This is a genomic window from Bacillus sp. B1-WWTP-T-0.5-Post-4, from assembly GCF_009183795.1.
Classification (GTDB): Bacteria; Bacillota; Bacilli; order Bacillales; family Bacillaceae_G; genus Bacillus_A; species Bacillus_A cereus.
Window position 1 is genome coordinate 1 of record NZ_WEIJ01000001.1, and the last position, 230,686, is coordinate 230,686.

The window sequence follows — 230,686 nt, forward strand, 5'->3', positions numbered from 1 at the left end:
CATTTTTACCACTTTTCATCGTTTTCCCATTTGTTTATCTTTTTAACAAACACTCTACCGTGTTCTTTATTATGGCAATCCACACAGACTGTTTCTAAGTTATCTATTTCTAATGCAAGTTCTGGATGATGTTCTAGTTCTTTTATATGATGGACAACGAGCTGAATCTTCTTACGCTTTGCACTCTCACTGTATTCATTGGTGTCCACACGAACACTACCATTACGTTTACACTCTTGGCATTCATAGTTGTCTCGCTTCTTTACTTGCTCACGTATACTCTTCCACTCACTACTGTCATAGAACTTACGCTTCTGTTGTTTGGTTTTGTATTGCTTCATGATCCTCATCCTTATTTACTTATTTATATTTGTAGGATTTCAATCTTTTTTGTCGAATATATTTATACCACAAGAAAGGAGGTGCTATAATTATGGATGCAATTGAAATCCCAAAACTATTAAAAAATGGTATTGACCTAAAGGCAACTACTATTACTAGTTTTGGCCATACAATAGATGCTATTAAATCTGGTGAAATAGAAGGTGTATCTATTCATCCAGATACTAAAATCACACTATTTACAGCTTTCGGAATGATAACAGGTAATTTGCTCAATTCCCATTTACCAAAAAGTGAAGAAGAAAAAATGATTGAGCGTTTTCATGAAGGTGCTTTCGATTTCCGTAATTTACAAATCAATAGGCTTTCTGATGAAGAAGACATCACGGAAATATCTAACAAAACTGGTAATATCGCATTAACTAACGTTGAAGTTTCTTACTATGCAAATCCATCTAATATCCAAAACTTTTCTTATTTACTTGTATTTGCTGATCAAGTTGTCGGGCTAACTTTTGGGAACAAAGCTTAATATCTATTTTAATCAAAATATTTTCTTTCTTTTCAGCCTCTGTTACCGCAGAGGCTTTAAACTTTTGCTCGTCCATCTTTCATCCTCCTCCAAAATAAAAAGCACCCGAATGGATGCTTTGAAATTGGTTATTAATTTGTGCTTTAATTCCGGTACGTGAAGTTTCATCCTTATTCCAATCACCTAATGATAAATCGCTGATATGTATCAACAATATTAAGTAACTGGAAGAAGAGCAAAAGCTCTCCTTAATAACGGTATCATTCAATCTTTACCATCTGCTGGTTTCGGATTTTATGTGCCATCATTACGAACCGTTTAGAGTTTTAGAAACAATATAGTGAGTTGTGTTTCCCGCCACTTCCCACAATACAAATATAACACGTTAGTTCAAAAATAACCGACACATTTCCTGCCAAAAAGCGGTCACGACTCTGCCAACCTTTTATAGTTCAAATTTTTCCACTGCATCTGTTAATTCCACTGGTACACCAAATATACTTTTTTTCATTTCTGTCATTTTCTTTTTAATAATCCACTTTGGATAATTCAATTCTTCTAACATATTTCTAAAATAAGTTGGATTTAGCTTTAACACATCAGGATTTTTCCCAGTATTCCTTTTGTATCTAATTATTACTTCTAATAGTTCTTCATTTAACATGAATCACCATTACCTCCCCCTTACATTTTATATTTATGTATATACACCATTCAATTCCTTGATACTACCACTTACCCATATCTTATATTGTGTGTAACTGACCCCTTCGCTGAATCCCTTGGTATCATTGATTTCATTTAATTTTCTCTTTTGAGTTACACAGTACGAAAATTATGAGTAACTATATAGGGATACCACCAGCATTTTGCAAAATAACCTACGCTATGCGGAAAAATAAAATAAGCTGCCCATATGGACAACTTATTTACATAATTATCGTTACCAGAAGTAAAATTCAACTCGAAAATAGCTAATTTTATCAGTTGTGGAATGTCTGAAAAAAATCAAACCAATGATATTGTTGAGATCCTTTGGCAATTTCTTGCTGTGATGACTATCATAGTGACTTTTTCTCCAGCAATAACTATTAGTAGCTAATTACCATAAGGACTTATTTTTGAAATTTGCTATTTTTTAGAAAGTGTGTTAATTTAAGAAAGACCTATTTTTGTTTGGCTTGAGATTAAGAATAAATTTTGTTTTTCGTCTAAGGTATTTGAGCAAGGGTAGTAACATATGTGTGGGTATCCACACTAGGAGGCAACAATTATGGAACAAGGTAAAGTAAAATGGTTTAATGCAGACAAAGGTTTTGGATTCATCGAGCGTGAAGGTGGAGAAGACGTATTCGTACATTTCTCAGCTATCCAAATCGACGGTTTCAAATCTTTAGACGAAGGACAACGTGTAACGTTTGAAGTAGAAAAAGGACAACGTGGCCTACAAGCTACTAATGTTCAAAAAGCTTAATATTAGCTGATGAAAGACCCTCTTGTAGGGTCTTTTTTTTTATTTTGTTACAATATTCCGAATACAATTTTTTCAAGGAGATTTGGGGTGCTTAACTTTTAATAAAAAAGAAGATGTTAGAAATCATAGTTTTAGCATTATGGGCTTTTTCTTTTAGTTATCTTGCAATTATATTAGGAATACCAAAAAACAGATTATATATAGTCGTAGGATTTTCAATCTTATTTGTTGGTGGAATTTTGATTGTGCCTCTATTTCAAAATAAGAATAAAAATGGAAAATAATTTTGTTTGATTGTATATCTCATACATGTCTCATTATTGGTAGTTAATACATCTAGAAGTCTACAAAAATATCCTCCAGTTAATTACTCTGGAGGATGTTCATATTTACATAATCATTCTTAAAAGAAGCCACACAAAATGAAACCTCTTTAGCTCCTAAAAGGCTTACTCTTATCTATTAATAACTGTACATCGCCTTGCTCCTCTACAGATTAAACGCTCGGCTTCTCTTAATGAAATTGGAACAAGTACAGCTTCATCAACATCGTCTTCTACATCAAAAACCGCAAATGCTTCCCCACCCACGATTAAAACACAAATGAATTCTACTTCTAAATCATCATGAGACCTAGGAATACAATTAGAAATAGTACAACGTTGAATACCTCCTGCTAACAATGTTCTAGCTTCTTGCTCAGATATTCGAATAAAAACAAATTCCTCTATGGCTACATTTCCAAATTCCACTTCAATTTCTACTAGAAGAAAGAATCTGTTTCTAATTCTCACTATACAATTTGCCCCAATTGAAATAATATCTTCATTCATTCTTTTCACCTCCTTTAATACTATATAATTCATAAAGAGGTGAAATGGTGTGGACAAGCAAACAAAAAAAACAGAAAAAACAACCTACACAACAGGAAGTTTTTTCTGTTTTTAGTCTGTATACGATATTCAAATTCAGTTAACATAACGTCTCATTATTGGTAGCAAGAAACCTTCTTTTTTTTGTTCTATGGATCTATTCATTTTTTATACATTCCTTTCCTAGCACGGTTTTAGGGTTTTAGGGTTCTTGTTTGTTACTGGAACTGTATAAAATCTTGCATAATCTTAGCGTAGTTTTTTCCAAAATACTGCGATACCCCTAGATTTAAAAAGAAATAAGCAATGCTTAGATTTTAAACCTAGTCATTGCTTTATCCATTGCATCTTGGTTTACGCCTATATAACGTAACGTGACTTTCTCTGAAGAGTGATTGAATATCTCCATGAGTAATGCTATGTTTTTCGTTTGCATGTACATATGATACCCGTATGTTTTTCTTAACGTATGTGTCCCTATTTCATCTAACCCGAACTCTGCCGCTGCTCCACTTAATATCTTATATGCCATGCTACGACCAATTGGACGATTCTTACCTTGTCTACTTTGTAATAAATACTCATTGTCTTCTCTTTCTATAATAAACCATTTAAGCTCTCTTTTCAGTGCTGCAGTAATTTGTATTCGTTTTTGTTTCCCTGTTTTCTTTTCCCGCATAGATATATGACTGCCTTTAACATCCCCTACTTTCAATTTCAAAATATCTGAAATTCTGAGGCCTGTATTGATACCCATAATAAAGAGAATGTAATTACGTAAGCTCTTTTCCTTAAAATACTCTTTTAACTGCTGTATTTGCTCTGGATCACGTATTGGTTGAACAAAATTCATTATTCATTACCTCCAGTTTCTTCTGCCTCATATACTTCTAATCTAAGAGCGAAAGCTAATTTATAAAAAGCATTAGATTTATTTCGTCTATACGTACGCTCACTCATACCAATTTCGTTATAAACCATGTAATCAAAGACTTCTTCGTCTTCTAAATATCGTTTTACAATAATATCCCTTTGGTTTTTACAAAAACGACTTAATGCCTTATCAATTTGAAAAGATAACCGTTGTAGTTTCACTTCTCTTTCACTCATAGCAACATTTGCTAAAGCAATATCTTCAGCTGGCTTCCCTACTATATTTGTTGGACCGTGATATCTTACCTCGCTAGATGCTGTAACCTTCATCTCATGTCTAATCATCCCAAATTGTCTATAAATACGAACATTTTCAAGAATCTCTTCTAAACGAGCCTGAGTTGCTTTGCGATCAATTTTAGGTAAGAAAGTTAATTGCTTCATAATATATAAACACCCCTTATATACTTTGTTAATAAAAAAATAGCGGACACCAAACTACAGAGCAATATCACTAATGCTCTTATAGTTCGATGTCCGCTGGTTCTTCCAGTAGGACTAAATGTTTAATTGGTATTATTATATCATTTCCTCATATTTTAGTAACTTTCTATTCAAATGATTATTTTGTTCAGTTTCTTATAAAGTGTTAATATTCTTCATAAAGGAGGTCTACTAATGAAAAATTCTTGGAAGAAAGTTTCTTTAATTGCTTTCATAGTAATTGTCCTTTTAATAATTTTATATTTTGGTGGCATGTCATTTTTTTGGAATCAACCCTGAATAAAACTTAATATTACGTCAATAATATAGACAACCCATTTCGAACCATATTCCATTACCTGAGCAGTTAGCTTTTGCTGGCTGCTCTTTTAATTGCACGTTTTTGTCTTAATACTCATATATTATTGAGAATCAAAATATGATTTTGTATTAAAGGAAAAGTATTCTTTTTCATTACTCCACTCCCTCTTTAAAGGGCGGCGTTTGAAGAAGGTCTTTAAAGAGGGAATACATTTAAAAATCTTGGTTACACTGTAAACAGGCTCGTGAATAGCCAATTTTACTAATACCCACTCTATGTCTATTACCTTGGGCCGAGCAATTAGCAAAAGCTAATTGCTCTTTTATATTGAGTTAATAATAAAACTTAGGTCTTATTCCTTTTCTACATCATATACTTTTAACCTAACTATCCAGCTCAAAGTGTTACCTCCTATCTTAAAGAGCACTGATGCATGGTGCTCTTTTTTAGTTTCCTTATTTCTATAAAATGAAATTTTTGTTTAGTTTCCTTTCATTTCCGAATAATATTTCCAACCCCGTTCATACTATTTTTGTAACTTAAAGTTACAAATTATTTCTGTAAGCGCAGCATTTCTTTTGTACAACGAGCAGTTAGTTTCATTAACTAGCTGTTTTGTTGTGCTTAATAAAATTTTCATTTAGCTTTCTTGCATAACATTTACAACTCTGTTCATACTATAGCTGTAACTCGCAATTACAAAAGCAACATTTAATAAGCACCGTTTTCTTTTCTTACCAGGACAGCTAGCTAATCACGCTAGCTGTTTTATTGTATAAAATGAAGTTTTTATTTAACTTTCTTGCATAACATTTTCACTTCTACTCATACTATAGTTGTAACCTTAAGTTACAATGTATTGTGGGTATTGTTCTTGTTGGACGATAAAGCAGTTAGTTCATTGAGCTAGCTGCTTTATCATTTTAATAAACATCAACATTTACTCAGTACAAAATAGCGTTTTTATTAAAAATGTTTCACACTCAGCAAAACATACAATATAAAAAATTTACTCATGAAAATCTGATTACATTTTTTTGAATATTTATCTCATGAAATATTCATTTAATTTACTAAGAGTGCATATAAAAATGCGCTCTTTTTATTTCTTAGTAAATAAGGATGGTATTGAGCTTACTTTCCATCATTCTTTATCCCACCCATTTCCTTCTTTACCGATCCATCTACCATTCTTTTTTTGCATGTCAGCTTTTTTGTTTTCCTCAGATCTAAAACAAAAATATAATAGCCCACAAGTAATAACCGAACCTACAATGTATCCTAAAAGGCATCCTAACCAAAACATACTGTAACTCCCTCTTCTGAATTAATTTCATATATTCTTAACTTACTAAAATATTCCTCTTTCTGTACAGCATTCAAAATGTTTTACAATAACGATTTTATTAAAACTTTTCACCTTTTAATCGGACAAGCATATATTATTGTATGGAGGCATCCTCTCATAAAAATCTACCTTTCTTGTCAAAGAGCATGCTTATATGTATGCTCTTTTCTCTTGTTATGAAATACAGATCTTTGTATAAAACTGCACCTCTCTAAAAACTATACATACAATATCTTGGGTATCCTTTTTCAACATTAGTTTTGGTCATAAAGCGCCTTCCTCACAAGGCGCTCTTTAATTTTCAAATAAGGATTTTGTTTAAAAATTCATTAACCTTATTGATTCCTTTGCATACATTACAATCACAAGGAATTGTACAGGTTTCCCTAGGCCAGTTACCTTGTATTCCTTGCACACCTTAAGGGAAGAATCCGTTTATAAGAAACGGGTTCTTTTATTTTGGTTTATAAAATAACTATTTTGTTAAATTTCTAGATTCACAAAGTACTAACTTTATAAAATGAATTCATATACATTTATTGAATACATATTAAGTTCATATACAATCAAATAATTTAGGAGCTGATTAATATGACAAGCAAACCACTGGTAATAACGCTTCCCCCTATATCAAAAACCAAAATTACTTTTTATTCTTCTTCTGGTGACGTAATTAACCACACTTTTTTTACAAACGAGACTTCAGAACCTATAGCAACGTTTGCATATTGTCCTATAGACTTTGAAAGATTTGAAACTAAAAGAATGCCAGTCCTTATAAAATAACTGTTCATTCTCATTTACGAATAATCTTTTTTGCATTACACATACTACATCTGAGCGCTCTCTCCCTGGGCTTCGCTCTTTCAAAACGGAAGGCACTCCTCCGTGCAGTGTATGAACATAGCAGGCAATCTAGTCAGTTGCCTGCTATGTTTGTTTATAGGTGTAAAGATTCTTGTACAAAATAACGCTTTTGTTTAATGAAAATCAATTAACTATAATTTGAAAAATCGGAAAAATTTACTCAATGTTTTTTCTGAATACTCATGCTATTATTTATGTGCTGATGTTCACCATCCCAAGAACTCAGTAATTTCATCCACAGGCTTCACTCTCACCCTTTTGAGAGTGAAGCCTTTATTTATAAGGATTATCCTCAATATTTATTAATACAAAATTCAAATTTTGTTAAAACGAACTTACTTATTCCAGTTTCAATAAATTATACATAATCCGGTAATAATAAACATGCTCATCATCTTTCATGACTTGTTCCAGTAGTCCTAACCGAGAGAGTTGTCCCAGCCACGTATCGAACTGCGTAGCCGGGATTTCTTCACCTACTTGGTGCATCTTTTATGTCTATTACTATGTAATTTACTAGCAGTGATCATTTAATTTAACACAATCACATCACATTCTCATAGCATATTTAATCATTTTCATTAAACATAAAATATAGTATAGTACCGAAAATAAAAAACATAAAAAAAAGAGAATGTCTTCAAAAGTTAATCTGTGGATACTTTTTTGACATTCTCTTTTCTTATTTCAAAGGTTTCAAACAAGAAACTTATAAGCGATTATACGAATGTTATACCCGCACTTGCGAATCCTGTAATAGCAGTAGCTATATCGAAACCAGGTGTAGTTGATGAAACAACAAGTAATATCTTATCTTGTGGAGCTACCGCAATTGCTTCTCCGACAATACCACTTGAAGTAGCACCGATAGCAATTAGACCACTAAATGCTGGTGTTAATAGTAATGGTACACCTACTGGAGTGAAAGTATTACTTGCTGCTGGCGCGCTGTACAACTGCATTTGAATTTGTATGCTTCCTAACGCTAAAGCAACCGCTACAGTTACACTAAAGAAGCCTGCTAACGAAGTAATTGTACCTGCGCGAGGGGCTACAAATGCAAAATCAAATACTGGAGGTACAGGACCTATAGTAATTGGACCACCAGGTGGGACAATTACAGGGAAGAATGAACTTCCAAATCCAAGAAGTGCTCCTGTGTTTGCCAATCCACCTAAAACAGTTGTTAATGCTACTGGTCCACCTGATGCAAACGGAATAACCGCTCCAGCTCCTGTTGCTCCTGTTAGGCCTGTTGCTCCTGTTAGGCCTGTTGGACCTGTTGCTCCTGTTGGACCTGTTGGACCTGTTGGACCTGTTGCTCCTGTTGCTCCTGTTAGACCTGTTGCTCCTGTTGCTCCTGTTAGACCTGTTGCTCCTGTTGCTCCTGTTGCTCCTGTTGCTCCTGTTACTCCTGTTGCTCCACCAGTACCTGCTGGACCTGTCGCTCCTGTTGGGCCTGTTGCTCCTGTTGGACCTGTTGCTCCTGTTGCTCCCGTTGGACCTGCTCCGGTTCCTGCTGGGCCTGTTGGACCTGTTGGGCCTGTTGGACCTGTCGCCCCTGGCGTAGCATTGATTAGTTGAATTAATAAATTAAAAAGAAGTTGTAAAGTTGCAGAATCAACATTTGAGTTGCAGGATATAGGGATAAGATCTAAAGCGAAGAAGAATTGTGCAAGGGCGCTATAAAATTGTTGCAGTAATGTTGACAATTGTCCTAAATTAGGAGCTGGAGATTGTAATAAAACTAAAATACTTTGAGTTAATTGTTTCAAAAAATTAACTTCTGGGGAAGGTAATAAGGAATTTAAGAAAATTAAAAATTGATTAAACAAATTGAATAACGCTACTCTGTTTGCATCACTTGGATTTGCAAAAAATGCTGAAATAGCTGATACTAATGAGTTTAGTAAGGTAATTAATTGACTTAATTGTTCCCTAGTAATAGGAACTGACTGTGGATTTTTACAACAATCTGCTGAAAAAACAATCGGATTGCAGTTATTATGATCAAAACAATCATTATGTTTCATTTATTTCCTCCTTATTTAATAATTTTGAGAGAATACTCTTATACTAAGAAACACTCAATTGTAATAGCGTTGAATATTTTTAAATATTCATTTTTCTTAGAATAAAAATAGTTACTAATAATTAAACTATAAAAATTCAGTTTAATTACTTTCACAACTCACATAATATAAGTATACGCATCTATTTATCTAGTGCTTAGATTAATTTCCTAATAAAAACGCATATTTTTAAAGGAATACATTATTACTCCTATCAACGTGTTTATTTTATCAATAAACGAAAAGACATATTAATTTATAAGTTCAATAATTCCATTCTAGAGTAATATCAAATGAAGTTTTTTGAAAAAGTTTAATCCTCACAACCTAGTTGTTTGTATCATGAGTTTCTAATAATGCATTGTATTTTCCATTAAGAGCTAATCATTTTGCTTTTGCCGACTAATTTTTATTTCTTTGTAACAATTTATACTCATCTTACATACATTATCTTGAATCCTTACTTTTCAAACCATTTAATTGTTCATGACTCACAAACATTAACAATATTTGAATGGTGTACTGATTCATAGAAGAGTACCATATAATGGTACTCTTTTTTATTTTTTTGTAACAACTTATACTGATCTTACATACATTATCTTGAATCCTTACTTTTCAAACCATTTAATTGTTCATGACTCACAAACATTAACAATATTTGAATGGTGTACTGATTCATAAAAGAGTACCATATAATGGTACTCTTTTTTATTTCAACAATTTTATATGAAATCTGTATACTTTTTTGACCAATTTCTAATAAAATTTCTTAAACCCTTAAATAATATCATTGATTATTTACTCCGAGAAAAGAAATTTTTCGAAGACCCCTTTTTTAATACACTAAATTTTGGTCATAGAGCGCTTTAAAAAACGCTCTTTATATTTGCTAATAAATAACCATTTTGCTCAAACATACTCACGGTTTATATAAACAAAGCATATATTTAAATAGACAAGACATAGCTTTTTATTATACATGCACATTTTTTGTGCATGTTTTTTCTTCAATACAATAACTATTTTATTATATTCCTTGCACTTTTAAATGAGACAAGCATATGTTGTAGTATAGTGTTTCATCACTTATTTACACTTCCTTTTTTCAAGAGTACATATTCAATATGTACTCTTTTTGCATCAATATATAATAACGCTTTTATTAAAAAATCATTTGCTTGCTTATACATCTGTAATGGGAATAGCGGTAATAGTATTAAAAATACTCCCATCGAAAAAATTATCCATTGATTCATGTGTAGGTAAGTAATTAGTTAGATATAAGTAAGTTGCATACATCAAAGGGATATATATTGAAAGTGCCAATATCTTCAGGAATAACCTTACATACTTCATTACATCAACACCACATTTCTTAACAAAATTCAAATTTGATTATAATAACTGTGTTTTTCGTTCTTCCATACGAATTACTTTTCCACTTTGATATACAAATGATTGTTCACCAAATCCACCTTGAGGTGGTTCTATTAGCTGAACCTGACCATTTTTAACAATATATATTCCGTTTGTTTTCAAATCTATTTCAGCTGTCATTTCAACAAGATTTTCTTTCCTAATTCCCACCAAGATCACTCCCATATGTTATAATTACTTTGTCGAAGTAAGTTGAGAGTGATCTCAGCTTTTTTTATTTGTCTATAGATATTGCACAACATTTTCTGGAACAAATGCTTGTTCCAGTGATAGATGGAGCCGAATTGGAATCGGCTTTTTTTCATCCCTTGCTTGCTTACACATTTTTTCTGCCTCTTCCCATACAAATTGTTTATCCTCCACTCGCTTATAACGCCAAATCCCAATTGTGTAATCTTCAAACAACTCATAACGTTCATCAGGCGCTGTCGTTGGTTTTAACTCATCAATCGCTTTGGCCTGACGTGGTATTTGTACAAGCACATCTGCATACCGTAATCTTGAATTCAAACGGTGAATATGAGCTTTCTTAGAATCAAATGATACAACTGGCTCCACATCAAAAATTGTTAATTGCTTTGGCATTGTTTTTCCCCTCCAATACCTGCAAGCTTGCAATTAAAATTCCTTCAAGCTGCGTTAACGTTAGTTGATCTAATGTTTGTCCGTTAATTTCAGCTAATCCTAAACCCAATAATTTACGAATGATTATTAGTTTTCTACGTTCTACTTCCTGACGTAACAACATGATTAAGCCTCCTGTTGATGATTGAACTTTCTCTCTAAATTTACAAACTTACTAAATTCTTTAATGAATGCTAGTTCAACAACACCAACTGGACCGTTCCTTTGTTTCGCTAAAATAATTTCCGTTATGTTTTTATTTTCTGTCTCGCGGTCATAGTAATCTTCACGGTATAAGAATGCGATTAAATCCGCATCTTGCTCAATTTGGCCATTTTCACGTAAATCTGATAGCAATGGCCTCTTATCTTGTCTACTTTCTACAGCACGACTTAACTGTGATAATGCAACTACACATACATTTAGCTCTCTTGCCATCAGTTTTAGCTTACGACTAATCTCACCGATTTCTTGCATGCGGTTCCCTCTATGCTTTGGATCCCCTACAATAAGCTGCAAGTAATCAATTGCAATTAAAACCTTTTTATCAGGGTACTTACGCTTTAGTTTCCTAGTTTTAGCGTAAATCTCTTGCATCGTGACATTTGCTTTATCGTAAATTTCTAATGGCAAATCATTAATTAATCCCATCGCTTGACTAATCTTTTCCCAATCCTTTAAATTACACAGCTTCTTAGGATTCTTTAATTTTGTAGCATCAATATTTCCAGTACTTGAAATCATCCTCTTAAGTAGCTGTTCCTCCCCCATCTCGAGCGAAAAGATTCCTGTTGCTGTATGAGCACTTGCTGCATGAAAAGCAACGTTTAATACAAATGCTGTTTTCCCCATTGAAGGACGGGCACCGACAATGATTAAATCACCTTCTTGTAACCCTGCTGTCATTCTGTTCAGGTCGTCATAACCAGTTGGTATACCGGTTAAATCTCCTACATCAATTTGCATGTTCTTATACAAATCAACCAGCGTATCTTTCAAGTTAAACTCATCTGAGTAACCCGTTTCTTCAATGGCGCTTAATTCATCAATTGATGTACTAATAGCACTCATATCCCTATCTTGCTGAAGGCGGTTATATAAGTTACCAGCAACCTCTTGAGCATGTCGCATTTTCCAAGCTTCGATAACTAAGCCTTCGTGATACGAGAAATTTTTAGTAGTCGTAACAACTTCTGTTAAGTTTACAAAGAATTCAATTCCGCCAATTTGATGCATAAAGCTTTCATCGAATTTTCCAATGAGAGCAACAAGATCTATCGGGACCTCAGCATCCTCTAATTCTCTCATTGCCTTGAAAATCACTTGGTGCGTTGGTAAAGAAAACTGTTTTACCTTTAGCTGACAATCTTTAATTAAATCGCCTTCTTGGATTATGCTACCTAAAACACTTTGTTCAGCTTCTACATTACGAATCATATCGTTACTCATTTGGCCAACCACGCATTCTGTTGGTTAAGTACTGCAAGTTCTTCTTCTGTTGGAATGTTCTGCTCCCATGCTTGTTGCTGCTGTATTACGTTTTTAGTAGATTCCGATAGGCCTTTTTGTTGATAAGGTGCTTGTGTCTGTTGCTGAGCTTTCGTTAATCGCTGAGCACGAAATGCTTTATCGGCAGCCTCAACATCAGTTACTGTTTTAAAGCCTTTAAGATGCCAATCTCTTAAAATCGTATTTACGTAAGACATGTTTCTCGTATTTTTCTCTAAAGCAATCTCCATAGCCTTAATAACTAGCTCTGCATTTAAATCATCTATCCAAGCATAAATACCATCCGCGATAAAAGGTGTAATGAATCCGAAGTTTTGCTCGTAAAAAGAAATTGGATTAACCTCAACAACTTCTTCCGCGCCTGCGCGTTCTTCTTGTTGTTGTTCTTTTTCTTCTTCTTTTTCTTTTTCTTCTTCCTTGCTAGGGTCTTGGAAGCCCCTTATAAGCCCCTCCAAACGGACTGATAAATACTCCTTAATACGAGGAATTTTAAAATCTTGCTCTTTTTCTAATTGCAAACAAGTTTCATAGAAATCAACTAAAAAATCCTGGTCCTTCACAGATTGAATCTCTTTTAAAACACACTTTTCAATGTTTACATTTTTAATTGGATTGAATTTCAACCAGTTGATTAAGAACAACTCTTTTGTTTTTTGGTTGTAATTAATTTTTCCGTATTCAGCAAAACGTTCTAATAGCTTCATAACAGTTTCACGGTTATATCCTGTATCAGTTTCAATGATACGAAGTGGAAGCTCATAGATTCCTGATTGAGACGTCTTACTGTTTGTCATCAAATATAAGTAGAAATACTTCTCCTCCGGTGTAAGATCTAAAACAAATGAATCCTGCCAAAATGAAACGTGTACTGGTCTATAAACTGCCATATTATTCATCCTCCCGTTTACATATCGCGAATCCGTCCTCTACACGTAATAAGCGATAATTCTTGTATCCTATTTTGAGATATTGTTTTACTAAGTAAATTAGGTGTTGCTCTGATGTTGCTTGTTGAAACACTTTAGGGTTCAGCAACACTCTATGTAACGATTTGTCTAAAAGCATGTAGCACACTCCGTTGTTATACGAATGCTAATTTGATATAATTAATCCTAAGATCTTTTGCAAGACCGTTTGTCTATCACTCTGCCAAGTGATAGATCTTTTTATTTTCTACGTGTTACTAACGAAGCGTTAACTCCTCTTACTCTTAAATCTTTAATCACTACACGATAACTCATCGATGCCTCATGTTCCTCTTTTGTATCACGAAGCATTTTAAATTCCCTTATACATCGCTCCAGCTCTTCTTCCCAGTGATTTGATTCTTCGGTTGATTCTGCATTAAACATGTTATGAATACATTCGCTCATACAGTTACGAAGTTTATTCGCAAACGAAAAATCCCCAGGAAGAACTAGATCATGAAGACGATTGTCTTTATCGTTCATGAATTACATCTCCTTTCTATTTGAGTTGATGCTGTACGCATCGTTACAACCAGAAAGGAATATTGTAGGGGTATGGGAGGAACAATCCTTTTCTGGTCATAACGACAAGCACAGTGGCTTGTCTAATTACTAAAAATATCTAAAAACCTATTACTTTGGTATAATCTCCCATAGAGGGAGGTGTTACATATGAAAGACATTGTATTTACTTTAGAATTTGATGACGACATAGCTAACTCACGTGCCAATGATTATTTAGAACAAGGTTGGACGCTATTGCATGTTGGTACAAAGCTAATCGACATCCATAACGAGCAAGCATACTACAACACTACTTATGTTGTAGGTGCTAACCAAGAGCAATACGACAAGTACAAAAAAGAGTTAGAAGAAGATAACCTCAGTTTAATTTAATGATTTTTCACAAGAACTATTAATAACCCTTTTATAAAGCTCTTCATCTACCACATGAAGAGCTTTATTAACTTCCACATAACTCAAACTACTATTCAAACATGCCGTCTTAATTATCTCCAATAACTCGACGGCCCCTGATTTGAGATCCTCTCTCCTAACACTTGTTGGTTGTCCGTCTGTCAATTGAATCCTTTTCATCTTCACTTTCCTCCCCCATACAGTTTTGACTGATGCTGTACGCATCGTTACAACCAGAAAGGAATATTGTAGGGGTATGGGAGGAACAATCCCTTTCTGGTCATAACGACAAGCACAGTGGCTTGTCCAAATGATTTATATAATGTTATAATTGCTTTACGATATTTTTCAGAGCTACTGTTGTCTAGGCGGTAGCTTTTTTATTTACCCATTTATGCTTCAAAATAAATGATGCTTCTATAATTTTGATTCGAATCCCCAACAATTTCTTCTCTTGCTTTAACTCAGCTGTTTTTGAATCCTCATTAAGTAATTCTGCTATTTTAATTTCACCAGTTAGTTTTGCATCATATCGAATTAATTCCTTGTATTCTCTTAGACTCGGTTTCTTATAATCTACTGTCATTTTCTTTCCTCCTCTACAGCACCCTTGTTAAATTCATTAAGCTATCTACCGATTGAATAATAACGTTCTCCGCCATAGCCTTTTGCAACCAACTTCTTTGTATTTGTTCCATAATGCCAAAATGAACTTGTTCAAGAGCTTGTACTACACATTGAGTAGCTTGGATTGTATCGAAGATTTCTTTTGCATGAACTGCGTATTCATGTTTCTTTTTTTCATCATGCTTCCATGACCTTGTTGTAACTTGTAAGTTCATGATTTCCTTTGCTGCCGCAATTCCCTCTTCTGCTTGCTTAATGTAGTTCATCAATTGTAGATTTACATCTTGAGTTAAGCGTGGATCTGTAGGCGGTAACCCAACACCATAAATATGTTTGATTGCTTGTTGATTCAACTTTGCTCCTGTTGCATGGCACCAATCCATCGCAAGTTCAAATTCTGGTTTAGAAAGTCCAGATTCAATTCGGGTTAATCGTTCATGTGTAATGCCAAGGTACTTAGATAGCCCTTTCTTGGTTTTCAGCTGAACGTTGTCACAACATTCTCTAGCATTCTGTAATAATTCCCCTATTGCTGAATTGCAGTATATGCTTGTTCCCATATCTGTTCGCCTCCATATTTAGTTTTCAAATGGTTACAATGAACTTAGTACATATGTAACTTGTCTACTTTTCGTATAAAAAGAGAGGAACTATTCCTCAACGTTTTCTTTTACTTGTATCTCTTTGATGATGGCCCAACCAGCCTTGTAATATGCTTGACGGATTTTATCAATATCCTTTTTTGATTTTGGCTCAGGAGCCACAACATGGACTTTCGTTTTTCCAAATTCATAGGTCGCCGCATATTCTTCTTGTTGGCTCATAGTGTCACCTCTTGAAGTGCTTTTTATATGTTTATGCGACTGGTCTGTTGGTACTGCCATGTTAGTTGATGGCATTTTCTCACCTACTTTCCACCTCGAAGTATAAGATTCTTGTACTCTTGTACCTCAAATTAAATCCTTTATATCACGACCAAGAATAGTTGCTAATCTGATAGCCTTTTCAAGATTTGGATTACTATAACCATTTTCCCAATTACTTATTGTAGATTTTGTAACTTGCATTCTATTTGCAAGATCTTGTTGGGTTAACTTACTTTTTTTCCTAGCTCTAATTAATTTGATATTTTTGATCACTGTCTCGCTCCTTGTATAAGTATTTTGTACTTTTATTATAAGTATAAGATTCTTGTACGTCAATACAATTGTACAATTATCTTGTACAAAGTTTTACAATTAATCTATATAAGGTACAATATCTTTGTACTTTTTATTAACGGGAGGTGCTAAAAATGTTGAGACAAAGACTAAAAGAAACGCGCAAAACGCGTAAACTCACTCAGCAAGAATTAGCCGATAAAGTAAATACCACTAAAGGCACCATTAGTAACTATGAGAATGGTCATAGCACTCCCTCAAACGAAATGCTAAAAGATTTAGCGAATGTTTTAGGAGTAACAACAGATTATTTATTAGGAAGAGAAGATGAATCAAGAGTGTCGAATGCACTTCCTGATTTAAACAAAAAAGATACTCGTGATATCGCTCGTGACTTAGAAAAGACTTTAAAAGACTTAGAAAATAGCGAAGATGCTTTAATGTTTGACGGAGAACCAATAGACGAACACACAAAAGAAATGATTCGTATTTCTCTAGAAAACTCTATGCGCATGGCAAAACAATTGGCAAAACAAAAATTCACTCCAAACAAGTATAAAAAAGATTGAACGGAGCGAGAAATGAAAATTAAAGACTACGTAATGAAAATCGTAAAAAAACACGGCACAACAAACCCCTTTGAAATTGCTAAACGAAAAGATATTATAGTGTTGTTTGAAGACCTAGGGAATACTCTTGGTTTTTACAACACTTATAAACGCTTTAAATTTATTCATATTAATAATCAGATTAACGAAATTACTCAACGATTTGTTTGTGCACATGAATTAGGTCATGCTGTACTTCATCCTAAAGCAAATACCCCCTTCTTGCGTAACCAAACTTTCTTTTCAGTGGATCGCTTAGAAATCGAAGCAAATACATTTGCTGTAGAATTGTTACTTACCGATGAAATGATTTCTGCTTATAAAGATACTCGTTTATCTATTCAAGAAATTGCGGAGGCCCATGGGATTCCTGGAGGATTCGCCCGTTTAAAAACTTACGTTTATTAAGAAAGCAGGCGTAATTCTATTAACTTATGGAGGATTAATAATGAAAAAATACCTACTACCATTTACAGCGCTCTTTTTATCTATTGGACTAGTTGGTTGTGATACTAACAATCCAGTTAAAGAAGATAAACAACATGCACAAGAAGAAACGAAGAATTCAGAAGAACAACTTCAAAATCAAAAAAGACTAAAACAACTCGAAGAAAATGATTCCAGTAATCAATCAGCGCCAAAAATAGAAGGACCCGAATTGGAGCAATTCAAGGAGGAGCAAATAAGAAAAGTTCAAGCCGCTGATCCCGCTGATCCCGCTGATCCCAAGGAGAAAGAGGAAGCTTTCGATAGGGCGGCAGCCTCTCGCCGTGAACGATTCGAGAGACAAGAAATTGAAAAAATGGATTGCGATACAGCACGTTCTGCGTTATCCCAATTAGAAAAGATGGATAACAATCCAATCGCAAAAAAACAGGCAGTTGATTTTCAAGATAAAGTCGCAAAGTGCAACAAATCAGGTAATTAAACAACTAGAAAAATGTAAAACAATTGTAGAAGAATTTTTATCGTAATCTAAAATTTTTAATTATTACAGCTTAAAGCCAATACTCTATTTTCTGTAGGTCAATTAAAAATTGTAGCAAATACATTTGCATTCGAGCTCTTATTACCTGATGAAATGATTTCTGGATATCAATTCATTTATACAAGTAGTTGCTAAATTTAATAGTAACTCTAAATCTAAAAACTTAAGGAGTTGTGATATTACTATGGAAAAACTTATTGGACCCATTATTACTTTAATAATTGCTCTAATCACTAATGCGATTGCATTCTATCAATTTCGCGTTAAATTTAAAACCTTCAACGAATTTGACAAGTTGTTTCTGAATAAATCCGAACAAAAAAAACTTACTGATTTTCAATTCCTTTCCGATTGGTTATTTCTATTCTTTGCAATGTATTTAATGCCATTAATTGCATTCTATCAATTTGAGAAACCATCCAATAATTGGAGTCTATACCTAGGGACGTTTGGATTGCTATTCATGATAATTTCTATATGCTGCTTTGTACCCGTTTTTATTTACTCTTTTCAAAAAGACTTACCAATAAAAAAATATTCTAGAGCCCGCAAATGGGGATTAGCGAATATGCTATTAAGTTTAATTTGGATCTATCCAATTTCCTATTTAATTGTTACTGGAAAAAATTGGAATGTTTTGCCTGCTATAATTTTATTTGCTCTTTTGTATAGTTTGTTTTTAAACTTGGTTGCAAATCAAACAAAAAAGAAATTTTCTAATACAGAATACCTAGTAGATATTCTCACTGAAGAAGAATTAAAGCAAACCCCATTAATCCACGCTTATACTATCGATGATAAAAAATCGGTTTTATATCATGGTGGAGATTCCTCTAGAAAAACCTTTTACGTTTGTGATTTTTCTTCAAAAATATATTTAAGATATACTCCATTTCAAGAACTCGATCTAAACAAAAATGAATTAAGATCAGAGAACCATTCCCAATGATTCTAAAACAACTTACAAACAATAATTAAGTTAAATATAAAAGGTGTGCCTCTCTTAAGAGGCCATTCTTTTATTAATTATCATATTTATTTCTTCACAATGTTTGTTTTTCATATAATACATATTAATAAGGAGGTCTAACCATGAAAACTGCAATCTACCTAAGAAAATCTCGTGCCGATCTCGAAGCTGAAGCACGTGGTGAAGGTGAAACATTAGCAAAACACCGCTCTACCCTGCTGAAAATTGCCAAGGAAATGAACTTAAATGTTTTATCTGTCCGTGAGGAAATTGTTTCTGGTGAGAGCTTAGTGAAACGCCCTGAGATGTTAGCGCTACTTGAAGAGATTGAAGATAATAAATATGATGTTGTTCTTTGTATGGATATGGACCGTTTAGGTCGTGGTGGTATGAAAGAACAAGGAATCATTTTAGAGACGTTTAAACGCTCGAATACGAAGATTATGACACCTAGGAAGACTTATGACCTTAATGATGAGTGGGATGAAGAATACAGCGAATTTGAAGCGTTTATGGCTCGTAAGGAATTAAAGATTATTACACGACGTATGCAACGAGGTCGTGTCGCCAGTGTAGAGGCTGGGAATTATCTTGGTACACATGCACCATTCGGATATGATATCCATCGCTTAAATAAGCGTGAACGTACTTTAACGATTAATCCAGAAGAAGCTTCAGTTGTAAGAATGATATTTGATTGGTATGCAAATGAGGATATGGGGGCAAATGCAATTAGAAGCAAGTTAAATGATCTTGGCTACAAAAGTAAGCTAGGTAATGAATGGAACCCCTACAGCATCTTGGATATATTAAAAAACAATGTTTATATCGGAAAAGTAACATGGCAAAAGCGAAAAGAAGTAAAACGGCCTGATGCTGTAAAACGTAGCTGTGCAAGACAAGATAAATCAGATTGGATTATTGCTGATGGAAAACATGAGCCCATCATACCCGAAAGCTTATTTGAGCAAGTACAAGAAAAATTAAACTCAAGATATCACATTCCCTACAATACGAACGGAATAAAGAATCCATTGGCTGGTATTATTAAATGCGCTAAATGTGGTTACAGTATGGTCCAACGTTATCCAAAGAATCGAAAAGAAACGATGGATTGTAAACACCGTGGCTGTGAAAACAAATCAAGTTATACTGAATTAATTGAGAAGCGTTTACTCGATGCATTAAAAGAATGGTACATCAATTATAAAGCTGATTTTGAAAAACATAAGCAAGATGACAAATTAAAAGAAACACAAGTCATTCAAATGAATGAAGCTACATTACGCAAGCTTGAAAAAGAATTAGTGGATGTCCAAAAACAAAAAAATAATTTACATGATTTATTAGAACGTGGCGTTTACACAGTCGATATGTTTTTAGAACGCTCGAATGTAGTTTCTGACCGTATAACTGAAATTACTTCCACTATGGAAAACTTAAAGAAAGAAATTAAAACCGAAATTAAGAAGGAAAAAGTCAAGAAAGATACAATACCTCAAGTGGAGCATGTTCTTGATCTGTACTTTAAAACAGATGATCCAAAAAAGAAAAACAGCCTCCTAAAGTCGGTTTTAGAAAAGGCTGTTTATAAAAAGGAAAAGTGGCAAAGGCTCGATGATTTCGAACTTGTGCTTTACCCTAAGCTCCCTCAAGATGGCGACATATAAGCGTTTATGCTTTGTCGTCACCTTGTTGGTGTAATTAGATTTACCCCATTTAACCCTAAAGCATCATTCGTCGAAACCGCCAATACGACAGGCTTGCCATTTCTTAGCGTCGCTTTTGCTGCCATTAGTACTGGAGAATCTGTCATTGCATTTGCAAATTTACTCATAGAATTTCCTGTTAAAGGAGCGATTACCATGCAGTCTAATGGAATTTTAGGTCCAAGTGGCTCTGCTCCAACAATTGAATTAATTGCTTTAAAACCTGTTATTTCTTCAATCTTCTTAATCCACTCTGCTCCTTCTCCAAATCTAGTATTTGTTGATTGAACAGTGTATGAAACAACAGGACGTACTTCTGCTCCTTCAGCAATTAATTTTTCTAAGTGCGGCATAACTTCCTCATACGTACAATGTGAACCTGTAAATCCGAAACCAATTCGTTTCCCCTTCAAACTCATTTCTTTTCCTCCTCCTTTGCGATTGCATCTGCTGCTAATAACTGAGAAAGAACATTTGCTAAGATTTGCCCAGCCGTTTTTGGGGCAACAATACCTGGTAATCCAGGTGCTAGCAATGCTTTGACTCCTCTTTTTTCCGCATATCTAAAGTCGGTACCGCCTGGTTTAGAAGCTAAATCAATCACTAACGTATGAGCTGGCATTTTTGCAATAACATTCGCTGTTACAACGAGGTGCGGAATCGTATTAATTACAATATCAATATTTCCTACTTCTTTCTCTATGTCTTGCATATGAAAAGGAGAAAACATCATTTCTGTAATACGTGCAATATGTTCAGATCGTCTTGCTCCAACTTTGACATGGGCTCCTAATGATTGAAATGCTCTCGCAACACTCATTCCTGTTCTACCAAATCCTAGAACCATTACATTGGACCCATGAATTGTATAGTCGGTATGTTGAATTACCATCATTAATGTACCTTCTACCGTTGGAATAGAATTGTATATTGCTACATCATCACGATCAAATAATTTAACAAGTTTTCGGTTCGTAGTAGATACGAGATTTTCCAAGTAAGGTGTACCAATACCTGAATATATAGTAAAGTGTTCTGGTGTATTTTCAATTTGTTCTTTCGTTATTGAAACTTTTTCATTTGAAAAAATAGTATCTACTTCTCCTTTGGCATTTGTACCGGCAACCGGCAAAATAATTGCGTCTACAGAAGTGAAATCTAAATTTTGTATACTTTCTTTTGCTGCCCCTGTGAAACCATGATCTAACTGATCAAAACCTATCAAAGAAAGTTTCGCATCCAATTCAACTAGCTTACGAATTACTTCTAGCTGCCTTGCATCTCCTCCTATGACAGCAATATGCATCTCAGTCAACATTCCCTAATTCACCTTCTTTTTCTGTCATTTATAAGAAAAGTGCCTACTTTTTCTTTTTCCTCCACATCATATGTAATGTACGAGTTTATGGTGATTGAAAATCCAAATGCACATATGATTTATCAGGTTTCTATGTAGATACAAAAAAAGATGACCAAAATGGCCATCCTTCACTCCGAATTTGAACGATCTATACTATCACAAAGAAGCATATCGTGTCCGACTTTCTTTATTTGACTCCATGCCACCCTTACTTCTTGTGGTTCCTTTTTAAAACCTCCCCACTTCCCTACAGGTATTATAAGTGTTTGTATTTGCCCGTCTTTCTCATTAATCTCTAAATCCATATAACCTAAGACTCCCATTTTTTCCGCTTTTTCTATATCTACAACCTCTTTACCACTTAATTCACTTAATCGCATACACACTCCACTCCCCTAATGAATTTTTCATTTGCATTGTCTATAATTAGTACCTATTCTATATGTATAAAAAAAATAACCTTCTCTCATTTAAAAAGAGAGAAGGTTATTTTTTATACATCGTAAAAATTGATTATAGTTTTATTCCTTTTGGAAGTTTTCCGTCTGGACTAATAAGTGCCGCAGAGAACTCGTCAGTAAACATATTGCGAATTAATCCGTCCACATTTTCTTTTGTTACAGTGTTTACACTTTCAATAATCTCATCAAGTGAACGATGTTTACGAAGAAGCAATTCATTTTTACCGTTACGGCTCATACGGCTATTTGTACTTTCTAAACTTAACATTAAGTTTCCTTTTAATTGCTCTTTACTATTCATAAGCTCTTTTTCTGTAATACCTGTATTTTTCAATGTCTCTAATGTTTCTTGCATTGTTTCATACAATGTATCTAATTGTTGGCTACCTGTTCCACCGTAAAGTGTTAACATGCCTGTATCTTCATAAGAAGAGTGGTAAGAAAATACTGAGTAAGCTAATCCACGTTGCTCACGTACTTCTTGGAATAAACGGCTACTCATGCTACCGCCTAAAACATTATTTAATACAATTAAGTTATAAATATCTTCGTGTCCCATTTGTAAGCCTTTATATCCTAAACATAAATGAGCTTGTTCCGTTTCTTTTTTACGGGCTACCTTATTGAAATGGAAAATTGGGCTATGTACTTGTTCACGGTTTGTTGTTCCTTCATAACTACCGAAATATTGCTCCACTGTTTGTAAAAATGCTTCATCAATATTTCCTGCGATTGATACAACTACATTTTCAGGTGTATAATGATCTTTTATATATTGACGTAACGTATCACCTGTAAACGTATTAAGCGTTTCTTCTGTTCCTAAAATAGGATATCCAAGTGGATGCGTTTCATATGTTGCTTTCGTTAACATATCATGCACAATATCATCTGGAGCATCTTCGTACATTTTAATTTCTTCACATACGACATTCTTCTCTTTTTTCAGTTCTTCCTCATCAAATGTTGAATTAAAGAACATATCTGCTAAAACATCTAAAGCATATTTAGCATGCTCATCTAATACTTTTGCATAGTAACATGTATATTCTTTTGAAGTAAATGCATTCACTTGACCACCAATGCTATCAAATGATTCTGCAATCTCTCGTGCACTACGTGTTTCTGTCCCTTTAAAGAACATATGCTCTAAAAAGTGAGAAATCCCATTATTTTTTTTATTTTCATTTCTTGATCCCGCATGGATCCAAATACCAATTGCAACCGATCTTACAGTTGGTATATTCTCCATAACTATTCTTACACCATTTTTACAAGTATATTTTTTAATCAAAAACTTTCCTCCTACTGCCAGTTTCTCTAAATAAAACGCTATTATTTAATGATAACAAGTTTAAGGATGAATGTCATGCAAATGTATTTAATCCACACGTTTTTCATCCAGTAATTCAGTTATATTCCCCACTTTATATCCTTGTTCCTTCAATTTTGTAATCATTATATCTAAAGCCTCTGCTGTAGACGAAGTAGGATGCATTAATATGATAGCACCTGGATGTATTTTTCTCATTACTCTCTGCAATAGTACATCCGGCTCAGGTCGCTTCCAATCAATCGTATCTACAGTCCACATAATCGTTCCCATTTGAAAATCATCTGCAATCTTTACGACTTCATCTCGAAAACTTCCACTCGGCGGGGCAAACCATCTTACTTTTTGATTCGTTACTACTTCTATCATTCGATTTGTTTTTTGTAACTGCTCTCGTATTTCATCAGACGATAACGTTTTCATATTTGGATGTGTGTATGAGTGATTTCCAACTTCTTGTTTTGCATCGACAATCATTTTTGCAAATCGCAAATTTTCTTTCACCCAACGTCCTTCTAAAAAGAAAGTGGCCTTCACATCATGCTTTTTCAATATCTCTAATATGCGAGGCAAATACTCATTTCCCCATGCCACATTTATTGTTAATCCTACCATCTTTTTATTTGGATGCCCTCTATAAATTGGAGCTGGTGATAAATCTTCTAAATGAACACTCGGTGAGACTTCTTTGAATTCAAGATATTTTTGATCAAATTCCTTTAGCTTCTTCATATTATTATACGATGCTTCAATATCCACTTGTCTTCCATTATATCCAGGTGTTGCCTTCCATATTTTATCAATCATCGCATTTTGAGGTGCAATCTCATACTGTTTTGCATGCTTTTGAATTTCTTCATGCAAGTTATCTTGCGCAAAAACAGAATAAGAGCCTAAACTGACATATAAAGAAAATATACATATGTATGCCAATATACGAACTTTCATATAAACCCTCCCAAATTAACTATATAAAAACATTTTCTTCTTATCTTTGTTAATTTGAGCGTTATAATGAAAACTATACCTATACCGACATAAAAATATATTGAACATCATGTTTTTTACATAACAAAAAAAGCCAGTTAAACTGGCTTTTACTTATTGCTGCTCTTGTTTGTTTTCTTCTTTAGCAGCTTCTTTTTCTTGCTCTTCTTTTAGCAATACTTTTCTAGATAGATTTACGCGACCTTGCTTGTCAATCTCGATAACTTTAACCGTAATTACGTCACCGATTTTTACAACGTCTTCTACTTTACCTACACGCTCAAGTGCAAGTTCAGAAATGTGAACTAATCCATCTTTACCGCTGAATAATTCAACGAAAGCACCGAATTTCTCAACACGTTTCACTTTTCCTTCGTAGATTTCACCTACTTGTACTTCGCGAACGATATCTTCGATAATTTTCTTAGCTTTGTCGTTCATTTCTTGGTTTATTGAAGAAATGAATACTGTGCCATCTTGCTCGATGTCAATTTTAACGCCAGTTTCTTCAATAATTTTATTGATTTGTTTACCGCTCGGTCCGATAACGTCACGGATTTTATCTGGATTAATTGTCATTGTAATAATCTTTGGAGCGTACGCTGATAATTCAGTGCGTGGCTCTGGAATAACAGATAACATATGATTTAGAATGTGCACACGACCAACTTTCGCTTGTTGTAATGCCTCTTCTAAAATTTCACGAGATAGACCATCGATTTTAATGTCCATTTGTAGTGCAGTTACACCTTGTGCTGTACCTGCTACTTTAAAGTCCATATCACCTAAATGATCTTCCATACCTTGAATATCAGATAAAATTGTGTAATGCTCACCAGTTTTAACTAGACCCATTGCAATACCTGCAACTGGAGCTTTAAGTGGAACACCAGCATCCATCATTGCTAAAGTACTACCACAAATACTTGCTTGTGAAGTAGAACCATTTGATTCTAAAACTTCAGATACAAGACGTACTGTGTATGGGAAATCTTTTTCAGATGGAATTACAGGCTCAAGTGCGCGTTCTCCTAGTGCACCGTGACCGATTTCACGACGACCTGGTCCACGCATTGGTCTTGTTTCACCAACACTAAATGATGGGAAATTGTAATGGTGCATAAAGCGTTTTGATTCTTCTACACCAAGACCATCTAAAATTTGCACATCGCCTAATGCACCTAATGTACAAATACTTAATGCTTGTGTTTGTCCACGAGTGAACAAACCAGAACCGTGTGTACGAGATAAAATACCAACCTCTGATGCTAACGGACGGATTTCGTCACCTTTACGGCCATCTGGACGGATTTTTTCAACTGTAATAAGACGACGTACTTCTTCTTTTACAATTTTATATAAAATCTCATTTACTTGTCCTAATGTATCAGCGTCAGCTTCCTGCGCTTCGTAATGCTCAATAACACGCTTTTTCACTTCGTTAATTGCATCTTCACGTGCATGTTTCTCATGTACTTGAATTGCTGAATGCATATCTTCTTCAGCCATTTCACGTACAGCTTGGTTAAGATCAGCGTCAACTTCATAAAGTTTCACTTCTGATTTCTCTTTACCTACAGCTTGTACAATCTCTTCTTGGAATGCAATTAGACGTTTAATTTCGTCATGACCAAACATAATTGCTTCTAACATTGTTTCTTCAGGTACTTGATCTGCTCCTGCTTCAACCATGTTAATCGCATCTTTCGTACCAGCTACAACTAAGTGGATATCACTTTGTTCTTGCTGTTCTACTGTTGGGTTAATAACGAATTCGCCATTAATACGGCCAACTGTCGCACCAGCGATTGGACCTTCAAATGGAATATCTGAAATCGATAACGCTAATGAAGAACCAAGCATAGCTGCCATTTCAGAAGAACAATCTTGATCAACACTCATTACAATGCTGACAACTTGTACTTCGTTACGGAAGCCATCTGCGAATAGCGGACGAATTGGACGGTCGATTAAACGACTTGCCAAAATTGCTTTTTCACTTGGACGACCTTCACGCTTAATAAAACCGCCAGGAATTTTTCCGACTGCATATAAACGCTCTTCATAGTTTACTGTAAGTGGGAAGAAATCTACATTTTTTGCTTCTTTTGATGCAGTTGCTGTAGATAGAACCGCTGTATCGCCATATCTTACTAATACTGCTCCGTTCGCTTGTTTTGCAAGCTGACCAGTTTCAACTGTTAGCTGGCGACCAGCTAAATCTATCGAGAAGACTTGCTTTTCTTGACTCATTTAAGTACCCCTCTCAATTTAAAGTATTCAATTCTTCTATGTAAATGGATAGTATATCACAATATTCTACCTCTAGTATTGCCTAAAATTAAGTAAGCTATAAAGCGTAGAAGATATATTTTTACCTAACAAAAAAGCGGGAATATTCCCGCTTCTTTGACTATCGACGTAAGCCAAGCTTTGTGATTAATTCACGGTAACGTGTGATATCGCTATTACGAAGGTAAGTTAGTAAGTTACGACGTTTACCAACCATCTTTAATAGACCACGACGTGAATGATGATCTTTCTTGTGAGTACGTAAGTGCTCGTTTAGAGTGTTAATTTGCTCCGTTAGGACAGCAATTTGAACCTCTGGAGAACCAGTATCAGTCTCATGAGTTCTAAATTGTGCAATGATTTCATTTTTACGTTCTTGTGTTAAAGCCATCCTATTTCACCTCCTATTAATTAAACCCCCAATTACCTAGCAAGCGTCGGTGAGTCGCAATGCCAAGCAATGGTTGTCATAAAGTACATAACATAGAATACTACTTTTCATTTGAAAAAGCAAGTATATTCTTTTCGCTCATAAAATATTCTTGTGCTGTTTTCTTATCTTTTGCGATTTGTTCAACTAACTCATCAATACCGTTGAATTTCTTTTCTGCTCTTATACGCATATGCCACTCTACTGTAACATTTTGATCGTATATATCTTTGTTAAATTCAAATAAGTGCACTTCAATTGATAATTGACGCTCATCTTCTTTAAAAGTCGGTTTATATCCAATATTACATACACCATCGTACCATTCATCGTGAACTTTTAATCTCACTGCATAAACACCTACAGGTGGCAATAAATACTCATCACTTAAACCTACATTAGCTGTTGGAAAACCAATTTGACGCCCACGTTTGTCGCCGTGTATAACTGTTCCCGCTACAGTATAGGCTCTACCTAAAATAGATGGAATTTGCTCCATTTCGCCATTTCGAATTAACTTTCGTAATGCTGTAGAACTTACTTTCTCTTCTTGAAATTCAACTTTTTCAATCACAGTCTGTGTAAACTCCCCTCTTGCATGAAATGGTAAAGTCTCCATCTTTCCTTTTCCTAAACGTCCATATGAATAATCAAACCCTGCTACTACATGCTTTACATTTAAACCAATAATATAATCATCTACAAATTGTTGCGGTAATAACCCTGCAAATGATTCATCAAATTTAATTACATATAATATATCGATTCCTAAGCTTTCGACTATTTTTTCTTTATCGCGCATCGGTGTAATATACTCCACATGCGCATCCTTTTTTCCTAAAACAACAGATGGATGAGGATGAAATGTCATAACTGCACTTTTATATCCTCGGTCGTCCGCTATTTTTTTCGCAGTTCGAATTACACATTGATGTCCTAAATGAATGCCATCAAAAAATCCTAATGCCATTACAGTAGGTGGTAATTCTAATTTATTTTGTTCATGTGGATGAGTTAAATGAATAAGTTTCACGCTTGAATTCACCTTTTTCTGTAATAATCCTTCCAATAATTCATTATAGCTTTAGTTCTTGATTATTCACAAGTACTTTCATCGGCTTTAACATACCAGGATGTTTCGGATGATGTTCATAAATTGCTAAGCAACGATCATTTTTATCAAACACTGTAATAAATGGTGCTGTTATTTCTAATTCATTTTTTAAGAACATACCATTCTTTATTTTCTCTGCTTGCTTTTCATCTACAACCATTTTTGGAAACTTACTTAATGCTTCATCAATTGAAATGAAGATAGACTCTACTGTTCCATTTTGCACGTTTTCTTCAATTTCTTCAAATGATATGCAATCTTCTAATAAAAATTCACCAGATGCCGTTCTTATAAGGTGCGACATATGTGATGGGAAACCAAGTTTTTCCCCGATCATTACAGCTAACGTTCTTACATATGTTCCTTTACTACACGTTACACGGAAACGGAATGAAATATTTTCTCCTTCAAAAACTTCACGATCATCAAGTAATACGAATTCATGAATTGTAATTGTGCGAACTGGACGTTCCACCTCTTGTCCTGCTCTTGCATATTCGTATAATTTTTTCCCGTTTACTTTTACAGCGGAAAACATCGGAGGCATTTGCTCAATCGTACCTGTTAATGTCGCAAGAGCCTCTTCCACTTCTTTACGAGTAATAAAACGGTCTACATGTTTCGTTTCAACAACCTCACCAGAAGCATCTTCAGTTGTCGTTGAAAACCCTAATGTCACTTCACCTTCATATGTTTTCGTTTCACTTGTTAAAAATTGTGCAATTTTCGTTGCTCTTCCAACGCAAATTGGTAATACTCCTGTTACATCTGGGTCTAATGTTCCCGTATGACCAATTCTCTTTTCTCGCAATATCTTTCTTAATTTAAATACACAATCATGTGATGTCATGCCTTTTGGCTTATGTAATAATACTACACCTTCCATATATGTTCACCTCATCATAATTCTTTCGTATTAAATATCCAAAACTTATTTTGCATTGAAAAAATGGATAGACAAATGTCTATCCATTATTCTTCACGTTTACCGTCTTTATTAATTTCATGTAAAAGTGTATCAATTCGATGACCATATCCGATAGACTCATCAAACTCAAAGGTAATTTCCGGTGTTTTACGAAGACGAATACGTTGGCCAATTTCTGAACGAATAAAGCCTTTTGCCTTCGCTAAACCTTTTAAAGTATTTTCTTTCTGTTCTTCGTCACCTAAAACAGAAATATATACTTTAGCAATTTGTAAATCACCACTCACTTGTACATCTGTTACTGTAACAAATCCAATACGTGGGTCTTTAATTTTACGACTGATAATATCGCCTAATTCTTTTTTCATTTGCTCGCCCACACGGTTCGCACGTAATTTCATAACTCTTCACCTCATTCAATACCATTCCAAATGTGTTATTGTACGTTCAATTTCAGGAAATGAATCGATGTACTCAAGTACACGATTCATTTCTTTTTCACAGATAACACGATTTGAGGATACGGAAACAATTGCAATTTCTGTACGTTGCCATACATCTTGATGCCCAACTTCAGAAACAGCTACATTATAGCGCTGTTTCACACGAGTTAACACACGTTGTAAAATTGCACGTTTCTCTTTTAAAGAATGCACATCGTAAATCATACACTCGAATGAGAGTGAAGCGATAATCATCGCTTCACTTCTTCCATAATGTACGCTTCAATGATGTCCCCTTCTTTAAGATCATTATATCTCTCAATTGTAATACCACACTCATAGTTTTGTGCAACTTCTTTTACGTCGTCTTTGAAACGTTTTAACGTATCAAGTTGTCCTTCGAAAATTACTACGCCGTCACGGATAATACGTACGCCACTATCACGCGTAATTTTACCGTCTGTTACGTAACAACCTGCGATTGTTCCAACTTTTGTTACTTTAAACGTTTGACGAACTTCTGCTTGACCGATTACTTTTTCTTCGAATTCTGGATCAAGCATACCTTGCATCGCTGCTTCAATCTCTTCGATTACTTTATAAATAATACGGTGTAAACGAATATCAACGTTCTCTAATTCAGCTGTACGCTTCGCGTTCACATCTGGACGTACGTTAAATCCAATTACAATTGCATTAGATGCAGAAGCTAAAATGATATCAGATTCTGTAATCGCACCTACACCAGTGTGAATGATTTTAACTTTTACACCTTCAACATCAATTTTACGAAGTGATGCTGCCATCGCTTCAACAGAACCTTGTACGTCTGCTTTTACGATTAAGTTAATTTCTTTTACATCGCCCTCTTGGATTTGTTGGAATAAATCTTCAAGGCTTAATTTAGATTTCTCACCACGTTGTGCAACTAAAGCTTCTTGTGCACGTGATTCACCAATTTGACGAGCTTTCTTCTCATCAGCGAATGCCATGAAACGATCTCCAGCCTGTGGTACTTCGTTTAAACCAGTAATTTCAACAGGAGTTGATGGACCAGCAACTTTTACACGACGACCAATATCACTTACCATTGCACGAACACGTCCGAATGAAGTTCCAACAACGATTGGATCTCCAACTCGAAGCGTACCGTTTTGAACAAGTAATGTCGCGATAGTTCCTTTACCTTTATCAAGCTGTGCTTCGATTACTGTACCAGTTGCATAGCGGTTTGGATTTGCTTTATATTCTTCTACTTCACTTACAAGAAGGATCATTTCTAGTAAGTTGTCAATGCCTTCGCCTTGAATTGCAGAAATTGGTACGAAAATAGTATCTCCGCCCCAAGCTTCTGGAACTAATTCATATTCTGTTAGTTCTTGCATTACGCGATCAGGGTTTGCAGCTGGTTTATCCATTTTATTCACAGCAACAATAATTGGTACTCCTGCTGCCTTCGCATGGTTAATTGCTTCAACCGTTTGTGGCATAACACCGTCATCCGCTGCAACAACAAGGATTGTAATATCCGTTACTTGTGCACCACGAGCACGCATCGTTGTAAATGCTGCGTGACCAGGTGTATCTAAGAATGTAATCTTCTTATCGTTTACTTCAACTTGATATGCACCGATATGCTGAGTAATTCCACCCGCTTCGCCTGCAGTTACTTTTGAGTTACGAATAGAATCCAGTAATGTTGTTTTACCGTGGTCAACGTGTCCCATGATTGTAACTACAGCTGGACGTTCTTTTAAGTTCTCTTCATCATCTTGCTCATCAATGAATGTTTCAAACTCAGTCTCGCTCACAATTACTTCTTCTTCTACTTCAATACCGTAGTCGTTAGCAATTAACTCAATTGTATCTTTATCCAAGTCTTGGTTAATTGTTGCCATAATTCCAAGCATGAAGAGCTTCTTAATAATTTCAGATGGCTCTTTGCTTAATTTTTTAGCAAGATCTCCTACTGTAAGGCTTCCAGAGAAAGTAATTTTATCTGGTGTTTCTACAATTTGAGTTTGTTGTCTACCAGCAAAGTTCTCTTGACGTTTGTCTTCGTTCCCTTTGCCTTTTTTCTTTTTCTTATTGCTGTTCTTTTTACTGCGAACAACTTTTTCTTCTACTTCAAACTCATCTGCAACAGAAGGTTTTTCAGTTTGATATTCATTATCTAATTTATTTACTACTTCATCGTCTAACATTGTCATATGATTCGAAACCTCGATATTCATTTCTTTTAGTTTTGTCATAAGATCTTTACTTGAGATATTATGTTTTTTTGCATATTCATGCACTCGAATTTTACTCATACCTTCACCCCCGGTAATTTGTATCGAGCATGCTACGCAGCTTTTTCGCAAAGCCTTCATCTAACACAGCTACAACGACTCGCTCATCTCTCCCAATCGCATGCCCTAATTGTTGTCGATTTTCGACCTTTCTCATTGGTACGTTGTAGTACGTAGTTTTATCTGTGATGCGTTTTGTAGTATTTACTGACGCATCTTCAGATAGCAATACAAGTTTTGCTTTGCCACTTCGTACTTCTTTTAAAACGAGTTCTTCACCCGAAATAATTTTCCGAGCCCGGTTTGCTAGTCCTAAAAACGATTTCCAATCGGACACTTATTTCGACTCCTTCTCAACAAGCTCAAGAAGCTCTTCATATAAAGAACCGTCGATTTTCGCTTTTAGATGATGTTCCAAAACATTTTTCTTTTGAGCTTGAAGAATGCTCTCCTTGTCCTTCGACAAGTAAGCACCTCGTCCTGATTTTTTCCCAGTTAAATCAATGGACACTTCTCCCTCTTTGGAACGAACAATGCGAACGAGCTCTCGTTTTGATTTCATTTCTTGCGTTGCAACACATTTTCGTAACGGAACTTTTCGATTGCTCATACTCATCACCTCTATTCGATTTCGTCTTCCACTGAATCGAATCCAAATGCGATTACGCTATCTTCTTCTGTTACAATACCAAGTTGTTTCGCATCAGACTCACTCTTAATGTCAATTTTCCAGCCTGTTAATTTAGCTGCAAGACGTGCATTTTGTCCACGCTTACCGATAGCTAATGATAGCTGGTGGTCTGGAACAACTACTGTTGTCGCTTTTTCTTCTTCATCTACAAGTACTTTAACAACTTGTGATGGGCTTAATGCATTTGCAACATATTCAACTGGATCATTTGACCAGCGAACGATGTCAATTTTTTCACCTTTTAATTCGTCTACAATGCGTTGTACACGTTGCCCTTTTGGTCCTACACAAGAACCAACTGGATCAACATCAGTGTTCTCTGCATATACAGAGATCTTAGAGCGATCGCCAGCTTCACGTGCTACAGAACGAATTTCTACAGTTCCATCATAGATTTCAGGAACTTCCATTTCGAATAAACGTTTTAAAAGACCAGGATGTGTACGTGATACGTAAATTTGTGGTCCTTTTGTCGTTTTTTCTACTTTCGTAATGAATACGCGAATACGATCATGTGGTTTGTATTGCTCATTAGGCATTTGCTCACTTACAGGTAATAAAGCTTCTACTTTTCCTAAGCTTACATAGATGAAACGAGCATCTTGACGTTGTACAATACCTACCATAATATCTTCTTCACGGTCACTAAACTCAGAGTAAATAACACCGCGCTCTGCTTCACGCACTCGTTGTGTTACAACTTGTTTTGCAGTTTGTGCTGCAATACGACCAAAGTCTTTTGGTGTTACTTCAATTTCTAGTACGTCACCATCTTGATAGTTTGGATTAATTTGTCTTGCTTCCTCTACAGAAATTTCAAGACGTGGATCAAACACATTGTCTACTACGTCTTTACGTGCTAAAACTTGAATTGTTCCCACTTCTGGGTTAAAGCTCACACGAACGTTTTGTGCTTGATTAAAATTGCGCTTATAAGCAGAGATTAAAGCTGCTTCAATCGCATCAATAATAATGTCTTTGCTAATGCCTTTTTCAGATTCTAATACGAGCAAAGCATCTAATAACTCAGTGCTCATGAAGATCCCCCTTCTAACTAAAACGTAACAGCAAGTCGCGCATTTGCGACTTTATCCATCGAAATTTGGATTTCTTTTTTACGTGTTTTAATTGTTAATAATAATGTTATTGTTGTACCATCGTAAGAAAGCAGCTTTCCTTCAAACATCTTTTCACCATCAATCGGCTCATATGTTTTAATTGCCACTTGTTTTCCTACCGCTTGCTGGAAGTCTTTTTCTTTCTTTAATGGGCGTTCCGCTCCAGGAGATGATACATCCAAAAAGTAAAGATGAGGAATTGGGTCCTCTTTATCTAAAGCTTCGCTTAAACGTTCACTTACCGCACCGCATTCTTCAATGTCGACTCCCTTTTCAGAATCGATGAATACGCGTAAGAACCAGTCTTGTCCTTCTTTCACATACTCTACATCTACAAGTTCAAGATTTAACTCTTCAACGATCGGCTGCGCAAATGCTTCTACAACTTCTGTGACTTTCTTATCCATAAACAGCCTCCTTCCTGCCGTCATGTACCATTTAAAAGAAGAAGACCCCGCCAATTTAAAAACGGTCTATCTTATTCTTTCTCGTTAGCTAACAAAAGCCCCTGCTGTTCAGCAGGGATTATCTGTCTTAGTATTACCAAATTTAAGAAGTAAAACTTGTAACAAAATATGTATATACGACAGAAATCTTTTACCTATCTACGTAGATAAAACATAGACAGTAACACGAAAGAGTGGGTTTCCCCACTCTTTTCTTTACACAATATACATGACATGGTTATCTCGGTTAATAGTATATCATAGGAAATGTTGATTTGCAAAGACTTTTCCTACCTACTAGAACAGTGATAACTGGTTTTGATCCGGTAAGTCTCCTAAACAACCTTGGCTATCTAAATACTCAATAATTGTTTTCGAAACCTTACTTCGCTGTTGCAAGTCTTCTTTTGATAAGAAGTCTCCATTTTTACGTGCTTCTACAATACTTAAAGCTGCGTTTGTGCCAAGACCAGGTACTGCATTAAATGGAGGGATTAATGTATCTCCATCAATAATAAATTCTGTTGCATGTGAGCGGTATAAATCCACCTTTTGGAATGAGTATCCACGCTCACACATTTCAAGTGTCATTTCTAGTACCGTTAATAAACTCTTCTCTTTCGGCGCAGCATCGAGTCCCTTTTGAGCAATTTCATCAATTCTTGCACGTATAGATGCTGAACCTTTCGCCATTGCCTCTACATCAAAATCATCTGCACGAACTGTAAAATATGCGGCATAGAATAACAGTGCAAAATGTACTTTAAAGTATGCGATACGTACAGCCATAAGTACGTAAGCAGCCGCATGGGCTTTAGGGAACATGTATTTAATCTTCTTACATGAATCAATATACCAACCTGGTACATTATTATTTTTCATGTCTTCTTCCCATTCTTCCGGTACACCTTTACCTTTACGAACCGACTCCATGATTTTGAAGGCTAATGATGGATCTAGACCTTGATAGATTAAATATACCATGATGTCATCACGACAACCGATAACTTCGCTCAGCGTACATGTACCGTTATAAATTAACTCGTTTGCATTACCAAGCCATACGTCAGTACCATGTGATAGTCCAGAAATTTGGACTAACTCTGAGAATGTCGTCGGTTTTGTCTCTTCTAACATCTGTCTTACGAATTTTGTACCAAACTCTGGTATACCAAGTGTACCTGTTTTACAGTTAATTTGTTCTTCCGTTACCCCTAACGATTCTGGACCAGAGAAAATTTTCATTACTTCTGGATCATCCGTTGGGATTGTTTTCGGATCAATACCACTTAAATCTTGTAACATACGAATAACGGTCGGATCATCGTGTCCTAGTATATCAAGTTTCAATAAATTATCATGAATCGAGTGGAAATCAAAATGCGTTGTTCTCCATTCAGCACCAATTGAATCAGCTGGATACTGTATTGGTGAGAAATCAAAGATATCCATGTAATCTGGCACAACGATAATACCGCCTGGATGCTGTCCTGTTGTACGTTTTACACCGGTACACCCTGCTACTAAGCGATCAATCTCTGCATTTCGAATCGTTAAGTTATGATCATTTGCATAACCTTTTACATATCCGTAAGCAGTTTTTTCCGCAACTGTACCAATCGTTCCTGCACGATATACATAGTCTTCACCGAACAGTACTTTCGTATAGTTATGGGCACGTGGTTGGTATTCCCCGGAGAAGTTCAAATCGATATCGGGTACCTTATCTCCTTTAAATCCAAGGAACGTTTCGAACGGAATGTCATGTCCATCTTTTACATATGGAATATTACAAGCAGGGCATTCTTTATCTGGTAAGTCAAAACCAGAACCTACAGAACCATCATTAAAGAATTCTGATTGCTTACACTTCGGACATACATAGTGTGGTGGTAATGGGTTTACTTCTGTAATTTCCATCATCGTTGCAACAAATGATGACCCTACCGATCCACGCGAACCTACTAGATATCCGTCTACTAACGATTTTTTCACAAGCTTATGTGAAATTAAATAAATTACGGCGAATCCATGCCCAATAATACTTTTTAATTCTTTTTCTAAACGTGCTTCTACAATTTCCGGTAGCTCTTCACCATAAATGCTACGCGCCATTTTATAACTCATATCACGCGTTTCATCATCAGCACCTTCAATTTTCGGTGTGTATAGATCGTCTTTTACTGGATGCACATCACCAATTAATGACGCAATCTTTTGTGTATTTGTTACAACAACTTCTTTCGCTTTGTCTTCACCTAAGAATGAAAAACATTCTAACATTTCATCAGTTGTACGGAAATGTACTGGCGGTAATGAATGTCGATTTAACGGATTGGCTCCGCCCTGCGAACTGACTAAAATTTTACGATACATTGCATCCTCAGGGTCTAAATAATGCACGTTTCCTGTAGCAACAACTGGTTTATCTAACGTCTCACCTAGTTTTACTAAGTTAGAAATAATTGTTTTTAATTGACCTTCGTCTCGAACAAGTTCACGTTCTACTAAATGACGCAACACCTCTGGAGGCATTACTTCAATGTAATCATAGAACTGGGCAATTTCTTCTACCTCTTCAGGTGCCTTTTGCATCATTGCCTCGAACACTTCACCTTTATCACAAGCCGTTCCTACTAAAATTCCTTCACGGTATTTTTTTAATAGTGACCTCGGCACACGTGGTACACGGTAAAAGTAATTAAGGTGAGAATATGAAACAAGTTTATATAAATTTTTCAATCCAACATCTGATGTGGCAAGTAACGTCATATGACTTGGACGGCCACGCTTATACGCATCCCCTTGTCCCATGCTATCATTTAATTGATCGTGATATTCAAATCCCTTTTCAATTACGTCTTTCAACATTTTCACAAGTAAATATCCCGTCGCTTCTGTATCATAAATCGCACGGTGATGTTGTGTTAATTCAATATCAAGTTTTTTACACATCGTATTTAATCGATGATTTTTCATTTCTGGGAATAAGAATCGTGCAAGTTCTAACGTATCAATAACGGGGTTATTCGTTTTTTCTAGTCCAGCCTTTTTAAAACCTACGTTAATAAAGCCCATATCAAAGCTCGCGTTATGAGCAACAAGTGTATGGTCGCCCATCCATTCCTCAAACTTTTTAAACACTTCGTCCACTTCAGGTGCATCAGTTAACATATCATCTGTAATACCTGTCAATTCAATAATCGTCGCTGATAATGGTTGATGTGGATTTGCGAAAGATTCAAAGCGATCAATAATTTCGCCACCCTTTACTTTTACGGCAGCCAACTCAATGACTGTATCGTATACAGCTGATAAACCTGTCGTCTCAACGTCGAAAACAACATACGTTTCCTCTGCAAGTAAACGATGCGCTTCGTTATACGCTATCGGTACACCATCATTAACTAGATTTGCTTCTACACCATATATAACTTTAACTCCAGCCTTCTTCCCCGCAGAATACGCCTCTGGGAAGGACTGAGCCACGGCATGGTCTGTAACCGCAATAGCCTCATGTCCCCATTTACCAGCTTGAGCAACAAGCTTAGAAACTGGAGTGACAGCGTCCATTTGACTCATCGGAGTATGGAGATGCAGCTCTACTCGTTTTTCGCCTTCTGGTGCTTTATCTTTACGAGACGGTCCTGTTATTTCATTAATATCATTTGCAATCATTACTAAATCTCGAACGAATGTATCGTTTTGAACAGAACCACGCGCTTTCACCCACATTCCTTTTTTCAAGGATTGCAGCATTGGAATATCTTCTTTGTCACGCGAGAACATTTTGATCATAATAGAATCCGTATAATCCGTTATTTTTAAAGTTAATAACGTACGTCCACTACGAAGCTCTTTTGTTTCTACATGGAAGACATATCCTTGAACCGTTTTTCTTCTTTCTTCATCTTGAATTTCTCGCATCGGTGTAATCTCTTCATCTGGCTTAATAAGATACCCGAGTGTAATCGGTCCTTCATACACAACGCTGCTTTCTTCAGCTTGCTTCTTCGCCATTTCTTCCATAGCTTGTATAACACGCTCGCGGTCTTCTTGCTGCGTTTGTTCACGAAACTTTTGCATTTCTTCTGTATTTTGCTGTATATGTGTGTCTAACTGAAAACGCGGGAATCCAAAAACTTCGTATTGATCCCCTACTGGTTTCGCAACGTTTTTCTTTAAAGCAGTAGACTCCAGCTCGTTATTCACATTTATTAGCAACTTCACTCCATTCACCTGCGGAAGCTGCTTCTTTAAGTATGCGAACATAGGTGAAAATGTAATTCGTTCCGTACAAAGCGGCCAATACGCCCTCACTTCTTCTTCTGTAAATTGTTTATTCTCTGTTTCTAATGCAAATGTTGTTCTTGCAATATGAGAAAATGATTGCTTAAGCTTTGTTTCTAGCAATTCATATAATTCTGTAGGCAAAATACGTGGCACCTGTAAATCAAAATGCCAACTTTTATTCGCTTTATCAATAACGAGCCTTTCAATACCACCGCCTTGTAAATATTGATTTATAAGGTCGTCTGGTATTTGCAACTGCTGGAGCAAAATTTGAAATCGCTCTTGTTGTTCATTTGTTAAAGACATAAGCACTCTCCTTCCATTTGCTATTATAAATTGAAACGTACCACAAAGAAAGATTTCTCACCTCTTCTTTTACAAAATACGTTTACAAAGAAAGAGAAGGTACCCCATTACGAGGTACCTCTTCTTATTTTAAAATATTTGCAATATATGTTTGAAGTTCTTCTACGTTTACTTCTTCAGACTCACCTGTAGCACGTACTTTCACTTCTACAATACCTTCGTCTGCTTTTTTACCAACTGTAACACGAACTGGAAGACCGAATAAATCTGCATCTGCAAATTTAACACCTGCACGTTCTGCACGATCGTCTAATAACACTTCATAGCCTTGTTCTTGTAATGAGTTGTAGATATTTTCACCCATTTCACGTTGTGCATCCGATTTCATATTTACTGGAATTACATGCACATGGAACGGTGCTACAGCTTTTGGCCAAACTAAGCCGTTCTCATCGTTAAACTGCTCTGCAATTGCTGCCACTGTACGAGATACACCGATACCGTAACAACCCATAATAAGTGGTTGTGTTTTTCCGTTTTCATCTAGGAATGTTGCGTTCATTGCTTCACTATAACGAGTTCCTAATTTGAATACATGACCAACTTCAATTCCGCGTGCAAAAAGAATTGTTCCGTTTCCATCTGGAGATTGGTCTCCTTCTTGGATGAAGCGTAAATCTGTATATTGACTTACTTTAAAGTCACGTTCTGGATTTACATTTACATAATGGAATCCTTCTTCATTCGCTCCTGAACATCCGTTAACAATTGATGCTACAGCATGATCAGCAATAATTTCGATATCACCTGTTACATTAATCGGTCCTAATGAACCAACTTCACAATTTAATAATGCTTTTACTTCTTCATGAGAAGCAAGCTCAACAACTGAAGCGCCGTATACATTTTTCACTTTCACATCGTTTACTTCGTGATCACCACGAACAAGTACCACTACTAATTTCTCATCTACTTTAAACACCATAGACTTAATGCACTTGTCAGCTGCAATGTTTAAGAATGCAGATACTTCTTCAATTGCTTTTTGGTCTGGTGTTGCTACTTTTTCAAGTGCTTTTTCTGCTTCGTCACTCTTCGTATACGTAGCTACAACAGGAGCCATTTCGATGTTTGCTGCATAATCAGATGTGTCAGAGTATGCAATTGTATCTTCACCAACATCAGATAATACCATAAATTCATGTGTATCTTTTCCGCCCATTGCTCCAGAATCAGCAATAACTGCACGGAAATTCAAGCCACAGCGAGCAAAAATGTTAGAGTATGCTTTATATAAACGATCGTATACTTCATCTAAGCTCTCTTGTGTAGCATGGAAAGAGTATGCATCTTTCATTAGAAACTCTCTTCCACGTAATAAGCCGAAACGAGGTCTTTGCTCATCACGGAATTTTGTTTGAATTTGGTATAATGTTAACGGTAATTTTTTATATGATTTCACTTCATCACGCACAAGATCCGTAATTACTTCCTCATGTGTCGCTCCTAATGCGAATTCACGAGCATTACGATCTTTCATACGCATTAATTCAGATCCGTAAGAATACCAACGACCTGATTCTTGCCACAATTCCGCAGCTTGCATAGCTGGCATTAATAATTCTACAGCTCCTGCGCGCTCCATTTCTTCTCGAACGATACGTTCTACTTTGTGTAATACTTTTAATCCAAATGGTAGAAAGCTATAAATACCAGAAGCATTTTGACGCATAAAACCTGCACGAAGTAATAGCTGATGACTCTTAATTTCAGCATCAGCTGGAACTTCACGTAATGTAGGACTGAATACCATACTTTGTTTCATTTATTTGCACCTCTTCATTTTACTCTTACACGCAGTAAAACCCCTCACCTCGAGTTAGGTGAGGGATTTTATTCTACGAGCTCTATTTCATTATAAGTTTCACTTTATTTTACAAGAAAAACTTACGAATGTCATTCCAAGTTACAACTAACATAAGTAACATTAATAATGCAAAACCAATAAAGTGAACCATTCCTTCTTTTTGGCGATCAATTGGTTTCCCTCGTAACGCTTCAATTAAGAAGAAGAATAAACGGCCACCATCTAAAGCAGGAACTGGTAATAAATTAAATAAACCAAGATTAATGCTTAGAACTGCAGCTAAACTTAGTACACGCGTAAACCCATAATCTACAACTTGATCTGTTAGATTATAAATTCCTACTGGACCTGATAACTCATTAATAGAAAATTGACCAGTTACTAATTTAACAAGAGATTCAAAAATTAGTTTCGTCCATTGGTACGTTTGTTCAAATCCTGATTTAATAGAACCCATTACTGTTTTCTCTACAGGAGAATACACACCGATTCTACCAACTTCGTCTTTTCCTTCTTTATCGAGTGTTGGCGTTACTTTCACATTAAACTGTTCATTATCACGCTTTACTTGTAACGTAATTTCTTTATTTGGGTTTTCACGTACAATAGTAACAACATCTTTCCATGTACTTGTGTTTTTCCCATCAATAGCTTGAATTGTATCATTCTCTTTCAATCCAGCTTGCTGTGCTGCACTGTTATCCATCACTTTTCCGACCATTGGTTTGTCAATAGGAACCCCTTGTACAAATCCAAGAATCACAAAAATAACAAATGCTAAAATGAAGTTCATTGCAGGACCCGCAAAGATTGTTAAAGCGCGTTGCCCTAGTTTTTTCGAGCCAAATTGTCTATTATACGGAGCAATTTGAATTTCTTCCCCCGCAGTAATAATACGAGCCTTTTCATTCACTCGGAATGTTTGAAGCTCTTCCTCGTACTCTTCATAGCCCGAAATTGTTAAATTATGCTCCAAATCAGCTTGTTCGACTTCAATAACACGAACATTTGGATACTTTTCATATCCATCAAAAACTAATTTCACAACTTCGTCTTTTTCATTTAATACAAGGCCAACCTTTTTCCCAGGCTTTAACTCAACTGTGTCCGCATCCTCGCCGGCCATTCTTACATAGCCACCAAGGGGCAGTAATCGAATCGTATACACCGTTTCATTCTTTTCAAATGAGAATATTTTCGGACCAAAACCAATCGCAAACTCGCGGCATAAAATACCTGCTCTTTTTGCGAAATATAGATGCCCTAGCTCATGGAAAAATACGAGTGCACCGAAAATTAATATAAAGGCAATCGCTGTATTCAATTCCATAACCACCTTTGCTAAATTTGTTCCATCACAAACCGTCTTGTGGCCGCATCAATTTCCAAAATTTCCTCTAAGCTCGGTCGTGCAATGACATTGTGATGGTTCATTGCTTTTTCAATGAGGTCTTCCACTGTTAAGAAACCAATTCTCTTTTGTAAAAAGGCTTCAACAGCTACTTCATTCGCTGCGTTCATTACAGCTGGCATACTTCCACCTGCTTTTCCAGCTTCATACGCAAAACGTAAACAACGGAATCGTTCTTGGTCCATTTTCTCAAAATGCAACGTCCCTATTTCCCATAAGTTTAACTGTTTTGTGTCTGAAAGAGGCAATCTATCAGGATATGTAAGTGCGTATTGAATTGGTACTCGCATATCAGGTGAACCAAGCTGCGCCATTACACTACGATCTTCAAATTCAACCATAGAATGGATAATACTTTCTTTATGTAAAACAACATCGATTTGCTCATAAGGGATACCAAAAAGCCAATGTGCTTCAATTACTTCTAGTCCCTTATTCATCATTGTAGCAGAATCAATTGTAATTTTCGAACCCATTGACCAGTTTGGATGTCGAAGCGCATCTTCTACGGTCACATGATGCAATTCATCCCTCGTTTTATCACGGAAACTTCCACCAGAAGCCGTTATAATAAGACGAGAAATTCTTTTTTCATTTTCACCATTCAAGCACTGAAAAATAGCCGAATGTTCACTATCTACTGGAAGTAACGAAACATTATGTTTTCGTGCTGCTTCCATTACAAGATGTCCTGCAGTTACTAACGTTTCTTTATTTGCAATTCCAATTGTTTTTTTCGCCTCAATTGCACGAAGTGTTGGTAACAACCCTACGCTACCTACAACAGCATTTACTACAATCTCCGCATCTGGATGTAATGCTACTTCTAAAAGTCCTTCACTACCATATACAATTTTTGTATTACCAGAAACAGATTGTAATTTTAAAACATCTTCCTCTCTTTGCACAGAGACGATTTGCGGAGAAAATTCTTGAATTACCTTTACTGCGTAGTCAATATTTTTCCCTACAGAAAAAGCAACGAGACGGAATTGGTCTGGGTGCGAGCGTAATACATCTAAAGTTTGTGTACCAATTGATCCGCTTGCACCTAATAAACTAATGTTTTTCATGACTCCAACCCCTCGTTCATTTATTAATTGTATTGTAATAAGAAGTAGAGAATTGGTAAAACGAATAACCAACTATCTGTTCGGTCTAATATACCACCATGCCCAGGTAAAATTGTACCTGAATCTTTTACGCCATAATGACGTTTAAAAGCAGATTGTACTAAATCACCAATTTGTCCAAAAATAGAAATGATAATTGTCAGCACAATTAAAATTACTACATTCGATTCGACTGGGAAGAACACGTTGTAAACAAGTGCCACAATAATTCCACAAACGATGCCGCCTAATGAACCTTCAATCGTTTTATTTGGACTAATTTCTGGCCACAATTTTCTCTTGCCCAATGCTTTTCCTACGAAATATGCGCCTGAATCAGTAGCCCATATAACAAATAATGCGCAAAATACATATTTAATTCCTAATATTCTCGTTTCATTTAAATATAAGAATCCCATTGCCACATATGTCGTTGCCATCAGTAAAAATGAAGCATTATCAAAAGTAAATGTATTCTTAGAAAGGACTGTATATGATAAAAGTAATAAAACAATCACAAATGTGATTTCCAATTTACCTAATCCAATCCATGTAAACAGTTTTGATGCACTACTTGGAATTAAAAGAATCCACAATAATACTGCAGCTAAAACTGTCGGTACTGAAATAAGCGTAAGCTTATTCATACGAATTAATTCATATAAACCTATAGAAGCAAGTGCATACACTAAAACCGTAAAAGGCACGCCACCGTATATTACGATGGGAATGAATAGCGCGGCAGCAACCACTCCAGTAATAATTCTCTGTTTCACTACCAAACCCTCTCTTTCTACACGCCTCCGAATCTGCGCCCTCTATGTTGAAAGTCAGTAATCGCATTTAGCAAATGTTCTTCTTTGAAGTCTGGCCAATACACGTCTGTAAACCAAAACTCCGAATATGCAATTTGCCATAACATGAAATTACTAATACGTAGCTCTCCGCTTGTTCGGATTAACAACTCTGGATCAGGTAAAGAACTCGTCATTAAGTAGGAGGAAAGCATTTCTTCACTTACCTCTTCAGAACGAATTTTTCCTTCCTCATTATCTTTCATCATATGTTGCACAGCAGAAACGATTTCATCTCGACTTCCATAGTTTAACGCGAAATTAAGAATTAATCCCGTATTCTCTTTCGTATCTTCCATGGCTTTCTCCATCGCTCTGCGTGTATGCGTAGGAAGACGATCTTTTTGCCCTATTACTCGGACTTGTACGTTTTCTTCAATCAATTCTGGTAAAAATGTACCTAGAAATTCTTCTGGAAGCTTCATTAAATAATCAACTTCCTTTTTCGGTCTTTTCCAGTTCTCAGTTGAAAAAGCATAGAGAGTTAACACTTTCACATTAAGTTTACTTGCAAATTTTGTAATTTTCTTTACAACTTGCATACCTTCATGATGTCCCGCAATACGAGGCATTGCTCTCCTCTTTGCCCATCTTCCATTCCCATCCATAATGATGGCAATATGTTCTGGGATATATCCTTTTTTCACTTCTTCAACGAGATGATCAAACGATGTGTCCTTTTTACCTTTAAAAAAAGGAAAGTTTTTAAACATCATTCATACCCTCCAGCAAGCAGACGTATGCCTAAAAGTGTAAAAAGACCCCCTTAAGAAGAGGGTCATATTTGCGAAGTTATCGCTATTACACTTCCATGATTTCTTTTTCTTTGTTTTTTGCGATTTCGTCAACTTTTGCAATATATTTATCTGTTTCTTTTTGGATATCTTCAGTATATCCTCTTAAATCATCTTCTGTAATCTCGCCAGCTTTTTCAAGCTTCTTAAGATCATCATTTCCGTCACGACGTACGTTACGAACAGCAACTTTTGCTTCTTCAGCATATTTTTTCACAACTTTTACAAGATCACGACGACGCTCTTCTGTTAGTGCAGGAAATGCAATACGAATTACAGTTCCATCATTAGAAGGGTTTAAGCCTAAATCTGCTTTTAAAATTGCTTTTTCAATATCACCGATAGAAGTTTTATCATAAGGTTGAATTACTAGTAAACGTGCTTCTGGAACTGTAATGTTCGCTAATTGCACAACTGGTGTTGGTGCACCGTAGTAATCAACTTGTACCTTATCTAATACAGACGCGTTTGCACGGCCAGCACGAACTGTTGCTAATTCACGAGAATAAGCAGCAACTGCTTTTTCCATTTTTTCATTTGAAGACTTCAATACTTGTTGTCCCATATTTATTTCCCCCTTACCACTGTTCCGATATTTTCGCCTAAAACGGCACGTTTAATATTACCTTTTTCCATAACTGAGAATACAATTAATGGAATATCATTATCCATACATAGAGAAGAAGCTGTAGAATCCATTACACCTAAACCTTCTTTTAATACATCTAAGTAAGTAAGCGTTTCGTATTTTGTAGCTGTTGGATCAATAGATGGATCCGCATTATATACACCATCTACATTGTTTTTCGCCATTAAAATTACATCTGCTTCAATTTCTGCCGCACGTAATGCTGCTGTTGTATCTGTAGAGAAGTATGGGTTACCTGTACCTGCTGCAAAGATAACAACACGTTTTTTCTCTAAGTGACGAACTGCTTTACGACGAATGTAAGGTTCTGCAACTTGACGCATCTCAATTGAAGTTTGTACACGAGTTTGAATTCCGATATTCTCCAAGCTATCTTGAAGAGCTAATGAATTCATAACTGTCGCTAACATGCCCATGTAATCTGCCCCTGCACGATCCATGCCCATTTCACTTCCAATTTTTCCACGCCAAATGTTACCGCCACCAACAACAACAGCAACCTCTACATCAAGTTCTGCAATTTCTTTTACTTGTTCCGCAACTGACTTAATAACAGTTGGGTTAATTCCAAATCCTTGCTCTCCAGCTAAAGCTTCTCCACTTAGCTTTAAAACGACACGATTATATTTCGGTTTACTCATAATGAACCTCCAATTGCTTACATCTTTATTTTAAAAAAGGGAACACAATGTGTTCCCTAATCTGTATTAGTTACTACCTTTTACTTGGTTCATTACTTCTTCAGCAAAGTTGTCTTCGCGTTTTTCGATACCTTCACCAACAGCGTAGCGAACGAATCCTTTTAATGTTCCGCCTTTAGACTCAACGAATTGACGAACTTTCATATCAGGGTTTTTAACGAATGCTTGGTCAAGTAAGCAAATCTCTTCGAAGAATTTGCCTAGACGGCCTTCAACCATTTTCGCAACGATTTTCTCAGGCTTGCCTTCGTTTAATGCTTGTTGTGTTAATACTTGACGCTCATGCTCAACTTCTTCAGCTGTTACAGCATCGCGGTCGATGTATTTAGGGTTAACTGCAGCGATGTGCATTGCAACATCTTTAGCAGCAGCTTCATCAGTAGAACCTTCAAGAACTGTTAATACACCAATGCGTCCACCCATGTGTAGGTAAGCGCCGAATGCATCTGCATCAGTTTTTGATACGATTTCGAAACGACGAAGTGTAAGTTTTTCACCAATTTTAGCGATTGCTTCGTTGATGTGCTCTTCAACTTTTTTACCGTTTTCCATTGTTTGAGCCATAGCTTCTTCAACGTTAGCTGGTTTGTTAGTTAATAAGTGAGCAGCTAATTCTTTAATTAGTGTTTGGAAACCTTCGTTTTTCGCAACGAAATCAGTTTCAGAGTTTAATTCTAAGATTAAAGCGTCGTTACCGTTTGTTTCGATGAAAGTTAAACCTTCAGCAGCAATGCGGTCTGCTTTTTTAGCAGCTTTCGCAATACCTTTTTCACGTAAGAAGTCAATTGCCTTCTCCATGTCGCCGTTAGTTTCTGTTAAAGCTTTTTTGCAGTCCATCATACCTGCGCCAGTTTTTTCACGTAATTCTTTTACCATTTGAGCAGTGATTGCCATACTTTTCATCCTCCTAAAATATGTATTTATACCTTTTATAAAGGTGTTTATACCTTAAAAAAGGTGATAAAAGGCCGAACCCCTTATCACCTTTCCAACTTTGTTACGCAGTAACAGTTTCTTCACCTTGTTTTGCTTCAAGGATCGCGTCTGCCATTTTAGATGTAAGAAGTTTTACAGCACGAATTGCATCATCGTTTGCTGGGATAACGTGATCGATTTCGTCTGGATCACAGTTTGTATCAACGATACCGATGATTGGAATGTGTAATTTGCGTGCTTCAGCAACTGCAATACGCTCTTTACGAGGGTCTACTACGAATAATGCACTTGGAAGACCTTTCATATCTTTAATACCGCCTAAGAATTTCTCAAGACGCTCTAACTCTTTTTTAAGTTGAACAACTTCTTTCTTAGGAAGTACTTCGAAAGTACCATCTTCTTGCATTCTTTCGATGTCTTTAAGACGCTTGATACGCTTTTGGATTGTTTGGAAGTTTGTTAAAGTTCCACCTAACCAACGTTGGTTAACGAAGTACATACCAGCACGAGTTGCTTCTTCTTTAATAGCTTCTTGTGCTTGTTTTTTAGTACCTACGAATAAGATGTCTCCGCCTTCAGCAGCGATGTCGCGCATCGTTCTGTAAGCTTCCTCAACTTTTTTCACAGTTTTTTGTAAGTCGATGATGTAGATACCGTTACGCTCTGTGAAAATGTAACGCTTCATTTTTGGGTTCCAACGACGAGTTTGATGTCCGAAATGAACACCAGCTTCAAGCAATTGCTTCATAGAAATTACTGACATAATATAGTTCCTCCTAAATGGTTTTTGATATCCTCCGTTTACTTCATCTCTAAGCGAAACTACAAACGTAGCACCAACACTTAAATCAGTAAACGTGTGTACTTTGTACTGACACCACTGCTTACTATATCATACTGAAATATTACAATCAAGTCGAAAATGCGAACAATGTAAAACTTTCTTTGTTCATACTCGAATTCTAGTATTACCAACCTTCTTTTCTTTTAAGCAAAAAAGTAAATACAATTAATAGTTTTCCCAGAAAAAACGCTTATGACACTTTTCACAAGCATCTTCTATCCATTGCACAAAAAAACTCTCCTCAATTGAGGAGAGTTTTTTATAAATTAGTTTGTTTTTAATTTAGCAAGTTCTTGTAGAAACTTGTCGTTTAGCACTTTAATGTATGTTCCTTTCATACCTAAAGAGCGAGACTCAATAACACCAGCACTTTCTAATTTACGTAGTGCATTTACGATTACAGAGCGAGTAATTCCTACGCGATCAGCAATTTTACTTGCAACAAGTAAACCTTCTGTTCCATTTAATTCTTCGAAGATATGCTCAATTGCTTCTAACTCACTGTAAGATAATGAGCTGATTGCCATTTGAACAACAGCTTTACTACGCGCTTCCTCTTCGATTTCTTCTGCTTTTTCACGTAAGATTTCCATACCTACAACAGTTGAGCTGTACTCAGCAAGGATTAAATCATCATCTAAGAACTCTTGACCAAGACGAGCTAATACTAATGTACCTAGACGCTCACCGCCACCAACGATTGGTACGATTGTAGTTAAACCTTGACCGAATAATTCTCTGTTTTCTACTGGGAATGCTGTGTAAGCACTGTTCACATCTAAGTTTGAAGATGTTTCTGTAATGTTGAATAAGCTTTGTGTATATTCTTCTGGGAATTGACGTTCTGCAAGCATTTGCTTCATGCGTTCGTTTTCGATTTGTTGGTGAATTGCATAACCTAGTAATTTACCACGACGGCTAACTACGAATACGTTTGCTTCGATTACTTCACACATTGTGTCAGACATTTCTCTAAAGTTTACAGGCTTCCCTGCTGCGCTCTGTAATAACGCATTTAATTTTCTCGTTTTTGCTAATAATTCCATTTCAAAAGTTCCTCCTACATGTTACTCACATATTTTTTCATCACTTGGAAACTAGGGCGAGTCACCTGATGACACTATTACAAAATAAACTGGCTCACATCTTTATTTTTAGCAATTGTTGCTAATTTCTCCTCAACGTATTGAGGTGTTATCGTTATTTTCTCTAACGTAATTTCAGATGCTTCAAACGATAAATCTTCAAGGAGCTTCTCCATAATCGTATGAAGTCTTCTTGCTCCAATATTATCTGTATCCTGATTAACTTGATAAGCAATCTCAGCAATCTTACGAATAGCTTCGTCTGAAAATTCAATTTCTATACCTTCAGTCGCTAATAATGCCATATATTGTTTAATTAACGCATTGTCAGGCTCGATTAATATTTTAACAAAATCGTCTGTCGATAATTTTGTTAATTCTACTCGAATCGGAAATCTCCCTTGCAATTCCGGAATTAAATCCGACGGTTTAGACATATGGAACGCTCCAGCTGCAACGAATAAAATATAATCCGTTTTTACTGATCCGTATTTTGTCGCAACATTCGACCCTTCTACAATTGGCAGAATGTCACGTTGCACACCTTCACGTGATACATCTACGCTATTCGACTGCTTACCAGCAATTTTGTCAATTTCATCGATAAAAATAATCCCGAGCTGTTCAGCACGATAAACAGCCTCTTGTGTAACTTCATCCATATCAATTAAGCGCTGTGCCTCTTCATTTGTCAAGAGTTTTCTTGCTTCTTTTACAGAAAGTTTACGTTTTTTCGTTTTTTTCGGCATAAAACTTCCTAGCGCATCTTGGAAATTCATTCCCATTTGTTCCATGCCAGTTCCTTGTAACATATCAAACATGGAAGACTGTTGTTCAGTCACTTCAATCGATACAATTTCTTCTTCAAGAAGCCCTGCAGCAAGCTTTCTCTCCACATCTTGACGTTTCTTTTCGATTTCAACATCTTCTTGTGTATCAGACGTTTGATTCGAATTTTGAGCGCCTCCAAAAAGCATCTCTAATGGATTTTTGAATCCAGATTGCTTCTCCGGACTCGGCACTAAAATTTCAACAAGACGTTGATTCGCTTGCTCTTCTGCTTTATCTTGAACTTTCACTACCATTTCTTCTTTTACGATACGAACCGATGTTTCCACCAAGTCACGTACCATCGACTCTACATCTCTACCCACATATCCAACTTCTGTGAATTTTGTAGCCTCAACCTTAATAAAAGGTGCTCCAACGAGTTTCGCCATTCGTCGTGCTACCTCTGTTTTCCCAACACCTGTCGGTCCAATCATTAAAATATTTTTAGGTGCAATTTCGTCACGTAAATTTTCAGCTAATTTACTGCGGCGATATCGATTTCTCAACGCTACAGCAACCGCTTTCTTTGCGTCTTTTTGACCGATGATGTATTGATCTAATTTTTCCACAATTTGGCGCGGAGTAAAATGTAAATGCATATAAAATGCCTCCCTTACGATTCTACAATTCTTCAACAATTATGTTGTGATTCGTATAAACACAAATATCGCCAGCAATCTCTAAACTCGCTTTCGCAATTTGCTTCGCTGTTAAGTGTTCACTTGCATATTGCTTTAAAGCACGACCTGCAGAAAGTGCATAATTCCCACCAGATCCAATTGCTAAAATACCATCATCCGGTTCAATCACTTCTCCTGTACCTGAAACAAGGAGCATAGTTGTTTTATCCATGACAATGAGCATCGCTTCTAGCTGACGTAACATTTTATCGCCACGCCATTGTTTTGCCATTTCAACAGCAGCACGCTGCAAGTTGCCATTATACTCTTCTAATTTCCCTTCAAACATTTCAAAAAGAGTAAATGCGTCAGCAACTGATCCTGCGAAACCAGCTAAAACTTTACCTTGGAAAAGTTTACGAACTTTACGAGCTGTATGTTTCATTACAACAGCATTTCCCATTGTCACTTGGCCATCTCCAGCCATTGCACATTCTCCATTATGATGAACTGCAAATATCGTTGTAGCGTGGAAATTTCCCATAGAAAAAACTCCTTTATTTGTTTTTATAGCTTTTAAAGCAATTTATGCCCGCGGGTGATGCTTCATGTAAACAGAACGCAATCTTTCTTTAGAGACATGCGTATAAATTTGTGTCGTCGACAAATTTTCATGGCCTAATAGCTCCTGTACAGTACGTAAATCCGCCCCTTCATCTAGCATATGTGTAGCAAATGTATGCCTTAACATATGGGGACTTATCCGCATTGTCAGCGAAGCCTTTTTAATGAGTTCATTTAAAACATAACGAACCCCACGACTTGTTAGCGGTGTACCTTTCGCATTTAAAAATACCATATGAGAATCTTCGTCAGTCTTATTAACTAACTGTTTTCTCCCATTCTCTATATAAGTAATTAAAGAATCTTGCGCATAGCTTCCGAACGGAATATACCTTTGTTTTTTTCCTTTTCCCATTACTAAAATTGTTCCCACCGCAAAGTCAATATCGGTAAGTTGTAAATTGACACATTCACTCACACGGATCCCAGTCGCATACATCAACTCTAATAAAGCTTGATTCCTTTGGCCTAATGGCGTTTCCGTGTCAGAAACTTCAAATAATTCCTCTAACTCTTCAGCATATAAAAACTTTGGGATTGACAATTCTTTTTTGGGGAGTGACGCAAGTGCAAACGGATTATCCTTTCGATAACCTTCACGCATCAAAAAACGATATAAACTTCGTAAGCTTGATATTTTTCTTGCGACAGATTTACGGGCTAACTTTTCATCGTGCAACGTCGTTAAGTACAAACGAACATCCGCGTATGTAACGTCTAAAAAAGAGGATATGCCTTCTCGTTCCATAAATTGCACAAAATGTTCTAAATCATTTTGATAACTTGCAATTGTATATTTTGAATAATTTCTTTCAATTTGTAAATATCCAACGAATAATTGTAACAATTTCTTCACATTCACACAACTCACCTCAATAAAGGCTACTAAATCGTATCACAACTTAGTAGCCTTTGCAAGAAATTTAACTAAATATTTACAAAATTTCGAATCGTTTCTAAAGCGCGTGCTGCGTACGCTTCATTTCGTTCTGCTTTCTTTTTAATCTTCTTCTCTAACGGTGCAAATAGACCGAAGTTCGCATTCATCGGCTGGAAGTTTTTAGCGTTCGTTGCCGTAATGTAATTTGCCATGCTACCCATCGCAGTTACTGGCGGTAATACAACTGGCTCTTCACCTTGCACAAGACGCGCAGCATTAATTCCTGCTAATAATCCTGATGCTGCTGATTCAACATATCCCTCTACTCCAGTCATTTGACCAGCGAAGAATAAATCATCACGTTGTTTATATTGATATGTTGGACGAAGCAAATTAGGTGAATTAATAAACGTATTACGATGCATTACACCATAACGTACAATCTCTGCATTTTCCAATCCCGGAATTAACTGTAGCACTTCTTTTTGCGGTCCCCACTTTAAATGAGTTTGGAAACCTACGATATTGTATAAAGTTCCCGCTGCATCATCTTGACGTAACTGAACAACAGCATATGGCGTTTTCCCTGTTTTTGGATCTTCCAATCCAACAGGTTTCATAGGTCCAAATACTAACGTCTGTCTCCCTCTACTTGCCATAACTTCTACTGGCATACAACCTTCAAAGAAAATTTCTTTTTCAAACTCTTTTAAAGGCACTGTCTCAGCAGCAATTAGAGCCTCATAAAAACGATCAAACTCTTCTTCTGTCATTGGGCAATTTAAATATGCAGCTTCACCTTTGTCATAACGCGATTTTAAATATACTTTATTCATGTCAATACTGTCTTTTTCTACGATTGGGGCTGCAGCATCATAGAAGTAGAAATAATCTTCTCCTGTTAATTCTTTCAATTTTGCAGAAAGATCAGGAGATGTTAATGGACCTGTAGCAATAATTGTCGGTCCCTCTGGAATATCTGTAATTTCTTCATTCATTACAGTTACATTTGGATGGTTCTTTACGTATTCTGTTACTTTAGCTGCGAACTCATGACGATCTACAGCTAAAGCACCTCCAGCTGGTACAGAGCACTCATCCGCCGCACGAATAATTACAGAATCCATTAAGCGCATTTCCTCTTTAATAACTCCAACTGCATTTGTTAAAGTGTTTGCACGAAGTGAGTTACTACATACTAATTCAGCGAATTTATCTGTGTGATGAGCTGGCGTTTGCCTTACCGGTCTCATTTCATATAATCTAACTTGGACACCACGTTTTGCAATTTGGTAAGCTGCTTCACTTCCTGCAAGACCTGCGCCAATGACGTTTACTACTTGTGTTGTCATTTATATCACCTTTCCTTTTCTTCCCGAAAAAAATGTGAGCAGTTACGCTCACATTTGTTGTTCTTCTTCATAATCGCACGAAATACATTGTACTTGCACGCCTTTTTTCAACTTTTTCTCTACAAGCATGCCTTCGCACTTCGGACACTTACGACCAATTGGCTTATCCCAAGATACAAAGTCGCATTCCGGATACGTACCGCACCCATAGAAAAGACGTTTCTTTTTATTACTACGGCGTTCAATAATTTGACCCTTATCACACTTTGGACAAGTAACACCGATTTCTTTCACAATCGGCTTTGTATTACGACAATCTGGGAAATTCGAGCAAGCCATAAATTTCCCGTATTTACCCATTTTAAAGACCATTGGGTGATTACATAATTCACAATCTTCCCCAGCTGGTTCATCTTTAATTTCCACTTCACGCATTTCTTTTTCCGCTTTTTCTAAACGCGGTTCAAAACCTACGTAGAAATCATCAACAATTTTTACCCAATTCGCATTTCCTTCTTCTACTTCATCAAGGCTTTGCTCCATATTGGCAGTAAATTCAATGTTAATAATTTCTGGGAAAAACTCTAAAATAAGTTCAATTACTATTTCACCAAGTTCAGTCGGAACGAAGCGTTTATTATCCAAACCTACATACCCACGCTTTTGAATTGTTTCAAGTGTAGGTACATATGTTGACGGTCTTCCAATTCCAAGTTCTTCAAGTGTTCTTACTAGGCGAGCCTCTGTATAGCGCGGAGGAGGTTGTGTAAAATGTTGCTTTGGTTCTAAATCCTTTGAAAATACAGTTTCCCCTACTTCTAAAGGTGGCAACATCTTATCCTTTTCCTCAGCACCATCATCTTTTGACTCTACATACACTTTCATAAATCCTGGGAACTTTACAACCGATCCACTTGCACGGAACTGAACATTGTTATTAATGAGTCTCGCTGTCACAGTATCCATTATAGCAGACGCCATTTGACTTGCAACAAATCGCTCCCAAATCAATTTATATAATCGAAGTTGATCACGACCTAAGAAACTTTTTAGTTCCTCTGGCTTTCTCATTACTGAAGTAGGACGAATTGCCTCATGCGCATCTTGTGCATTTGACTTTTTCGTTTCTTTCTTCTTTTCTGTTCCTATGTATTCCGTACCATACGCTTCAGTGATGTAAGTACGAGCCTCTGTTTGAGCTGTTTCTGAGATACGTGTTGAATCAGTTCTCATATACGTAATAAGACCTACAGTTCCTTGTTTTCCAAGATCTATCCCTTCATACAATTGCTGTGCAAGCATCATTGTTTTCTTTGCTCGCATGTTTAACTTACGTGCTGCTTCTTGTTGCAAGGAAGATGTTGTAAACGGTAATGCAGGATTACGTTTTCGCTCTTTGCGCGTTACATTTTCAACTGAAAACGCATTGTCTTTCATCTGTTCAATTATTTCATTCACTTGCATTTCATTTGTTAATTGAACTTTTTCACCATCTACACCGTAAAAGCTTGCTTCAAATGTGTCTTTTCCTTTTACAAATTCTGTTTTAATTGTCCAGAATTCTTCAGGTTCAAAGTTTTGAATTTCCCTTTCACGCTCGATGATTAAACGAACTGCTACAGATTGTACACGTCCTGCACTTAATCCTTTTTTTACTTTCTTCCATAATAAAGGACTAATATTGTAACCAACAAGACGATCAAGTATACGTCTTGCTTGTTGTGCATCCACTAAATCCATATTAATTGCACGAGGATGTTTAAATGATTCTTTGATTGCATCTTTCGTAATCTCATTAAACACAACCCGACAATCTGATTCAACGTCCACATTTAACGTATTCGCTAAATGCCAAGCAATCGCTTCCCCTTCACGGTCTGGATCGGCCGCGAGATAGACTTTCTTTGCTTTTTTCGCCGCTGATTTTAAATCTTTTAAGACGGGACCTTTACCACGAATGGTAATATACTTCGGGGTGAAGTTGTTCTTTACTTCTATCCCCATTTGACTTTTTGGCAAATCGCGAACATGTCCCATAGACGCGACAACTTTGTATTTTTTCCCTAAATATTTCTCAATGGTCTTCGCCTTAGAAGGCGACTCCACGATTACGAGGTAATCTGACATGCTAGTGCCTCCTTAAGAGGTGGATTCAAGTCTTCATTAATCTTATTGATTTCTCTTGTTTTTGTCAATCAAGAATGAATATACCATACAGTGCCAATCTACCATTTGTCAATAATTGTTTAATAAAAACATAAAAATATAAGATTAATTTAAAATCTCTTCCAAGATATCTTCTGCATTTCTTACTAGTTTTGCTCCTTGCTGAATAAGATGATTCGTTCCCGATGCCCCCTCTATAAATATAGGTCCAGGAAGCGCAAACACCTCTCTATTTTGCTCTAACGCAAGGTCTGCAGTAATAAGTGTTCCACTTCTCGATTTCGCTTCTACAACTAAAACACCTTTACTTATACCACTAATAATCCGGTTCCTTTTTGGAAAATACCATTTTTTCGGTGCATAGTGCGGCGGATACTCTGTCAATAACAATATATATTCCTTCCACATTTCATATAAATGTCTATTTTCTTTCGGATACATAAAAGACAATCCATGCCCTAATATCGCAATAGTCGGGCGATGATGCCTTACTGTAATCTCATGAGACATTGTATCTATCCCTTTTGCAAACCCACTGACAATAAGCCACTCTCTTTCTAATAAAGGGTGTAAAATAAACTTCAAACTCTCATGACCATATAATGATGGTTCTCTCGTTCCAACAACTGCTAATTTATTTACTTTATTCAGGAAATCTTTCTCTCCTTTTCCATATAAAACGAAGGGAGGGTCTTGTATTTCACGTAATAATTGCGGATAATCTTCATCCCATATCGTTATATAAAAAATACGATTTCTCTCTAAATAAGATATATATTGCGGAAGATTTGAACTTTGAAGAAATTTTACTAGTTCTGAAGATTTTTTCGAGGATATTCCAGTGTAGTGTTCCATTTGTTTTTCGTTAAATTTATATATGTTCTTTAATTCTGGATCGACATATAGTAGCCTCTCCATCGCTTTCCAATAATCTGCTAGCAAGTAATGAAGATGTAATAATCTCTCTCTTTTCATCTTGATTCTCCTTACCCATAATTTTTATTATGTAAACAGAAAAAAGTGTAAAAAGACACCCTCAAGTAAGAAGGTGTCTTTCAACAGATTAATAGTTTTTACAAGTCTCAAATAAACCTTTTTCTTTTAAAACAGAGATTAGCGTTTCTCCCATAACTGCTGGAGTTTCAGCTACTTTAATGCCACAAGCTTCCATTGTTTTAATCTTTTCAGCAGCAGTTCCTTTACCGCCAGAAATGATTGCACCAGCATGGCCCATACGTTTGCCAGCAGGCGCTGTTTGACCACCAATGAAGCCTACAACAGGTTTTGTCATATTAGCTTTTACCCATTCAGCTGCCTCTTCTTCTGCTGTACCGCCGATTTCACCAATCATAATTACAGCATGTGTTTCTTCATCTTCATTAAATGCTTTTAACGCATCAATAAAGTCTGTACCGTTAACAGGGTCTCCGCCGATACCTACAGCAGTAGATTGGCCAATACCTTCTTGTGTTAACTGATGTACAGCTTCATAAGTTAATGTACCAGAGCGAGATACGATACCAACATGACCTTTTTTATGAATATATCCTGGCATAATACCAATCTTACATTCATCTGGTGTGATTACACCTGGGCAGTTTGGTCCAAGTAAACGTGTATGTTTACCCGCCATATATCTCTTTACGTTTACCATATCTAATACAGGAATCCCTTCAGTAATACATACTACTAAATCAATTTCTGCATCAACAGCTTCCATAATTGCATCTGCCGCAAAAGCGGGTGGAACGTATACAACTGAAGCGTTTGCGCCTGTTGCTTTCACTGCATCTTCTACTGTATCAAATACTGGTACACCTTCAATATCAGTGCCGCCCTTACCTGGTGTTACACCACCGACAATTTTCGTACCGTATTCAATCATTTGTTTTGTATGGAATAAACCTTGAGAACCTGTAATACCTTGAACAATAACTTTTGTATCTTTATTAACTAATACGCTCATTTTTCTCCCCCGCTTTCTATTAGCCCACTAGTGAAACAATTTTTTGTGCACCGTCTGCCATAGATTCTGCTGCAACAATATTTAAGCCAGACTCATTTAAAATTTTCTTACCTAGTTCTACGTTTGTGCCTTCAAGACGTACAACTAAAGGTAACTCAAGACCTACTTGTTTCGTTGCTTCAATAACACCTTCTGCAATAACATCACACTTCATAATGCCACCAAAAATGTTAACGAAGATACCTTTTACATTTTTGTCAGAAAGGATAATTTTGAATGCTTCTGTAACTTTTTCTGCAGTTGCACCGCCACCAACATCTAAGAAGTTAGCTGGGTCACCGTGGTAATGTTTAATGATATCCATTGTAGCCATCGCTAAACCTGCACCATTAACCATACAACCGATATTTCCATCTAAAGGAATGTAGTTTAAGTCGTATTTTGAAGCTTCAATTTCTTTTGAATCCTCTTCATCAAGATCACGAAGCTCTAAAATGTCTTTATGGCGATATAACGCATTAGAATCAAAGTTTAATTTTGCATCTAATGCCATAACTTTACCTTCGCCTGTTGTAACAAGTGGGTTAATCTCAGCGATAGAGCAATCTTTTTCGATAAACGCACGATATAAGCCCATCATAAACTTCACAGCTTGTCCTACAAGCTCTTTTGGAATATTGATGTTAAATGCAATTCGGCGCGCTTGGAAACCTTGCAAGCCTACTGCTGGATCAATATATTCTTTAAAGATTTTTTCAGGTGTTTTTTCTGCTACTTCTTCAATTTCTGTTCCGCCTTCTTCAGACGCCATTAAAACAACTTGAGAAGTTGCACGATCTAAAACTAGACCTACATAATATTCTTTTTTAATATCGCAACCTTCTTCGATAAGTAAGCGTTTTACTTCCTTACCTTCAGGACCTGTTTGATGTGTCACAAGTGTAGTTCCTAAAATGCTTTCTGCATATGTACGAACTTCATCTAAATTTTTTGCAACTTTTACTCCGCCAGCTTTGCCGCGTCCACCAGCGTGAATTTGTGCTTTCACTACACATACATCTGTTCCTAATTCTTTCGCTGCTTCTACAGCTTCTTCTACTGTAAATGCAACCTTCCCGTTCGGAACGCTAACCCCATAGCTTCTAAGGACTGCCTTACCTTGGTACTCATGGATATTCATGGTCCCATCCTCCCCTGTTTTCCTGTTTTACTCGAAAAGTTTTTTAATGTTTAAAAAACATTACATTGCCATTGTATAAGATGATTGGCACGCTGTCTACAATAAAGTGTCAGAAAACTGAAATCGCTTTATTCTTTTTCGAAAATAGTAATGTTTATATGCCAAAATAAAAAAATAAGCTGTATATTTACAGCTTATTTTTGAATCATATCTTTAATTGGTGCGAATGACTTGCGGTGTTCATCTAGTACTCCATGCACTTCAATTGCCTCTAAATGTTGCTTTGTGCCATATCCCATATGTTGCTCAAATCCATATTCAGGATACTTCTCTCCCAGTTCTTTCATCATACGATCTCTCGTTACTTTTGCTATAATGGATGCTGCTGAAATCGAAACACTTTTCGCATCACCTTTAATAATTGATGTTTGCGGAATTGGTGTAGGAAGCTTCATCGCATCAATTAATAAATGTTGGGGTGTACAAGATAAATTTGCAACTGCATCTAACATCGCTTGTTTCGTTGCTTGGTAAATATTAATATCATCAATAACTTGCGGTGATACAATTCCTACTCCAATTGCAATTGCTTGTACTTTTATTTCATCATAAAAACGCTCACGTTTCGCTTCACTCAACTTTTTCGAGTCATTTAACCCTGGAATATAAAAATCCTCAGGAAGAACGACAGCTGCCGTCACAACAGGCCCAGCCAATGGCCCACGCCCTACTTCATCAATACCCGCGATATATGTGACCCCTTTTTCACGCAAAGCATTTTCATACTTGGACATTTCAAAAAACTTCTCTTTTTCTTTCTGTTCTAACTCTTTTTGTTTATACCACTTCAAAACGAGCTTTTGAACACCTTTTCGATCATCTTTCATTAACAGTTGAAAGCGATCATCTTCTTCATTCATAATTTCTTTCAATACATTTTCCGCTTCTTTTATCGTCATAGTTTGCATTTATACAAGCTCCTTTTTAAACATATCCAAAAAGAAAAGACGCACAAACGCACGTCTTATACTTCTTCTATTTTTTCCACATCTTCCACTTGCTCTCCAAACTCTTCCGGTGTTTCAAACGTCATTTTTCCAAGTTTGCCACCACGAAGCTCACGAAGCACAAGCTCAGATGTCTTATCATAATCAATCATTCCGCCGCCCATTAAGCAGCCTCTATTTTTTCCAATTGCATCGAATAATTCCACAATATCTTCTGGAATCTCATTTAAATTATAGCGTTCTTTCAAGCGTTCTGGATAATGTTTCTCCATAAAACGTAATGCGTAAACAGCTACATCTTGTAAATTTAAAATTGAATCTTTAATTGCACCCGTTGTCGCTAAACGAAGACCCACTAATTGATCTTCAAATTTAGGCCACAGAATACCTGGTGTATCTAACAATTCCATTTCCTTCCCAACTTTAATCCATTGTTGAGCTGTTGTCACACCTGGACGATCTCCTGTTTTAGCAATATTTTTCTTTGCCAATTTATTAATCAATGTAGATTTACCAACATTTGGTATACCTACAATTAATGCACGAATCGCTCTCGGTCTAATACCTTTTGCAACCATTTTATCAAATTTTTCTTTAACAAGCACTTTACAAGCTGCTGCAATTTCCTTCATACCTTGTCCAGCTTGCGCGTTAATCGAAATTGCCATATGGCCTTTTTCTTTAAAATATGCGATCCATTGTTTTGTTAAACGATCATCCGCCATATCCGCTTTATTTAAAACAACAAGCCTTGGCTTATGTGTAATGATTTCATCAATCATTGGGTTTCGAGATGATAATGGTAATCGAGCATCTACAAGTTCAATTACAACATCAATTAATTTTAATTTCTCCGTTACTTGGCGTCTAGCCTTCGCCATATGCCCTGGAAACCATTGAATTACCATGTTGCCACCTTCTTTTTCATTTATTTCACAATACGTGCGTCTTCTAACGGCCAATATAACATATTAGCTTTACCAATTACTTGATCCATTGAAATCGTACCGATTGAACGGCTATCTTTACTAAAACGACGATTATCACCTAAAACAAATAATTGATCTTTTGGAACGGTTTTCTTGCCTGTCATTTCTTCAAGATTAAAATCATATGTAAGCGGTCCATCAGCAATTTGCTTTTTCTGCTTGTCTAAATACGGCTCCTCATAAGCCTTTCCGTTAACATACAGTTTATCATTACGATACTCTATTTCATCGCCTGGCAGGCCTATAATGCGCTTAATGTAATCTTTATCTTCTGTTGCTCGAAATACGATAATATCAAAGCGTTTTGGATCTCCAATGTGATAACCAATTTTATTCACAATCATTCGATCACGATCATGTAAAGTAGGTGCCATCGATACCCCGTCTACGAGAATTGGCGCAAAGAAAAACTGTCTAATAACACCAGCTAATACAACAGCAATCAAAATTGCTTTAATCCATTCCCAAAGTGAACTCTTCTCTTTTTTCATGCATTTCCCCTCCACGGTTATGTAAACTGCTCGTATTATACCAAAATTTCATATAGATTGGAAAAAGGGAGCTTGTGCATTTACAAGCTCCCATACATGTCTTATCGAATTTCTTTAATACGTGCTTTTTTACCGCGAAGGTTACGTAAGTAGTATAACTTAGCACGACGTACTTTACCACGGCGAAGTACTTCGATTTTCGCGATTCTTGGCGTGTGAACTGGGAATGTACGCTCAACACCTACACCGTAAGAAATCTTACGAACTGTGAATGTTTCACTGATTCCGCCACCACGACGTTTAATTACAACACCTTCGAAAAGCTGAATTCTTTCACGAGTTCCCTCAACAACTTTTACGTGTACACGTAAAGTGTCACCAGGACGGAATGAAGGAAGGTCAGTTTTTAATTGGCCTTTTGTAATTTCTGCGATTAATTGTTGCATATTAAATTCTCTCCTTTAAACAGATGCTCTTATAAAGTCTTAATAAATTACAGCGGAACATCGTTAATACGGCTACTGATTTCAGTAGCACAAATGTTATAATAGCATATTACTAGGCCTGTTGCAATAGCAAATATATGAAGTTATTACTGCTCTCGCTTTATTTCCTCAAGCCATTTTTTCTCTTGTTTAGATAACTCTCTCTCATCTAACAAATCAGGTCTACGCGTATACGTTCGACGCAAAGATTCCTTATGTCGCCATTCATCAATGTTTTTATGATTCCCTGACATTAATACATCCGGTACCTTCATACCACGAAAATCAGCCGGACGTGTATAATGAGGATGCTCTAATAAACCTGTACTAAACGAATCCTCTACTTGTGAAGCATGATTTCCTAGCACACCTGGCAAGAGACGTACAACACTATCAGTAATAACCATAGAGGCTAATTCTCCGCCCGTTAATACATAGTCACCAATAGAAATCTCATCCGTTACGAGATGCTCACGAATTCGTTCGTCATACCCTTCATAATGCCCACATACGAAGATCAAATGTTCTTCCCCTGCAAGCTCTTCCGCTTTCTTCTGCGTAAATCTTTCGCCCTGCGGACACATTAAGACAACTCTAGGCTTACGCTCTGTCTCTTTCGTCAAATCTTCTACAGCATCAAAAATAGGCTGAGGAGTAAGCACCATACCAGCTCCTCCGCCGTAAGGATAATCGTCTACGCTATTATGCTTACTTGTTGTATAATCACGAAAGTTAACAACACGAAGGTTTACCGCTTCTTTTTCTTGCGCCTTCTTTAATATAGAAGATCCAAATACACCGGTAAACATGTCTGGGAACAACGTTAAAATATCAATTTTCATTATAGCAGCCCTTCCATTACATGAATGGTTACTAATTTATTTTCAATATTAACTTGAAGTACAACGTCATCGATATAAGGAATTAAGAGATCTTGACCCTTCGGGCGTTTAATTACCCAAACATCATTTGCACCAGGAGATAGAATCTCTTTGATTGTCCCTAGCGCTTCTCCTTCTTCCGTTACAACACTGCAACCAATAATTTCATGATAGTAGTATTCACCTTCAGCAAGTTCACCTAACTGCTCTTCTGGTACTTTTATTAAAGAACCTTTAAACTTCTCTACTTCATCTACATTGTTATATCCTTCAAATGTTAATAAATCGAATGTCTTATGTTGGCGATGAGAAGTTACCTTCACCGGAAGGCAGTCTGTGCCTTTCTCATTCGATATGTATAACGTGTTTCCTACTTTATATCGCTCTTCTGGAAAATCAGTACGAGAAATAACACGGATTTCTCCTCTTACGCCATGAGTATTTACAATCTTCCCTACGTTAAACCATTTTGTCATAAATAGTATGTCACCCCTGGTTTCTATATAAATTAAGCATCTCCATTTCACAGATGGAACATGCACTCTCTATTTAAATGTTAAAAAAGGGAGAGGAATAACTCCTCGCCCTTTTTTACGTTTATTGAATTTCCAGTGTTACTTTTTCATCATTATGATGTCCCACTGAATACAAGAGCATTCGAATCGCTTTCGCAACTCTCCCTTGCTTTCCAATGACTTTTCCAACATCCTCAGGATGTACAGTTAATCGATACTTTATCTCTCCGTTGCAAAGTTCCTGTGTAACTTTTACATCTTCAGGATAATCGACAAGAGGCTTGACAATCGTCTCGACTAACTTCTTCATAGTCATTGCCTCAATTACTTACCTTGTTTAGATAAGTGGAATTTCTCCATGATACCTTGGTTAGAGAATAAGTTACGAACTGTATCAGATGGTTTAGCACCATTTCCTAACCATTTTAATGCTGCTTCTTCGTTGATCTTAACTTCAGCTGGTTGAGCAACTGGATTGTAAGTTCCGATTTCCTCAATGAAACGTCCGTCACGAGGAGAACGAGAATCTGCAACAACTACACGATAGAAAGGAGTTTTTTTAGCTCCCATACGTTTTAAACGAATTTTAACTGCCATTTATAAAGCACCTCCGAATTTATTTCACACAGATAATTATATTAGCAAAAAGACTATTGCTTTGTAAAGTATTTTTTCTTAACAGAGCCATCTTTTTTTCCTTACATGAATGGAAACTTCAATCCACCTAGTCCTTTTTTCTTACCTTTTTGCATTCCCGTCATCGTCTTCATCATTTTTTTCATGTCATCGAATTGTTTAATTAGACGATTGATTTCTTGTACAGTTGTACCGCTACCTTTGGCAATGCGCTTTTTGCGACTAGCATTGATTATTTCCGGTTGTTCTCGTTCTAATTTAGTCATAGAACGAATAATTGCCTCAATATGCCCAATTTGTTTTTCATCAACTTGTGCATTTTTCAGCCCTTTAATTTTATTTGCACCAGGAAGCATTCCTAACAATTCATCAAGTGGCCCAAGTTGACGCACTTGTCCAAGTTGTTCTAGGAAATCGTCAAGCGTAAACGAAAGCGTACGCATTTTTTGCTCAAGTTCTTTCGCTTTCTCTTCATCAACTGTAGCTTGCGCTTTTTCAATCAATGTTAAGACATCGCCCATCCCTAAAATACGGGATGCCATACGCTCTGGATGGAACGCTTCAATTGCATCTAGTTTTTCACCCATACCAGCAAATTTAATCGGCGTGTTTGTTACAGCCTTAATAGATAATGCAGCACCACCGCGCGTATCACCATCTAATTTCGTTAATACAACACCTGTTAAACCTAACTGTTCATGGAAACTTTGTGCAACATTTACCGCGTCTTGTCCCGTCATCGCATCGACAACAAGGAAAATTTCATCCGGTTTCGCAACTTCTTTAACTTTCGCTAATTCATCCATTAGTTCTTCATCAATATGCAGGCGACCCGCTGTATCGATTAAAACATAATCGTGATGATCTTCTTTTGCTTTTGCAATCGCTTGTTTCGCAATTTCAACAGGACTTACTTGATCTCCTAAAGAGAATACAGGCATGTCCAATTGCTTCCCTAATGTTTCAAGCTGTTTAATCGCTGCTGGACGGTAAATATCCGCTGCAACAAGCATCGGTTTACGGTTATGCTTTTTACGAAGCAAATTCGCAAGCTTACCTGTCGTCGTTGTTTTACCCGCACCTTGCAGACCAACCATCATAATAACAGTCGGTGGCTTATTAGCAACAGCAATTTTGCTTTGCTCTCCGCCCATAAGTTCTGTAAGTTCTTCCTGTACAACTTTAATTACTTGTTGTCCAGGTGTCAAACTTTTCATTACATCTTGTCCGACAGCACGTTCAGACACACGCTTCACAAAATCTTTTACTACTTTAAAGTTAACATCTGCTTCTAAAAGAGCTAGACGAACTTCTCTCATCATTTCTTTCACATCGGCTTCAGAAACTTTTCCTTTGCCGCGGATTTTTTGCATTGTCTGTTGAAGTCGGTCGGCTAATCCTTCAAATGCCATATTGCCGCCCTCCTAATCTAATTTTTCGATAGCTTCAACAACTTGTTTCATTTCTTCATTCACATGCTCTTCTTCGCTGATTAGCTGTTTTAGCTTTGCAACAAGTCGCTGTCGCTCTTGAAACTTTTGAAGTAATACTAATTTTTCTTCATATTCTTCAAGCATCGCTTCAGTCCGTTTAATGTTATCATACACGGCTTGGCGACTTACATCAAATTCTTCCGCAATTTCACCAAGAGATAAATCATCTAGATAATAAAGCGACATATAACTTCTTTGTTTTTGCGTTAACAACGATTGATAAAAATCAAATAAATAGTTCATTCTCGTTGTTTTTTCGAGCATGTTGGATCATCCTTTGTTAAGTGATTTCCCTTTACATGAATTAGTTTACATGTAGTCCAAAAGAGTGTCAAGTTTTTTTCTTAACATCATATATTTTTTATAGAAAAAGAAGCGGAAATACCGCTCCTTTCACTTATACTTCTTCTGTTTCTACTAAGTTCGCAAATAAACCATACACATATTGTTCTGGATCAAACTGTTGCAAGTCATCCATTTGCTCTCCTAATCCAACAAACTTCACTGGTACATCCATTTCGTTACGAATCGCTAATACAATACCACCTTTAGCAGTTCCATCTAACTTCGTTAAAACAATACCAGTTACATTCGTTGCTTCACGGAATGTTTTCGCTTGGCTTAAACCGTTTTGTCCTGTTGTTGCATCAATAACAAGTAATACTTCATGAGGAGCACCTGGTACTTCACGCTCAATTACACGCTTCACCTTCTCTAATTCTTTCATTAAATTTACTTTATTTTGCAAGCGTCCTGCTGTGTCACATAGTAATACATCTACCTTACGTGCTTTCGCAGCTTGTACAGCGTCATACATAACCGCCGCTGGATCAGATCCAGATCCTTGTTTAATCACTTCTACACCAACGCGATCGCCCCATACTTCTAATTGTTCAATCGCTCCAGCACGGAATGTGTCTCCTGCCGCTAATAGGACTGACTTACCTTCTGATTTAAACTTATGCGCCAGTTTACCAATTGTCGTCGTTTTTCCTACACCATTAACACCAACAAATAAAACAACCGTTAATTGGTCCTCTTGCATATTAATTTCGTTACTAAAATCGCTGTCGCCTTTGTAAATTCCTACTAGTTTTTCTGAAATAACAGCTTGTACTTCTTTTGGATCTTGAATGTTACGACGTTGTACTTCTTCTTTCAATTGGTCAATTAATTCCATTACCGTCGCAACGCCAACGTCTGCACCGATTAAGATTTCTTCTAACTCTTCGAAAAAATCTTCGTCCACTTTACGGTAACGATACACTAAATCATTCACTTTATCCGCAAATGAATTTCTCGTTTTTTCTAATCCTTGTTTAAATTTCTCTGTAACTGTATCCGTTTGTTTTGAAATTTTTTCTTTTAGTTTTTTAAAAAAACTCATACTTTCCCATCCTTCCTATTCACTTGCAACAAGTTCTTCTCCGGCGTCTAAACGAACCGAAACAAGTTTAGATACCCCTGATTCTTGCATTGTTACACCGTACAACACATCAGACTCTTCCATTGTACCTTTTCTATGTGTAATTACAATAAACTGCGTCTCATTACTGAATTTCTTTAAATACTGTGCAAAACGAGCTACATTCGCCTCATCAAGGGCTGCCTCTACCTCATCTAGTACACAGAATGGTACTGGGCGTACTTTTAAAATACCAAATAAAAGCGCAATTGCTGTTAAAGCACGCTCTCCACCTGAAAGTAAACCTAAGTTCTGCAGTTTCTTCCCTGGCGGTTGTGCTACAATATCAATACCCGTATTTAGTAAATCCTCTGGATTAGTCATTACTAAATCCGCTCTACCGCCTCCAAATAATTCAGAGAATACCGATTGAAACTCCATTCTAATGCCTTCAAACGTAGTAGAAAAGCGTTTTTTCATTTCTTCATCCATTTCGGTAATAAGCTGGTGCAATGTCGCTTTCGCTTCTTCTAGGTCGTCTCTCTGCTCTAGTAAGAATGTATGACGCTCCGCTACACGTTCATATTCATCAATTGCCCCTAGGTTCACTGTACCTAACTCTTCTATAGATAATTTGATTAATTTTACTTTCTTACGCGCATCTTCTGCAGGCATTGTCATTGTATATTTTAGTTTTGCCGCTTCAAATGAAATCGTATATGTTTCACGTAAATGTTGTAATCTATTTTCCAACTCTACATCAAGTCGATTTATTCTCACTTCTTGATCTTTCAACATTTCAAGAATATATTTATGTTTACCTGTCGTTTCTTTCAAATTGCGCTCTAAATGTTCTACCCTCTCTTGCAACGATACACGTTGTTCACGACGAGAGCGAATTAATTCTGAAGTTTGATTACGATCATATGCTTTCTTCTCAATCATATTCGTAATTTGCTCTTCACCACTTGAATTAGATGTCATTTCTTGTTTTAAGAACGCTAAATCCTCTTTCGTTTTTACAAGTGTCGCATCCGTTTCTTCTTTTTCCTTCGTCAATCGTTCAACTTTTTCTTTTTGATTAAATAAGCGTTGTTGCTTTTCAGCTACCAGAACTTTTAACTCCGTCATTTCTTTTTGAACTTTTTCTTTCGAAGAATGTTGCTCACTTTTTTGTTTTGTTAAAGCTACAATTTTACTATCTAACTTAGTGATATCAGCTTGAAGATTCGTTAAAATCCCTTCTAACTCCTCTTTACGCCCTTGCATTTTTACTCGATCTTGTAAAAACCCTTCAATCTCTAAATCATAAATAGACAATCGATCATTAATACGATGTTCTTCTAATTCTAGACGATTAATCTCTTCTCTTAATTTCTGCTCATCTACACGATCTACTTCTACAGTTTGCCTTAGTTCGCGTATTTTCACTTCTTTTTCTTGAATCTCTTGTTTTACTGCTTTAACAAAGTTTTCTAACTTCATTGTTTTTTCTTCCATATCAGTTAACTTGCGAGTCCACTCTTCCAGTTCACGTTGGCGTCCTAATAAAGAAGATTTCGCTTGCTTTACCGCCCCACCAGTCATAGAACCGCCAGGATTCACTACATCACCTTCGATTGTTACAATGCGATAACGGTATTGCAGTTGTTTCGCCAACTCATTTGCTCCGCGTAAATCTTTCGCAACAATAACCGTACCTAATAAATTTGAAACTACATTTTCATATTTATTGTTGTACTGCACAAGTTCTGCCGCCACACCTACAAACGATGGGTGTTGATTTGCAATGCGTAATTGCTCAAATGATAAAGACCTGCTTTTAATAACAGCTTGCGGTAAAAACGTTGCACGTCCATGTTTATTTTGCTTTAAAAATGCTATCGCATTACGAGCATGCTCCTCTGTTTGTACAACAATGTGCTGCATCGCTGCACCTAGAGCAATTTCCATTGCAACTTCGTATTCTTTCGGTACCGTTAACAGTTCCGCAACAGCACCCTCGATACCTTGCAACCTATTTTCTCTAGCTTTCAATACTTCACGTACACCTTGATAGAATCCAGAATAATCTTCTTGCATCTCTTCAAGCATTTCTTTTCGAGAACGTGCCTGTTGCACAAATTGATATGCTTGATACAGTTTTGTTTCATTTTCACTATACTGCGTCTTACATTTCCCAAGCGCCGCCTCTGTCTTCTGTATGTTTGAGAGAATGCCAGCTACTTTTTCTTTCGCTTGTTCGTAACTTTCTACAAGTTTCGTCTTTTTCGCTGTAATTTCCATACGCATTTCTACATATTTCGCATTCTCTTCATCTAGACGCTCGTTTTTAGACGTTTGCTGTTTAGATTGTTCTTCAATCATAGATAATTCATTACGATGACTAGCTTGTTGATTTAAAAGCTCAATATAGTCACCTTTTAAATTCTCAATCTGTTCCTCTAAATTGTCAGCAAAAGTAGCAAGCAGTTGCTCATTATCATGCAATTTTTGCTCCAACTCTTTTACTTCATTCACAAATTGCATTAAAGCTTCTGTACTTGACTCAATCTCACCATCGTAACTTTTAGCTTTCTCTGTTAATTCAACAATTAACTGCTCAAGTTGCGCACAATGCGTCGTAGCATTTTGCTTTCTCTCTTTTAACAACTCACGCTGCCCTTCAAGTTTTTCTAGCTCTTTACTAGAAAGAAGAAGTACTTCTTGCAACGAGTCTACAGACTCATCTACCGCTTGTAATTGTCCTCGTAATTCCTCAAGCTCTTCTTCACTTTTTTGTAAATTCGTTGACATTTTAGCTTCTTCGTTTTTATTATGCCCAAACTGATTTCGAAGCGCTTCCCATTTCTCGTGCAATTCTTCAATTTCATGGACAATAAGCGCGGCTTCTACTTTCTCTAATTCTTCTTTATTCTCAAGATAATCTTTCGCAATAGAAGCTTGTCTTTCTAAAGGTTCTACTTGACTACTTAATTCATGAATTATATCTTGTACACGATTTAAGTTTTCTTGTGTTTCTGCTAATTTCCCTTCAGCTTTCTTTTTGCGAAGTTTGTATTTTAGTACGCCTGCCGCTTCTTCAAATACACCTCGACGCTCTTCTGACTTACTACTTAAAATCTCTTCCACTTTCCCCTGGCTAATAATTGAAAAAGCTTCTCTTCCCATACCAGAGTCCATAAATAAATCGATAATATCTTTCAATCTACATGATTGTTTATTAATATAAAAATCACTATCACCTGAACGAGATACACGACGTGTTACACACACCTCATTGTATTCAATTGGTAAACGTTGATCTTCATTATTTAAAGTTATTGTTACTTCAGCAACATTAACCGCTCTCCTCGTATCACTGCCTGCAAAAATAATATCCTCCATCTTTGCACCACGTAATGATTTTGCAGATTGTTCACCAAGTACCCAGCGAATTGCATCAGTAATATTACTTTTCCCGCTTCCATTAGGTCCTACTACAGAAGTTACACCTGGGACAAAATCAACAGATACACGCTCAGCAAAAGACTTAAACCCTGCTATTTCTAATCTTTTTAAAAACACGAAAGGCCTTCCTCCTATTCTCCGTCGTTATAAATGTTCTCTATACAAAAACAAGTATTATACGGATTTACCTTCTTTTTCATTATAAACAAAAAGAAAGTTTCATTCTATGCACAAGGAATCCCCCTCATTCAAAGGGGGATTCCTTATAGTTGTTCTTTTAATTTTTTCAATGCTTCTGCAGCAGCTTGTTGCTCTGCTTCTTTTTTCGACTTACCACTACCAAGACCTAAAGCTACGTTATTTAACGTAACACGTGACACAAATTCTCGATTGTGAGCTGGTCCTTTTTCTTGCAAAATTTGATACTCAACATTGCCACTGCCATCACGCTGAATCAATTCTTGCAACTGACTCTTATAATCCATCACATGAGAAAAAGCACCCTCATTAATTTTCGGATATACAATTTCTTTTAAGAATTCCCAAACTGTTTCTAGCCCTTGATCAAGATAAAGGGCACCAATAAACGCTTCAAAGACATCCGCTAATAAAGCTGGTCGTTCACGTCCACCTGTCATTTCTTCACCTTTTCCTAATAAAACAAGGCTACCAAATGACAATTCGTTCGCAAAACGAACAAGAGATGGCTCACATACAATAGCTGCACGTAGTTTTGTTAACTCTCCTTCGCTCATTGTCGGATATTTTTGAAACAGATACTGCGATACAGTCAGTTCCAATACTGCATCTCCAAGAAATTCAAGACGCTCATTATCTTCATGCGGTTTTTTTCGATGCTCATTCACATACGATGAATGCGTAAATGCTTGAATCAATAATTTTTCATCTGTAAACGTAATACCTATCTTTTCTTGAAACACTTTAAATGCTTCACGATATTTTGTTTCGTATTTTTTTTCTCTATATTTTCGGTACGGCATAGGTCCCTCCAGATATAAGCCAGAAAGCCCCGCTAAAAAACGGGACTTCACTTAAGCATTATAGATGACTCTCTATGTAAGTCACAGCATCGCCAACAGTAGCAATCTTTTCAGCATCTTCATCAGAAATTTCCATTTCGAATTCATCTTCTAATTGCATTACAAGTTCTACTACATCTAGGGAGTCTGCTCCTAAATCTTCCTTGAAGCTTGCAGCTGGTACTACCTCAGTCTCTTCTACTCCTAAACGATCAACGATGATTTTTGTTACGCGCTCTAAAACATCTGCCATTCCATTCACCTCCCCTCAAATATTATATTAAATATTGACCAAAAAAACTAGGTGAAATCGATTCTTTTATTACATTACCATACCGCCATCAACATTTAACGTTTGACCTGTAACATATTTGCTTTGATCAGAAGCAAAAAACGTTACAGCATTCGCGATATCTTTCGCTTCACCAAATTGAGCAGCTGGAATAACTTTTAACATTTCGGCTTTAATATTCTCATCTAGTACATCCGTCATATCAGTCGCAATAAAGCCCGGCGCAATTGCATTCACTGTAATATTTCGACTTGCTAACTCTTTTGCAGATGTTTTTGTTAATCCAATAACACCCGCTTTAGCAGCAACATAGTTAGCTTGTCCTGGGTTTCCTATAACACCAACAACCGAAGCGATGTTTATAATTCTACCGTGACGTTGACGCATCATATAACGAGATACTGCTTTTGTACATAAGAATACACCTTTTAAGTTTGTATTAATAACTGTATCCCATTCTTCTTCTTTCATACGCATTAATAAATTATCTTTCGTTACACCAGCATTATTTACAAGAATATCAACTTGTCCAAATGTATCTACTGTTTGTTTCACCATATTTGTAACATCATCAGCATTTGCAACATCTGCTCTTACCGCAATTGCATCAGAACCTAATTTTTTAATTTCATCTACTACTTCATTTGCTTTTTGTTCATTACCAGCATAATTTACTACTACATTTGCCCCTTGTTTCGCTAAATCGATCGCAATCGCGCGACCAATTCCACGTGAAGCGCCAGTTACTAATGCTACCTTCCCTTTTAACATCAGTTTTCTCCTCTCAAATTTGAAATGGTATCTTTTAATGTCTCTTCATCGTATATCGCATATGCTTTTACTGATGAATCAATTGACTTCATAAGTCCAGCAAGTACTTTTCCAGGTCCAATTTCAATAAACGTATCTACTCCCTGGCTCACCATATATTCAATAGACGGGTACCATAATACAGGCGAATAAAGCTGCTCAATTAACTTTTCTTGAATGTCTGCACCACGTGTAATAACTTCCGCCGTAACATTTGCAATAACAGGAATATTCGTGTCATGAATTGTAATTTCATTTAAAACACTTTGGAACTTCTCAGCTGCCGGCTTCATAAGTGAAGAATGGAATGGCCCACTTACTTTTAGTGGAATCGCTCTCTTTGCACCATTTTCTTTCGCTCTTTGAGAAGCAACCTCTACGCCTTGCTTCGTTCCAGAAATCACAATTTGCTTGGTACTATTCATATTAGCGATTTGCACTGCATATCCTTCACTTGTTACTTCTTCTGTAACTTGTTTCAGCATATGTGGGTCAGCACCTAATATAGCTGCCATTGCGCCTTCCCCGCCCGGAACAGCTTCTTCCATATATTCGCCACGTTTCCTTACAGCATATACAGCATCTTCAAAAGTTAATGCACCAGCTGCTACAAGAGCACTATATTCACCTAAACTATGACCAGCGACAAAGTCAGGTGTAATGTCATACTCTTTCAAAGCTGTCAAAATAGCAAAACTCGTTGTTAATAATGCAGGCTGCGCATTTGTTGTTAATGTAAGCTTTTCCTGCGGTCCTTCAAAAATCACTTCTGAAAGTGAATCTTCCAACACCTCATCTGCTTTTGCAAACACTTTTGCAACCTCTTTATTATTCTCTGCTAATTGTTTACCCATTCCAACTGCCTGTGAACCTTGGCCCGGAAAAAGAAATGCTATTTTTCCCATTTCAAATCCTCCTCTTATTGGAGTGACTCTTTCTCCATTACGCTTGAAATCGTAGGAATTACTTCTTTCGCTACCATTTCTCTCGTTTGACGAATCGCACTAAATATCGACTGGTCATTAGAAGAACCATGAGCCTTAATGACAGGTGCTTTCAATCCAAATAATGCAGCTCCTCCATACTCCGAATAATCCATTTTATCTTTTAATACCATAAGTTTTGGCTTTAATACCGCCGCTGCTAATTTGCTCGTAAATGAACTCATTAACTGTTCTTTCAACATAGAGAATAGCGCAAGTGCTGTTCCCTCTAATGATTTCAACGCTACATTCCCTGTAAAACCATCACATACAACAACATCTGCTACACCTTGCAATAAATCTCTTGATTCAACGTTCCCAACGAAATTAATTGGCGCATCTTTAAGCATTGCAAATACTTGCTTTGAAAGCTCGTTTCCTTTTCCATCCTCTGTTCCAACGTTTAATAGTCCAACGCGAGGATTTTCAATTCCTCTTACCTTCTCAGCATAAACAGATCCCATTACTGCATATTGATATAAATGAATTGGTTTTGCATCAACATTTGCTCCAACATCTAACATAACAAAACCTTTTCCATCTACAGTTGGCATTGTAGGCGATAAAGCTGGTCGCTCAATTCCTTCCATACGACCGACTACAAATAATCCAGCTGCCATTAAAGCTCCCGTACTACCTGCGGATATACAAGCGTCTGCTTCTCCATCCTTTACTTGTTGTGCCGCAAGCACCATTGAAGCTTGTTTTTTTCGACGAACCGCTCTTACTGGTTCCTCCGTTGATTCTATTTTTTCGTCTGTATGAAGAATAGTAATTCGTTCATCACTCGTTAAGTATTGACGAATTTCCTCTTCTTTCCCTACTAACGTAATATGTAAATCAGAATATTCCTTAATAGCTTTCATTGCCCCTAATACTACAGCCTTTGGAGCGTGATCTCCGCCCATTGCATCTATTGCGATTTTCATAAGTTGTTACCTTCCTCACTATAATTACTAGATCGATACATTTCAAAAGTGCCTGTAAAAACAAGTTCTTCTCCAACGAAGCTACGCACTTTGACAACCGTCCGTCCTTTATCATTCTCTACATCTTCAACGCGCGCTTTTGCAACAACACGCTCTCCTAATTTTACAGGGCGAATGTATCGAATGGTAGACTTTGCAGTTAAAGCTAATTCTTCATCAATAACCGCAACAGCTAGTGAGTTTGCTTGCGCAAACAGATGATGCCCACGAGCAATTTGATTTCTTTTAAATACATGTTCTATCTTTACTTCAAAGATAGAGATTGCATGTCTATCTAATTCAATATCAATAATTTCTCCAACAACCTCTTCTAACGGTAAAGATTTCACATCTTCTTCATGTTGCTTTGTAGCTACATGTTTAATTCTCTCTCTTAATTCAGGAATAGACAATTCCATACGATCAAGTCGTACTGTTTGTATACTCACTTGAAATTTTTCCGCTAAATCTTCATCCGTAATAAAAGGATTTGATTCGATTGTTTGTTGTAATAACTCTTGTCTTTCTTTTTTACTTCTTCTTTTTTTCATACCGCACCATCCATTTTTATGACTAGGTACTAACAGTAGTATATAATCATTAAAAGTAGAATGCAACAAAAACTTTTGTTGACTCCCTTTAATCGAGCTTCTCTCCTTGGAACACACCTGTCCCATCAAGATACGTACGCAAGGCAGCATACTGATCATTATGCCAAAACGCTTCTGAATCTACTAGTATCGCCGCATCTTGCCTTGCTGTTTCTAACGCTCGATAATCATGTACCATGTCAGCAACCTTAAATTCTGGTAAGCCACTTTGCTTACTCCCAAAGAAATCTCCAGGACCTCGTAATTCTAAATCTTTTTCTGACAATACAAATCCATCATTTGTTTCAGTCATTATGCGCATTCTTTCTTTCCCTGTTTCTGATTTAGGGTCTGCTATTAATAAACAATATGATTGTTCACTACCACGGCCGACACGCCCTCTAAGCTGATGAAGCTGCGATAAACCGAAACGTTCTGCATCATAAATAACCATTACAGTCGCATTCGGTACGTTCACACCTACTTCAACAACTGTTGTCGATACAAGAATTTGTACTTTATTTTCACTAAACTGTCCCATTATCTCTTCTTTTTCCTGAGACGATAATCTCCCATGCATCAATCCAACTTGGCATTTCCCTTGGTAATGATGCGTCAGCATACTATGTAAGTCGATAGCATTTTGCACATCAAGTTTCTCAGATTCTTCAATTAAAGGACAAATAACGTATGCCTGTCTTCCTTTTTTTATCTCCTTTTCAACGAAACCGAGAACGCGATCTAACATATCATGTTTTGCCCAGTATGTTTCAATCACCTTTCTACCTGCTGGCATCTCATCGATTATCGAAACATCCATCTCTCCAAATGCAGTAATTGCAAGCGTACGCGGAATTGGTGTCGCTGTCATAAATAATACATCTGGACTTTCACCTTTCTCCCGTAAAACTCGGCGCTGCGCTACACCAAATCGATGCTGTTCATCTGTAATAACGAGACCCAACCTATGAAATATAACTTCATCTTGAATTAAGGCATGCGTTCCAACAAGAATATCTATTTCTCCTTGTTCTAACTTCGCTAAAATTTCTCGACGTCTCGCCCCTTTAACAGAACTTGTTAACAGTTCCACCTTCATACCAAAATGCGAAAACGTTTCAGCAAGCGACTGATAATGTTGCTCAGCTAAAATTTCTGTAGGAACCATTAAAGCACCTTGATAATGGGCTAATTTCGATGCATAAAGGCCAATCGCAGCAACAACTGTTTTCCCAGAACCAACGTCACCTTGCAATAGTCGGTTCATCCGATAAGGAGATGTCATATCTTTCAAAATTTCATCTACAACTCGGCGCTGCGCACCCGTTAATGGAAACGGCAGTGCATCGATAAATTCTTGTAATTCTACTGACGGAATCTCTTTCTTCGTCCCTTTTGAATTTTCCCTCTCCATTTTCCGGAGCGTTTGCATTTTCAGCTGAAATAAGAAAAATTCTTCATATACAAAACGGCGACGCGCTTGCTTCAAATCTTCCTGTCCTACCGGAAAATGCAATGCCCTAAGCGCTTCATATCTTGGTAATAATTTATATCGCCCTAACAAACCATCCGGTAACACTTCGACTATAGAATCTCCATATTCCTTTAACGCTTGAGCAATAAAACGACGCATCTGTTTTACTGTAAGTTTCCCCTTTACTGAATAAACAGGTTCCACTTCTTGTTGACGTACAACCGGCCCAAAATGAAGTTCTGATACAGCAATTGTTTGACGATGTTGATCCCATTTACCAGTAATCGTTACCGTTTCATCTAACTTTAATTTTTGCTTATAGTAAGGCCTATTAAAACATACCGCCGTAATTAAATAACGACCGACGAGAACACGAACTGTTAAACGCGATTTCTTCTTACCATAATATTGCAGCAAAGGAGCACTATGAATCTTCCCTTCAACCGTTACACGTTCATCATGCTTTACTTCAGCAAGATCTTTCATCGCATAATCTTCATAACGGTATGGAAAATGTTCTAATAGATGAGAAACTGTATAAATACCCATCTCATGTAGTAACTCAGATGTTTCTCCTCCGATCCCCTTTACATCCGTAACAGGAACTTGTACAACATCATTCAAGATTCTCACACCCCGTCACATTATTTTCTTTATTGCATTTTATTTGAGTACCAATTAGCATCTGTAATCGCTCTCTTTCACCTTATATATTCTATCATAGGCATTCTAAGAGAAACTACTCAAATCCCTTATATAAAACAAGTAAAAAAGAGCCTCACTATTAGCAGCAAGGCTCTTTTCTCTCTTCAATATGCTAGCCTTTTGAATAAAAACTAGTAATAAACTTCATATTACTACTTCTTATCCATTAGCAAGTAAGTAATCCATTTATTTTCAAAACGAATCTTATCTTATTCTACAGAGAAGATGAAAGAATACACTGGTTGGTTTCCAGCATGCACTTCTACTTCTGCATCTTCAAATTTCTCTTCTACAAATTCAACTAACTCCGCTACTTCTTCGTCAGTTGCATCCTCACCTTGTAGAATCGTTACGATTTCAGAATCTTCATCAATAAGCGCTTCTAGTAATTGCTTCGCAGCTCCTACTTTTTCAGCATTTGTAGATACAATTTTCCCATCTGCAATACACATGAAGTCATCTTTTTGAATTGCTACACCATCAATTTCCGTATCACGTACAGCATACGTAATTTGACCTGTTTTCACATGAGATAAAGCTTCTTGCATGTTTTCTTCATTCTCTTCTAACGTTCCAACTGGGTTAAATGCTAACATTGCTGCCATACCTTGAGGAACTGTTTTCGAACGAACAACAATAACTTCTTGATCTACAACTGATGCCGCTTGTTCTGCTGCCATTACAATATTTCCGTTATTCGGTAAAATAATGATTTTTTCAGCATTTGATTCTTCAATTGCCTTCACGATATCCTCCGTACTTGGATTCATCGTTTGACCACCTTCGATAACTTTCGTTGCGCCGATGCTCTCAAATAAAGTTTTAATACCAGACCCCATAGCTACAGTTACGATACCATATGGTTGTTTTTCTTTCGATTGAGCTGGTTGTTCAGGAACCATAGTAGGTTCATCTAATAAAGCAGTATGCTGTTCACGCATATTTTCTACTTTAATCTTAATTAAACTACCGTATTTTTGCCCGTAGTTCATAGCGTCTCCAGGATGTTCTGCATGGATATGAACTTTTACAATTTCATCATCAGATACAACTAGTAGAGAATCACCATATACACTAATATCTTCACGGAATTTTTGTTCAGAGAAATTATGCTCTTTCACCTTTTCAGCCTCTAATTTCACCATGAACTCCGTACAATATCCATACTTAATATCTTCTGTACTCAATTGGCTTTGTACACTACGGTGATGTTCTGCGCGTACCATTTCATTCATAGATGGTTGCGTCGGTGCATCAGAAGAAATCGTTTCTCCTTTTAAGTCAGCTAAAAATCCTTCGTATACCACTACAAGACCTTTACCACCGCTATCTACAACGCCAACTTGTTTTAATACAGGTAATAAATCTGGCGTACGATTTAACGATGCGTTTGCTTCTTTCACAACGTCTTCCATAAACAAAACAAAGTCGCGCTGTTTTTTCGCAACTGTTACTGCATATTTACCCGTTTCTCTTGCAACCGTTAAAATCGTTCCTTCAATCGGTTTCATAACCGCTTTATAAGCCGCCTCTACTCCAGCTTCTAGTGCTGCAGCAAAATCAACTGTTGTTAATTCTTCTTTTTGTTCAATGGATTTAGAGAAACCACGGAACAACTGAGATAAAATAACTCCAGAGTTACCACGAGCTCCCATTAATAATCCTTTGGCTAAACTTACGCCGACTTTACCAGCATGCTGTGAAGGGTTTGCTTTCACTTCACGCGCACCTGAAGTCATAGATAAGTTCATGTTTGTACCGGTATCGCCATCTGGAACTGGAAATACGTTTAATGCATCAACAAGCTGAACATTGTTTGTTAAATTATTCGCTCCTTGCATGATCATTTGTGATAAACGTTTTCCATCAATTTTTTGAATTGACACAGATTTTCCTCCTTAATGCACATTACAAGTTTATTACTTTAACTCCTTGTACGTAGATGTTTACAGAATCTACTGCTAGTCCTACAGTTTGATCTAATGTATATTTCACTTTCGTCTGCACATTATGTGCCACTTCTGAAATTTTCGTACCATAGCTCACAATAATATACATATCAATATGTACTTCATCTTCATCTTTACGAACAATAACACCTCTAGTGAAGTTTTCTTTTCGTAAAATGTCTGTTAATCCATCTTTTAACTGATTTTTTGATGCCATACCTACGATACCGTAGCAATCTACCGCGGCACCTCCAGCAATTGTTGCAATTACATCTGTACTAATATCAATTTGACCGTACTTCGTTTTAATTTCAATTGACATCTCGTTTCCCCCTTCATAAATGGTGAAAGTGAGCTAGACTACTTTAGTTACTATCATATAATCTTTTTAAAGAAAATTCCATCGTTCTTTCTTTTCACTCTCATATTTTATGTTTTAAATTACACTTTTTTATGATGAGCAAAATAGTCCATTGTTATTATACAACATGTACCACTATAATATGTCAAGCAATTTTTATGGATTTCAACTTTTCTTCATTAACATATAGTGTCAAGTAAATTTTCTTGATTTCTTTTTTCTACGGTGTTGCATTCTCTTTTTAGTTGTGTTAAATTATAGTAGTGTTTTTAGCATCGCATAAAAGACTAACATTGAAAAATTACGTATGGTAAGGTATCAAGGGAGGGAAATATAAATGGCTCGTGTTTGTGCTATTACTGGAAGAAAAGCTCGTTCTGGTAACTCTCGTTCTCACGCAATGAACGCTACAAAACGTAAATGGGGCGCTAACCTTCAAAAAGTTCGCGTACGCATCGACGGAAAAGTTCAACGTGTTTACGTTTCTGCTAGAGCATTAAAATCTGGCAAAATCGAACGTGTTTAATAATAAAAAAAAGAGCCGATAGGCTCTTTTTTTACTATAACAATGGAAAAAGCACCGGTGATAGGTGCTTTTTTTAATCTTTTTTGAAGGTATTTAACATTGCACGAACAATTCCACCAAGAAATTTAGGTAACTTAATTGTATAAAATCTCATGGTTTCCCTCCTAATCCCCATTACTCCACTTGGTCACTATATGATGTAAGGAGCAAAATTGTTTCTTCAATCAGTGCTTCTTATCAACATTAATATGCCAGAAGTAAATGAAAAAGTACCTTTTTCCTTAACGAGTTCGTTACTAATACAAAGTGTTGATCCCCACTCTATTGTTTCATTAGTAAGCGGGTACTTAAAACCAAACAATGTAATCCCTTCCACTATTTCAGTAACTGGTACAAAAGATACATAAGGAAATTTTTTATTTTCTTCAATTATATGTGTACCCACTTTTTTAACTGTTATTTCATTTTTATTGTCCACAATACACATTTCTATCTCTACTTCTAACCCTTTTAAAAGCATCTGTATATTTGCCAAACCGTGATCAAGCCTGCCACCGGTAGCACCAAAAATACGAATTAGTACCGGTTTCTGTCCTAATGCCCAGTTAATTGCAATTTCTAAATCCGTTTGATCTTTTTCTCGCGGAACAATATGTAATTCGTTCGTTTGCTGTCCCATCCATACTAATTCTTCTTCAGTAACTGAATCGTAATCTCCAAACGCAACAGCCGGTGTAATCCCTTTCTTTAATAGACGGTATACTCCCCTATCAACCGCTGCCCACACTACTTCCTCATTCTCATATTGAGCAAAATCTGCGCAATATTCCGAAGGTCCTCCTGCCAAAATATGAATAATCATTTTTTCTTCCCCTTCCATTGTAAAAAGGCAATCTGCCATTCGGTAGATTGCCTTTTTACATATTTTTACCCTATCCTATAAATACCTTACTAGGATAAAAGTTCATCACTACCCACGAATTACGCGAATTGCTTCACCGCGGTCTTTTTGATTGTATACTGCTGACCCAGCTACAAGTACATTTGCTCCTGCTTCCACACAAAGCCTTGCTGTTTCAGCATTTACACCACCATCAACTTCAATTTCTACTTCTAGATTGCGCTCTTTCACCATTTCTGCAACTTGTTTAATTTTCGGTAATACAGAATGGATAAACTTCTGTCCACCAAATCCAGGGTTTACTGTCATAAGTAATACCATATCTATATCTTCTAATACATGCTCAATCACTGAAACTGGCGTATGTGGATTTAATACAACGCCCGCTTTAATACCATGAGATTTAATTAACTGAATTGTACGATGTAGATGCGGACACGCCTCTACGTGAACAGTAATAATATCCGCTCCCGCTTGTGCGAAAGTCGGGATATAGTTATCAGGATTTTCAATCATTAAATGTACATCTAATGGTAATGATGTAATCGGACGGATTGCTTCTACAATTAACGGTCCAATCGTAATATTTGGTACGAAATGTCCATCCATTACGTCAACGTGAATGTAATCCGCTCCGCCCTTTTCTACATCTTTAATCTCTTCCCCTAATTTTGAAAAATCTGCTGATAAAATCGATGGTGCAATTTTAATCATAACTAATACCTCGGCTTTCTCTCTCTAATTTCTTCTACGAATTGTTTATAGTTCTTATAGCGATATTCTGTAATCTTCCCTTCTTCAACCGCAGCTTTCACCGCACATTTCGGTTCAGAAAGATGTGTACACCCTCTAAATTTACAGTATTGGCTCGCTTCTTTCAACTCTGGAAAACAATATGTAAGATCTTCTACTTCTATATCAATGAAATCTAGTGAACTAAAACCCGGTGTATCTGCTACTAGTCCACTCCCAATTGCAATTAATTCTACGTGTCTTGTCGTATGCTTCCCGCGTCCTAAATGGGAAGAAATATCATTTGTTTTCAGCTCTAATTCTGGACGTAGCACATTAAGCATTGAAGATTTCCCAACACCAGATTGGCCCGCAACGACAGAAACACAATTTTCTAAGTATGGTTTTAATATATCAATACTTTCTGACGTATTAATAGAAGTAAATAAAACATCATAACCCATCTCACGATAATCATTCGCATAAGCTTCAACAGTTGCTTTCATCTTTTCATCTACTAAATCCATCTTGCTAATACAAATAATTGGCTTAATGTTATGATATTCAATCAGCACTAAAAATCGATCTAACAGTCCAGGATTAAAATCTGGTTCTACTGCAGAGAACACAAGGATCGCTTGATCGACATTAGCAATAGGAGGTCTAACAAGTTCATTTTTTCGATCAAACACTTCAAGCACATAACCTTCAGTTGGATTATCTGCCTGAAAAACAACTTGGTCTCCTACAAGTGGTGTAATTTTATTTTTTCTAAATACACCTCGCCCACGACATTGCGTAACCCCTTCTTCATGCTGCACGTAATAAAACCCACTTAAAGCTTTTATAATTTTTCCTTCTGGCATAGAATTCTCCTTTTTTGTATAAGGTGATGCTGAATTTAAAAATGAATGGATTTAAATTTTCCAAATAACGATTTCAAAACCTACCATATATACTTTCGCTAATATACATTGAATTTCCCATTAAATGCAAAAAAATATTTACAGCTGCATCACTTTACTAGCTTTTTGAATCATATATTTTTGCCTGCTATACCGTCCACTTTGTAGACAGCATAACAGGCAATAATAATAAGTAGACTTTCACTATTATTGAGTTGGATATGGTACTTCTTTATCAATAATCGTTACTCCATCCCGTACAATTTTATAGTGTCCCTTTGAACCTTCTTGAATTACAAATTCTAAAGAAATAGTCGCTGATTCAGTAATTGTTCTCGTTTCAACCGGTCTATCCATTTTTTGCTGCATGTCTTCTTTATAAATTTCTATTGTTTGCGGCTTTTTTTCACCTGTTACAGCAGGCTCATATGGGATAGAGATATTGTCCACTTTTACCGTTTTAGTCACTTTAGGCTTTTGACCATCAGAGATAATAATAGTTACTTTATCTCCCTCTTTTAATGGTGTACCTGGTTTTGGAAATTGCGAAATTACAAGTCCTTTTTCGACTGTATCTGAATACTCTCGTTTTATATCTGACGTTAGTTTTCTCTCATTCAAATAACCAGTTACACTATTTTCAGTCCACCCCGAAAAGTCACCTGGTCTAATTTGATAAGGCCCTTTACTTACCCAGATTTTCAGTTCTTGCTCCGCTTCTATAACCATTTGATCAGGCGTCGGAATTTGCTCTACAATTTCACCTTTCGGCTTATCATTTTCAATATAATTTACTGTAACTTGTTTATATTTTTCTTCTAACTCAGCTTTTACACTCTCAAAGTTTTGACCTGTGAAATTTGCCATCTTACTTTTCTTTTTTCCACCTGATTGATAGATAGTAATTTTAGCGTTTTCTTTTACGACTCTTCCTGCTACAGGGTCCGTTTTTATTACATCCCCAACTTCAACATCATCTGTATATACAATATTAGGCTCCGTCACCTCAAAGCCCTTTTCTACTAATGTATTTACAGCTGTCGTGTATTTCATACCAGCCACATCAGGAACTTTCACATCTTTCGGAATAAATAATCCTGGAATAACCGTAAGCGCTAATGTTATTCCTATTGCTAAAAATAAAAATGTTGAAATTAAAACTTTAAGCCACTTGTTACTCCGTTTTTTCTTCTTATCTAACTCAGCTGCTTCTGCTCTTATCGGTTCTTCCACCTTACTCCCTTTTAAAACAATCGTTTCATCACTTACATTTTCAAATAATTGTTCTTGTTGAATAATCGGAATCGCTTTCGTCGCTTCCATATCTTCTGGTATGTAAAACGGTTGCTCATTTATCCTCTCTGGATATAGCGCAGTTTCAATATCTCGCTTCATCGCATTGGCAGATTGATATCGATGGAACGGATCTTTTGCAGTTGCTTTTAATATAATATTTTCAACACTTTGCGGAATATTTTCATTCCATCTTTTTGGTGATGGGATTTCACTTTGTAAATGTTTTAAAGCTATAGCAACAGCAGATTCGCCAGAAAACGGTTGTCTTCCTGTTAACAATTCAAACATAACTATCCCAAGAGAATAGATATCTGATTGTTTATTTGCTATCCCGCCACGTGCCTGTTCTGGTGATAAATAATGGACTGAACCGAGCACTGAATTTGTATGTGTAATTGTTGTTGCACTTGTAGCTGTCGCAATTCCAAAATCTGTTACTTTTATTATTCCATCAGCTCGAATTAAAATATTGTGCGGCTTTATATCACGATGCACAATTTCAAAATGATGGGCGTGTGCCATAGCGGATGTTAACTGCTCCATAATATCAAGAGCTTCTCCTATAGGTAACATCCCTCGCTCAATTATGTATTGCTTCAATGTTTGCCCTGGTACATATTCCATGACAAGATAGTATATACCATCTTCTTCTCCGACATCATACATATTCACAATATTTGGATGCGACAACGTTGTAACAGACTGCGCTTCTCGATGGAAACGTTTAATAAACTCTTCGTTATTTGAGTAGTCGAGTCTTAATATTTTTACCGCTACATCTCGGCCAAGTATATCATCATGAGCTAAATATACATTGGCCATTCCGCCACCACCAATCATTTTCAGCAGCTTATAACGGTCATTTAAGCGTTTTCCAATCAGCACGTTGCACTTCACCTACTTTCGTTTGTCGAACCCGCATAATCAATAAGAACAAGTGTGATATTATCTTCTCCACCGCGATCATTTGCCAATTGAATGAGACACTGCCCTTTACCTTCAAGCTGTTCATTTAACTGTAAAATTTGTCGCATATCATCAATAGAAACTTTGTTTGATAACCCATCAGAGCAAAGAAGTAATTGATCATCTTCCTCAATCACCAACGTTTTAACATCTAACCCAACTTTTTCTTCTGTTCCTAATGCTCTTAATAACACATTCTTTTTCGGATGATACTCTGCGTCTTCCTTTGAAATTTCACCATGTTTCACCAGCTCATTTACAAGTGAATGATCTTCCGTTACTAGCGTCATTTCTCCTTCTGATACCATATAGCAACGACTATCTCCTATATGCCCTATTGTCACAAAGTTTGGTGTACAAACAGCTATTATAAGCGTTGTTCCCATACCATTACATTCTGCATTTTGCTGAGCATATTCATATATACGCTCATTAATAATCCCAACACTAGTATGTAACCATTGTTCTACTTTTTTCGGCTCATTCATATTATGTGTTTGCTTCCAATAATCATGGAATAATTGAATGGCCATCGAGCTAGCTACATCACCAGCTCGATGACCTCCCATTCCATCTGCTACTACCGCTAATACATTTCCATCTAAATTGTGAAAAACTCCTGCACTATCTTCATTATGTTGACGAACTTTTCCTTTATCCGATAGAAATACGGCTTTCATCTCGTCACCTCGTCTCTTCTTTGCGCTCCTTCGCACGCAACTGACCGCAGGCTGCATCAATATCATGACCTTGTTCACGGCGAATCGTTACATTCACTCCACGATCTTTTAACGTTTTCTCGAACAAGAAAATTTGTTCACGTGGCGTACGTACATAATCACGTTCAGGTACGTAGTTTACCGGAATCAAGTTCACATGACATTTTACACCTTTTAAGAGCGCAGCAAGCTCTTCAGCATGCTCTACTTGGTCATTTTCTCCTCCAAATAATCCATATTCAAAAGTAATACGACGCCCTGTTCTATTTACATAGTATTTAATAGCTTCCATTAAATCTGGTAATTTATAAGCACGGTTAATCGGCATTAATTTTGAACGTAATTCTGAGTTTGGAGCATGCAATGAAATCGCAAAATTAATTTGTAGATCTTCTTCAGCAAACTTATAAATTTTCGGGATAATTCCACTCGTCGAAACAGTCATATGTCTCGCACCAATATGAAGTCCTTTTTCATGGTTAATGATGCGTAAGAATCCCATTAAATTATCATAGTTATCAAATGGTTCTCCAATCCCCATAACAACAAGAGAACTTACACGTTCTTCTGTTTCATCAAGCGCACGCTGAACTTCTACTACTTGCGCTACGATTTCTCCAGCTTCTAGGTTTCGCTTTAATCCACCAAGTGTCGAAGCACAGAACGTACACCCAATACGACAACCAACTTGCGTTGTTACACAAATGGAATTTCCATATTCGTGTCGCATTAATACCGTTTCAATAGAATATCCGTCATATAATTGGAATAAGAATTTAATTGTTCCATCCGAAGACGTTTGTTTTACTAACGTTTTTAAAGTAGTAATATCAAAGGAATTCGACAATTTATCACGCAATCCTTTAGAAAGGTTTGACATATCCTCATAATTTTTTACACGTTTTTTATATAACCAATCAAAAATTTGTCCAGCACGGAACTTCGGTTCTCCTTGTTCCTTTAACCAATCTTGCATTTCATGAAGTTGTAAAGAGTAAATTGATGGTTTCTTCATTTCTAAATTTTTCTTTTGTTTTCTTACAGTCGTTTCCATGATGCTACACCTTCTTCCTTAAACAAGCAATATAAAAGCCATCCGTCGCAAAATAATGCGGTAAAATTTGCACTTGACCTTCATCAATATACGGAGTTAATTTTTCTGGCATACGCTCTTTAAGCGTAGTATCCCATTCAAATTCAGGATGTTCTTGTAAAAATTTCTCTATTACTTGTTCATTTTCTATTTTCTCAATTGTGCACGTACTATAAACAAGACGACCGCCTTGTTTTAATAATGGTGCTATTTTTTCTAGTATTGCAATTTGAATCGTCGATAATCTTTCACTATCGCCTTTATCTTTTCCTAACTTAATATCAGGTTTACGTCTAATTACACCAAATCCAGAACACGGTGCATCTACCAATATTTTATCAAACGTTTCATTTGCAAAGTGCTCTTGCACTTTTCTAGCATCTAGCGCTTTAGTTTCGACATTTTCTAGACCAAGTCGCTCTGCTTGCTGTTTAATTAAACGTACTTTGTGTGCATGTAAATCAAGGGACATGACCTTACCAGTTCCCTTTAATCGTTCCGCGATATGCGTTGTTTTTCCGCCTGGAGCAGCACAACTATCAAGAACTGCATCTCCCGTATTCGGTTCTAAAGCGCGTGCTACAAGCATAGAACTTTCATCTTGAATAGAAAGAAATCCTTTTTTAAACGCTTCTGTATGCGCTACATTTCCTCTTTCAATCTGAATAGCATCATCTGATAAGTCACCACGTTTTGCTTCTATACCTTCACTTGCCAACAACTCAATCGCTTCTTCTACAGTTACCTTATCAACATTCACACGCGCTGTTGGTACAGGGGGTAACATGTTTACTTCGCACATTTTTTCTGCAGTTTCTAAACCGTATTCTGAAGTCCACTCTTGGACAAGCCAAACTGGATGACTTGTTGTAATTGCAAGACGTTCTACTGGATCCTTGATTTCATCTACAGAAGGTACACCTTCTCTCTGAATCGAACGTAATACACCGTTCACCATACCAGCAATTCCTTTATGCCCGCGACGCTTTGCAATCTCAACCGCTTCATGAATAGCCGCTCTTTCTGGCACTCGGTCTAAATAAATCATTTGATATAAAGATAAGCGAAGCAATACTCTTACCCACGCCTCAACCTTCTTTTTTAAAAAAGGCTGTAAATAATAATCTAATGTGTCACGACGTTGAATCGTTCCATATACAATTTCAGTTAATAAACCAATATCTTTTCTATCAATTGCACTTTTTTCAATTAGATTATTTAAAAGTAAGTTGCTATATGCACCACTTTTTTCCACTTGAATTAAACCATCAAGAGCTAATTCACGAACATTTTGTCTCATGCATTTTCTCCTAACTTCGTTCCAATTTCAGGTTTTGTTCCACGTAAAAATTGTGAACAACTCATACGCTTTTTACCAGAAGGTTGCAATTCAGTAATTTTAACACCTGTTTCATTACTCGTTGCTACAACAAAACCATCTTCTTCGATTGCAACAATCGTACCTGCTTCAGCCGGTTCAGTTATAGGCACTTTTTCCCCCCACCATACTTTAACAACTTGTCCTGCTAAAGTTGTATAAGCAACTGGCCATGGATTCAATCCGCGAATGTGATTGTATACTTCTTCACCTGTTTTTGTCCAATCAATTTTCTCTTGCTCACGTTTTATATTGTACGCAAACGTTACTTCTTCTTCGTTTTGTTTAATCGGTTCTAACTTACCTTGAATTAATAAAGGCACTGTTTTAGATAGAAGGTGTGCTCCTGCTTCACTTAATTTATCAAATAATGAGCCTGTCGTTTCACGCTCTTCAATTTCAACTTCCACTTGCGTTAAGATATCACCAGCATCCAATTTTTCTACCATATACATAATTGTAATACCTGTTTTTTCTTTACCTTCCATAATTGCATAATGAATTGGTGCACCACCACGAAGTTCAGGAAGTAAAGAAGCGTGAACATTAATACACCCATACTTTGGTGCTTCTAAAATTTCATTTGGTACAATCTGCCCAAATGCAGCTGTTACAATTAAATCTGGCTCTAATGCCAATACTTTTTCATATTCATCTTTTTCACGAATTTTTAACGGCTGTAACACAGGGATACCATGTTTTTCCGCTTCAACTTTAACAGGTGTAGGTGTTAATACTTTTTTTCTACCTACTGGACGATCAGGTTGCGTCACAACACCTACTACCTCATAGCCATCTTCAATAAGACGACGAAGCACCGGCACTGAAAAGTCCGGTGTTCCCATAAACACTACTTTTATCATTTAAAAACCGCTCCTTTTAACACCTATTCTAGTTCGTTTTCTTCATAATATCTTGTCACTTTCGATGTAAATAAAACACCGTGTAAATGATCAATTTCATGTTGAATTGCACGCGCTAAAAATCCTTCCGCTTCTAATAAGAATACTTTCCCACGGCGATTTTGCGCTCTTACTTTAATATAATCGGCACGTTCTACTTCACCATAAAGTCCCGGGAAGCTTAAACAGCCTTCGGGACCTACTTGTTCACCACGTTTTTCTAATATTGATGGATTGATTAACTCGATTTTCCCAGTATCATCATCTACATCAACAACCGCTACTTGCAAGCTTACACCTACTTGAGGCGCAGCTAAACCGACTCCGTCCGCAATTAACATTGTTTCATGCATATCTTTCAACAATTTCACTAACTTTTTATCAAAGTTAATTACTCTTTCGCATGGTGTTTCTAACACTTCATTTGGATGCTTTATTATTTCTAAAACTGCCATATTTCCCTCCGCTACATTAACATTGTTGGATTAAAATCAATTGAGATTTGTAGCTCTTTTTGCATTTCTGCTTGATAATGTTCATTTACCATTTTGAGCACGTTCTTTAAGTTTGGTTCCCGTTTGTATTTTATCATGCATTGATAACGATATCTATCTTTTATCCTTGGAATCGCTGAAGCAACTGGTCCTAGCACCATTGTTTGCTGTGAGCAATGCGTTCGTAAATACGAGGCAATTTTTTCCGTCACTTGTACCGCTTTTAATAATTCTGGATGAGATACAGTTACGAGTACAACATAGTAATATGGGGGATATTGTCTTGTTCGTCTCATTTGCATTTCTTGGTCAAAAAACACATCATATTGTTGGTTCTTCGCTAACTCTATACTGTAATGTTCTGGCGTATACGTTTGAATCACAACTTCCCCTGGCAATTCATGTCTACCCGCTCGTCCACTTACTTGCGTCAGTAACTGATATGTCTTTTCACTCGCCCGAAAATCAGGTAAGTGAAGCATCGTATCTGCAGTTAAAACCCCAACGAGCGTTACTTTCGGAAAATCTAATCCTTTAGCAATCATTTGTGTTCCAAGTAATATATCTGCTTTTTCTTCCCCAAACGCCTTTAATAATTTTTCATGCATTCCTTTTCGACTTGTCGTATCTACATCCATTCGAATGACTCGTGCCTCTGGAAATAGTTTTGTAATTTCTTCTTCTACCTTTTGTGTACCTGTACCAAAGAAACGAATGTATGTACTTTGACAAGCTGGACACTCAGTTGGCATATTCTCTTCGTAACTACAATAATGACATTTTAAACGATGATTCATTTTATGATATGTCAATGAAATATCACAATGCGGACATTGTACAACATACCCACAATCACGGCACATAACAAATGTAGAATGACCTCTTCTATTTAAAAAGAGTACCATTTGTTCTTTCTTTTCTAATCGATCTGCTATTTTTTCATGCAGCGCCTTAGAAAACATTGATCGATTCCCGTCACGAAGTTCTTCTCGCATGTCAACAATCTCTACCGTTGGTAAAGCTTGTTCATTCATACGTTTTTCCATTGTTAATAGTTCATAAACACCTTTTTTCGCCCTTGCAAACGATTCAAGTGTTGGTGTCGCACTACCAAGAACGATAGGACATTTATGATATTGTCCTCTCCAGACAGCTACATCTCTTGCATGATACCTCGGATTATCTTCTTGTTTGTAACTTGATTCATGCTCTTCATCAATAATAATAATCCCTAAATTCTCAAAAGGCGCAAAAACAGCTGAACGCGCACCAACTACAACTTTCACTTCTTTTCTTAAAATCTTACGCCACTCGTCATACTTTTCTCCAACAGACAACGCACTATGAAGAACTGCAACTTGCGAGCCAAACCTACCTTTAAAACGATCCACCATTTGGGGCGTTAGTGCAATTTCAGGAACAAGAACGATAGCTTCTTTTCCTTTCTTGAGCACTGCTGCTATAGATTGTAAATATACTTCTGTCTTTCCACTTCCTGTAACACCATATAGTAAAAATGGATTATAAGTTTCATTTGTAATTGATGATAAAATCGGTGTAATAACTTGTTTTTGTTCCTCCGTAAGTGGAAATGGTTTTGTTTGTTCAAAATCATCATCGTCATACGGATTTCGGTATACTTCCACATACTTTTCTGAAATGAATCCCTTTTTAACAAGTGCTTTTATTGGAGCATCTGTTATTTGTAACTCTTCTGTAATTACTTTCAACGGTGTACTTTTATAATTTTCCACAAAATAATAAAGTACATCTTGTTGTTTTTTACTTTTCAGTTCAAATGCCGCTAATTCCAATTTATCTTCTGGCAACTCCGGCTGAACCACTCTTTGCTTCTTCTTTTGTACTTTATCTTTCACTTGATAAACGACTTCAACCGTACCATTTTTAATTTCTTGTTGAATAGTTCGGTATAAATGTGGCTGTTGCTCGATTACTTCAAAATCAATTGCTTCTTTATCCTGAAATAAATATAGTATTTCAGGTGCTATTTCTTCCTGTTTACAAAGTTGTAGACGTTTTTTATACGTTGCTTTTATCGCAGTTGGAAGCATCACTTGAAAAGCTGAAATCATGTAGCATAACGTTTCACTTGTAAGCCAATATCCAAGCTTTAATAATTCATCATTTAAAACCGGTGTTACATCTAATATTTCATGGATTGTCTTTAACTTCTTACTTTCTACATCCACCGAATCTTTAATCCCAATAATAAAACCTTGCAATTTTCTTGGCCCAAACGGAACTACTACACGCATTCCTGTCTGTACAATATCTTCCCATTTTTTAGGAATAATATAATCAAATGGTCGATCTGTCTGACGGGCAGGTACATCAACAATTACACTTGCAAATTTCATAAACGATCATCTTCTAACATCATTTCAATTTGCTTCAATATTTCACGAGCTACCTCTTTTTTCATTAAAAGTGGCAACTCAATAACTTTTCCATCTTTTCTATACATTGTTACAATATTCGTATCCGTGCCAAATCCAGCTCCTTGCGCTTTTACATCATTCGCGACAATCATATCTGCATTTTTCTCACGTAGTTTTTTCGTTGCATATTCCTCTACATTTGTCGTTTCAGCAGCAAAACCGATAAGTAACTGTTTATCCTTTTTCTGACCTAATGTTTTTAAAATATCCACCGTTCTTTCAAGTTCAATGACAGCATCACCATTTTGCTTTTTCATTTTATTCTCATGCACATATTTCGGACGATAATCTGCAACTGCTGCTGTTTTAATGACAACGTCTACGTTTTGATAATGTTGAAGAACTGCTTCTAACATATCTTGTGCAGATTCCACTTGCACTGTCGTTACATGTAACGGTGGATTTAATGCTGTCGGTCCTGAAACGAGTATAACATCAGCGCCTAAATTCGCTGCCACTTCCGCAATCGCATACCCCATTTTCCCAGAAGAAAAATTCGTCATAAAACGAACTGGATCAACCTTTTCACGTGTTGGGCCAGCAGTTATTAATATTCTTTTTCCCTGCAATGGTTTGTGTTCTGAGAAAGCTTCCTCTAACCGTGCAATAATTGCTTCAGGTTCTTCTAGTCGTCCCTTCGCTACATATCCACATGCTAAAAAGCCTTCCCCAGGCTCAATAAATGTATATCCTAGCGTTTTCAATGTCATCATATTTTTTTGAACTATTTTATTTTCATACATATGCACATTCATAGCAGGCGCAATCCATACCGGAGCTGTAGTAGCTAACAAAGTAGTTGTAATCATATCATCTGCAATACCACCAGCTAACTTTCCAATACAATTGGCAGTAGCAGGTGCGACAAGTACAACATCCGCCCAATCTGCTAAATCAATATGAGCAATAACAGCTGAGTCTTTCTCATCGAATGTATCCGTATATACATCATGGCGAGAAAGCGCTTGGAATGTAAGAGGCGTAACAAACTTCATTGCCGACTCACTCATCATTACTTTGACAATCGCGCCAGATTGTGTCAATTTACTCGTTAACGCAGCTGCTTTAAAAACCGCAATGCCTCCTGTTACACATAGAAGTATCTTTTTCCCTTTTAGCATATGACTCGTCCTCTTTCTTTTTCAAACTTATAATACTGAAATAGAATTCTCAGCTCGTCAGTACCAATATTTCATTCCTTTCGTAAAAAAATAACAACCTACTTGTAAATAGGTTGTTACCGTTACATAGAAAATTATAAAGTCTATGTTTTATTTTGTCGAAGGCAAAGGCTTATTCAGCTACTTTATCTTCACTTGGTACGTAGCTTAATGCTTCTGCATCGATTTCTTCTAATGCTTTACCTACACATTTATGAGAAACAGGTTTTTCTACAACACAGTTATTAGCAAGTTGCATTTCACGTGCGCGTTTTGCAGCCACTGTTACTAAAGTGTACTTAGAATCGATTTTTTGTAGTAATGAGTCAATTGATGGATTTAACATAATTATAGACCCTCCGTCATTTCTTTATAATATTTTGCTACCCTTTCGCGGCGGCAATGTTCGCCAACCACAATTGCTTTAATTCTATCACAAGCTAATTCAACTTGATCGTTTTCTACTACATAGTCGTAAGCGTCCATCATCTCGATTTCTTCTTTCGCTACAGTTAAACGATTTTCAATAACATCTTCAGTCTCTGTACCACGTCCGACAATACGGCTCTTTAGTTCAGATAAACTTGGAGGTGCTAAGAAAATAAATACACCTTCTGGGAAAGCTTTCTTAACTTGAATTGCTCCTTGCACTTCAATTTCTAAGAATACATCTTTTCCTTCTTGTAATGTTTTTTCAACATAGTCAATCGGTGTTCCGTAATAATTACCTACGAACTCAGCCCACTCAAGTAATTTTTCATTACGAATCATTTCCTCGAATTCTTCTCTTTCTTTAAAGAAATAATCCACACCATCTACTTCACCTTCACGCGGCTTACGTGTCGTTACTGAAATAGAGTACTGAAAACGTGTATCCTCATGGCTAAACAGCTCTTTACGAACCGTCCCTTTTCCAACCCCAGAAGGCCCTGAAAGAACGATGAGCAATCCTCTTCTACTTCTCATAAATATGTAAAACCTACCCTTCCTCACTTAAATCTTCTTTATTATTCAAACGATGTGCAATCGTCTCTGGTTGAATTGGACTTAATACAACATGCCCATCATCCATAACAATAACCGCCCTTGTTTTTCTCCCATACGTAGCATCAAGCAAAGCATTATGTTCGCGTGCTTCTTGTACTGTTCGTTTAATAGGAGCTGACTCCGGACTTACAATAGCAATAATTCGATGAGCAGATACAATATTTCCGTATCCAATATTTAAAAACCGCATGGCCATAGTTTGCGCCTCCTAGTAAGTCTATCCGATTTCTCCACCACGTATAACTTTATATATTTTTTGAAAGCTACTCAATATTTTGTACTTGTTCACGAATTTTTTCAAGGTTATTTTTCATTTCTACAACATATTTTGAAATTGTTAAGTCATTTGCCTTAGAACCAATCGTATTAATTTCTCTATGCATCTCTTGCACGATGAAATCCATTTTCCTTCCAACAGGCTCTTCAATCTGCAATGTTTCACGAAATTGCTCTAAATGACTTTGCAAACGAACTAACTCTTCATGAATATCACAACGCTCTGCAAAGATTGCGACTTCTGTTAGCAATCTTTGTTCATCTAGATCTTGATTATGTAATTCTTTTAAGCGATTTTCTAATCGTTCACGATATTTTTGTGTAACAATTGGTGCATGTGGAATAATCGCATTTACACAATTGCTAATCTCTTGTAAACGATACGCTATATCTTTATGTAATCGTTCTCCTTCGCCATCTCTCATCGTTTTCAACATATGAGCAGCTTGACGAACAGCCTCATATAAACTGTTCTCAAAATGTTCATTTACATTTTCTATTTCTTCAATTGCTGTTACTTCTGGCATTGCCATTAATTGTTCGAGTGTAATAGAATCTTGTAATTGAAATTTCCCTTTTATATCTTCCATCATCGATTGGTACTGCTCAAGAAGTGACCAATTCACACTTAATTTTCTTTCAACAAGTCCTTCACCTGCTATACTAATGGACACTTCGATGCGCCCACGTCGAACTTGCTGTGCAATTATTTTACGAATTTTGTCCTCAAATACCATCATTTGCTTAGGAAGTCGAATACTCATCTCTAAAAAACGGTGGTTCACCGATTTCATTTCTACTGTAATTTGAAAAGTATCACTTTCTACTTTCGATCTTCCAAACCCTGTCATACTAGAAATCATTTTTATCACATCCAAGCCATAAAATAACTCAATGAAAAAGGTAATAGAGACAAGGCTCTACTACCTTCTGTAAATTATATCACATTTTCATAACATTGACTATTTCAAGTTTAATCCCTTCTTATATAACATCGGCTTTTTCTTCTTAGCCTTTTTCCCTGTTAATAAAGAACCTACTAGTAAGAAAGTCGGAATTGATGACAAACCTCCAATTAATAACCAATCTCTTGCTTGTATCGGCATTGTGCTAAAGATCGGTTGTAACGGTGGATAATATATAACCACTAGCATAAGTAGTAACGAAATAATAACCGCCCCTACTAAATACACGTTCCCAAATGGATTACGGTGAAAGACAGAATGCTCACTACGACAATCAAATACATGAATAAGCTGTGCAAGTACCAACGTCGCGAACGCTACAGTTTGTGCATATTTCAGTTCATTTGGATGTTGGTTATACGCAATAATAAACGCCACTAACGTCACTGCTCCAATTAAAAACCCTCGACTTATTATTTTCCACGCAAGCCCTCTAGCGAATACCCCTTCTTTCGGGTGACGCGGTGTTCTCTTCATCACATCTCCTTCAGCCTTATCCAAACCTAATGCCATCGCTGGTAAACCATCAGTAACTAAGTTCACCCATAAAATTTGAATAGGAACCATCGGCAGTGGTAATGCAAGTAACATCGCAAATAACATAACTAAAATTTCTCCAACATTTGACGCCAATAAGTAGCGAATGAACTTACGTATGTTCTCGTATATATTTCTTCCTTCTTTAATCGCTGACTTAATTGTAGCAAAATTATCATCTAGTAAAACAAGTGAAGAGGCTTCTTTTGCAACATCTGTCCCTGTAATCCCCATCGCTATCCCAATATCCGCTGTTTTTATAGCTGGAGCATCGTTCACTCCATCACCTGTCATCGCTACTATATGTCCTTGATTTTGCAATGCTTTAACAATTTTCAATTTATGCTCAGGTGATACACGAGCGAATACATACGTATCTTCTACAACATTTTCTAATTCCTCCACATCCATATTCGCGAGTTCTACTCCTTCAACAACGCGTCCATCTGGTGGTAAAACTCCTAATTGTTCAGCAATCGCCATTGCTGTCACTTTATGATCACCTGTAATCATTACTGTTCGAATACCAGCTTCTTTACACTCTTTTACCGCCTGCGCGACTTCTGGCCTTGGCGGGTCAATCATACCTTGTATCCCAACCAACATAAAATCTTTTTCAACGTCTCTTTCATGTTCAATAGAATCCGTGACTTTTAAAGGTTTAAACGCAACTGCAATTGTTCGAAGCGCTTGACTACCTAAGCTATGAATAGCCGCCTGTACTTCTTTTCTATATAGCTCACTTAACGGCTGCTGCTTATCCCCCCATAAGATTGTTTGGCTCATTTGCAAAAGAACATCCGGTGCTCCTTTCGTAACAATAAACTTTTTCCCCTCTCGATCTCGTACAATAACACTCATCATTTTTCGAGTTGAATCAAATGGAAATTCACGAATAATTTCAAATTTCCCTTTCAATGCCTCACGTGTTATCCCAGCTTTCATTGCTGCAGCTACAAGCGCTCCCTCTGTTGGATCTCCATCTAATACGTACGCCTTTTTCTTTTGCATAATATTTGCATTGTTACATAGTGAACCAAATGTAAGTAGCTGATAAAGTGATTTTGTCTTAGCTGGATTCACTTCTTTTTCACCTTTCATAAAAGAGCCATTAGGTTCATATCCTTGCCCTGTCACTTTCCACAATTCTCCGCCTGACCACATATGTGTTACCATCATTTTGTTTTGCGTCATTGTTCCCGTTTTATCAGAGCATATAACAGAAGCGCAGCCTAACGTTTCTACGGCCGGTAACTTCCTTACAATTGCTCTCTTTTTTATCATACGCTGTACACCAAGTGATAAAGCTACTGTAACAATTGCTGGCAATCCTTCTGGAATAGCCGCAACAGCTAGCGATACCCCAGCTAAAAACATATGATATACTTCATTCCCTTGATACACACCAGCCAATACAACGAGCGCTGTCAAAATAAGAGCTACAATAATTAATATTTTTCCGAGCTGTTCTAACCTTCTTTGCAGTGGCGTTTCCATTTGCTCTGCATTTTGCAACATATTTGCAATTTGCCCCATCGCTGTATTCATACCAGTTGCTACAACGACTCCTGTACCAGATCCTCGCGTAATCATTGTCCCCATAAAAGCCATATTTTTTTGATCACCAATTGCAACATCTTGCCCTTGCAATGCTTCTACCTTCTTTTGTACAGGTACGGACTCCCCTGTCAAAGCAGACTCTTCAATATATAAACTTGATGCCTCAACAAGACGCACATCAGCCCCAATACGATCACCACTGGAAAACTTAATAATATCACCTAAAACAAGTGCTTTAGATGGTGCTTTTACCCACTTTCCATTCCGCATTACAGTAACTTGCGGGGCTGCTAGTTCCTTTAAAGCTTCCAATGATTTTTCAGCTTTTCTTTCTTGAAAAAAGCCGAGAATACCATTGATAATAACAATGGCAACAATAGCAATAGAATCAATGTATTCACCTAAAAACGCAGAAACAATTGTTGCTCCAAACAAAACGAGTACCATGAAATCTTTAAACTGTGCTAAAAATACCATTAGTGCAGAAGGCCTTTTTGCTTCTTCTAATTCATTAGTACCAAATTTCTTTACTCGCCCTTCTGCTTCTTTCTCTGTAAGTCCAACCTTTACATTCGTATTCGTTCTTTCTTCCACTTCATGTGCTCGCATTCCATACCAGTTCATCCTGCTATCGACCTCCTGATTCCAGACATACTCTATTGAAAGCTTATTCAGCCTCGTCCAAAAAAATGCTATAATTAACATTTAGTTAGAAAGGAGTGTTCATTTATGGCATTCGATGGATTATTTACAAGAGCGATTACACATGAAATTGAAAATTCTCTTTACACAGGAAGAATTTCCAAAATATACCAACCTTCAAAATACGAGATTTTATTACATATTCGAGCGAATGGAAAGAACCAAAAACTAATTCTTTCATCTCATCCTACATATGCGCGTATGCACTTAACGAATCAAAACTACGATTCGCCAGCAATACCGCCGATGTTCTGTATGCTTCTTCGCAAACATTTAGAAGGTGGATTTATTGAAAAAATTGAACAAATCGACTTAGAACGCATTATTCAAATTACAGTTCGCAGTCGTAATGAGATCGGAGACGAATCATTAAAAACATTAGTAATTGAAATAATGGGACGACATAGTAACATTATCTTATTAGATACGAAAACAAACGTGATTTTAGATAGCTTAAAACACGTTTCATTAGCCGTAAACCGTCACCGAACTGTATATGCTGGTGCTGAGTACGTCGCGCCACCAGCCCAACATAAAATCAATCCTCTGCAAATTGAAACCGCAGATGATTTTATTAGACCGCTAGACTTTCTATCTGGAAATATGGATAAACAACTCGTCGGTGCTTTCATGGGAATATCCCCATTATTTGCAAAAGAAGTAGTAAAGAAAGCCGGTATGGTAAACGAGAAAGCATTATCAGAAGCATTTTTCTCTGTACAAACACCATTACTATCTCATGCATATACACCTACAATGATTACTGCAAATGGAAAAGAATTCTTTTATCTTTTCCCTCTTACACACTTGCAAGGAGAAGAAAAAACATTCTCATCAGTGAGCGAATTGTTAGATCGTTTCTTCTTTGGCAAAGCAGAACGTGATCGTGTAAAACAACAAGCTCATGATTTAGAACGCTTTATGCAAAACGAAAAAAATAAAAACGAGAAAAAACTCATTAAACTCGAAAAAACACTGCAAGATGCTGGAAAAGCAGATAAGTATCAACTATTTGGAGAGCTACTTACAGCCAATATGTACGCTTTAAAAAAGGGCGATAAAGATATTGAGGTCGTTAATTATTACGATGAGAATGGTGGAACTGTAAAAATCACATTAGATCCTTTAAAAACACCATCTGAAAATGCACAACGCTATTTCCAAAAGTATCAAAAAGCAAAAAATTCAGTTGTTGTTGTAGAAGAACAAATTGAAAAAACAAATGAAGAAATTCTTTATTTTGATAGCTTACTTCAACAAATGGAAGCTGCTTCTTCAAAAGACATTGAAGAAATTCGTGAGGAATTAGCTGAAGAAGGTTATGTGCGCAATCGCAAAACGAAAAACGCAAAGAAAAAGCCTACTAAACCAGTATTAGATAAATATGTAGCAAGTGATGGCACAGAGATTTTCGTTGGTAAAAACAATAAACAAAATGATTATTTAACAACGAAGTTTGCCCGCCGTGATGAAATTTGGTTACATACGAAAGATATACCTGGCTCTCACGTTGTCATTCGTTCTTTAGAGCCTGCTGAAGAAACTTTACTAGAAGCTGCCAAAATTGCTGCCTATTACAGTAAAGCGAAAGAGTCTAGCTCTGTACCTGTTGATTTCACCAAAATACGCCATGTCAAAAAACCGAGTGGTGCAAAACTTGGTTTTGTTACGTACGACAATCAGCAAACCGTATATGTAACACCAGATGCTGATATTGTAATGAAATTAAAAGCATAAATAAAAAAATGCGTTGCTTGTATGCAGCGCATTTTTTATATGTTTTCAATTTCGTTGCTATATCCATTCAATATTGTCAAAAAAATTGACAGTATCATTTCACATTTGTATAAATTTTTTTACAGCATGTAAATAAAGTACAAGTGTAACTCCAATCATTTTTCCCCATCCCCCTGCTATTCATTGAAGCAATCTAGATTTTATGAACAAACCGTCTCCCACAAATTACGGGCTATTTTTTTATCTCCCCTAAAATATATGTTGTCCCTACTATCCTTTCTTCAAATATACATTTTGGCACGCTATTTGCTTTATTCAATACTATGAATAGGAGGAATTAACATGACTTTAAAAATTAATAAAATCCAAAATCAACTACAAAACTATGAAATTGACGGGTTACTTATTACAAAAAAAGAAAATCGCCAATATGCAACAGGCTTTACAGGTAGCGCTGGCGTCGTCTTAATCTCTGCCGATCAAGCTGTTTTTATCACTGATTTCCGCTATGTAGATCAAGCGAAATCACAAATAAAAGATGCTGAAATTATTATGCATAAAGGAAATTTAGAAAAAGAAATTGCACATCAAGTATCGAAATTAAACATTCAAAAACTTGGAATTGAAGAAAACAACATGACATTGCAACAATATAAAAACTTGCAAAAATACGTACAGGCGGAAATGATTCAAGTGTGCGAAATTATCGAAAATATTCGTATCATTAAAGACACGCCTGAAATAGAAACAATGAAAATTGCAGCTAATATCGCGGACGAAGCATTTCACCACATTCTTACGTTTCTAAAACCAGGAATAAGTGAAAATGCTGTACGAGATGAATTAGAATTTTTCATGCGAAAAAAAGGTGCTGCATCTTCATCATTTCAAATTATTGTAGCTTCTGGTGTTCGTTCTTCTCTTCCACATGGAGTTGCATCAAATAAAATAATTGAACGAGGCGACATCGTTACATTAGATTTCGGTGCACTTTATGACGGATATTGTTCTGATATAACACGTACTGTAGCAATAGGGGAACCATCGGAAGAATTCAAAAAAATATACAATGTTGTACGAGAAGCGTTAAAACGTGGGACTGAAGCGATTAAGCCTGGAGAAACCGCGAAAAGTATCGATGATGTAACAAGAAACTACATTACAGATTGTGGATATGGTCAATATTTTGGTCATTCTACTGGTCATGGTCTTGGCTTAGAAATACATGAACCTCTTCGCTTATCCCAAGAAAGTAAAGCTACATTAAAAGAAGGTATGGTTGTTACAGTTGAACCAGGTATTTACATACCAAACTGGGGCGGTTGTAGAATTGAAGACGATATCGTCATTACAAAAGACGGATATGAAGTTATTACAAAATCAAATAGAGAACTAATTGTAATCCCTTGTTAAAATCATGGCCTTTTTAAAAGGAGTTTTTCTCTACACATAGAATTCCTTCTCTGGAGTATTCGTTTAAAGAGGAGGAATTTAAATTGAATTTTGTAATTGATAAAATAGAGGGTTTACAAGTAGAATTTTCAAATCTTGTTTCCATGATGAATTACGCTCGCTATACAACAATGCAAGCAGTGGAAGGTTTAACAATTGAAGAACTTGATTATTTATATGATAAGGACGCAAATTCAATTGGTATGTTATTGTACCATATGGCTGCTATTGAATTTTACTACCAAATTCATACCTTTGAAGACCGTGAACCGACGGAAGCTGAATTAGAACATTGGTTACCTGCTATTGAGTTAGGGAACCTTGGACGCGAGAAAATAAAAGGAAAATCTATAAAATTTTACATCAATACATTACAAGAAGTACGTTCCAAAACGATTGCAACATTTCAATCATTACCTGATGAATGGCTGTTTAAAACAACAGACTTTTGGTATGACAAACCAGCTAACAACTACTTTAAATGGTTTCACGTTTTTGAAGATGAAATCAATCATCGCGGACAAATTCGTTTAATTAAAAAAATGCAAAAAGCCCATTCAGTAAAATGAGAAAATGCCACCGAATAAGGTGGCATTTTCTTTTATTCATTAACGAATAACTTTTCGTTTAATTTTTTAGTGACTATCGCTACCAACATTAAAATGCAAATTAAATATAGTAATTTCGCAATAAACAACCATCCTTGAAACATTACAATTCCATCTATTATTTCATTTCCTTTTAATAACAAAAATGGGATCATACTAATTATAATGATAAACTCGATACTGAAAAGCATTTTCTTTTTTCGACTATATGCTTTCCATTCATTCCAGCGATACATAGGAGCAAAAATCAATACGCCAATACATAATATAACTGGTACCCATCCACTGTTAAGAAATTGCCCTGAAATAACTGATAATAGTAAACAAACGAGCACACCATAATATCCTATTCTCTCTCTCATTCGTACTCCCCCATTCTACTTCTCCTCAAATTCCATTTTTAGGATTAATTGTATTGTAACATCCATTTATCGTCCTTACCATTACAGTACATGAAATTTTACTTTTTTCTTTTTCCTATACTCACATACTTTCACTGCTTTCATACAATAAACTACACGAATGCCTAAAGGATGTGAATGTTATGGGAGTTGAATTAACGCTATTACACGCTCTCTACATTATTTGTTTACTCACTATTATTACCTTTTTTATTCTCCGGAAAGATACGACGATTATTTGTATCGTTTTTATCTTTTTATTAGCATTAACTGCAACAAGTTCTATCCCTCTTGCCATTAGCGGGATTTTTCAAAGTTTCATTTACGCCATTACTGAGCTATTACCAACTATATTAATCATCTCCATTATCGTATCAATGAGCAATTTACTCGTTCATACTGGCATAAATGATACGATGATTTCACCATTTACAAAAATGATTCGTACACCTACACTCGCCTACTGGATTATCGGCCTTTTAATGATGACCATTTCTTTCTTCTTTTGGCCTTCTCCAGCTGTCGCCTTAATGGGAGCTATTTTATTGCCGGTTGCTGTACGTGTCGGTCTTCCTCCAATTGGGGTTGCAATTGCTATGAACTTATTCGGACACGGCATCGCCTTATCTGGCGACTTCGTTATTCAAGGTGCACCGAAATTAACTGCAGACGCGGCTGGTCTCCCTGTTTCCAGCGTCGTATCTGCAAGTGTTCCACTTGTTATCGTTATGGGCATTGTGACAACTTCCGTCGCTTTTTTCTTCTTACGAAAAGAGTTTCATACAGGCTTATCTATACAAGAATCTATTCCATTAACTGCGTCTTCTAAAACGCTCACTTCATTATCTCCTCGCACAAAGAAATGGCTCGCTATATGTATCCCTACCGTATATATCATTGATATCCTTTGCATGATTCAATTTAAACTACAAGGAAGCGACGCAACTGCACTTATCGGCGGAACGACTGTTATTATGATTATCATCATTTCACTCATCGCCTACAAAGGTAATGGACTAAATAAAACAACCGATTATTTTATAGAAGGGCTCCAATTTGGATTTAAAATCTTTGGTCCAGTTATTCCAATTGCTGCACTCTTTTATTTAGGAGATAGCGGCTTTGTGAAAATTATCGGAGACTATTTACCGAAAGGTTCACATGGAATCATTAACGACTTAGGGATTGCCTTATCTCAAACGGTCCCTTTAAACCAATACGTATCGGCGGGAACATTAACTATCGTTGGTGTCATAACAGGCTTAGATGGATCTGGTTTTTCCGGTATATCGCTTGCTGGTTCCATTGCAAACCTTTTCGGAACAGCTTTAGGCCATGGAACAGCTACATTAACAGCACTCGGACAAATTGCGGCTATATGGACCGGGGGCGGGACGTTAATTCCTTGGGCGCTTATTCCTGCTGCTGCAATTTGCAAGGTAGATCCATTTGAACTGGCACGCCGAAACTTTTTACCGGTTGTTATCGGTTTAATTGTCACCACTATCTTTGCGATGTTTATTTTATAACGTAAGCAAGTGTTCTCTTGCTTACGTTTTTTCTTGTAAAATTCATCATGAATTACTGGTTTTCAACAGGGATTCGTTATCCCTTAGCGAAATTATATTAGGAGAGTAATTTTTTCAAAACGTTTACGAGAAACAGATTACTGCAATTAGAAAAGGGGACATAACTATGAATGAATTGATTTTCGTCTTATTAATTTGTCCGTTACTTATCTTTATCGTTTCTGTTATTGGAACGCGCAAGTCGAAAACGTATTACGTAATGCCGATTGTAACGTTTGCTAGTTTTTTAATAATAGGTGTTATCGCCTTTACTCCAAAATTTTTCTTTTGGGTCGGCATGTATAGCATTTTCTCATTTATTGTTTCTTATGTGACTCTATTGTTTGTAAGAGGATATAAGCTTGCAGAAAGCACTAAGTAGTTAAGGAGATTGTAATATGATTTTCTTTGATATTGATGGAACTTTACTTGAATTTTTAACAATGATATAAAAAAACGACCGCGTTCCCCCGCAGTCGTTTTTTTCGTGTTACGCTGTGATCCAAGCTTCGTTAGCTGGATTTTTACGCCACTCTTGTAATTTTTTCGTTTCAGCTTGTCCAATCATACCTTTTTCTGCTGCTACTTCAGTTAATGCACTGTAATCGCTTAAAGAGTATGATACTACGTTAGCTGCTTCTAGTTTTTCTTTTCCTGCTTCAAGCTCGTATGTGAAGATTGATACGATTCCTAATACTTCACATCCAGCTTCGCGAAGTGCTTCTACACATGTAATTGCACTACCGCCAGTTGAAATTAAGTCTTCTACTACTACGACTTTTTGACCTTTTTCAGCTTTTCCTTCGATTTGGTTCCCTTTACCGTGACCTTTTGCTTTACTACGTACGTAGCACATTGGTAAATCCATACGATCGCTTACCCATGCAGCGTGCGCAATACCCGCAGTTGCTGTTCCTGCAATAATTTCTACAGTTGGGAAGTGCTCTTTAATTAACTCTTCTAATCCAGCTGCAATCGCTTGACGTACTTTTGGATAAGATAAAGTTAAACGGTTATCACAATAAATTGGTGATTTCATACCTGAAGACCAAGTGAATGGATCATTCGGTTGTAAAAATACTGCTCCAATTTCTAATAAATGCGATGCGATTTCTTTTTTCATACTGTTACACCTTCCCACTGTTGTTTTACTGTTTTATACGCTTCAAGCGGATTTTCTGCTTTTGTAATACTACGTCCAACTACGATGTAGCTTGAGCCAAGTTCCCTCGCACGTTTCGGTGTTGCTACGCGCACTTGGTCATTTACATCATCGCTTGCAAGACGAATCCCCGGTGTTACTGTTACAAATTCATTTCCGCATACTTCACGTAATTTTGGAACTTCAAGTGTTGAACAAACAACGCCATCAAGTCCACTTTCTTTCGTTAATTTTGCATAATGAGCAACCGCTTCTTCTAACGTTTTCTCAATGCCGATCTCTTTTTTCATCATAGCTTCCGAAGTGCTTGTTAGTTGTGTAACTGCAATACAAATCGGTCTCTCTTTTCCTTCTTGCTTACCTTCCTCTAATCCCTCAATCGCAGCTTTCATCATGCTGCTTCCCCCAGCAGCATGAACATTTACCATATCAACATCTAGACTAGCTAGGCTACGCATAGCGCTTTTTACTGTATTCGGAATATCATGAAGTTTTAAATCTAAGAAGATCTTATGTCCCTTTTCTTTTAAGTACGTAATAATCGCAGGGCCTTCTTTGTAAAATAACTCCATACCTACTTTGACAAATAACTCTTCCCCTTCAAAGTGGCGTAAGAATTGTTCTACTTCTTGTTTCCCTGGAAAATCTAGTGCAACGATTAACGACTGTGACATGTTTGCTTCCAGCTCCTTCCTTGACATTCCGAAATGTGATCAAATCCTAATTCATCTAATAATGCTGGTAACTCTTCAATAATTGTCGGACATACGAACGGATCGATAAAGTTCGCTGTACCTACTGCAACTGCGCTTGCGCCAGCATAGAAGAATTCAATTACATCTTCAGCTGTTTCAATACCACCCATTCCGATAATTGGAATGTTAACCGCTTGGCTTACTTCATGTACCATGCGAATTGCTACTGGCTTAATCGCAGGACCTGATAATCCGCCTGTACGGTTTGCTAAAATTGGTTTAGCTGTTTTTAAATCTAGACGCATACCAAGCAATGTATTAATCATCGTTAAACCATCTGCACCTGCATTTTCAATCGCTTTTGCAATTTCTACTATGTTTGCCACGTTCGGTGACAATTTCACGTATACAGGTACTTCAGAAACCTCTTTTACTCGCTTCGTTAAATCAGCAGCAATTTCAGGATTTGTACCAAAGGCGATACCACCTGTTTTTACGTTCGGACAAGAAATGTTTAATTCTAGTGCATGGACATTAGGCGCTTTAGAAATTTCCTTCGCAACCGCTACGTAATCCTCAGCTTGTGAGCCTGCAACGTTTGCAATAATTGGAAGGTCAAATTGTTCTAACCATGGTAATTCCGAATTCATTACTTTGTCTAATCCCGGGTTTTGAAGTCCGATTGCATTTAGCATGCCGCCTGGTGTTTCAGCAACACGAGGCGTTGGATTTCCATAACGTGGTTGTTCTGTCGTCGCTTTAATCATGATTGATCCTAGTACACTTAAATCGTAAAACTGTGCATATTCACGACCAAACCCAAAGCATCCAGATGCCGGTATAATTGGATTTTTTAATGATAATCCTGGTAATTCAACTTGCAATCTGTTCATAGTACAACCTCCCCGATTGGAAATACTGGTCCGTCGCTACACACCTTCTTGTAAGAATGTCCACTTGGATCTTCTTGTAAGTGGCATACACATGCGAAACAAGCTCCAATACCACAGCCCATACGTTCTTCTAATGAAATATAGGCTTTTTTCTCTTTGTAACGTCCTTCTAATGCACGAAGCATCGCTAGCGGACCACATGAATAAAGAATATCAAAGTCAATTCCGTAATTATCAATTACATCTGTGACAAATCCTTTTGTACCGTGTGTACCGTCTACTGTCGCAACGTACGTATCACCAAGTTCTGCAAATTTTTCTTCATAGAAAACTACATCTTTCGTTTGAAAGCCTAAGATGTGAATAACACGTACACCTTTTGCAACGAGGCGCTGTGATAATTCATAAAGTGGTGGTACACCAATTCCCCCACCTACTAGTAAAGCTGTTTGACCAGCTTCTGCTTCTTCTACAGGAAAACCGTGTCCTAATGGTCCTAGTACATCTACCATTTCACCTTGTTTTCTAGTTGCTAATGTTTTTGTCCCTTGTCCTTCGGCACGATATAGCATTGTAAATTCGTTCTTCTCTTGATCTACATTACAAATACTAATTGGGCGGCGCAGAAGGGGCGCAATGCCCTCTGCTACCTTAATGTGTACAAACTGCCCTGGTTCGTTCATTTGCTGTACTAACGTTCCTTGAAGCACTAATTCGTAAATATTTTTTGCGATTTCTTTTTGGTTAACGACGATCATATTTTGCTTTTGCATCATGCATGTACCACCTCGTGACGCTTTGTTTGCGTAATTTCTTTCATTGAATGAGCTGAGAATGTCATAGATTCTAATACTCGTAAGATTGCTCTTGTTGTATCAAGTGATGTTAAGCAAGCCACACCATTTTCTACTGATTCACGGCGAATGCGGAAACCATCACGCGCTGGTTGTTTACCTTTTGTTAATGTGTTAATTACAAACTGTGCTTTTCCTTGACGGATAATATCTAGTAAGTTGTAGTCTTCAGAATCAATTTTGTTTACAACTTGTACTGGGATATTTTGCTCTTCTAATGATTGTGCTGTTCCAGCTGTTGCTAATAAGTTATAGCCGATTTCGTGGAAACGTTTTGCAATTTCCATCGCCTCTTCTTTATCTTTATCCGCTACAGTAATGATTACTGAGCCGTGCGTTGGGATGTTAATTCCAGAAGCAACTAATCCTTTATACAATGCTTTTTCAAGCGTTAAGTCTTTACCCATTACTTCCCCTGTTGATTTCATTTCAGGTCCTAATGTTGTATCAACTGAGCGTAGTTTCGCGAATGAGAATACCGGAGCTTTTACATATACTTCTTTCTCTTCTGGGTGATAGCCAGTTCCGTATCCTTGCTCTACTAGGTCTTGCCCTAAAATAACTTTCGTTGCAACATTCGCCATCGGTACGCCTGTAATTTTACTTAAGAACGGTACTGTACGGCTTGCACGTGGATTTACTTCAATTACGTACACTTGATCTTTGAATACTACAAACTGGATATTTAGTAATCCAACAATGTTTAATCCTTTTCCAAGTGCAATTGTATGTTCAATGATTTGTTCTTTTAGTTTTTCAGATAAACTTTGTGGTGGATATACTCCAATTGAGTCACCAGAGTGAACTCCAGCGCGTTCAATATGTTCCATAATACCTGGAATGAATACATTCTCACCATCGGAAATTGCATCTACTTCAATTTCTTTACCAACCATGTAACGGTCGATTAATACTGGGTGATCTGCATGAACTTTAACTGCATTTTTCATGTAGTGCAGTAGTTCTTCTTGGCGATATACGATTTCCATCGCACGTCCACCTAGTACGTAAGATGGTCTTACTAATACTGGGTAACCAATTTCTTCTGCGATTGCTACCGCTTGTTCTACAGTCGTTGCTGTTTTACCAACTGGTTGCGGGATGCCAAGTTTTGTTAAAGCAGCTTCGAATTTATCACGATCTTCTGCACGGTCTAAGTCTTCAAGTGATGTTCCTAAAATTTTCACACCGTGTTCTTCTAGTTTCGCTGCTAAGTTAATTGCCGTTTGTCCACCGAACTGAACGATAACACCTTCTGGTTTTTCTAAATCGATAATATGCATTACATCTTCAATCGTTAATGGTTCAAAGTATAATTTGTCAGAAATACTGAAGTCTGTTGAAACTGTTTCTGGGTTGTTGTTAATGATAATTGCTTCATATCCAGCTTCTTTAATTGCCCATACTGAGTGAACTGTTGCGTAATCAAACTCAACACCTTGACCAATACGGATCGGACCAGATCCTAGAACTACTACACTCTTACGATCTGTTACAATCGATTCATTTTCTTCCGCATATGTGCTGTAGTAATATGGCGTTGCAGATTCAAACTCTGCCGCACAAGTATCTACCATTTTGAATACTGGCATCATATTATTTTCTTTACGCATATCGTAAATTTCGCGCTCCGTTTTGTTCCAAGCTGCTGCAATGTAGTGATCGCTGAAGCCCATTTCTTTTGCAGTTTGTAGTACTTCCATATTTCCTACATTCGCTTTTACTTCACGTTCCATATTTACGATGTTTTCAACTTTTTGTAAGAAGAAGAAGTCCATTTCACACCATTCATTGATTTCTTCTTTCGTTACACCTTGGCGAATTGCTTCTGCTACAATAAACAGTCGTTCATCATCCGCTTTAATGATACGTTTTTTCATCGTTTCTTTATCAAGTTCTTTTAAGTGGTCTAATTCTAAGTGATAAATGCCAAGCTCTAAAGAACGAACTGCTTTTAGTAATGATTCTTCTAAGTTACGTCCGATTGACATAACTTCACCAGTTGCTTTCATTTGTGTTCCAAGCGTTCTATTCGCTGATTCAAACTTATCAAACGGCCAACGTGGAATTTTTGAAACAACATAGTCTAACGCTGGCTCGAAGCAAGCGTAAGTTTTTTGTGTTACTGGGTTTACGATTTCATCTAACGTTAAGCCGACTGCAATTTTTGCTGCTAATTTCGCAATTGGATATCCAGTTGCTTTAGATGCTAGTGCAGATGAACGACTTACACGTGGATTTACTTCGATTACATAGTATTGGAAGCTATATGGATCTAGTGCAAGCTGAACGTTACATCCACCTTCAATTCCTAGTGCACGAATAATTCGTAATGACGTGTTACGTAACATTTGGTATTCACGGTCGCTTAGCGTTTGGCTCGGTGCTACAACGATTGAATCACCTGTATGAACACCAACTGGATCGATGTTTTCCATGTTACACACTACAATTGCGTTATCATTTGAATCACGCATTACTTCGTATTCAATTTCTTTACAGCCAGCAATACTTTTCTCCAATAAACATTGTGTTACTGGGCTATGTTTTAAACCACTTGTTACGATTTCAATTAGCTCTTCTTCGTTATGACAAATTCCGCCGCCCGTTCCTCCTAATGTGAACGCTGGTCGAACGATTACTGGGTAACCAATTTCGTTTACAAATCCATATGCTTCATCAAGGTTATGAATAATTTCACTTGGTGGTGTTGGTTCATTTAAATCTTGCATTAATGTACGGAATAAATCACGATCTTCCGCTTGCTCGATTGCTGATAATTTTGTTCCTAAAATTTCAACTCCGCACTCGTCAAGTACGCCTGATTTTGCAAGTTCAACAGCCATGTTTAAACCTGTTTGACCACCTAATGTTGGTAGGATTGCATCAGGACGTTCTTTACGAATAATACGGCTTACGAATTCTAATGTTAATGGCTCGATGTATACTTTATCAGCTGTTGCAGTATCCGTCATAATTGTTGCTGGGTTAGAGTTAACAAGGATTACTTTGTAACCTTCCTCTTTAAGAGATTGACAAGCTTGTGTACCAGAGTAGTCAAACTCCGCTGCTTGCCCAATTACAATTGGTCCTGATCCGATTACTAAAATTGTGTTAATGTCTAGGCGTTTTGGCATAACTCTTCCCCTTCTTTCTTGAAGTTTTCAATCATTGTTAAGAAATCTTCGAATAAATCATTTGCATCTTCTGGTCCCGCTGAAGCTTCTGGATGGTATTGTACTGTAAATGCCGGGAACTTCTTATGACGAAGACCTTCTACCGTTCCATCGTTTAAAGCAACATGTGTAATTTCAAGATCTGTATTTTCAACTGATTCTTCTTCTACTGCGTATCCGTGGTTTTGAGATGTAATTGCTACTTTTCCAGTTGCAAGATTTTTTACTGGATGGTTTAAACCACGGTGACCAAATTTCAACTTACTTGTATTTGCACCTGATGCTAGAGCGAACAATTGATGTCCTAGGCAAATTCCGAATAAAGGAACTTTACCGATAATGTCTTTTAACATTTCAATTGCTTCTGGTACATCTTTCGGATCTCCAGGTCCATTACTTAACATAATTCCATCTGGGCTAAGGCGTAAAATTTCTTCCGCTGTTGTGTTGTAAGGAACTACAATTACATCACAGTCACGCTTATTTAATTCTCGTAAAATACCATGTTTCATACCGAAGTCTACTAGTACAACTCGGTGACCACGACCTGGGCTTGGGTATGGATCTTTCGTTGATACGCGTTTTACATGATCTGTAAATACTGTCGCTTTTAATTGGCTTACAATGTACTCTACATCTGCATCCATGTTACAAAGGCGTCCACGTAATGTACCGTATTGACGAATTTTTCTCGTTAATTTTCTCGTATCAATCCCTGCTAATCCTGGGATATTTCTTTCTTTCAAGTAATCATTTAACGAAATTTCATTACGGAAGTTTGATGGGTGATCACAAATTTCGTTTACGATTAAACCATTTACAGATGGGTGAATGGATTCAAAATCGTCACGGTTAATGCCGTAGTTTCCGATTAATGGGTACGTGAATGTTACGATTTGACCGCAATATGATGGATCAGATAATGTTTCTTGATATCCAGTCATTCCTGTTGTAAATACAACCTCACCTGACTTTTCGATTTCGCCTCCGAAACCTGTTCCAATTAATACTGTTCCATCTTCTAAGATAAGTTGTCTTTTCATACTAATGCACTCTCCTTTTGCCATGCGATCTTACCACCAACGATTGTCATTACCGGCCATCCTTGGCATTTCCAACCTGCGAATGGTGTATTTTTTCCTTTTGATAAGAATGTTGTTGGGTCAATCTCTTCTTCTTGTTCTAAATCAATGATTGTAATATCAGCTGCTCTACCTTCTTTTAGGCGACCTGCTTCTAAGCCGAATGTATCAGCTGGCTTTTCTGTTAAGAATTGAATTAACTGTTCTAGCGTAATAACTCCCTTTTTCACAAGGTTTGTGTATAGAAGCGGGAATGCTGTTTCAAAACCAGTAATTCCAAACGGTGCTCTTTCAATTCCTTGTGCTTTCTCTTCCGCTGTATGCGGTGCATGGTCAGTTGCGATCATATCGATCGTTCCATCTAATAAACCTTCAATTAATGCTGCATGGTCTTCTTTTCCACGAAGCGGTGGGTTCATTTTAAAGTTAGGATCAGCTGATGGGATATCATCTTCACATAACACTAGGTGATGCGGTGTTACTTCTGCTGTTACTTTAATTCCAGCGCGTTTCGCATCACGGATTACACGTACAGAACCTTTCGTACTTACATGACATACGTGATAGTGGCAATCTGCTGCTTCAGCAAGCAGTATATCCCTTGCAATATGTACAGATTCACATACTGATGGGATACCGTTTAATCCGTGTTTCTCAGAAAACTTCCCTTCATGTACACAACCTTTATTAATAAGCGTATTCTCTTCACAGTGCGCAACTACTGCCATATCTAATTTTGCTGCACGTTTCATAGCCGCTAACATCATGCTCGCATCTTGTACGCCTACGCCGTCATCTGTGAAAGCAAATGCTCCAAGTTCTTTTAATGTTTCGAAATCTGTCATTTCAGAACCAGCTTGACGTACTGTAATTGCTCCGTATGGTAGTACGTTAACATGAGCTTTTTCTTCAATACGTTTTTGCAAGTCTTCCATATGTTCTCTGCAATCTGGTACCGGGCGTGTATTTGGCATTGCGCAAATTGTAGTGAATCCACCTTTTGCCGCTGCTAGTGTACCTGTTTCAATTGTTTCTTTATGTTCACCACCTGGTTCACGAAGATGTACGTGTACATCTACTAATCCAGGTGCGATTAACTTTCCGTTCACATCGATTACTTCAGCATTATCTGCCGTAATATTTTCTGCTACCTTAGCGATTTTACCGTCTTGTACGAGAAGATCCGTTGCTACGATTTTTCCTTCTTCATTCATATAACGACCATTTTTAAACAAATAATTCATGTTTCATTCCTCCTAATACATTTGGTAAGGCGCGTTTTAGTACAGCCATTCTTACGTAAACTCCATTTTCCATTTGTTTAAATATACGTGAACGCTCACACTCAACAAGTTCACTTGCAATTTCAACATCACGGTTTACAGGAGCTGGATGCATAATAATGCTTCCTTCTTTCATACGCTTTTCTCTTTCTACTGTTAATCCGTGTTTCTCATGATATTCTTTCATAATGTCTGTTTCATAATGATCATGACGCTCATGTTGTACACGGAGTAACATCATTACATCAACTTCTGGAACAAGTTCATCTAATGGTTTGTATGTTCCAAATGTGTTGTCTTCATCTTGCCACTCTTCTGGACTTGCAAAGTAAATTGTTGCACCAAGCTTCGTTAATGCTTCTGCATTAGAACGTGCTACTCGGCTATGACGAACATCTCCTACTATTGCAATCTTCAAACCTTCAAATCTTCCAAACTCTTGTTTAATTGTAAGAAGATCCAGTAGGCACTGTGTTGGGTGGTTTCCGCATCCATCTCCAGCATTTAAGATTGGAATATTCACCTGATCTTTTAGTTCATCGAAGTAGCGATCTTGCTCGTGGCGGATGACCACTGCTTTTGTTCCGATTGATTCTAGTGTTCTTATCGTATCGTATAGAGTTTCTCCTTTTTGTACGCTAGATGCATCAGCTGAAAAGTTTAAAACATCAAGTCCTAATCTCTTCTCAGCAACTTCAAAGCTAAATCTCGTTCTCGTACTATTCTCAAAGAACAAGTTCGCAACAAAAGTTTGCTCTGTCCTTTTGCTCTCTTTTCCATTCGCAAAATCTTCTGCATCTTTTAGGATTTCTGAAATTTCTACTTCCGATAATTCACTCATCGTTAACAAATGGCTCATCGTCATCCCTCATCTTTCTGATTTTTATGTTACCACTTTTGAATTTTTATAACAACCTTTGCATAAAAATACCCTAATCGTGTGAGACTAGGGTGCAAGAAAGAAGCCACCCTTTCCGGTCTCACAGGACTGAATTAAAAGGTTATTATTATGAAGCAATCTGCTTAGATTGTTTTATTTGTTTCGTTTCCGGTAGTAGTAGATTTAACAGTACACCTACAATTGCTGCTAGTGCCATTCCTTCTACTTGGAATGATTCTCCTACATGAAGTACCGCTCCACCAATACCGATTACTAATATTACTGATGCAATCATTAAGTTTCGTTTGTCACTTAAATCTGTTTTATCATCTACCATCATGCGTAATCCGCTTGATGCGATTACACCGAATAGTAAGATTGATACACCACCCATAACTGGTGTTGGGATCGAATGAATCAGTGCAGAAATCTTACCGATAAATCCGAACATGATTGCGAATACTGCTGAACCGATGAATAAGTATACACTGTATGCTCTCGTAATTGCTAGCACACCGATGTTTTCACCATACGTTGTATTCGGTGGCCCACCGATTAGTGACGCGATTAATGTTGCTACTCCGTCACCGAAGATTGAACGGTGTAAACCTGGTTTTTCAATTAAATCTCTTTTAATAACATTTCCAAGAACAATTTGATGTCCGATATGTTCTGATATTGTTACTAGTGCAACTGGTACCATCAAGAGTACAATCTTCCATGAAAACTCTGGTGTGTATGTTACAAATGGTACTGTGAAATCTGGTACAACAAACCATTTTGCCTCAGCTACCGGCTTTAAGTCTACTAGCCCTTGGAAGTAAGCGAAGATATATCCGCCGATAATGCCAAGTAACACTGGTATGATACTGAAAAATCCTCTTCCAAATATCGAGCATATAATTGTAATTGCTAATGTTACTAACGCTACTGAAAAGTGTGTAAAGCTATATTTGCCATCCGCACCGTTCATCGCCATGTTAACTGCTGTATGTGCTAAAGCTAGACCGATTACCATTACTACTGGACCAACTACGATTGGTGGTAGTAATTTCATAATCCACTCTGATCCTGATTTCTTAATTCCGAGTGAGATTAAGATGTACACAAGTCCTGCTAGCAAACCACCAAGCATTGCCGCTCCCGGTCCACCTGCCGTTTTCGCTGTTATAATCGGTGCGATAAAGGCGAATGATGATCCTAGATAAGCAGGTACTTGACCTTTCGTTATAAGAAGAAACGCTAACGTTCCTAATCCACTTGATATTAATGCTACTGATGGATTCAATCCTGTTAAAAACGGAACAAGCACTGTTGATCCAAACATCGCGAACAAATGTTGTATACTTAAAAATAACCATTTTCCCGGTTTCGGTACTTCATTAACGTCTAACACTGGCTTTTGTTCCATTGTTACATCCTCCTTCAGTTTAAATCTTTGCAATAAAAAAACTCTTTGTGCCTGTGCACAAAGAGTCCTACACTTTCGTATGCCAAATTTGACATATGAAAGCCAAGACCCTTTGGCAGCCTCACAGGACTACATTTAAAAGGGCTTTACTTATCGTATATGCTTACTCGATCTTGTTGATCTGTCTCTTGCAAATCAACTTCGATACGCTCTTCACTTGATGTTGGAATATTCTTCCCTACATAATCAGCGCGAATTGGTAATTCGCGATGACCTCTATCAACAAGAACCGCCAATTGGATTTGAGATGGTCTACCTAAATCCATAAGAGCATCCATTGCTGCTCGAACTGTTCTTCCTGTATATAATACGTCATCCACAAGGATAACTTTTTTCTTCGTAATATCTACAGGGATATCAGAACCTTTTACAAGTGGTTCTTTATTTTTCGATTGTAGTGTTAAATCATCACGATATAACGTAATGTCTAACTCTCCAACTTCCATTTCTTTTCCTTCAATTTGACCAATTCGTTCTGCCAAACGTTGTGCAATAAAAATTCCACGAGTTTTAATTCCGACAAGAACACAATTATCGACACCTTTATTTCGTTCCACGATTTCATGACTAATTCGTGTTAAAGCGCGGCGAATCATTTGGTCATCTAAAACGACAGCTTTCTCTTGCATGCTCTACACCTCCAAGCTTTTTTCTTGCGTGAGAGTAATGGTATAAAAAAAGTCCTCTCAGCGTGTGCGAGAGGACTTTTGAAAAAAGGGTACAACATACCCTAAGTATTTCAAACCGTTACCTTCTCAACCTCACGGGGCTGTGTTAAAGGATCATTATTTAACTGTTGTCAGTATCTCAGTTTTCTTATGATTTGTCAATACTATTTTCGTAAAATATTTAATGCGTCTTCAAACACTTCTGGAATCGGTGCCTCAAACTGAATATATTCACCAGTACGAGGATGATCAAAGCCTAAAATACCCGCATGAAGTGCTTGTCCATTCATATCTAACGTTTTCTTCGGACCATACTTCGGATCTCCTGCAAGTGGATAGCCAATATATTTCATATGAACACGAATTTGGTGCGTACGTCCCGTTTCTAAGCGACATTCTACAAGTGTAAAGTCTTTAAAGCGTTCTAACACTTGGAAATGCGTAACAGCGTTCTTACCATTTTCATCAACTGTCATACTTTGACGCTCTTTCTTATCACGAGCAATCGGAGCATCAATCGTTCCCTTATCATGCGGAATCACACCGTGTACAATCGCTTTGTAACGTCTCGTTACTGTTTTTGCTACAAGCTGATTTACAAGCGATTCATGTGCCATATCATTTTTAGCAACCATTAATAGTCCAGATGTATCTTTATCGATACGATGCACGATACCTGGACGCATTACACCGTTAATGCCTGATAAGTCTGTACAATGGTGCATAAGGCCATTTACAAGTGTACCACTTGTATGCCCTGGTGCTGGATGTACAACCATACCACGTGGCTTATTTACAACAAGCACATCTGCATCTTCATAATAAATTTCTAAATTTAAATCCTCTGGTTGAATATCTAACTCTTCTGGTTCAGGAATTGTTACTGTAATTTCATCTTCTTCTTTTACTTTATAATTCCCTTTTACCGCTTTCCCGTTTACTGTCACAACTTCATCTTTAATCCATTGCTGCACTTGCGTACGTGACCATTCGTTATTTATCCCTGTAACGAATTTATCAATTCGCTCGTTTTTTTGCTCTGCTGCAACTGTTACTTGTACTACTTCACTCATTCAATTACTCCTTCGCTTTCTTGCCTTCTAATAATGTTTGAATAATAATTAATACAACACCAATACATAATGCTGAATCAGCTATATTGAATACTGGATAGTTGTACGAGAAAATATACACGTGAATGAAATCCACTACTTCTTGTCTAAATACACGATCAATAAAGTTACCAATTGCCCCGCCCAAAATTAGGCCTAACGAAATACCTAGAAGCTTGTCTGTTTTCGCATACTTTTTCATATAAAATACAATAAACACTACAAAAACAACTGTAATAATGTAGAAGAACCACATTTTATTTTCTAAAATACCCCAAGCAGCGCCTCTATTTCGATGTGATGTTATGTATAATACATTGTCGATAATCGGAATACTCGTACCCAATTCCATGTTCTTTACAATTAACCACTTCGATATTTGATCGATAGCAATGACGAATAACGCTATTACATAATATATCATTTTCATTTCCCCCACAAAGACAGTGTACCTCAAAATTTTAGCATAGCTGCTACCTTTTCACAATGAACCTTTATAGAAGAATAAAATAAATTAAAAAAAGGTAATATAATATCGTTGTGCGTATTCATACATTTACCTTTTCATAAAAGAATTCATGAATCGTACGGGCAGTCGGCATTGTCTTCATTTGCTTTGTCGAAATTAATCTCCCCGTATCTTCACAAATACCATACATGTCTATTTCCATTTTAAATAATGCGCGTTCTACATCCTTTAAATCCTCTTTTATATCATGTAATAGCAATTTTTTCTTTATCTCTTCCTTAATTTCATATCCAAGCTCTTGGCTGAACTCGACATCATATTTGTGCATTACTTCTTTAGCTAGTCTCTCTTGCAACTCTTTTCTCATCAATTGCAATTCTTCTTTTATTTCCATGTAAATTTCATTCACGTGTACATTCCTCCTAGCTGTAATGTACAGTTAGTGTGTCCGAAATTTATTTGCTTACCTCACACACATTTTTCCTTCACAGGAAAGAGTCTGAAAGTGATTTTGATATGCCATCAACAAAAAAACTGACTGCATCAATAGCAGTCAGCTTTTTTTATTATTTTACATAGTTTTCTTTAACAACTGTTGCACAACGCTCACATAATGTTTCATGTTCAGCATCTTTACCAATTGTTTCTGAAACTACCCAACAACGTTCACATGTTTCACCAGTTGCTTGAGCAACAACAACCGCTGTATGTTCATACTTCGGTGCATCTGCTGGCGCTTCATCCATCATACCACCAAGTTTATACTCAGAAACGATGAATAATTGCTTTAAGTCTTCACTAATAGACTCTAACATAGCTTTCATTTCTGCAGTTGGATATAGCGTAATGCTTGCATTTAATGACTTACCGATTACTTTTTCATTACGAGCTACTTCTAGTGCTTTTAACACGTCATCACGTAATGTCATAAATGCATCCCATTTTGTTTTTAACGCTTCCGCGTCATCTAATTGTACAGCTTCTGGCATATCAGTTAATTGTACACTTTCTTCTGTTACGCCTGGAATGTATGGCCATACTTCATCAGCTGTATGCGGTAAGATTGGTGTTACAAGTTTCGTTAACGCAACAAGAACATCATATAATACAGTTTGAATCGCACGACGATCTTCGTGGTTTGCACCTTCAATATATAAAATGTCTTTTGCAAAGTCTAAATAGAATGAACTTAAATCAATTGTACAGAAGTTATGAATTGCATGATACACAGCAGCGAAGTCGTATGTCTCATATGCTTCTTTAACTTTTGTAATTAAGTCATTTAATTTCACTAACATGTAACGATCTACTTCACGAAGTTCAGCTACAGCTACTGCATTTTCACTTGGCTTAAAGTCGTCTAAGTTTCCTAATAAGAAACGGAATGTGTTACGGATTTTACGATACACTTCTGCTACTTGTTTTAAAATATCATCTGAAATACGTACGTCAGATTGATAGTCAACAGAAGATACCCATAAGCGTAAAATGTCTCCGCCTAATTGATCCATAATTTTCTTCGGTACGACAATGTTTCCAATCGACTTACTCATCTTACGTCCTTCACCATCTAGTACGAAACCGTGACTTAGTACGCCTTTATATGGAGCTTTACCTGTTACAGCAACTGCTGTTGATAATGAAGAGTTAAACCAACCACGATACTGGTCAGATCCTTCTAAATATAAATCAGCTGGACGCTGTAAATCTTCGCGCTCTTCTAATACCGCTTGGTGAGAAGAACCTGAATCGAACCATACATCCATGATGTCTGTTTCTTTACGGAATTCGCCATTTGGGCTACCTGGATGTGTAAATCCTTCTGGTAATAGATCTTTCGCTTCACGCTCGAACCATACGTTAGAACCGTGTTCACGGAATAAATCTGCTACATGGTTAATTGTTTCATCCGTAATAATTGGATCACCATTCTCAGCATAGAATACTGGAATTGGCACACCCCATGCACGCTGACGAGAAATACACCAGTCACCACGGTCACGAACCATATTATGAAGACGAGTTTCTCCCCATGCTGGTACCCATTTTGTTTCTGCTACAGCTTCTATTAATTCTTTACGGAATGCTTCAATAGATGCAAACCACTGTGCTGTCGCACGGAAAATAATTGGTTTTTTCGTTCTCCAATCATGTGGGTATGAATGTGTAATGAATGTTAGTTTCAGTAACGCGCCTACTTCTTCTAATTTTTCTGTAATTGGTTTGTTAGCTTTATCATAGAATAAGCCTTCAAATCCAGGTGCCTCATTTGTTAATACACCTTTATCATCGACTGGGCAAAGTACTTCTAATCCATACTTTTTACCAACAACGAAGTCATCTTCCCCGTGTCCTGGTGCTGTATGAACACAACCTGTACCTGCATCTGTTGTTACGTGGTCTCCTAGCATAACTAATGAATCACGATCGTAGAATGGATGTTTTGCAACTGTGTACTCAAGTTCGCTACCTTTTACTGTTTTCACAACTTCAGCATTTTCCCACTCTAACGTTTTTGCAACTGTCTCAAACAGCTCAGAAGCAATGATATATTTCTCATCGTTTACTTTTACAATGCTATATTCAAGCTCTGGGTGAACAGAAATACCTAAGTTTGCAGGTAATGTCCAAGGTGTCGTTGTCCAAATGATGTACTTTTCATCACCTTCTAATACGTTCTTTCCATCTTTTACAGGGAATGCTACGTAAATAGATGCTGATTTTTTATCTTGATATTCAATTTCAGCTTCCGCTAAAGCAGATTCACTCGTTGGAGACCAGTAAACTGGTTTTTGACCTTTATAGATATAACCTTTTTTCGCCATGTCACCAAACACTTTAATTTGTTGTGCTTCATAAGCTGGCTCTAAAGTAATATATGGATTATCCCAATCTGCACGTACACCTAGACGCTTAAATTGTTCACGTTGACGTTCTACTTGTTCATATGCATACTCTGCACATAACTTACGGAACTCAGCAACTGTCATTTCTTTACGTTTTACACCTTTATTTGTTAAAGCTTGTTCAATTGGTAAACCGTGCGTATCCCATCCTGGAACATATGGCGCACTAAAACCAGTCATTGATTTATAACGAACAATAAAGTCTTTTAATACTTTATTTAATGCATGTCCCATATGAATGTCACCATTCGCATATGGAGGTCCATCATGCAATACAAATAAAGGACGTCCTTTTGTATGTTCTTGTACTTTTTCGTAAATATTCATTTCAGCCCATTTTTCTTGCATTGCAGGCTCACGTTTTGGTAAATTCCCACGCATTGGGAACTCTGTTTTTGGCATCAGTAATGTATTTTTGTACTCCATGCTCAATTCCTCCTTACATGTATAAAAGAAACACTTAAAAAACGGAATAAAAAAGAGACCTTCTCATCCCAAAAAGGGACGAGAAAGTCTCCCGCGGTACCACCCTAGTAGATCATATACATGTGTATAGAATCCTCTTTATATTCTTAACGCGAATACACGCCTACGCTTACTCTATTTGTTCAGCGCGGAACTCCAGGGTGATATTCCCACTATCTCCTTATCCTGAGCTTACACCATCCTCAGTTCGCTATATAAGGTTTGAAAAGGTACTTATCCCTATCTTCGTTTTTCTTAATAAATATGTTGTTTAAAATTATATGTAATAATGAGAAAAACGTCAAGCTTACACTGTTTCTTCTTTTTTCAACAGTTCATCTACTTCGTCTTCTAATTCAATTAGTTTATCCCAATCATCGTTGTTTAACATCTCAAGCTGTGTTTCTAATAACATACGGAAACGAGTTCGGAATACTTTCGCTTGTTTCTTTAGCTCTTCAATATCAAAAGCAACTTTTCTTGATTTTACTAATGCTTCGTTAATAATACGATCAGCATTCTTTTCAGCTTCACGCACAATTAATTTCGCTTCTTTTTGCGCATTACGTTTTACTTCTTCCGCTGCTTCTTGTGCAACGACGATAGATTTGTTTAACGTATCTTCAATATTAGAGAAATGATCTAACTTCCCTTCTAACTGCGCAACTTTTTCTTCTAAAGCTTTTTTCTCACGAATGACCAATTCATAATCTTTGATAATTTGATCAAGAAACTCATTTACTTGATCTTCATCATAGCCACGGAATCCGCGACCAAATTCTTTGTTATGAATATCTAATGGTGTTAACGGCACAACGCCACCTCCAAGTAGTTATCTAAATTTCCTCTTTCAATTATATCTTTTCTTCGACAAAATAGGAGGATTTCCTTCTAAAAAACCAATCATTTTAGTATACCATACAAAATTCTCCATTTGTCGCGTTTTGTTCTACCTTCTACAGAAAATAATTTACTTCGGCCATATCCTCTAACAGAAAAAACATCTCCTGGATAGCATTCATAAGAAGTTTGCTCCACTGTTTTCCAATTGACTTTTACTAAACCATTTTTTATGAAAGGTTGTACTTTCTGTCTAGATAAATGTAACATTTCAGCTAACATAACATCTAAACGAAGTGAAGAAACCGTTCCAGATTTCTCTCCCCACGTTTCATCTATCTGTAGAATTTGTTCTCCTTGCACTGACGCTAAAGAGACTTTTACTTTCCCTATTGATTGTAAGTTCATCTCAATATACGATACAATTTCTTTCGCAACTACAATTTGGGCACGATTTTCTTGCAGCAAAATATCACCACATTTTTCTCTTGTTAAACCAAGAGACATAAATGTACCTAATATTTGCCTATGTTCTAGCGTATAAAACTTGGAAGGATAGTCAATTTCTAATACTTCTACTTGAAATTCTTCTTCATTTAATTCTAGATAGTCTGGATAAATAAGTGCTCTTTTACGCTCTGCATTAGGCGTTGCACCACCAAATTGCACAGCAACATCACCTTGTCCTATTACCATAGAAACAATTTGTTGTTGCCTAGGATCAAGAAAATCCGTTAACTTCACTTGATGGTATTCCGCCGCTCGCTTCCACTCTAGCACTTTATCCACAAAGACCTCCTCATCAGGCCTAAAATGTTCGTAGATGCTCATGTATTTACCTTCTTACTATAAAAAATAGCTTAATAAACTGAACAAACCAGTTTTAGCAAGTTTCAACGCAAAGATCGCAACGATTGGAGAAATATCAATCATTCCAAGCGGCGGAATAAAGCGGCGGAATGGTTCTAAATACGGTTCACAAATACGTGCCAGGAACTCTCCAAAAGCTGATTCCTTTGCACCAGGAAACCATGATAGGAGAATGTAAATAATAAGTGCCCACGAGTAAATCTCGATAGCATAACTTAACACTATAAAAACTGTTGTCATGGCGTATTACCACCTCTTTATATTTGTTTCTTCTTCTTCACCGAATAACTCTGAAATCGCACCAACAATATCTACATTTTCAGGTGTACACATAAATGTTTTCGGTCCTATTTTTTGAATGTCCCCGCCTATAGCGTATACAGTACCACTTAAAAAGTCAACGATACGTACCGCTTGATCAGTAGACATTCTCTGCAAATTAATTACAACAGCTCGTCTACCTTTTAAGTGGTCCGCAATCCCTTGTGCTTCCGAATATGTGCGTGGTTCTAATAAAACAACTTTTGAAGATTGTTTTGCTGTTTCAATACTCACAACATTTTGCTTCGGTTGCGCTTTCGGAAACGTAACGTCTTGTTGTTCTGGTGGATCTTGCTGCTTTTTCATGTCTGTTTGCTCCTTTTCATAACCATATTGAGCTGCTTCTTTTTCTTCCGGTGTATCAAAAAAGAAGTATTTTACTTTTGACCAACTCATAATAAGATTCTCCTTCCTTTTACGCTTTTCCTACTAAAATCGTTCCCAAACGAATATATGTAGCCCCTTCTTCAATTGCAATTGTGTAATCATTGGACATTCCCATTGATAATTCTTTACATGGCGCATGTAATAACTCTAGCTCCTGCACCTCTGTTTGCAGCATACGTAATTCCTTAAAACAGCGTCTGATTTCTTCCTCTTCTTCTGTAAATGGAGCCATCGTCATTAGTCCAACCACTTCAATTTTATCGAATTCTTGCAAACTTTGAATAAAAGAAACAACCTCTTCTATTGCCAATCCTTGCTTCGATTCTTCAGATGAGGTTTTCACTTGAATAAAGCATTTCACTTTCTTATCAGCACGTTTCTGAATTTCTTTCGCCAGCGAAAGACGATCTAACGAATGTAAATAATCAATTTCATTAATGATTTCTTTTACTTTTCTCGTTTGTAATGAGCCAATAAAGTGCCAATTAACTTTTGAACCGAAATGCTCGTATTTCTGTAAGAAACCTTCATTTCTATTTTCACCTAAATCGATAATTCCAGCTTCAATTACTTCGTTTGTTTTTTCAATCCCTACAGTTTTTGTAACTGCAACAAGTTTAATATCTTGCAACGAACGTCCAGCTCGAGCGCAAGATTCTTTAATAGCTTCGTTTACAATTACTAAATTTTCTTGTACTGTCACTTGCTTCCTTCCTCCTTAAAACCTATGAAACTCAACATTCTTCCTGTCTTACCTTGATCACGACGATGAGAGAAAAATAGTTGCTCTTCACAGCTTGTACAAAGAGATGACATTACAATATGCTCTTCTTTTATGCCTGCTTGTACACATAATATACGATTAATTTCTTTTAAATTAATTGCGTACTGCCCGTCAGAAATTTTTTGATGAGGAACAGCACCGCTAACTACTTCCTGTGCTGCTGTTAATACACGATCATCCACAACATAACAACAAGATCCGATCGACGGCCCAATTGCAACATGAATTTCATCACTTGAAATACCTTCTGCATTCCACTTTTGAATCATTTCCTTTGCAATCTCTTGTACAGTGCCTTTCCATCCAGCATGCGCAAGTCCTATCATACCATGTGATGGTGCATAAAAATAGAGCGGAACACAATCCGCGTAACAAGACGTTAACAGAACATCTTCATTACTCGTATAAATGCCATCTGTTTTTGAAATGCCGTCCTCATATGAATAGACACCACTTCCCTTTTCCTGTTGCCCTACTTTTTCAACATGATGAGCATGAACTTGTTCAGAGCAAATCCAGTTTTCTAATGGTTTTTGTAACTTATTTGCTAAAATGCGTCTGTTTTCATGAACGTTCTCCACGATATCATTCACATGTAATCCTAAATTCATCGCATGAAAGGAGCCCGTACTTATCCCACCATCTTTTGTCGTAAATCCAGCAGTAATGTTTCCAAGTTCTTTCCACGCTTGTAAATACAGTATACCGTCCACATATTTAAATGGTTCTCTCATAATAAAGCGGCTCCTTTTAATTAAAATAACAGAAAAAAGCATGGTACTTCCTGTCTATTTTACCATACTTTTATTTTTTCATAATCCTAACAGAAAAAAAAGAGGAATTTGTAATATTCTTTATGAAATTGTCGGTGTTTGTATTGATTCTGTTACAGAATTAACAGGATTTACTCTTACAAGTATGACATCCTCCCCAATTTTCACAATTTCCTTCCAAGGAATTACAATCTCAACATCTTTTCCAAAAATACCTAGCATACGTGTCTGTTTGGAAATAATAACAGAACAAACTTGCCCTGTGTTCATATCAATTTCAATATCTCCAATATTCCCAATCCTTTTTCCATCTGAAATATTTATAACATCCTTCATCTGTAACTCTGAAATTCGTATCACCATTTTTATCCTCTCCCTTATATGACAAATTGGAAACTGTTTCTCATATTTACAGGAAGCCATCTATACGAAACACCATGCTAGTTTCATTATATGAACACTAATCCCCTACTATGAGCACAAACCATATTACATATAAAAAGGTCTCACCATAATTGGTGAGACCTTATCCTTGAATCGTTTTATTCATTTGTTTAATAGCTGACTTCTCTAAACGTGATACTTGCGCTTGGGAAATCCCAATTTCTTCTGCAACTTCCATCTGTGTCTTTCCTTGGAAGAAACGTTTTCTAATAATCATTTTCTCTCTATCATTTAAACGCTTCATTCCTTCTTTCAATGCTAATTCTTCAACCCACTGCTCGTCCTTTTGTTTTTCATCACTTAACTGATCCATAACAAAGATAGGATCTCCCCCATCATTATAAATCGGTTCAAATAATGAAACTGGATCTTGAATCGCATCTAAAGCAAATACTATCTCTTCATGAGTTACTTCTAGCACTTTTGCAATATCCATTGCTGTTGGTTCTTTTGAATTTTCTGCAATCAATTTTTCTCTTACTTGCAAAGCTTTATACGCAATATCTCGCAATGAGCGCGATACGCGAATCGGATTATTATCACGCAAATATCTGCGTATTTCCCCAATAATCATCGGCACAGCATACGTTGAAAATTTTACATTTTGGCCTAAATCAAAATTATCAATTGATTTCATAAGTCCGATGCAACCAACTTGAAATAAATCGTCAACATATTCTCCTCTGTTATTAAATCTTTGGATGACGCTCAGTACAAGACGTAAGTTTCCATTCACTAATTTTTCTCTTGCGCTTATCTCTCCACTTTGCATTTCACGAAATAATTTACGCATTTCATCATTTTTTAATACTGGAAGTTTAGCTGTATCAACACCGCAAATTTCTACTTTGTTTCTCGTCAAAGTGTTCCCTCCTATCGGGAGTTGCTGTACAGTGTAAAGTATTTCCTTTGAAGGGGATTTTATGCATGTGGTTTTTTCACGATTTTTTATTTAAATTATCTTTCCTAATACAACTAAATAGAATAAGACCAGCCTACATAACGGCTGGTCTTATTCTTCACACCATTTTATTAAATTCTTTTCGTAATCTTTTTATAATTCTTTTTTCTAAACGCGAAATGTATGACTGTGAAATCCCAAGCATATCCGCCACATCTTTTTGCGTCTTTTCCTCTCCTCCAGCAAGCCCAAACCGAAGTTCCATAATTTGTTTTTCACGATCATTTAATTGGTGTAATGCTTTCATTAAAAGGTGACGATCTACAGTAGCTTCTAAATCTTTTGTAATAATATCATCATCTGTACCTAACACGTCAGACAATAACAGTTCATTCCCATCCCAATCAATGTTTAGTGGTTCATCAAAAGAAACTTCCGAACGATTTTTGTTATTTCGACGTAAATGCATTAAAATTTCATTTTCTATACAACGCGATGCATATGTTGCTAATTTTATTTTCTTTTCTGGATTAAATGTATTTACCGCTTTAATAAGGCCGATTGTTCCTATACTAATCAAATCTTCAATATTTATCCCTGTATTTTCAAACTTTCTTGCTATATATACAACGAGCCTTAAGTTACGTTCAATAAGTAATGACCTTGCTGCCTGATCTCCTTTTGGCAATTTATTCAAAAGAACTTCCTCTTCTTCTTTTGTTAACGGTGGTGGCAACGCTTCACTTCCACCAATATAATAAATTTCATCGGTCTTAATTCCTAATTTCAGCAATACTTTATACCAAAGGTATACTAAATAAAATTTTAATTTCATCATATTATCCCGCCTCTCATTTATTAAGCGATCACCATTTTTTGCGAAATCAACATTTTTGGATGCACAATACATTGATACTCCCCATTAGTAGACAGCTGTTGTGTATTTAATCCAATTAATACTTTGTTTACAACAATAGAACTACCTTCATGGTCAACTTGCACACTGTCAGGCTTAATTGCCCACAAAAATTGACTCTCTACCCCTACTGCACGGAAAGGAATTAAGCGTAATTTGGTCGCCCAACCAGAATCATTTTCTGGTATTTGAGGAATTTCTGTTTTGGAATAAATTTGTTCTGTTAACCAAGATGGTAAGCAATGTTCTAATGATGAAACATGCATAATCATAACAGGTGTTTTTGTTAATGGGTCATAAAGTTGGTTCCCACTGTCAATAAGACCTGCGAGTTCTAGTTCTTCTTCGGCTAATTGAATTTTTACTTTCACAATTTGATCATAGTGTATTTTCGTGACCTCTACGCTTTCAATACGCTTTTTAGAAAAATAATAAATTACTGGAAAACCAAAAATAACAAATAACCAACTAATTGGATCACCGTAAGAAATTGACTGAGATTGAACCAATCCATTTACCATTTCATTCGTTTGCAAAAAGAAATGAGTTCCAATTAATCCTCCGCCAACCATAAAGGTTACAAAGTAAAAAGTAAAAACAGTTTGTGCATAATTTCTAAATGTTGTAAACCCAAATGCTGTATACACAATAAGTAACGAGTACAGTAGTTTCATAATTGGATGTGTCATCATAGAAGCAAAAGGAGTAAAGGCAAAAATAACAATAGTTGAACCTATAAATGCCCCTAACACAAGCCTCCATCTTTTGATTTTCTTTTTTAACACGGTAGCTGTTAATAAAAGCAAAAGAAAATCAATGCAGGCGTTTAACAACCAAACAACGTCGGCGTAAACAACCAAACAATTCACCTCTTTTTTCAAGTTGAGACTAGTATAATGCATATCCAATAGGAAAGTGTGTCAATTTGCGGAGGTGTTTTTTTGTTATTTTGTGATTTCTAGACATAATCTGTCGGTAAAAAATAAAAGTACAAATTCATAGAATGATATACTCTTATTTTCACAAACAAAATATATTGAAATATACGAAATAAAAAAAAAGACCTGCTTAGCAGGTCTTTTCCATAAAAAACAAAAAGGAGCATGAAAGCTCCTTTTTTTATCGTCTACGACGGTTACGTAAAAATGCTGGAATATCGATATCATCTGAATCTGAATGACGCTCATGTACAACTGGCTCTTCACGCTTCATTTCACGTTTTACTTCACGCTGTTTTGAAGGTTGAGCTACTGGTTGTTGCTGTTGTTGCGTGTGGTTCGCATTCGGACGAATAATTGGTTTTGGTGGTTGAGTTGCAATGCTATCATCAAAACCAGTTGCAATTACAGTTACAACGATATCATCTTTTAATCCTTCGTTAATAACAGAACCGAAGATCATATTTACTTCTGGATCTGAAGCTGAAGCTACGATGTCTGCCGCTTCTTGTACTTCATATAAGCTTAAGTTAGCGCCACCCGTAATGTTCATGATAACACCTTGAGCTCCATCAATAGATGTTTCTAGTAATGGGCTAGAAATCGCTTTTTTCGCAGCTTCTGCAGCACGATTTTCCCCATTACCAGAACCAATACCCATTAAAGCAGAACCTCTATTAGACATAATTGTCTTTACGTCTGCAAAGTCTAAGTTAATTAAACCTGGCGTTGCAATTAAATCCGAAATACCTTGAACACCTTGACGTAATACGTTATCAGCTTCACGGAATGCTTCTAACATTGGCGTATTTTTATCAACAATCTCTAATAAGCGATCGTTTGGAATTACAATAAGAGTATCTACATTTTCTTTAAATGCTGCAATACCAGATGCTGCTTGCGTCGCACGCTTACGTCCTTCAAAAGTAAATGGACGTGTTACAACACCTACTGTTAAAGCACCTAATTCTTTTGCAACTTGAGCAACAACTGGAGCTGCACCAGTTCCAGTTCCACCGCCCATACCGGCAGTTACGAAGACCATATCCGCACCACGAAGTGCTTCTTGAATCTGTTCTTTACTTTCTTCTGCAGCTTTTTTCCCTACTTCAGGGTTTGCGCCTGCACCAAGTCCACGCGTTAATTTTCCACCAATTTGCATTTTTGTTTCAGCTTTTGATAGATTTAATGCTTGTGCATCAGTGTTCACAGCGATAAAGTCTACACCTTGTACACCGTGTTCAATCATACGGTTTACAGCATTGTTTCCGCCACCGCCGACACCGATAACTTTTATATTCGCTAATTGATCTTGAGTAGTATCAAACTCTAACATGTCGAAATCCCCCTAGAACCTCATTTTTCGTGTCCAATTTTAATCCCATAAATAACGGAATACACGTTTTACTTTTGACATCATGCGGTCATCATTTTGATTATTATTGTTTTGATTACGAGTTTTTTGTTTCGTGGGTTGCTGTTGTACCGGCGTTGGTGCTGGTGCTGGTACTGGTTCAAAATGCTCTTGCTTTTCCTGCACATTTTTCCCACGTAATTTAGCTTTTTGATAAGAATGTTTAATTAATCCAACTCCACTTGTATATTGGGGCTCACGCACACCAATATAATCAGGAGTTGCTACACGAACATTTTCATGTAAAATATCATATGCAAGATCAAGAACACCTGGCATAGAAGCAATTCCGCCAGTTAGTACATAACCAGAAGCCACTTGCTTTACTCCTAACTTACGCACTTCATCTTGAACAAACATTAAAATTTCCTCTACACGAGCCTCTATTATATCCGATAATTCCAACTGAGAATATTGTTCTGTTTGATCACTTCCCATAATAGGAACCGTAAACATCTCTTCTTCAGATGCTGTATCATAAAAAGCATGTCCATATTTCAACTTAATTTGATCTGCATTTTCTGTTGAAGTTTTCAACCCAATCGCAATATCTTTCGTTATATGGTCTCCACCTAATGGTAATACGCTCGTCGCTTGTAACTCTCCATCTTTAAAAATAGATAAAGTTGTAGATCCTCCCCCCATATCAACAAGGGCTACTCCTCTATTTTTTTCATCTGAAGATATTGCAACTGTTGCAGCCGCTAAAGGTTGAAGACAAATATCAACAATTTCAAGACCTGCTTTTTCTACACAACGAAGTAGGTTATGTAGTAAAGTTCTCGAGCCTGTAATAAGTGTACCTTCCATTTCTAATCTTACACCGATCATCCCGCGTGGATCGTTAATCTCGTCAAGACCGTCTACGATGAACTGTCGAGGTACCACATCAATAAACTCACGTTCTGGAGCAATTGACACAACTTGTGCTGCATCTAGAACGCGTAAGACATCTTCATTCCCGATTTCACGATCTTCATTTGAAACAGCGACTACTCCGTGACAAGGAAGTAGCTGTACCTGGTTTGCATTGACACCTACTACAACTTGCTCAATGTGGATTCCCACCATGCGCTCAGCTTGTTCAATTGCTTTTTTAATTGATCGAACAGTCTCGTCTATATCAACTATCGATCCCTTCTTTAAACCATTTGATTTTACATTTCCAACACCAATAATGTTTAAGCTGTCATTAACCATTTCACCAATGATGACTTTAACATTGGATGTACCGATGTCAAGACTAACATATATTTCATTGCTGTTCATTCTTTGGCACCTCCTTCTTTATTTATACCATACAACTCAATATATGGAACAACAATCGCAACTTTACTATTTATAAGAAAAATATTCAACGTCTTTATACGTTTCCCTTTTTTAACCCTATATTTTTCTTATTTTTATTTAGCATTCAATTAAGAATATCGCAGTAAACTATGAATAACTGCTTATCTTGAAATAATTCTATTTCGAGTGTAAAGTTTACCGCCAAGTATAAGTCTACACTAAGATGTACTCATAGAAAAGTGAAACTTGTACCAATACTAGTATGAATCTAAGAATTTTTACATATTTTTCATCAAATGAACCATTCTTCTAAATTCGTATACACATAATAGAACATTAGTTTCGTTTTTTCTGCTATAAGTAACGAAAACTACCATTCTATTCTTTTTTTTCTTCCGCACCTAATTCTTTCGTATATGCACCTACTTCTAAGTCAATTAATACCTTCTTACCTGGCTCAATTGTTTTTAAAATAAGCGGATAGGCTTCCATACGTTTTGCGAAATTTTGAATTGTAGTGCTCACTTCATAACCTTCATTCATATATAAAGTAAGATGATCTTCATTCGCATTCGTTGGTGAATAGCGAATCTCCGAAATAGATTTTAAAATAGCTGGTGTTAATTTTTCTAGTTCAGCGATTAACTCCTTCATTTTCTCTTCTTTAAAAGGTTCGAAAATCGGTGCTGCAACAGGAAGTTTTCCATTAGGTAGTACATCAAGCGTTTTTCCATTCTCTAATAACGGTTGTAATTTTCCCTCTTTATTTATATAACCAATCGTTACATATTCTTCGATATGAATATCAATATTGTTTGGAAAACGTTTTTTTACATTTACTGCTTTAATTTCTTTTCGCTTCGTTAAGTTTTCTTCAGCTTTATGTGCTGTCACTCGGAAATAACTTGTATCATATGTCACGCCTGAATCCTTCATTACTTGTTCATCCGTCATATAGTGATTTCCAAACACACTAATCTTTTTTATATTACTAAGCGGAGACCGAAAATAAATTAAAAAGAGCACTAATAAAAATAAAATTGATATGTATAAAATCAATCGATGATTAACATTTTTTTTGTTTTTTTTCTTTTGATTTTTCAATTTTGGTACACGATCTTGTAGTTTAATCACTTTACTATTATTCATGTACGATCCCCCTATGTAACATAAAGAACGGCATGTTCCTCATGCCGTTCTTATCTTCTTATTATAACATAAATGATAATGAGCGGAACGAATAACCGTTATCTTCCAATGATTTCTACTTCTGTGTGCATATCTACATCAAATTTATCCTTAATTGTATGTTTTATTAATTCAATTAAAGACAATACATCTTGCGCTGAAGCTCCCCCGGTATTAACAATAAAATTGCCATGCATTTCAGAAATTTGAGCTCCACCAATCCTATAACCACGAAGCCCTGCTTTTTCTACTAAATCTCCTGCAAAATGTGGGATTGGATTCCGAAATACACTTCCTGCACACGGGTGATTCCATGGTTGCGTTTCACGGCGGTAATCTTTATTATTTTGCATGCTACGTACAATTTCTTCACGTTTTCCCGCCTGTAATTGAAACACCGCCTCTAAAACAATACCAGGACGTTTCGTTTGCAATACAGATGCCCGATAAGAAAACCCCAGTTCTTTATTCGTTAACCAGTCAATTGTACCGTCTTCAAACAGAATGAGAGCCTTCGATAATACACTCGATATATCCGATTTATGTGCACCTGCATTCATATATACTGCACCACCGACACTTCCTGGAATACCGCTTGCAAACTCCAATCCAGCTAACCCTTGACGACTAAGTAAAGTTGACAATTTAATAAGAGGATATCCACTACCAACTCTTACCTTATGTTTTTCGACCTCTAAGTGATCTAATCCTTCTCCTAAACGAATAACAACACCTTCTATGCCTTGATCAGATACAAGAAGGTTTGAACCGCGACCAATTACAGTCCACTTCGTTTTGTATTGTTTTACTAACTGTAATGTTTTTTCAATACCGGCTACATGCTTTGGCACAATTAAAATATCGGCTGGTCCACCTATTTTCATAGTTGTATAACGTGCTAACGGCTCGTTAACTAAAACACGACCAACGTCTGCTTCTATAAGCTCATTTACTAATTGTTCCATAGACAATCTCCCCCATATTAAGTCTCCTTATGACAATAATATGCAGGGCGTTCACCTAACGTTATCCCTCTATTTACGGGCAGTACAGCTCCTAAATCAAAATTAGGCGATAACAAAGAAATTAGGCGGAATGAGGATACCAGTAAACATCCGATTAGTGAAAGGTAATAATCAACGAGAGAGAATCACTCCCCGCTGATTAAAGCCTCACTTTATTTTTTTACAAGCTTATTCATTACTTCATACAGCTTATTTGCTGCATCTGGAATACCTAGTTGCTTAGCAGCTAGCTTCATATTTTGTAATGTTTGTGCATCTAATAAAATCTCATCAATATCACGAATAAGCGTTTCAGCTGTTAAATCTTTTTCTAGTAACATTTTTGCCGCTCCTTTATCAACAACTGAACGTGCATTCTTTTCCTGATGATTATTTGTTACATACGGACTCGGTATTAACACACTTGGTTTTCCTAACGCTGTTAATTCTGCAAGTGTTGTTGCCCCAGCCCTTGAAACAACAAGGTCTACACCAGTTAGTACCTCTGGCATATTATGAATGAACGGCTTAATAATAACATTGCTTGGGTTCCCTTTTTGCTTCACGGCTTCCATCACTTTGTCATAATGTACTTCACCTGTTACATATAGTATTTCGTAGCTTTTGTTCCCAAACTGTTCAATTGCTTCAACGAAGGCATCGTTAATCGGTCTAGCCCCACGACTTCCACCAAATATAAGTACAGACTTTTTAGGAAGAGAAAGCCCAACTGAACGTTTCCCCTTCATTCCATTTTGATCCATTACCTCTGATGCTCGTGGATTACCTGTCATTACCACTTTTGACTCTGGAAAATGCTCTATAGCTGCTTCAAAACAAACAGCAACTTTATCAACATAACGGCTTAAAAACTTGTTCGTTACACCTGGTACACTATTTTGTTCATGTACAATAGTTGGAATACCTAATTTGGCTGCAGCGTATACAACTGGTCCACATACATATCCACCCGTTCCAATTACGATATCCGGATTAAAACGACGAATATATCGTTTACTATCCTGTACACCTTTTAGAAAACGCATTACTGTTTTCACATTATCTAATGATATTTTTCGTTTAAATCCACTTATAACAATAGATTGAAATGGTATACCTGCTTTTGGAACGATTGTACTCTCTAGTCCATTTTCCGTACCAATATATAAAAATCTTGCTTCTGGATTTAACTTTTTTATTTCTCTAATTAAAGCAAGAGCTGGATAAATATGACCACCAGTACCCCCACCACTCACTAATACACGCACTACTAACTCCTCCGCTTCTCTTTTCTTATTTCCATTATATTTATTTCTATATACATATTGCATTTTTACACACATACGAAAAACCCTGTCTTATAAACAGGGTTTAGTAGCGAGAATGGCGACTTATATTTAATAATACACCTACTGCCATTAACATTAATGTCAAACTTGATCCACCATAACTTAAAAACGGCAAGGTAATACCCGTAACAGGCATCAGTCCTGTTACAACACCAACATTAATCATTACTTGAATCGCAATCATCGCCACAATACCTACTGCTAAAAACGTACCATATAAATCTGGCGCTCCTAATGCGATACGAATCCCGCGCCATAATAATAGACTAAATAATAATAACACAAATGAACCACCAATAAAACCTAATTCCTCGGATAAGATCGCAAATATAAAGTCAGTTTGTGGTTCAGGTAAATAAAGAAATTTTTGTCTACTTTGTCCAAGTCCAAGCCCAAATAATCCACCAGGTCCAATTGCAAGTAATGATTGGATAATTTGAAATCCACTCCCGAGCGGATCTGACCACGGATCTAAATATGATGTAATGCGTTTCATTCGATACGGTGCTGATGCAATTAACCCTACAAATCCTGCTACACCAATCAAACCAAACATTGCAAAGTGAAAGACTCTCGCTCCCGAAATGAATATCATAATGATACATGTCCCAACCATTACCGTTCCTGTCCCAAGGTCTGGCTGTAACATAATCATCCCAAAAGCAAGAAACACAAAACTAAGAGCCGGTAATAAACCACGTTTAAAAGATGTAATCAATTTTTGCCGTTCTGCTAAAAACTTTGCCAAGAAAATAATCATCGCAAACTTCATAAATTCTGACGGTTGAATCGAAAATGCTCCGATTCCAATCCAACTTCGTGCTCCTCCTCGAACAAGACCTACTCCAGGAATAAGAACGAGAATAAGAAGAATGAAGCAAACTAGCAAAATCACTTTTGAATACGTACGCCACACCCAATAATCAATTTTCATAATAAAAAACATAGCTACTACACCAAGACCCGCAAACAGTAATTGTCTTTTTGCAAAAAAGAATGAGTCCCCCATTTTATAAGAGGCCCAAACTGCACTCGCACTATAAACCATAATCATTCCGATTGTCAACAATGAAAGTGTTACGATGATGAGAATAAAATCAGGCGTTTTCTTCATTACCCACAAACACCACCTCTTTAGGCAGAACCTTTTGCCCTATGTAACAAAACATCAGTAGGTGTTAGCCTACTGATGTTTTGATTTACTTTATATAAGTTTATGCACAGCTTGTATAAAAATGTCTCCTCTTTCTTCAAATGTTTTAAATTGATCCCAGCTTGCACACGCTGGAGAAAGAAGAACGACATCACCATCTTTAGAATGAGCATAAGCTTTCACCACTGCTTCATCTAAAGTATCGACACTTTCAATTATATCTAATCCCGCTTTTTCTGCCGCTCTTACTAGTTTAGGAGCTGTTTGTCCAAATGTTACAATCGCTTTTACATTTTTGAAATACGGAATTAAATCATCGAATTCATTTCCGCGATCAAGCCCACCTGCTAGTAACACAATCGGTTGTGTAAACGCAGATAGTGCTTTCTCAGTCGCTAACATATTCGTTGCTTTTGAATCATTATAAAACTTACGGTTGTTAATCGTTGTTACATATTCTAAACGATGTTTTACACCCGTAAAACGTTTTAACACGACCGTAATTGCTTCATTAGAAGTACCTAATAATTTCGCAATACTCATCGCAGCTAAAATATTTTCTAGATTATGTTGACCAGGTAAAACGATATCGCTTACTTCAACAACTTTTTCACCTTTGAAATAAAGAGCGTTATCTTTTATACACGCACCATCTTCAATTTCTTTCGTTGTCGAAAACAGGATTTTTTGACCTTTAGAATACGCAGACAAAGCCATCACATCCGCATCATCCGCATTTATTACACTATAATCATTTTCTGTTTGGTTTTTAAAAATATTTGCTTTTGCTAAACCATATTCTTTCTTCGTCCCATGATAATCTAAGTGGGCCTCAAATAAATTTAAAAACGCAGCAATTTTAGGTTGGAACAATTCTACTCCCATCAATTGAAACGATGAAAGTTCTGTAACTACAACTTCATTTTCTTTTGCATCCTGTGCTACTTCACACGCTACAGTTCCAATGTTCCCTGCAATTACAGGATGCTTTTGTCCTTCTTTTAGCATTTCAAATGTCAGCATTGTCGTCGTCGTTTTACCGTTAGACCCCGTAATCCCAACAAATGGTGCTTCTGAAATACGATATGCTAATTCAACTTCCGTAACAATCGGAATTTGTTTTTCTTTCGCAGCAACTAATATTGGATTAGAATACGGGATTCCTGGATTTTTTACTACAAGAGAAATATTTCTCTCTAATAATTCTAAAGGATGACCACCGCATACAACGTCCATTCCTTTTGCTTGTAATTCTGCAGCAAGTACATTCTCTGCTAAAGGCTTTCCGTCATTTACAATAACATTTGCCCCTAGCTTTTGTAACAATGTAGCTGCTGCATAACCACTTTTTGCAATACCCAATACAAGAATATTCTTATTTTGAAATTCAGTTACAGTTTTCAATTACATCCACACCCCGATATAAATTCCTAACACAGCTAATAAAAATCCTGCAGACCAAAACGTCACAACAACACGCCACTCTGACCAACCGCATAATTCATAATGATGGTGTAATGGACTCATTTTAAAGACACGTTTTCCTGTTGTTTTAAATGAAATGACCTGAATGATAACCGATAAAGTTTCCATTACGAATACTCCGCCAATAATTACAAGTAGCAATTCTTGTTTTAATAAAATCGCTACAGCTGCAATGGCTCCACCTAAAGCTAATGAACCTGTATCTCCCATAAACACTTTTGCTGGATTCGCATTGAATACTAAAAATCCAAGTACAGCTCCTACAACTGCCATACAGAATATCGCTACTCCAAATTGCTCTTGTGCCACAGCAATAATACTAAATGCTCCAAATGCAATAGCAGCTGTTCCTGATAATAAACCATCTAAACCGTCAGTTAAGTTAACTGCATTTGATCCACCAATAAGCATAAATAGTACAAGTACGAAATACGCCCAACCTAATTCAAACTTAACATCCGTTCCCGGAATCATGATGTATGTGTGGAACGCTTGCCCTTTTCCAATTAAAAAGAATGCAATAGCAATAACAAGCTGACCTACTAATTTTTGCTTTGATGTTAAACCAAGATTTCTCTTCTTAACTACCTTTATGTAGTCATCTAAAAATCCAATCAATCCGTAACCAAACGTCACTAATAGTAATAACGAAACCTCTGCACCTAAATAATTAAACTTAATCGCCATAATAAGTGAAGTTACCATCATAGATACGTATATGACGATACCACCCATTGTCGGTGTCCCTGATTTTTTTTGATGTGACTTCGGTCCCTCATCACGAATACTCTGTCCGAACTTTAATTTTCTTAAAAATGGAATAAACAATGGCGAAAGGGCAACAGAAATTAAGAATGCTACCCCAGCCGTTACTAATAAACCTTGCTCAAGCACATGTAGTCCTCCTCTCACGTTGTTACTCTTCGTTGTTTAAACGCCCTGTAATTGCTTCTTTAGCAACTTCACGATCATCGAAATGATGAACTTCTTTACCAATAATTTGATACGTTTCATGCCCCTTACCAGCAATAATAATGATATCATCTGCTTTCGCTTTAGCGATTGCATGGTGTATTGCTTCTTTTCTATCAATGATCATTTCATAATTTTTCCCGCTTGCACCATGTACCATATCATCTAAAATAGCCGCTGGATCTTCACTTCTTGGATTATCTGATGTATAAATTGCATGAGTTGCATATTTTGTTGCAACACTTGCCATTATCGGTCTCTTCGTTCGGTCCCTATCGCCGCCACAACCAACGATACAATACACATCACCTTTTGCAAATTGTTTTGCAGTTTTTAATACATTTTCTAAACTATCTGGCGTATGTGCGTAATCAACAATAACTGTATAATTTTGCCCTCCATCAACAACTTCAAAACGTCCTGGAACCCCAGCTAAATCCTTTATAACAGCAATGATTGTTTCTAATTTCACACCCGAAACAAGTCCTGCTGCTGTTGCTGCAAGTACGTTATATACATTAAATTTACCTATTAATTTCATTGTAACATTTACACTTTCATATGGTGTGACAAGCGTAAATGTAGTCCCGCCACTCGTCATAACGATATTTTTTGCCATAATGTCACTTGTTGTATCAATACCATATGTTACAACTGTTGCTGCAGTACTTCTCATATACTCTTCTGTTACATTATCATCGCTATTCAGCACAGCGTACTTTTCACGATTATGATTATAACTATTGCCAAGCTGTGCAAATAGTAACCCTTTTGCATGTTTATATTCTTCCATCGTTTTATGATAGTCTAAATGATCTTGTGTTAAATTCGTAAACACCGCTACATCGTAATCACATCCGTGTACACGACCAAGATTTAACGCATGTGACGAAACTTCCATTACCGTGCTGTCCACACCTTGTTCAACCATTTTTGAAAACGTCTGTTGAAGTGTTAGTGCATCTGGTGTTGTATTTTTCACCTCAAATGTTTCATCACCGATTTTCATATTAATCGTTCCAATTAGCCCTGTTTTATGACCATGTGCTCGCATAATCTCATCCATAATATGCGATGTTGTTGTCTTTCCATTTGTACCTGTAATTCCGATTAAATGTAACTTGTGTGTCGGTTGACCATAAAAATAATCAGCTAAAACCGCTAACGAACGAAAAGTATTTTTCACAAGTACAACTGGAACGTCAACATCAATTGGTCTTTCCGCAACAATAGCAGCCGCTCCTTGTGCCGCTGCTTGCTTAGCAAAATCATGGCTATCAACCGTATATCCTTTCATACATACAAATAAGCTTCCCTCTTTCACTTTACGTGAATCAGCTTCTATAGATGTGATTTCTGGATTTTCTTTTGGAACAACTGGAAAATCATGCAAACATGATACAAGTGTATGCAACTTCATTTCACTAAACCCTCTCTACATTGTTTATTTATCTTTTTTTCAGTAAGCAACACATTACCTCCTATATAAGGAGGTAAGTGCTACTGACCTATTTATGAATGAGACACTTACTGTCTCAAATTAAGTAACTGTTCTACAAAGAACTCACTTCCACCAATTGTACCATAAAACGTACTATGTTACCTTTAATTCCCGAAGTAAATTCTAATTTTTGAGCCTTCTTTTACTTTAGCTCCCGCTTCTGGTGATTGTTTAATTACTTTCTCTCCATCTCCACTTATATCAAGCTTCAAATCGACGAGTTGTGTTTGTAAGTCTTTCTTTTTCATTCCAATTAAATTCGGAACTTCCACAGTTGGTGTATCGCCCCATTTATATTCTTTCTCAACTTGTTCTTTTCTCGGTTTCACTCCCATAACAGGAAGCGCATCTCGAAGGATATTCCCGACAATCGGAGCTGCTACCACTCCACCAAACTGTGTAACCCCTTTTGGATTATCAACAGCAACATACACAACAATCTCTGGATCATCCGCTGGAGCAAATCCGATAAAAGATACTATATAATTATTCTCTAAATATTTACCATCTTTCACCTTTTGAGCAGTACCCGTTTTTCCACCTACACGATATCCATCAATATAAGCACCTTTACCAGAACCTTTCGCTACAACATTCTCTAATGCATAACGAACTTTTTCTGAAGTTTCCTTGGAAATAACTTTTCTTTTCTCAACAGGTGTCTTTTTACTAACAACTTGATTATTTTTCGGATCAATAAACTCCTTAGCTATATACGGCTGATACAATGTTCCACCATTTACAGCCGCCGCTACAGCTGCTACTTGTTGAATCGGTGTAACAGAAACCCCTTGGCCGAATGAAGTTGTTGCTTGCTCTACTGGACCAACTTTATCTAAATTAAATAAAATCCCACTGCCTTCACCTTGCAAGTCAATTCCAGTCTTCTGCCCAAAACCAAAATTACGAATGTATTTAAATAATCGGTCTTTACCAAGGCGATCACCAAGTTCAATAAATCCCGGGTTACATGAGTTTTGAACGACTTCTAAAAACGTTTGACTGCCATGACCTCCTGCTTTCCAGCATTTCAATCTAGCTCCACCTACTTCAGCTGCTCCATCATCATAAAACGTATCCTTCTCTAAGTCTACTAAATTTTCATTCAATGCTGCAGCTAATGTAATGATCTTAAATGTTGAACCAGGCTCATACGTACTCCATACAGGTAGATTTCTGTTATACACTTCTGGAGAGACACTTTGAAAATCCGCTGGGTCAAAACTCGGTCGACTAGACATACCTAAAATTTCACCATTTTTAGGATTCATTGCAATCGCAATCATACCGTCAGGATTATAAGTTGACTCCGCAATATTCATTTCTCTTTCCATAATCCTTGTAATACGCGCATCGATTGTTAATCCTAAATTTAAACCAGCTTCTGGCTTTTTGAAATCATCACCAACATTAGGCATCCTTTGTCCTTTCGCATCTGCAAAAAAACGCACATGACCTTTGTCCCCATTTAGCTCTTTATCATAATATTTTTCTAGTCCCATAAGACCTTGGTTATCGCTACCTGCAAAACCTAATACATGTGATAAAAAGTTTCCAAATGGATAGTACCGGATAGAATCCTCTGCGATATACACGCCCTTCAAACTTAATCCTCGTACTTCTTTCGCTTTGTCATGTGATATTTTCCTTCCGCCTTTATCTAACCTTACAATCGATTCTTTTTTTGTAATCCTTTTATAAATCTCATCTTTTTCCACACCTAATACTGCAGCTAACTTCTCTGCAGTCTCTGCTGGTTTTTCAATTTGCCTCGGTACAACAAAGACAGTTGGAGCACTTTTATTCGTGGCAAGTTCCACACCATTTCGGTCTAAAATTTTCCCACGTTCGGGTTCAAAAGTAATATTACGACTCCATGAATCTTTCGCACGATCCGTTAACATATTCCCAAGAAAAAATTGCACATATCCAAGACGAATATCGATAATAGTGAAAATAAGTATACCTGATATAAGTATAAAAATAAGTCGTTTTCTAACTGTTACATTTGATACACGCATATCGGAACAAGCCTCCCTTACGCCTAGCTTGTTCCAATATATGCTTGTACTTATTTAATTAGAACTTATTCTCTTTTACCATTACGGCTTTTCTGCTTCTTGCTGTGGTTCGAGTGGCGGTACGAGTGTGACACCTAATTCTGTACCAGGTTGTAATAATGTTCCTTCCGCCACACTTTGTTCTGTTACGTATCCTGTACCAGAAGGTTTCAAGTTAAGCTGTAATGTCTTCGCTAAATTCATAACATCACGCAGTGCCCATCCTTGTATATTTGGCATTGTAGGCTTATCTCCTACCAAGAAGACTCGGTCGCCTTTTAATGTTTGTTCAGTCGCTTTTGGTACTTGTTGCTGTACTTTCCCTTCACCTAGTACGATTGGACGAAGTTTTGCTTTATCAATCGCTTTCCCCGCTTCAGCCATCGTTTTACCAGTTACATCTGGAACAGTAGTTTGTTGTTCTTTCAGATGTTTTTTCGGATCTTTCACTTCATTTGGCTTAATCTTTAAATACTCTAAACTATTTTTTGTTACATATTTAAAAATATCAGCTAAAGGTTGTGCGCCGTTCTCATCATCTTTTAATTTCGGCTGTTTAACAGCTACATACACGACAAGTTGTGGATCGTCCATTGGTGCCATACCTAAGAATGAGAATATATAATTCTGCCTTCCTGTCATATAGCCGCCTTTTCCATCCGGAATTTGCGCTGTACCTGTTTTACCACCAACTGAATATCCATCAATTTTATAAGCTGTCCCTGTACCTTTCGGAGATGTAACAACACGTTCTAATAACTGTCTTACTTGCGCTGCTGTTTCCTTTGTAACAGGTTTTCCTACTTCTTCTGGCTTATGTTCTAATTTTACTTTGTCTGTTATCGGATCTACAATTTTATCAATTGCATAAGGTTTCATCATTTTCCCATCATTTGCAATGGCCGTTGCAGCTTGTACAAGCTGAATTGGTGTTACAGTGGAACCTTGTCCAAAAGCTGTTGTCACTTGTTGTATTTGCTGATCAAATAAAATTGTATTCGATCCTTCACCTGATAAATCAATGTTCGTTTTTTCATCTAATCCAAAACTATGAATATATTTTCGGAAACGTTCTGGACCAAGTTTTTGATCTCCTAAAATTGCAAACGCTACGTTCGAAGAACGCTCTACCCCTTCATCAAACGTGATAGAGCCCCAACCAGCACCGCCATTATGATCTTTTATTTTCCTATTTCCGACTTGATATGTCCCGGATTGATAATAATCTTGTCCTTTGTACACACCTTCATTAATAGCTGCCGCTAACGTAAAAATTTTCATTGTTGATCCAGGTTCAAATGCATTGGCAATCGCGTCATTGAAGAAATATTTAATTTGGCGATCATTAGGGTCATAACTAGGTTTAGTAGACATCGCTAATATTTTCCCAGTTTTCGGATCTGCAACAATCCCTATTAAACTTTCTGGCTCATATTGCTTACTTGCTGCTTTCATCGCGTCTTCTAAATAACTTTGGACACGTTGATCAATTGTTAAATAAGCGTTATCTCCATTTTTAGGTGCCTTTACATTAACTTTTCCCCCATCAAGGGACACACCTTTACGATCACCTGTATATGCTACTTCTCCGTTCGAAGCACTTAAGTATTTATCCAAGCTTTTCTCTATGCCAAATTGACCTACCGAGGTTCCATTCTCATTTGGTTTTGCATGACCTATAACGTAAGATGCAAAATCACCGTTGGGATACACCCTTGCATTTTCTGTAATAAAAGATATTCCCGGCAATTTCAACGCTTCTATTTGTTCCTTCTTTTCTTTCGTCAAATCCTTGCCTAACGTTCCAAATTCGACTTGACTTCTACCTTCCTTGTTTAAAGAAGCTAAAATATCCTCTTCGCCTTTTCCAAGTACTCCTGCAATTTTCTTTGCAGTATCTTCTTTATTCTCAACTGAGTTAGCACCTTTTAGTGCAGCTACCATTTTGTAAGAGTTTGCGTCTTGCGCTAACACATGACCGTTTTGATCATAAATGGTTCCTCGGTTCGCTTCAAGAACTCCTTTTTTACTATGCTTTTGTTTAGCAAGTGCATCTAAATCCTGATTATGAACTGTTCCTGTTGATTGTATGTAAAAAAATCGGGCTAATAACAGCAAAAAGAGCAGGAGGAAAAATATCATAAAATAACCTGCTCCCTTATTGGTATGAAATTTAGTCATATTCTTCTTCATCGTTCCTTCACACCTATTGCCTTATTTGAGGCCTTTCACATTATTCGCATTAATTTCTAGCCCGTGTTTTTTTGCAACTTCAGCGATCCGTTCATAGCGACTTAACTTCTCTACTTCAGCTTGTAATTCTTGATTTTCTTTTTGCTGCTGTACAATTTTTTCTTCTATCGTCGCTGCTTCTACATTAACTTGATAAAGGCCTGCTTTATTTCCAATAAACGCGACACAGGCATACAATAAAAAGCCAATAAACGCTACATACAACAGTTTTTCGATTCTTGTAATTTTCGCTTTAACCTTCGGCTTAGCCATCTGCTGTGGGGGCGTTTGAATTTGCACCTCTTCTTGCGCTTGTTGTTTGTACTTTACAGCTAAATTAGTCATACCTCTCTCTCCCTTTTATCGTTTTTCAGCGATTCTCAACTTCGCAGAACGCGCACGATTATTTTCTTCTAGCTCTATATCAGAAGGTAAAATCGGTTTTCTTGTAATAAGCTTTAATTTCGGCTTAAATTCATCAGGAATAATCGGTAATCCTGGCGGCAATTGTGGCGTTGTACTATTTCGCTTAAACGTTGTTTTACAAATACGATCTTCTAATGAATGGAATGTTATAACACTAACCCTTCCACCTGGCTTAACCATCTCAATAGCAGATTCCAATGCTTCTTCAAATACTTTTAATTCATCATTTACAGCTATACGAATTGCCTGAAACACTCGCTTAGCAGGATGCCCACCCGTTCTGCGAGCAGGAGCCGGAATACCTTCTTTAATTAGCTCTACTAATTCTCCTGTCGTTTCAATAGCTTTATTCTCACGATAAGCTTCAATTTTTCTTGCAATTTGTTTTGAAAATTTCTCTTCACCGTATTGGAAGAAAATCCTTACAAGTTGTTCATATGACCAGCTATTTACAACATCGTACGCTGTTAATGGGGCATCTTGATCCATCCGCATATCTAGCGGTGCATCATGATGATAACTAAAGCCTCGTTCTGGTGTATCTAATTGTGGGGATGAAACACCTAAATCAAATAAAATACCGTCTACTTCTGTTATACCTATTTCCTGCAGTTTTTCAGCTAAATAACGGAAGTTACTCTTTACTGTTATAAACTGTTCACCGTATGAAGAGAACTTTTCTTTCGCGTTTTGAATCGCTATCTCATCTTGATCAAACGCTATTAATTTTCCACCTTCAGTTAATTGGGATAATAAATAAGAACTATGTCCTCCTCCCCCCAGTGTACAATCTACATATGTACCATCTGGCTTTATATCTAAGCCGTCTACTGTTTCCTTTAAAAGCACTGTTACGTGTTTAAACATTGTTGCACCTACTCTTTTTCCAATTAATTATGTTGAATGTATCCCTTCCTCTAAACACATATTTCACGCTTAGAGAATGAAATAATACGAAAGAACGACTCATTTAACTTACCAACAAAGGCAACATACTATACAAATCGCTATTTTCTTTTATTATATACTAAATTTTATCATCTTTTGCGGGAATTTAAATAAAAAACTGTCGAAAAAGCGAATAATACGTTTACATTTTGTGCTATTTTGTCATATATTTAAGTATCGAACACAATTGCCATATTTAACACTTTTTTGATTGATAATTCAGAAAAAAATCACTTCACAGTAAATTCAACGGAATAAAAATAAAATCCTGCTCCAAAGAGCAAGATTTTATAGTTTTATAACATGATGTTTTCCGTCCCAAGAAAAAGGGTTTTCCATTACACGATCAACGAAATCCAAACCAAACTGATTTAAATAATAACATACATTCCACACACGTTCTTGCGGTGCACCTAATGGACGAAGTGCGAATTGTATACGGCGGAATTTATTTAGCTGAACCTCATACTTTTTCTCAACATTTCTTTTCAACATTCTTTCCAGCAGTTCAATTTGTTCATTAATTTTCAATTCGTTTTTCCCTGCAAACGCACCTAACCCTGGCTCTATTTTCTTTACAAATTGCTGTAAAGATGTATGAATATCGGCAATTTCTTTTTTCGCCTTTTCAAAATGATCATCAATCGGTTCCTCTATTTGATTAGACAACCAGTTTTCACGCAATTTATCGACATCATTTAAAAACGGATCACTTTCTCTCAATTGCAAATCAAATAAATCCGTCGCTATATCTCTCTCCACATAAGTAATTGTAAGACGAGGAACGACAGGTGGCATTTGAAAACCGACAGTATGGAATACTTGTTGTAATTCACTCCAATAAGCTAATTCTCCTGGACCTCCAATAAATGCGAGCGTAGGAAATACATACTCTTGCATAAGAGGACGTGTTACAACATTATTACTAAAACGTGCCGGATTTCTCTCCATCTCTTCAATCAACTCTTCGTATGAAAAGGAATGCGCCCCATCCTTTCCAACAAACTTACCTTGTTGATCTTCAAGCAATACTCGTTCATTATCTATTTCCATGAATATATGCACTGCATGAGACTTCGTTTCAATAATCGGTTTGTATCCTAGTTCTTTAATTACTTCTTGCTGATTACGAAGCCCCTCTTGTATCTCTTTATACTTACTTATAATTCGCTTGAAAAATGGAATTTCTAACTTTCTTAATTCAGGATGATGTGAATCAACAAGGATTAAACCAGAATTAGCAAAGATTTTCGTAATAAGATGAGCAAAGAAATCTACATACGTATTCGATTTTTTCAAAGCATCATCAACAAATTTTAATACATCCTTTGTAAAATTTGTTTCTGGGTATGTTTTAAAAATCTCTTCAATCCAATTTCTACAATCTTCAACAGAAAGTTCAGACTCAGAAGCACTCGCCTTTTTCGGATTACGGTCATAAAAAATAGTTTTTTTCATCTTTTTATTTTTCGCTACAAAAGTATGGTTAATCTCATCCATATCATGGTCTTCACCCGCAATCCAGAAGACAGGGACAACTTTAACTCCTAAACTTTCTTCCTTTTCCTTTGCAAGCTGTAAAATTGAAATAACTTTATGAATTGTATAAAGCGGTCCAGTTAATAACCCTGCTTGTTGTCCAGCTATAACAACATATGTATTTTCATCTCCAAGCGCTTTTACATTTTGAAGTGTAGATTCTCCCGCTTGTAATTTTGTATTATATTCTAATAAATGCGCTACTAAATCTTGGCGGAAAAACTCCCTTTCACGCAAATCATGTAAACGTTGTTTAAAAGCATCTTCTGTTAACATATAATCAAAACATGACTGTATCTCTTTTTTACCGTTCATATAGTCCGCTACAACACCTTGTTGCGGAACAGAGATTTCTTTTATCTCCATATAATTCTTCCTTTCGTATCCAGTTCTCTCACCAATCCACATTGTAGTCAATGTTTCACGTAAAAGCAAAGAATAACACTTATACTCTTGTTTCTAACCCTTTTATTGCATCGAACAAAAATTGAAGTGTCGGAACTGGTAGTTGCTGTTTCTTAGCTTCTTCTAATACATATCCAACAATCGCATTAATTTCCGTCTGTCTATTCGCTCTTACATCCGCTAACATAGAGGATGTATTACGAGACGTTCCTTCACACACATTTCGTACCATTTGCCATACCATTTCTTTTTCTCCTCTAATAAGAAATGCGACCTCCTGAAACACTTGCTCCATCATTTGATAAAAAAAACGATTCGTGATTAATTCACCATTCTTAACTCCCAATAGTGCTGTCAATGGATTGATACATACATTTACTACTAATTTTTTGTGCATAATCTCTTCCCAATCCGTTTCTATTTGAACTGGAAAATAAGTAACAGGAAAATAACGGCATATTTTCTTGAAATGTATAGATTGACCACAAACCACTCCAAATTTTGTTACCCCTATCCCAGTATGATGAACGATATGCCCTCCCTCTTTTTTCGCACCATGTTCTACAATACCAACAGCTATATTTTCACTCCCTATTTTCAGCATCTTTTGAAGATGCGACATTCCGTTTTGCAAAAAGATTAATGATGATGCCCCTTCCACAAACGGTAGTACGTCATCTATATGATATTGCTTCACAGAAATAAATATATAATCTAAATTTTGTGCTACCATACTTTCTATCGGTAAAACAGATGGATATACTGTTTCACATCTTCCATCTCTAATACAAGTTACACCTGTTTCATTCAACTCTTCAGCCTGCTTAGCCGTTCTTGTAAACAACGTAACATCTTGGTTACTTTTTTGTAAATAAAATGTATACAATAGACCAATAGCACCTGGTCCGACAATTCCAATTTTCATTTTCACACAAGGGATTCACATTAAGCGCCCTTGCCTCCCCTCCTTTTTATATCTTTTTAAAGTACATGAGCACGCCCTATAATTTCGTTGTCCTCTGCCAAACAAATACACTCTCTTTTTTCGCTATGTATAATACTGCCTATTAATACACTTATACTCTTAGTTTAGCAAATCCTCAAAAAAATAATAAAAGAAATATACTCTCTTCTTCATAAAAATAAAAAAATGAGTTATACTATTATTGTAAATATTTTTACTTTTCTGCATTCAACAAGATAACAAAAGGATGTGATGTAATGGGATTCCCAAAAGTTGAGCGCTTGCTCATCAATTATAAAACGTTAGATGAATTCAAAAAATTTAAAGGGTGCGGAGCCCAAGAACTATCTATGCTGGAAGAATTGCAAGCAAACATTATTGAAAACGACAGTGAATCTCCATTTTATGGCATTTATTATGGTGGATCACTAATCGCACGTATGAGTCTATATATGAAAAGAAACGGCGGAGAACCATTCGAAATTACAGGTCCTTACCTAGAACTTTATAAACTTGAAGTATTACCAACTTTTCAAAAACAAGGATTCGGGCAAATGCTTGTAAATCATGCGAAACAAATGCAATTTCCTATTAAAACAATAGCACGTATTCATTCAGCTGGTTTTTGGGATAAATTAAATTTCAACCCCGTATCAGTAACTGATGGTGATTTTTATATTTGGCATCCAGAAACAAATTTGAATGCGGTTACAAACGAAGAATCGGCTTAAGAAATAAAAAAACAGCTGTATAACAGCTGTTTTTTATTTCTTAAGCTTCTCTAACTTCTCATTCGAGCGAGCATTGTTTCTTTCCGCTACCATTACACTTCTTTTTTGATCGATATAATCAAGTAATGTTCTATACTCTTCTTCATATACTGATAATCGCTCCAGAAGGCGCTCTCTTTCTGTTTGTAATGATTCAACTTGTTGTTGCAACACCGTTAAAGAGTTTTCATCTTTATAATTTTGCAAGAAATCAATAACATCATTCAACGTAATTGACGTAGGTTCTAACACCTTTGTCTCTTTCACTTCATAATGTTCTACTTTACGAAGTTGCTTTGCTTCCTCAATACGTTCTTTATATTGCTTTCTTACGTAAGAATTCCACCTAAACCCACATGCTGCTGGTGTACGAGATAAATTTTTTCCCACTTCCTTAAAGGCAGAAAGTTGTGTTCCACCTTCTCGAATATGCCGGAGTACTACTTCTGCCAGAAGCAAATCTTCATCATCAGTCCAAGCATCTTGTCTTGTTGTCGCCATCTCTCTAGTCCTCCCTATGCATTTTTTATTAAGCATATGCAGTTACTAGAAAAGATAGAATACAACAACTAAAGATTAAGACAAAAAAAATAAACGCAGAAGATATCTTCTGCGTTTATTTTCCCGCAACTACTTGCTGATTACTTCTTTACCTTTGTAAGTACCGCATGCTTTACATACACGGTGAGCTAATTTCGCTTCACCACAGCTTGGGCACTCTACCATACCAGGTACTGATAATTTGAAATGCGTACGACGCTTTCTTTTTACTGTTTTAGAAGTTCTTCTAAAAGGTACAGCCATTCTTCCCACCTCCTTAAAAGAAATAGTTATTTTCATATGAAGGCCTGAACCAGTCTTCCGATTATTTGTCAAAAAACTTTGCAAGTCCTGCCAATCTTGGATCAACAGTCTTTTCTTTGTCTTCTTCCGAAATCACTTGCCAGTCTTGACCTTGCGTCGGTGCTCCACCAGAAACATCATCACTGAAAATTTGCATTGGAATCTCCAAAAGTATATTTTCCTTGATTACGGGCAGTAAGTCAAGTACTTCTCCTTCTAAAGAATGAATTTCAGCTTCAGTTTCAAATTCTTCTTGTGAAGTTTGGAACACCTCAGTTGTTTTAATGTCAAATGGTAATGTCACATCTACTAAAGAGCGAGAACATGGTAAAACCATGCTTCCAGTTATATGTAGATGAAACGTAAACTTACCGGAGCCAAAATCAACTCTTCCCGTTACATGAACAGGATTAATTTCACGAATATCTTTCTCGACCTCTTTTAGCTCACTTACATCTACCATCTCATCCAATGTCAATCCTTTATTTCTCAATTTATTCAATTGATGGATGGACCATTTCATATCATATCACCTCAAGGCAACAAACAAAATTATAGCTAGCCATTTTATATTTGTCAATGTTTTTTCTTTACACTATAATGAAGTCATCATAGTAAATAATATATAGAGTATCACGTTTTTCAAAAAGATGCTACATCGAAAGGAGAGATTACCATAAAAGCTGGTGGTATTGTTGTTGAATATAACCCTTTTCATAACGGTCATCTTTATCATGTGCAACAGACAAAAAAGTTAACACAATCCGATATAATAATTGCCGTTATGAGTGGTCCTTTTTTACAGCGTGGTGAGCCCGCACTCATTTCCAAATGGTATCGCACTAAAATGGCCTTAGCAAACGGCGTAGACCTTGTTGTAGAGCTTCCATACGTCTTTGCAACACAAAAGGCTGAAACCTTCGCAAATGGTGCTATTTCCATTTTAAATGCCCTACGTGTTTCCGAAATTTGTTTCGGTAGTGAGGATGGACAAATCGAAAATTTTTATAATACCATCTCCATACAAAAAAACGAAGAAGAGACTTTTAACTGCCTTGTAAAACAATTCATGGACGCTGGTAATAGTTATGCAAAAGCAACATCGGATGCTTTCTCACACATTTTAACATCTGAAAAAAACATAGATATGTCACAACCAAATAATATTTTAGGCTTCCAATATATGAAAGCAATTCTGTCACAAAATAGCTCTATACAAGCTCAAACTATAAAAAGATTTGCCTCTCATTATCATGATGAAACATTTAATGACCAACATATTGCAAGCGCGACAAGCATCCGAAAACAACTCTTTAGCGAAGAAGGATCATTTACAACAATTGAACCTTTTCTCCCACAGGCAACCACTTCGCTTTTAGCAAATTACAAACAAAACTACGGGATATTACATAATTGGGAACAATACTTTTCATTTTTTAAATATAGACTCATGACGATGTCTCCAGGGGACTTACGACATATATATGAAATAGAAGAAGGTTTAGAGCATCGTATTTTATCAAAAATACAAAACAGTTCCTCCTTCTATTCATTCATGGAAGCATTAAAAACAAAACGTTATACATGGACTAGATTACAAAGAGCTTGTACACACATTTTAACAAACACAACAAAAGAGGATATACGTAGCGCAAATATAGAACAACACGCACCATATATTCGCCTGCTAGGCATGTCACAAAAAGGACAAACTTACCTTTCAAAAAATAAGAAAAAAATCGAACTTCCAATCCTTACTCATACAAAAACATTCGACCATGCCGCTTTAGATATAGAGAAAAAAGCAAACTCTGTATATTTCTCCATCATGCACGAACCGTTACGCACACAACTATTAAAACAGGATATAACACACCATCCTATTCGCTATGATGAAACAACTACAAAATTCCTATAAAAAACCTCTCTATTTCAGAGAGGTTTTTTCCTTATCCATCTTTTCTAAATATGTTAACGCATCATCCAGCGTATCCACTGGTACAATTTTCATTTTTGTTTTAATATCCTTTGCAGTCTCAAGTGCATCTTTATAGTTCGATTTCTCCGCACCTTTTTCATTTGGCGCAAAGAACACTTCAGCCCCAGCATCGCTAGCAGCCACCACTTTTTGATTTATACCACCAATCGGGCCCACTTCTCCTTTTTCATTAATTGTACCTGTTCCAGCTATTTCATGTCCTTTCGTTAAGTCTTCTTCCACAAGTTGATTATATATTTCTAATGTGAACATTAAACCTGCGGATGGTCCACCAATTTCATGAGAATTAATTTTCACTTTCGGATCGACCACTAATTCTCTTTCCGTAACGATAGAAACACCTATACCGACACGTCCATTCCCATTAGGAATCGTCTTTACATTTAAATTCTCTTTCAATTGTTTTCCATTTCTCATGTACTCAATACTTACAGCATCATTTTCTTTTTTCCCTGTCATATATTCAATAAATTGCTCCGTCTTTTCAAACGTTTTTCCGTCAACAGCTATAATAACATCACCAAGCTTAAGCTTTCCTTCTGACGGCATTCCTTTTGCCACACCAGCAACTAATACACCTTTATTTTCAAAAGATACTGAGCGATTTGCACGTTTATATGCATTATAAATTGCTGCATTTTGTGAATCTTTCATCGCATAATTTTGGCGAAATTGATATTCTTCATCACTCTCACCTTTTTGCAATATTTCTTCCGCTTTCGAAATATGTGTATATTTATTAAACTGTGCCGCTATTAAATTCACCACATTTGCTGGTCCCATTGAAACCGTAACAAGCATAAAATCACCAGATTCTTTCGTTCCACCCTCAACTTGAACATAAGGCTCTAATTTGGCAGCCATTCCTGGTTTTGTTATATAATACGGTAAACGTACGTAAACAAGTAACATCGCCAATATAACCCCTATTAAGATTGCATATATAAACCGAAAACGCTTAAACATTATGTTTCTCCTTCCACTGCTCAATTAATAAATAAATATTTGAAATATGTTTTTCTGCTTCTACTTCTCCAACTCGAATAATGTCTTCAATGTTTGTAAAAGCACGTGAACTAAATTGCTCTACAGCTGGTCGCATCATTAAATCCGATGCAATTTGCCGATTCATTACAAGCTCATGCTGCATAATTTCAATACTTTGCATGATTACGTCATAAATGGACGTAACATCGCCATTTACCTTAATTGGAGATACATCAACAGCGATAACAATATCAGCCCCTAACTCTTTCACAACCGATACTGGGATGCGATCAATGACTCCACCATCCACTAATAATCTTCCATCTATTTTTTCTGGTACAAACACTCCAGGAACAGATATGCTAGCCCTCACCGCATCTGCAACTGGCCCACTTGTAAAAACCACTTTTTCCCCCTTCAATATGTCAGTAGCCACAACAGCCGTCGGGATATCTAACTCTTCTAAATTTTTATTATATGTAAACATTTTAATCATATCTTTGACACGTTTTCCAGCAATAAATCCCATTTTCGGTACCGTGAAATCTAAATAATACTTCCGCTTAAAAACAGATGCCAATTTATACAATCTTTCAACGTTACTACTTGCCGCATAAAACGTACCTATTAGCGCCCCCATACTACTTCCTGCAATCATGTGAATAGGGATACCCGCTTCCCTTAAAACCTTTATTACACCAATATGAGCAAACCCTTTCGCTCCTCCAGACCCAAGTGCTAAACCAATCTTTGGTTCTTTCATTTTTCTCACCCTTTAATTTTTTTCATTCCTTTTTCATACTTATGGTCTAAATTCACTACGTATCCACGTATACTGAAATGAACGTTTTTTGGGACAAAGGGGGATTTACTTACATGTATGAAAAATGGAAAACCGCTTTCCTTACCATATCAACGCTATTTTTAACCTTTTCTCTTGTACTCCACCCCCAAGCCGCTTTGCAAGCTTCTATTCGCGGGTTAAATATATGGTGGGAAGTTGTATTCCCTTCACTACTACCGTTTTTCATCATTGCGGAACTTCTAATTAGTATCGGTGTTGTAAAATTTATTGGCGTTATATTAGAACCACTCATGCGCCCACTTTTTCGCGTTCCAGGGATAGGCGGATTTGTTTGGGCGATGGGAATGGCTTCTGGTTTCCCTGCAGGCGCCAAATTAAGCGCTAGACTACGAAAAAGCAATCTTTTAACTCAGATTGAAGCGGAGCGCCTCGTTTCTTTCACAAATTCTTCTAATCCACTTTTTATTTTCGGTGCTGTGTCTATCGGTTTTTTTAATAATCCGAAATTAGGAATTATATTAGCCGCTGCCCATTATTTCAGTAACTTTGCTGTCGGATTAATTATGCGTTTTTACGGCGATAATACCGCTTACAAAATTAATACACACACTACAAAAAAACGTCGCTTTCAAAACCCTTTTTTAATCCTTCACGAGACACGCTTACAAGAAAAAAGACCAATTGGTAAATTACTTGGGGATGCCATTGTTTCTTCTATTCAAACATTACTTATGATTGGCGGATTTATTATTTTATTCTCTGTGTTAAATAAAATGATTACTGTATTTCACATTACAGCAGCTCTTTCTTTTATTATGCAACATATTTTATCATTCTTCCAACTAAGTACAGATTTTAGTATACCTATATTATCAGGTATTTTCGAAATGACACTCGGAAGCCAAATGATTAGTCAAATAAATGAAACACCGCTCTTACAACAAGCTATGGTAACAAGCTTCATTTTAGCATTTAGTGGTCTTTCTATTCAGGCACAAGTTGCTAGCATATTAGCTGAAACAGATATCCGATTTAAACCCTATTTTTTCGCACGAATTATTCAAAGTATTCTTGCCCCTATTTTTACATTTGTATTTTGGACACCATTTTATGAGAAAGTGAGTTCTTTCTCGCCTATGCCAAAAGATATTCCTGTATTTTTATCCGAGCATCCTTCTATACTACATGAAATTTGGACATCTTTTATACATTATGGACCAATTTTCACATTATTTTGTCTATACTTATATGTTATTTTATTATTTTTGCGCACATATAAAGAAAAACCCCGTTCACTTTAACGGGGTTTGAAACTTTTCTTTTAAAGCACGTTCTACAATAGGAGGTACAAGATCTACTACACTTCCTCCATACCTCGCAACTTCTTTTACAATACTCGAGCTTAAAAATGAATATTGATTGTTTGTCATAATAAAAAATGTTTCAATATTTTCATCTAATTTTCGATTCATAGAAGTAATTTGCATCTCATATTCAAAATCAGAAACTGCTCGTAAACCACGTAATATTGCATTTGCATTACGCATTTTTGCATACTCTACTAATAGCCCACTATGCGAATCTACTTTTACATTCGGGATATCCTTTGTCGCTTCTCGAATTAATTCTAATCGCTCTTCAACTGAAAAGAATGGTTTTTTTGATGAATTGTTTAAAACGACTACGTACACCTCATCAAATACTTTTGCTCCCCTTTTAATAATATCCAGATGCCCAAGGGTAATTGGATCAAAACTTCCTGAAGAAATAGCTATACTTGTCATTCTGTCCCCTCACCTTCATACTTATAAATCGATATTGCAGTAATCCCATAATTCTCAGCTCGTACTTTTACAAGCCTTCCTATTGAATTAGGTAAAACTACATCATTACCATGCTCTGCCATAATTAATCCATCACTATGTAGCAATCCATGTTGATCCATTATACTAATTAAAGATACAATTTTTTGCTCTTTATATGGAGGATCTATCAATATAAGATCGAATGACATTTCACGTTTTATTAGCGCCTTTACTGCACGTTCAGCATCATTTCGATATACTTCAGCTTGTTCCTGTACTCTACAACTTTCTAAATTTTGATGAATTACTTTTATCGCTTTACTATCCCGATCAACAAAAATTGCTTTATCAATCCCTCTGCTCAAAGCCTCAATTCCAAGACCACCACTACCACCAAATAAATCAAGGGCGATACCACCATCAAAATAAGGACCTATCATATTAAAAATAGATTCTTTTACTTTATCTGTCGTTGGACGTGTTGTATTACCAGGAACCGCTTTAAGTGGGTGTCCTTTACATTTTCCTGAAACTACTCTCATCTGTTGTCACTACCTTTATTTCAATCTATCGAGCGATTATAGAAAGCCATTCCCACTTCGGTAACCGTTAACAAACCACATTCACCTAACTATAGGAAAACTCGGCCTCAAATAACCTCTCGTTATTTTTATGTATTCATCTCATCATTCACTAATATGAACCCAATATGTATATTAGTTCCACTTTATCTTTTTTATCCTATCACAAAATAAAAAAAAGAAAAATAAAAAGCCCAACATAAAATTTAATTTCATTATGTATATCTTCATTTAGATTGGACATAAATAATTATAACAACATCACCTTCGATGTTGTTGCCAACCGCGGAGAAGACTTACGTTTCCCCATAAGTTCTTCCTCCGGTTTCTCCTCTCCCTTTGCCTTCTTACTAGTACATGCTAGTATAAGAAGGGCCCTGCTATGCAGGGTTTTTTTTCTTTGTGTGCTTTTCATTTAAAAAGTGAAATGGTACAGTAAAAGAAAGAGGAGGAAAAGATATGATTCAACGCTTTATAGAACTTGGAGAAGGCTACTCTGATTTATATGAATTACTTGAAATTGCCAAAACAAATCAAGAACGTATAGCACATATGTTACAATTTGAAACGATAAAAAACGATAAAAAAGTATGTTCGCTTGTTGTAATATTAAAACCAACTACTACTGGTGATTTCCAACCATTATACATATGTCGTGAAGGCATTCCTGTATTTGAAAATAAAAAAAGTAAACGTGTCATTTTATTTGAAGAAACGGCGGAACAACTCGGAAAAAAAGTGGCTACCTTTACTGTAAAACCATCTACAACTTTCCCAGAAAAAGAACTATTTTTTAATCATTTAATTGGTATTTTACGAATGAACAATTTCATTCCTCCGATGAAATAACACGTTATTTCAAGTGAAAAATCCCCGGCTAAATTTAGCCGGGGATTTTTTCTATTAGCTATAATCGTATTCTTTTGCTCGATCAGGACGGGAATTTTCAAATTCCGTTTTTAAATACGGGCGATACGACTGTTCTATCTTTTTCACAAAAGGAAGTTTGTTCAACTTATGCATCATATGCTCAATTTGTTCCATATCACAATATACTACAGCATATTTTAATCGTTTTGATATGTAATGTATGTTACCATATTTCCTTAAAATCTTGGCATGTTTCAATGAATGTAAATAAACAATCATACTTTGTCGTTGCCCGAACATAATCTTCTCCATCTTCTCCTTTTAAAAACATATATTTTATATTCTATGAAAACCAATCAGAAATTTATAACATTACAGGACAAACTCTGTATACGTTTTCTTCCAACTTCTAAAAAACGGGGTACATCACCCCGTTTTTTTACAACCACAACCTCCGCCAGTACCACAACCTCCACCACAGCCACCAGCATCAAAGAATGGATTTCCTGTTGGCACTTTAATGGAAGAAGACACTTCCGAACCGATTGCTACACTAACTTCGTCTAATAACTTCTGCAAAGCAGTTTCTGCTCTTTTAAAAGCTGCAACCTTATCATGTAAGTCCACAGAACGCTTTAATTCTCTCATTTTCATTGACACGGTAGTATAGTCAGGATGGTATTTTCCAAAACGCTGTACTTCCTCATACCGTTCTTTCATCGCTGTAAATTGCTGAATGAGCGTCTGAAGTTCCATATCTTCATGTAATTCTCTATAATACTTACGATAATCTTCTGCTATATCTGAACAGATAATCGCTTTTGCAAGCTGCTCTGCCTTATCTAATATTAATACGCTTTCTAGCGTCGCTACAATCATGAGAGACACCTCCGAGTATCCATCATACCACATTTAGATTAGAACTACTAATTGAAGTGACTTACTCAAAAGAAAGATATAATGAAACTATTTTTACACTATATCCGTACACACTTATACATTAATATGTTCCGCTATATTATATTTAAGAACATCCCACTTTCCACTATTTTGTTTCACATAACTAATACACGCATTTTTTAATGGTGTCTTAAATGTAATTTCATCTGGTTCAATGGCATGTAAAATCGCTTTTATCGCGTGTGAGTGAGCAACAATAATAATACGTTTGCCAAAATGAGTTGTCGCAACATCTTCTAAAGCAGCAAAGCAACGAGCTACAATCTCTTCATCTCGCTCCATACCTTCTACTTTACCTTCAGCAATCAACTCTCTAACAGCCGCAACCGGCTTCCCTGAAGCTTCTCCAAAATTCCGTTCAACAAATCGCTCATCTAATAAAATCGATTGTAATCCAACTGTCTTTGCAATTTCATTAGCCGTTTCTTGCGCTCTAATTAACGGGCTACTTATAATGATATCCCACGTTTCTTCTTGTAAAGCAGCTGCACTCTGACTCGCTTGCTTCTTACCAACTTCATTAAGCGGAATATCTTCTCGCCCCTGAATAATTTCTTGAAAATTCCAATCAGTTTGTCCATGTCGTACTAAACAAATTTCCGTCATGCTGCAACTCCTTTTTAAATAATCAACCTCTATTGTAACAAAAGTTCTGCATGACGGACATATTTTTCACTTCCAATTAGGTTGCATTTTGTTGCTTCATATACTGAAACATATCAATCATGATCGAAGCAACGGCCAATTGATTTTGAAACTTTTCCACTTTATCTGGTATTGTTTTTTTGAAATGTTGCATCGCCGCTAACTCAAAAGCCTCTTTTTCTTCAGGATTTCGTGTTAATTTTCTATACCAGTACGGTTGCTCTCTAATATAGCGAGATAAATCCTCATCAGCCTTTATAAACTCCATAATTTCTGCTCTCATCATCCTTCCCCCTAATCCTTTTGAAAGAAAAACGGGTTATTTTCTGAAGTACTTTGCTCTTGCTGCGTACGGTTACCTTGAAATTGCTGAATAACTTGTTGCACGCTCCCAATTGCACTCGTCACATTGGCTAAATGGTTCTGCATTTGTTCCACGTCCAACTTTTTAAAAAAAGAAAGCATTTGCCCCATCACATCAGCAGTTTTTTCCTCTTCAGTTCGATTATCTTTTTCTTTTTTATTTTCTTTTACCGAAGAAAACGCAGGCGCTCCATCCGGTCTATAAGTTGCCCATATTGGATCTTCTTCACCAAGTAAGTACCATTCTTCATAAAATTGTTGCCATGTTTTATGACCACTTCTAACCTCATGAACCATTTTAGGGTGATGGTTTACAAATTCTTTAAACTGTTGAACCGATGGATGTAACGGTCCTTTTGTTGTTGGCATAATCCTCACCTCTCCATGTATATCTACTATATAGTAAGAAAAAAAAGGCGCATGGTTCGCCTATTTTTAGACGATTCATGCACCTTTTTTTCTGCTATTTGCATACGGTCAGATTCCCATCTACAATTCAGTGAATACGAAGTAACTAATTTGGTGATGTTAACACCCCACCGCTTACAATTTCACTTTATTTTCGAATAAAGTTTTGTGTATAAAATTTATCGTATACACCAACACCTAATCCTGTAAATTGTTCATTTAATAAATTCTTTCTATGCCCCTCACTATTTAACCAACCTTGCACTGCCGCAATTCCATCACTATGTTGCGCCGCTATGTTCTCACCAGCAAGTTGAAATCCTACTTTCCCGCGCTGCAAACGATCTCCTAGTGTACCTAATGTAGGTGAGTCATGAGAAAAATAATTATTGTCTTTCATATCTTTACTGTGACCAACAGCAACATCTGCTGTTTCCTGATCCCATGTTAATAATGGTAATTTATGACGACTTCGAATGATATTTGTTAAATCAAAAATTTGTTGCATATTCCCATTTTCTACTTGTTTTATTTTTTCTGGAGTCAATGGTTGTTCTGCTATTAATTCACCTGAATAAACGAGCTGATACGGTCTTTGGCGTAATAAAGTTTCATCATCCATATAACGAACACCAACAAGCTCATGTGTAAATTGATCAAAATACAATTGCGCCCATCCATCTTCTACAGGTATTAACGGTTGTTCCATGACTTCGGTATCAGATAGCTCAAATTGATAACTATTTTTCCCTCTTTTTAATGAAATTTCATGCGAAAGCGGACTTTTTTTATATACTTCTTCATATTTTTCATTTATATAATAAGGTGGAACCTTAACTTGTTCACCAGCTGCGTATGCCGTTACAACTTTACGTTCAGAAACTCCAAATTGAACATACTGAGTTAAATCCTGGTTGTATACCCACCATTCATATCCGTATGCAGATGGCTCTATTCGAGAGGGTTCTCCCCACTTCGCTAATAAGTTTTCAGAGTCTTCACCAATCATATTTAAAACAGTGTCTGAGGAGTCTTCCTTAATTTGCTTTTTCTTTTTCACAATTTTATTTTCTTGCTTTGATTGAGATGGGGTTAATATATATTGTGAAACGAGTAATTTCCCGTATAAATCAACAGCTAAAATTAAAAATGTAATCATTACGATACGCAATAATTTCTTCAAACGATATACCTCCTGAACAAAACATAAAATTGAGATATACACAAATCCTTTTCTTTCTTTTTGTGTGTACCGTACTCTTTTCACTATATCATATTTTTGTGAAAAAAGTCTGGATTATCCCTTTTCTCTCAATATGAATTGCACTTTCTTATTATTCATACTATTATAAAAATAATGGTGTAACATTAAAAAAGGAGGTATTATATGCAATTTACAAATACGAAATTTAATGGAGCCGTCGTTGAATTAACTCTTTTAACTGAAATCATGGAAAACAACCACTTCGTACTTGCCGGACAGTGGGATTATGAGCGAGTTACATACGATTATAAATTTGAAATATTAAAGGATGTTTATTATTTACGAGTGCAAGGAGTTGCTGTTGAAGGTGACATTGGCAGTAGACACGCTGAAGTAAAACTACTTCCCCCCTTATTAGGAAAACATTATTATCCTCACGGCGTTGAATATGGTGATGATGAGACTTTCCCAACGAATGTACTTCAAAAAAGCGAACAACTCCTACAAAATGTCGAAAAAGAGTTAAAAGAATTTCAAATTATTGATTAACAAAAACAAGCGCATCAATATGATGCGCTTGTTTTATTTCCCTTCCCTAAGAATGAATCGTTTTTTTTACTGGATATCCATAAATAGATCCATCTTTTACTTTAATCTCATCTTCCCAAGGAACCTTATATTTACCTTCAGCTAAATCTTTTACAAACGTATATGGATTTTCTTTCACCCCACCAGGAGTTGCTACATATCCTCTTGAACCTAGATTATATATATTATTTTCCAATCCCCATCCTAATCTAGCCTGATCTGCTAGTTCTGGATATACTTCAGCAGTAACAATCTCCCAAGGATTTCGATGTCCCTGTACTAAAGTAGTCCCATCAAAATTACATACTTGTCCTTCACCAAAGTAATAAAATACGCCATCATAACCCGCTAAGTTTACCGACAATGTATACATTAAATTCTGCCATGCATTTGAACGATTGGTTAGCATCCATTGTTCACTAACTTGTGTACTATATCCAGAAATACGAATTAAGACATTTGCACCTTTATAGGCCGCTTCACGAGCTACTTCAGGGAACATGCCATCATGACAAATACAAACAGCTAATTTACTTCCTCCAGGTCCATCACAAACAGGTAAGCCTAAATCTCCAGCTTTCCAAGGCTCGACTGGCACCCAAGGATTTAGCTTACGATACTTCAAAATCATTTCACCTTGTGGATCAATAATAACTGCTGTATTATATGGCTCTCCACCATCAGGATTTTTCTCCATTATTGAAAAAACACCATATACTTTAGATTCTTTACATGCCTCAGCAAATAAGTCTGTTTCTGGCCCAGGCACTGTGCATAAAAATTCTTCTGTAGTCCATTTTTTTGTATTGAGCCCTTGTGTACTATATTCAGGAAATACTATCAATTCTAAACCAGGGTAACCTGATTTGGTCGAATGAATTGTTTTTATGATTTGTTGAATTTGTTTATCAATGTCTGCACGCGATTCTACTACTGGTACTGGATATTGAATTAGTGCTGTCAAAAAACCACTAATCGGCTTTACCATACTTCCACTACTACCCATTTAAACTCCCCCTTAAAATAGTTCGTGTTTATTAAGGATAACAATATATATTTGTAACTCTCTAAAAAACTTGCACTACATATGGAATTATTACGCATGAAAGCTAGTAGTAAATTTTATCTCCACTTTTAGTACACGCCTACACTAACTTAACATAAAAAGTTAGAAAATTCAATCTTTTTAAGGTAGCTAAAAAGAAAAAGCGCATGGAATCCCATACACTTTTTTACTTAATCTGTAAATACGGCGGCAATTGTTGCAACTGCTCCTTATCCTTTTCACGTTCTCTACGTGCCCATCTAAAGAATACATAGCCTATAATTGTACCGTACACTATTTCCTGGACAATTTTCATTATGATACCACCAGTTTGCTGATCTTGTACGACTGGCATCCAGTGCAAAAATTCTGGTCCCGTTATATTTAAATCTGATAAAGTGCCCGCTGGTACACATAGTTCCATCGCTTTCATCCAAGCAGCCGGATCCGTATACGTTGCAAATAACGGGGCTGTCGCAAAAATGATTAACGCACATGCAGGCGTTAATAATATGCCGTTAGCAAACATATAACCAAGTTTCTTTATATCACTTAACGTTTGATATTCTGGTAATGGATTTAACATCGGCCACCACATCATGATTGCTGTAAAAAACAATATAGCGAGACAAATAGGATGAGCTATTTGACTTTGTTTTACCGTATCAAAAACAACTGGTAAATGATAAAAAGAAAACAGGCCGTTAAATACAAATAACGCAATAAGCGGTTTAGCAAATGCCTTTAATATAATTTGAACAAACTTAAAAGAAGTAATGTAACGATATAACCAAATTGGTATACCAAGCAACAGTAACGGTGGAACTGCAATATACATGACTGCCATTTCAAACATATGAGCACTAAATATAATATGGCCAATTAAATCAATAGGCCCTCCCTTTACAAAATACAAAAGAACAATACCAGTCGTAAAATAAAAAATTTGCTTCTTACTTACCTTCGTCGCATTTTCAAATCGCATTCTATATGGCCCAATAATTAAGAAGTACCCAATAAGAATCGAAAGCATAAATAATAAAAAGATTGGACTCCATAAAGCCTGAAAACCAAATATCCACAAGTTACTCATTTTCACACCTACCTTCGTAAGGTTATCTCATAATATGAAGAGGGAGCTGTGACAACACAAGCTCCCTTATTTTTCACTTTTCAAATCCACACGATTGTCATAAAAGCTAAAATTGTAATTAACCCTATTAGCAGACCAGAGTAAAGAAAGAAACTTGCTGCTTCATGTCCTTTATGACTCATATGCATAAAATAATACAATTGAAAAATTACTTGTACCACTGCTAATAGTAAAATAAACGGTACAGAGAAAATCGGACTAAAAGTTTTTGGATACGCCACCGCTACAAATGCAACTAATGTTAAAAAAATCATTAATGCAAACGTAATAACTTGATGCCTCATTTCCTCCGCACTTTTTCTCTTCCGATAAACAAGATCAACTTTAGGATTATTCGTTTGCTTTATCGCCATTGTTTATCCCACCATTCCCATTAAATATACTACAGTGAAAATAAACACCCAAACTACGTCAATAAAGTGCCAATAAATCGATGCAACATAAAACTTCGGTGCATTGTATAAATTTAGACCTCTCTTCGCATTTCTAAAGATTAATGTTAAAATCCAACATAACCCAAACAATACGTGGAGTCCATGTGTACCAACAAGAGCATAAAACGCAGAGCCAAAGGCACTACTTCTCATAGTATGCTTAAATTCATGTGTATAATGATAAAACTCATATATCTCAAATCCTAAAAACCCTAAACCTAGCAATACTGTTACTAGTAACCAAAGCTGCATTTTCTTAAAGTTAAAGTTTTTCATGTGATACATCGCATATACACTCGTTAAGCTACTCGTTAATAAAAGCATCGTCATAATGAAAACGAGTGGCATTTGGAACATCTCTTGAGATGTTGGTCCACCATTTGTAGAATTCTTTAACGCTAAATATGTTCCGAATAAGGAAGCGAACAACACTGTTTCGCCTCCAAGAAATAACCAAAAACCGACAAACTTATTTTTCCCTTCAAGGGTTGCTTTTTCAGGCTCTGCTGGAAATGTTTCATTCGTTAATTTTTCATCTACATGCATTATGCCTTGCCCCCCTTATCCTCTAAATCTTCTTTATGAATATGATACCCATGATCATCAATTACTGAACGTAGGAACATTGTGCCAAATGTAATGATTAAACCAATAATTGCTACTAATAACCAGAACTTATCTTTTCCGCCCTGCATATACATCGCACCAAATGCCGCTATAAACAATCCGAAAGAAATGACAAATGGTGAAAACGAAGGATTTGGCATATGAATATCACCAACTGGTTCCGCTGCTGTCATTTCTTTATTACCTTCACGTTTTTCAATCCAAAACGGATCTAATCCGCGAACAAATGGTAATTGTTTAAAGTTATATTCTGGTGTCGGTGCTGGCATTGTCCATTCTAATGTACGTGCATCCCACGGATCACGACCAGCTTTTTCTTTTGATACTGTCGTTTTAATTACATTGAATAGAAGAACAATCGTTCCAAGAGCCATAAACACCGCTCCGATGGAACTAATCATATTCCCCATTTCCAACCCTTGCCCTTCAAGATATGTGTAGTAACGGCGTGGCATACCAATCAAGCCAAGGAAATGCTGAATAAAGAAAGTTAAATGGAAGCCGATAAAGAATAGCCAAAACGTTATCTTTCCTAATGTTTCATTTAATACTTTATTAAACATCAGTGGCCAATAATAATGAGCTCCTGCAAGTAAACCAAATACAACACCGCCAACGATTACATAATGAAAATGCGCTACTACGAAATAGTTATCATGAAATTGATAATCAGCTGGTGCAGATGCTAGCATAACCCCTGTAACTCCACCCATTACGAATGATGGAATGAAAGCTACTGCCCACATCATTGGTGTCGTAAAACGAATACTTCCGCCCCACATTGTAAAGAGCCAGTTGAATATTTTGATACCAGTCGGAACCGCAATCGCCATTGTTGCAACTGAGAAAATAGCATTAGCAACTGGACCAAGTCCAACAGTAAACATATGGTGCGCCCATACCATAAATCCTAAAAATCCAATTAATACAGTCGCAAACACCATCGATGAATAACCAAACAATCGTTTTTTCGAAAATGTCGCGAAGATTTCTGAGAATATTCCGAAAGCTGGGAGTATAAGAATGTATACTTCTGGATGACCGAAAATCCAGAATAAATGCTCCCATATAATTGTATTCCCGCCCAATGCCGGATTAAAGAAACTTGTTCCAAATAAACGATCTAACATTAAAAGTCCTAATCCTACAGTTAACGGCGGAAAAGCGAATAATATAAGCGAAGATGTTACAAATGTTGTCCATGTAAACATCGGCATACGCATATACGTCATTCCTGGAGCGCGCATATTAATAATGGTTACAAGGAAGTTAATTCCTCCAATTAGTGTACCAATACCTGAGATTTGCAAGCCGAGTACATAGAAATCAACACCATGACCTTTAGAGGCTAAAGCTAAAGATGCATAAGATGTCCATCCTGCATCAGGTGCTCCACCTAAAAACCAACTTAAATTTAAAAATACTCCACCAAAGAAAAATAACCAAAATCCGAGTGAATTCAAAAACGGGAACGCTACATCACGTGCACCAATTTGAAGTGGTACAGCGGCGTTCATAAATGCAAACACGAGTGGCATAGCTGCGAGGAAAATCATTGTTGTACCGTGCATCGTTAATACTTGATTATAAGCATCCCCAACAAGAAAAGCGTTGTTAGGAATCGCTAATTGAAGGCGAATAAATAGAGCTTCTATTCCGCCTATTACAAAAAACAATCCACCTGCAATTAAATAGAGAATGGCAATCTTTTTATGGTCTACTGTCGTTAAATAATCCCATATGACAGCACCCATCCCCTGTTTTTTTGCTACAGAACTCACGTTTTCAACCTCCCCTTCGCGAATAGTCCCTCTTTACTTTTCAACTTTTAACGTTTGTAAGTATGCATTTAATGCATCAATTTGATCATCCGTTAAGTTGCCATATTTGCCAGTCATTTTGTTTCCTGGCTTCATATTTTCAGGATCTTTCAGCCATTTTTTTAAGTTTTCTTCATTGTTTTCGGCAATACCGGCAACCATATCGCGATCCGCAAAGTTTGCTAAGTTTGGTGCGATACGAGCGGAAGGTGGTCTACTATCATTAGATCCAACTGCGTGACAACCAATACAGCTTTTATTAAATATTTCTTGGCCCTCTTGCGCCTTTGTTGAAGCTACTTCTTTCTTCCCATCAATCTTCTTCATATCAGCAAGCCATTTTTTGTACTCGCTTTCATCTAAAGCTTTCACTTTAAATTGCATTAAAGAATGTGATGGGCCGCAAAATTCTGTACAAAAACCATTATAAGTGCCCGATTTATCTGCCTTTAACCACATTTTGTTCACATTGTCTGTATTTGTATCCATTTTCCCTGCTAAAGATGGAACCCAAAATGAGTGTTTAATATCGGCACCCTTCAAATTTAAATACACTTTCTTACCTGTGGGGATGACCAAATCTTGCGAAGTTACTATCTTTTCTGATTTATAAGAAAATTCCCACCAATAAAGATTCGCTGTTACATCAACAACGATAGTATCTTTATCAATATTCTTTTTCTCCATCGCACTTACATCAGCAAGTTTGAATGTATATGTAACTGTTGGAACAGCTAAGATTAGTAAAAGAATAATCGGAATAACTGTCCATATAATTTCTAGCTTGTGATTCCCTTCAACTTGCTCTGGAATATAATCTTCCTGACCTTTCTTTTGTCGGAAACGCACAATTACATATAAGAAAATAATAGTAACTACTAGTACTACTCCTACCATGATTGCACTCGCCAGTAGAAGTAAATCATATTGCATTTTTGCTACTTCTCCTTGCGGAATTAAAGTAGATTGAAAGGCTTTACCGCATCCCCCTAACAGTAAAGCCAGCAGTGAAACGAACGAAAGCAGTCGCCACTGTTTCTTCATACAAACAACCCCCACTTTCCTTGTGAATTAGATTGTACTTTATAGTTAAGTAAAGTAAATCTCAACGTAAAGAAATCCAATTATGTCGTTGTCTTAGAAGAATGTAACTACAATCATTGATACAAATAAGATTGTTAAATAATTTAGGGAATAAACAAACATTTGCACGGACCATTTGATGTCATCTTTCTTACGGAAGCCATAAAATCCTAAAACGATCCATCCGATGTTAAGCAGTGTTGCAATTACCATAAATGTTATCCCTAGTCCACTCATATAAAATGGTAGTGGTAATAAACATACTGTCCAAATCATAATTTGGCGTTTCGTAATTTCAAATCCATGAACTACAGGAAGCATTGGAATTCCTGCATTTCGATATTCATCAACACGTTTCATTGCTAATGCAAGGAAATGTGGGATTTGCCAAATAAACATAATTAAAAATAACATCCAAGCAATTGGATGGCCTAAAGATGGATCGATTGCTGCCCATCCAATTAAAGGAGGAACTGCACCAGATATACTACCTACAACAGTATTTAGTGTATACTTTCTCTTTGTCCATAAACTATATAGAACAACATATGTGAAAGCACCAATAAATCCCATTAAGACTGCCATTGGTGTTGTTAATAATAAAAATACAAAACCAAGAAGTAATATGACTAGTCCAAATGTAAGTGCAAATCCTGGTTTATACTTTCCAGTAACCGTTGGACGGGTCTTTGTTCTTTCCATTAATGGATCGATGTCTCGATCAATGTAGTTGTTTAAACAACATACCCCTGCCATAACTAATCCAGAACCAACGATTGTAAAGAATAACTTATCCAGATTGTCCATTACACTTAATCCATTAAAGTGTAATGCCAACCAAAATCCTGTAAATACAGTAAGTGTATTTGAGTTTACAATCCCCATTTTAACGAGTGCTTTTAAATCTTGTAACCGAGTTGTTTCCGGTACACTTGTAACAGCGGACTCATCATGCAGCTCACTTGTTGCATGGTTCATCACTCTAACCCCCTCTTAAAACTTTCATCTTTCTTTTTGCGCATATTTCAAATGAAATAATTCGCTTCTATATAGCAATATTATTACAGTAGAAACATTGTTAACCCATTCTACTACTAATCTACGCTCATACTCCAATATATTAAATCATATTTCCCGAACATTTTGTGAAGAAAACATGAACTTTTTGTGTCGAATATAAAAAACTTCATTCTGACTTGTCCTTATCATAACATGATGTTACCTTCTATAATAAACTATTTTGTCCTATTTAACACGTATTCTCCCCATTTCTTTTCAAAATAGCCTATTTTTCACCCAAAATTTTCCTTAGGAACCCTGTTTTTACACCTGTTTTCTCCCCATTTCCTTCCTCCTCCATTTCTTTGCTATTTTATTATTTTTTATATATCATAGGAACTAGCGCGTTTTATTCTATACATAATGGAATGAAAATATTTCGCAATAACTTCATAGCAGAAAGATGGTGAAAGAGATTGCAACGCTTTATTAAATGGTTAGCAGTCATTACAAGCCTTGATTTATTAATAGTTTTATTAGGAGGCGCTTTAGTTACAAAAACAGGTTCTGGTCAAGGTTGTGGTAAATCATGGCCACTTTGTAACGGTGAATTTGTTCCATCTAATTTATCAATGGAAACTATTATTGAACTTAGCCACCGATTAACATCAGGATCAGCTGGAATTCTTGTCACTCTCCTTTGTATTTTGTCCTGGAAATATTATAAACATGTGCGTGAAACAAAAACGTTAGCAATTTTATCCTTCGTATTTTTAGTTGCACAAGCATTAATGGGAGCAGCAGCAGTTGTTTGGGGCCAAATGCCCGCTGTACTTGCTATCCACTTCGGTATTTCCTTAATTTCATTTGCTTCTGTCATTTTATTAACGTGTCTTATCTTTGAAATTGACCAAAAATTTGATGCACGTTCACTTATTATGGACAAAAAAATGAAATTTCATATTTATGGTGTAACAATTTACAGTTATATCGTCGTCTACACAGGCGCTTTAGTACGTCACGAACGAGCTAGCTTAGCCTGTCCAGACTTTCCTTTATGTAGCAAAAACAGACCTATGCCAACTCAACTACATGAATGGGTTCAAATGGGCCATAGAGTTGCAGCGATGTTAATTTTCGCTTGGATACTATACGCGATGATTCTCGCTATTCGCCATTACAAACAGCAACCTGTCGTATATTGGGGATGGATCATTTCATTTATCCTTGTTACACTTCAAGCTGTAGTAGGAGTTTTAGTTGTATTTACAAACGCTAGTTTAGCGATGGCATTGTTACATTCTCTATTTATTTCTTGCTTGTTTGCTGTACTATGCTATTTAGTTATGTTAGGAACAAGAAGTAAAGTGAATGCAAAAGAAGCTGCATCAACTTCTAAACAAACAAAATAATATAAAACTAAAATTCCTTGCCGAATTGGCAAGGGATTTTTTTTCAATAAAAAAAGAGCTGTATTTACACAGCCCTTTTTTTATTTTAGTGATCTAATTCAATAAGTAAATCACCCGTTTGAATTGCATCACCATCGTTAACATATACTTTCTTCACTTTACCATTGAACGGCGCTTGAACTGTCGTTTCCATTTTCATCGCTTCTGTAATTGCCATAGAATCGCCTTTTTTCACTTCGTCGCCTTCTTTTACAACTACTTTAATTACCGTTCCTGGCATCGTTGCACTAATATGATTTGGATTCTCACGGTTTCCTTTCACACGTTGTGCAACTGTTGCTTTTACACTCTCATCTTTCACGATAATTTCACGTGGTTGACCGTTGAATTCCAAGTAAAGAACACGGTTTCCATCCGGCTGAGGTTCTCCAATTGATACTAGTTTAACCATCAATGTTTTACCCTGTTCAATTTCTACATCAATTTCTTCACCTAGTCTCATACCATAGAAGAACGTCGGTGTATCAAGTACAGATACATTTCCATAAAGCTCAGCAACTTTTTCATAATCCATAAATACTTTTGGATATAAAGCATATGCCACTACATCAAAAATCGTTACTTCGCGTCCAAGTTTATGGAATAATTCTTCTTTTAACGCTTCGAAATCTACTGGCTCTAGTAATTCACCTGGTCTTACTGTTAATGGCTCTTTCCCTTTTAAAATAATCTTTTGTAATTCTTTCGGGAAACCACCGTACGGTTGACCTAAATCACCAGAGAACATTTCAACAACAGACCCTGGGAAGTCCATCGCATGTCCACGCTCTAAAACATCTTGTTCTGTCAGATGGTTCTGAACCATAAATAATGCCATATCACCAACAACTTTTGATGATGGCGTTACTTTTACAATATCTCCAAACATGTCATTCACACGGCGGTACATTACTTTCACTTCATCGAAGCGATCTCCTAAACCAACCGCCTTCGCTTGTTGCTGAAGATTACTATACTGCCCACCCGGCATTTCATGCATATATACCTCTGTATGCGGCGCATTCATACCACTTTCAAACGGTGCATAGTATTTGCGTACATCTTCCCAATAATGAGATAGTTTTTCTAAAGAATCTATATTAACATCTGGTTGTCTTTCGTTTCCACCTAATGCATAGTATAGCGTGTTCGCACTTGGTTGTGACGTTTGACCAGCCATAGAACTCACTGCTACATCGACGATATCAACACCCGCTTCAATTGCCTTCGTATACGTTAATATACCATTTCCACTCGTATCGTGCGTGTGCAGATGAATTGGAATCGACACTGTCTCTTTTAATGCAGAAACTAAATCATATGCTGCATTTGGTTTTAGTAAGCCCGCCATATCTTTAATACCTAAAATGTGAGCTCCTGATGCTTCTAACTCTTTTGCTAAATTTTTATAGTAATTTAAATCATATTTACTACGCAGTGGATCATGAATATCCCCTGTGTAGCACATTGTTGCTTCTGCAATTTTACCAGTGTCTCGTACAGCGTCAATTGCAACTCTCATGCCTTCCACCCAGTTTAAGCTATCAAAAATACGGAATACATCAATGCCTGCTTGAGCAGAACATTCCACAAATTTTTGAATTAAATTATCTGGATAGTTTTTGTATCCAACTGCGTTTGAAGAACGAAGTAACATTTGGAATAACACGTTCGGCATTTTTTCACGAAGATCTAGTAATCGTTCCCATGGATCTTCTTTTAAGAAACGATACGCAACGTCAAATGTTGCACCGCCCCACATTTCCGCTGAGAATAGGTTCGGTAACATTCTCGCTGTTGGCTCCGCAATTTGATGTAAATCTTTTGTACGAATACGAGTTGCAAGTAATGACTGGTGTGCATCACGGAATGTTGTATCCGTTAAAAGTACACGCTTTTGATCCTGTACCCATTTTACTAATCCGTCCGCTCCACGCTCGTCCAAAATTTGTTTCGTTCCATTTTGGATTGGCTCTGAATGTTTTAAACATGGAATACGAGCATCTGGGAATATTGGTTTTTCTTTTTTACCTACCCCTGGGAAACCATTTACTGTTACTGTACCAATGTAATTTAACATTTTCGTTCCACGGTCTTTACGTTTCGGGAACAAGAACAATTCAGGTGACGCATCGATAAATGAAGTATCATATTCTCCTGATAAGAAGTTTTTATGTTTTACTACATTCTCTAGGAATGGAATATTTGTTTTAATACCACGAATACGGAATTCTTTTAAGTTACGTTCCATTTTTGCAGCAGCTTGCTCAAAAGTAAGTGCCCAAGTTGTAACTTTTACAAGTAAAGAATCGTAGTACGGTGTAATAACTGCACCTTGGAAGCTATTTCCTGTATCAAGACGTACACCAAAACCACCGCCTGATCGATACGCCATAATTTTTCCTGTATCCGGCATAAAATTATTTAGCGGATCTTCAGTTGTTACACGAGATTGAATTGCAAATCCATGTACAACTACTTCCTCTTGCTTCGGAACACCTACCATTTTGCTATGTAATGCATGTCCATCAGCTATTAAAATTTGTGATTGAACAATATCTACTCCCGTAATCATTTCTGTAATCGTATGTTCTACTTGAACACGTGGATTTACTTCAATAAAGTAAAACTCATCATCTTTTACAAGGAATTCTACTGTTCCTGCATTTAAATAATTTACATTTTTCGTTAACTTCACAGCAGCATCACAAATACGCTGACGCAGATCATCTGAAAGTGATACACTCGGTGCAATTTCTACAACTTTTTGATGACGACGTTGTACAGAACAGTCACGCTCGTATAAATGAACAACATTGCCTTCTTCATCTGCTAAAATTTGTACTTCTATATGTTTAGGTTTTTCAACGAATTTTTCGACGTAAACTTCATCATTACCAAAGGCTGCTTTCGCTTCTGATTTCGCTCGATTATATGATTCTCCTAATTCCTCACTAGTACGCACAATACGCATACCACGACCGCCACCCCCAAGGGATGCTTTAATAATAATCGGGTAATCATACTTTTCAGCAAATTTTTCGACTTCTTCTAATGAATTTACTGGACCATCACTACCAGGTATAACTGGAATTTGTGCTAGCTGCGCTTGTGTTCTTGCTTTCACTTTATCTCCAAACATATCTAAATGCTTACTTTTCGGACCGATAAAGATAATTCCTTCTTCTTCACAACGTTTAGCGAATTGAATATTTTCTGACAAGAAACCATATCCAGGGTGGATTGCATCTACATGATTACTTTTTGCAATCTCAATAATGCCTTCAATATCTAGATAAGCATCAATTGGTTTTTTTCCTTCCCCAACTAAATAGGACTCATCGGCTTTATAGCGATGATAAGAACCACTATCCTCTTTAGAATAGATTGCAACTGTTTTTAATCCAAGTTCCGAACAAGCTCGAAACACACGAATTGCAATCTCTCCACGGTTAGCTACCAATACTTTTTGAATACGTTGCAGCTTTGTCATGATTTTCCCCCTCTACTTTCCTACCACTCTAGAGATAAAATATATACACACCTTAAAAAGCGTGAAGTTCTTCACTTTCCACATTATATTATACTTAGAAAGCTTCACTTTATTTTTATCCATCATACCTTATTTTTTAACAAATGATAAGTTTTCTGTGCAATTTGTTTCACAAAAATAGTATAGCATACCTCTTCCTTTTCTAACAACTTAATTGTATATCACATTAAACTAAATGTGATATATCGTTTAACCGAAAGATATATTAATACATCACATTTAAAACTACTTAAAAATAAAAACACATCATGCTCTAAAGCACAATGTGTTTTTATTTTACAACTACAAGATGTGGTCCATTTTGTTCTTTTTCTTTCATTAATCCATTCTGTTGTTTCTCTTGTCGTTTCACGTGACTAGCAATATTGAGTAGTATCCCCATCGCAAGTAGATTAGCTATTAAGGAACTTCCACCATAACTAATAAATGGTAAAGGCACTCCCGTAAGCGGTATTAATCCAGACATACCACCAACATTAACAAAAGTTTGTACTCCTATTAAACTTGCAATTCCGATTGCAATTAAACTTCCAAAAGGATCGTTACATTTTTGAGCAATCCTGAATGAACGAATAATAATAAGTAGCAAGCAAATTAAAATAATAGCTACACCAATAAAACCTAATTCTTCAGATATAATAGCCATAATAAAATCTGTTTGCGGTTCTGGTAAATACCCATATTTTTGCACACTATTTCCTAATCCTCGACCATTTAGCCCTCCTGAAGCAATTCCAATAAAAGAATTTACTAATTGGAATCCATCATTCTGAGGATCATTGAATGGATCAAGAAAAACTGAAAAACGTGCCTTTTGATATCCACTTAATTTATAATTAGCCAAAAAATATAGAGCTGGAATCCATACTATAGAAGTTAAAACAATTCGTTTAATCCATAAATTAATCCTTACTCCTGAACAAAGAAACATAATCCCTACTGTTCCTGCAATTAACAAATCGGTACCTAAATCATTTTGCTTTAAAATTAAAAACATTGCCATTCCAACAAATCCAAGTGTAAGTCCCGACCCTTTAAAAACAGGTGTATTTGTTTCTTGTCTCCTTGCAAAAAAGCGAGCTAATATAATAATAATCGATAGTTTAACAAATTCAGCGGGCTGTATACCTAATATCCAACCTTTTGCACCATTTATTTCCTTACCAAAAATCAAGGCTGCTGCTAGTAAAGCAATACTCCCTAGCCCCATCGCGGATAAAATTATTCGTTTCCTCCAAAACTTATAAGGTAACGAAGCTACAATTACTAACAATACCGTTCCAATAGCTAAAGTTATTAATTGTTTTTTAAAAAAGTAATTTGCCGGCCAGTTATGCCTCGAAATCGCAACAATGGAACTAGAACTATATACCATTATTACTCCCAGCACACATAAGATAACAAGAGGAAGTAATAATGAATAATCCATTGATTTCCATACTTTTTTCATTTCATTTCCTCTTTCTGTTTCAATTTAATTATTGTTGTATTCCATATGTACATTGATTCTTCCTGCTTTATTATACAAATAAAAAGCTCAAACTAATTTAGTTTGAGCCCCCTTATTTGAACCCGTTATTGTTGTTTGTTTGTAAATGCTTCATGAAGTGCAGATAACTCACGTTCGAGCTCACCTAACATTGCTTTCCCTTGTTCTTCTGCAATAAGACCAAGGCGAACTGCAAAATCGACCTCGCGGGATAGTCCAAACATTTGTGTGTCTAACACTTCTTCATATAATGGACATTGCGGCATTGTAAGATGGTCCATTTGCACCTTAATAAGTCTTAAAATCTTCTCTGCATCCGCTTGTAGAAGGGCTAGTGCCTTTTCCTGATGATTTGCTACTGTCTCAGACGCCAAATTGATTCCCTCCGTTTCCGTCCTACTCTCCTCTATCCTATCTATTAATATTAGCGATAGTTTTAATAAATTGCAATAGAAACATTTTTTGTGACAACAGTGTCTAATACTATTATACTGAAAAGTGGGAGTATAACACAAATGGGGGAACAACAATGAGCGAAATTTTATTTATTAACGGAAAAGTACGTTTTCCAATCACTATTGATCCAACTGTTTGGATCTTTGATGATCGAAAAGTAGATTTGACAACTTACTTTGATGAAACTAGAGAAAACACGTCTGAACTAGAAACTTATTTAAAAAACACTTCAGAACATTGGGATCGCGAAATCCGTGATGGTGCCGCTTTTCCTCCAATACAACAAAGTGTGAAGAAATATAAAAAAGAACAGCTGATTACTGGAACATTTGGTATACCATTTCATCCATTCCTTGCTAACGCTGAAATTTTAGAGGACGCTACGCAAGTTGAAATTGAAACGGTAGATCATACAATGACACTTCCATTAGAAACTGTCAAAAATGCTATACTAGGCTTTTCAAAAGAAGGAAAACCATTAAAAGAAGACGGGCCTGTTCATCTCTATTTCAATGATGGATCTAATCAACAAAATCCAATCCGTAACATCCGTAAATTTACAATTATTTAAAGAAAAGGAGTGAGCTTAAGCTCACTCCTTTTTTACAATAAATCTGCTGCTAGTTGAGCTAAATTAGATCGCTCTCCTTTAACAAACTTCACATGACCACTAATACGCTGTTCTTTAAACTTCTCTACAACATACGTTAAGCCATTATTATATTCATCTAAATATGGGTGATCAATTTGCTGAGGATCTCCCATCAATACAATCTTACTCTTTTCCCCTACCCTAGTTAATATCGTTTTCACTTCATGCTTTGTTAAATTTTGTGCTTCGTCAATGATAATGAACTGATCTGGAATACTTCTCCCGCGTATATAAGTAAGGGCTTCTACTTCAATCGAACCCATTCCAGCTAGAATAGCATCTAACTCTCCTGGCTTTTTCGTATTAAATAAATACTCTAGGTTATCAAAAATTGGCTGCATCCATGGTCTTAATTTTTCTTCTTTTTCTCCTGGTAAATAACCGATATCTTTTCCGACTGGAACAATTGGTCTTGCCACAAGTAATTTTTTATATAACCCTAAGTCTTCTGTTTGCATAAGTCCCGAAGCTAACGCAAGTAACGTTTTTCCTGTGCCGGCTTTCCCCGTTAACGTTACAAGCGGAATATCTTCACGAAGCAACAATTCTAATCCCATAATTTGCTGCACGTTTCGTGGTCGTATCCCCCACACTTGTTCATTGTGAAAAATAAGTTTCTTTACCTTCTTCCCTAAGTGATCCACAATGCCAAGCGCAGAACTAGAGCCCCCTAATGCATCTTTCATTACTACAAATTGATTTGGGTAAAAAGGATGATTCGCAATTTCAGATAGAGGCAATTCACCTTTCTCATAAAAATAATCCAATTGTTCTTTTGATATATATCCTTCTAAAAAACCAGAATATATATTTTCTACTTCAATTACGCGATCACTTAAATAATCTTCAGCCTTCAAACCAATTGCATCAGCTTTTACCCTTACGAGTACATCTTTACTTACTAAAATAACAGACTTCCCGTCCTCTTTTTCCTGTTCTTCTAAAGATAGATTTTTTGCTACAGCTAAAATTCGATTATCATTTGTTTTTTCTACAAAAATATCTTGTAGTTGCACAAATGAACGATGGTTCAATTCAATACGAAATGTTCCGCCGTTTTCTAGCGGGATACTTTCATGCAGCTTTCCTATTTCACGAAATTTATCTATTAACTTAGATACATAACGAGCGTTTCTTCCTACTTCATCCATATAACGTTTTTTCGAATCAACCTCTTCTAATACAACTGCTGGAATCACTACTTCATTGGTTTCAAATGAAAAAATAGATAAAGGATCCTGCAAAAGTACATTCGTATCTAACACATAAATTTTATCCAACCTGTTACCCCCTGACTCCACTTTTAAATTTGTAGAACAAGGGTTTCATCCATAAAATATGGACGAACCATTGTTATAATTATATGTACCGTGTAAACGAGGTAGAATCGAAAATCATAGTCATTAAACCTTTTATTTATTCTTTATTCATTTCTATTCAATATATTACTTTTTATTATAATTATTAACGTTAAATCACAATAACCGACTACAAAAGTGAATAAACGAATTTCTTATTTAGCATCTTTATAATTCTCTTATCCCTACTAAGACTTCGTTATCCAGCTTTTTCGCTGCCCGAAGATCATATGTTTTTTCATATGTTGGTTCAATTGCAAGTTTCGCTCCATAAAACATAACATCACGCACTTCTTGCACCTTTACTTCTATTACAGTTAATTTTAGAGAAATACCTTCCATTCTATCTGTCAAAATTTCACCTGCACCACTTATAGAAAATACGGATTCATTCGCCATTATAGTCAATACCACACCTGTATTATGACGTATATTTTCCACAATACGTGAACGTTGATCTACTGCAAATCGAATACTAGTTTTACTCACTGCATACACCCAAGAAATAGCACTTACGTTAGGAACTTGTTTTTCGAAATCTGTCGTTGCTATCATAACAATACACTCTTTACGCAACGTTTGTACTAAATCCTCTGTTAAGGTAGGCTCTACTACATTCGCCATATTTTCACCTCCAAATATACTTGGTATATCCTTATCATAACTTATTTTTCGAATTGCGAAAATATTATTTTTTCCCACTATTATTCAAAAACATTATACTTCCATGATATACTTATACTGATAGAATTCGTATTGAGGTGACGAAATGAGAGTCAAATGTATGATTTGTGATAAAAAAGATATGTTAGATGATGAAAATCCTATGGCAAAAAAACTGCGTAATCGCCCTATTCATACATATATGTGCATGGAATGTTCGGAACGAATTGCAGAGCGTACAATGGAACGTCATGCAAGTGGTAATTTCCGATTATATCGTGATAAAAAAATCGAAGATGATTGGTAAAATGTAAATAAGTCCTTACTCATATAGATAAGGACTTATTTATATTTTTCTGGTTCACGATTCATCTGATCCAAAAAACAATCAATGGCTTCTAACGGAAACCTTGCAGATTTCCGTTCTCCATTTATTTCATATGTAATTAAATACATTTCCTCGTTCTTTTCGACTTCCACATTTCTTAATTTATGTTCTTCATATACCATATTTTGAAATAACAAATATGTTTCTTTTGCAGCACTATCATCTGGACGTGCTTCCGCAACTGTTTTAATTGTTAACCAATTATATAGTGCATCTTGTACTGAACGCATGAAAACTCCCCTTTCTTATCCTGCTTTTTGTTGTTTCGCTTGACGCAAACGCAGTCTATAAATTCCAAGTACAATTGCCGCTACAACAAGTCCTTCTCCAACAGGTAAAAACACAGCAAAAAAGGTTAATACTGTGCATCCAATTGCTAATGATATGTATATCACAATATTTTTTAGTACAGACAACTTTCTAGCAAACCCTAAATTATAAACGAGAGCACTTAATATAATAATCGTCCCATAAAGTAACCACATTCCTAACTCTGGATTTTCATCTACCTTACACAATTTTGCAAAAAAAGACATCCTTTCTAACACACTCTTCCCCCCTAGCAGTAAAATGCAATTTTCTTTATACACTTAATACAAGAGTAACTCGCAAAAAAAATACTGTCCACAAAAAAGAGTAAATATTCTAAAAAAATAAACAAAATAAAAAAACAACGCCCTTTATAAAGGGCGTTGTTTTTTTATTTTTACGCTTCAACAGATTTCTTTTTCTTAGCAGCTCTTTCGCGCTCACTCTTATCAAGAATCTTTTTACGTAGACGAATTGATTCTGGAGTTACTTCACAGAACTCGTCATCGTTTAAGTACTCTAATGATTCTTCTAAAGTCATTAGGCGTGGTTTCTTCATTGTTGAAGTTTGATCTTTCGTCGCAGAACGAATGTTAGTTTGTTGTTTCATTTTCACAACGTTAACTGTTAAGTCGTTCTCACGAGTGTGTTCTCCGACAATCATACCAGCATATACTTCTGTACCTGGTTCAACGAAGATTACACCACGGTCTTCAACTTGCATAATACCGTATTGTGATGCTTTTCCTGTTTCAAGTGAAACTAGAACACCTTGGCGACGTCCACCAACTTGTCCAGCGTGTACTGGTTGGTAGCAATCGAATGTATGGTTTAAAATACCGTAACCACGAGTTAATGTTAAGAATTCTGTTGTGTAACCAATTAAACCACGTGCTGGAACCATGAAAGTAAGGCGAACTTGACCGTTTCCGTTATTCACCATATCTAACATTTCACCTTTACGTGCACCCATAGATTCCATAATAGAACCAGTGTATTCTTCAGGTACATCGATTTGTACGCGCTCTACAGGCTCACATCTTACGCCATCAACTTCTTTAATGATTACTTCTGGCTTAGATACTTGTAATTCATAACCTTCACGACGCATGTTTTCAATTAAGATAGATAAATGTAGTTCCCCACGTCCAGATACGATCCACGCATCAGGAGAATCTGTATTATCTACACGTAAACTTACATCTGTTTCTAATTGTGAACGAAGACGCTCTTCAATTTTACGAGATGTAATGTATTTACCTTCACGACCTGCAAATGGGCTGTTATTTACAAGGAACGTCATTTGTAGTGTTGGCTCATCAATACGTAATAATGGTAACGCATCTTGATGTTCAACTGGACATACTGTTTCACCTACGTTAATGTCTTCCATACCAGAAACGGCTACTAAGTCCCCTGCTTTTGCTTCTTCAATTTCTTGACGTTTTAATCCCATGTAACCGAATAATTTCGTTACGCGGAATTGCTTCACGCTTCCGTCTACTTTCATTAAAGCAACTTGTTGTCCAACCTTCATTGTACCGCGGAATACGCGACCAACTCCAATACGTCCAACGTAGTCGTTGTAATCAAGAAGTGCTACTTGGAATTGAAGTGGCTCTTCGCTGTTATCAATTGGTGCTGGAATATGTTCGATAATTGTATCGAATAATGATTTCATATTCTCTTCTTGATTTGCTGGATTTGAATCTAAGCTTGCTGTTCCGTTCATTGCTGATGCAAATACAACTGGGAACTCTAATTGATCTTCGTTTGCACCAAGCTCAATGAATAAGTCGATTACTTCATCAACTACTTCATCTGGACGAGCGAAGTCACGGTCAATTTTGTTTACAACTACGATTGGAGTTAAGTTTTGCTCAAGAGCTTTCTTTAAAACAAATCGTGTTTGTGGCATACAACCTTCATATGCATCAACAACAAGTAAAACACCATCAACCATTTTCATGATACGTTCTACTTCTCCACCGAAGTCAGCGTGACCAGGTGTATCTAAAATGTTAATTCTTTTATCTTCATAGTGAATCGCTGTATTTTTCGCTAAAATTGTAATACCGCGTTCTCTTTCTAGATCATTTGAATCCATTGCGCGTTCTTCAACGTGTTCGTTCGCACGGAAAGTCCCCGCTTGACGTAATAACTGGTCAACAAGTGTTGTTTTACCATGGTCAACGTGGGCAATAATTGCTATATTACGTAAATCTTGTCGTTTTTTCAACATGTCCAACTCCTAATGTCTTTTTAATCCTTCTCTATTATAAGAGCGAAGGGGATACAATAGCAATTAAAATAAAAGCAAGAATGAAAATATAGTTGTATTCTTACTTTTGTGAAAGTAAAATGAGATTGGAGGGTGAAGAAATGGAACACATTCAATATCGCTTTTTATTAACTGCAATTATCGGTGTTATTTTCTTAATCGGTATCGGCATTATGATTGCTGAAAATAGTCCAATCGGTATTATTATTTGCATTATCGGCACATTTGTTACAGTTGGATACGGTTTTGTAACAAAAAGAAAAATGCGCAAATCACAATAACGCTAAAAAGTAAGAAGCTTATACACAGCCTCTTACTTTTTTTGTTGCTCTCATATAAACGATAACACTTCTTCATACACTCCTGGTTTTGCAACTAACACACTGCTCTTCTCTATGATAGAAAGTGGCGCTCCAGAGAATGTCGTCACCTTACCTCCAACTTCTTCTACAATTATCTGCCCTCCGCCAAAATCCCATGGTGATAATCTCGGCGTTACATATGCATCTATTCTTCCTGTTGCAACGTATACCATCTCTAACGCTGCACAGCCATATGACCTTGTGCCCCTTGCTTTCTTAACAAGTGCCATCATACTTTCCATATTAAGCAATGGATTATCTGTAAGCCATATCGCATTTAAAGCTACAATACCTTGCTCTACAGTTCCTTTTTCCAATGGAGGAATTGATATATCATTACAAAAAGCTCCAGATCCCTTGACTGCATGATATAGTTCATCATGCACTGGATCATATATAAGTCCAATCTTTCCGATACCGTTCTCATAAATCCCAATTGAAATCGCAAAATTTCTTTTTTGATGAACAAAGTTCATCGTGCCGTCAATTGGATCAATTAACCAAACAACCCCGTCAGAAGACGTTATCTCGTCTCCATAACCCTCTTCTCCTAAAATATTATGATTCGGGAATGTTTCTTTAATTTTCCCAATTAAAAACTGTTCTATCTCTCGGTCCATATTTGTAACTAAGTCAGCTGCATTTGATTTTGTTTCTATAATAAGTGCTTTTTTCATTGATGCCATTAAATGCTCTCCTGCATCCCGAATCCACCGTTTGGCGTGTGCATCGATGTCTTTCCATACTTCTTGCATGTTTAAACACTCCGATCTATACTGTTCACAGAAAAAACGAACCCTTTATAAGGTTCGCACCAACTAATTTTTTATACATATACTATTATTACGCTTCTAAACGAATCATTTCAAGTCTTAACACTTCTAACTTTTGTACACACTCTTCTTTTTTCTGGTTATCATCTTCCATCATCGCATCATATAAAGTTGCTAATTCATAATCTAGCTCCAAACGTAGCACCGGTATTCTCTTTTCAGCATCTGTTCTCTTTAACGCATTAATCACCTGTCTCATATTATTTGCCTCCTCCCAATATTCGTCTGCCCTCGGACTAGAATTAATTCAATTTTCTGATTTTTTGTTTTATACTATACTATGTTGGATAAATCATCTATGCAACAAAATTATATTTTTTTATTTAAATTTTTTTGTGCTGTTTTTTTTATGAATAGTACAAGCTATGCTAAAATAAAAGCAAAATAGGAGTTGGAGGAACAATCATGACAATTCAAACATTCAAGTCAACTGATTTTGATGTCTTTACAGTTGATGGTCTCGAAGAACGAATGAGTGCAATTAAAACGAACATTCATCCTAAGCTAGAAGCTTTAGGGGAACAATTTGCAGAATACTTATCCAAACAAACTGATGAGAACTTTTTTTATCATGTTGCAAAACACGCACGCCGCAAAGTCAATCCACCAAACGATACTTGGGTTGCTTTTTCAACAAATAAACGAGGATATAAAATGCTACCGCATTTCCAAATCGGCTTATGGGGTACTCATGCCTTCATATACTTTGGTTTAATCTATGAGTGTCCACAAAAAGTTGAGACGGCTCATGCCTTCTTAGAACATTTAAATGATTTAAAAACAAATATTCCAAATGACTTCGTTTGGTCCATTGACCATACTAAACCAAGTGTGAAATTACATAAAACACTTGAAACCGAAGACTTACAAAAGATGATTGAACGATTAGCTACTGTAAAAAAAGCAGAATTATTAGTTGGTATTCATATATCACCAGAGGAGTTTTCAGCAATGACCAACGAACAATTCCTTGCTAAGATTGAATCTACGATGCAATCACTCCTTCCTTTATATGCACTTTGTAATCGATAGTAGAAAACGGACAATTTATATTGTCCGTTTTTAGTTGTTATCACATTATATCACTTCGGTTTTTATTTTTCAAAATATTTTTTACATTTTTACAAGCTTTTGTTCTTCGACTTCTTTTGCCCTTTGAATAGCACGATATATAGAGTATCCACTTACTTCTTGAAATTCTTTATCAATTTTCTTTTCTTCTGCTTTCGATGGAACAATCTCTTTAAAACGACGATATAAACCCATTAACTCTTCTCTTATAATTCCTTTTTCATAAGCTTTCTCAATCGCTTCATAAAACTTCACCATTGTAACCATTTCCTCATTTGACCAATCATAATCTAACGGATATTGATATTCCATTTCGCACCTCATTTATCATTTCTTCTTGTTTCATTATGCTATCTTAAAGAGAATATTTTATTCTTCATTATAGCCACTCTGCATTATACACTATTTATTCATTTTAATGGAATTGTCTTCCTCTATTCATTAGTTGAGGCTAACTATTAAACATACTCACCTTAAAAAGATTTTTTTCTATACATCTATAATTATTGGTGATATAATGCTTTTGTTTTATAGAAAATAAAGTGAAGCTACCATCTCAAAAACGATTTTTTGAATGGCAGAAAAACAAGCCTTATTCTAAAAAGGGCTACACTTTTTTAGAGCAGGATTATATAAAACAAATTACACTAAATATTATGAAGAAGAAGGGGTGTATAGATTGTCCCAATACGAAACACCATTGTTTACCGCTTTAGTTGAGCACAGTAAGCGAAATCCAATTCAATTCCATATTCCTGGTCATAAAAAAGGACAGGGCATGGATCCTACATTTCGCGAATTTATTGGGCATAATGCATTAGCAATTGATTTAATTAATATTGCGCCACTCGATGATTTACATCATCCAAAAGGTATGATTAAAGAAGCACAAGATTTAGCAGCAGCAGCATTCGGTGCAGATCATACTTTCTTTTCTATTCAAGGTACAAGTGGCGCTATTATGACAATGGTGATGAGCGTTTGCGGTCCTGGTGACAAAATCCTAGTACCACGAAACGTGCATAAATCAGTAATGTCAGCTATTATTTTCTCAGGTGCAAAACCGATTTTCATGCATCCTGAAATCGATCCGAAGCTCGGTATTTCTCATGGAATCACAATTCAATCTGTCAAAAAAGCACTTGAAGAGCACTCAGATGCAAAGGGCTTACTTGTTATTAACCCAACGTACTTTGGGTTTGCTGCAGACTTAGAACAGATTGTACAATTAGCACATTCTTATGACATCCCTGTACTAGTCGACGAAGCTCATGGTGTTCATATTCATTTTCACGATGAATTACCTATGTCAGCGATGCAAGCTGGTGCGGATATGGCAGCAACAAGTGTTCACAAATTAGGAGGCTCTTTAACTCAAAGTTCTATTCTTAATGTGAAAGAAGGCTTAGTGAATGTAAAGCATGTCCAATCTATTATTAGCATGCTTACAACTACATCAACTTCTTACATCTTGTTAGCATCCCTTGATGTTGCGAGAAAACGTCTTGCTACAGAAGGAACAGCACTCATAGAACAAACAATACAATTAGCTGAGCATGTTCGTGATGCTATAAATTCTATTGAGCATCTTTACTGTCCTGGAAAAGAAATGTTAGGTACAGATGCTACCTTTAACTATGATCCTACAAAGATAATTGTATCTGTAAAAGATTTAGGTATTACCGGCCACCAAGCTGAAGTATGGCTTAGAGAGCAATATAACATTGAAGTAGAACTCTCAGATCTATACAACATACTATGTCTTATCACTTTGGGAGATACAGAAAGTGATACAAATACACTTATTGCAGCATTACAAGATTTAGCAGCAACATTTAGAAATAGGGCAGATAAAGGTGTTCAAGTACAAGTAGAGATTCCAGAAATTCCAGTGCTAGCACTTTCTCCTCGAGATGCTTTTTATTCGGAAACAGAAGTCATTCCATTTGAAAATGCAGCGGGTCGTATTATAGCTGATTTTGTTATGGTTTATCCGCCAGGGATTCCAATCTTTACTCCGGGGGAAATTATTACACAAGAAAACTTAGAGTATATTCGTAAAAACTTAGAAGCAGGTTTACCTGTACAAGGTCCTGAAGATATGACATTACAAACATTACGTGTTATTAAAGAGTACAAGCCTATCAGTTGATAGGCTTTTTTTTCACCTTTTTTCCTTTTCTTCATACGATACTTAAGAATGTAACGTATAGGTGGGGATACTATTATGATTGTAATAGGCCGTTCTATTGTACATCCTTATATTACAAATGAATATGAGCCATTTGCAGCAGAGAAACAACAAATTTTATCAATAATGGCAGGAAATCAAGAAGTTTATTCCTTCCGAACAGCTGATGAACTCAGCTTTGATCTCAATTTACGAGTTAATATTATTATCTCTGCACTAGAGCTTTTTCAAAGTGGATTTCAATTTCGTACATTTCAACAATCCTTTTGCAACCCCCAGTATTGGAAAAGAACGTCTCTTGGGGGATTCGAGCTTCTTCCAAACATACCACCTTCTATTGCCATACAGGATATTTTCAAAAACGGAAAACTATATGGAACTGAATGCGCAACCGCTATGATCATTATTTTTTATAAAGCTTTACTATCATTGTATGAGGAAGAAACTTTCAATCGTCTATTTGCAAACCTTTTACTTTATACATGGGACTACGACCAAGATCTAAGGCTTATAACAAAAAACGGTGGCGATCTTGTTCCAGGTGACCTCGTTTACTTTAAAAACCCACAAGTAAATCCAGCTACGATTGAATGGCAAGGAGAAAATACAATCTATTTAGGAAATTTCTTTTTTTACGGGCATGGCGTAGGTGTAAAAACAAAAGAAGAAATTATTTATTCATTAAATGAACGACGAGTCCCTTACGCTTTTATTTCAGCTTTCTTGACCGATACTATTACCCGTATCGATAGTCGTATAATGAGCCAATACGCTTCTTCTAGTACACCACAGACCTCCATAAGCTTTATTCCGATTAGGGATGATGCAATCGTTGCAACAGTTGGTCATACAACTACAATTTATTAAAAAAGCGCCTACACATGTAGGCGCTTTTTCTTATTATTAAGCTTTTGTATGTTCTTTATGGTCACATTCGCAATGAGATCCACATTTCCCGTATAGTACTGTTGATTTTTCATCTTCAAAATGTCCAATTGTTCCTTCACATACTTGGCATACGATTGTTCCCATTTTCATTTCCCCCTGAGTTTCAATAGTAATCTATTTATTTATCATTAAGCTTTCGCATTATCTTTTCTAGCACAGTCACAATTTGTTCCGCATTTTCCGTAAAGTACCGTCGTTTTCTCATCTTCAAAATGTCCGATTGTTCCTTCACATACTTGGCATACGATTGTTCCCATTTTTCATTTCCCCCTAAGTTTATGGTCCTAAAAACTTTTAGCTGTCCATTTCCTATCAATTATTGGGCTTTTGTATGCTCTGTGTGATCACATCCGCAAGATCCACATTTCCCGTAAAGTACCGTTACTTTTTCATCTTCGAAGTGTGCAATTGTACCTTCACAATCTTGACATACGATTGTTCCCATTTTTCATTTCCCCCTAAGTTTATAATCCCAAAAACTTTTTGTAACCGCTTAACTTTCTGTCTTTATTTTAATATGTTATACTTTTTACGTCAATAGGTTTTTAGTATAACACATTAAATATTTTAAATTTAAATTAGTATGCGATATTCAAATAAAAAACAGCCATATTTATAAGTACGACTGTTTCACATTAATTATTCTTCATATTCCGCATGTAAAGAAGTTGACGGAACTAGAAATTTGAAAAACTGAGCTAACTCCTTTGCTTCCTCTTCTGATCCTAATTTAAAAATCTCCTGTATATATTGAACATTCTCTACATCATCTCGTCCGAGTAAAGTAGACCTTCCTGTTTGCATACAAACAATGAGCGGCTTTCCAAAAAACATATTTGTATAAATAACACCAAAATCATAACGTGTATCATGTGTCATAAACCCTAAAAATCGTACCTTCACACTTTCATGCTCATCATACAATTTTTCAAACATTGGTTTCCACCTTTCTACATCACGTTTCATTAATAGTATATTAAACAAAACATGTAATACTCCTTTTAATTGTCAAAAAATTCAGTAGGATGTAGAATGATAGTATTCTACTAAGTTAGGGGGAACTTATATGCAACACGCCTTTATTACGCTTGTACCGAAATCCAACCAACAATCAGTTTCAATAGATGATATAAAACAACTTTTTCATTATTATAAAACAGTTACTTCTAAAACTGGTGCCCAAATTAATTACACGTATACAAATACCGCTTTTCCTTATGAAATTTTAGATACATCTACAACAACATTAAAACTTCAATCCAATCACGACCGGTATGACTCAATTTATATTGGTGTTGGTATAGAAAATGAACAATCTTTCATCCAAGTTTCTTTACCACCTAATGCAACATTTGGTGACAAAGGGAAAGCAAATGAATTTTGCCGTTTTTTAGCGAAGAAATTAGAAGGAGAGTTACAATTATTTAATGGAAGAACAATGTATTTTTATAAACGCTAATTTAAAAAATAGATAATATGATTAAAAATAATATACAATTCGAACATGTAAGAAATAAAGCTTGCTTTCTTACGTGCAATACAAAATATGCTATTACATAGGCTAAATATAGAAATACGAAAAAAAGAATAACTTTATAATGAAACTTATCACCATTCGATAATGTTAATACAGTGGAAAAGCCACTCCATAGTAGTAAATGATAAAATATAACATGTAATATTTTCATGGAACCTTCTCCTTTGACATGCTCTATTTTATTAATATATGGGGTTACGTTTGAATCAATTACATATTATAGGATGATATATATTACCTTTGAAGTAAGTTAAGCCGGAATCATTTGTTAAAGTATTATATATTCATTCGACAAGTACGTTTAAAGACCTTGCAAGTCATTTGATGAAAATAAAAATAGCCCCTCTCTTCCAATAAGAGAAGGGCTATTTACATTACTTAAATTATTTTACAATGTGAATTGGCATTCCAAGAGCAACTTCAGCTGCTTCCATTGTGATTTCACCTAATGTTGGGTGAGCATGGATTGTTTGAGCGATATCTTCAGCTGTCATTCCAGCTTCGATAGCTAAACCAATCTCAGAGATAATATCAGAAGCACCTGCACCTGCAACTTGAGCACCTACAAGAAGACCATCTTCTTTACGTGTTACAAGTTGTAAGAAACCGTCAGTGCTGTTTAATGATAATGCACGACCGTTAGCAGCGAATGGGAACTTAGATACAGTTACAGTCATTCCAGCTTCTTCAGCTTGTTTTTTAGTGTAACCAACAGATGCTAATTCTGGATCAGTGAAGCATACTGCAGGAATTCCGATGTAATCGATAGCTGATGCATGGCCACTAATTGCTTCTACAGCTACTTTACCTTCGTAAGAAGCTTTGTGAGCTAATGGTGGTCCAGGAACGATATCACCGATTGCATAGATGTTTGGTACATTTGTACGACATTGCTCATCGATTTCGATGATGCCGCGGTCAGTCATTTTAACTCCAACTTGCTCAAGACCGATTTCTTGAGTGTTTGGACGACGACCTACAGTTACTAATACGTAATCTGCTTCTACAGTTTGGATTTCACCTTTAACCTCAAAGCTAACTTTTACGCCAGTTTCTGTCTCTTCAACGCCTTTAGCCATAGCTTTTGTATGGATATTTACGTTACCTTTTTTCTGTAGAGCGCGTTTAACAACAGAGCTCATAGCTTTTTCGAAACCAGCTAAGATTTCGTCGCCAGCTTCTACTACAGTAACTTCTGTACCGAAGTTAGCATATGCAGTACCTAATTCCATACCGATGTAACCGCCGCCGATTACAACAAGTTTTTTAGGAATTTCAGGTAAGCTTAAAGCACCTGTAGAGTTGATAACACGTTTAGAGTATTTGAATCCTGGAATTTCGATTGGTGTAGAACCAGTTGCAAGAACAGCATTTTTAAACGTATAAGTTTGAGCTGCATCTTCAGTCATAACGCGTAATGTATTAGCATCTACGAAGTAAGCTTCACCGCGAATGATTTCAACTTTGTTACCTTTAAGAAGGCCTTCAACACCGCCAGTTAATTTCTTAACTACGCCGTTTTTCCATTCTTGAACTTTTGTAAAGTCAACTTTTACGTTTTCTGCAGTAATACCCATGTCATCAGAATGCATTGCATTCTCATAACGATGACCTGCATTGATTAACGCTTTTGAAGGAATACATCCAACGTTTAAGCATACGCCACCAAGGTTAGCTTTTTCAATGATTGCTACCTTTTGACCTAATTGTGCTGCACGAATTGCCGCAACGTATCCACCAGGACCTGCACCAACAACGACTGTATCTAATTCAATTGGGAAATCTCCTACTACCATTGTTATTACGCCTCCATTACTAATAATTGTGGGTCATTCAATAGACGTTTAATTTGGTTTAACGCTTTTTGAGCAGTTGCACCGTCAATTAAACGATGGTCAAAGCTTAGAGATAATGCTAATACTGGAGCTGCAACGATCTCACCGTTTTTCACAACTGGTTTTTCAGCGATACGGCCGATACCAAGGATTGCTACTTCTGGGTGGTTGATAACTGGAGTGAACCATTGTCCACCTGCAGAACCAATGTTTGTAATTGTGCAAGAAGCACCTTTCATTTCAGCTGGAGCTAGACGACCTTCACGTGCTTTACCAGCAAGATCATTGATCTCGTTAGAGATTGTGAAGATAGACTTACGATCTGTATCTTTAACAACTGGTACTAATAGACCTTTGTCTGTATCAGCTGCGATACCGATATTGAAGTAATGTTTATGAACTACTTCTTGAGATGCATCGTCTAAAGAAGTGTTTAACATTGGGTATTCACGTAATGCAGATGTTAAAGCTTTAACAACGTACGGAAGGTAAGTTAATTTAATACCTTTGTCAGCTGCTACTGCTTTGAACTTCTTACGGTGAGCAACAAGTTCTGTTACATCTACTTCGTCCATTAATGTTACGTGAGGAGCTGTGTGTTTAGAGTTAACCATTGCTTTCGCAATCGCTTTACGGATACCACTCATTTTCTCACGAGTTTCTGGATATTCACCAGCTGGGATTGGTTGTGCTTTTGGTGCTTCTTCTTTCGCTGCTGCTGGAGTAGCTTCTACTGCTGCTGGAGCCTCAGTTGCTGCTACAGTTTGTCCACCATTTGCAAATGCATCGATGTCAGCTTTTACGATACGGCCATTCTTACCAGTACCAGCTACTTTATGAATGTCTACACCTTTTTCACGAGCGTATTTACGAACAGATGGCATAGCGATTACGCGCTCATTTACTACTTCTGCAGTTGCTGCTGGAGTAGCTTCCGCTGCTGGAGCTTCTACTGCTGCTTCTTCAGCTTTTGGAGCTTCATCATGATCGTCACCTTTAAATTTAAGGTTTTCGTATCCAGGAGCATCAAATTTAATTAATGTATCTCCTACGATTGCAACTGTTCCTTCTTCTACAAGTACTTCAAGTACTTTACCTTTAACAGGAGAAGGGATTTCTACTACTGCTTTATCATTTTGTACTTCAAGAAGTACATCGTCTTCGTTTACTTCATCGCCTGGTTTAATAAACCATTTTACGATTTCACCTTCGTGGATACCTTCACCGATATCTGGTAGTTTAAATTCAAATGCCACGGAATTCAGCCCCCTGATTCATTTCATTATTATGGAATATGTACAAAAGAAACCAGCATGTGCTGATTTCTTTTGCACATGAAAAGCTAAAAATTAGAAGTTCATTACTTTGTTTACAGCTTCAACAATATCTTTGTGGTTTGGTAACCATACGCTCTCTGCTTGAGAGAATGGGAATACTGTATCAGCAGCTGCAACACGTACAACTGGAGCTTCTAAGTTTAAGATTGCACGGTCGTTAATTTCCGCTACAACGTTAGCTGCAATACCAGCTTGTTTTTGAGCTTCTTGAACTACAACTACGCGACCTGTTTTTTCAACAGAAGCGATGATTGTTTCGATATCTAATGGTTGAACTGTACGTAAGTCAACAACCTCTAAAGAGATACCTTCTTTTTCAAGTTCTTCAGCAGCTTTTAATGCAGCGTGAACCATAGCACCGTAAGCGATAACAGATACATCTGTACCTTCACGTTTGATATCAGCTTTACCTAAATCAATTGTGTAATCACCTTCTGGTACCTCTTGACGGAATGAACGGTACAATTTCATATGCTCTAAGTAGATAACTGGATCGTTGTCACGAATCGCAGAGATTAAAAGACCTTTAGCATCGTATGGAGTAGATGGAATAACAACTTTTAGACCAGGTTGTTGAGCCACTAATCCTTCTAAGCTATCAGCATGAAGTTCAGGAGTATGAACACCACCACCGAATGGAGAACGAACTGTTACTGGAGCAGTCCAACGTCCACCAGAACGGTAACGCATACGAGCTAATTGACCAGAAATTGAATCCATTACTTCATAAACGAAACCGAAGAATTGGATTTCTGGAACTGGACGGAATCCTTCAAGTGCAAGACCAACTGCAAGTCCACCAATACCAGACTCTGCAAGTGGAGTATCCATTACACGATCTTCACCAAATTCAGCTTGTAAACCTTCAGTAGCACGGAATACACCGCCGTTTACACCAACGTCTTCACCAAATACAAGTACGTTAGGGTCATTTTTCATTTCAACGCGTAAAGCATCAGTGATTGCTTGAATCATTGTCATTTGAGCCATGGCTTACTTCGACTCCTTTTCTTTGTAGATTTCATATTGTTCAGCTAAGTTGTAAGGCATTTTTTCGTACATGATTTCCATTAAATCAGTTACTTTTTGTTTTGGAGCTTGGTCAGCCTTAGCAATTGCTTGTTTGATATCTTCTTTTGCTTCTTCGATTACTGTCTCTTCAACTTCTTGAGACCATAGGCCTTTAGCTTCTAAGAACTTACGGAAGCGTACGATTGGGTCTTTTTGTTCCCATTCGTTTTCGATATCTTTTGTACGGTAACGAGTTGGGTCATCACCAGCCATTGTATGTGGACCGTAACGGAATGTTAAAGTCTCGATTAAAGTAGGGCCTTCGCCATTTACTGCGCGCTCACGAGCGAAAGCAGTTGCTGCGTATACAGCTAATGGATCCATACCGTCTACTTGAATTCCGTAAATACCTGCTGCTACTGCTTTTTGTGCTACAGTTTTAGCTGCAGATTGCTTTTCTACTGGAGTAGAGATTGCATAACGGTTGTTTTGAACAACGAAGATTGCTGGAGCTTTGAATGCACCTGCAAAGTTCATACCTTCGTAGAAGTCACCTTGTGAAGCACCACCGTCACCAGTGTAAGTAATTGCAACAGATTTTTTACCACGTAGTTTCATACCTAACGCAACACCAGCAGTTTGGATGATTTGCGCACCGATAATGATCTGTGGAGCTAATGCATTTACATTCTCAGGCATTTGGTTACCCATGAAGTGTCCACGAGAGAATAAGAATGCTTGGTATAATGGTAATCCGTGCCATACTAATTGTGGTACATCACGGTATCCTGGTAAGATGAAGTCTTCTGCTTCAAGTGCGAAATGACTTGCTAATTGAGAAGCTTCTTGTCCAGCTGTAGGTGCGTAGAAACCTAAACGTCCTTGACGGTTTAAAGAAATAGAACGTTGATCTAATACGCGAGTATACACCATACGACGCATTAATTCTTTTAATTGATCATCAGATAATTCAGGCATAGCTGCTTCATTCACAACTTCACCGTTTTCATTTAAAATTTGTAATGTTTCAAATTGAGCTGCGATAGCTTTCATTTGCTCATCAACATTAAATAGGGTCTTTTTTGTTTTAGTACCCATTCCGTTCACCTCTTCCTCTCTTGAACCATATTCTGAAACGCTTTCACTGGCTATTTTCCAGTTTAAAAAGCGCAACGATGTAAACCAACATGTTTGTATGTCGGTTGAGAATAATTTTGTGTACCTAACAATCTGTACTAATGTTTTTTCAGAAACATATTAATACAATCTTGATCACGTTTTTTAGTTTACAACTATTCTAATTACGATGTCAATTACTTTGAATACGTTTTTTTATAAATAATATGCAGGTTTCTACTACACAAACGTGTTTTTATTTTTTACATCTGTATTAGTAAGCATTGACCTACTGTTATATTATTCCCTTTTTCACTTATTTTTTCTCTTAGAATAATATGTAAACGATTTAATTCTCTTTAGTTTTTCTCTCTTCGCAACAAAAATATACAAACTACTCTTCCTTTTTTAGGTAAATACCTATACATTTCTACCCTCTCTTCCATACATTATAGTAACCGCAGTATTAGCGGGAAATGATAAAGGAGGTCATCTCATGTACGGATACTCATATTGCTATCCAACTTGTTCATATCCTTCCTACGGTTATGGCGGTTCTTGTGGCGGGTCTGGACGCGGCTTCGCCTTAATCGTTGTGTTGTTTATTCTTTTAATTATCGTTGGTGCTGCTTGCATTCGCTAATTGTAAAACGAAACAACTATGGAAAGAAAAAGACGGCTTTGCCGTCTTTTTCTGTTTATCACATACATAACTACTCTATAATAGAACGATTTCCAAAATGCCTTCCCTTTCTTGCCGATGACTTTTTCCATCTCCTTTGGTAGACTAAAGAGGAAAGGAGAGATTACATATGCTTACAATGAAAGATGTTATTCGCGAAGGAGATCCTATTTTGCGCAACGTTGCAGAAGAGGTGTCCTTACCGGCAAGCGAAGAAGATACAACTACCTTAAAAGAAATGATTGAATTCGTAATAAATAGCCAAGATCCTGAAATGGCTGAAAAATATAGTTTACGCCCTGGAATCGGATTAGCGGCTCCGCAAATCGGTGTTTCAAAAAAAATGATTGCAGTTCATGTAACCGATGCGGATGGTACATTATATAGCCATGCATTATTCAATCCAAAAATCATTAGCCATTCTGTTGAACGTACATATTTACAGGGTGGTGAAGGCTGTCTATCTGTAGACCGCGAAGTACCTGGTTATGTTCCTCGTTATACAAGAATTACAGTAAAAGCAACTTCTATTAACGGAGAAGAAGTAAAATTACGTTTAAAAGGTTTACCAGCAATCGTATTCCAACACGAGATTGATCATTTAAATGGCGTTATGTTCTATGACCATATCAATAAAGAAAATCCTTTTGCCGCTCCTGATGATTCCAAACCTCTAGAGCGATAATAATAAAAAGGCGGAAGTTAATCTTCCGCCTTTTTATTATGAAATGGGTTCCATATTCACTTATAGCAATCCAGCCCACTTTAGTCCATGATATATACCGTCTTCATTAACATCCTTTGTCACATGATTTGCAAGTTTTTTCAAGTCTTCATGGCCATTTCCCATCACAATACCTGTGCCAACGGCTTCGATCATTTCTAAATCATTTAAGCCATCTCCAAATGCATACACTTGATCACGATTAAAACCTAACTTTTCAATGTATTTCTCAATTCCTTTTGCCTTAGAACCACCATTCGGAATGATATCCATTGAATATGCATGCCAACGAATAAAATGGAAATCTGGATAATGATTAATAAACTTTTCCTCTTCATTTACTTCACAAAAAAGTAGTGTTTGATAAATATTACGTTCCTCATAAAAATTAGGCTCATATGCTGGATGCTCAAAGTTTAAGCTTCCAAAGCCTTCTTTCACATAATCATGATATTCCACTGATGCTCTCATATCTTGATGGTCAAGATATACAAGTGGATATCCTTCTTGTTTTGCAAACTGAGTAAACTTATGTAAAGCATCTGGATGTAACGGATTATTAAATATTACCTCATCTTCAAAGACAACATATTGTCCATTAAAACTAACATAATTATGTATATCAAGTTCCTTACGAATATCTTCGAACATAAATGGCGCGCGCCCTGTCGCAATTGCTACATGTACACCTTTTTCTTGTAACTGTTTTACTGCATCTCGTGTAGATTGCGGAATTTTTTTATCATGATCTAATAATGTTCCATCAATATCAAAAAAGACAATTTTATCATTCATTTGTCAAAATCCTTTCTGAGACTCTATATTCCTATTTTGAATATCACTTTTCAAATTCTAAAAAAAAGTATAACATATTAAACATCTGTGAAGAAAGCGTTCCCTTTCTGACCTTATTTGTAAACTTTGCATATATATATTAGTAAAACATGTAGATACTTGTTCGGATGAATTTTCTTTTCCATTCTTCCTCATACTATACCTATAACTAACGGCTACTGATCGTTACTATAGAATAACTTTCACTGTATGGGAAAGGACAAGATTCACCATTCACTTTTGTCCTATCTCTTATATCAGAGATAGAGTTTTCACTAGTAATAGGCATGTTTAAAATAAGGAAAGGAAGGAGTAATCATGCTGAAGAAGCTGAAGAAAAAGCTCAAGCGTTATTTAAATGGTCTAGTCCGTAAAAAGACAGTCGCTTAAATTGTGCCCATTTCGGGCTTTTTCTTCATTCTCATTCGAAAAAACATGAAAATCGTGACTGTTTGCTTTATAATAAGTAACAGATAATGCAAAACATAGACAAGGAGAGGTTTTCCAAATGATTTTTAAAGTATTTTATCAAGAAAAATTAACTGAGGTTCCAGTACGTGAAAATACAAAAGTTTTATATTTAGAGGCTACGTCTGAAAAGGATGTTCGTACAAAATTAAATAAGTTCGCATATAATATCGAGTTTGTTCAGTCTGTTACTGGCGCTCATCTTGAATATGAAAAAGAAAACGCTGATTTAACATTAGCGGAAATCGTATAGCGATATGAAATTTCTAAAAAACGACCAAGTTGCTGTATTTGCTCTCGGTGGGCTTGGTGAAATCGGTAAAAATACATACGCTGTTCAATTTCAAGATGAAATTATTATAATTGATGCTGGAATTAAATTTCCAGAGGACGAACTTCTCGGAATCGATTATGTAATACCAGACTACACTTATTTTGTGCGAAACGAAGATAAAATTAAAGGGTTATTCATTACACATGGTCACGAAGATCATATCGGCGGAATCCCTTACCTATTACGTCAAGTGAACATTCCAATTTACGGCGGAAAATTAGCAATTGCACTCATCAAAAACAAATTAGAAGAACACGGCTTACTTCGTAAAGCAAAACTTTACGAGATTCAAGAAGATGACGTTATTAAATTCAAAAAAACGTCTGTATCCTTCTTCCGTACAACTCACAGTATTCCAGATTCGTACGGCGTTGTTGTGAAAACACCTCAAGGTCAAGTTGTTCATACAGGTGACTTCAAATTTGACTTCACACCAGTTGGTGAACCAGCTGATTTAACAAAAATGGCTGAAATCGGTAAAGATGGCGTACTATGTCTATTATCTGATAGTACGAACAGTGAAGTTCCAAACTTTACTATGTCTGAGCGTCGCGTTGGTGATAGCATTCAAGACATTTTCCGTAAAGTAGAAGGACGGATTATATTCGCAACCTTTGCATCAAATATTCACCGCTTACAACAAGTTGTTGAAGCTGCTGTTGAAAACAACCGTAAAGTAGCTGTGTTTGGTCGAAGTATGGAAGCAGCGATTGAAATTGGACAAAACCTTGGTTATATTCGTTGCCCGAAAGATACATTCATAGATGCATCTCAACTAAACCGCTTACCAGCTAATAAAGTTGTTATTTTATGTACAGGTAGTCAAGGTGAACCGATGGCAGCACTTTCACGTATTGCAAACGGTACACACCGCCAAATTCAAATTATTCCTGGAGATACAGTTGTTTTCTCTTCTTCACCAATTCCAGGAAATACAATTAGCGTAAGTCGTACAATTAACATGTTGTACCGCGCTGGCGCTGATGTAATTCATGGGAAACTTTCAAATATCCATACAAGTGGACACGGTGGACAAGAAGAACAAAAATTAATGTTACGTCTAATTAAACCGAAGTACTTCATGCCAATTCATGGTGAATATCGTATGCAGCGTATGCACATGAACATAGCAAATGATTGTGGCATCCCTGAAGAAAATTGCTTCATTATGGATAATGGCGATGTTCTTGCTTTACGTTCGGATGAAGCTAGCGTAGCTGGAAAAATCCCATCTGGTTCGGTCTACATTGATGGAAACGGTATTGGAGATATTGGCAATATCGTATTACGCGATCGTCGTATCCTTTCTGAAGAAGGACTTGTAATTGTAGTTGTAAGCATTGATATGAAAGAATTTAAAGTTGCAGCAGGACCTGATATCATCTCACGCGGTTTCGTTTACATGCGTGAAAGTAGCGATTTAATCAATGATGCACAAACATTAATTACAACTCATTTAGAAAAAGTAATGGAGCGTAAAACAACACAATGGTCTGAAATTAAAAATGAAATTACAGACACATTAGCTCCATTCCTATATGAGAAAACGAAACGCCGTCCAATGATTTTACCAATCATTATGGAAATATAAGAAAAAGGACAATGCCATGAAGGCATTGTCCTTTTCTTTTCTCTTATCTTAAAAAGTGTTTAAATCGATCCACTTCATCGTCATGACCAATGACAATTAATATATCTCCTGCTTGAATATTCTCCGTAGCTCGAGGGGATACGATAACTTCTTTGCCTCGTTTAATTGCTACAATATTCAATCCAAACTTCGCACGAATATCTAATTCAATTAAAGAGTGCCCATCAATTTTTTTATTCGCAATAATCTCTACAATACTATGCTCATCTGAAAGCTCAAGGTAGTCTAGCACATTGCTTGATGCAATATTATTAGCAATCCTTTTTCCCATATCACGTTCTGGATGCACAATATGATCTGCACCTATTTTACTTAACACTTTTTCATGATAATCATTTTGAGCTTTTACAGTAATATTTTTTACACCCAACTCTTTCAAAATCAAAGTCGTTAAAATACTTGAATTTAAATTATCTCCAATAGCAACGACTACGTGATCAAAATTTCGAATACCAAGGCTTTTTAATACCATCTCATCTGTTGAATCTGCAATTACAGCATGCGAAGCTATATTTGCAAATTCATTAATTTTATCCTCATCTGAATCGATTGCCATTACTTCCATTCCTAATTGAGCTAGTTCTCGGCAAATACTTCCACCAAAGCGACCAAGTCCAATGACAGCAAATTCTTTTTCTTTCTCACCCACGGGAATTCCTCCAATAACTTCAAGTACTATTTATTTTCAGTGTAACACACTTTATATGCGTCACAAAAACTATGATTAGCTCTTATTTTTGTTTTTGTATATAAAAATATTGTTGCAAGTAAAAAGCGATACCAACAAGTAGCATAGCAAATACAAATATATTTCCAAAAGAACTAAATGTTTCAAAAACGAATAATAATGTTTCTTGACCAAAAAAGGCAAATAGAAGCTGTGTGAATGCAAATAACAACGCCCATATGTAATGATGTTGATGGAATAAATAATGCGTTGCACCTAAAAAAGCAATAAACGAAAAGATAAAGATCCACCAATTTTCTAAAAATAGTTGCCAATTAGAAAATTGATATCCATTTACTAATATCGCAATAAGCGCGATAACTACCATCGTCGGCACACTCCAAAATAATGCCCGTCCTCTAAAGAAACGAGTGCCTTTAACATCTCCTTTTTCATGTGCAATATATGTTAGTACTACTGTGCTTATATACAAAACAGAAAGAATTGTTAAAACGATAATAAGCCAAAAATGTAATTGATAATATTCATGCTCTATATTTGTCACGATTGCAGCTAACATGCACGGAATTAACATTCCCGTCCAACCATCTACTTTTCTTTCATTCCAAAAGACCGTATTACCAATCCTTATTCCTAACAACATAAAAATAATGATACCCAATACAAATAACGTAGTTTTATTCCCTACTAAACTCGTTGAAAAAGCAATTAATCCAATAAATAAAAAGAGCACAAACCCATTCATAATTTCTAGTACAGGTGATAAATATCTCTTCACCCATTTGTATGTTTCGTCATATTCATTATTATCTACTAGACGATAGGCATAAAAACTTATCCCAAAATAAACCGCCGCAATAATAACATACGCATATAAGACGAAACATAAAATCGCACTGCTAATTTGCACGTAATTCCCCACCCTTTTTTCTATGTTTCACATTGATTTTACACACTTTTCATACTAAAAGTAAACATATATAAGTTAGTCAAATAATTAATAATGAGCAGTGGCTAAACCCCCTGCTCATTATTAAAACAGTACAATTAACTTTAATTCTTCCATTTGTATATAAATGTCTAAAATCAATCTATACGAGCGTTACTTACACCTCAGAACAAAAAGTTTTTTGGAACCTTCAAGAAAGTGGAAGTTTTATTTTCTATTCCCTTTCCACTTTACATATTGGCTTAAAAATGTAATTGCCTTTTCAATCACTTCTTCGTCTGGTTTTAATTTTGCATGATGTAAACCATATTCTGAATTTACTCCAAGCCAAAACATAAATCCAGGGATTTCTCGAAGCATATAACCAAAATCTTCACCCGTCATTGCCTCAGTACATGTAATAACATTCATATCAGTTTGTTTATGTACAAATTCCATAAACTCTCTCGTTAACTCTTCATGGTTATATACTTGATGATACATTGCTCCGTAATCTATAATCGCCTCACACTGGAAAGAAGCTTCGATACCTGCAACAATTGACTCAATTCTGCTTTTCACACGCTTCATTGATTCCACTGATAATGTTCGAATCGTTCCTTCTAAACGAGATTTTTCTGCAATAATATTTTGAACCGTACCACCAGTAATTTTCCCGATTGTAATTACTGCACTATCAAGAGGATTTACATTGCGACTAATAACGGATTGAAGCTGTGTAACAAGATGACTCGCTGCAACAATCATGTCATTTGCAGTATGCGGATAGGCAGCATGGCCACCTTTCCCTTTTAAATCAATATATAATTCTGAAGTATTGGCAAATAACAGTCCTTCTTTCGTTGCAATTGTCCCCACAGCGTATTCTGGTGCAATATGAAGACCAAGAATTATATTCGGTTTCCATTCTTTTAACTCTTCACTTTCTAACATAGGAAGAGCACCGCCTGGTCCTTCTTCTGCTGGCTGGAATAGAAATACAAGGTCATCATCTATTCTTTCGCTCACAGCTTTCGTTAGAAGGCCTAAACCGATTGTTGTATGTACATCATGGCCACATGCATGCATCATTCCTTCATGAATAGAAGCAAACTCGTATCCAGTTTCCTCTGTAATTGGTAAACCGTCTATATCTGCACGATAACCTATTATTTTTTCGGGATTTTTTCCATTTACTTTAACGATTACACCCGTTTTCCATGTCTTCACTTCCACAAATTCATGAGAAAGTGTTCCTATATAATCTAAAATATACTGTTGTGTTTTCCATTCCTTAAATCCGATTTCTGGAATTCTATGTAGATCTCTACGAATTTGGACAAATTTGCTTACTGTCATTTTTGCACCTCTATCTATAAAAAGCGTAAGAGCCCATTTACGCTCTTACGCTTTTTTTACTTTTTATTTCTCTGGGTTTAATTGACGAAGCTCTTGTTTAATTTCTGTTTTTGCTTTTGTCTTCTCATCAATTTCTTTAATTACACGTGCTGGAGTACCTGCAACAACTGTGTATGGAGGCACATCTTCTGTTACAACAGCTCCCGCTGCTACAACTGCACCTTTACCTACTGTAACACCCTCTAAAACAACTACATTTGCACCGATTACTACATCATCTTCAACGATAACTGGTTTTGCAGAAGGTGGCTCAATAACACCTGCAAGTACAGCACCTGCACCTACGTGACAGTTTTTACCGACTGTTGCACGTCCACCAAGTACTGCGTTCATGTCGATCATAGAACCTTCACCAATTACAGCACCAATGTTAATTGTTGCATTCATCATAATTACAGCGTTGTCACCAATTTCAACATGGTCACGAATAATAGCACCTGGCTCGATGCGAGCTTTAATACCTTTTAAATCAAGCATTGGGATTGCAGAATTACGACGATCGTTTTCTACAACGTAGTCAACGATGTGCTTATTATTCTCATCAAGAATTGTCTTAATTTCAGACCATTCTCCGAATAATACACCTGATTTTTTATTCACAAATGCTTGTACTGTTTCAGGGAATGTTACTTCTTTTAAATCCCCTTTTATGTATACCTTTACAGGAGTTTTCTTTTCACTTTTTTGAATAAACGAAATAATTTCGTTAGCGTCCATCATTTTCATTCTTGTTGCCTCCTAAATCCATTTATAATGTTACTCTACCAAACGAAAGAGCGAGTAGCAAGATAATAATCTTATTTTTCCCTTTGAATTTCTTCTATAATTTCTAAAAATGCTTGTACTTGCTTCAACTGCCTTGCCGAGTCACTTGTTAACAACCATGTTTCTCTCGTCAGTTGAACAGGTGTTTTATACATATTTTCCTGTACTTCCTTTAAAACAGTAGAAGGTAAAAGGGCATAACCTATACCATTTAAAACAAGTTGTTTACATGTTTCAATTTGGTCAACTACAATCGTTCGCTTAGGCGGATTAGAAAATAAACCATACCACCAATTTTGTATTTGTCCATAATAAGTCGAGTCACTTTTAAATTGAATGAACGGCCTATTTGTTTCTTTTAACATCGAAATATCTTTTATTTCTTTATCAACTAAATACAGTTCATCTTCAAATAATTGTTGCTTCTGACCTTTATATTCTTGTGTTCCCCTCAGTATAGCAACATGCACGTCTCCTTCATAAAACTGCTTTTGCACTTCACTACTCCATCCAGTAAACAGCGATATCTTTACAGAAGGATATTTATGCACAAAATTTTTCAAAACAGGAGGGAGCCAATATTGACCAATAACTGATGCAACAGCTATTTTTAACGTTCCATGAGTTTCCGTTCTGAAAACAGCCAGCTCACTTTTTATATCTTCTTCCCTTTGCAACATTTCTTTGGCATAATTTGCAACTTTTTCCCCTTCAGGTGTAATTGTCAATCCTTTTTGTGAGCGAATAAAAAACTTCATTCCCCATTGTTTCTCCATAGATTGTAATCGTTGACTCAGCGCAGGTTGGGAAACAAATAAACGTTCCGCCGCTTTTCTCATATTTGATTCCTGAGCTAACACAACCATCATTTGAAAATCATCAATTTGCAACTTTCTCCCTCTTTCCTTAGCTTCCATACACCTTATTTCAATAAGCTTTTCATCCTTAATTTACCCGAATGCTTTCATTCAGAAAATACAATTGTCCAGCGCAAACTTTCCTTATGTTTTATGTCTTTTTAAATATAATACATACACAAGTGATATGCACGAAAAAAAAGTGACTTCTTCGTTTCTATGAAGTCACTTTTTTCACTTTATCGATTATGTTGCCTTACTTTCTTATTCAACAATTTTAAAATAGCCCGACGTGTTAAAATCCCCTCAAAATAGCCTTCTTCATTAACAGCGCAAATAAAAGGATGATCAATTGTCATTTCTAAAGCTTTTGCAAATGAATCGTCTAATTTAAGAACAGGTATATCTTCTTTCATCACCTGCTCTACTTTCATATCATCGAGCCTTTCAAACTCAATACGTTCTAATCCTAACATACCATCTAATATCATGGCAGTACTAATCAAACCATGTAGTTTATACATTGGATCTAAGACAGGTATCGCTGAATATCCAGATTTTACAAGAACGAGTAAAGCATGTTCTAAACTATTTCCAATTTGGACATGAGCTACTTTTTCCGATGAAATCATTAAATCCTTCACAAGAATTTGTTGAAATTCGTCTTTCGGAATACTAATCATATTACATCCCCCATTTTCCCTTTTTCCTGCTTATGTTCACAACTCTATTCACATTTTATGACAGCGTTTTCATATTATTATTTTGTCCTAAATTTATTTCAATAAAAATACAATCACACAGCTATTTTAGCATACCGCACAAAAAAAAGACTACCATTCCGGTAGCGCTTAATACCCTTTATTTTTTAATCTGTAAAATAACCTTGTGATTTTTTTATATTGCATCACATCTGTCTGTTTCAAACCATTCTCAATATCTGTAAGTTCCACAGCTAAAATTTCACTTGCGTAATTTTGCTGAAATAAAATATCTAGTAGTAAACTTTCTTCTTCCTTCGTTAAAACAACTTCCCTTTGCATATACCCCTCTCCTTACACTCGCATCGTTACTCTTATTATATAAAAAATTCAACCTATTTAATAGATGTAATATTCAGTTTTTATTAAAAGATATGTAACAATCGTACACATACAAAAAAATCATTTCGTATATCGATTTGCATAGCTAAACGCCGCATAAGCATCCGGCTTAATTTTTGCAGTTAATCCCATCGCTCGAATTTTTTCTGTCATATCTAAAATAAATTCTTTTGTTAAGCCATCATTCCCAATGTCTAAATGAATTTCCATTATGAATCCAGCCCCATCTTGAGCATAAGGATGCAATAACTCCCATATTGTTTGTATATGAGTAGGCGTAAATAGACATGCGATTTCTTGACTAAACTGCGTTTCTAAATATATTTTCTCACGTAAGGTCGCTGGCTTATCTTTTACTGATCTATGGTGTAAACAACCCCAGGCACCTTTTCCAACACGATGAATATGGATTGCTGTAATAAACCTCGTATCCTTTTGATGCGCTTGCGAGTCTGTCCCAATGGATAATCGATACAAATTTCGCGGATCCTTTTCAATGAAACTACAAATACGGTTAAAGACCATATCAAAATTTAAATGTCTCTCTGAAACATTGTAAAATTTATGTGCACCGTCCACAGAGTCACGTCCTTTCAATTAGACAGACTTTTCGTATTCTCATTGTATGGGACAAAAACTAAAATTATAACTTCCTATCCTTTATTCGTTTCAATATTTCGAATTACAAAGTGACAAACTTGGCACGTATAAATTACATTTTGATTAGATTGAGCCGTTAATACATGAATAATCTCAGCAGAACTTTGACAATTAGGACAAATCACAACTGGTAAACGTTCCATACGATAACCTCCTAGTTATATTTCTCCCGCTATTTGCAAAACCCAGCGATAGTGAGAAGTTTAGCTTCACATATTCACCCGGTTGACGGGACTAATTATCCACATGGATAAGCAAACTTGCACGGATTAAATTTTCATTTTAATACCATTGTAGGAAAAATAAAAAACTTCTATACATTATGCTAGAAAGTAATAGAACTAAAAAAGGTACTGCCATGTGGCAGTACCTTTTTTATATGTATCAAGAAATGATATCGTAAATCTCAATTGCAACCATGTCGATATTATCGAATTGATATACTTGAGGTTTTTCACCTTGTTGATACACTTCTAACTCATACATTTCACTTTTATCGAAAAATTTCACGCTACATTTGCGCTCACCGTTCACTTCAAAATAGCGTTGTGCTACTTCACCGCTTTCAGCTTGTTCTTGTAGACTAACAAGTCGAGTTAAAATTCCTTGGAGTAGAGACATGAAATCTCTCCTTTCTCTGATCTTCCTACCAATAGGTTTTACAGCTATACTCATTCTATCCGTCATAACAGAAAAAATGTTCCACACTCTAGGATAAAGGTTATTGGCCAGAAACTCAACTAAAAATTTGTCGAAATGCGAAGGAAAAAACAGAAAGAACATATTTCTCCTTCATTATTGCGGTTTTTATACTGGAAGAATATAATAAAAAACAGAAAAAAGGAGGAATTACAATGAAAAAAATTGAGGTTTATACACAACCCGATTGTCCGCCATGTGTTATTGTAAAAGAATTTTTGAAGCATAATAACGTTGCATATGAAGAATTTGACGTAAAAAAAGACGCTGCTGCTCGCAATCGTCTTTTATACGACTATGATTCTTATTCAACTCCAACAGTCGTAATTGATGGCGAAGTAGTTGCAGGTTTTCAAATTGAAAAGTTACAACAACTACTCAATATAGAATAGGAATAGGTAAATACCTATTCCTATTCTTATCCCGCTATTTGTAGGTAGTAAAACTCCCACCCACTGATTAAAAGTTTCACTTTATAATTGTTGCAACCTTTTTATTTCAGTTAAAAGTTCCTGACTTTCATGATATCCTGCTAACTTCCATTTATCTTGATCCCTTTTCAATGTTACAATTTGATATTGTCCACTTTTTGTCCGCTCATATACATATAAATTTTTATGTTCTTCATCATACGACATTTTCGTTTCTGAATTAAAAGAAAACGGTGCTTCTTTTGCCGGAAGTAAATATTCACCACTTTGTTTATCACTTCTGCTATTTTCATCTGTAAATACTTGAAGGAAATTATCTGTAAAATACGGTGATAACGTCTCTATCATCTTATTCATCGGCAAATGCTTCCCACGAATTGAAAACTGGGTTTCATAGCCTTTTTGTATCGTTGTAAATACTTCTTTCCGATCGACTTCCACTTCCTCTTTCCCTAAAACAGTCGTAACACTATAACCAACTAGAAAGGCAACACATACAAATAGAACAAGCCATATTCCATATTTCCTCATTTTTTCACCTTCCTTTTAAAAGAACTTGTCTTTGTAGTATTCATTGTAACAATGATTATGCAAAGAAAGGACAGATTTCGTTCGTAAAATCTTTACAACGATAGACAGCATTTTCATCACCATTTTCACTATTACCAATTTATGATAAAAACAAACAAAAAATGCACGAATCTCTTCGTGCATTAAAATAAAACATCTTCTTCATATAAATATTCATAAGATAAATCTATAAATAAAAAGTTGTCATCATCAATCGGGAAAGAAAATGTTCGTACCATTTCTCCCGTTTCAATATCTGCATATAAATCTGAAAGCCTCGCCTTATTCTCAAAACGCATTTTCATTATATTCTCGAGAAAATACGGGCGCCAGCTCCAGTTCTTCATATAATAATCCGGCATCACAATCCATTCTCCATCTTTTTTCATAACATTTCCTGATTGTTGGAAACCATCTTCATTACAAATAAATATACGAAAACTACACTGTGATACACTTTGACTAAATTGTAATAACCAATCATTTATATCTTCATTCTTTTTTTGTTTTGATAAAACATCGCCAATGCGATCGCGTAACATCTCTGTTAAATTATAAATTTTTTGTAACTTCTTCTTTTCATGCTGAATAAACTGATGACATTCATTACCTAGTCGCTCTTTCAAAACATTCGTTTCAATAAAATCAGGTAAACATTCTTTTAAATAATTACCTTGATAATATCTTCCGCCGTTCTTCCAAGCATATTGCAGTTGATAAAAAGCATCTATTTCTTCATATAATAAAGTTGCACCAATTCTTCTAGCAAGTAATGATAAAGAATATAAAATATCTTGATAAGATTGTAAAAGTGCTGTTTGCCTTAAGTTCGTTAAATCTACTTTTAAAATATCAGGTGCTAACACGCTAATACGCTCTAAATTACTTGTACCCGTTCCGACTTTATTAATCGAAATTTGAATACCATATGTACGATAATACATAAGCAAATGATTAAATTGCTCTATATCTTCTTTACATTCATGCTCTGTAATCTCTAAAACAATTTGTTTTAAATTTAAACCTTGTTCTTCATACCTCAATAAAAGTTGAAGCAAGCTTTCATCATCATCATTCATTAATACATTAGCATTCCGATGTATAAATAATAATAATTTTTGATCGCTTTCTAAATAACGATTTAAAGCTTTTTCTACTATAATATTATCCGCTTCCAGTTGAAATTCACTTGGAATCGAATCATCGTGAAAGAAAGAAGCTAAACTTTGTATGCCCTCTTCTGTTTGAATACGTCCTACTACTTCATATCCAATTACAGTATGCTCATCAGCACTAAAAATAGCTTGATAATAAGGAAGGACTTTATCCAAGTTACTCATTACATCTAATGCATCTATCAACGTGCTTCCCTCCCTTTACTTTTCAAAAATTATAACATGATATTTACGGAAAAATAATAAAAAATCCCTTCAGTTTTCCTGAAGGGATTAGAGGGGTAAAATGCTAAGGGGAATTAGCAATTCTACTATGAAGAAAAAAGAGGTCTTAAATATAACGTATATATGACCTCTTGTAAACACTTTTCTTTCATATGTCACAATTCCGTCACATTTAACCGTAAAAAAATGAATCAAACATTCATTTTTTTATCCCTTTTAAAATGGATATTGATGTAAATGTTGTCCTCCATCCATTGTCATGCAAGTTCCATTTATGTACGCAGCTTCATCTGAGCATAAATAATAAGCTAGACCAGCGATTTCTTCTGGCGTACCCAGCCTTCCAAGCGGAACACTTTGTATCGTACGCTTAGCCATTTCTTCTGAAATCCATAATTTATCAGCACCGCCCGTACGTTCAATTGGTCCTGGAGCGATAGCGTTAACTCGTATTCCATATTTACGTCCCCACTCAACAGCGAGCGTCTTCGTCATCGCTAATACTCCTGCCTTCGCTGCAGCCGAATGAATAACTCCTGGACCTGCATCCCATGCATATGTTGCTACCATATTAATGATATTCCCTTTTATACCTTTTTCAATCCAATATTTTCCGACAGCATGGCTACAGTAAAATGTACCGTTTAATACAATATTAATGACCGAATTCCAGCCATTCACGGATAAATCTTCTGCTGGACAAATAAAGTTTCCAGCTGCATTATTTATTAAAACATCAATTCGACCAAACTTCTCATCAATCTGTTCAATCATTTTCTGAATGTCATCCGTATTTCTTACATCCATTTGTACAGGTAATACTTGCCCTGGAAATTGTTCAATTTCCAACTTTGTTTCCTCTAGTTTTTCTTTTGTACGTCCTGTAATAACAACTCGTGCCCCTTCTTTTGCAAAGCGAGTCGCCATTCCTTTTCCCATTCCACTCGATCCACCTGTTATAATAACTACCTTTTCTTTCACATACATCCCCTCCAAAAAATGAATACACATTCATTTTATCACTTTATTTAATAGAAATCTTTATATTTTTAAACTTTTCTGATATTTTAATGTAAAGAACTTTCTTTTTATTCATTTTTTTCGTAATCTATACTAATTTTTTATTATGTAAAATATATTTTTAAATAAACTGAAAGGAGATTTGAGTAGCCTGTAAATGGAATAAAAACATTGAGGTATACTCATATTTTTATGACGCACATTACAAGAAGAAATTTTTTGAAAATTGGTATGCGTACTTGTCTCTATTCATTTATAACCAGTGGCATCGGATACTACTATGCTAAATATATAGAACCCCATTTCATTTCTTTTACACAGCACACATTAAAATCACAACTCATCCCAAAAAGTTTTCATGGTATGAAAATTCTTCAATTCAGCGATTTACATCTCGGATACTATTTCTCGCTTCAACATTTATCTCAAGTTGTTTCTAAAATTAATGCTGTAAATCCAGATATTGTCCTTTTTACCGGAGATCTCATTGATAATTATCAAACGTATACTGACACTCCTTTTGTCGCATCCATTTTAAAAAATATACAAGCCCCCTTCGGTAAATTCGCTATTTATGGTAACCATGATCACGGTGGATATGGAACTGAATACTATGAGCACATCATGCGTGAATCAGGATTTGAACTATTGCTAAATAGTGAAAAAAGAATTCGTCTAATGGATAATAGTGAAATTTCTATTTTCGGTCTCGATGATATACTACTAGGCAAACCAAAAATAGAGAAAACATTACAACATGCACGGCAAAATACTTATAACATCGTTCTTGTTCACGAGCCAGATATCGCGCCGCAAATTTCCAAATATCCAATCAACTTGCAACTTTCTGGTCATAGCCATGGCGGACAAGTACAAATTCCTTTTTTAGGTGCTATTATTACACCATCACTCGCCAAAGACTATATTGAAGGCTTCTATACGATGCAGGATTTAACTCTCTATGTCAATCGAGGTCTTGGAAGAACACGTGTCCCATTTCGTTTTATGTCAAAACCTGAAATCACAATTTTCACACTCCAACATTCGTAATAATTCGCCTATTTTCTTACATATCCTTTCTTGTACGCGCTCATCCATGTTTCGTTTACCATATGATAAAAGTGAGTCCAATAAAGGAGGTATGTTCATGTATCCATATTATCAACCAATTCCAGTCCGTTCAGCACCTATTGGTCCAGTAGGCGACTCACGCTTCTTCCCGTTTTTTGGCGTTCCCTTTCTAGCTGGAATTGCTGGTGGATTGCTCGGCGGAGCATTAGCTTTCGGCCCTCGACCATTTTATCCACCTTATCCACCACCTTTCCCGCCGCCAGCACCTTATCCTTGTTACGGTGGACCATGTCAGCAACCATACTATTACTAGGTTAAAGTAACGATTCTTTCAAATATTATTCTCTCAACGAGCCATCTCATTACACGCTTATAATAAAACTATTGTTTCTACTCATCCTTCCATTTTTGGAGCATATGAGTAGAAAAAAGTAAAAACCTCTTATGGACATAAGAGGTTTTTACTTTTTTTCATTATTCAGCGTCTGTATTTTGATACGCCATCTTAAACAACTTCACTTGGCTATCAATTTCTTCTGTACTACCATTAATAACATAATAGTAATCACCATCTTTATTTTGTTCACGTGTTTTCACATTATCAGCTAATGTAAGCTGTAAAATCGCCTTAATTCGTGCCTTCATTTCAATATCTAATATCGGGAAAGATATTTCCACTCGCTTCTCCATATTTCGCGTCATCAAATCAGCTGAAGATAAATATATTTTCTCCTCCCCATTATGATGGAAATAATAAATACGGCTATGTTCTAAATATCTTCCAACAACACTAACTACACGAATATTTTCACTTACATTTGGAATACCAGGTCGTAGGCAACATGTTCCTCGAACAATGAGCTCTACCTTTACTCCAGCTTGTGATGCTTCGTACATTTTTTTTATTAACGGTTTATCTGTTAATGAATTCATCTTAGCGATAATATATCCATTTCCATATTGCCTATGATAACGGATTTCTTCATCTATTAAATCCATAAATTGCTCTCTTATATCAAATGGAGCAACCGATAAATGATGAAAATGTGGCTTTGTTGTATAACCACTTAAATAATTAAAGAAATTGGTTGCATCGACCCCAAAATCTTTTCTTGATGTAATATATCCAAAATCAGTATATAACTTCGCTGTTGCATCATTATAGTTCCCAGTTCCCAGATGTACGAACCTTTCGATTTTTCCGTTTTTTCTCCTTACAACTAGCGTAATTTTACTATGTGTTTTCAAGTGACTGACACCGTAAATAACATGACAGCCTGCCTGTTCCAATTCTTTAGCCCAGTGAACATTGTTTTCTTCATCAAACCTTGCCTTTAATTCAACTAATACCGTCACTTGTTTTCCCTTTTCAGCCGCTATCTTTAACGCCTGAATAATCGGTGAATCACCACTTACACGATATAACGTTTGTTTAATCGCAAGTACATTCGGATCGTCTGCCGCATCACGGACAAAATCAACTACCGGCTGAAATGATTCAAAAGGATGATGTAATAAAATATCATGCTCAATTGCTTTTTCAAATACATCTTCTTCATCACCTAAATCTTGAGGCGGTTGCGGAATAAGAGCTGGATATACAAGATGTTCATATAAAGGAGCTAGTTTTTTATATAAAGAAAACAAACATGTCAAATCTAATGGGCCATCCATTATATATACATCTTCATCTTTTACTTCCAGAACCTCATATAATAACGCTAATACTCTTTCATCAATGTGTTCTTTCCCAACTTCTAAACGTACAGCAGCCCCCCACTTACGCTTTTTTAATTCTTTTTCAATTACCTTTAATAAATCTCTCGCACCTTCTTCATGAATCGTTAAATCTGCATTGCGTGTAATACGGAAACGAGTAACAGATGATACTGTATATCCCGTAAATAATTTATGAGTAAAGCTACTAATTACGTCTTCTAATAAAATAAATTTATGCTTTTGCCCTTCGCTCGGTAAAATTATGAAGCGCTCAAGTAATGAAGGAACTTGTACAATCCCTAACTTCGTCCTGTTTTCTTCTTCCGCTTGCTTCTCATCATATAAAAGAGTAGCCAAATTCAAACTTTTGTTTAATAACATTGGAAATGGGCGATATGCATCAATAGCTACAGGAGTTAACACCGGAAAAATTTGCTCGTCAAAATACTCTTCTATAAATTCTCGCTGCTCTTTCGTCAAATCATTGAATGTTAAACGTTCAATTCCCTCTAACTCAAGTGCTGGTAATACATAATTTTTAAATGTATCATATTGTACTGTCATTAGTGCATGGGCTTTTATCGCAATTTTATTTAATTGCTTTTTCGGTGTTAAGCCAGCTTTATTTTCTGGTTGATTAAATCCAGCACTCACTTGATCCTTTAATCCCGCTACACGTACCATAAAAAATTCATCTAAATTCGAACTAAAAATACTAATAAATTTCAATCTTTCCAAAAGTGGATTATTTGCATCTTGCGCTTCTTGTAAGACACGTTCATTAAATGCTAACCAACTTAACTCTCGATTATTGTAATAAGCTGTATCATTTAAATTTACTGCATTCCCCTTCAATAATTCCATTCTCTTCACACTTCCCCTTGAAACTTTTTTACTATAATTTAGTTAATTTCATTTTATCAAATTACAATATTACAAAGTGTAAATTTTTCGTAAAGACATCCGTACAACCTAATGTTTTAGTTCAAATAATAAATTAATATTCGTTTTTAATACTCTTTCTAACTGTTTTTTTTGTTTTTCAGCTTGTACTTTTACTGCTAATGCCGATTGTTCACATAAAACTTTAAACGTTAATCCCTCTTCGCTTTCTGTTATAGATATGGTATCAATAAGCGATCGTTGCCTTACATTTAAAGTAGCTGAAAATTGTAAAACAGCTCCTAACAGGCGGATTTTTTTTTGTTCGCTTTTATCAAACCAACCTTCAAATGGAGATAAATGTTGTTTAAATAACATTTTTGATTTATACGATGCAATAAGCGCTAGCCTTACTCGATCTTTATGCATCATGCCATCAATTGTCTTATTCGCTAATAAATAAAACGTATGTAAACGGCTCGCTTCTTCGTCTATATATTTGCCTATATTAAATACTTTCGCAGCTTGATGGAACACTTCCCAGTCTTTTACTGTCATAGAAATAAGCCCTATTTCCTCAAGTTGTTTGCAAATTAATCTTCCATGTTTAATAAGTTGAATAACAAATTCCATGTCCATTTCGTATTCATGTGATAGTAAATGCAAACTTTCTTCAACTACGTTCGGATAATATGAAATCCCCAAATCTTTTGTCAACTCTTCATAGAAAACACCTTCTCTTAACCCTTTTCTACTTAATACAAATGCCGGTGCCTCTATAACATTAACAAGTGTATGAAATACTTCAACCGCTGGAATAATCGTATCTGCTCGATCTTTTGCTAATCCTTCCAATTTCTGAAGTTCTATGAACGACAATTTTTCCAATTCCTCTTTTACACTTTCAATATCTTCTTCTTTCATCTTGTATAAATGTAATCCTGCTATAGGATAACATATTAAATTTTGATGGATTTTTACTAAGTTCCTAGCACTACCACCAATTGCAATAAGAGGCAATTTCTTATTGATTAACCATGGTAACGTTCGAAATTGAAACTCTAAATACTGTTGCATTCCCTCTAACTCATCTTTAGTAGGAATATCACCTTTAATAAATTGTCGCTTTAAAGAAAGTGCCCCAAAAGGAAAACTATGGTACTCTAAAATCTCTCTATTTCTAAAGTATGTAACTTCCGTACTTCCCCCACCAATATCTACCGTTATTCCTTCTGAAAACGATGTAGAATTCATAACCGCCAAGTATCCGTAACGCGCTTCCTCATACTCTGATAATACTCTAAGAGTAAAGTCCGTTTGTCCTTCAACAAGCTTTTTAATTTCCTCTTGATTCTCCGACTGTCTAATTGTTGCTGTTGCAACACAAAGTACATGATGCAACTGATGGAATCTTGTACTTTCTTGAAATTGAAATAATGTCTGTAATAATACTTCTATTCCCTCTTCATTCAATACACCATCAATTAAGTAATTCCTTAACCTAGCAACAACTTTCGTATTTTCAATCTCTTTATAAAAACCTCCATTTTGCTTTTCATAAATAACTAAACGCATTGTATTAGATCCAATATCTATAATGGCATACTGTTGTTTTAATATTTCTTTCAAACTTCTCACTCTTTCATTATCAAATTTCAAAAACATATTCTATTACTATTATACAAAATAGTTGTCTTTTGTAACAATATTGCTTTAATATTGAAAATATATACAATCACTTTTTGCGTATAATAAATACCTATTTTATTTATGGTATAATAATGAAAAATTGAAAGGAGATTCAATATGAAACCTTCACAACCACAATCTCAATTACAAAACCAACATTCTATTAATCGACTAGCTCAATCTATTTTCGTTGTGAATCGTCATGCTAAAGCAGCTACTAATCCTAAATATTTATACTGGTTAAAAAAGACAGCTTTAGAACGTTTGATCGCTGAAAAAAAAGCAATTAAAGAAGGATTGCATTTTTCTAGAAACCCACGTTTTAGCCAACAACAATCTGATGTCCTTATACGTTTAGGCGATTATTTTTTCCACATCCCTCCTACGAAAGAAGATTTTCGAATTCTACCGCATCTTGGTCATCTTGAATCCTCCTATCGAAATCCGAAAACAACCTTATCTTTAACAGTAGCAAAAAAAACACTTCAAGATTATATTGGTCCTGAAGCATTAAAACAAGAAAAAAAATTAAGTGAGCCTGTTCCATGGTATAGTCGTACTTATACAAAAAAATAAAACAGTTTGGCCAAGTGTAGGCCAAACTGTTTTATTTTTTCTCTTCTTTAATTTTAATATTTGCTTGTTTATAAAAAGCTACTTTTTCTGTATTATAAGACTTTGTAAATTCATTAAATTTATCTTTTTCTGACTCAATATCCTTATAAGATTGATTTACTACTTTTACTTTTTCACTAATATCTTTTAATTTAGTACCTTTATCTTGTAACATTGTATATAACTCTTTTTCTTGTTTTAAAGATTTGTTATAGCTGTCATACATTTTATTAAATGAATCGTGGCGTTTCTCATACGTGCTTTTCACTTTATCAGCTTGATCTTTCAATTTCTTATCTTCAATTTTCTTCACATACTTATCAGCTGACTTCACTTCTTCTTGCGCTTTATTTAAAACTTCTTTTTCTTTTGTAAGCACTTTTTCTCGTTCAGTTGTATTTTTCACTGCTTGATTCAGTTTTTCTTTAACAGTTTGATTATTATCTTTTCCTTCTTGAACAATCTGGTTATATAATTCTTGTCCTTCTTTCTCTAAAGTCTCAAGTTTTTTTGCATCTTCAAACATTGTTTTTTCTTGTTTAGCAGCGTTTTCAAACGCTACATATAATTCTTCTTCTGGTTTCGGGCCGAAACAACCGGCTAATAAAATCATTGATAATGTAGTTACAATTGCTAATTTACTATATTTCAACATCTCTTCCTCCTACTTATAAACGACCATCGTGTAATATAAAAAAGTTATAAAATATGTAATTGTTCTATACACTCGCATCTTTTTTACGAAGATCATTAATATTGTTTGTACAAATTATTACTTGATATTACATTATTCTTTTTGAATTATTTAGCAATTCCATATCCATCTTTAAGTATACTACTTCGTGTTTTTTAAGGCCTGTTCACACTATGTATTACTTTAATATCCACGGAATTTCACCTCAGTCTTAATAAGACTATAATAGTTCACCTGATAAAAGGTGATCGCTCCGCTCTCACGTCTATCATTCCCTTTCCAGCTTTCTATCAATTAATCTCTTTGTTCATTTTACACAGTACAATCGATATCTCGCAACAACTTACAAATATTCTTTTCATTTCCTAAAAAGGAAAAGTGTAGAGCTTGCTTTCCTCTACACTTTTAAAATAAAACACACTGTGCAAATTGCATTGGCACTACCATCATAATTATATGCTTATTTCATATATTTTTAAAGACTTTTATTACAAACGCGGCGTTTTTTTGTAATAAAAGTCAAAAAAATGTTACAAATAAAACATCTTCCTATCATATATCTTCAAATCAAAGCTTCACTCATTTTCCTACAAATTTCTATACTGGTACAATTGATTTTGCGACTTTCTCAACAGTTCTTCAAACGTTTTTCCTTCTACTGGATAGCTAGCTGCTCCAAATAAAAGAGTGACACTGAGTAAATCACCTTCTATTTCACTTTCAATATTTTTCATTAATCGTTTTGTTATTGTTGATGTTTCATGACCATTATCAATTGCTACAATAACGTACTTATTTTCATCCCACTTTGTAACAACATCACCCTTCCGAATTGTCTTTACAATGGTACTCTCTAATTTTTGTACTAACACTCCCAACTTTTTTTCTTGCAACGTGTCTTTTAATCCTTCCCATTCTTTTACAGAAAGAATGTACACTGTAATATTACGAGAATCTCTTTCAGATAAAGCAGCTACTTTCCCAAAAAAATCAACAACAAAATCATTGCTTGCCATTCCTCCTACTTCCATACCCATACGCTCGTTCGCTCTTTTATCGTACCAATGTCCAAAATAATAACTTAGTATCATTTGCAATATATAAATAATAAAGACGGTATAAAATGATCGTGAATCCAGTTTTGCAATTACATCCTGAAGTGCAATCCATTCTGTAACTGCCACAGTATTGCCAAGCAATAATCCACTAATTTTCCCTTTATGTTTCATACTTTTCCCCCTTTTATACCAATATATGTTTCTATATCAATAATGTTTTTCTACAAAATAAAAAATGTACATATGCAATGTACATTTCTGCTTAAGCTTGTATACCTTTTCTACTCTATTTCATATATATAATATATAACTTTTATAGAAAGGAGTAATCTATATGCTACAAAAAGAGAATCTATCAGATGCTATGCGTTTACTAGCTGGTTTTCTATTATCATTAAAATTATTATTTACCTCTTTCGGGATACACTTTATTACAAACGATCAAATCGACGCTATTGTTAATGTTGTTTCATTTTTATTTATTCTATACTTTGGCTACAAAAATAACTATGTAGGAAAAAAAGGAATGGAGCAAAAGAAAATACTCAAAAAACACAACCTTCACTAAAAAAGGAACCTTTTGTACAGGTTCCTTTTTATCATTGACGCACAACAACTTCATTTGTTTGCAGTGGGCCATATGATATCTCTTTATCTTGAAATGTATATGTAGCCTGAAAGAATGTTTGTTTAAGAGCTTTATCTTTATTAGCTTTTATTTTACAACGTAGTTCCACCTTCTCATTCGGTAACAAATCATCAATTCGCCATCTAACAAGCTGGAATAAAAACTCACTTATCCCCTTATCAACTTTTAAAGAATTAGGAATATAAGCAAAGTAATCTCGAATCATATGACTTACAACAACTCTCGAAATCATTTCTACCCCTTTATTTTCCACTTCAATTCGCATAATAAGTATGTCGTTTACATCGTAGGTCAATTCATACGAAAACTGTTCTGTATACATACTACCAATTTGTAATGTAACGGCTACTTGAGGAAATTCGTTTTCCTTTTTCGATCCGTCAATCCACAATACTGGTTGTAGCGGTATTGAATACTTTCCTGTATCCGAAATTCGTCCCCATATTTTCATAATATATATTCACCTCATTTCAGATGTAACATACACACAATGAATTCCCCAAATTACTAAAGCTTGCTACAAGCAATGTTTAATATTTCTCTTCCTTTTATCCTATTCGACAATATGAAGAAAAAACCATTTTTCATCTATTAACAGAAGGTGTTCTTTATGAATTTTTTTTACAATTTACTTCATTCCCTTCATAGCAATATTCAGTATGGCTCACTCGTTCTCTACTCATACGAAAGAATATTTTGACGTAAGAAAAAGTTTGCCTTATAGTCAAATTTGACTATAATATTCTTTATGGCATATCAGTGCACTTATGGAAAAGAAATTAAAATCAACTATACATTAAAATTTTTTATCCACTGCACTCAAAACTTAATATAGTTTACTTATTTCTAAAGGAGGGTTATATTTGGAAACTCAACCATTAAAAAAAGAAGCCAACAAGACAAAATTTGTTGTTGCTGGTTTACTGCTTGGTATATTAATGGCCGCAATGGATAATACAATCGTTGCAACCGCAATGGCAACAATCGTTGGAGACCTAGGAGGATTTGATAAGTTTGTTTGGGTCACATCAGCTTATATGGTAGCAACAATGGCAGGGATGCCTATCTTCGGGAAACTTTCTGATATGTACGGGCGGAAACGTTTTTATATTGGGGGCCTCATTCTTTTCTTATTCGGTTCTGCTCTTTGCGGAACAGCTTCAAGTATTGAGCAATTAAGTATTTATAGAGCTATTCAAGGGATCGGTGGTGGTGCCCTTATGCCTATCGCCTTCACAATTATGTACGATATCTTCCCACCAGAAAAACGCGGGAAGATGACAGGACTATTCGGTGCTGTTTTCGGGACATCTAGTGTATTCGGTCCTTTATTAGGTGCTTATATTACAGACTATATAAGTTGGCATTGGGTCTTCTATATTAATATTCCATTAGGACTTATCTCCTTTTTCTTCATTACTAAATACTACAGTGAGTCTCTAGAATTTAGAAAACAAAAAATTGATTGGGCTGGTGCTATTACACTTGTCATAAGTATCGTTTGCTTAATGTTCGCATTAGAACTTGGTGGTAAGGAATATGCCTGGAATTCTACTGTAATTATTGGCTTATTTACAACAGTAGTTATTACGCTTATTATTTTCTTCTTTGTAGAACGAAAAGCAACCGAGCCTATTATTTCGTTCCATCTATTTAAAAAACCTTTATTCGCAGCTAGTCAAGGAGTTGCCTTTTTCTATGGTGCCGCTTTTATTATCTGTACAGTTTATATTCCAATCTTCATTCAAGGCGTTCTTGGAGGTTCCGCCTCTAATGCTGGATTAATTTTAACACCAATGATGGTTGGTTCTGTAATTGGAAGTCAAACAGGAGGACAATTAGCTTCTCGAACAAGCTATCGTAACATTATGATGGTATCTGGTGTCTTCTTCGTTCTTGGTATTTATTTATTAAGTACTTTAACAATGGACACACCTCGTTTACTCGTAACACTATTTATGATTCTCGCTGGGCTTGGTGTTGGCTTCTCATTCTCAGTATTAAGTATGTCTTCTATTCACAAGTTGGAAATGCGGGACCGTGGTTCGGCGACATCAACAAACTCATTCTTCCGATCACTCGGTATGACCCTTGGTGTAACGATTTTCGGTACAATTCAAAATCATATTTTTACAGATAAACTAAACTCTGTATTCCCCCCTGAACTAGCAAAATTAGCTCCAAAAGGCGGAGACACAAGTTTCTTATTATCACCAGGCGCTACCGCAAAAATTCCTGCTGAAATATTAGCGGGTATTAAAGAAGCTCTCGCTACATCTATTGCGAATACATTCTTCTGGGCACTCATCCCGGCTGTACTAAGTATTATTTGTATTTTACTTATGGGAAATGAACGCCTCTTTACAGGCCCTAAAAAGAAAGAAAAACAAAAGCAAGTTAGTTAATATAAAAAAGAAGCGGCATATTCCTTTATGAAAAAGGATATGCCGTTTATAATATGTATAAAGTGAAACTTTAATCAGTGGGGGGATGTTCATCCCCCACTGATTATTAGCCCACACCAATCGGGCTTTTACGGGCAGTTAATCCCCACCTAACTTCTTTGCTTCCGCTGAATTTTTGGGTGGGGATCTTACTGGATAAAGTTTTTATATACAGGAGTTGAGACAGCATGAGCATGAAATTAGTCATTCTCGGCTTGCTACTCGAAGGAGATAAACATCCATATGAAGTGCAGCATATTATGAAAGAACGACAAATGGATTGTTATATTAAATATGCTAAAGGATCACTTTATTACGCCTTCGAGCAATTAGAAAAGCAAGGGGCAATTCATATTACAAATGTAATTAGAGACACAAATCGACCTGACAAAACGATTTTTCATATAACAGAAGAAGGCAAAAAACTATTCCACACTTTACTATTAAAACAATTCGAAGCCAAAAACCAAATATATAAACCTATTTATTCAGCCTTATCTTTCGCTCACTTTAGCAATGATCACGAATTAGTTCCTATTTTAGAAAAAAAGAAAAACGATACTCTTCAATATTTACATACTATGCAAACGATATATGATTGTAATAAAGGAAAGGTTCCACGTGCACAACTATATATTTTGCAAAGTGTAATTGAGCATATTACAGTTGAATTACAATGGCTAAACACCCTCCTTAAAGATGCTATAGCAGGCCGACTTTCAGAAGTTGCTATAGATGAAGATTGAGCTATGAAAGAAGACATCCCTACTTCTTTCATAGCTCAATTTCTCTTTTCATACTGTAATATTATTCGTTACTCCAGAATATAAAAAGTCAGAATACTAAGAAATAAAAACTTTAGAATTTTCTTATTTTAAAACAGTAGACAAAATTCCAAAAATTATGTTAAAATTTGTTTCAATATCATATCGCTTGTTAAATTCCTTTCAAAAGGAAAATAGGTACACGAAAGTTTTGTTTCGTGTTTAAAAGGGAAGCTTGGTGAAACTCCAACACGGTCCCGCCACTGTAAATGCTGAGATTTCTTTTTGGTGCCACTGTGAAAACGGGAAGGTAAAAGAAATTATATGAAGCATAAGTCAGGAGACCTGCCTGTTTTAACAACACTGATAGATTCACGGATGATGATGAGGTGTTAAAACAAAAAGGAAGGCTTATTTTCTATGTCTTTGTACTTTTTGTTATAGGTATTTCCTAGTAAACGGAAATGCTTACTTTCAATTAGGGAGGAATTTAAAATGGCAATTCAAACAAGTAACTTAGGTTATCCACGTATCGGACTACAACGAGAGTGGAAAAAAACATTGGAAGCTTTTTGGTCCAATAAAATCGATGAAGAACAATTTTTAACAACAATGAAAGAAATTCGCCTTCAACACGTAAAAGTACAGCAAGAAAAAGGGATTGAACTCATTCCAATTGGCGACTTTACATATTATGATCACGTTTTGGATACTGCCTATATGCTAGGATTTATTCCATCACGTTTTTCTGAGTTTACATCTTACCTTGATGTATATTTCGCAATGGCGCGTGGCTCTAAAGATCACGTAGCTTCCGAAATGACAAAATGGTTTAACACAAACTATCACTATATCGTTCCTGAATATGAAGAGGGATTACAAATCTCTTTAAAAGATAATCGTCCACTTCGCTTATACGAAGAGGCAAAACAAGAATTAGGAGTAGATGGAAAGCCTGTTATTTTAGGACCATATACTTTCTTAAAATTAGCTAAAGGCTATACACAAGAACAATTTCCTACCATTTTAAAACAGTTAGTTGCACCTTACGTACAACTGCTTTCAGAACTACATACAGCTGGTGCACCAGCCATTCAAGTTGATGAACCGATTTTCGCTTCTTTAACTAAAAAAGAAGTTCAACAAGCAAAAGAAATTTATGAAGCTATTCGTAAAGAAGTTCCAAATGCGACTCTTCTTTTACAAACATATTTTGATAGCGTAGAAGAAAACTATGAAGAAATTATTACATTCCCGGTATCCGGTATTGGATTAGATTTCATTCATGGTAAAGAAGGTAATCTAAATGCTATTTCAAAATATGGATTCCCAGCTGATAAAACTTTAGCTGTCGGTTGTATAGATGGCCGTAACATTTGGAGAGCTGACCTTGATGAAGTTCTTGAGTTATTTACAACGTTACAAAAACAAGTCCAAACGAAAGATATCATCGTTCAGCCTTCTTGTAGCTTATTGCATACACCAATCGATAAAACAGAAGAAACTCACTTATCGACTGAGCTGTTTGATGCGTTAGCATTTGCAAATCAAAAATTAGAAGAGTTAGTTCTTATTCATTCCGCTCTCACTCAAGGTACAGAAAGCATTAGTAATGAGCTGGAAACATATCGAAACGTACATCATACAATTCGTTCATCTGCTGCACGTAACCGAGAAGATGTCAAAGCAGCACGAACAGCACTAAAAGAAGAAGATTTTTCACGTCCTCTTCCATTTGAAAAACGATACGAATTACAACAAGTTGCTCTAGAGTTACCGCTATTACCAACAACGACTATTGGTAGCTTCCCGCAAACAACTGAAGTTCGTCAAACGCGAAAAGAATGGCGTAACGGTGTTATTTCAAATGAACAATATGAACAATTTATTGAAAAAGAGACAGAAAAATGGATTCGTTACCAAGAAGAAATTGGGCTTGATGTCCTTGTACATGGTGAATTTGAAAGAACTGACATGGTCGAATATTTTGGTGAGCGTCTTGCTGGTTTCTCATTCACTAAAAACGGTTGGGTACAATCATACGGTTCCCGCTGCGTAAAACCACCTGTTATTTATGGTGATGTAGCCTTTATTAATGGCATGACTATTAAGGAAACAGTTTATGCGCAAAGCTTAACAGAGAAAGTTGTAAAAGGAATGTTAACCGGACCTGTTACAATTTTAAATTGGTCCTTCGTTCGAAATGATATTCCAAGAAAAGAAGTTTCGTATCAAATTGCACTAGCTCTTCGTCACGAAATTGAACTACTTGAATCTTCCGGAATTAGAGTAATCCAAGTCGATGAGCCCGCACTTCGTGAAGGAATGCCACTAAAAGAAAAAGATTGGGATGCTTATATTACATGGGCAGTACAATCCTTCCTTTTAGCAACTTCTTCTGTAGCAAATGAAACACAAATTCATACTCATATGTGTTACAGTAACTTCGAAGATATTGTTGACGCAATTCGCGCATTAGATGCAGATGTAATTTCTATCGAAACATCAAGAAGTCACGGAGAATTTATTGATACATTAAAACATACAACATATGAAAAAGGCATCGGCCTAGGTGTATATGATATTCATAGCCCACGTGTACCGAGTAAAGATGAAATGTATAAAATCGTAGAACAATCTTTAGAAGTATGTGATCCTAAATATTTCTGGATTAATCCTGATTGTGGTTTAAAAACGAGAAGAACAGAAGAAGTTATTCCAGCTTTAGAACATATGGTGCAAGCAGCGAAAGATGCTCGTTCCCTTTTAAAAACAAACGCATAACAAAAATGGGTTATCCTTTTCTCAGGATAACCCATTTTTTATTCTTTACTTTCAAAAAAGAATTCATATTGTATTTTATATAATTCATCATCCGTTGGCTCTTCAAGAGGAATTGCTTGTAATACAACTGTATACTCACCATTTGGAATAGGTATTTGAAATTTATTAGAAAGAATACTCGTTATAACGATACTTTCATTTTCAACTGTAAAAGGAACCGTAATCGTTCTAACTACTTCTTCTTTTTCAATATGTTTCCCTGGGGTCACTTTCACTTCACAAGTATAATCAGAAAGTGCTTCAAAAATAACAGTTCCATCTGCCTTAGCATAACCTCTTTCAAAATCTTCATCAGTCCAATCTACATAAGGCTGCTCACCGTCATAGTTCATCAACATTAATTGCGAATAAGAAATCGTTAACTCCATAGTTCCCCTTCTCCTTCATTATGAAATATACAACTACTACTTCACTTCAAATTTTACTCGCGTACCATCTGGGTATTTATCTAACTTATTCCCTACCCAAGAGCCTGCTCCACGGTTATCCGCCGGACTTATATATTCAATATGTGCTCCTTTTCCGCCTTCCTTGCACATCGCCATTGGCCATTCATCACGATCATACCCTTTTTTTGATGGATATGGTGCTAACGACAATTTCCTTCTATCTGCAGCACCACCACGATCGATTGTACAAACTTCTGAATGCCCTTCTTTTATAGCATCCGTAATATGTTTTCCTGTCTCTGGATAACGTTCTTTCGGAAATTCTAACACTTGATCATACGTATTCGTTTTCTTTACACTTGTTTCCTCTGGCACAAGTACTTCATAAACTGCTACTAAAATAGACAGAATTGCGATAATTGAAATGATAATACCTTTTAATTGCTTCATGTATACCTCCATGTTTCTACCAGTTTCTTTTCCTCCGTTATTATAACAAACTTCTCCTGTATATGTTTTCAGACATTATTTTAGTTATTCCTTGCCATTCCGCCAAAAATTTTCATTTTTTCACTAATGCTGTAGAAAACTAATAGCCTTCCGACATTCTTTTTCAAAGGAAGTCCTCATAAAAGATTGAAATGATATATACGATACTTTTTGGGGAGGAAATATGATGGAAGCTACCTATAAAACGAAAGATGTCACGAATAAAACAGGCATCCCAAAACATATAGTTCGCAAATATAGTCAACTGTTAGAGGAACATGGTTATATGATTTCCAAAACAGCTGATGCTCGTATTTATAAACTTGATGATTTAAAATTATTGAAATCTATACACGAAAGAGCTGCTACATTACAAGAAGATATTTCAGAAACGATACCGATTATTTTAAAAGAAAAAGAGGCCCCACCTGTACCAGTTATACAAGATAAGCAAGAGATACAAACGAAAGAAAAAGAAGATGGGCGTAACTTTGAGGAGTTCATGTTAAAACTTGAAATGCTAGCTCAATTAAATGAGGCAATTATTCATCAAAATTCTACTTTAATTACACAAAATCGTTTAAAGGATGAGAAACTAGACGAATTGATGCAACAAGTTTATGTAAAAGAAGGCTCTCAAGAAAAAATGCTTCAAGAGTTAGTCGATCACGCCGCTCAAACAGATGCACTGCAAAAAGAAAAGATGGACTTATTAATGAATCATATGTATAAACGAGAATCCAAACAGGAAGAAAAAATGAATAAACTTGTTAGTCAAATTTATAATAAAGACAGTAACCGTGATGCACAGCTTATGCAAGTTATTCGAGAAATTCAAGAAACAAAAAGAATGGTTGCTGCCTCAAAAGAGCAAAGCTTCTTTCAATCATTTAAAAGTTTATTTAGCCGAGCAAAACAAGAAAAAACAAATGAATAAACAATATAAAATAAAAAGTTACCTTTCATCGGTAACTTTTATTCCTTATTTTGTACAGCTGGTAATATAATAATTGCTTCAGTGCCTTTTCCACTTTCACTCTTATATTCCAATGTACCATTATGCGCTTGTAAAATACTAAATGTTACCATAAGTCCTAATCCTGTCCCTTTTTCTTTTAAAGAATAATATGGTTGCCCAAGCCTTGCTAACTGTTCTTTCGTCATACCAACACCACTATCTTTAACTCTTATTATGATTGTTTCATCTTTTTGAATAGCTGTTACTTTTAAATATCCTTTATTTCCTTGAATTGCTTCAATACCATTTTTAACAACATTCATAATAGCTTGCTTCAATTTTGTCTTATCACCAATCGTATAAAGACTTTCTGAAATTTCAACTTGTAAATATACACCTTGCATCGCTGCAAATGACGACATAAGAGTGGTCATTTCTATTAATTGGGCTGATAAACAAATGTGTTCTTTTTTCTCAATTTGCGGCCTTGCTAAATTTAAGTAATCTGAAATAATTTGTTCCGCCCGATCCAATTCAGCTAATACGAGACGCATATAATCCTTATTCTTCACATCTTCCGTACTTTCTAGCAATTGGATAAATCCACGAACAACAGTTAGTGGATTTCGAACTTCATGTGCCACACTTGCTGCTAACTCACTTACAATATTAAGCTTTTCTGATTTTTGCATCTCTGTACGTAGCAATGCATTTTCATTTAAATATTCAGTTAAATACACCTGGAATACCATTGTCATGACCATGATAAGCGAGGCAAATATAAATCCGCTATATATTTGCGAAATATACGGTGTAAATCCTGTTTCCAAAAGAACATTAATCATGCCTAATACTAAAGAAACAAGCACATAAAATGATGAAATCATAAATGCTAAAATTAATTTCTTATCCCTTGAAAAAAGAGACCATTTCTTTGATAAAAATAGCGGAACTATCAATAAAAATATTACTTCTAAAACTGGAAGAAAGCTCATTCCCTTTAGTAACCATTCGTATGCAACAAAAATAACCGCTGGGATTAAACCAACAATCCCACCATATAAAAAACCACTGACAATTGGAATGGGGTGAAAGTTATACCCACACACATTGCCAAAACAAATAGAGTATGTCATGGAGAGAACGAGCGTAACGCTAGATAAAAACATAATAAAGTAACGATTTGGCTTCGGAGGCATTTCTTGATAGCGATTTAAACGAATCGCTTCATATAAAAATAGTGGCAAAATTATGATGGCAATTTGAATCAATAAATCACGGATAAGCTCCATAACCTCTCATCCCCTATATGTATTTTGATATGATTATATCATTTTATAGGTGTATTTGTTTTAAAATTTTGATTTTTCTTAACATATTTGTTAATTCTTTGTTAACAACTCATAATAATTGTTACAGATTTTCGAAATGATTGTAAACCCTGTACCAAATTTCCTTCGTGCAGTATACAATGAATACGGATTACAAAGAAAATATAAAAATACTTTTTTAGACGGACAACTATAGCAAAATACAGCATATAATCCATACTATCTATGTTTACAAATAAGTGATCATTACTTTAGTAGGAGGAAGATAAATATGGCAGGTACTACGCTTGTTTTAAAAGAAGAAAATTTGGTTGTTCTAGAAAATGTTGAAAAATCAGTATATGAAGAGTTACAGCATAAAGCGGGAGAAGAAAACTGCACATGTGCTGTGAACGAATCAGTTGTTCACCTTGGCAAGGTATCCTCTGTACTCTGGAATGAAGATGAAATAGATTGGGAATACGGATATTAAAAAGTCGCTTATAGCGGCTTTTTTTCTCTTTTCTCTCTCTTTCTAAATAACATATACAAAGCGTAATCATAGAAAATATGATAAAATGAACTTAATTTTCAAACGGAAGAAAGGGAGATACAATGGAACAATTCATTAACCCTAGAGTGAAGGATATCCAAATTTCTGGAATCCGTCAATTCTCTAACATGATTCAAAACTATGATAATTTGATTTCTTTAACAATTGGACAACCCGATTTCCCTACACCTTCTCTCGTGAAAGAAGCGGCAAAACGGGCTATTACAGAAAACTATACAAGCTATACACATAACGCTGGTTTACTAGAATTACGTAAGGCAGCTTGTAACTTCGTAAAAGATAACTACGATTTACATTACTCACCTGAAAACGAAACCATCGTTACAATCGGTGCTAGCGAAGCAATTGATGTTGCATTCCGAACGATTTTAGAGCCAGGAACAGAAGTAATTTTACCTGCTCCTATTTATCCAGGTTACGAACCCATTATTCGATTATGCGGTGCAACGCCTATTTTTGTAGATGTTCGTGAAACTGGATTTCGTTTAACAGCTGAAGCGCTTAAAAATGCTATTACAGAAAAAACAAGATGTATCGTACTACCGTATCCTTCTAATCCAACTGGTGTAACTTTATCCACAGAAGAATTAAAAGATATTGTAGATGTTTTAAAAGATAAAAATATTTTCGTCCTTTCAGATGAAATTTATAGCGAGCTTGTATATGAACAAAAGCATACATCTATCGCACATTTCCCAGAAATGCGTGAAAAGACAATTGTCATTAACGGTTTATCTAAATCACATTCTATGACTGGCTGGCGTGTTGGACTTTTATTTGCACCAAGCTATTTAGCAGGACACATATTAAAAGTTCATCAATACAATGTAACGTGTGCTACTTCAATCGCTCAATACGCTGCAATTGAAGCATTAACAGCAGCTAAAGACGCACCAAAAATGATGCGCCACCAATATAAAAAACGCCGTGATTACGTATATAATAGACTCACTCAAATGGGATTAACAGTTGAAAAGCCAACAGGTGCATTTTACTTATTCCCATATGTTGGTCATTTGACATCTTCATCATTTGATTTTGCACTTGATCTTGTCAAAGAAGCGGGACTAGCTGTAGTTCCTGGAACAGCATTCTCTGAATACGGTGAAGGCTACCTTCGCTTGTCCTATGCGTATAGTATCGAAACTTTAAAAGAAGGCTGCGACCGATTAGAAGCCTTTCTAATGAAAAAAGCTAAGAGTTAAACTCTTAGCTTTTTTATGCATAATGATCACAAGTTTGACGTTTTAGTAATTTATGAGGAATAATGATACACTTTGCAGTGGATTCTGCATTCTCTACTTTATCAACTAAAGCTTTTGCTGCCTCATATCCTAGCTGATAAATATTTACATCAACTGTCGAAAGTGGAGGGCTCGCAATTTCTGATAATAAAGCATTATTAAAGCTTACAATAGAAACATCTTTCGGTACAACGAATCCTTTTTTAGAAAGAGCACTTAACACACCAAGTCCAATTAAGTCATCCGTTGCCATAATTGCCGTTGGCGGTTGCTGCAGTCCCATTAATTCCTCAACAGCTTGTTGACCACTTTCCCTCGAAAAATCAAAATGTAAAATATATTCTTTTGGTAATACAATGTCTGCTAATTTCAAGGCATCACTCATACCAGCTAAACGATCTCTCGTTACAAGTAAATCTGATCCACCACCAATGAACGCGATTTGCTTATGCCCTAATGAAATTAAATATTCTGCCACTTCTCTTGCAGCTGTATAATTGTCATTATCTACATATGTAATTTCATCTTTTCGATCATATGGTTTTCCTATTAAAACAAACGGGAAATTTTGTTCATGTAAATATTGAATAATCCGATCATTCTCCCTTGAATATAAAAGAATAATGCCACCAATTTGGCGTCCCTGTACCATCTTTACGACACCATTAAAAATTTCTTCTTCCGTTTCACCTGTCGACATGTAAAGCGCATAACCTTCTACGTGTGCAAATGAACTAATCCCTCTTATAACTTCTGGGAAAAATGGATTTTGAAAAGCTTTACTTGCAGAACTTGGCATAACAAGACCAAGTGTTTTCGTCGTTTGGTTCGCAAGATTTCTCGCATTTAAATTGGGATGATACCCTAATTCACTCATCACTTTCCTAACACGGCGCTTTGTCTTTTCACTTATACTTGGATTATCAGCAATTACACGAGAAACTGTTGATGGTGCCACATTCGCTTGCTTCGCCACATCTTTAATTGTAACTGTCATAAAAATCCCCCTCCTCTCATTTCTCTGCCATTTTTCATATATTTTATCTCGCACTCATTGCAAGTCATAAACTTTCATTTCTTATATCTTGCAAAACTAATCCTATTCTCCCTCTTCATGTATTGTAAGGGATATAGCTATTTTTTCCTATACTATAATATACTATTTATTTCACTTCTTTTCACATGTGATGTCAAATCTCTTTTCATCTCCCTATAAACTTATTTATAGGGAGATGAAAAGAAAAATGGGACGTAATGTCCCATTTTTCATCCTTTTGTACCTCCAGCTGTTAAACCAGAAATAAAGTATTTTTGTAGTGATAGGAATAAAATTGAAATTGGGATCGCAATTAACACAGAACCCGCTGCAAACGTTGTAAATTCATTACCGAATTTCTTCGCAACCATTTCATATAATCCAACTGCTAAAGTATAATTTTCTGGTGTTCGCAAAATAATACTCGCTAAAATGAAATCTGTAAATGGACCAATGAAAGTAAATAACGCTACAACCGCTACGATTGGCTTTGCAAGTGGCATAATGATTTGCCAAAAAATACGAAAATGCCCTGCTCCATCCATTCGAGCTGATTCATCTAGTTCTTTCGGAATCGTATCAAAATACCCTTTCATAAGCCATGTATTCATCGGAATAGCCCCGCCTACATAAATCAAAATTAATGCAAGGTGTGTATCAATTAATCCTGTTAATTGAGCTAATACGTATAAAGCAATTAACGCTGCAAAGTTTGGAATCATTTGCAGAATTAAGAATGTTAATAAACCATTTTTTCTTCCAACAAAACGATATCTCGAAAATGCATAAGCAGTAAAGCTAATTGCTAACACTGAGAAAATCATCGTTAAAACACTTACTTTTAATGTGTTTTTATACCATAGTAAGTAATTACTATTCTCTAGATCTAATAACTTACGATAATGATCTAACGTTGCATTTTGTGGAATAATACTTGATCCAGATAAACTATCACCCGGATTAAACGATGAGCCAATAATCCATAATAACGGATAGAAAATGATGGCACACATTACGAAAATAACTAAATAACTTAATGAGAGACGTAACATCTTCTGTCTTTTAATATTCATTTACATCATATCCTCTTCTTGGAATGATTTTGTTCTCTTAAATTGCCATAACGCAACTGTAATAACAATTAACGATAATATCATTGTAAGAGCTGCTGCTTTTCCATACTGCGCTGAAGTCATCGTTAACTTATAAATCCATGAAATTAAAATATCCGTTCCACCTGCGTCTTGTCCAGCTACAGCAGGACCTCCACCGTTAAATAGATAGATGATACTAAAGTTATTAAAGTTAAACGTATATTGCGTAATTAATATTGGTGCTGTTGCATATAACACAAGTGGCAATGTAATTTTGCGAAACTGTTGCCAAGCTGTCGCTCCATCTACTGTAGCCGCTTCATATAATTCTCCCGGAATCGATTGCAGTATACCTGTTGTCATCGCAAAGATAAACGGGAACCCAAGCCACGTTTGAATCATAATTAAAGCAATCTTCGCCCAAAATGGATCTGTCATCCAAGCAATCTTTTCAATTCCGAATAAAGCTAATACTTGATTGTTAATCGCTCCGAATGTTTCATTAAACATACCAGAGAAAACAAGAATAGATACGAATGCTGGAACCGCCCACGGTAAAATGAAGATTGTTCGAATAATCGCCTTTCCTTTAATACCGGGCTGATTTACGATAATCGCTAAGAAAATACCAAGTGCAACTTGTAATGTTGTTGCAACGAATGTCCAAATAACAGTCCAAGAGAATACACTTACAAATGTCTCTCTCCACATCGGTAAAGTGAAAATATCAATAAAGTTTTTAAAGCCCACCCAATCTACTAATTTAGCTGGAGGAGAATGATATAAATCATAGTTTGTAAATCCAATTAAAATTACGAAGATGATTGGAAATACAACCACAAAGATAAGTAGTAGAAAACCTGGTGAAACCATTAAATAAGGAAAACCTTGATCTAACAAA

At 36.1% G+C, this 230,686-nt stretch carries 240 protein-coding genes, 1 pseudogene, 1 riboswitch and 1 other annotated feature (1 of these 243 cut by a window edge); of the genes and pseudogenes, 42 read left to right on the forward strand and 199 right to left on the reverse strand.

Annotation, left to right across the window (positions count from 1 at the left end; all coding sequences use genetic code 11):
• Window positions 1-5: 5 nt before the first annotated feature.
• On the reverse strand, window positions 6-341 hold the full coding sequence (locus tag GBN91_RS00005; protein ID WP_152121188.1) for an HNH endonuclease: 336 nt from the start codon (window positions 339-341) through the stop codon (window positions 6-8).
• A gap of 92 nt (window positions 342-433) precedes the next feature.
• Between GBN91_RS00005 and GBN91_RS00010 the strand changes: the two genes are divergently transcribed.
• Entirely contained in the window at window positions 434-874 is a 441-nt protein-coding gene (locus GBN91_RS00010; RefSeq protein ID WP_152121189.1) for a hypothetical protein, read from the forward strand.
• Between the two features lie 79 nt (window positions 875-953).
• Here GBN91_RS00010 and GBN91_RS29395 read toward each other — a convergent pair whose 3' ends face one another.
• Together GBN91_RS29395 and GBN91_RS00020 are read right to left on the reverse strand one after the other, a co-directional pair.
• Window positions 954-1,085, reverse strand: coding sequence for a hypothetical protein (locus tag GBN91_RS29395; RefSeq protein WP_264299173.1), 132 nt, complete (start codon window positions 1,083-1,085; stop codon window positions 954-956).
• A gap of 234 nt (window positions 1,086-1,319) precedes the next feature.
• Window positions 1,320-1,538: a hypothetical protein gene (locus GBN91_RS00020; protein ID WP_152121191.1), complete on the reverse strand. Its 219-nt coding sequence runs from the start codon at window positions 1,536-1,538 to the stop codon at window positions 1,320-1,322.
• Window positions 1,539-2,147: 609 nt separating this feature from the next.
• Here GBN91_RS00020 and GBN91_RS00025 point away from each other — a divergent pair.
• A complete protein-coding gene (locus tag GBN91_RS00025; protein ID WP_098580785.1) occupies window positions 2,148-2,348 on the forward strand; it encodes a cold-shock protein in 201 nt (66 codons plus the stop codon).
• A 455-nt stretch (window positions 2,349-2,803) separates the two neighbouring features.
• Here the strand turns inward: GBN91_RS00025 and GBN91_RS00030 are convergent, their stop codons facing one another.
• From GBN91_RS00030 to GBN91_RS00080, 13 genes are all read right to left on the reverse strand, one after another.
• The gene (locus tag GBN91_RS00030; RefSeq protein ID WP_001001282.1) at window positions 2,804-3,181 is read right to left on the reverse strand and encodes a hypothetical protein; all 378 of its coding nucleotides are present in this window, start codon (window positions 3,179-3,181) and stop codon (window positions 2,804-2,806) included.
• Window positions 3,182-3,530: 349 nt separating this feature from the next.
• Window positions 3,531-4,073: a site-specific integrase gene (locus GBN91_RS00035; RefSeq protein ID WP_074554391.1), complete on the reverse strand. Its 543-nt coding sequence runs from the start codon at window positions 4,071-4,073 to the stop codon at window positions 3,531-3,533.
• A complete protein-coding gene (locus GBN91_RS00040; RefSeq protein ID WP_152121192.1) occupies window positions 4,073-4,537 on the reverse strand; it encodes an ArpU family phage packaging/lysis transcriptional regulator in 465 nt (154 codons plus the stop codon). The genes GBN91_RS00035 and GBN91_RS00040 overlap by 1 nt, the downstream gene beginning before the upstream one ends.
• 1,505 nt (window positions 4,538-6,042) lie before the next feature.
• Window positions 6,043-6,204, reverse strand: coding sequence for a hypothetical protein (locus GBN91_RS28695; RefSeq protein ID WP_193222107.1), 162 nt, complete (start codon window positions 6,202-6,204; stop codon window positions 6,043-6,045).
• 692 nt (window positions 6,205-6,896) lie between these two features.
• A complete protein-coding gene (locus tag GBN91_RS28700; RefSeq protein WP_193222108.1) occupies window positions 6,897-7,040 on the reverse strand; it encodes a hypothetical protein in 144 nt (47 codons plus the stop codon).
• Window positions 7,041-7,832: 792 nt separating this feature from the next.
• On the reverse strand, window positions 7,833-9,146 hold the full coding sequence (locus GBN91_RS00050) for an exosporium glycoprotein BclB-related protein (protein ID WP_193222109.1): 1,314 nt from the start codon (window positions 9,144-9,146) through the stop codon (window positions 7,833-7,835).
• A 1,124-nt stretch (window positions 9,147-10,270) separates the two neighbouring features.
• Window positions 10,271-10,420 (reverse strand): hypothetical protein, encoded by a 150-nt coding sequence (locus GBN91_RS28705; protein ID WP_193222110.1) that lies wholly within the window; start codon window positions 10,418-10,420, stop codon window positions 10,271-10,273.
• Window positions 10,421-10,583: 163 nt separating this feature from the next.
• Entirely contained in the window at window positions 10,584-10,775 is a 192-nt protein-coding gene (locus GBN91_RS00055; protein WP_016077319.1) for a DUF3954 domain-containing protein, read from the reverse strand.
• Between the two features lie 72 nt (window positions 10,776-10,847).
• Entirely contained in the window at window positions 10,848-11,210 is a 363-nt protein-coding gene (locus GBN91_RS00060) for a cell division protein SepF (protein WP_152121193.1), read from the reverse strand.
• The gene (locus tag GBN91_RS00065) at window positions 11,185-11,373 is read right to left on the reverse strand and encodes a hypothetical protein (protein ID WP_000926798.1); all 189 of its coding nucleotides are present in this window, start codon (window positions 11,371-11,373) and stop codon (window positions 11,185-11,187) included. The genes GBN91_RS00060 and GBN91_RS00065 overlap by 26 nt, the downstream gene beginning before the upstream one ends.
• A 2-nt stretch (window positions 11,374-11,375) precedes the next feature.
• Window positions 11,376-12,698: a replicative DNA helicase gene (gene dnaB / locus GBN91_RS00070; protein WP_016077317.1), complete on the reverse strand. Its 1,323-nt coding sequence runs from the start codon at window positions 12,696-12,698 to the stop codon at window positions 11,376-11,378.
• Window positions 12,695-13,645 carry a DnaD domain-containing protein gene (locus GBN91_RS00075; protein WP_152121194.1) on the reverse strand — a complete coding sequence of 317 codons (951 nt, stop codon included), beginning with the start codon at window positions 13,643-13,645 and terminating at the stop codon, window positions 12,695-12,697. The genes dnaB and GBN91_RS00075 overlap by 4 nt, the downstream gene beginning before the upstream one ends.
• 279 nt (window positions 13,646-13,924) lie before the next feature.
• Window positions 13,925-14,209 carry a hypothetical protein gene (locus GBN91_RS00080; protein WP_152121195.1) on the reverse strand — a complete coding sequence of 95 codons (285 nt, stop codon included), beginning with the start codon at window positions 14,207-14,209 and terminating at the stop codon, window positions 13,925-13,927.
• 189 nt (window positions 14,210-14,398) lie between these two features.
• On the opposite strand from GBN91_RS00080, the gene GBN91_RS00085 reads away from it, so the two are divergent.
• On the forward strand, window positions 14,399-14,623 hold the full coding sequence (locus GBN91_RS00085) for a hypothetical protein (RefSeq protein WP_071728550.1): 225 nt from the start codon (window positions 14,399-14,401) through the stop codon (window positions 14,621-14,623).
• On the opposite strand, the gene GBN91_RS00090 is transcribed toward GBN91_RS00085, so the two are convergent.
• The 5 genes from GBN91_RS00090 to GBN91_RS00110 form a co-directional block, all read right to left on the reverse strand.
• Window positions 14,615-14,824, reverse strand: a complete 210-nt coding sequence (locus GBN91_RS00090; protein WP_071728551.1) for a hypothetical protein — start codon at window positions 14,822-14,824, stop codon at window positions 14,615-14,617. The two genes, GBN91_RS00085 and GBN91_RS00090, sit on opposite strands and share 9 nt — an antisense overlap.
• Before the next feature lie 184 nt (window positions 14,825-15,008).
• A complete protein-coding gene (locus GBN91_RS00095; protein WP_152121196.1) occupies window positions 15,009-15,230 on the reverse strand; it encodes an RNA polymerase subunit sigma in 222 nt (73 codons plus the stop codon).
• Window positions 15,231-15,243: 13 nt separating this feature from the next.
• Window positions 15,244-15,831 (reverse strand): sporulation sigma factor-processing peptidase, encoded by a 588-nt coding sequence (locus GBN91_RS00100; protein WP_070179463.1) that lies wholly within the window; start codon window positions 15,829-15,831, stop codon window positions 15,244-15,246.
• Window positions 15,832-15,921: 90 nt separating this feature from the next.
• Window positions 15,922-16,170, reverse strand: a complete 249-nt coding sequence (locus GBN91_RS00105) for a hypothetical protein (protein ID WP_098300748.1) — start codon at window positions 16,168-16,170, stop codon at window positions 15,922-15,924.
• Between the two features lie 51 nt (window positions 16,171-16,221).
• Complete coding sequence (locus tag GBN91_RS00110; protein ID WP_061654401.1) at window positions 16,222-16,410, reverse strand: helix-turn-helix transcriptional regulator; 189 nt, start codon at window positions 16,408-16,410, stop codon at window positions 16,222-16,224.
• Window positions 16,411-16,565: 155 nt separating this feature from the next.
• Between GBN91_RS00110 and GBN91_RS00115 the strand changes: the two genes are divergently transcribed.
• From GBN91_RS00115 to GBN91_RS00135, 5 genes are all read left to right on the forward strand, one after another.
• Complete coding sequence (locus tag GBN91_RS00115; RefSeq protein ID WP_061654403.1) at window positions 16,566-17,000, forward strand: helix-turn-helix domain-containing protein; 435 nt, start codon at window positions 16,566-16,568, stop codon at window positions 16,998-17,000.
• A 12-nt stretch (window positions 17,001-17,012) separates the two neighbouring features.
• Window positions 17,013-17,447: an ImmA/IrrE family metallo-endopeptidase gene (locus GBN91_RS00120; RefSeq protein WP_098926875.1), complete on the forward strand. Its 435-nt coding sequence runs from the start codon at window positions 17,013-17,015 to the stop codon at window positions 17,445-17,447.
• Window positions 17,448-17,487: 40 nt separating this feature from the next.
• A complete protein-coding gene (locus tag GBN91_RS00125; RefSeq protein WP_152121197.1) occupies window positions 17,488-17,967 on the forward strand; it encodes a hypothetical protein in 480 nt (159 codons plus the stop codon).
• Window positions 17,968-18,211: 244 nt separating this feature from the next.
• Window positions 18,212-18,976: a hypothetical protein gene (locus GBN91_RS00130; RefSeq protein WP_086389456.1), complete on the forward strand. Its 765-nt coding sequence runs from the start codon at window positions 18,212-18,214 to the stop codon at window positions 18,974-18,976.
• A 143-nt stretch (window positions 18,977-19,119) separates the two neighbouring features.
• On the forward strand, window positions 19,120-20,667 hold the full coding sequence (locus GBN91_RS00135) for a recombinase family protein (RefSeq protein WP_152121198.1): 1,548 nt from the start codon (window positions 19,120-19,122) through the stop codon (window positions 20,665-20,667).
• 32 nt (window positions 20,668-20,699) lie between these two features.
• Here GBN91_RS00135 and dpaB read toward each other — a convergent pair.
• The 56 genes and pseudogenes from dpaB to GBN91_RS00415 form a co-directional block, all read right to left on the reverse strand.
• A pseudogene (gene dpaB / locus GBN91_RS00140) lies at window positions 20,700-21,125 on the reverse strand (dipicolinate synthase subunit B); the annotation flags it as partial.
• Window positions 21,122-22,024, reverse strand: a complete 903-nt coding sequence (dpaA, locus tag GBN91_RS00145) for a dipicolinic acid synthetase subunit A (RefSeq protein WP_000954735.1) — start codon at window positions 22,022-22,024, stop codon at window positions 21,122-21,124. The gene dpaA and the pseudogene dpaB, both read right to left, overlap by 4 nt.
• A gap of 170 nt (window positions 22,025-22,194) precedes the next feature.
• Window positions 22,195-22,446, reverse strand: coding sequence for a YlmC/YmxH family sporulation protein (locus GBN91_RS00150; RefSeq protein ID WP_001239759.1), 252 nt, complete (start codon window positions 22,444-22,446; stop codon window positions 22,195-22,197).
• Window positions 22,447-22,579: 133 nt separating this feature from the next.
• Complete coding sequence (locus GBN91_RS00155) at window positions 22,580-23,821, reverse strand: M16 family metallopeptidase (protein ID WP_152121199.1); 1,242 nt, start codon at window positions 23,819-23,821, stop codon at window positions 22,580-22,582.
• An 87-nt stretch (window positions 23,822-23,908) separates the two neighbouring features.
• The gene (locus GBN91_RS00160; protein WP_000868224.1) at window positions 23,909-24,808 is read right to left on the reverse strand and encodes a polysaccharide deacetylase family protein; all 900 of its coding nucleotides are present in this window, start codon (window positions 24,806-24,808) and stop codon (window positions 23,909-23,911) included.
• A 153-nt stretch (window positions 24,809-24,961) separates the two neighbouring features.
• A complete protein-coding gene (gene pnp, locus GBN91_RS00165; RefSeq protein WP_000076737.1) occupies window positions 24,962-27,100 on the reverse strand; it encodes a polyribonucleotide nucleotidyltransferase in 2,139 nt (712 codons plus the stop codon).
• A gap of 160 nt (window positions 27,101-27,260) precedes the next feature.
• On the reverse strand, window positions 27,261-27,530 hold the full coding sequence (gene rpsO, locus GBN91_RS00170; RefSeq protein WP_001229392.1) for a 30S ribosomal protein S15: 270 nt from the start codon (window positions 27,528-27,530) through the stop codon (window positions 27,261-27,263).
• A 100-nt stretch (window positions 27,531-27,630) separates the two neighbouring features.
• The gene (gene ribF, locus GBN91_RS00175) at window positions 27,631-28,602 is read right to left on the reverse strand and encodes a bifunctional riboflavin kinase/FAD synthetase (RefSeq protein WP_065222974.1); all 972 of its coding nucleotides are present in this window, start codon (window positions 28,600-28,602) and stop codon (window positions 27,631-27,633) included.
• A 43-nt stretch (window positions 28,603-28,645) separates the two neighbouring features.
• A complete protein-coding gene (gene truB, locus GBN91_RS00180) occupies window positions 28,646-29,569 on the reverse strand; it encodes a tRNA pseudouridine(55) synthase TruB (protein WP_152121200.1) in 924 nt (307 codons plus the stop codon).
• An 86-nt stretch (window positions 29,570-29,655) separates the two neighbouring features.
• Window positions 29,656-30,012: a 30S ribosome-binding factor RbfA gene (rbfA, locus tag GBN91_RS00185; protein ID WP_000776437.1), complete on the reverse strand. Its 357-nt coding sequence runs from the start codon at window positions 30,010-30,012 to the stop codon at window positions 29,656-29,658.
• A gap of 15 nt (window positions 30,013-30,027) precedes the next feature.
• Window positions 30,028-30,309, reverse strand: a complete 282-nt coding sequence (locus GBN91_RS00190; protein ID WP_000582363.1) for a DUF503 domain-containing protein — start codon at window positions 30,307-30,309, stop codon at window positions 30,028-30,030.
• The gene (gene infB / locus GBN91_RS00195) at window positions 30,306-32,366 is read right to left on the reverse strand and encodes a translation initiation factor IF-2 (protein WP_000036343.1); all 2,061 of its coding nucleotides are present in this window, start codon (window positions 32,364-32,366) and stop codon (window positions 30,306-30,308) included. Before infB ends, GBN91_RS00190 begins: the two co-directional genes overlap by 4 nt.
• Before the next feature lie 4 nt (window positions 32,367-32,370).
• Window positions 32,371-32,682 carry a YlxQ family RNA-binding protein gene (locus GBN91_RS00200; protein ID WP_001286523.1) on the reverse strand — a complete coding sequence of 104 codons (312 nt, stop codon included), beginning with the start codon at window positions 32,680-32,682 and terminating at the stop codon, window positions 32,371-32,373.
• Complete coding sequence (rnpM, locus tag GBN91_RS00205) at window positions 32,683-32,955, reverse strand: RNase P modulator RnpM (protein ID WP_000071127.1); 273 nt, start codon at window positions 32,953-32,955, stop codon at window positions 32,683-32,685.
• An 11-nt stretch (window positions 32,956-32,966) separates the two neighbouring features.
• Window positions 32,967-34,073, reverse strand: a complete 1,107-nt coding sequence (gene nusA, locus GBN91_RS00210) for a transcription termination factor NusA (RefSeq protein ID WP_000102604.1) — start codon at window positions 34,071-34,073, stop codon at window positions 32,967-32,969.
• A 17-nt stretch (window positions 34,074-34,090) separates the two neighbouring features.
• On the reverse strand, window positions 34,091-34,561 hold the full coding sequence (gene rimP / locus GBN91_RS00215) for a ribosome maturation factor RimP (protein WP_000359096.1): 471 nt from the start codon (window positions 34,559-34,561) through the stop codon (window positions 34,091-34,093).
• Between the two features lie 336 nt (window positions 34,562-34,897).
• On the reverse strand, window positions 34,898-39,199 hold the full coding sequence (locus tag GBN91_RS00220) for a PolC-type DNA polymerase III (protein ID WP_000060005.1): 4,302 nt from the start codon (window positions 39,197-39,199) through the stop codon (window positions 34,898-34,900).
• Between the two features lie 124 nt (window positions 39,200-39,323).
• The gene (locus GBN91_RS00225; protein ID WP_000814300.1) at window positions 39,324-41,024 is read right to left on the reverse strand and encodes a proline--tRNA ligase; all 1,701 of its coding nucleotides are present in this window, start codon (window positions 41,022-41,024) and stop codon (window positions 39,324-39,326) included.
• 109 nt (window positions 41,025-41,133) lie between these two features.
• Complete coding sequence (gene rseP, locus GBN91_RS00230) at window positions 41,134-42,390, reverse strand: RIP metalloprotease RseP (RefSeq protein ID WP_001090243.1); 1,257 nt, start codon at window positions 42,388-42,390, stop codon at window positions 41,134-41,136.
• Between the two features lie 17 nt (window positions 42,391-42,407).
• Window positions 42,408-43,550, reverse strand: coding sequence for a 1-deoxy-D-xylulose-5-phosphate reductoisomerase (gene dxr, locus GBN91_RS00235; RefSeq protein ID WP_000790373.1), 1,143 nt, complete (start codon window positions 43,548-43,550; stop codon window positions 42,408-42,410).
• 23 nt (window positions 43,551-43,573) lie between these two features.
• Window positions 43,574-44,365, reverse strand: a complete 792-nt coding sequence (gene cdsA / locus GBN91_RS00240) for a phosphatidate cytidylyltransferase (RefSeq protein ID WP_000813594.1) — start codon at window positions 44,363-44,365, stop codon at window positions 43,574-43,576.
• A gap of 17 nt (window positions 44,366-44,382) precedes the next feature.
• A complete protein-coding gene (gene uppS / locus GBN91_RS00245; RefSeq protein ID WP_000971296.1) occupies window positions 44,383-45,159 on the reverse strand; it encodes an isoprenyl transferase in 777 nt (258 codons plus the stop codon).
• A gap of 85 nt (window positions 45,160-45,244) precedes the next feature.
• A complete protein-coding gene (gene frr, locus GBN91_RS00250; RefSeq protein WP_000531501.1) occupies window positions 45,245-45,802 on the reverse strand; it encodes a ribosome recycling factor in 558 nt (185 codons plus the stop codon).
• Window positions 45,803-45,804: 2 nt separating this feature from the next.
• On the reverse strand, window positions 45,805-46,527 hold the full coding sequence (gene pyrH / locus GBN91_RS00255) for a UMP kinase (protein WP_000042668.1): 723 nt from the start codon (window positions 46,525-46,527) through the stop codon (window positions 45,805-45,807).
• A 66-nt stretch (window positions 46,528-46,593) separates the two neighbouring features.
• The gene (gene tsf / locus GBN91_RS00260) at window positions 46,594-47,481 is read right to left on the reverse strand and encodes a translation elongation factor Ts (RefSeq protein ID WP_001018578.1); all 888 of its coding nucleotides are present in this window, start codon (window positions 47,479-47,481) and stop codon (window positions 46,594-46,596) included.
• Between the two features lie 103 nt (window positions 47,482-47,584).
• Complete coding sequence (gene rpsB, locus GBN91_RS00265; RefSeq protein WP_000111485.1) at window positions 47,585-48,286, reverse strand: 30S ribosomal protein S2; 702 nt, start codon at window positions 48,284-48,286, stop codon at window positions 47,585-47,587.
• A gap of 347 nt (window positions 48,287-48,633) precedes the next feature.
• Window positions 48,634-49,413 carry a GTP-sensing pleiotropic transcriptional regulator CodY gene (codY, locus tag GBN91_RS00270; RefSeq protein ID WP_000421290.1) on the reverse strand — a complete coding sequence of 260 codons (780 nt, stop codon included), beginning with the start codon at window positions 49,411-49,413 and terminating at the stop codon, window positions 48,634-48,636.
• A gap of 77 nt (window positions 49,414-49,490) precedes the next feature.
• On the reverse strand, window positions 49,491-50,882 hold the full coding sequence (hslU, locus tag GBN91_RS00275; protein ID WP_000550078.1) for an ATP-dependent protease ATPase subunit HslU: 1,392 nt from the start codon (window positions 50,880-50,882) through the stop codon (window positions 49,491-49,493).
• Window positions 50,883-50,904: 22 nt separating this feature from the next.
• Window positions 50,905-51,447 carry an ATP-dependent protease proteolytic subunit HslV gene (gene hslV, locus GBN91_RS00280; protein ID WP_000526272.1) on the reverse strand — a complete coding sequence of 181 codons (543 nt, stop codon included), beginning with the start codon at window positions 51,445-51,447 and terminating at the stop codon, window positions 50,905-50,907.
• A 42-nt stretch (window positions 51,448-51,489) separates the two neighbouring features.
• On the reverse strand, window positions 51,490-52,389 hold the full coding sequence (gene xerC / locus GBN91_RS00285) for a tyrosine recombinase XerC (RefSeq protein ID WP_152121201.1): 900 nt from the start codon (window positions 52,387-52,389) through the stop codon (window positions 51,490-51,492).
• 65 nt (window positions 52,390-52,454) lie between these two features.
• Window positions 52,455-53,759, reverse strand: coding sequence for an FADH(2)-oxidizing methylenetetrahydrofolate--tRNA-(uracil(54)-C(5))-methyltransferase TrmFO (gene trmFO / locus GBN91_RS00290; RefSeq protein ID WP_000213002.1), 1,305 nt, complete (start codon window positions 53,757-53,759; stop codon window positions 52,455-52,457).
• 48 nt (window positions 53,760-53,807) lie between these two features.
• Entirely contained in the window at window positions 53,808-55,886 is a 2,079-nt protein-coding gene (gene topA, locus GBN91_RS00295; protein WP_152121202.1) for a type I DNA topoisomerase, read from the reverse strand.
• A 144-nt stretch (window positions 55,887-56,030) separates the two neighbouring features.
• Window positions 56,031-56,900 carry a DNA-processing protein DprA gene (gene dprA / locus GBN91_RS00300; RefSeq protein WP_000818043.1) on the reverse strand — a complete coding sequence of 290 codons (870 nt, stop codon included), beginning with the start codon at window positions 56,898-56,900 and terminating at the stop codon, window positions 56,031-56,033.
• Window positions 56,901-56,988: 88 nt separating this feature from the next.
• A complete protein-coding gene (gene sucD, locus GBN91_RS00305; protein WP_000115178.1) occupies window positions 56,989-57,891 on the reverse strand; it encodes a succinate--CoA ligase subunit alpha in 903 nt (300 codons plus the stop codon).
• Window positions 57,892-57,910: 19 nt separating this feature from the next.
• Complete coding sequence (gene sucC, locus GBN91_RS00310; protein WP_001020791.1) at window positions 57,911-59,071, reverse strand: ADP-forming succinate--CoA ligase subunit beta; 1,161 nt, start codon at window positions 59,069-59,071, stop codon at window positions 57,911-57,913.
• A gap of 194 nt (window positions 59,072-59,265) precedes the next feature.
• Window positions 59,266-60,039: a ribonuclease HII gene (locus GBN91_RS00315; protein ID WP_001194265.1), complete on the reverse strand. Its 774-nt coding sequence runs from the start codon at window positions 60,037-60,039 to the stop codon at window positions 59,266-59,268.
• A 56-nt stretch (window positions 60,040-60,095) separates the two neighbouring features.
• A complete protein-coding gene (gene ylqF, locus GBN91_RS00320; protein WP_000236704.1) occupies window positions 60,096-60,986 on the reverse strand; it encodes a ribosome biogenesis GTPase YlqF in 891 nt (296 codons plus the stop codon).
• 20 nt (window positions 60,987-61,006) lie between these two features.
• Window positions 61,007-61,558, reverse strand: a complete 552-nt coding sequence (gene lepB, locus GBN91_RS00325) for a signal peptidase I (protein ID WP_000711853.1) — start codon at window positions 61,556-61,558, stop codon at window positions 61,007-61,009.
• A 101-nt stretch (window positions 61,559-61,659) separates the two neighbouring features.
• Window positions 61,660-62,004 (reverse strand): 50S ribosomal protein L19, encoded by a 345-nt coding sequence (gene rplS / locus GBN91_RS00330; RefSeq protein ID WP_001186516.1) that lies wholly within the window; start codon window positions 62,002-62,004, stop codon window positions 61,660-61,662.
• 146 nt (window positions 62,005-62,150) lie between these two features.
• Window positions 62,151-62,885, reverse strand: a complete 735-nt coding sequence (gene trmD, locus GBN91_RS00335) for a tRNA (guanosine(37)-N1)-methyltransferase TrmD (RefSeq protein ID WP_000686903.1) — start codon at window positions 62,883-62,885, stop codon at window positions 62,151-62,153.
• Window positions 62,885-63,400 carry a ribosome maturation factor RimM gene (gene rimM / locus GBN91_RS00340; protein WP_152121203.1) on the reverse strand — a complete coding sequence of 172 codons (516 nt, stop codon included), beginning with the start codon at window positions 63,398-63,400 and terminating at the stop codon, window positions 62,885-62,887. The genes trmD and rimM overlap by 1 nt, the downstream gene beginning before the upstream one ends.
• A 121-nt stretch (window positions 63,401-63,521) precedes the next feature.
• Window positions 63,522-63,749, reverse strand: a complete 228-nt coding sequence (locus GBN91_RS00345; protein ID WP_000737401.1) for a KH domain-containing protein — start codon at window positions 63,747-63,749, stop codon at window positions 63,522-63,524.
• A gap of 14 nt (window positions 63,750-63,763) precedes the next feature.
• Window positions 63,764-64,036: a 30S ribosomal protein S16 gene (gene rpsP / locus GBN91_RS00350; RefSeq protein ID WP_000268750.1), complete on the reverse strand. Its 273-nt coding sequence runs from the start codon at window positions 64,034-64,036 to the stop codon at window positions 63,764-63,766.
• A gap of 101 nt (window positions 64,037-64,137) precedes the next feature.
• Window positions 64,138-65,487 (reverse strand): signal recognition particle protein, encoded by a 1,350-nt coding sequence (gene ffh / locus GBN91_RS00355; RefSeq protein ID WP_000863460.1) that lies wholly within the window; start codon window positions 65,485-65,487, stop codon window positions 64,138-64,140.
• 12 nt (window positions 65,488-65,499) lie between these two features.
• Window positions 65,500-65,832 (reverse strand): putative DNA-binding protein, encoded by a 333-nt coding sequence (locus GBN91_RS00360; RefSeq protein ID WP_000891062.1) that lies wholly within the window; start codon window positions 65,830-65,832, stop codon window positions 65,500-65,502.
• Window positions 65,833-65,965: 133 nt separating this feature from the next.
• Window positions 65,966-66,955, reverse strand: a complete 990-nt coding sequence (ftsY, locus tag GBN91_RS00365; RefSeq protein WP_000007655.1) for a signal recognition particle-docking protein FtsY — start codon at window positions 66,953-66,955, stop codon at window positions 65,966-65,968.
• Between the two features lie 15 nt (window positions 66,956-66,970).
• Entirely contained in the window at window positions 66,971-70,540 is a 3,570-nt protein-coding gene (smc, locus tag GBN91_RS00370) for a chromosome segregation protein SMC (protein WP_000478974.1), read from the reverse strand.
• 146 nt (window positions 70,541-70,686) lie between these two features.
• Window positions 70,687-71,424 (reverse strand): ribonuclease III, encoded by a 738-nt coding sequence (rncS, locus tag GBN91_RS00375; RefSeq protein WP_001146875.1) that lies wholly within the window; start codon window positions 71,422-71,424, stop codon window positions 70,687-70,689.
• A 58-nt stretch (window positions 71,425-71,482) separates the two neighbouring features.
• Window positions 71,483-71,716: an acyl carrier protein gene (gene acpP, locus GBN91_RS00380; protein WP_000786062.1), complete on the reverse strand. Its 234-nt coding sequence runs from the start codon at window positions 71,714-71,716 to the stop codon at window positions 71,483-71,485.
• Window positions 71,717-71,785: 69 nt separating this feature from the next.
• The gene (fabG, locus tag GBN91_RS00385) at window positions 71,786-72,526 is read right to left on the reverse strand and encodes a 3-oxoacyl-[acyl-carrier-protein] reductase (protein WP_000911773.1); all 741 of its coding nucleotides are present in this window, start codon (window positions 72,524-72,526) and stop codon (window positions 71,786-71,788) included.
• A complete protein-coding gene (gene fabD / locus GBN91_RS00390) occupies window positions 72,526-73,470 on the reverse strand; it encodes an ACP S-malonyltransferase (protein ID WP_000515900.1) in 945 nt (314 codons plus the stop codon). Before fabD ends, fabG begins: the two co-directional genes overlap by 1 nt.
• Before the next feature lie 14 nt (window positions 73,471-73,484).
• Window positions 73,485-74,477 carry a phosphate acyltransferase PlsX gene (plsX, locus tag GBN91_RS00395; RefSeq protein ID WP_000684100.1) on the reverse strand — a complete coding sequence of 331 codons (993 nt, stop codon included), beginning with the start codon at window positions 74,475-74,477 and terminating at the stop codon, window positions 73,485-73,487.
• Complete coding sequence (gene fapR / locus GBN91_RS00400) at window positions 74,474-75,067, reverse strand: transcription factor FapR (protein WP_000747348.1); 594 nt, start codon at window positions 75,065-75,067, stop codon at window positions 74,474-74,476. The genes plsX and fapR overlap by 4 nt, the downstream gene beginning before the upstream one ends.
• 88 nt (window positions 75,068-75,155) lie before the next feature.
• Complete coding sequence (gene recG, locus GBN91_RS00405; protein ID WP_001000813.1) at window positions 75,156-77,204, reverse strand: ATP-dependent DNA helicase RecG; 2,049 nt, start codon at window positions 77,202-77,204, stop codon at window positions 75,156-75,158.
• A 290-nt stretch (window positions 77,205-77,494) separates the two neighbouring features.
• The gene (locus tag GBN91_RS00410; RefSeq protein WP_152121204.1) at window positions 77,495-79,171 is read right to left on the reverse strand and encodes a DAK2 domain-containing protein; all 1,677 of its coding nucleotides are present in this window, start codon (window positions 79,169-79,171) and stop codon (window positions 77,495-77,497) included.
• Between the two features lie 22 nt (window positions 79,172-79,193).
• Window positions 79,194-79,556 (reverse strand): Asp23/Gls24 family envelope stress response protein, encoded by a 363-nt coding sequence (locus GBN91_RS00415; protein WP_000021109.1) that lies wholly within the window; start codon window positions 79,554-79,556, stop codon window positions 79,194-79,196.
• Window positions 79,557-79,932: 376 nt separating this feature from the next.
• On the opposite strand from GBN91_RS00415, the gene rpmB reads away from it, so the two are divergent.
• On the forward strand, window positions 79,933-80,121 hold the full coding sequence (gene rpmB / locus GBN91_RS00420) for a 50S ribosomal protein L28 (RefSeq protein ID WP_000124776.1): 189 nt from the start codon (window positions 79,933-79,935) through the stop codon (window positions 80,119-80,121).
• 73 nt (window positions 80,122-80,194) lie between these two features.
• Here rpmB and spoVM read toward each other — a convergent pair whose 3' ends face one another.
• The 17 genes from spoVM to GBN91_RS00505 all read right to left on the reverse strand — a co-directional run bounded on the left by spoVM (window position 80,195) and on the right by GBN91_RS00505 (window position 98,135).
• Complete coding sequence (gene spoVM / locus GBN91_RS00425; RefSeq protein WP_001213599.1) at window positions 80,195-80,275, reverse strand: stage V sporulation protein SpoVM; 81 nt, start codon at window positions 80,273-80,275, stop codon at window positions 80,195-80,197.
• A 66-nt stretch (window positions 80,276-80,341) separates the two neighbouring features.
• Window positions 80,342-81,022: a thiamine diphosphokinase gene (locus tag GBN91_RS00430; protein ID WP_152121205.1), complete on the reverse strand. Its 681-nt coding sequence runs from the start codon at window positions 81,020-81,022 to the stop codon at window positions 80,342-80,344.
• Between the two features lie 69 nt (window positions 81,023-81,091).
• Window positions 81,092-81,736 (reverse strand): ribulose-phosphate 3-epimerase, encoded by a 645-nt coding sequence (gene rpe, locus GBN91_RS00435; protein ID WP_006928335.1) that lies wholly within the window; start codon window positions 81,734-81,736, stop codon window positions 81,092-81,094.
• A 2-nt stretch (window positions 81,737-81,738) separates the two neighbouring features.
• A complete protein-coding gene (rsgA, locus tag GBN91_RS00440) occupies window positions 81,739-82,620 on the reverse strand; it encodes a ribosome small subunit-dependent GTPase A (RefSeq protein WP_001113932.1) in 882 nt (293 codons plus the stop codon).
• Window positions 82,621-82,866: 246 nt separating this feature from the next.
• Window positions 82,867-84,840, reverse strand: a complete 1,974-nt coding sequence (pknB, locus tag GBN91_RS00445) for a Stk1 family PASTA domain-containing Ser/Thr kinase (RefSeq protein ID WP_000904748.1) — start codon at window positions 84,838-84,840, stop codon at window positions 82,867-82,869.
• Window positions 84,841-84,848: 8 nt separating this feature from the next.
• Window positions 84,849-85,601, reverse strand: a complete 753-nt coding sequence (locus GBN91_RS00450; protein ID WP_000648701.1) for a Stp1/IreP family PP2C-type Ser/Thr phosphatase — start codon at window positions 85,599-85,601, stop codon at window positions 84,849-84,851.
• A gap of 4 nt (window positions 85,602-85,605) precedes the next feature.
• Window positions 85,606-86,694, reverse strand: a complete 1,089-nt coding sequence (gene rlmN, locus GBN91_RS00455; RefSeq protein WP_006928333.1) for a dual-specificity RNA methyltransferase RlmN — start codon at window positions 86,692-86,694, stop codon at window positions 85,606-85,608.
• Between the two features lie 4 nt (window positions 86,695-86,698).
• Window positions 86,699-88,033: a 16S rRNA (cytosine(967)-C(5))-methyltransferase RsmB gene (gene rsmB / locus GBN91_RS00460; protein ID WP_001249666.1), complete on the reverse strand. Its 1,335-nt coding sequence runs from the start codon at window positions 88,031-88,033 to the stop codon at window positions 86,699-86,701.
• The gene (gene fmt / locus GBN91_RS00465; protein WP_000598804.1) at window positions 88,030-88,974 is read right to left on the reverse strand and encodes a methionyl-tRNA formyltransferase; all 945 of its coding nucleotides are present in this window, start codon (window positions 88,972-88,974) and stop codon (window positions 88,030-88,032) included. The genes rsmB and fmt overlap by 4 nt, the downstream gene beginning before the upstream one ends.
• Window positions 88,975-88,997: 23 nt before the next feature.
• Complete coding sequence (def, locus tag GBN91_RS00470; protein WP_000279455.1) at window positions 88,998-89,468, reverse strand: peptide deformylase; 471 nt, start codon at window positions 89,466-89,468, stop codon at window positions 88,998-89,000.
• A gap of 11 nt (window positions 89,469-89,479) precedes the next feature.
• Window positions 89,480-91,885: a primosomal protein N' gene (gene priA, locus GBN91_RS00475; protein ID WP_000666720.1), complete on the reverse strand. Its 2,406-nt coding sequence runs from the start codon at window positions 91,883-91,885 to the stop codon at window positions 89,480-89,482.
• The gene (gene coaBC / locus GBN91_RS00480; protein ID WP_000911750.1) at window positions 91,882-93,087 is read right to left on the reverse strand and encodes a bifunctional phosphopantothenoylcysteine decarboxylase/phosphopantothenate--cysteine ligase CoaBC; all 1,206 of its coding nucleotides are present in this window, start codon (window positions 93,085-93,087) and stop codon (window positions 91,882-91,884) included. The genes priA and coaBC overlap by 4 nt, the downstream gene beginning before the upstream one ends.
• A 172-nt stretch (window positions 93,088-93,259) precedes the next feature.
• The gene (gene rpoZ / locus GBN91_RS00485) at window positions 93,260-93,472 is read right to left on the reverse strand and encodes a DNA-directed RNA polymerase subunit omega (protein WP_000933960.1); all 213 of its coding nucleotides are present in this window, start codon (window positions 93,470-93,472) and stop codon (window positions 93,260-93,262) included.
• 2 nt (window positions 93,473-93,474) lie between these two features.
• The gene (gmk, locus tag GBN91_RS00490; RefSeq protein WP_001257741.1) at window positions 93,475-94,092 is read right to left on the reverse strand and encodes a guanylate kinase; all 618 of its coding nucleotides are present in this window, start codon (window positions 94,090-94,092) and stop codon (window positions 93,475-93,477) included.
• A 13-nt stretch (window positions 94,093-94,105) separates the two neighbouring features.
• Entirely contained in the window at window positions 94,106-94,369 is a 264-nt protein-coding gene (gene remA / locus GBN91_RS00495; RefSeq protein WP_001251456.1) for an extracellular matrix/biofilm regulator RemA, read from the reverse strand.
• 67 nt (window positions 94,370-94,436) lie between these two features.
• Window positions 94,437-95,312, reverse strand: a complete 876-nt coding sequence (locus GBN91_RS00500) for a YicC/YloC family endoribonuclease (RefSeq protein ID WP_000625866.1) — start codon at window positions 95,310-95,312, stop codon at window positions 94,437-94,439.
• 99 nt (window positions 95,313-95,411) lie between these two features.
• Complete coding sequence (locus tag GBN91_RS00505; protein ID WP_006928320.1) at window positions 95,412-98,135, reverse strand: calcium-translocating P-type ATPase, SERCA-type; 2,724 nt, start codon at window positions 98,133-98,135, stop codon at window positions 95,412-95,414.
• Window positions 98,136-98,240: 105 nt separating this feature from the next.
• On the opposite strand from GBN91_RS00505, the gene GBN91_RS00510 reads away from it, so the two are divergent.
• The 3 genes from GBN91_RS00510 (at window position 98,241) to GBN91_RS00520 (ending at window position 101,971) form a co-directional block, all read left to right on the forward strand.
• On the forward strand, window positions 98,241-99,950 hold the full coding sequence (locus GBN91_RS00510) for an Rqc2 family fibronectin-binding protein (RefSeq protein WP_000863286.1): 1,710 nt from the start codon (window positions 98,241-98,243) through the stop codon (window positions 99,948-99,950).
• Window positions 99,951-100,292: 342 nt separating this feature from the next.
• The gene (locus GBN91_RS00515) at window positions 100,293-101,363 is read left to right on the forward strand and encodes a M24 family metallopeptidase (RefSeq protein ID WP_000172800.1); all 1,071 of its coding nucleotides are present in this window, start codon (window positions 100,293-100,295) and stop codon (window positions 101,361-101,363) included.
• 83 nt (window positions 101,364-101,446) lie between these two features.
• Window positions 101,447-101,971 (forward strand): DinB family protein, encoded by a 525-nt coding sequence (locus tag GBN91_RS00520; protein WP_001012051.1) that lies wholly within the window; start codon window positions 101,447-101,449, stop codon window positions 101,969-101,971.
• A 32-nt stretch (window positions 101,972-102,003) separates the two neighbouring features.
• On the opposite strand, the gene GBN91_RS00525 is transcribed toward GBN91_RS00520, so the two are convergent.
• A complete protein-coding gene (locus tag GBN91_RS00525; protein ID WP_049107494.1) occupies window positions 102,004-102,372 on the reverse strand; it encodes a YoqO family protein in 369 nt (122 codons plus the stop codon).
• A gap of 182 nt (window positions 102,373-102,554) precedes the next feature.
• Here GBN91_RS00525 and GBN91_RS00530 point away from each other — a divergent pair, with 182 nt between their 5' ends.
• Together GBN91_RS00530 and GBN91_RS00535 are read left to right on the forward strand one after the other, a co-directional pair.
• The gene (locus tag GBN91_RS00530; RefSeq protein WP_006928318.1) at window positions 102,555-103,940 is read left to right on the forward strand and encodes a hypothetical protein; all 1,386 of its coding nucleotides are present in this window, start codon (window positions 102,555-102,557) and stop codon (window positions 103,938-103,940) included.
• Between the two features lie 166 nt (window positions 103,941-104,106).
• Window positions 104,107-104,361 carry a YbeF family protein gene (locus tag GBN91_RS00535; RefSeq protein WP_006928316.1) on the forward strand — a complete coding sequence of 85 codons (255 nt, stop codon included), beginning with the start codon at window positions 104,107-104,109 and terminating at the stop codon, window positions 104,359-104,361.
• Between the two features lie 108 nt (window positions 104,362-104,469).
• Here GBN91_RS00535 and pyrE read toward each other — a convergent pair whose 3' ends face one another.
• From pyrE to panE, 39 genes are all read right to left on the reverse strand, one after another.
• Window positions 104,470-105,102 (reverse strand): orotate phosphoribosyltransferase, encoded by a 633-nt coding sequence (gene pyrE / locus GBN91_RS00540; protein ID WP_000711443.1) that lies wholly within the window; start codon window positions 105,100-105,102, stop codon window positions 104,470-104,472.
• Window positions 105,099-105,815 (reverse strand): orotidine-5'-phosphate decarboxylase, encoded by a 717-nt coding sequence (gene pyrF, locus GBN91_RS00545; protein WP_006928308.1) that lies wholly within the window; start codon window positions 105,813-105,815, stop codon window positions 105,099-105,101. The genes pyrE and pyrF overlap by 4 nt, the downstream gene beginning before the upstream one ends.
• Window positions 105,800-106,729, reverse strand: a complete 930-nt coding sequence (gene pyrD / locus GBN91_RS00550; protein WP_001081049.1) for a dihydroorotate oxidase B catalytic subunit — start codon at window positions 106,727-106,729, stop codon at window positions 105,800-105,802. Before pyrD ends, pyrF begins: the two co-directional genes overlap by 16 nt.
• On the reverse strand, window positions 106,726-107,505 hold the full coding sequence (pyrK, locus tag GBN91_RS00555) for a dihydroorotate oxidase B electron transfer subunit (protein ID WP_000983359.1): 780 nt from the start codon (window positions 107,503-107,505) through the stop codon (window positions 106,726-106,728). The genes pyrD and pyrK overlap by 4 nt, the downstream gene beginning before the upstream one ends.
• Complete coding sequence (gene carB / locus GBN91_RS00560; RefSeq protein WP_006928306.1) at window positions 107,502-110,720, reverse strand: carbamoyl-phosphate synthase large subunit; 3,219 nt, start codon at window positions 110,718-110,720, stop codon at window positions 107,502-107,504. Before carB ends, pyrK begins: the two co-directional genes overlap by 4 nt.
• Window positions 110,705-111,802 (reverse strand): carbamoyl phosphate synthase small subunit, encoded by a 1,098-nt coding sequence (locus GBN91_RS00565; RefSeq protein ID WP_000828680.1) that lies wholly within the window; start codon window positions 111,800-111,802, stop codon window positions 110,705-110,707. The genes carB and GBN91_RS00565 overlap by 16 nt, the downstream gene beginning before the upstream one ends.
• Window positions 111,799-113,085 carry a dihydroorotase gene (gene pyrC, locus GBN91_RS00570; protein WP_001108367.1) on the reverse strand — a complete coding sequence of 429 codons (1,287 nt, stop codon included), beginning with the start codon at window positions 113,083-113,085 and terminating at the stop codon, window positions 111,799-111,801. Before pyrC ends, GBN91_RS00565 begins: the two co-directional genes overlap by 4 nt.
• On the reverse strand, window positions 113,069-113,983 hold the full coding sequence (gene pyrB, locus GBN91_RS00575; protein WP_152121206.1) for an aspartate carbamoyltransferase: 915 nt from the start codon (window positions 113,981-113,983) through the stop codon (window positions 113,069-113,071). The genes pyrC and pyrB overlap by 17 nt, the downstream gene beginning before the upstream one ends.
• A 148-nt stretch (window positions 113,984-114,131) precedes the next feature.
• Entirely contained in the window at window positions 114,132-115,415 is a 1,284-nt protein-coding gene (gene uraA / locus GBN91_RS00580) for a uracil permease (protein ID WP_000435928.1), read from the reverse strand.
• Between the two features lie 146 nt (window positions 115,416-115,561).
• The gene (gene pyrR / locus GBN91_RS00585) at window positions 115,562-116,104 is read right to left on the reverse strand and encodes a bifunctional pyrimidine operon transcriptional regulator/uracil phosphoribosyltransferase (protein ID WP_001156491.1); all 543 of its coding nucleotides are present in this window, start codon (window positions 116,102-116,104) and stop codon (window positions 115,562-115,564) included.
• Between the two features lie 203 nt (window positions 116,105-116,307).
• A complete protein-coding gene (locus GBN91_RS00590) occupies window positions 116,308-117,216 on the reverse strand; it encodes an RluA family pseudouridine synthase (RefSeq protein WP_000005833.1) in 909 nt (302 codons plus the stop codon).
• Window positions 117,217-117,220: 4 nt separating this feature from the next.
• A complete protein-coding gene (gene lspA / locus GBN91_RS00595; protein WP_000642180.1) occupies window positions 117,221-117,679 on the reverse strand; it encodes a lipoprotein signal peptidase LspA in 459 nt (152 codons plus the stop codon).
• Window positions 117,680-117,803: 124 nt separating this feature from the next.
• Entirely contained in the window at window positions 117,804-118,133 is a 330-nt protein-coding gene (locus GBN91_RS00600) for a TraR/DksA C4-type zinc finger protein (RefSeq protein WP_001002955.1), read from the reverse strand.
• 157 nt (window positions 118,134-118,290) lie between these two features.
• Window positions 118,291-121,056 (reverse strand): isoleucine--tRNA ligase, encoded by a 2,766-nt coding sequence (gene ileS2 / locus GBN91_RS00605; protein ID WP_000455951.1) that lies wholly within the window; start codon window positions 121,054-121,056, stop codon window positions 118,291-118,293.
• Window positions 121,057-121,127: 71 nt separating this feature from the next.
• Window positions 121,128-121,351, reverse strand: a binding site (T-box leader).
• Window positions 121,352-121,402: 51 nt separating this feature from the next.
• The gene (divIVA, locus tag GBN91_RS00610) at window positions 121,403-121,909 is read right to left on the reverse strand and encodes a septum site-determining protein DivIVA (protein WP_001131611.1); all 507 of its coding nucleotides are present in this window, start codon (window positions 121,907-121,909) and stop codon (window positions 121,403-121,405) included.
• A gap of 89 nt (window positions 121,910-121,998) precedes the next feature.
• The gene (locus GBN91_RS00615; protein ID WP_002164454.1) at window positions 121,999-122,766 is read right to left on the reverse strand and encodes a YlmH family RNA-binding protein; all 768 of its coding nucleotides are present in this window, start codon (window positions 122,764-122,766) and stop codon (window positions 121,999-122,001) included.
• Window positions 122,767-122,781: 15 nt separating this feature from the next.
• Window positions 122,782-123,045, reverse strand: a complete 264-nt coding sequence (locus GBN91_RS00620) for a YggT family protein (RefSeq protein WP_000214232.1) — start codon at window positions 123,043-123,045, stop codon at window positions 122,782-122,784.
• A 6-nt stretch (window positions 123,046-123,051) separates the two neighbouring features.
• Window positions 123,052-123,522: a cell division protein SepF gene (locus GBN91_RS00625; RefSeq protein WP_000119129.1), complete on the reverse strand. Its 471-nt coding sequence runs from the start codon at window positions 123,520-123,522 to the stop codon at window positions 123,052-123,054.
• A 19-nt stretch (window positions 123,523-123,541) separates the two neighbouring features.
• The gene (locus GBN91_RS00630) at window positions 123,542-124,216 is read right to left on the reverse strand and encodes a YggS family pyridoxal phosphate-dependent enzyme (RefSeq protein WP_000218005.1); all 675 of its coding nucleotides are present in this window, start codon (window positions 124,214-124,216) and stop codon (window positions 123,542-123,544) included.
• The gene (pgeF, locus tag GBN91_RS00635; protein WP_001209008.1) at window positions 124,213-125,031 is read right to left on the reverse strand and encodes a peptidoglycan editing factor PgeF; all 819 of its coding nucleotides are present in this window, start codon (window positions 125,029-125,031) and stop codon (window positions 124,213-124,215) included. Before pgeF ends, GBN91_RS00630 begins: the two co-directional genes overlap by 4 nt.
• Before the next feature lie 120 nt (window positions 125,032-125,151).
• On the reverse strand, window positions 125,152-125,433 hold the full coding sequence (locus GBN91_RS00640) for a YlmC/YmxH family sporulation protein (RefSeq protein ID WP_000236750.1): 282 nt from the start codon (window positions 125,431-125,433) through the stop codon (window positions 125,152-125,154).
• 163 nt (window positions 125,434-125,596) lie between these two features.
• Window positions 125,597-126,376, reverse strand: a complete 780-nt coding sequence (gene sigG / locus GBN91_RS00645; protein ID WP_000197753.1) for an RNA polymerase sporulation sigma factor SigG — start codon at window positions 126,374-126,376, stop codon at window positions 125,597-125,599.
• Window positions 126,377-126,533: 157 nt separating this feature from the next.
• On the reverse strand, window positions 126,534-127,253 hold the full coding sequence (sigE, locus tag GBN91_RS00650) for an RNA polymerase sporulation sigma factor SigE (protein WP_000976948.1): 720 nt from the start codon (window positions 127,251-127,253) through the stop codon (window positions 126,534-126,536).
• 20 nt (window positions 127,254-127,273) lie between these two features.
• The gene (spoIIGA, locus tag GBN91_RS00655; RefSeq protein WP_000261975.1) at window positions 127,274-128,191 is read right to left on the reverse strand and encodes a sigma-E processing peptidase SpoIIGA; all 918 of its coding nucleotides are present in this window, start codon (window positions 128,189-128,191) and stop codon (window positions 127,274-127,276) included.
• 259 nt (window positions 128,192-128,450) lie between these two features.
• On the reverse strand, window positions 128,451-129,605 hold the full coding sequence (gene ftsZ / locus GBN91_RS00660; RefSeq protein ID WP_000888984.1) for a cell division protein FtsZ: 1,155 nt from the start codon (window positions 129,603-129,605) through the stop codon (window positions 128,451-128,453).
• Window positions 129,606-129,644: 39 nt separating this feature from the next.
• Window positions 129,645-130,952 carry a cell division protein FtsA gene (ftsA, locus tag GBN91_RS00665; RefSeq protein ID WP_001087558.1) on the reverse strand — a complete coding sequence of 436 codons (1,308 nt, stop codon included), beginning with the start codon at window positions 130,950-130,952 and terminating at the stop codon, window positions 129,645-129,647.
• 399 nt (window positions 130,953-131,351) lie between these two features.
• Complete coding sequence (gene divIB / locus GBN91_RS00670; protein WP_001065794.1) at window positions 131,352-132,122, reverse strand: cell division protein DivIB; 771 nt, start codon at window positions 132,120-132,122, stop codon at window positions 131,352-131,354.
• 98 nt (window positions 132,123-132,220) lie between these two features.
• A complete protein-coding gene (gene murB / locus GBN91_RS00675) occupies window positions 132,221-133,126 on the reverse strand; it encodes a UDP-N-acetylmuramate dehydrogenase (RefSeq protein WP_152121207.1) in 906 nt (301 codons plus the stop codon).
• A 212-nt stretch (window positions 133,127-133,338) separates the two neighbouring features.
• Complete coding sequence (murG, locus tag GBN91_RS00680; protein ID WP_025709060.1) at window positions 133,339-134,433, reverse strand: undecaprenyldiphospho-muramoylpentapeptide beta-N-acetylglucosaminyltransferase; 1,095 nt, start codon at window positions 134,431-134,433, stop codon at window positions 133,339-133,341.
• A 103-nt stretch (window positions 134,434-134,536) separates the two neighbouring features.
• Window positions 134,537-135,628, reverse strand: a complete 1,092-nt coding sequence (spoVE, locus tag GBN91_RS00685) for a stage V sporulation protein E (RefSeq protein WP_000753520.1) — start codon at window positions 135,626-135,628, stop codon at window positions 134,537-134,539.
• A 90-nt stretch (window positions 135,629-135,718) separates the two neighbouring features.
• Window positions 135,719-137,071, reverse strand: a complete 1,353-nt coding sequence (gene murD / locus GBN91_RS00690) for a UDP-N-acetylmuramoyl-L-alanine--D-glutamate ligase (RefSeq protein WP_000860116.1) — start codon at window positions 137,069-137,071, stop codon at window positions 135,719-135,721.
• The gene (gene mraY / locus GBN91_RS00695; RefSeq protein WP_000893060.1) at window positions 137,072-138,046 is read right to left on the reverse strand and encodes a phospho-N-acetylmuramoyl-pentapeptide-transferase; all 975 of its coding nucleotides are present in this window, start codon (window positions 138,044-138,046) and stop codon (window positions 137,072-137,074) included.
• 22 nt (window positions 138,047-138,068) lie between these two features.
• Window positions 138,069-139,544: a UDP-N-acetylmuramoyl-L-alanyl-D-glutamate--2,6-diaminopimelate ligase gene (gene murE / locus GBN91_RS00700; protein WP_000766320.1), complete on the reverse strand. Its 1,476-nt coding sequence runs from the start codon at window positions 139,542-139,544 to the stop codon at window positions 138,069-138,071.
• Window positions 139,545-139,729: 185 nt separating this feature from the next.
• A complete protein-coding gene (locus tag GBN91_RS00705) occupies window positions 139,730-141,646 on the reverse strand; it encodes a stage V sporulation protein D (protein ID WP_001266234.1) in 1,917 nt (638 codons plus the stop codon).
• Window positions 141,647-141,727: 81 nt separating this feature from the next.
• Window positions 141,728-143,878 carry a penicillin-binding protein gene (locus GBN91_RS00710; RefSeq protein WP_000739960.1) on the reverse strand — a complete coding sequence of 717 codons (2,151 nt, stop codon included), beginning with the start codon at window positions 143,876-143,878 and terminating at the stop codon, window positions 141,728-141,730.
• Between the two features lie 21 nt (window positions 143,879-143,899).
• Window positions 143,900-144,262, reverse strand: a complete 363-nt coding sequence (gene ftsL / locus GBN91_RS00715; RefSeq protein ID WP_000182804.1) for a cell division protein FtsL — start codon at window positions 144,260-144,262, stop codon at window positions 143,900-143,902.
• A 15-nt stretch (window positions 144,263-144,277) separates the two neighbouring features.
• The gene (gene rsmH / locus GBN91_RS00720; protein WP_000472508.1) at window positions 144,278-145,210 is read right to left on the reverse strand and encodes a 16S rRNA (cytosine(1402)-N(4))-methyltransferase RsmH; all 933 of its coding nucleotides are present in this window, start codon (window positions 145,208-145,210) and stop codon (window positions 144,278-144,280) included.
• A 369-nt stretch (window positions 145,211-145,579) separates the two neighbouring features.
• Window positions 145,580-147,196 (reverse strand): bacillithiol biosynthesis cysteine-adding enzyme BshC, encoded by a 1,617-nt coding sequence (gene bshC / locus GBN91_RS00725; protein ID WP_006928286.1) that lies wholly within the window; start codon window positions 147,194-147,196, stop codon window positions 145,580-145,582.
• 79 nt (window positions 147,197-147,275) lie between these two features.
• Window positions 147,276-148,160, reverse strand: coding sequence for a 2-dehydropantoate 2-reductase (panE, locus tag GBN91_RS00730; RefSeq protein WP_033687782.1), 885 nt, complete (start codon window positions 148,158-148,160; stop codon window positions 147,276-147,278).
• A 296-nt stretch (window positions 148,161-148,456) separates the two neighbouring features.
• Here panE and GBN91_RS00735 point away from each other — a divergent pair, with 296 nt between their 5' ends.
• The gene (locus tag GBN91_RS00735) at window positions 148,457-148,930 is read left to right on the forward strand and encodes an N-acetyltransferase (RefSeq protein WP_000506694.1); all 474 of its coding nucleotides are present in this window, start codon (window positions 148,457-148,459) and stop codon (window positions 148,928-148,930) included.
• Between the two features lie 33 nt (window positions 148,931-148,963).
• Here the strand turns inward: GBN91_RS00735 and GBN91_RS00740 are convergent, their stop codons facing one another.
• From GBN91_RS00740 to GBN91_RS00750, 3 genes are all read right to left on the reverse strand, one after another.
• On the reverse strand, window positions 148,964-149,470 hold the full coding sequence (locus GBN91_RS00740) for an RsfA family transcriptional regulator (protein WP_000246467.1): 507 nt from the start codon (window positions 149,468-149,470) through the stop codon (window positions 148,964-148,966).
• Between the two features lie 129 nt (window positions 149,471-149,599).
• Window positions 149,600-149,773, reverse strand: a complete 174-nt coding sequence (rpmF, locus tag GBN91_RS00745) for a 50S ribosomal protein L32 (protein ID WP_001984764.1) — start codon at window positions 149,771-149,773, stop codon at window positions 149,600-149,602.
• A 61-nt stretch (window positions 149,774-149,834) separates the two neighbouring features.
• Window positions 149,835-150,335, reverse strand: coding sequence for a YceD family protein (locus GBN91_RS00750; RefSeq protein ID WP_000872149.1), 501 nt, complete (start codon window positions 150,333-150,335; stop codon window positions 149,835-149,837).
• Window positions 150,336-150,548: 213 nt separating this feature from the next.
• Here GBN91_RS00750 and GBN91_RS00755 point away from each other — a divergent pair, with 213 nt between their 5' ends.
• Window positions 150,549-151,730, forward strand: coding sequence for a nucleotidyltransferase (locus tag GBN91_RS00755; RefSeq protein ID WP_002182932.1), 1,182 nt, complete (start codon window positions 150,549-150,551; stop codon window positions 151,728-151,730).
• Between the two features lie 9 nt (window positions 151,731-151,739).
• On the opposite strand, the gene GBN91_RS00760 is transcribed toward GBN91_RS00755, so the two are convergent.
• Entirely contained in the window at window positions 151,740-152,777 is a 1,038-nt protein-coding gene (locus GBN91_RS00760; protein WP_000476280.1) for a SepM family pheromone-processing serine protease, read from the reverse strand.
• Entirely contained in the window at window positions 152,770-153,561 is a 792-nt protein-coding gene (locus GBN91_RS00765; RefSeq protein ID WP_000662588.1) for a patatin-like phospholipase family protein, read from the reverse strand. Before GBN91_RS00765 ends, GBN91_RS00760 begins: the two co-directional genes overlap by 8 nt.
• Window positions 153,562-153,674: 113 nt before the next feature.
• Here GBN91_RS00765 and ylbJ point away from each other — a divergent pair, with 113 nt between their 5' ends.
• Window positions 153,675-154,904, forward strand: a complete 1,230-nt coding sequence (ylbJ, locus tag GBN91_RS00770; protein ID WP_000273082.1) for a sporulation integral membrane protein YlbJ — start codon at window positions 153,675-153,677, stop codon at window positions 154,902-154,904.
• On the opposite strand, the gene coaD is transcribed toward ylbJ, so the two are convergent.
• Entirely contained in the window at window positions 154,896-155,387 is a 492-nt protein-coding gene (gene coaD / locus GBN91_RS00775) for a pantetheine-phosphate adenylyltransferase (protein WP_000200601.1), read from the reverse strand. The genes ylbJ and coaD overlap by 9 nt on opposite strands.
• Window positions 155,384-155,950 (reverse strand): 16S rRNA (guanine(966)-N(2))-methyltransferase RsmD, encoded by a 567-nt coding sequence (gene rsmD / locus GBN91_RS00780; RefSeq protein WP_001266978.1) that lies wholly within the window; start codon window positions 155,948-155,950, stop codon window positions 155,384-155,386. Before rsmD ends, coaD begins: the two co-directional genes overlap by 4 nt.
• 498 nt (window positions 155,951-156,448) lie before the next feature.
• Between rsmD and GBN91_RS00785 the strand changes: the two genes are divergently transcribed.
• Window positions 156,449-156,838: a DUF7147 family protein gene (locus tag GBN91_RS00785; RefSeq protein WP_000616017.1), complete on the forward strand. Its 390-nt coding sequence runs from the start codon at window positions 156,449-156,451 to the stop codon at window positions 156,836-156,838.
• Between the two features lie 54 nt (window positions 156,839-156,892).
• Here the strand turns inward: GBN91_RS00785 and GBN91_RS00790 are convergent, their stop codons facing one another.
• From GBN91_RS00790 to GBN91_RS00815, 6 genes are all read right to left on the reverse strand, one after another.
• Window positions 156,893-157,159, reverse strand: coding sequence for a YlbG family protein (locus GBN91_RS00790; RefSeq protein WP_002082261.1), 267 nt, complete (start codon window positions 157,157-157,159; stop codon window positions 156,893-156,895).
• Window positions 157,160-157,285: 126 nt separating this feature from the next.
• Window positions 157,286-157,738, reverse strand: coding sequence for a YlbF/YmcA family competence regulator (locus GBN91_RS00795; RefSeq protein WP_000634366.1), 453 nt, complete (start codon window positions 157,736-157,738; stop codon window positions 157,286-157,288).
• A gap of 114 nt (window positions 157,739-157,852) precedes the next feature.
• Complete coding sequence (locus tag GBN91_RS00800; RefSeq protein WP_000134946.1) at window positions 157,853-158,425, reverse strand: histidine phosphatase family protein; 573 nt, start codon at window positions 158,423-158,425, stop codon at window positions 157,853-157,855.
• A gap of 76 nt (window positions 158,426-158,501) precedes the next feature.
• The gene (locus tag GBN91_RS00805) at window positions 158,502-158,747 is read right to left on the reverse strand and encodes a YlbE-like family protein (protein ID WP_001200990.1); all 246 of its coding nucleotides are present in this window, start codon (window positions 158,745-158,747) and stop codon (window positions 158,502-158,504) included.
• A gap of 11 nt (window positions 158,748-158,758) precedes the next feature.
• On the reverse strand, window positions 158,759-159,196 hold the full coding sequence (locus GBN91_RS00810; RefSeq protein WP_001143346.1) for a YlbD family protein: 438 nt from the start codon (window positions 159,194-159,196) through the stop codon (window positions 158,759-158,761).
• Window positions 159,197-159,383: 187 nt separating this feature from the next.
• Window positions 159,384-160,418: a CAP domain-containing protein gene (locus GBN91_RS00815; protein WP_000735378.1), complete on the reverse strand. Its 1,035-nt coding sequence runs from the start codon at window positions 160,416-160,418 to the stop codon at window positions 159,384-159,386.
• A gap of 204 nt (window positions 160,419-160,622) precedes the next feature.
• On the opposite strand from GBN91_RS00815, the gene GBN91_RS00820 reads away from it, so the two are divergent.
• Complete coding sequence (locus GBN91_RS00820) at window positions 160,623-160,988, forward strand: YugN family protein (RefSeq protein WP_001160947.1); 366 nt, start codon at window positions 160,623-160,625, stop codon at window positions 160,986-160,988.
• 46 nt (window positions 160,989-161,034) lie between these two features.
• Here GBN91_RS00820 and GBN91_RS00825 read toward each other — a convergent pair whose 3' ends face one another.
• The 7 genes from GBN91_RS00825 to ctaB form a co-directional block, all read right to left on the reverse strand.
• Window positions 161,035-162,033, reverse strand: a complete 999-nt coding sequence (locus GBN91_RS00825) for a formamidase (RefSeq protein ID WP_000535802.1) — start codon at window positions 162,031-162,033, stop codon at window positions 161,035-161,037.
• Between the two features lie 226 nt (window positions 162,034-162,259).
• Window positions 162,260-163,165, reverse strand: a complete 906-nt coding sequence (gene ctaG / locus GBN91_RS00830) for a cytochrome c oxidase assembly factor CtaG (RefSeq protein ID WP_000069022.1) — start codon at window positions 163,163-163,165, stop codon at window positions 162,260-162,262.
• 80 nt (window positions 163,166-163,245) lie between these two features.
• On the reverse strand, window positions 163,246-163,578 hold the full coding sequence (ctaF, locus tag GBN91_RS00835; protein ID WP_000985706.1) for a cytochrome c oxidase subunit IVB: 333 nt from the start codon (window positions 163,576-163,578) through the stop codon (window positions 163,246-163,248).
• A 3-nt stretch (window positions 163,579-163,581) separates the two neighbouring features.
• Window positions 163,582-164,205: a cytochrome c oxidase subunit III gene (gene ctaE, locus GBN91_RS00840; protein WP_000557861.1), complete on the reverse strand. Its 624-nt coding sequence runs from the start codon at window positions 164,203-164,205 to the stop codon at window positions 163,582-163,584.
• Complete coding sequence (ctaD, locus tag GBN91_RS00845) at window positions 164,205-166,040, reverse strand: cytochrome c oxidase subunit I (protein ID WP_153578907.1); 1,836 nt, start codon at window positions 166,038-166,040, stop codon at window positions 164,205-164,207. Before ctaD ends, ctaE begins: the two co-directional genes overlap by 1 nt.
• 60 nt (window positions 166,041-166,100) lie before the next feature.
• Complete coding sequence (gene coxB / locus GBN91_RS00850) at window positions 166,101-167,150, reverse strand: cytochrome c oxidase subunit II (RefSeq protein WP_000745268.1); 1,050 nt, start codon at window positions 167,148-167,150, stop codon at window positions 166,101-166,103.
• A 93-nt stretch (window positions 167,151-167,243) separates the two neighbouring features.
• The gene (ctaB, locus tag GBN91_RS00855; RefSeq protein WP_001015058.1) at window positions 167,244-168,167 is read right to left on the reverse strand and encodes a protoheme IX farnesyltransferase; all 924 of its coding nucleotides are present in this window, start codon (window positions 168,165-168,167) and stop codon (window positions 167,244-167,246) included.
• A gap of 497 nt (window positions 168,168-168,664) precedes the next feature.
• On the opposite strand from ctaB, the gene ctaA reads away from it, so the two are divergent.
• Window positions 168,665-169,600 (forward strand): heme A synthase, encoded by a 936-nt coding sequence (gene ctaA, locus GBN91_RS00860; protein ID WP_001188742.1) that lies wholly within the window; start codon window positions 168,665-168,667, stop codon window positions 169,598-169,600.
• A gap of 85 nt (window positions 169,601-169,685) precedes the next feature.
• Here ctaA and pyc read toward each other — a convergent pair whose 3' ends face one another.
• From pyc to GBN91_RS00880, 3 genes are all read right to left on the reverse strand, one after another.
• A complete protein-coding gene (gene pyc, locus GBN91_RS00865) occupies window positions 169,686-173,132 on the reverse strand; it encodes a pyruvate carboxylase (RefSeq protein WP_000164085.1) in 3,447 nt (1,148 codons plus the stop codon).
• Between the two features lie 331 nt (window positions 173,133-173,463).
• Entirely contained in the window at window positions 173,464-174,642 is a 1,179-nt protein-coding gene (locus tag GBN91_RS00875; RefSeq protein WP_000758411.1) for an FtsW/RodA/SpoVE family cell cycle protein, read from the reverse strand.
• A 125-nt stretch (window positions 174,643-174,767) separates the two neighbouring features.
• Entirely contained in the window at window positions 174,768-175,055 is a 288-nt protein-coding gene (locus tag GBN91_RS00880) for an Fpa/YlaN family protein (protein ID WP_000135694.1), read from the reverse strand.
• Window positions 175,056-175,210: 155 nt separating this feature from the next.
• Between GBN91_RS00880 and GBN91_RS00885 the strand changes: the two genes are divergently transcribed.
• Entirely contained in the window at window positions 175,211-175,708 is a 498-nt protein-coding gene (locus GBN91_RS00885) for a molybdopterin-binding protein (protein WP_001289809.1), read from the forward strand.
• Window positions 175,709-175,740: 32 nt separating this feature from the next.
• Here the strand turns inward: GBN91_RS00885 and GBN91_RS00890 are convergent, their stop codons facing one another.
• Together GBN91_RS00890 and GBN91_RS00895 are read right to left on the reverse strand one after the other, a co-directional pair.
• A complete protein-coding gene (locus GBN91_RS00890; protein WP_000358083.1) occupies window positions 175,741-177,069 on the reverse strand; it encodes a PhoH family protein in 1,329 nt (442 codons plus the stop codon).
• Between the two features lie 246 nt (window positions 177,070-177,315).
• On the reverse strand, window positions 177,316-177,771 hold the full coding sequence (locus tag GBN91_RS00895; RefSeq protein ID WP_000024596.1) for a pyridoxamine 5'-phosphate oxidase family protein: 456 nt from the start codon (window positions 177,769-177,771) through the stop codon (window positions 177,316-177,318).
• A gap of 145 nt (window positions 177,772-177,916) precedes the next feature.
• On the opposite strand from GBN91_RS00895, the gene GBN91_RS00900 reads away from it, so the two are divergent.
• Window positions 177,917-178,117: a YlaI family protein gene (locus GBN91_RS00900; RefSeq protein ID WP_002082250.1), complete on the forward strand. Its 201-nt coding sequence runs from the start codon at window positions 177,917-177,919 to the stop codon at window positions 178,115-178,117.
• Between the two features lie 35 nt (window positions 178,118-178,152).
• Here the strand turns inward: GBN91_RS00900 and GBN91_RS00905 are convergent, their stop codons facing one another.
• From GBN91_RS00905 to typA, 3 genes are all read right to left on the reverse strand, one after another.
• Complete coding sequence (locus GBN91_RS00905; protein WP_001258151.1) at window positions 178,153-178,428, reverse strand: hypothetical protein; 276 nt, start codon at window positions 178,426-178,428, stop codon at window positions 178,153-178,155.
• A gap of 15 nt (window positions 178,429-178,443) precedes the next feature.
• Complete coding sequence (locus GBN91_RS00910; RefSeq protein ID WP_000893662.1) at window positions 178,444-178,746, reverse strand: YlaH-like family protein; 303 nt, start codon at window positions 178,744-178,746, stop codon at window positions 178,444-178,446.
• A gap of 158 nt (window positions 178,747-178,904) precedes the next feature.
• Window positions 178,905-180,749, reverse strand: coding sequence for a translational GTPase TypA (typA, locus tag GBN91_RS00915; RefSeq protein ID WP_000914762.1), 1,845 nt, complete (start codon window positions 180,747-180,749; stop codon window positions 178,905-178,907).
• Window positions 180,750-180,889: 140 nt separating this feature from the next.
• Here typA and GBN91_RS00920 point away from each other — a divergent pair, with 140 nt between their 5' ends.
• Window positions 180,890-181,069: a DUF5325 family protein gene (locus tag GBN91_RS00920; RefSeq protein WP_000400127.1), complete on the forward strand. Its 180-nt coding sequence runs from the start codon at window positions 180,890-180,892 to the stop codon at window positions 181,067-181,069.
• A gap of 50 nt (window positions 181,070-181,119) precedes the next feature.
• On the opposite strand, the gene GBN91_RS00925 is transcribed toward GBN91_RS00920, so the two are convergent.
• Together GBN91_RS00925 and GBN91_RS00930 are read right to left on the reverse strand one after the other, a co-directional pair.
• Complete coding sequence (locus GBN91_RS00925) at window positions 181,120-181,905, reverse strand: inositol monophosphatase family protein (RefSeq protein ID WP_001158701.1); 786 nt, start codon at window positions 181,903-181,905, stop codon at window positions 181,120-181,122.
• Window positions 181,906-181,993: 88 nt separating this feature from the next.
• Entirely contained in the window at window positions 181,994-182,182 is a 189-nt protein-coding gene (locus tag GBN91_RS00930; protein ID WP_001250165.1) for a hypothetical protein, read from the reverse strand.
• Between the two features lie 206 nt (window positions 182,183-182,388).
• Here GBN91_RS00930 and GBN91_RS00935 point away from each other — a divergent pair, with 206 nt between their 5' ends.
• Window positions 182,389-183,015 (forward strand): YktB family protein, encoded by a 627-nt coding sequence (locus GBN91_RS00935; RefSeq protein ID WP_000155317.1) that lies wholly within the window; start codon window positions 182,389-182,391, stop codon window positions 183,013-183,015.
• Between the two features lie 81 nt (window positions 183,016-183,096).
• Here the strand turns inward: GBN91_RS00935 and GBN91_RS00940 are convergent, their stop codons facing one another.
• The gene (locus GBN91_RS00940) at window positions 183,097-183,366 is read right to left on the reverse strand and encodes a UPF0223 family protein (RefSeq protein WP_000456562.1); all 270 of its coding nucleotides are present in this window, start codon (window positions 183,364-183,366) and stop codon (window positions 183,097-183,099) included.
• Between the two features lie 367 nt (window positions 183,367-183,733).
• Between GBN91_RS00940 and speA the strand changes: the two genes are divergently transcribed.
• Window positions 183,734-185,206 carry an arginine decarboxylase gene (speA, locus tag GBN91_RS00945; protein ID WP_000084899.1) on the forward strand — a complete coding sequence of 491 codons (1,473 nt, stop codon included), beginning with the start codon at window positions 183,734-183,736 and terminating at the stop codon, window positions 185,204-185,206.
• 75 nt (window positions 185,207-185,281) lie between these two features.
• Window positions 185,282-186,112, forward strand: coding sequence for a protein-glutamine gamma-glutamyltransferase (locus GBN91_RS00950; RefSeq protein WP_000635337.1), 831 nt, complete (start codon window positions 185,282-185,284; stop codon window positions 186,110-186,112).
• 36 nt (window positions 186,113-186,148) lie between these two features.
• Here GBN91_RS00950 and GBN91_RS00955 read toward each other — a convergent pair whose 3' ends face one another.
• From GBN91_RS00955 to GBN91_RS00970, 4 genes are all read right to left on the reverse strand, one after another.
• A complete protein-coding gene (locus tag GBN91_RS00955; RefSeq protein ID WP_000536796.1) occupies window positions 186,149-186,277 on the reverse strand; it encodes a GapA-binding peptide SR1P in 129 nt (42 codons plus the stop codon).
• A 44-nt stretch (window positions 186,278-186,321) separates the two neighbouring features.
• A complete protein-coding gene (locus tag GBN91_RS00960) occupies window positions 186,322-186,450 on the reverse strand; it encodes a GapA-binding peptide SR1P (protein WP_000536803.1) in 129 nt (42 codons plus the stop codon).
• A gap of 59 nt (window positions 186,451-186,509) precedes the next feature.
• Window positions 186,510-186,638 carry a GapA-binding peptide SR1P gene (locus GBN91_RS00965; RefSeq protein ID WP_000536778.1) on the reverse strand — a complete coding sequence of 43 codons (129 nt, stop codon included), beginning with the start codon at window positions 186,636-186,638 and terminating at the stop codon, window positions 186,510-186,512.
• A gap of 194 nt (window positions 186,639-186,832) precedes the next feature.
• Complete coding sequence (locus GBN91_RS00970) at window positions 186,833-187,129, reverse strand: DUF3055 domain-containing protein (protein ID WP_000462038.1); 297 nt, start codon at window positions 187,127-187,129, stop codon at window positions 186,833-186,835.
• A gap of 130 nt (window positions 187,130-187,259) precedes the next feature.
• On the opposite strand from GBN91_RS00970, the gene GBN91_RS00975 reads away from it, so the two are divergent.
• Entirely contained in the window at window positions 187,260-187,652 is a 393-nt protein-coding gene (locus GBN91_RS00975) for a DUF1885 family protein (protein ID WP_001163299.1), read from the forward strand.
• 1 nt (window position 187,653) lies between these two features.
• Here the strand turns inward: GBN91_RS00975 and GBN91_RS00980 are convergent, their stop codons facing one another.
• The 5 genes from GBN91_RS00980 to pdhA form a co-directional block, all read right to left on the reverse strand.
• A complete protein-coding gene (locus GBN91_RS00980; RefSeq protein ID WP_000697469.1) occupies window positions 187,654-187,881 on the reverse strand; it encodes a hypothetical protein in 228 nt (75 codons plus the stop codon).
• A gap of 232 nt (window positions 187,882-188,113) precedes the next feature.
• On the reverse strand, window positions 188,114-189,526 hold the full coding sequence (gene lpdA, locus GBN91_RS00985) for a dihydrolipoyl dehydrogenase (RefSeq protein ID WP_000260104.1): 1,413 nt from the start codon (window positions 189,524-189,526) through the stop codon (window positions 188,114-188,116).
• Window positions 189,527-189,531: 5 nt separating this feature from the next.
• On the reverse strand, window positions 189,532-190,821 hold the full coding sequence (pdhC, locus tag GBN91_RS00990; RefSeq protein ID WP_000863419.1) for a pyruvate dehydrogenase complex dihydrolipoyllysine-residue acetyltransferase: 1,290 nt from the start codon (window positions 190,819-190,821) through the stop codon (window positions 189,532-189,534).
• A gap of 93 nt (window positions 190,822-190,914) precedes the next feature.
• Window positions 190,915-191,892 carry a pyruvate dehydrogenase complex E1 component subunit beta gene (pdhB, locus tag GBN91_RS00995; RefSeq protein ID WP_000068168.1) on the reverse strand — a complete coding sequence of 326 codons (978 nt, stop codon included), beginning with the start codon at window positions 191,890-191,892 and terminating at the stop codon, window positions 190,915-190,917.
• Between the two features lie 3 nt (window positions 191,893-191,895).
• Window positions 191,896-193,011, reverse strand: a complete 1,116-nt coding sequence (gene pdhA / locus GBN91_RS01000; protein WP_000536895.1) for a pyruvate dehydrogenase E1 component subunit alpha — start codon at window positions 193,009-193,011, stop codon at window positions 191,896-191,898.
• 514 nt (window positions 193,012-193,525) lie between these two features.
• On the opposite strand from pdhA, the gene GBN91_RS01005 reads away from it, so the two are divergent.
• A complete protein-coding gene (locus tag GBN91_RS01005) occupies window positions 193,526-193,672 on the forward strand; it encodes a YjcZ family sporulation protein (RefSeq protein ID WP_000274562.1) in 147 nt (48 codons plus the stop codon).
• 169 nt (window positions 193,673-193,841) lie between these two features.
• On the forward strand, window positions 193,842-194,396 hold the full coding sequence (gene def / locus GBN91_RS01010; protein ID WP_000957048.1) for a peptide deformylase: 555 nt from the start codon (window positions 193,842-193,844) through the stop codon (window positions 194,394-194,396).
• A 60-nt stretch (window positions 194,397-194,456) separates the two neighbouring features.
• On the opposite strand, the gene GBN91_RS01015 is transcribed toward def (GBN91_RS01010), so the two are convergent.
• Window positions 194,457-195,230 (reverse strand): Cof-type HAD-IIB family hydrolase, encoded by a 774-nt coding sequence (locus GBN91_RS01015; protein ID WP_000998268.1) that lies wholly within the window; start codon window positions 195,228-195,230, stop codon window positions 194,457-194,459.
• 547 nt (window positions 195,231-195,777) lie between these two features.
• On the opposite strand from GBN91_RS01015, the gene GBN91_RS01025 reads away from it, so the two are divergent.
• Window positions 195,778-195,990: a DNA-dependent RNA polymerase subunit epsilon gene (locus GBN91_RS01025; RefSeq protein WP_000576435.1), complete on the forward strand. Its 213-nt coding sequence runs from the start codon at window positions 195,778-195,780 to the stop codon at window positions 195,988-195,990.
• Window positions 195,991-195,994: 4 nt separating this feature from the next.
• The gene (gene rnjA / locus GBN91_RS01030) at window positions 195,995-197,662 is read left to right on the forward strand and encodes a ribonuclease J1 (RefSeq protein WP_000670377.1); all 1,668 of its coding nucleotides are present in this window, start codon (window positions 195,995-195,997) and stop codon (window positions 197,660-197,662) included.
• Window positions 197,663-197,705: 43 nt separating this feature from the next.
• On the opposite strand, the gene GBN91_RS01035 is transcribed toward rnjA, so the two are convergent.
• The 10 genes from GBN91_RS01035 to GBN91_RS01075 form a co-directional block, all read right to left on the reverse strand.
• Window positions 197,706-198,371 (reverse strand): potassium channel family protein, encoded by a 666-nt coding sequence (locus GBN91_RS01035; protein ID WP_000504032.1) that lies wholly within the window; start codon window positions 198,369-198,371, stop codon window positions 197,706-197,708.
• Between the two features lie 82 nt (window positions 198,372-198,453).
• The gene (locus GBN91_RS01040; RefSeq protein ID WP_001167324.1) at window positions 198,454-199,320 is read right to left on the reverse strand and encodes a cytochrome c oxidase assembly protein; all 867 of its coding nucleotides are present in this window, start codon (window positions 199,318-199,320) and stop codon (window positions 198,454-198,456) included.
• Window positions 199,321-199,566: 246 nt separating this feature from the next.
• Complete coding sequence (locus GBN91_RS01045) at window positions 199,567-200,697, reverse strand: N-acetyldiaminopimelate deacetylase (RefSeq protein WP_000218672.1); 1,131 nt, start codon at window positions 200,695-200,697, stop codon at window positions 199,567-199,569.
• Window positions 200,698-200,760: 63 nt separating this feature from the next.
• Window positions 200,761-201,483: a 2,3,4,5-tetrahydropyridine-2,6-dicarboxylate N-acetyltransferase gene (gene dapD / locus GBN91_RS01050; protein ID WP_000783241.1), complete on the reverse strand. Its 723-nt coding sequence runs from the start codon at window positions 201,481-201,483 to the stop codon at window positions 200,761-200,763.
• 71 nt (window positions 201,484-201,554) lie between these two features.
• On the reverse strand, window positions 201,555-202,439 hold the full coding sequence (locus GBN91_RS01055) for a LysR family transcriptional regulator (RefSeq protein ID WP_149215149.1): 885 nt from the start codon (window positions 202,437-202,439) through the stop codon (window positions 201,555-201,557).
• Window positions 202,440-202,618: 179 nt separating this feature from the next.
• Entirely contained in the window at window positions 202,619-203,062 is a 444-nt protein-coding gene (gene cbpB, locus GBN91_RS01060; protein ID WP_000623579.1) for a cyclic-di-AMP-binding protein CbpB, read from the reverse strand.
• A 168-nt stretch (window positions 203,063-203,230) separates the two neighbouring features.
• Window positions 203,231-203,422 (reverse strand): antirepressor AbbA, encoded by a 192-nt coding sequence (gene abbA, locus GBN91_RS01065; RefSeq protein ID WP_001188692.1) that lies wholly within the window; start codon window positions 203,420-203,422, stop codon window positions 203,231-203,233.
• A gap of 120 nt (window positions 203,423-203,542) precedes the next feature.
• Complete coding sequence (locus GBN91_RS01070) at window positions 203,543-204,061, reverse strand: ribonuclease H-like YkuK family protein (protein ID WP_000348489.1); 519 nt, start codon at window positions 204,059-204,061, stop codon at window positions 203,543-203,545.
• A 74-nt stretch (window positions 204,062-204,135) separates the two neighbouring features.
• A complete protein-coding gene (locus GBN91_RS28710) occupies window positions 204,136-204,285 on the reverse strand; it encodes a hypothetical protein (protein WP_000440540.1) in 150 nt (49 codons plus the stop codon).
• 241 nt (window positions 204,286-204,526) lie between these two features.
• Entirely contained in the window at window positions 204,527-204,763 is a 237-nt protein-coding gene (locus GBN91_RS01075; protein ID WP_000055151.1) for a YkuJ family protein, read from the reverse strand.
• Between the two features lie 233 nt (window positions 204,764-204,996).
• On the opposite strand from GBN91_RS01075, the gene GBN91_RS01080 reads away from it, so the two are divergent.
• On the forward strand, window positions 204,997-205,233 hold the full coding sequence (locus tag GBN91_RS01080; RefSeq protein WP_000717875.1) for a glutaredoxin family protein: 237 nt from the start codon (window positions 204,997-204,999) through the stop codon (window positions 205,231-205,233).
• Window positions 205,234-205,314: 81 nt separating this feature from the next.
• On the opposite strand, the gene GBN91_RS01085 is transcribed toward GBN91_RS01080, so the two are convergent.
• The 3 genes from GBN91_RS01085 to fadH all read right to left on the reverse strand — a co-directional run bounded on the left by GBN91_RS01085 (window position 205,315) and on the right by fadH (window position 208,223).
• Entirely contained in the window at window positions 205,315-205,803 is a 489-nt protein-coding gene (locus tag GBN91_RS01085; protein WP_001233804.1) for a DUF3993 domain-containing protein, read from the reverse strand.
• A 182-nt stretch (window positions 205,804-205,985) separates the two neighbouring features.
• On the reverse strand, window positions 205,986-207,203 hold the full coding sequence (locus tag GBN91_RS01090) for an EAL domain-containing protein (protein ID WP_000564306.1): 1,218 nt from the start codon (window positions 207,201-207,203) through the stop codon (window positions 205,986-205,988).
• A 255-nt stretch (window positions 207,204-207,458) separates the two neighbouring features.
• Window positions 207,459-208,223: a 2,4-dienoyl-CoA reductase gene (fadH, locus tag GBN91_RS01095; RefSeq protein ID WP_000660913.1), complete on the reverse strand. Its 765-nt coding sequence runs from the start codon at window positions 208,221-208,223 to the stop codon at window positions 207,459-207,461.
• A 231-nt stretch (window positions 208,224-208,454) separates the two neighbouring features.
• On the opposite strand from fadH, the gene GBN91_RS01100 reads away from it, so the two are divergent.
• Window positions 208,455-209,312: a metallophosphoesterase gene (locus GBN91_RS01100; protein ID WP_002024756.1), complete on the forward strand. Its 858-nt coding sequence runs from the start codon at window positions 208,455-208,457 to the stop codon at window positions 209,310-209,312.
• A 97-nt stretch (window positions 209,313-209,409) separates the two neighbouring features.
• The gene (locus tag GBN91_RS01105; RefSeq protein WP_000283738.1) at window positions 209,410-209,646 is read left to right on the forward strand and encodes a hypothetical protein; all 237 of its coding nucleotides are present in this window, start codon (window positions 209,410-209,412) and stop codon (window positions 209,644-209,646) included.
• Window positions 209,647-209,807: 161 nt separating this feature from the next.
• On the opposite strand, the gene GBN91_RS01110 is transcribed toward GBN91_RS01105, so the two are convergent.
• Both GBN91_RS01110 and GBN91_RS01115 read right to left on the reverse strand, forming a co-directional pair.
• Window positions 209,808-211,916 (reverse strand): polyphosphate kinase, encoded by a 2,109-nt coding sequence (locus GBN91_RS01110; protein WP_000421680.1) that lies wholly within the window; start codon window positions 211,914-211,916, stop codon window positions 209,808-209,810.
• 108 nt (window positions 211,917-212,024) lie between these two features.
• The gene (locus GBN91_RS01115; RefSeq protein ID WP_152121208.1) at window positions 212,025-213,599 is read right to left on the reverse strand and encodes a Ppx/GppA family phosphatase; all 1,575 of its coding nucleotides are present in this window, start codon (window positions 213,597-213,599) and stop codon (window positions 212,025-212,027) included.
• Window positions 213,600-213,740: 141 nt separating this feature from the next.
• Here GBN91_RS01115 and GBN91_RS01120 point away from each other — a divergent pair, with 141 nt between their 5' ends.
• Window positions 213,741-214,199, forward strand: a complete 459-nt coding sequence (locus GBN91_RS01120) for a YkyB family protein (RefSeq protein WP_000804864.1) — start codon at window positions 213,741-213,743, stop codon at window positions 214,197-214,199.
• A 31-nt stretch (window positions 214,200-214,230) separates the two neighbouring features.
• Here GBN91_RS01120 and GBN91_RS01125 read toward each other — a convergent pair whose 3' ends face one another.
• Complete coding sequence (locus GBN91_RS01125) at window positions 214,231-214,893, reverse strand: YkyA family protein (RefSeq protein WP_000922498.1); 663 nt, start codon at window positions 214,891-214,893, stop codon at window positions 214,231-214,233.
• Between the two features lie 626 nt (window positions 214,894-215,519).
• Window positions 215,520-216,161 (reverse strand): diguanylate cyclase domain-containing protein, encoded by a 642-nt coding sequence (locus GBN91_RS01130; protein WP_046392977.1) that lies wholly within the window; start codon window positions 216,159-216,161, stop codon window positions 215,520-215,522.
• Between the two features lie 163 nt (window positions 216,162-216,324).
• Between GBN91_RS01130 and GBN91_RS01135 the strand changes: the two genes are divergently transcribed.
• Window positions 216,325-216,558, forward strand: a complete 234-nt coding sequence (locus tag GBN91_RS01135; protein ID WP_000939448.1) for an SPP1 phage holin family protein — start codon at window positions 216,325-216,327, stop codon at window positions 216,556-216,558.
• Window positions 216,559-216,589: 31 nt separating this feature from the next.
• Here GBN91_RS01135 and GBN91_RS01140 read toward each other — a convergent pair whose 3' ends face one another.
• Window positions 216,590-217,090, reverse strand: a complete 501-nt coding sequence (locus GBN91_RS01140; protein WP_000708120.1) for a hypothetical protein — start codon at window positions 217,088-217,090, stop codon at window positions 216,590-216,592.
• Window positions 217,091-217,502: 412 nt separating this feature from the next.
• Here GBN91_RS01140 and GBN91_RS01145 point away from each other — a divergent pair, with 412 nt between their 5' ends.
• The 3 genes from GBN91_RS01145 (at window position 217,503) to metE (ending at window position 222,631) form a co-directional block, all read left to right on the forward strand.
• A complete protein-coding gene (locus GBN91_RS01145; protein ID WP_000449912.1) occupies window positions 217,503-219,044 on the forward strand; it encodes an MDR family MFS transporter in 1,542 nt (513 codons plus the stop codon).
• A 227-nt stretch (window positions 219,045-219,271) separates the two neighbouring features.
• On the forward strand, window positions 219,272-219,829 hold the full coding sequence (locus GBN91_RS01150; protein WP_000062062.1) for a PadR family transcriptional regulator: 558 nt from the start codon (window positions 219,272-219,274) through the stop codon (window positions 219,827-219,829).
• Window positions 219,830-220,026: 197 nt separating this feature from the next.
• A riboswitch (cobalamin riboswitch) is annotated at window positions 220,027-220,214 on the forward strand.
• A 128-nt stretch (window positions 220,215-220,342) separates the two neighbouring features.
• The gene (gene metE, locus GBN91_RS01155; RefSeq protein WP_049106578.1) at window positions 220,343-222,631 is read left to right on the forward strand and encodes a 5-methyltetrahydropteroyltriglutamate--homocysteine S-methyltransferase; all 2,289 of its coding nucleotides are present in this window, start codon (window positions 220,343-220,345) and stop codon (window positions 222,629-222,631) included.
• A gap of 38 nt (window positions 222,632-222,669) precedes the next feature.
• Here the strand turns inward: metE and comJ are convergent, their stop codons facing one another.
• Window positions 222,670-223,059, reverse strand: a complete 390-nt coding sequence (comJ, locus tag GBN91_RS01160; RefSeq protein WP_000424030.1) for a competence protein ComJ — start codon at window positions 223,057-223,059, stop codon at window positions 222,670-222,672.
• Window positions 223,060-223,095: 36 nt separating this feature from the next.
• Window positions 223,096-223,530, reverse strand: a complete 435-nt coding sequence (gene nucA / locus GBN91_RS01165) for a DNA-entry nuclease (RefSeq protein WP_000811494.1) — start codon at window positions 223,528-223,530, stop codon at window positions 223,096-223,098.
• A 226-nt stretch (window positions 223,531-223,756) separates the two neighbouring features.
• On the opposite strand from nucA, the gene GBN91_RS01170 reads away from it, so the two are divergent.
• A complete protein-coding gene (locus GBN91_RS01170; RefSeq protein ID WP_000388471.1) occupies window positions 223,757-224,506 on the forward strand; it encodes a DUF3967 domain-containing protein in 750 nt (249 codons plus the stop codon).
• A gap of 38 nt (window positions 224,507-224,544) precedes the next feature.
• Here GBN91_RS01170 and kinB read toward each other — a convergent pair whose 3' ends face one another.
• Complete coding sequence (gene kinB, locus GBN91_RS01175) at window positions 224,545-225,819, reverse strand: sporulation sensor histidine kinase KinB (RefSeq protein WP_000420369.1); 1,275 nt, start codon at window positions 225,817-225,819, stop codon at window positions 224,545-224,547.
• 310 nt (window positions 225,820-226,129) lie between these two features.
• Here kinB and GBN91_RS01180 point away from each other — a divergent pair, with 310 nt between their 5' ends.
• Window positions 226,130-226,330 (forward strand): hypothetical protein, encoded by a 201-nt coding sequence (locus GBN91_RS01180; RefSeq protein ID WP_000929280.1) that lies wholly within the window; start codon window positions 226,130-226,132, stop codon window positions 226,328-226,330.
• Window positions 226,331-226,452: 122 nt separating this feature from the next.
• Window positions 226,453-227,616: an aminotransferase A gene (locus GBN91_RS01185; RefSeq protein WP_000434578.1), complete on the forward strand. Its 1,164-nt coding sequence runs from the start codon at window positions 226,453-226,455 to the stop codon at window positions 227,614-227,616.
• Window positions 227,617-227,629: 13 nt separating this feature from the next.
• Here GBN91_RS01185 and malR read toward each other — a convergent pair whose 3' ends face one another.
• From malR to malC, 3 genes are all read right to left on the reverse strand, one after another.
• Window positions 227,630-228,652 (reverse strand): maltose operon transcriptional repressor MalR, encoded by a 1,023-nt coding sequence (malR, locus tag GBN91_RS01190; RefSeq protein WP_000219053.1) that lies wholly within the window; start codon window positions 228,650-228,652, stop codon window positions 227,630-227,632.
• A gap of 269 nt (window positions 228,653-228,921) precedes the next feature.
• Window positions 228,922-229,764: a maltosaccharide ABC transporter permease MalD gene (gene malD, locus GBN91_RS01195; protein WP_001022608.1), complete on the reverse strand. Its 843-nt coding sequence runs from the start codon at window positions 229,762-229,764 to the stop codon at window positions 228,922-228,924.
• Window positions 229,765-230,686, reverse strand: the 3' portion of a protein-coding gene (malC, locus tag GBN91_RS01200; RefSeq protein WP_001194996.1) for a maltosaccharide ABC transporter permease MalC. The gene runs 380 nt beyond the window's last position; only the last 922 of its 1,302 coding nucleotides appear in the window; its start codon lies beyond the right edge, outside the window; its stop codon occupies window positions 229,765-229,767. It lies immediately after the preceding gene.

What these genes read in the sequence shown, in the direction of transcription:
- acpP (WP_000786062.1), bottom strand. Translation starts at nt 71,716, where the DNA reads ATGGCAGATGTTTTAGAGCGCGTAACAAAAATCATCGTTGATCGTTTA.
- ctaB (WP_001015058.1), bottom strand. Translation starts at nt 168,167, where the DNA reads ATGAACCATGCAACAAGTGAGCTGCATGATGAGTCCGCTGTTACAAGT.
- def (WP_000279455.1), bottom strand. Translation starts at nt 89,468, where the DNA reads ATGGCAGTTTTAGAAATAATAAAGCATCCAAATGAAGTGTTAGAAACA.
- GBN91_RS00905 (WP_001258151.1), bottom strand. Translation starts at nt 178,428, where the DNA reads ATGCGTTCAGTACAAGATGCACTATATAATTGGTTAACAATTAAAACA.
- rpmF (WP_001984764.1), bottom strand. Translation starts at nt 149,773, where the DNA reads ATGGCTGTACCTTTTAGAAGAACTTCTAAAACAGTAAAAAGAAAGCGT.
- pyrF (WP_006928308.1), bottom strand. Translation starts at nt 105,815, where the DNA reads ATGTCACAGTCGTTAATCGTTGCACTAGATTTTCCAGGGAAACAAGAA.
- GBN91_RS28705 (WP_193222110.1), bottom strand. Translation starts at nt 10,420, where the DNA reads ATGGGAGTATTTTTAATACTATTACCGCTATTCCCATTACAGATGTAT.
- GBN91_RS00125 (WP_152121197.1), top strand. Translation starts at nt 17,488, where the DNA reads ATGAAAAAATACCTACTACCATTTACAGCGCTCTTTTTATCTATTGGA.
- GBN91_RS00095 (WP_152121196.1), bottom strand. Translation starts at nt 15,230, where the DNA reads ATGACAGTAGATTATAAGAAACCGAGTCTAAGAGAATACAAGGAATTA.
- lepB (WP_000711853.1), bottom strand. Translation starts at nt 61,558, where the DNA reads ATGAAAAAAGAGAAGAGTTCACTTTGGGAATGGATTAAAGCAATTTTG.
- GBN91_RS00225 (WP_000814300.1), bottom strand. Translation starts at nt 41,024, where the DNA reads ATGAAACAAAGTATGGTATTCAGTCCTACATTACGTGAAGTTCCAGCT.
- infB (WP_000036343.1), bottom strand. Translation starts at nt 32,366, where the DNA reads ATGAGTAAAATTCGAGTGCATGAATATGCAAAAAAACATAATATCTCA.
- GBN91_RS00010 (WP_152121189.1), top strand. Translation starts at nt 434, where the DNA reads ATGGATGCAATTGAAATCCCAAAACTATTAAAAAATGGTATTGACCTA.
- ftsY (WP_000007655.1), bottom strand. Translation starts at nt 66,955, where the DNA reads ATGAGTTTTTTTAAAAAACTAAAAGAAAAAATTTCAAAACAAACGGAT.
- spoVE (WP_000753520.1), bottom strand. Translation starts at nt 135,628, where the DNA reads ATGAAGAAAACGCCTGATTTTATTCTCATCATCGTAACACTTTCATTG.
- rpsP (WP_000268750.1), bottom strand. Translation starts at nt 64,036, where the DNA reads ATGGCAGTTAAAATTCGTTTAAAACGTATGGGAGCTAAAAAAACTCCT.
- uraA (WP_000435928.1), bottom strand. Translation starts at nt 115,415, where the DNA reads ATGGAACAAAAGCCAGTGTTAGACGTTAATGAAGTACCGAAACCGGGA.
- pyrE (WP_000711443.1), bottom strand. Translation starts at nt 105,102, where the DNA reads ATGAAAAAAGAAATCGCATCGCATTTATTAGAAATTGGAGCAGTATTT.
- rimM (WP_152121203.1), bottom strand. Translation starts at nt 63,400, where the DNA reads ATGACAAAATGGTTTAACGTAGGGAAGATTGTAAATACTCATGGCGTA.
- GBN91_RS00025 (WP_098580785.1), top strand. Translation starts at nt 2,148, where the DNA reads ATGGAACAAGGTAAAGTAAAATGGTTTAATGCAGACAAAGGTTTTGGA.
- GBN91_RS00075 (WP_152121194.1), bottom strand. Translation starts at nt 13,645, where the DNA reads ATGGCAGTTTATAGACCAGTACACGTTTCATTTTGGCAGGATTCATTT.
- GBN91_RS00315 (WP_001194265.1), bottom strand. Translation starts at nt 60,039, where the DNA reads ATGCAAACTATGACGATAAAAGAAGCGGAAAATGTATTGAAAGAAATT.
- ylbJ (WP_000273082.1), top strand. Translation starts at nt 153,675, where the DNA reads ATGTATGAAAAATGGAAAACCGCTTTCCTTACCATATCAACGCTATTT.
- GBN91_RS00360 (WP_000891062.1), bottom strand. Translation starts at nt 65,832, where the DNA reads ATGCTCGAAAAAACAACGAGAATGAACTATTTATTTGATTTTTATCAA.
- GBN91_RS00820 (WP_001160947.1), top strand. Translation starts at nt 160,623, where the DNA reads ATGCAATTTACAAATACGAAATTTAATGGAGCCGTCGTTGAATTAACT.
- bshC (WP_006928286.1), bottom strand. Translation starts at nt 147,196, where the DNA reads ATGGAGATAAAAGAAATCTCTGTTCCGCAACAAGGTGTTGTAGCGGAC.
- ctaE (WP_000557861.1), bottom strand. Translation starts at nt 164,205, where the DNA reads ATGCATGTAGATGAAAAATTAACGAATGAAACATTTCCAGCAGAGCCT.
- rsgA (WP_001113932.1), bottom strand. Translation starts at nt 82,620, where the DNA reads ATGCCAGAAGGAAAAATTATAAAAGCTTTAAGTGGGTTTTATTACGTG.
- GBN91_RS01130 (WP_046392977.1), bottom strand. Translation starts at nt 216,161, where the DNA reads ATGAAACATAAAGGGAAAATTAGTGGATTATTGCTTGGCAATACTGTG.
- GBN91_RS00795 (WP_000634366.1), bottom strand. Translation starts at nt 157,738, where the DNA reads ATGATTGTAGCGACGCTAGAAAGCGTATTAATATTAGATAAGGCAGAG.
- fmt (WP_000598804.1), bottom strand. Translation starts at nt 88,974, where the DNA reads ATGATAAAAGTAGTGTTTATGGGAACACCGGACTTTTCAGTGCCGGTG.
- dapD (WP_000783241.1), bottom strand. Translation starts at nt 201,483, where the DNA reads ATGAAAATGATGGACGCTAACGAAATTATTTCGTTTATTCAAAAAAGT.
- rpe (WP_006928335.1), bottom strand. Translation starts at nt 81,736, where the DNA reads ATGATTAAAATTGCACCATCGATTTTATCAGCAGATTTTTCAAAATTA.
- tsf (WP_001018578.1), bottom strand. Translation starts at nt 47,481, where the DNA reads ATGGCAATCACTGCTCAAATGGTAAAAGAATTACGTGAAAAAACTGGC.
- GBN91_RS01125 (WP_000922498.1), bottom strand. Translation starts at nt 214,893, where the DNA reads ATGTTGAAATATAGTAAATTAGCAATTGTAACTACATTATCAATGATT.
- GBN91_RS00900 (WP_002082250.1), top strand. Translation starts at nt 177,917, where the DNA reads ATGAGAGTCAAATGTATGATTTGTGATAAAAAAGATATGTTAGATGAT.
- gmk (WP_001257741.1), bottom strand. Translation starts at nt 94,092, where the DNA reads ATGAGAAGTAGAAGAGGATTGCTCATCGTTCTTTCAGGGCCTTCTGGG.
- GBN91_RS00220 (WP_000060005.1), bottom strand. Translation starts at nt 39,199, where the DNA reads ATGTCTTTAACAAATGAACAACAAGAGCGATTTCAAATTTTGCTCCAG.
- pyrB (WP_152121206.1), bottom strand. Translation starts at nt 113,983, where the DNA reads ATGAGCCATTTGTTAACGATGAGTGAATTATCGGAAGTAGAAATTTCA.
- GBN91_RS00800 (WP_000134946.1), bottom strand. Translation starts at nt 158,425, where the DNA reads ATGACGGAAATTTGTTTAGTACGACATGGACAAACTGATTGGAATTTT.
- pnp (WP_000076737.1), bottom strand. Translation starts at nt 27,100, where the DNA reads ATGAGTCAAGAAAAGCAAGTCTTCTCGATAGATTTAGCTGGTCGCCAG.
- hslU (WP_000550078.1), bottom strand. Translation starts at nt 50,882, where the DNA reads ATGCATTTACATTTTACTCCGCGCCAAATTGTGGAAAAATTAGATCAA.
- GBN91_RS28710 (WP_000440540.1), bottom strand. Translation starts at nt 204,285, where the DNA reads ATGGAACGTTTACCAGTTGTGATTTGTCCTAATTGTCAAAGTTCTGCT.
- pyrH (WP_000042668.1), bottom strand. Translation starts at nt 46,527, where the DNA reads ATGAGTAAACCGAAATATAATCGTGTCGTTTTAAAGCTAAGTGGAGAA.
- ctaD (WP_153578907.1), bottom strand. Translation starts at nt 166,040, where the DNA reads ATGGGTGCTGTCATATGGGATTATTTAACGACAGTAGACCATAAAAAG.
- GBN91_RS00065 (WP_000926798.1), bottom strand. Translation starts at nt 11,373, where the DNA reads ATGTTGTTACGTCAGGAAGTAGAACGTAGAAAACTAATAATCATTCGT.
- GBN91_RS01005 (WP_000274562.1), top strand. Translation starts at nt 193,526, where the DNA reads ATGTACGGATACTCATATTGCTATCCAACTTGTTCATATCCTTCCTAC.
- GBN91_RS01045 (WP_000218672.1), bottom strand. Translation starts at nt 200,697, where the DNA reads ATGACAGTAAGCAAATTTGTCCAAATTCGTAGAGATCTACATAGAATT.
- rncS (WP_001146875.1), bottom strand. Translation starts at nt 71,424, where the DNA reads ATGCCGTACCGAAAATATAGAGAAAAAAAATACGAAACAAAATATCGT.
- GBN91_RS01150 (WP_000062062.1), top strand. Translation starts at nt 219,272, where the DNA reads ATGAGCATGAAATTAGTCATTCTCGGCTTGCTACTCGAAGGAGATAAA.
- GBN91_RS00960 (WP_000536803.1), bottom strand. Translation starts at nt 186,450, where the DNA reads ATGGGAACAATCGTATGCCAAGTATGTGAAGGAACAATCGGACATTTT.
- GBN91_RS00885 (WP_001289809.1), top strand. Translation starts at nt 175,211, where the DNA reads ATGAGCGAAATTTTATTTATTAACGGAAAAGTACGTTTTCCAATCACT.
- murB (WP_152121207.1), bottom strand. Translation starts at nt 133,126, where the DNA reads ATGGAACAATTAGTAAATGAGCTTATAGAAGCAGACGTTGGTCGTGTT.
- GBN91_RS00415 (WP_000021109.1), bottom strand. Translation starts at nt 79,556, where the DNA reads ATGTCAATTGAAATTAAAACGAAGTACGGTCAAATTGATATTAGTACA.
- GBN91_RS00760 (WP_000476280.1), bottom strand. Translation starts at nt 152,777, where the DNA reads ATGTTTAAGCGTTTTCGGTTTATATATGCAATCTTAATAGGGGTTATA.
- ylqF (WP_000236704.1), bottom strand. Translation starts at nt 60,986, where the DNA reads ATGGTAATTCAATGGTTTCCAGGGCATATGGCGAAGGCTAGACGCCAA.
- GBN91_RS00505 (WP_006928320.1), bottom strand. Translation starts at nt 98,135, where the DNA reads ATGAACTGGTATGGAATGCGAGCACATGAAGTGGAAGAAAGAACGAAT.
- GBN91_RS00430 (WP_152121205.1), bottom strand. Translation starts at nt 81,022, where the DNA reads ATGGCAGATTGCCTTTTTACAATGGAAGGGGAAGAAAAAATGATTATT.
- trmD (WP_000686903.1), bottom strand. Translation starts at nt 62,885, where the DNA reads ATGAAAATTGATATTTTAACGTTGTTCCCAGACATGTTTACCGGTGTA.
- coaBC (WP_000911750.1), bottom strand. Translation starts at nt 93,087, where the DNA reads ATGCTAAAAGGGAAAAAGATACTTCTATGTGTAACAGGAGGCATTGCG.
- GBN91_RS00120 (WP_098926875.1), top strand. Translation starts at nt 17,013, where the DNA reads ATGAAAATTAAAGACTACGTAATGAAAATCGTAAAAAAACACGGCACA.
- rimP (WP_000359096.1), bottom strand. Translation starts at nt 34,561, where the DNA reads ATGGATAAGAAAGTCACAGAAGTTGTAGAAGCATTTGCGCAGCCGATC.
- GBN91_RS00500 (WP_000625866.1), bottom strand. Translation starts at nt 95,312, where the DNA reads ATGATTTCTAGTATGACAGGGTTTGGAAGATCGAAAGTAGAAAGTGAT.
- GBN91_RS01015 (WP_000998268.1), bottom strand. Translation starts at nt 195,230, where the DNA reads ATGAATGATAAAATTGTCTTTTTTGATATTGATGGAACATTATTAGAT.
- panE (WP_033687782.1), bottom strand. Translation starts at nt 148,160, where the DNA reads ATGAAAATTGGAATTGTCGGACCAGGTGCTATTGGTCTATTGTATACA.
- GBN91_RS00090 (WP_071728551.1), bottom strand. Translation starts at nt 14,824, where the DNA reads ATGAAAAGGATTCAATTGACAGACGGACAACCAACAAGTGTTAGGAGA.
- GBN91_RS00895 (WP_000024596.1), bottom strand. Translation starts at nt 177,771, where the DNA reads ATGGCGAATGTAGTAGAGCCTACCTTAACAGAGGATTTAGTACAAACG.
- GBN91_RS01055 (WP_149215149.1), bottom strand. Translation starts at nt 202,439, where the DNA reads ATGGAAGCTAAGGAAAGAGGGAGAAAGTTGCAAATTGATGATTTTCAA.
- GBN91_RS00135 (WP_152121198.1), top strand. Translation starts at nt 19,120, where the DNA reads ATGAAAACTGCAATCTACCTAAGAAAATCTCGTGCCGATCTCGAAGCT.
- GBN91_RS01170 (WP_000388471.1), top strand. Translation starts at nt 223,757, where the DNA reads ATGGAAGCTACCTATAAAACGAAAGATGTCACGAATAAAACAGGCATC.
- lpdA (WP_000260104.1), bottom strand. Translation starts at nt 189,526, where the DNA reads ATGGTAGTAGGAGATTTCCCAATTGAATTAGATACAGTCGTTGTTGGT.
- dxr (WP_000790373.1), bottom strand. Translation starts at nt 43,550, where the DNA reads ATGAAAAACATTAGTTTATTAGGTGCAAGCGGATCAATTGGTACACAA.
- GBN91_RS00190 (WP_000582363.1), bottom strand. Translation starts at nt 30,309, where the DNA reads ATGATTATCGCTTCACTCTCATTCGAGTGTATGATTTACGATGTGCAT.
- GBN91_RS00620 (WP_000214232.1), bottom strand. Translation starts at nt 123,045, where the DNA reads ATGACAACAGTTTTTATAGTGTTAAGTTATGCTATCGAGATTTACTCG.
- GBN91_RS00525 (WP_049107494.1), bottom strand. Translation starts at nt 102,372, where the DNA reads ATGAGAGAGAGAATAGGATATTATGGTGTGCTCGTTTGTTTACTATTA.
- GBN91_RS00640 (WP_000236750.1), bottom strand. Translation starts at nt 125,433, where the DNA reads ATGGTGATACGAATTTCAGAGTTACAGATGAAGGATGTTATAAATATT.
- GBN91_RS00100 (WP_070179463.1), bottom strand. Translation starts at nt 15,831, where the DNA reads ATGGGAACAAGCATATACTGCAATTCAGCAATAGGGGAATTATTACAG.
- pyrK (WP_000983359.1), bottom strand. Translation starts at nt 107,505, where the DNA reads ATGATGCAAAAGCAAAATATGATCGTCGTTAACCAAAAAGAAATCGCA.
- priA (WP_000666720.1), bottom strand. Translation starts at nt 91,885, where the DNA reads ATGAAATTTGCAAGTGTAATTGTTGATGTACCTGCCCGTCAGACAGAT.
- GBN91_RS00925 (WP_001158701.1), bottom strand. Translation starts at nt 181,905, where the DNA reads ATGCAAGAAGTATGGAAAGACATCGATGCACACGCCAAACGGTGGATT.
- pdhA (WP_000536895.1), bottom strand. Translation starts at nt 193,011, where the DNA reads ATGGGTACTAAAACAAAAAAGACCCTATTTAATGTTGATGAGCAAATG.
- GBN91_RS00530 (WP_006928318.1), top strand. Translation starts at nt 102,555, where the DNA reads ATGGGAGTTGAATTAACGCTATTACACGCTCTCTACATTATTTGTTTA.
- dpaA (WP_000954735.1), bottom strand. Translation starts at nt 22,024, where the DNA reads ATGTTGACTGAGATGCATATTGCTGTCATAGGAGGAGATGCAAGGCAG.
- GBN91_RS00975 (WP_001163299.1), top strand. Translation starts at nt 187,260, where the DNA reads ATGCAACACGCCTTTATTACGCTTGTACCGAAATCCAACCAACAATCA.
- hslV (WP_000526272.1), bottom strand. Translation starts at nt 51,447, where the DNA reads ATGGGAAATTTCCACGCTACAACGATATTTGCAGTTCATCATAATGGA.
- metE (WP_049106578.1), top strand. Translation starts at nt 220,343, where the DNA reads ATGGCAATTCAAACAAGTAACTTAGGTTATCCACGTATCGGACTACAA.
- spoVM (WP_001213599.1), bottom strand. Translation starts at nt 80,275, where the DNA reads ATGAGATTTTATACAATTAAGTTACCTAAATTTCTTGGTGGAATTGTT.
- ctaF (WP_000985706.1), bottom strand. Translation starts at nt 163,578, where the DNA reads ATGGCGATAAAGCAAACGAATAATCCTAAAGTTGATCTTGTTTATCGG.
- GBN91_RS00450 (WP_000648701.1), bottom strand. Translation starts at nt 85,601, where the DNA reads ATGAAAGCCGTATTTCTATCGGATAAAGGAAAAGTTCGTCAACATAAT.
- GBN91_RS00590 (WP_000005833.1), bottom strand. Translation starts at nt 117,216, where the DNA reads ATGAGTGAAGTAGTACAAGTAACAGTTGCAGCAGAGCAAAAAAACGAG.
- GBN91_RS00160 (WP_000868224.1), bottom strand. Translation starts at nt 24,808, where the DNA reads ATGAAAGTTCGTATATTGGCATACATATGTATATTTTCTTTATATGTC.
- ftsA (WP_001087558.1), bottom strand. Translation starts at nt 130,952, where the DNA reads ATGAACAGCAATGAAATATATGTTAGTCTTGACATCGGTACATCCAAT.
- coxB (WP_000745268.1), bottom strand. Translation starts at nt 167,150, where the DNA reads ATGAAGAAACAGTGGCGACTGCTTTCGTTCGTTTCACTGCTGGCTTTA.
- malD (WP_001022608.1), bottom strand. Translation starts at nt 229,764, where the DNA reads ATGAATATTAAAAGACAGAAGATGTTACGTCTCTCATTAAGTTATTTA.
- GBN91_RS00710 (WP_000739960.1), bottom strand. Translation starts at nt 143,878, where the DNA reads ATGAAGAAGAATATGACTAAATTTCATACCAATAAGGGAGCAGGTTAT.
- GBN91_RS28700 (WP_193222108.1), bottom strand. Translation starts at nt 7,040, where the DNA reads ATGAACAGTTATTTTATAAGGACTGGCATTCTTTTAGTTTCAAATCTT.
- GBN91_RS01085 (WP_001233804.1), bottom strand. Translation starts at nt 205,803, where the DNA reads ATGAGGAAATATGGAATATGGCTTGTTCTATTTGTATGTGTTGCCTTT.
- pgeF (WP_001209008.1), bottom strand. Translation starts at nt 125,031, where the DNA reads ATGAGAGAACCATTTAAATATGTGGACGGTATACTGTATTTACAAGCG.
- rplS (WP_001186516.1), bottom strand. Translation starts at nt 62,004, where the DNA reads ATGCAACAATTAATCGCAGAAATTACAAAAGGCCAATTAAAAACTGAC.
- GBN91_RS01075 (WP_000055151.1), bottom strand. Translation starts at nt 204,763, where the DNA reads ATGTCTCTACTCCAAGGAATTTTAACTCGACTTGTTAGTCTACAAGAA.
- GBN91_RS01140 (WP_000708120.1), bottom strand. Translation starts at nt 217,090, where the DNA reads ATGAAAATATGGGGACGAATTTCGGATACAGGAAAGTATTCAATACCG.
- GBN91_RS00935 (WP_000155317.1), top strand. Translation starts at nt 182,389, where the DNA reads ATGACAATTCAAACATTCAAGTCAACTGATTTTGATGTCTTTACAGTT.
- coaD (WP_000200601.1), bottom strand. Translation starts at nt 155,387, where the DNA reads ATGACAAGTATAGCTATTTCTTCAGGAAGTTTTGATCCAATTACCCTT.
- GBN91_RS00750 (WP_000872149.1), bottom strand. Translation starts at nt 150,335, where the DNA reads ATGAAATGGTCCATCCATCAATTGAATAAATTGAGAAATAAAGGATTG.
- GBN91_RS01185 (WP_000434578.1), top strand. Translation starts at nt 226,453, where the DNA reads ATGGAACAATTCATTAACCCTAGAGTGAAGGATATCCAAATTTCTGGA.
- rnjA (WP_000670377.1), top strand. Translation starts at nt 195,995, where the DNA reads ATGAAATTTCTAAAAAACGACCAAGTTGCTGTATTTGCTCTCGGTGGG.
- GBN91_RS00950 (WP_000635337.1), top strand. Translation starts at nt 185,282, where the DNA reads ATGATTGTAATAGGCCGTTCTATTGTACATCCTTATATTACAAATGAA.
- nusA (WP_000102604.1), bottom strand. Translation starts at nt 34,073, where the DNA reads ATGAGCACTGAGTTATTAGATGCTTTGCTCGTATTAGAATCTGAAAAA.
- malR (WP_000219053.1), bottom strand. Translation starts at nt 228,652, where the DNA reads ATGACAGTTACAATTAAAGATGTGGCGAAGCAAGCGAATGTGGCACCA.
- rsmB (WP_001249666.1), bottom strand. Translation starts at nt 88,033, where the DNA reads ATGAGACAAAATGTTCGTGAATTAGCTCTTGATGGTTTAATTCAAGTG.
- comJ (WP_000424030.1), bottom strand. Translation starts at nt 223,059, where the DNA reads ATGGAGTTAACGATTTCTTATTCGCAATTAATGTTGATGAACTATGAC.
- GBN91_RS00805 (WP_001200990.1), bottom strand. Translation starts at nt 158,747, where the DNA reads ATGAGAGCAGAAATTATGGAGTTTATAAAGGCTGATGAGGATTTATCT.
- GBN91_RS00810 (WP_001143346.1), bottom strand. Translation starts at nt 159,196, where the DNA reads ATGCCAACAACAAAAGGACCGTTACATCCATCGGTTCAACAGTTTAAA.
- GBN91_RS00345 (WP_000737401.1), bottom strand. Translation starts at nt 63,749, where the DNA reads ATGAAGAAGTTAGTCGAGACGATTGTCAAGCCTCTTGTCGATTATCCT.
- topA (WP_152121202.1), bottom strand. Translation starts at nt 55,886, where the DNA reads ATGTCAGATTACCTCGTAATCGTGGAGTCGCCTTCTAAGGCGAAGACC.
- GBN91_RS00930 (WP_001250165.1), bottom strand. Translation starts at nt 182,182, where the DNA reads ATGAGACAGGTGATTAATGCGTTAAAGAGAACAGATGCTGAAAAGAGA.
- murE (WP_000766320.1), bottom strand. Translation starts at nt 139,544, where the DNA reads ATGAAGTTGCATACACTTGTATCATGTTTGCATGATTTTCCAGTTGTT.
- GBN91_RS00130 (WP_086389456.1), top strand. Translation starts at nt 18,212, where the DNA reads ATGGAAAAACTTATTGGACCCATTATTACTTTAATAATTGCTCTAATC.
- dnaB (WP_016077317.1), bottom strand. Translation starts at nt 12,698, where the DNA reads ATGAGTAACGATATGATTCGTAATGTAGAAGCTGAACAAAGTGTTTTA.
- pyrD (WP_001081049.1), bottom strand. Translation starts at nt 106,729, where the DNA reads ATGAACAGATTGCAAGTTGAATTACCAGGATTATCATTAAAAAATCCA.
- GBN91_RS00965 (WP_000536778.1), bottom strand. Translation starts at nt 186,638, where the DNA reads ATGGGAACAATCGTATGTCAAGATTGTGAAGGTACAATTGCACACTTC.
- ctaG (WP_000069022.1), bottom strand. Translation starts at nt 163,165, where the DNA reads ATGAGTAACTTGTGGATATTTGGTTTTCAGGCTTTATGGAGTCCAATC.
- pyrR (WP_001156491.1), bottom strand. Translation starts at nt 116,104, where the DNA reads ATGCAAGAGAAAGCTGTCGTTTTAGATGACCAAATGATTCGCCGCGCT.
- GBN91_RS00825 (WP_000535802.1), bottom strand. Translation starts at nt 162,033, where the DNA reads ATGGGTAGTAGTGGAAGTATGGTAAAGCCGATTAGTGGTTTTTTGACA.
- pyrC (WP_001108367.1), bottom strand. Translation starts at nt 113,085, where the DNA reads ATGAATTATTTGTTTAAAAATGGTCGTTATATGAATGAAGAAGGAAAA.
- GBN91_RS00765 (WP_000662588.1), bottom strand. Translation starts at nt 153,561, where the DNA reads ATGAAAGAACCAAAGATTGGTTTAGCACTTGGGTCTGGAGGAGCGAAA.
- GBN91_RS01135 (WP_000939448.1), top strand. Translation starts at nt 216,325, where the DNA reads ATGCTACAAAAAGAGAATCTATCAGATGCTATGCGTTTACTAGCTGGT.
- lspA (WP_000642180.1), bottom strand. Translation starts at nt 117,679, where the DNA reads ATGATATATTATGTAATAGCGTTATTCGTCATTGCTATCGATCAAATA.
- abbA (WP_001188692.1), bottom strand. Translation starts at nt 203,422, where the DNA reads ATGCAAAGGGAAGTTGTTTTAACGAAGGAAGAAGAAAGTTTACTACTA.
- GBN91_RS00565 (WP_000828680.1), bottom strand. Translation starts at nt 111,802, where the DNA reads ATGAAAAGACAACTTATCTTAGAAGATGGAACAGTATTAATTGGAACA.
- codY (WP_000421290.1), bottom strand. Translation starts at nt 49,413, where the DNA reads ATGGAATTATTAGCAAAAACGAGAAAATTAAATGCGTTATTACAGAGC.
- GBN91_RS00080 (WP_152121195.1), bottom strand. Translation starts at nt 14,209, where the DNA reads ATGAACGATAAAGACAATCGTCTTCATGATCTAGTTCTTCCTGGGGAT.
- GBN91_RS00940 (WP_000456562.1), bottom strand. Translation starts at nt 183,366, where the DNA reads ATGGAATATCAATATCCGTTAGATTATGATTGGTCAAATGAGGAAATG.
- GBN91_RS01115 (WP_152121208.1), bottom strand. Translation starts at nt 213,599, where the DNA reads ATGTTTTTGAAATTTGATAATGAAAGAGTGAGAAGTTTGAAAGAAATA.
- kinB (WP_000420369.1), bottom strand. Translation starts at nt 225,819, where the DNA reads ATGGAGCTTATCCGTGATTTATTGATTCAAATTGCCATCATAATTTTG.
- GBN91_RS01105 (WP_000283738.1), top strand. Translation starts at nt 209,410, where the DNA reads ATGTATCCATATTATCAACCAATTCCAGTCCGTTCAGCACCTATTGGT.
- remA (WP_001251456.1), bottom strand. Translation starts at nt 94,369, where the DNA reads ATGGCCATGCGGTTTTTAAATATTGGATACGGAAATATTGTATCTGCT.
- GBN91_RS00970 (WP_000462038.1), bottom strand. Translation starts at nt 187,129, where the DNA reads ATGTTTGAAAAATTGTATGATGAGCATGAAAGTGTGAAGGTACGATTT.
- GBN91_RS00735 (WP_000506694.1), top strand. Translation starts at nt 148,457, where the DNA reads ATGGGATTCCCAAAAGTTGAGCGCTTGCTCATCAATTATAAAACGTTA.
- fapR (WP_000747348.1), bottom strand. Translation starts at nt 75,067, where the DNA reads ATGAAAAAAAGAAGAAGTAAAAAAGAAAGACAAGAGTTATTACAACAA.
- GBN91_RS00005 (WP_152121188.1), bottom strand. Translation starts at nt 341, where the DNA reads ATGAAGCAATACAAAACCAAACAACAGAAGCGTAAGTTCTATGACAGT.
- trmFO (WP_000213002.1), bottom strand. Translation starts at nt 53,759, where the DNA reads ATGACAACACAAGTAGTAAACGTCATTGGCGCAGGTCTTGCAGGAAGT.
- rpoZ (WP_000933960.1), bottom strand. Translation starts at nt 93,472, where the DNA reads ATGTTAAATCCATCAATTGACTCATTACTACAAAAAATCGATTCTAAG.
- GBN91_RS00105 (WP_098300748.1), bottom strand. Translation starts at nt 16,170, where the DNA reads ATGCCATCAACTAACATGGCAGTACCAACAGACCAGTCGCATAAACAT.
- GBN91_RS00790 (WP_002082261.1), bottom strand. Translation starts at nt 157,159, where the DNA reads ATGTTCGGGCAACGACAAAGTATGATTGTTTATTTACATTCATTGAAA.
- ftsZ (WP_000888984.1), bottom strand. Translation starts at nt 129,605, where the DNA reads ATGTTAGAGTTTGATACTACTCAAGATCAATTAGCGAATATAAAAGTT.
- GBN91_RS00515 (WP_000172800.1), top strand. Translation starts at nt 100,293, where the DNA reads ATGACTTTAAAAATTAATAAAATCCAAAATCAACTACAAAACTATGAA.
- GBN91_RS00705 (WP_001266234.1), bottom strand. Translation starts at nt 141,646, where the DNA reads ATGCGTGTATCAAATGTAACAGTTAGAAAACGACTTATTTTTATACTT.
- truB (WP_152121200.1), bottom strand. Translation starts at nt 29,569, where the DNA reads ATGGAAGGTGTAGTATTATTACATAAGCCAAAAGGCATGACATCACAT.
- GBN91_RS01100 (WP_002024756.1), top strand. Translation starts at nt 208,455, where the DNA reads ATGACGCACATTACAAGAAGAAATTTTTTGAAAATTGGTATGCGTACT.
- GBN91_RS00060 (WP_152121193.1), bottom strand. Translation starts at nt 11,210, where the DNA reads ATGCCAAAGCAATTAACAATTTTTGATGTGGAGCCAGTTGTATCATTT.
- GBN91_RS28695 (WP_193222107.1), bottom strand. Translation starts at nt 6,204, where the DNA reads ATGTTTTGGTTAGGATGCCTTTTAGGATACATTGTAGGTTCGGTTATT.
- rpmB (WP_000124776.1), top strand. Translation starts at nt 79,933, where the DNA reads ATGGCTCGTGTTTGTGCTATTACTGGAAGAAAAGCTCGTTCTGGTAAC.
- GBN91_RS00785 (WP_000616017.1), top strand. Translation starts at nt 156,449, where the DNA reads ATGATTCAACGCTTTATAGAACTTGGAGAAGGCTACTCTGATTTATAT.
- rpsO (WP_001229392.1), bottom strand. Translation starts at nt 27,530, where the DNA reads ATGGCTTTAACACAAGAACGTAAAAATGAAATCATTGCACAATTTAGA.
- fabD (WP_000515900.1), bottom strand. Translation starts at nt 73,470, where the DNA reads ATGGGAAAAATAGCATTTCTTTTTCCGGGCCAAGGTTCACAGGCAGTT.
- pdhB (WP_000068168.1), bottom strand. Translation starts at nt 191,892, where the DNA reads ATGGCTCAAATGACAATGATTCAAGCAATCACTGATGCTTTACGCGTT.
- plsX (WP_000684100.1), bottom strand. Translation starts at nt 74,477, where the DNA reads ATGAAAATCGCAATAGATGCAATGGGCGGAGATCACGCTCCAAAGGCT.
- sucC (WP_001020791.1), bottom strand. Translation starts at nt 59,071, where the DNA reads ATGAATATCCATGAGTACCAAGGTAAGGCAGTCCTTAGAAGCTATGGG.
- GBN91_RS00035 (WP_074554391.1), bottom strand. Translation starts at nt 4,073, where the DNA reads ATGAATTTTGTTCAACCAATACGTGATCCAGAGCAAATACAGCAGTTA.
- GBN91_RS00020 (WP_152121191.1), bottom strand. Translation starts at nt 1,538, where the DNA reads ATGTTAAATGAAGAACTATTAGAAGTAATAATTAGATACAAAAGGAAT.
- def (WP_000957048.1), top strand. Translation starts at nt 193,842, where the DNA reads ATGCTTACAATGAAAGATGTTATTCGCGAAGGAGATCCTATTTTGCGC.
- GBN91_RS01120 (WP_000804864.1), top strand. Translation starts at nt 213,741, where the DNA reads ATGAAACCTTCACAACCACAATCTCAATTACAAAACCAACATTCTATT.
- GBN91_RS00625 (WP_000119129.1), bottom strand. Translation starts at nt 123,522, where the DNA reads ATGAGTTGGTCAAAAGTAAAATACTTCTTTTTTGATACACCGGAAGAA.
- ileS2 (WP_000455951.1), bottom strand. Translation starts at nt 121,056, where the DNA reads ATGGAGTACAAAAATACATTACTGATGCCAAAAACAGAGTTCCCAATG.
- GBN91_RS00980 (WP_000697469.1), bottom strand. Translation starts at nt 187,881, where the DNA reads ATGAAAATATTACATGTTATATTTTATCATTTACTACTATGGAGTGGC.
- GBN91_RS00040 (WP_152121192.1), bottom strand. Translation starts at nt 4,537, where the DNA reads ATGAAGCAATTAACTTTCTTACCTAAAATTGATCGCAAAGCAACTCAG.
- rsmH (WP_000472508.1), bottom strand. Translation starts at nt 145,210, where the DNA reads ATGTTTAAACACGTAACAGTGCTTTTAAAGGAAACAGTAGACGGCTTA.
- rsmD (WP_001266978.1), bottom strand. Translation starts at nt 155,950, where the DNA reads ATGAGAGTAGTTTCAGGAAAATGTAAAGGACACCCACTTAAAGCGGTT.
- sigE (WP_000976948.1), bottom strand. Translation starts at nt 127,253, where the DNA reads ATGATGAAATTAAAATTTTATTTAGTATACCTTTGGTATAAAGTATTG.
- GBN91_RS00535 (WP_006928316.1), top strand. Translation starts at nt 104,107, where the DNA reads ATGAATGAATTGATTTTCGTCTTATTAATTTGTCCGTTACTTATCTTT.
- GBN91_RS00740 (WP_000246467.1), bottom strand. Translation starts at nt 149,470, where the DNA reads ATGGCGACAACAAGACAAGATGCTTGGACTGATGATGAAGATTTGCTT.
- GBN91_RS01180 (WP_000929280.1), top strand. Translation starts at nt 226,130, where the DNA reads ATGGCAGGTACTACGCTTGTTTTAAAAGAAGAAAATTTGGTTGTTCTA.
- rbfA (WP_000776437.1), bottom strand. Translation starts at nt 30,012, where the DNA reads ATGAAATTACGTGCGAACCGTGTGGGCGAGCAAATGAAAAAAGAATTA.
- GBN91_RS00510 (WP_000863286.1), top strand. Translation starts at nt 98,241, where the DNA reads ATGGCATTCGATGGATTATTTACAAGAGCGATTACACATGAAATTGAA.
- sucD (WP_000115178.1), bottom strand. Translation starts at nt 57,891, where the DNA reads ATGAGCGTATTAGTTAATAAAGATACAAAAGTTATTGTTCAAGGTATT.
- ftsL (WP_000182804.1), bottom strand. Translation starts at nt 144,262, where the DNA reads ATGACTAATTTAGCTGTAAAGTACAAACAACAAGCGCAAGAAGAGGTG.
- GBN91_RS00050 (WP_193222109.1), bottom strand. Translation starts at nt 9,146, where the DNA reads ATGAAACATAATGATTGTTTTGATCATAATAACTGCAATCCGATTGTT.
- uppS (WP_000971296.1), bottom strand. Translation starts at nt 45,159, where the DNA reads ATGATGTTTAAAAACTTTCCTTTTTTTAAAGGTAAAAAGGACACATCG.
- rpsB (WP_000111485.1), bottom strand. Translation starts at nt 48,286, where the DNA reads ATGTCAGTAATTTCTATGAAGCAATTGCTTGAAGCTGGTGTTCATTTC.
- rlmN (WP_006928333.1), bottom strand. Translation starts at nt 86,694, where the DNA reads ATGGAAACGACTGTAAGAAAACAAAAGAAAAATTTAGAAATGAAGAAA.
- dprA (WP_000818043.1), bottom strand. Translation starts at nt 56,900, where the DNA reads ATGAAAAGAGAGAGATTATTACATCTTCATTACTTGCTAGCAGATTAT.
- GBN91_RS01080 (WP_000717875.1), top strand. Translation starts at nt 204,997, where the DNA reads ATGAAAAAAATTGAGGTTTATACACAACCCGATTGTCCGCCATGTGTT.
- ffh (WP_000863460.1), bottom strand. Translation starts at nt 65,487, where the DNA reads ATGGCATTTGAAGGATTAGCCGACCGACTTCAACAGACAATGCAAAAA.
- pyc (WP_000164085.1), bottom strand. Translation starts at nt 173,132, where the DNA reads ATGACAAAGCTGCAACGTATTCAAAAAGTATTGGTAGCTAACCGTGGA.
- fabG (WP_000911773.1), bottom strand. Translation starts at nt 72,526, where the DNA reads ATGTTAAAAGGGAAGGTAGCATTAGTAACTGGCGCTTCACGTGGAATT.
- GBN91_RS01110 (WP_000421680.1), bottom strand. Translation starts at nt 211,916, where the DNA reads ATGGAATTATTGAAGGGGAATGCAGTAAATTTAAATGATACAGCTTAT.
- carB (WP_006928306.1), bottom strand. Translation starts at nt 110,720, where the DNA reads ATGCCAAAACGCCTAGACATTAACACAATTTTAGTAATCGGATCAGGA.
- cbpB (WP_000623579.1), bottom strand. Translation starts at nt 203,062, where the DNA reads ATGATTAGTATTCCGAAAGACGAATTTCAACAAATTCTTGTGAAGGAT.
- GBN91_RS00150 (WP_001239759.1), bottom strand. Translation starts at nt 22,446, where the DNA reads ATGCGATTAAGTGAATTAAGTGGTAAAGAGGTTGTAGATATAGAAAAA.
- GBN91_RS00875 (WP_000758411.1), bottom strand. Translation starts at nt 174,642, where the DNA reads ATGAAAAAAGTATGGAAATCAATGGATTATTCATTATTACTTCCTCTT.
- GBN91_RS00085 (WP_071728550.1), top strand. Translation starts at nt 14,399, where the DNA reads ATGAAAGACATTGTATTTACTTTAGAATTTGATGACGACATAGCTAAC.
- frr (WP_000531501.1), bottom strand. Translation starts at nt 45,802, where the DNA reads ATGGGACAACAAGTATTGAAGTCTTCAAATGAAAAAATGGAAAAAGCA.
- GBN91_RS00955 (WP_000536796.1), bottom strand. Translation starts at nt 186,277, where the DNA reads ATGGGAACAATCGTATGCCAAGTATGTGAAGGAACAATTGGACATTTT.
- typA (WP_000914762.1), bottom strand. Translation starts at nt 180,749, where the DNA reads ATGTTGAAAAAACGACAAGATTTACGTAATATAGCAATTATTGCCCAC.
- rnpM (WP_000071127.1), bottom strand. Translation starts at nt 32,955, where the DNA reads ATGAGCAATCGAAAAGTTCCGTTACGAAAATGTGTTGCAACGCAAGAA.
- GBN91_RS00030 (WP_001001282.1), bottom strand. Translation starts at nt 3,181, where the DNA reads ATGAATGAAGATATTATTTCAATTGGGGCAAATTGTATAGTGAGAATT.
- divIB (WP_001065794.1), bottom strand. Translation starts at nt 132,122, where the DNA reads ATGAATAATAGTAAAGTGATTAAACTACAAGATCGTGTACCAAAATTG.
- GBN91_RS00115 (WP_061654403.1), top strand. Translation starts at nt 16,566, where the DNA reads ATGTTGAGACAAAGACTAAAAGAAACGCGCAAAACGCGTAAACTCACT.
- GBN91_RS00615 (WP_002164454.1), bottom strand. Translation starts at nt 122,766, where the DNA reads ATGAGCATCTACGAACATTTTAGGCCTGATGAGGAGGTCTTTGTGGAT.
- GBN91_RS00920 (WP_000400127.1), top strand. Translation starts at nt 180,890, where the DNA reads ATGGAACACATTCAATATCGCTTTTTATTAACTGCAATTATCGGTGTT.
- GBN91_RS01025 (WP_000576435.1), top strand. Translation starts at nt 195,778, where the DNA reads ATGATTTTTAAAGTATTTTATCAAGAAAAATTAACTGAGGTTCCAGTA.
- nucA (WP_000811494.1), bottom strand. Translation starts at nt 223,530, where the DNA reads ATGAAGCAATTAAAAGGTATTATCATTTCAATTATCGCAATTCTGTCT.